This is a genomic window from Agrococcus sp. GW821-FHT14H11 (assembly GCF_058803545.1).
In genome coordinates, this window is the sequence record NZ_JBXAPA010000005.1 from 1 (window position 1) to 224,529 (window position 224,529).

A 224,529-nucleotide genomic window follows, 5' to 3' on the forward strand; every position below is an offset into this window, starting at 1 on the left:
ACGTCAGCTCGTCGGCAGCGTCAGATGTGGAGAAGAGACAGGGCGGCGCCCACGCGCGGTCCGACGGGTAGCCGCCCGGCGCGGTGAGGAACGCGCCCGCGAAGCGCACGTCGAGGGCCGGATGCGTCGCCCGCGCCGCGTCGGCGAGGCCCGGCACGGCGGCCGGGTCGGCGCCGAGGTCGAGCACCCGGGCGATGCGGCTCCCCTCGAGCCCGCCGAGGTCGGCGAGCGCGAGGTGCACGTGCGCGTCGGTGAGCGGCGGGAGCAGCGCGAGGTCGAGCCTCGGCAGGTCGCGGGCCGCGGCCTCGTCGGCGCCCGCGAGGGCGACGCCGTCGTCGCCGAGCCGCAGCACCGCATCCGCATGCCACCCGCCGTCGACGCGCGCGTGCGCGACGCGCACGAGCCGCGGGGCGCTCACTCCTCGATCCGCGTGCGGACCGCGTAGAGCTCGGGGAAGAACGTCAGGTCGAGCGCGCGCTGCAGGAAGTCGACGCCGCTCGAGCCTCCCGTGCCGGTCTTGCGCCCGATCGTGCGGGTGACGGTGCGCAGGTGCCGGAAGCGCCAGAACTGGAAGTTGTCCTCGAGGTCGACGAGCTCCTCGCACGTCTCGTAGGCGCGCCAGTTGTCGTCGGCGCCCTCGTAGATGCGCTGGAAGACCGGCACGAGCTCCTCGGAGTAGACGTGCGCCTTCCGCACGTCGCGCTCGAGCACCGCCGTCGGCACGGCGTGGCCGCGGCGGGCGAGATGCCGGAGGAACTCGTCGTAGAGGCTCGGCCGCTCGAGCTCGGCCGCGAGCGCCGCGTGGTCGTCGGGGCTCGACTCGAAGACCTTCAGCATGCGCTCGTGCTTGTTGCCGAGCGCGAACTCGACGAGCCGGTACTGCGCGCTCTGGAAGCCCGAGGCGTTGGCGAGCGCGCCGCGGAACTGCGCGTACTCGGTGGGGGTGAGCGTCGCGAGCACCGACCACTGCTGCGTCAGCACCTCCTGGATGTGCTTCACGCGCGCGATGCGCTTGAGGGCCGCGCCCAGGTCGTCGGCGGCGAGCAGCCGGCGGGCGTCGTCGAGCTCGTGGATGACGAGCTTGAGCCACAGCTCGGTCGTCTGGTGCTGGATGATGAACAGCAGCTCGTCGTGGTGCTCCGGCTCGCTGCGCGGGTGCTGCGAGGCGAGCAGCGTGTCGAGCCCGAGGTACGACCCGTAGCTCATGCGCTCGCGCAGGTCGGTGACGATCGTCGACTCGATCTCGCGGGTGTTGTCCTCGACGGGCACGGGGCCTCCTTCGGCTCGCCTCCACGGTAACGCGCCGCGGTGCCCGCCGTCGGCCCGGCCGCCCTACGCTGGCGGCGTGGTGGAGATCCCGGACGCGGCCGTCGACGACCTGATCGCGCTCGTGCGCGTGCCGACCGAGGAGGCGGCCCAGCTGCCCGCCTTCCAGGCGGCGCTCCGCGAGCGCTTCCCGCGGCTGTTCGCCTCGCTCGAGGTCGAGCCGATCGGGGCGACGCTGCTCGCGCGGTGGCCTGGGCGCGGCGCGGGTGCGCCGGCGCTGCTCATGGCCCACCAGGACGTCGTGCCGGCCCCGCCCGTCGGGTGGACGCATCCGCCCTACGCCGGGCACCGCGACGCGACGCACGTGTGGGGCCGCGGCACGCTCGACGACAAGGGCTCGCTCGTCGGCATCTGCGTCGCCGTCGAGGCGCTGCTCGCGGCGGGCTTCGCGCCCGCGCGCGACGTGTGGCTCGTCTTCGGCCACGACGAGGAGACGATGGGCACCGGCGCCGCGTCGGCCATCGCCGAGCTCGACGCGCGCGGCGTGCGGCCCGCGTGGGCGCTCGACGAGGGCGGCGCGATCATCGAGCCGCCGGTCGCGGGCGTCGCGCGCGACGTGGCGGTGGTGGGCGTGGCCGAGAAGGGCTTCGCCAACATCCGGATGCGCGTGGCGCAGGTGGGCGGGCACGCGTCGACCCCGCCGAGGCTGCCGGCGACGTCGCGGCTCGCGCGCGCGATCCGGCGGCTCGACCGCGCCCCGTTCCCGCGCTCGCTGCCGGAGCCGGCGCTGCGCATGCTCGAGCTGCTGGGGGCGGTCGCGTCGGGGCCGCAGGGCGCGGTGCTCCGGCGGGTGCGGCGCGCGCGGCCGCTCGTGGAGCGCATCCTGGCGCGCGGCGACGAGACCCGGGCGATGCTCTCGACCACCGCCGTCGTCACGCAGCTCTCCGGCGCGGCCGCGCCCAACGCGCTCGCGGAGGAGGCGGTCGCGGTCGTGAACGCGCGGATCGCGCTCGGCTCGAGCGTCGACGAGACGGTCGCGCACGTGCGCCGAGCGGTCGCCGACCCGCAGGTGTCGCTCGAGGTGCTGCACGGCCACGGGCCGAGCCCCGAGAGCCCCTCGGCCGGCCCCGGCTGGGACGACGTCGCGGCGGCGATCGCGCGGCTGCGGCCCGACGTGCTCACCGTGCCGTACGTGATGCTCGGCGGCACCGACGGCCGGCACGCGCACCGCATCACCGACCGCGTCTACCGCTTCGCGCCCTTCGCGATGACCCGCGACGAGCGCCTCACCCTGCACGCGCGCGACGAGCGCATCCGCGTCGACACGTGGCTGGACGGCTGCCGCTGGTACGCCGACCTCATCGAGTCGAGCTGCTGATGGCGCGGTTCGCGATCGACGCGCCCACCGCGCTGCGGATCGTGCGCGAGCGCGTCGACGTGGGCGAGCACCAGCTGGTCGGCGCGGGGGCGCTGCGCTCGCAGGTCATGCAGCTGCTGTGGGCCGAGGTGCGCGCGGGCGACCTGCCCGAGGCGGAGGGGCGCGCGCAGCTCGAGGCGCTCGCGTCGCTCAAGGTGCGGCTGCTCGCCGACCGCGTCTCGCGCTCGGTCGCCTGGCAGCATGCCGCGCGGCTCGGCTGGGACGACGCGATGCGGGCGGAGCCGCTCGCGGTCGCGTCGCTGCAGGCCGACGCGCTCGTCACCGACGACCCCGAGCTCGCGGCCGCCGCCGAGGGCGTCGTGGAGCGGATGCCGTGGGGCGGGTTCGTCGCGGCGCTCGGCTGAGGCGCAGACGGCCGAGCGGCGCCCTGCGCAGGGCGCCGCTCAGCGGGTCAGAGGCGGGACTTCGTGTGCCAGACCGTCTTCGTCTCGGTGAGGGCGAGGATGCGCTGCGGCGTCTCGGGCGCGAGGCCCGGCTCGGGACGCAGCACGCGCTTCAGCGTGTCGGCCGCGATCACCTCGAGCTCGACCCAGTCGAGGTCGCCGGCGCCGGTGAGGTCGAGCGCGTTGATGTCGGCGTGGCCCGCGAGCCACGGCGCGAGCTCGGCCGGGTCGCCCGTCAGCACGTTCACGACGCCGCCAGGCAGGTCGCTCGTCGCGAGCACCTCGGCGAGCGAGATCGCGACGAGCGGCGAGGCCGCGGCGGGCACCACGACGACCGCGTTGCCCGTCACGAGCGCCGGCGCGACGACCGACGTGAGGCCCAGGAGGCCCTGCTCCTGCGGCGCGATGATCGCGACGACGCCGGTCGGCTCCGGCACCGACAGGTTGAAGTAGGGGCCGGCGACGGGGTTGGCGTGGCCGCCGATCTGGGCGACCTTGTCGGTCCAGCCGGCATGCAGCACCCACAGGTCGATCGCGGCCTCGACCTGCTGCTGCGCCCGCGCGGCGGTCAGGCCCTCGGTGCGCTGCAGCTCGTCGACGAACTGCGCCTTGCGGCCCTCGAGCACCTCGGCGACCCGGTACAGCACCTGGCCGCGGTTGTACGCGGTCGCGCCCGCCCAGCCGGGCTGGGCCTTGCGGGCCGCGCGGACGGCGTCGCGCGCATCCTTCCTGGAGGCCTTCGCGACGTTCGCGACGAACGCGCCGCGCTTGTCGAGCACCTCGGTCACGCGCCCGGACTCGCTGCGCGGGAACGCGCCGCCGATGAAGAGCTTGTAGGTCTTGGGCACGTCGAGGCGCGTCGCCGTGCGGGCCGGGGTCTTCGTCGTGGTCGCCATCACTTGCCTGCCTTCAGGTACGCCTGCATGCCCTGCACGCCGCCCTCGCGGCCGTAGCCGGACTCCTTGTAGCCGCCGAACGGGCTCGCGGGGTCGAACTTGTTGAACGTGTTCGCCCAGACGACGCCGGCGCGCAGCTTGTCGGCGACCGCGAGCACGCGGGAGCCCTTGTCGCTCCAGATGCCGGCCGAGAGGCCGTAGGGGGTGTTGTTCGCCTTCGCGATCGCCTCGTCGGGCGTGCGGAAGGTGAGCACCGACAGCACGGGTCCGAAGATCTCCTCGCGGGCGATCGTCGACGACGCCTCGACGCCCGAGACGACGGTCGGCGGGAACCAGTAGCCCTTCGCCGGCAGCTCGCAGTCGGGCGCCCAGCGCTCGCCGCCCTCGGCCTCGCCCTGGTCGACGAGGCGCGTGATGCGCGCGAGCTGCTCGGAGGAGTTGATCGCGCCGATGTCGGTGTTCTTGTCGAGCGGGTCGCCGAGGCGCAGCGTCGCCATGCGCTCCTTGAGGCGCTCGAGCACCGCGTCGTGCACGTTCTCCTGCACGAGCAGGCGGCTGCCCGCGCAGCACACCTGGCCCTGGTTGAAGAAGATGCCGTTGACGATGCCCTCGATCGCCTGGTCGAGGGGCGCGTCGTCGAAGACGATGTTCGCGCCCTTGCCGCCCAGCTCGAGCGTCAGCCGCTTCGGCGTGCCGGCGAGCGCCTTCGCGATCTCGCGGCCGACCGCGGTGGAGCCCGTGAAGGCGACCTTGTCGACGTCGGGGTGGCGCACGAGCGCCGCGCCCGTCTCGCCCGCTCCCGTGATGAGGTTGACGACGCCGGCGGGCAGGCCCGCCTGCTCGCACACCTCGGCGAAGAGCATCGCCGTGAGCGGCGTCGTCTCGGCCGGCTTCAGCACGACGGTGTTGCCGGCGGCGAGCGCCGGCGCGACCTTCCACGCGAGCATGAGCAGCGGGAAGTTCCACGGGATGACCTGCGCGGCGACGCCGTGCGGCTGCGGCGCGGCGCCGAGACCGACGTAGTCGAGCTTGTCGGCCCATCCGGCGCAGTGGAAGAACCACTGGGCGACGAGCGGCACGTCGGCGTCGCGCGTCTCCTTGATCGGCTTGCCGTTGTCGAGCGACTCGGCGACGGCGAGCTCGCGCGCGCGCTCCTGCAGGATGCGCGCGATGCGGAAGAGGAACTTGCCGCGGTCGCGGCCCGACATCGGGCCCCAGACGGTGCGGAACGCGGTGCGCGCGGCCCGCACCGCAGCATCCACGTCGCCCTCGTCGGCGGTCGCGAACGTGGCGATGGGCTGCTCGGTCGAGGGCGAGACGGAGGCGAAGCTCGCGCCGCCGCCGGCGACCCACTCGCCGCCGATCCAGAGCCGGTACTCGTCGCGGAGGTCGAGGATGGACGTCGACTCGGGAGCCGGCGCGTAGTCGAGGAATGCCATGGGGAGCCTCAGTCGATCGTGACGTAGTCGGGGCCGGAGTAGCGGCCGGTGGTGAGCTTCTGGCGCTGCAGCAGCACGTCGTTCAGCAGGCTCGAGGCGCCGAAGCGGAACAGGTGCGGGTCGAGCCACGCCTCGCCGCAGGTCTCGGCGACCGTGACGAGGTACTTCATGGCGTCCTTCGCGGTGGCGATGCCGCCCGCGGGCTTCACGCCGATGCGCTCGCCCGTCAGCCGCTCCCAGTCGCGCACGACCTGCAGCATGAGCAGCGTCACCGGCAGCGTGGCCGCGGGCTGCACCTTGCCGGTGGAGGTCTTGATGAAGTCGCCGCCGGCGAGGATCGACAGCCACGAGGCGCGGCGCACGTTGTCGTACGTCACGAGCTCGCCCGTCTCGAGGATGACCTTGAGGTGCGCGAAGGTGCCGTCGGTGCGACGGCACGCCTCCTTGGTGGCGACGATCTCGTCGAAGACCTTGCCGTAGTTGCCCTCGAGGAACGCGCCGCGGTCGATGACCATGTCGATCTCGTCGGCGCCGGCAGCGACCGCGTCGCGGGTGTCCTGCAGCTTGACCGGCAGGCTCGCGCGCCCGGACGGGAACGCGGTCGCGACGGCGGCGACGTTGATGCCGTCGTCGCGGCCGTTGCTCCAGGCCGAGCCGAGCGCCTCGACCGCGTTGCCGACCATGTCGCCGTAGACGCAGACGGCCGCCGGGCGCGGCGTCGAGGGGTCGGATGCGTCGGGCACGAGCGCCTTCGCGACGAGCGAGTGCACCTTGCCCCGGGTGTCGTTGCCCTGGAGGGTCGTGAGGTCGATCATGCGGATCGTGAGGTCGAGCGCCGCCTGCTTGGAGCTCGTCTTGATGGAGCGGGTGCCGAGCGATGCGGCGCGGGCCTCGAGGCCCACGGCGTCGACGGCCGGCAGGCCCTCGAGGTGACGGCGGAGTGCGACCTCGGAGAGGTCGCCGCCGAGCAGCTGGACGGCGCGCTCTGCGGGCGCGAGCGCTGCGCTGGGTGTGGTCACGCTGATCCTTCTTCCCGCCGCGGTGCGGTCGTCCGCCAGGTGTGTCGCGGCGTACGGGGTGCTGGGCAGTCTACCGGCCGCGGGAGCCCTGTCCGGACAGGTCAGGCCGTGGCGGCCGCGACGAGCTCGCGCGTGCGGTCCACATCGCGCGACATCTGGGCGATGAGCTGGTCGAGGCTCTCGAAGCGGTGCATGGGCCGCACGAAGTCGACGAGCTCGAGGCTGATGGGCCGGTCGTAGAGGTCGAGGTCGACGTCGAGGAGGTACGCCTCGACGGTCTTCGCGGCGACGCCGTCGAAGGTGGGGTTGTCGCCGATCGAGACGGCGGCGGGGAACGTGCCGGCATCGACGTGGGCGAGGGCCGCGTAGACGCCGTCGGCGGGCACGAAGCCCTCGACGGGCGCGCCGAGGTTGGCGGTCGGGAAGCCGAGCGCCCGCCCCCGCTGGAAGCCGCGCACGACGTCGCCGCGCAGCACGTGCCGGCGGCCGAGCATGCCGTTGGCCTCCTGCACGCGGCCGAGCTCGAGCGCCTCGCGGATCCACGTGGAGGACACGCGCCGGCCGTCGGCGAAGCAGATGTCGTCGATCGACTCGACGCGGGCGCCGCGCGGCTCGGCGAGCGCGCGCAGCATGGCCGCGTCGCCGGCGCCGCGGTGGCCGAAGCGGAAGTCGTCGCCGACGAGCAGCACGCGCGCGCCCAGCCCGTCGAGCAGCACGCGCTCGGCGAACTCCTCCGCGGGCTGCGCCGCCGTCTCGCCCGTGAACGGCACCACCACGACCCGGTCGGCCCCCGCGGCGCGCAGCAGCTCCACCTTGTGCGGCAGCGACACGAGCGGCAGCGGCGCGCGGTCGGGCCGCACGATCTCGAGCGGGTTGCGGTCGAAGGTGACGACGGTGGTCGCGAGGCCCTCGGGCTCGGCGAGCGCGCGCAGCTGCTCGATGATGCGCTGGTGGCCGATGTGCACGCCGTCGAACTTGCCGATCGTGACCGCGCTCGGCACGGCCTCGAGCGCGTCGATCCAGTCCATGCCGGCCCCGCGGTCGCCGATCACGCCGCCACCCGCTCGCGGCTCGCGCGCAGCCACCACAGGCCCAGGAACGGCAGCACGGCGGGGATGAAGAGGTAGCCCATCCCGAAGCGGCTCCAGACGGTGTCGTGCGCGAAGAGCTCGGGCGCCACGAGCGAGAGGGTGCCGACGACCAGCACCCCGACGAGCTCGAAGCAGACGGCCGCGAGCGCGACGCGCCGCCAGGCATCCGCCCGCATCGCGAGCGCGACCGTCGCGAGCAGGTAGACGACCGCGGCGACGGCGCTCAGCGAGTAGGCGAGCGGCGCCTCGTCGAAGCGCTGCACGATCTGCACGAACGAGCGACCGGTCGCCGCCATCGCCAGCACCGCGTACACCGCGATGAGGACCCGCCCGATCCCGGCATGCTTGCGCTCGCTCATCGGAAGCGAGTCTAATCGCCGCGATCAGGCCAGCTGCACGAACCAGATCTGGTGCATCCGGTAGACCATCACCGCGACCGCGAGGATGCCGACGCCCACGACGAGGGTCGACCACTCCCCCTTCTTGTCGACGAGCGCCCACATGACCGCCGCCGGCGGGATGACGAGCGCGGTGATGAGGTAGGTCCAGTACTCGAGCAGGTCGCCGGTGGGGCCCGCGCCCATGATCGGGGCGACGACGGATGCGACGGTCTGCACGACGAGGGTGAGGAGCGTGAGCGCCGCGGCAGCGAGGACCCCGTCGCCGAACGGCCGCCTCGTGAGGCCGACGATCGCGACGACGCCACCGATCACGCCCAGGCCGATCGCCTGCGCGAGCATCACCCAGCTGATCATCGTGCCCCCTCGGCCGCGGCGCCCGTCGGGAAGTTGGTCACCGGCAGCATGCGCCGGCCGTCGATGCGCGCGATGCCGACGAGGCGGTCGCCGTGGACGGCGGCGACGATGCCGGCCTCCCCCTCGAGCGCGACGGTGCGGCGGCCGCTCGCGAGGTTCGCGGCGCGCTCGTCGTCGAGCCGCGCGACGGGCAGGATGCGGGACGCCGCCTCGGCCGGGGTCAGCAGCAGATCGCTCGCGCCCTGCTCGGGAAGGGCGTCGGCGATCGGCGCTCCCTCGACGTCGAACGGCCCGACGCGCGTGCGGCGCAGCGCCGTCAGGTGCCCGCCGACGCCGAGCGCGGCGCCGAGGTCGCGCGCGAGCGCGCGGATGTACGTGCCGCTCGAGCAGTCGACGACCACGTCGACCTCGGCGAGGGGGCCAGGCCGGAAGGCGAGCGCCTCGAAGCGCGCGACGGTGACCGGGCGGGCCCGCAGCTCGACCTGCTCCCCCGCCCGCACCCGGGCGTACGCGCGCTCGCCGTCGACCTTGATGGCGCTCACGCTCGACGGCACCTGCTCGATGCCGCCCGTGAGGCGCGCCATCGGCGCCGCGAGGTCGTCGCCCGACAGGTGCGACGCATCCGCCGTGCTCGTGACGTCGCCCTCGGCGTCGTCGGTGCTCGTGGCGGCGCCGAGCGCGATGGTGGCGGTGTAGGTCTTGTCGAGGCCGACCATGTGGGTCAGCAGGCGCGTGGAGGGCCCGACGCCCAGGATGAGCAGGCCCGTCGCCATCGGGTCGAGCGTGCCGGCGTGGCCGACCTTGCGGGTGCCGAGGGCGCGGCGCGCGCGGCTCACGGCGGTATGGCTCGTGATGCCCTGCGGCTTGTCGACGAGCAGGATGCCGTCGGGGGCGGGTGGGGCGTCGGGCACCCGACGAGCCTAGCCGCCGATAGCCTCCTCGACATGGCGCATGAGGGCACGGCGGATGCGACGGCGCGGCAGCGCGTCGCGGTGATCGGCGCGGGGGCGATCGGCGGCACGATCGCGGCGCGGCTCGACGCGATCGGGCACGACGTGACGGTCACGGCGCGCGGCGAGAACCTCGCCGCGATCCGCGAGCACGGGCTGCGCCTGCGCGGCGCGTACGGCGCGCACACGGCGCCCGTGACCGCGCTCGAGTCGCTCGCCGAGGCGCCGGACGTCGCGATCCTCGCGACCAAGGCGACGGGCACGGCGGCGGCGCTCGAGGCGAGCCGGGCGGCCCTGGCGGACGTGCCGCTGCTCGTCGTGCAGAACGGCCTCGGCGGCGAGCGGGCCGCCGCGCGCCTGCTCGGGCACGACCGGGTCGCCGGCGGCATCGCGCTCATGGCCGCGAACTCCATGGAGCCCGGCGTCGTCACCGTCACCGCCGCCGGCGACACGATCGTCGGCGGCGCCGAGGGCGAGCGCTTCGCGGCGCTGCTCGGCGAGGCGCTGCCCACGTCGCTCACCCCCTCGATCGAGGGCGCGCAGTGGACGAAGCTGCTCATCAACATGGTCAACGCCCTGCCGGCGATCGTCGGCCACTCGGTGCAGGACGTCATCCGCGACCCGGGGCTGCGGCGCGTGATGCTCGCGTCGATGCGCGAGACGGCGCGCATCGGGCTCGCGTCGGGCGTGCGCTTCCAGCCGCTGCAGGGGCTCACGCCGCTGCTCGTGCGGCTCGTGGCCTTCGCGCCGCGGCGCATCGCGCAGCAGGTGCCGCTGCGCATCAAGGACCGGCTCGGCGACGTGCCGAACCTCGGCTCGACGCAGCAGTCGATCCGCCGCGGGCAGCCGACCGAGGTCGACCTGATCAACGGCGCGGTGGTGGATGCGGCGGCGCGCCTCGGGCGGGAGGCTCCCGTCAACGCCGCGCTCGTCGAGCTCGTGCACGAGGTCGAGCGGACGGGCCGCTTCCTGCCGGCGTCGGCGGTGCGCCGGCTCGCCTAGCAGCTGTCGGCGAAGCTCTGCCGGGGCACCCGCCAGTCGGTGTTGTCGACGATGAACGCGGCTCGCCTGCGCGGCACGACCGTGCGCTCGTAGTGCTCGTGCGCCTCCCGGTAGCGGCGGTGCGACTCGTGCGCGACGTCGGGGTGCGCGCCGTCCCGCGCGCGCATCCGCTCGCCCCGCACGCGGTCGTCGGCCTCGAGCAGCAGCACCGCGTGCCACTTGCCCGCGAGCGCGGGCCGCTGCAGGAAGACGCCGTCGACGATGAGCACCGCATCCGGCCCCGCCGTCTGCCACTCCATCTCGATGCTGCGGTCGGTCGCGAGGTCGAAGGCGGCCGTCTGGAAGCCTGTCGAGCCGCCCATGCGGAACGGCTGCAGCAGCACGCGGTCGAGCAGCTCGATGTCGAAGGCGTCCTCGTAGTAGCCCTTCGACGAGTCGCGCCCCTGGCGGTAGCGGAACGCCTGCGGCCGGTGGAAGTCGTCGACGCTCGCGCGGAACGCCTCGACGCCGGCGCGCGCGAACGCCACCTGGAGCGCATCCGCGAACCGCGTCTTGCCGACGCCGTCGCGCCCCTCGACCGCGATGAGCCGCCGCCCGCGCGGGTTCCGCCGCAGCAGCTGCTCGACGAGGCTCGTGTACAGGGCCTTCTGCTCGGGCGTCCAGGAGGCCGCCTTCATGAGGAGCGCGCGGTCGACCATGCCGCCAGCCTAGGCGCTGGGTACGCTGGCGGGATGCTCGACGGCCGCTCGCTGCCCGCGCTCGCCGCCTGGTACCGCGCGAGCGCCCGCGACCTGCCGTGGCGGCGGCCGGAGTTCGACGCGTGGGGCACGCTCGTGAGCGAGATCATGCTGCAGCAGACGCAGGCGGCGCGCGTCGCGGTCGAGATCGACCGCTGGCTCGAGCGCTGGCCGACGCCCGCCGATCTCGCGGATGCGCCCACCCACGAGGTGCTGCGGCAGTGGGGCACGCTCGGCTACCCGCGGAGGGCGCTGCGCCTGCAGGACACCGCGCGCGCGATCGTCGAGCGGCACGGCGGCGAGGTGCCGAGGGACGTGGATGCGCTGCTCGCGCTCCCGGGGATCGGCGACTACACGGCGCGGGCCGTCGCCGTCTTCCACTACGGCGACCGCCACCCGGTCGTCGACACGAACGTGCGCCGCGTCGTCGCCCGCGCGGTGCACGGCCGCGGCGAGGCGGCGCCGGCCGCGAAGCGCGACCTGGCCGACGTCGAGGCCCTGCTGCCCGCCTCCCCCGCCGACGCATCCGTCGTCTCCATCGCGCTCATGGAGCTCGGGGCGCTGGTGTGCACCGCGCGGGCGCCGAGGTGCGACGCGTGCCCCATCGCCGACGCGTGCGCGTGGCGCGCGGCCGGCTGCCCGCCCTACGAGGGCCGGCGCGCGCCTCGGCAGGCGGCATTCGCCGGCAGCGACCGGCAGGCGCGCGGCACGGTGCTGCGGGCGCTCCGGGCCGTCGACGTGCCGCTCGCCGAGGCCGACCTCGCGGCGCTCTGGCCCGACGCGGCGCAGCTCGAGCGCGCCGTCGCCTCGCTCGCCGCCGACGGCCTGGTGCTGCGCGAGCACGGGGCGGTCAGGCTGCCCGACTAGGTTGTGCGCCATGCCGGCACGACACCAGCGCCTCATCGACCGTCCCGCCGCGAGCGACGAGCTCGCCGCCGCCCTCGCCGCGATCCGCGAGGAGCTCGGCCTCGACGCCGAGTTCCCGCCCGCCGCGCAGGCCGAAGCCGAGGCGTACGCCGCCGACCCGCGGCTGCCGGAGCCCGACCGGACGCAGGTGCCGTTCGTGACGATCGACCCCGAGGGCTCGACCGACCTCGACCAGGCGCTGCACCTCGAGCGCGACGGCGACGGCTTCGTCGTGCACTACGCGATCGCCGACGTCGCCGCGTTCGCCCGGCCTGGCGGCGCGATCGACGCCGAGGCGCGCCGCCGCGGCCAGACGATGTACGCGCCCGACGGCCGGGTGCCGCTGCACCCGCCCGTCGTGAGCGAGGGCGCCGCGAGCCTGCTCGAGGGGCAGGAGCGCGCCGCGTACGTGTGGACGATGCGGCTGGATGCGTCGGGCGACGTCACGGGGACGACGCTCGAGCGCGCCCGGGTGCGCTCGCGCGAGCAGCTCACCTACCGCGAGGCGCAGGCGCGCATCGACGGCGGCGACGCGATGCTGGGCCTGCTGCGCGAGGTGGGCGAGCTGCGCATCGCGCTCGAGGAGGCGCGCGACGGCGCGAGCCTCGACATGCCCGAGGAGGAGATCGCCCGCCACGGCGACGACTACCGGCTCGAGCGCCGCGAGCTGCTGCCCGTCGAGCGCTGGAACGCGCAGGTCTCGCTCATGACGGGCATGGAGGCGGCGAACCTCATGCTCGGCGCGGGGCGGGGCATCCTCCGCACGATGCCGCGGCCGCCGAAGGGCGACGTGCGGCGCTTCCGCAAGGAGGTGCGCGCGATCGGCGAGGAGTGGGCCGAGGGCGAGCACTACGGCGCGTTCCTGCGCCGCCTCGACCGCTCGAAGCCGACGACGCTCGCGATCCTGCAGGTCGCGCGGCGGCTGTTCCGCGGCGCGGGCTACACCGTGCTGGACGGCACGGCGGCGCCGGGCGGCGGCTCGGATGCGTCGCTGATCCAGGCGGCCATCGGCGCGCCGTACGCGCACACGACGGCGCCGCTGCGGCGCCTCGTCGACCGGTACGTGCTCGCGCACTGCGAGGCGATCGCGAACGGCCGCGACATCCCGGCGTGGGCGTCGGAGGGCCTCGTCGGGCTGCCGGAGATCATGCAGGAGTCGGGGCAGGTCGCGAGCCGGCTCGAGCGGGAGTCGATCGACGCGGTCGAGATCGCGATGCTGCGGCACCGCGTCGGCGAGGACTTCGATGCGGTCGTCGTGGAGACCCGGAAGGACGGCGCCACGGTGCAGCTGCTCGACCCGCCCGCCGAGGCCGCGTGCGCGACCTCGGCGGAGCCGGGCGAGCGCATCCGCGCCCGCCTGGTCGAGGCCGACCTGGCGGCGCGGCGGCTGCGCTTCGAGGAGGCCCGCTAGGCCTCCTCGTCCTCCTCGCGCGGCTTGCGGTACGGGTCGGGCTCGCCGGCGAACTGCGCCGCCGCGGCCGCCTGCTGGGCGGCGAGGTCGCGCTGGCGCGCCTCGTCGAGCAGGTGCTCGATCGACGCCGCGCTCTCGGGCAGCGCGTCGAGGATGAACTCGATCGACGGCGTCAGCCGCAGGCTGATGCCCTTGCCGATCTCGCGGCGCACGACGCCCTTGGCGCTGGCGAGCGCGGTCTCGGTGTCGGCCCGCTCCTCGTCGGTGCCGTACACCGTGTAGAAGATCGACGCGTGCTGCAGGTCTCCGGTGACGCGCACATCCGTGATCGTCACGAACCCGAGCCGCGGGTCCTTCACCTCGCGCTCGAGCGCGCGCACGGTGATCTCGCGGATGCGGTCGGCGATCTTCCTCGCCCTGGGGTTCTCGGCCATGGGACTTCCTCTCGCTTCAGACGGGTGTGGGGCGACCGCAGCCGCCCCACACCTCGTTCCGCACGTCAGACGCGCGGCTTCTCCACCATCTCGGTGGTCTCGATCTCGTCGCCGATCTGCAGGTCGTTGAACCTGCCGAGGCCGATGCCGCACTCGAAGTCGGTGCGGACCTCGGTGACGTCGTCCTTGAAGCGGCGCAGCGACTCGATGGCGAGGCCATCGGCCAGCACGACGCCGTCGCGGATGACGCGAGCCTTGGCGTTGCGGGTGATCGTGCCGGAGCGGACGATGCAGCCCGCGATGTTGCCGAACTTCGAGGAGCGGAACACCTCGCGGATCTCGGCCACGCCCGACTGGATCTCCTCGTACTCGGGCTTCAGCATGCCCTTGAGCGAGTTCTCGACATCCTCGATCGCCGCGTAGATCACGTTGTAGAACCGCACGTCGACACCCTCTCGGGCGGCGCGCTCGCGGGCCTTCGTGTCGGGGCGCACGTTGAAGCCGATGATGACGGCCGAGTCGACCGTCGCCAGGTTCACGTCCGACTCGGTGATCGCGCCGACGCCGCGGTGGATGATGCGCAGGTCGACGGTGTCGTCGATCTCGATCTTCAGCAGCGACTCCTCGAGCGCCTCCACGGCACCCGAGACGTCGCCCTTGATGATGAGGTTGAGCGTCTCGACCTTGCCCTGCTCCATGGCGAGCTTGAAGTCCTCGAGCGACAGGCGCTTGCGGGCCTTGGCCAGCATGGCGTTGCGCTCGACGGCCTCGCGCTTCTCGGCGATCTGCCGGGCCGTGCGGTCCTCCTCGGTGACGATGAAGGTGTCGCCGGCGCGCGGGACGCTCGAGAGGCCCTGCACCTGGACGGGCATCGACGGGCCGGCCTCCTCGACCAGCTCGCCGCGGTCGTCGACCATCGCACGGACGCGGCCGTAGGCCGTGCCCGCGACGATCGCGTCGCCGACGCGGAGCGTGCCGGACTGGATGAGCACGGTCGCGACCGAGCCGCGGCCCTTGTCGAGCTTCGCCTCGATGGCGACGCCGCGGGCCTCCTTGTGCGGGTTGGCGCGCAGGTCGAGGCCGGCGTCGGCCGTGAGCAGCACGGCCTCGAGGAGGTCCTCGATGCCCGTGCGGGCCAGCGCCGAGACGTCGACGAACATGGTGTCGCCGCCGTACTCCTCTGCCACCAGGCCGTACTCGGTGAGCTGCTGCCGGACCTTCGCCGGGTTCGCGCCCTCCTTGTCGACCTTGTTCACCGCGACCACGATCGGCACGTCGGCCGCCTGGGCGTGGTTCAGCGCCTCGATCGTCTGCGGCATGATGCCGTCGTCCGCCGCGACCACGAGGATCGCGATGTCGGTGACGCGAGCGCCTCGGGCGCGCATGGCGGTGAACGCCTCGTGGCCCGGGGTGTCGATGAACGTGATCGCGCGGTCCTCGCCCTCGTGCTCCTGCCAGACCTGGTAGGCGCCGATGTGCTGGGTGATGCCGCCGGCCTCGCCGTCGATGACGTTCGCGCCGCGGATCGCGTCGAGCAGGCGCGTCTTGCCGTGGTCGACGTGGCCCATGACGGTGACGACGGGCGAGCGGTACTCGAGGTCCTCGTCGCTCTCGTCCTCGAGCTCCTGCTCGAGGTCGATGTCGAAGCCCTCCAGGAGCTCCTTGTCCTCGTCCTCGGGGCTGACGATCTGGATCTTGTAGCCCAGCTCGGCGCCGAGCAGCTCGAACGTGGTCTCGTCGAGCGACTCCGTCGCCGTCGCCATCTCGCCGAGGTGGAACAGCACGGTGACGAGGTCGCCGGGGCTCGCGTCGATCTTCTCGGCGAAGTCGGCGATGGATGCGCCGCGACGCATGCGGATGACGGTCGTGCCGTCGCCGCGCCGGACCTTGACGCCGCCGATCGACGGCGCCTCGCGCATCTCGAACTCGAGGCGCTTCGTGCGCTTCGACTTGCGGGACTTGCCCTTGGCGCCGCCCTTGCCGAACGCGCCGGCTGTGCCGCCGCGGCCGCGGCCGCCGGGGCCGGGACGACCCGCGAACGCGGGACCGCCGCGACCGGGAGCGCCACGACCGGGCGCGCCCTGACCGGGACGCTGGAACGCGCCGCCGCCGCCGGCACCGGGACGGCCTGCGCCGCCCGGACGGGGCGAGCCCGGGCGCGGGGCGCCGGGACGCGGTGCGCCGGGACGAGGTGCCCCGGGGCGCGGAGCCGCGGGGCGCGGAGCGCCCTGCTTGCTCGTGAACGGGTTGTTGCCGCCGCGGGGGCGGCCCATGCCCTGGTTCGAGGCGAACGGGTTGTTGCCGGGGCGGGGAGCGCCCGGGCGCGCCATCGGGCGCGGGATGCTGCTGCCCGACGCGTCGCCGCCGGGGGCGGCCTCAGCGGGCGCGGCAGGCGCCGCGGGTGCTGCCGGCGCCGCAGGTGCGGGCGTCTCGGCGCGCGGCGCGGGCGCCGCTGCGGGGGCGGGCGACGGCGCCGGGGCGGCGTCGGCCTTGGGCTCAGCGGGTGCCGGCGCGGGCGCCGGAGCAGCTGCCGCCGGCTTCGCGGCCGGAGCCTTCGTCGCCGGGGCCTTGGCTGCGGGCGCCTTCGCGGGCTCCGCGGGGGCAGCGGTGTGCCCCTCCGCCTCGAGGGCGGCCTTGAGCTTGCGGGCGACCGGGGGTGCGATCGCCGAGGCGGGTCCCTTGACGAACTCGCCCATCTCCTTGAGCTTGGCCATGGCGACCTTGCTCTCGACGCCGATCTCGGCGGCGATCTCATGCACGCGTGGGTTTGCCACTTCTCTCCTGTCCTGGTCCGCCCAGGACAGGGCGGACGATTAGCTGACGGGTCTCATTTCGAGCTGCTCATCAGTTGTCCATGTGCCGTTCATTCCTTCGGTCGGGGCTCGGGTCGAGCCCGTCCTGTGCCCATCGTGCGATGGGCGAGGTGTCCAGGTGCGGATGGCGCAGCGCCCGGGGAAGCGCGCGGAGCGCGCGTTCCGCGCACTGCTGCGTCGGATGCACCCACGCGCCTCGGCCGGGAAGCCGTCGATCGGGATCGACGACCGCCGCGTCGCTCTGCGCGACGATCCGCACGAGATGTGCGGGTTCAGTGCGCGCGCGACAGCCAAGACACGTTCGGATGTCCCCATCGTACCGCACGACACGCCCGGGACGCAGGGAGATCGCTCAGTCCTCCATGACGGAGTCGGGCTGGATGTCGATCTTCGCCCCCGTCAGCTTCGCCGCGAGGCGGGCGTTCTGGCCCTCCCGGCCGATGGCGAGCGAGAGCTGGAAGTCGGGCACGAGCGCCCGCACGGCCTTCGTCTTCTCGTCGAGCATGAACGCATCCGACACCCGAGCCGGGCTCAGCGCGCTCGCGACGAACGCGGGCAGGTCCTCGGAGAAGTCGACGATGTCGATCTTCTCGTCGCCGAGCTCGGCCTGCACGGCGCGCACGCGGGCGCCGAGCTCGCCGATGCAGGCGCCCTTGGCGTTGATGCCGGGCTGCGTCGCGCGCACCGCGATCTTCGACCGGTGGCCGGCCTCGCGCGCGATCGCGACGATCTCGACAGCGCCCGAGGCGATCTCGGGCACCTCGAGGGCGAACAGGCGGCGGACGAGCGACGGATGCGTGCGGCTCACGGTCACCTGCGGGCCGCGCTGGCCGCGCTCGACCTTGGTGATGTAGACGCGCAGGCGCTGGCCGTGCTTGTACTCGGCGCCCGGGACCTGCTCCTCGGGCGGCAGCAGCGCCTCCATGTCGTCGCCGAGCTTGACGTGCACCATGCGCGGGTTCGTGCCCTGCTGGACGACGCCGGCGATGATGTCGCCCTCGCGATCCTTGTAGGCGCCCAGCACCGACTCGTCGCTCTTGTCGCGCAGCGCCTGGAAGATGACCTGCTTCGCGGCGGTCGCGGCGATGCGGCTGAAGTCGTCGGTCGTGGCGATCGACTCGCCGATGCGGTTGCCGTCCTCGTCGAGCTCGGGCTCGTACAGGGTGACCTCGCCGGTCTTCCGGTCGACCTCGACGCGCGGCTGCGGCGCCGTCGCGTCGTGCTTCTCGCCCGAGCGGACGTGGGCCTGGAGGATCGCCTGCTCGATGATGCGGATCAGGTCGTCCGACGAGATCTCCCGCTCGCGCTCGACGGTCTTCAGCACGCTCAGATCGATCTTCACTTGTGGACTCCTTGTTCTGCTGCTCGCTCACGGCACGGGATGCCGACCGGCCATCCTACCGCGCCGGCGGCTAGTGTGGTCGCCCGTGGAAGCACTCGACGAACTGATCGTGACGGCCGGCGACTTCTGGTGGACGTGGATCGTCCTGCCCGTGCTGGCGGTGCTCGGCATCTCCTTCACCGTCCGCTCGCGCGTCGTGCAGCTGCGGCTGCTCCCGGCGATGTTCCGCGTGCTGACCGACAGGACGCCGAAGGACCGCGACGGCAACGCGCAGTCGGTCTCGTCGTTCCAGGCGTTCACGATCTCGGCCGCGAGCCGCGTCGGCGTCGGCAACATCGCCGGCGTCGCGACCGCCATCGCGTTCGGCGGCCCCGGCGCCGTCTTCTGGATGTGGACGATGGCGTTCGTCGGCGGCGCATCCGCCTTCATCGAGTCGTCGCTCGCGCAGCTCTACAAGCACCGCGACGCCGACGGCTTCCGCGGCGGCCCCGCGTACTACATGCAGCGCGGCCTCGGGAAGCGGTGGATGGGCGTCCTCTTCGCGGTCATCCTCATCATCTGCTTCCCCTTCGCCTTCTCGTCGCTGCAGGCCAACACGATCGTCGCGACGGTGTCGTCCACGATCGGCACCGACGTCGAGTGGCTCCCCTGGGTCGTCGGCATCCTCGTCGCCGCCCTCACGGGCCTCATCGTCTTCGGCGGCGTGCGCCGCATCGCGAAGGTGACCGAGTCGCTCGTGCCCGCGATGGCGCTGCTCTACCTGATCCTCGGCATCATCATCGTCGCGATGAACATCTCCGAGGTGCCGCGGGTGCTCGGCGAGATCTACGCCGGCGCCTTCGGCTTCCAGCAGGTCGCGGGCGGCGCGCTCGGCACGATCATCATGCAGGGCGTCAAGCGCGGCATGTTCTCGAACGAGGCGGGTCTCGGCTCCGCCCCGAACGCGGGCGCCTCCGCCGCCGTCACCCACCCGGTCAAGCAGGGGCTCGTGCAGACGCTCGGCGTCTACTTCGACACCTTCCTGGTCTGCTCGATCACGGCCTTCATCATCCTCGTCTCGACCCCTGACCTCACCGGCGCCGAGGGCGGCATCGCGCTCACCTTCGACGCGGTGACCGGCCAGCTGGGCGCGTGGGCGGGCGTCGCGCTCTCGGTGATCGTCTTCCTGCTGGCGTTCTCGTCGATCATCGGCAACTACTACTACGGCGAGTCGAACATCGAGTTCATCACCGAGCGCCGCGCGGCCCTCACCGCCTACCGCGTGCTCGCTGTCGCGGCGGTGCTCGGCGGCTCGGTCGTGGCGACCGCGACCATCTGGAGCACGGCCGACATGCTCATGGGCGTCATGGCGATCGTCAACCTGATCGCGATCGGCCTGCTCTCGGGCGTCGCGTTCAAGCTGCTCAAGAACTTCGACGAGCAGCGACGCGCCGGCAAGGACCCCGTCTTCACCCGCGACATGCTCCCCGAGGTGCAGGGCGTCGAGGTGTGGGAGAGCGTGGAGTCGGTCACCGGCCAGTGGGAGGCGCTGCCGGCCGACGAGGCCGACCGACGGCCGCGCCGCTAGCCCGTCAGCGGCCGAGCGCCGCCTCGAGCTCCTCGATCCGCACCTGCTGCCGGTCGCCCGTCGCGCGGTCCCAGACGTCGACGAGGCCTGCGGCGGCGTCGCGGCCGACGATGACGATCTGCGGCACGCCGATGATCTCGGCATCGCCGAACTTCACGCCGGGCGAGACCTTCGGCCGGTCGTCGAGGAGCACCTCGAGCCCGCGCGCCTCGAGGTCGGCGACGACCGTCTCGGCGATCGCGAACGCAGCCTGGTCCTTGCCGGTGGCGACGACGTGCACGTCGAACGGCGCGATCTCCCGGGGCCAGATGATGCCCTTCTCGTCGTGCGAGCGCTCGACGATCGCGGCGAGGTTGCGCGTCACGCCGATGCCGTACGAGCCCATCGTCACCGTGACGAGCTTGCCGTTCTGGTCGAGCACCTTGAGCCCGAGGGCCTCGGCGTACTTGCGGCCGAGCTGGAAGACGTGGCCGATCTCCATGCCCCGCTCGAGGGTGACGGGGCCGGAGCCGTCGGGAGCGGGGTCGCCCTCGCGCACGTCGGCCGCCTCGACCCATCCGTCGCCCGCGAAGTCGCGGCCCGCGACGAGGCCGAACACGTGCCGGCCGGGCTCGTTCGCGCCCGTGATCCAGGCGGTGCCGTCGACGACGCGACGGTCGAGCAGGTAGCGGATGCGCGTGGAGCCCTGCTCGCCGAGCACGGCGCCGGAGGCCGACCACGGGCCGATGTAGCCCTTCACGAGGCCCGGGCTGGCGGCGAAGTCGGCCTCGTCCGCGGCGGTGACCTCGGCGGGCTGGAACGCCACCTCGGCGCGCTTGTCGTCGACCTCGCGGTCGCCGGGGAGCCCGACGACGACGAGCTCCTTCGAGCCGTCGAGGTGCGTCAGGCGCAGCACGACGTTCTTCAGCGTGTCGGCGGCCGTCCACGGGCGGCCGTCCTCGCGGGGGAAGCGCGCGTTCGCGTCGGCGACGAGCGTCTCGATCGTGGGCGTGTCCGGGGTGTCGTGCACGACGGCGGCGGGCAGGCCCTCGACGGGCAGCGGGTCGGGGGCGACGGTCTCGAACGCCTCGACGTTGGCCGCGTAGCCGCCCGCCGAGCGCACGATGGTGTCCTCGCCCACGGGCGTCGGGTGCAGGAACTCCTCCGACTTCGAGCCGCCCATGGCGCCCGCGTCGGCCGAGACGATGACGTACTCGAGCCCGAGCCGCTGGAAGATGCGCTCGTAGGCGTCGCGCTGGCGCTGGTACGAGGCGTCGAGGCCGGCGTCGTCGACGTCGAAGGAGTAGGCGTCCTTCATCGTGAACTCGCGCGCGCGCAGCAGCCCCGCGCGCGGCCGCGCCTCGTCGCGGTACTTGTCCTGGATCTGGTAGATCGTCAGCGGCAGCGACTTGTAGCTCGACACGAGGTCCTGCACGAGCAGCGTGAAGACCTCCTCGTGGGTCGGCGCGAGCAGGTGGTCGGCGCCCTTGCGGTCCTGGAGGCGGAAGATGCCGTCGCCGTACTCCGTCCAGCGGCCGGTGCGCTCGTACGGCTCGCGCGGCAGCAGGCCCGGGAACAGCACCTCCTGGGCGCCCGCGGCCGTCATCTCCTCGCGGATGACGCGCTCGATGTTGCGGCGCACGCGCAGGCCCAGCGGCAGCCACGAGTACAGCCCGGCGCCGGCGCGGCGGATGTAGCCGGCGCGCAGCAGCAGGCGGTGGCTCGCGACCTCGGCTTCGGCCGGGTCCTCGCGCAGCGTGGTGAAGAAGAGCTCGGAGAGGCGGATCACCCTTGCGAGTCTAGGCGGCGCGCGAGGCTCACCAGGGCCGCTCGACGCCCGAGCCGCCGCCCTCCTGCTCGCCGCCCTCGTCGTACTGGTCCTGCTGCTGCTGCTCGGTCTGGGCGTCCTGGTTCTGCTCCTCGAGCTGCTCCTCGGGCGTCTGCGGCTCCTGCTCGCCCTCGCCCTCGCCCTCGCCCTCGCCGTCGCCCTCGCCCTCGCCGGACGACTCGTCCTCGATCTTCTCCTCGATGCGCGGCTGGGCGGCCTCGAACTGCGCCTGCGTGTCGGCCTCGCCCTCGCGCGGCTCGTCGAGGCACCCCTCGGGGAGGCCGTCGATGAGGGCGAGCGCCTCGCCGTAGAAGCCGTTCGCGGCCTGCGTGTCGTCGGCCTCCCGGGCGACGTCGCCCTGCTTCTCGATGGCGGTGACGAGCGAGGCGACGATGATGCAGTGCTCGTGCAGCTGGACGGGCGTCTCCGGCTCGCCGTGCAGCTGCAGCGACTCCTCGATGTCGGCCCTGCCCTCCTCGAGCGAGCCGCCCATCACGAGCGAGACGCCCAGGTCGAACGGCGCCTTCCACGGCTCGATCCAGTTCCACAGCTCGAGCCCGCGGGCGGCCTCCGCGGCCTGGCCGTAGGCGCGGCCCTCGAAGCGGTCGATCGCCGTCTGCGAGAGCGCGTTGACGCTGATGAGCTTCGTCGACAGCACGAGCACGGCGAGCGCCACGGGGATGAGCCCGAGCATGAGCCACCACCGCAGGGTGCGGCGCTGCCGGTCGGTGAGCACGCGGCGGCGGATCCCCGGGAGCCTCATCGCGCCTCCTCCCGCAGGATGCCGCGCGTCGAGCGCAGCGAGCGGGCGAGGCTGAGCCCCTCCCAGGCGAGCAGCAGCGCGATGGGCCCGGCGAGCACCCACGCCACCTCGAGCCGCGCCTCCTCCGTGCGGTCGAGGTCGGCCTCCCCGTCGAGCACGGCCATGGGGCCGAGCGCGTCGGCGAGCGGCAGGCCCGGCTGCCGGTGGAGGTAGCTGATGCCCAGCTCATCGGCGATCGACTGCAGCTGCTGCTCGTCGATGCGGCTGATCGCGTCGCCGCCCGCCGGATCCTGCAGGTACGCCTCTTCGGTCGGGTCGAAGCTCGACACGCGCATCCGACCGCCCTCCTCGGTGCCGTAGCCGAGCACGAAGCCGCGGTCGACGAGCCCGGCGGCGTCGTCGAACGACTGCGGCGGCTCCTCGGCGGTGTGCTCGCCGTCGCCGAGGTAGAAGACGATCGCGGGCGAGTCGGGCTCCTCGGCCGCGCTGCGCTCGAGCTCGGCGAGCAGCAGGTCGTGCGCGGCCGCGACCGACGTGCCGCGCGACTGCTGCGCGATCTCGGGCCGCAGCGCCCGCACCATCTCGATCACCGCGGAGCCGTCGTCGGTGAGCGGCACGCGCAGCGACGCGGTCGAGTCGAACGAGATCACCGAGATGTCGGCGCCCGCGAAGGAGCGCGCGATCTCGACGACGTCCTCCTGCATGCCGACGAGCCGCGGCTCGCTCCCCCAGTCCTCCGCGGCGACCGACTGCGACGTGTCGACCATCACGAACACGCGCGCCTGGATCGACGCGGTCGGCACCTCGCCGCCGGGGAGCGCGGGCCGGAAGGCCATCGCGACCGCGAGCGCCACGAGCAGCGTGCGGCGCAGCCACGCCATGCGCCTGCCGCGCGCCGCGACGAGCTGCCAGGCGCACAGGGCCAGCAGCGCGACACCGACGACGGCGACGAGCACCGGCAGGGTCGGGTGGAACGAGATCACAGCCGCACCCTCCAGGCGATCAGGCAGACGCCGACCACGAGCACGAGCACGACGAGCGGCAGGGCGCCCGGCCGGTCGACGACCTGGATCTGCGGCGGCGTCTCGATGTAGCCGGCCTCGATCGCGTTCACCCGGTCGACGATCTGCGGCACCGTCTGCGCGAAGTCGAGCGCGAAGTACGCGCCGCCGGTGCCCTCGGCCGTCTCGCGCAGCTCCTGCGAGTACTGGTCGCCGCCGAAGTCGAACGGGTTGATCGCGTAGACGCGCACCTCGTTGTCGACCGCGAGCTGGCCGGCCTGCGGCAGCGAGTAGATCTGCTGGCCGTTCACGACGTTGTCGGTGGCCAGGATGATCGATCGCGGCCGGTCGCTCGCCTCGAGGTCGGCGAAGTCGAGCACGCAGGAGGCGAGGCCGTCGCCGACGAGCGACGCGCCCAGCCCGCTCGCGGTGCCCGCGAGGTAGTTGAACTGCTCGTCGGGCCCGAGCGTGCCGTTCAGCGCCCGCACGTAGCGGCCCAGCTGCTCCTGGATGTAGTCGTAGTCGCTCGTGAGCGGGAACGCCATCACGCTCGACGCGTCGAAGATGCGCATGCCGACGCGCTCGCCGTCGAGCTCCGCGGCGATCTGCTGGTAGACGCCCAGGATCTCGGCGTCGACGTCGACCATCGAGCCCGACACGTCGAGGCACAGCACGATGTCGCGCTTGTAGTCGTCCTCCTGGTTCGCGTGCACGCCCGACGGCCGCGACGCGACCGTGCCCGCGACCGCGAGCCCGGCGATCGAAGCGACGAGGGCGCCGGCGATCCAGAGCCGGTAGCGCAGGAGCGCGCCGCGGAAGGCCGCGAGGCCCGTCATGCGGTCGACGTGGGCGACGGGCAGGCCGCGGTCGCGACGGCGCCGCGGCAGCACGAGCCCCACCACCACGAGGGCGATGCCGACCACGAGCACGACCGGCAGCACCCACGGCCACAGCAGCGTCACATCCACGTCGCCACCACCTGGCGGGCGGCGGCGATCGCCGCGTCCGGGTCGTGCTTCGCCGCGCGCCGGAACGACGACGGGTAGTACTGCTCGACCGCGCCCTGCACGGTCGGCAGGTCGGCCGAGCGCAGGTCGCGCAGCGTCATCACCTCGGCCACCACGCCCGTCGACTCGTGGGCGAAGAACCGCAGCACGAGGCTCAGCCGCTGCGCGAGCGCCCGCGGGTCGAGCTCGCCGTCGGCGTGCTCCTTGGCGACCTCGTCGATGAGGCCCAGGTACTTCTCCTTGACGCTCCGCACGTCGATCGGCACCGGCGGGGGCGGCGGCGGCTCGAGCAGGCCGCGCGGCCGGGTCCAGAGCCACGCGAAGGCGTAGGCGGCGAGCACGAGCAGCAGCAGCACGCCGCCGAGCACCCACCACGGCCCGTAGCCGAAGGGGCCGTACGTGTCGGGCGCCGGCAGGAGCGCGAGCGCCTGCGCGTCAGCGGCGCGCACGGCGGTGCCTCTCGAGCAGTCGGAAGAGGCTCCCGATCGCCGACGCCGAGGAGTCGATGCGCACCGACGCGATGCCGAGCGAGCGCAGGCCCGCCTCGAGTCGCTCGCGGCGGAGCGCGGTCTGCTCGTCGAACGCGCGCCGGAGCCCCCGGTCGCGGCGGAGGAACGGCGGCAGCCCGACCCCGGAGTCGACGCCGACGAGGTCGCGGTGGTCGCCGGCGCGCGCCATGAGGTCGGCGTCGCCGATGGACACCCACAGCACCTCGTGGCGGGCGTGCAGCCTGCCGAGGTGCACGTCGAGGTCGTGCGTGTACGCGAGGTCGTCGGCGATGACGACGATGAGCGAGCGCCGCCGCATGCGCCGCACGGCGTGCTCGAGCACGACCTCGAGGTGCGAGTGCGGGCCGTCGAGGCCGATCGCGTCGTCGACGCGGCGCAGCATGCGCTCCAGGTGCGCCTCCGAGCCGCCCTCCTGCATGCTCTCGGTGCGCGACGCATCCCCCATCAGCAGCCCGACGCGGTCGCCGTGCCGGGTCGCGAGGTAGCCGAGCACGCCGGCGACGAGGATGGCGATCTCGCGCTTCGACTCCCCCGACTCGGCGGTCGCGGCCATGTTGCGGCCGGAGTCGACCACCAGCAGCAGCGTGTGCTGGCGCGACGCGATGTAGCGCTTGATGAGCGGCACGTGGCTGCGCGCCGTCGCCTTCCAGTCGATGTCCTTGACCTCGTCGCCCGGCTGGTACTCGCGCAGGTCGTCGAAGTCGTGGCTGCGGCCGTGGTGGATCGAGGCGTACTCGCCGTCGAGCAGCTCGAGGGTGCGGCGGTGCGCGTGGATCGACATGGTGGTCTTCACCTTGCGCAGACGTCGCTCCATCGACCGCTCCTACGGCGTGCGCACGGCGCCGAAGACGGCGTCGATGATCTGCTCGCTCGCGACGCCGTCGGCCTCGGCCTCGTAGCCGAGGATGAGGCGGTGGCGCAGCACGGCGTGGCGCAGGTCCTTGACGTCCTCCGGGATCACCCAGTCGCGGCCCTGCACGAGCGCGAGCGCGCGCGACGCCATCGAGAACGACAGCGAGCCGCGCGGGCTCGCGCCGTACTCGATGTAGCCCGCGAGCTGCGCCCCGATGTACTCCTCGGCGTGCCGCGTGACGTACATGAGCTGCACGACGTAGTTCGTGATCGCCTGGTCGACGTAGACGCGCTTCACGAGCGACTGCAGGAACCGCACGTCGTCGAGCGACGCGACCGGCCCGTCGTGGCCGCGCTCGAACACGCCGGTCTCGGCGCGCCGCACGATCTCGGCCTCCTCCGTCGGCGTCGGATAGGTGAGCACCTCCTTGAGCAGGAAGCGGTCGAGCTGCGCCTCGGGCAGCGTGTACGTGCCCTCCTGCTCGATGGGGTTCTGGGTCGCGAGCACGAGGAACGGCTCCGGCAGCGCGTGCGTCTCGCCGCCGATCGACGTCTGCCGCTCCTGCATCGCCTCGAGCATCGCCGACTGCGTCTTCGCGCTCGAGCGGTTGATCTCGTCGAGCAGCACGAAGTTCGCGTGCACGGGACCGAGCTGCGTGCGGAAGTCGCCCGAGTGCTGGTCGTAGATCTGCGTGCCGACGATGTCGCTCGGCAGCAGGTCGGGCGTGCACTGGATGCGGTGGAAGGAGGCCGACACCGAGCGCGCGAGGGTCGCGGCCGCGGTCGTCTTCGCGAGGCCCGGCACCGACTCCATGAGCACGTGGCCGCCCGTCAGGAGCGCGACGAGCAGCGAGCGCAGCAGCTGGTGCTGGCCGACGACGGTCGACTGGAACGACTGCTCGATCGACCGCACGATGGCCTTGGCGCGCTCGAGCTCCTCGGGCGTGATCGGGTCCCTGCCGGGGACTGCATTGGACACGCGGCGCTCCTTCAGTCGGTCGTGGGGGCTGTCGCCCCGGTCACGCTATCTGCTCGTGCTGAGCGGGTGGCGAGCACCGCCGCGACGGCGACCGTCGCGATCACCGGCAGCATCGCGACGTTGAGCCCGCCGTAGCCCGCGAGGCCCAGCAGCGGACCGGCGGCGGCGCCGGCGGCCGCGCCCGAGAGCCCCATCACGAGGTCGCTGCGCCCCTGGAGCGCGGGCCGCAGGCGCGGCTCGACCGCGGCGGCGACGAGCGTCGAGCCGGCGACCGTCGAGGCGCTCCAGCCGAGGCCGAGCAGCGCGAGGCCGACGGGGGCGAGCGCGACGGGCAGCAGCAGGTTGGCGAGCACCGACAGCAGCAGGATGCCCGCGCCCGCGAGCACCGTCGCCCGCGCCCCGACGCGGTCGGTGAGCCAGCCGAAGACGGGCGAGAGGGCGTACATGCCGGCGGTGTGGGCGCTCATCGTGAAGCCGATCACGCCGAGCGCCTGGCCGGCGTGGTCGAGGTGCACGGGCGTGAGCGCCATGACGCCCACCATGGTCGCGTGCGCCGCGGCGACCGCGACGACGGCGGCGAGGGCGCGCGGATGCGCCGCGAGGCGCAGGCGCGGAGCCTCGGCCTCGACGGGCACGCCCATGCGGCTCTCCAGCAGCGGGTCGGGCCGCAGCGACGACCACAGCACCGCCGCCGTCACCGCCATCGCGGCGGCCGAGATGACGTACGCCCCGACGAGGCTCGGCAGCCCCAGCGAGACGCCGAGCGCGTCGCCCGGCCCGATGAGGTTGGGGCCGACGATCACGCCGATGGTCGTCATCCAGACGACCAGCGCGAGGTCGCGGCCGCGACGCTCGGGAGTCGAGAGGTCGGTGGCGGCGAAGCGCGACTGCAGGTTGACGGCCATCGCGCCGCCGAGCACGAAGAAGCCCGGCAGCACGATCCACGGCGCGTCGAGCGCGCCGCCGACCGCGAGGGTCACGGCGCCGGCGAGCGCGAGCAGGGCACCGGTCGTGAGCGAGACGCGGCGCCCGCGCCGCTGCGCGAGCTTCGCGAGCGGCACCGCGAGCGCCGCGCCGCCGAGCGTGAGCAGGGTCGCGGCGAGGCCGGCGAGCTCCTCGCGCCCGGTCACCTGGGCGACGAGCAGCGAGCCGACGCCGAGCGCGACGCCGTTCGAGAGGCCGCCGAGCGCCTGCGCGATCGACAGCACGGTGAGCGTGCGCCGCTGCGCGGGATGCGCCGCCGGCGGCTCCACGGGCGCGGCCGTCACGTCAGACGGTGATGACTTCGGCCTCGCCCGCGGGCAGGCCCTGCTCGTCGGCGAGCTTGCGCGCCTCCTCGATGAGGGTCGCGACGATCTCCGACTCGGGCACGGTCTTCACGACCTCGCCCTTGATGAAGATCTGGCCCTTGCCGTTGCCCGAGGCGACCCCGAGGTCGGCCTCGCGCGCCTCGCCCGGGCCGTTCACGACGCATCCCATGACCGCGACGCGCAGGGGCACCTGCACGTCCTTCAGGCCCTCGGTGACGTCGTCGGCGAGCGTGTAGACGTCGACCTGCGCGCGGCCGCACGAGGGGCAGGAGACGATCTCGAGCTTGCGCTCGCGCAGGTTGAGCGACTGCAGGATCTGCAGGCCCACCTTGACCTCCTCGGCGGGCGGCGCCGAGAGCGAGACGCGGATGGTGTCGCCGATGCCCTCGGAGAGCAGGATGCCGAAGGCGGTCGCCGACTTGATCGTGCCCTGGAAGGCAGGGCCGGCCTCGGTGACGCCGAGGTGCAGCGGCCAGTCGCCGCGCTCGGAGAGCATGCGGTAGGCCTTCACCATCACGACCGGGTCGTTGTGCTTGACCGAGATCTTGAAGTCGTGGAAGTCGTGCTCCTCGAACAGGCTCGCCTCCCAGACCGCCGACTCGACGAGCGCCTCGGGCGTCGCCTTGCCGTACTTCTCGAGCAGGCGCGGGTCGAGGCTGCCCGCGTTCACGCCGATGCGGAGGCTCACGCCCGCGGCCTTCGCGCGCTTGGCGATCTCGCCCACCTGGTCGTCGAACTTGCGGATGTTGCCGGGGTTGACGCGCACGGCCGCGCAGCCGGCGTCGATGGCCTGGTACACGTACTTCGGCTGGAAGTGGATGTCGGCGATGACCGGGATCTGCGACTTCTTGGCGATGATGTGCAGCACGTCGGCGTCGTCCTGGCTCGGCACCGCGACGCGCACGATGTCGCAGCCGGTGGCGGTGAGCTCGGCGATCTGCTGCAGCGTCGCGTTGATGTCGGTGGTCTTGGTCGTCGTCATCGACTGCACCGACACGGGCGCGTCGCCCCCGACGAGCACCTTCCCCACCTTGATCTGCCGGGTCTTGCGACGCGGCGCGAGCGTGAGCGGGGCGGGGCTCCCGAGGTTGATGGCTGCCATGGTGCAAGCCTACGCTCCGCTCCTGTCAGGACCGCCGCGATCGGCTGGCACACTCGATGGGTGATCACCGCAGCAGCAGACGGCTCCTCCCTCGGCAACCCCGGCCCCACCGGCTGGGGCTGGTACGTCGACGAGGCGCGCTGGGCCGCGGGCGGGCAGCCGCAGGGCACGAACAACATCGGCGAGCTCGCCGCGGTCGTCGACCTGCTGCGCCAGAGCGCGGGCGTCGACGAGCTGCTCATCCTCTGCGACAGCCAGTACGTCATCAACTCGGTGACCAAGTGGATGGCGGGCTGGAAGCGCAAGGGCTGGCGGAAGGCCGACGGCAAGCCGGTGATGAACCGCGAGCTGCTCGAGGAGCTCGACCGGCTGATGGCGGCGCGGAAGGCCGAGGGCGGCGTGGTGCGCTTCGAGTGGGTGCGCGGCCATGCGGGCCACCCGCTCAACGAGGCCGCCGACCGGCTCGCGAACGGCGCGGCCGCCGCCTACCAGCGCGGCCTGGTGCCGGATGCGGGGCCCGGGTTCGGCGGCGTGACGCGCGCCGCGCCGTCGGCGGCGCCGGCCGCATCCGCGCCTCCCGCCGCGTCCGCCCCCGACCTCTTCGACGGCCTCGACCTGCTCGACGACGAGGCAGCGCGCCGGCGCAACGGCTGAGCCGCAGCCCTACCCGCCGAAGAGGCTGATGGGCTTCACGATGTCGGCGTAGATGAGCAGCGCGCTCATCACGCCGAGCACGCCCGTGACGACGAGCGTCACCGGCACCCACTTCGCGGTGTCGAGCGGCTGCGCCACGGTGCCGCGCACCTTCGCCCACCCGCGCCGCACCGCATCGATGATCGCGCCCAGGATGTGCCCGCCGTCGAGCGGCATGAGCGGGATGAGGTTGAAGACGAACAGCGCCACGTTGAGGCTCGCGAGCAGCTGCAGCATCGCGCTCATGCGCTCGAGCACCGGCACCTGGTCGAGCGCCGCGATCTCGCCCGCCATGCGGCCGACGCCGACGACCGACATGGGCCCGTTCGGGTCGCGCTCCCCCGGCCCGAAGGCCGCCTCTGCAACGTCGACGAGCCGCTGCGGCAGGTTGAGGATCAGCTCGCCCACGCGCACGACGTTGTCGCCCACCGCCGGCAGCACCGCGCCGAGCGGCTGCTGCTCGACGACGTACTGCGGGCCGACGCCCACGAAGCCGACCGTCTCGGTCACGGGCTCCCCGTCGACCTCGACCTGCTCGCCGCGGTCGTCGAAGACGTAGCGCTCGGTCGCGAGCGGCGTCACCTGGAGCGTCCGCTCGGCGCCGTCGCGCTCGACGACGAACGCCGTCTCGCGCCCCGCGAGCTCGCGGATCGCGGTCTGCACGTCCTCCCACCCGGCGACCGGCTCGCCGCCGATGCTGACGATCGTGTCGCCCGGGAGCATGCCCGCCTCGGCTGCGGGCGCGAGCGGATCGGCAGCCTCGCACTCCTGCCGCTCCTCCGATGCCGGGATCACGCACTCCGAGACGGTCGAGACGGTCGTCGACGGCACCGCGATGCCGAAGCCGCTCAGCACGACGCCGTAGAGCACGATCGCGAGCAGCAGGTTCATGAGCGGCCCGCCGAGCATGATCACGATGCGCTTCCAGGTGGCGAGGCGCCAGAACGCCCTGCCCTCCTCGCCCTCGTGGATGGAGTCGGCGCTCGTGGCCCGCGCATCCTGCACGAGCGTGTCGAAGAAGCCCGTCGACGCATCCCTCGACTCCCCGCCGGCCTTGAGCGGCGGGAACATGCCCGACATCGAGATGTAGCCGCCGAGCGGGATGGCCTTCACGCCGTACTCGGTCTCGCCGCGGCGGAAGGAGACCAGGGTCGGGCCGAAGCCGATCATCCACTGGCCGACGCGCACGCCGAAGGCCTTCGCGGGCCACAGGTGGCCCAGCTCGTGCAGGCCGATCGAGACGGCGAGGCCGACCACGACGACGAGCACGCCCAGGATGTAGAGGAGGACGGCTTCCATCGCCGCTCAGGCTAGCCCCATAGCCGATGTGCCTACGCTGACGCGCATGGCAGCTGGCCCTGCACGCGTCGCCGAGCGCGTCCCCCGGTCGTCCTCCGACGGCCGCGGCATCGTGCTGGGCGCGATCGGGCTGCTGCTCGTGGTGGTGCTCGCGTGGATCGTCGCGCGACCCGCGCCCGACCCCGCGCAGCAGAGCGCGACCGTCGAGGGCAGGCTGCCGGCCGCGGTCGCCGGGTGGAGCGGCCAGCAGCTCGCGAACGCCGCGATCGTCATGCAGGCCGGGCGCGACCTCGGCATGTCGGAGCGCGACGTGCGCGTCGCCGTCATGACCGCGATGGGCGAGTCGAGCCTGCGCGTCATCGACCGGGGCGACCGGGCCGGGCCCGACTCGCGCGGCCTCTTCCAGCAGCGGGACCCGTGGGGGCCGTACGAGGTGCGCATGGATGCGTACGGCTCGGCCGTGCTCTTCTACCGGGCGCTCGCCGAGCTCGAGGGGCGCGACGCGCTCCCGCCGACGCGCGTCGCGCACGCGGTGCAGATCAACCGCGACCCCGACCACTACACCCGCTGGTGGGACGACGCGGGCGCGGTCGTCGAGGCGATCGACGCCTCCGACGCCGTGGTGCTCGTCGACCCGGCCTAGCTCCGCCGAGACCCGATGCACGACGCAAGCCCGCGCTGCGATTCGCGCGGGCCGGAACGGCCCGTCGCTCCCCACGCCGCGGAACGGCTCACACGGGCTTGCGTTGTGCGCGGCCACCGCCGCGCGTCGGCGTGTCAGATCTGCAGGTGCTTGCGCAGGTGCACGTCGGTCTCCGTCGCGGTGCGGCGCGCTCCGTCGCGGTCGACGTACGAGTAGGTCGTCGTGGATCGCTCGCCCGTATCGACGTAGCCGAGCCGCCGGTACAGCGCCGCGGCGCGAGCGTTCTCGACGCCGACGCCGAGGTCGACCGCAGTCGCGCCCAGGCGGCCCGCCTCGCGCTCGGCGGCCGCGACGAGCGCAGAGCCAGCACCGCGTCCGCGCGCGTCCTCGTGCACGTGGAGGTGCCGGAGCTCCGGCACCTCGGCGAGCATCAGCACCCCGGAACCGATCGGTTCATCGGCCTCGAGTGCGATGAGGAAGATCGACTCCCCCGCTTCCTGGGCGCGGAGATGGGACGCGGCCACACCAGCACCGGCAGGCTCCGATGCCGCGAGCCGCGACGCATCCGCCGCTGTCGCCCGGCGCACCTCGATCGTCACCGGCCGACGCCGCAGATCTCGTCGGCCGCGCGGCGCGCCCAGCGCTCCGCCTGCAGCACGCCCTCGAGCGTCAGCCCGCCCGGCTCGTGCTGCTCGAGCACGCGCTCGATCGCGGGGATGATGTCGAGGAAGCCGATCTCGCCCAGGTGGAAGGCGCGCACCGCCTGCTCGTTCGCGGCGTTGAACACCGCCGGGTAGGTCGAGCCCGAGCGGCCGACGCTCTTCGCGAGCGCCACCGCCGGGAACGCCGCCTCGTCGAGCGGCTCGAAGGTCCAGGCGGATGCGCGGGTCCAGTCGAGCGGCGTCCCGACGCCGGCGACGCGGTGCGGCCAGTCGAGGCCGAGCGAGATCGGCAGGCGCATGTCGGGCGGCGACGCCTGCGCGATCGTCGAGCCGTCGACGAACTCGACCATCGAGTGCACGATCGACTGCGGGTGCACGGTCACGTCGATGCGGTCGAGCGGGATGTCGAACAGCAGGTGCGCCTCGATCACCTCGAGCCCCTTGTTCACGAGCGTCGCCGAGTTGGTCGTGACCATCGGGCCCATGTCCCACGTCGGGTGGGCCAGCGCATCCGCCGGGTTCACGGCCGCCATGCGCTCGCGGCTCCAGCCCCGGAACGGGCCGCCCGACGCGGTGAGCACGAGCCGGCGCACCTCGCCGTGGTCGCCGGCGCGCAGGCACTGCGCGATCGCCGAGTGCTCGGAGTCGACCGGCACGATCTGCCCGGGCGCCGCGCGCGACATCACGAGGTCGCCGCCGGCGATGAGCGACTCCTTGTTGGCGAGCGCGAGCGTGCGGCCGGCGTCGAGGGCGGCGAGGGTCGGGGCGAGGCCGACGGAGCCGGTGATGCCGTTGACGACGACGTCGCACTCGACCGACTCGATCATCGTCACGGCCGCGTCGGCGCCGAGCGCCGCCTCGCCGCCGAACTCGGCCTGCTGTGCCTCGAGACCCGCGCGGTCGCTGCCCGCGACGAGCCCGACGACCTCGAACCGGCGCGGGTTCGCGCGGACGACGTCGAGCGTCTGCGTGCCGATCGAGCCGGTCGACCCGAGCAGCAGGATGCGGCGGCGCTCGCCGCTCGGCGCGCGCTCGGCCATCAGAGCTCCCCGCCCGTCGCGGCGCCGTGCCGGGCGACGACCTCGCCGTCGACGACGATGGTCGGCTCGTGGAGCACGGGGAAGGCGACGGATGCGGCGATGAAGCAGTCGCGGCCGGCCTGCAGGTGCGCGTCGAGCGCGTCCGCCGCCCGGGCCGCATCCGCGATGGTCACCACCGGGTGCAGCACCGCGCGCGTGAAGCGGCCCCCGGTGCCGGCGGTCTCCATCTCGCCCGTCGCCGCGTCGCGGTAGGCGGTGACGACGATGCCGCGGCTCGCCGCCTGGTGGAGGTAGCTGAGCATGTGGCACTGCGCGAGCGCCGCGAGCAGCAGCTGCTCGGGGTTGTGCCGGCCGCGGTCGCCGCGGAAGGTCGGGTCGGCGGAGCCGAGGATGTCGGGCAGGCCGTCGACCCGCACCACGTGGTCGCGGGTGTAGGAGCGGTAGGTGCTGGTGCCCTCGGCACCGGCACCGGTCCACTCGACATCGACGGCGTAGGCGTGGCGCATCGGCATGGCCCCAGCGTAGGCCGCGCGGCGGCGTAGGATCGGGCACATGACCGACACCGCCGTTTCCGCGCCGTCCCGCTCCGTCGTCACCGAGATCCCCGGCCCGAACAGCCGCGCGCTCCTCGAGCGCAAGGCCGCCGCCGTGCCCCAGGGCGTCCCGCACCAGCTCCCCGTGTTCATCGCGGAGGCGCACGACGCCATCATCACCGACGTCGACGGCAACCGCTTCATCGACCTCGGCTGCGGCATCGGCGTCACGACCGTCGGCCACACGAACGACGCGGTCGTCGCGGCCGTGCGCGAGCAGGTCGGCAAGCTCACGCACTCGCTGTTCGGCACGACCCCCTACGAGCCGTACGTGCGCGTCGCCGAGTACCTCGCCGCCCACACCCCCGGCGACCACGACAAGAAGTCGTTCTTCGTCAACTCCGGCTCCGAGGCCGTCGAGAACGGCGTCAAGATCGCCCGCAAGTTCACCGGCCGCCGCGCGGTCGCCGTCGTCGAGCACGGCTACCACGGCCGCACGAACCTGACGATGACGATGAACTTCAAGCCCGCGCCCTACGCCACCGGCATGGGCCCGCTCGCCTCCGACATCTTCCACGCGCCGGGCTCCTACCCGCTCCACGACGGCCTCGACGGCGCCGAGGCGGCCGAGCGCACCCAGTACTACCTCGAGAAGCACGTGGGCGTGAGCGACCTCGCCTGCCTCGTCATCGAGCCCATCCAGGGCGAGGGCGGCTTCATCGTGCCCGCCGACGGCTACCTGCCGGCGATGCAGGAGTGGTGCACGGCCAACGGCGTCGTCATGATCGCCGACGAGGTGCAGTCCGGCATCTGCCGCACGGGCGCGACGTTCGCCTCCGAGCACTTCGGCTGGGTGCCCGACATGGTGCTCTCGGCGAAGGGCATCGCCGGCGGCATGCCGCTCGCGGGCGTCACCGGCCGCGCCGAGATCATGGACTCCGTGCACACCGGCGGCATCGGGGGCACCTTCGGCGGCAACCCCGTCTCGTGCGCCGCCGCCGTCGCGGTCTTCGAGCAGATCGAGGCGAACGACCTGAACGGCGAGGCGCAGCGCATCGAGCGCGTGCTGCGGCCCCTGCTCGACGAGCTGGCCGAGCGCCGCCCCGAGATCATCGAGGTGCGCGGCCGCGGCGCGATGCTCGCGGTCGAGCTCATCGACCCCGAGTCGGGCGCGCCGATCCCCGCCGCGCCGATCTCGCAGGCGGCGGGCCTCGACGGCGTGCTCGTGCTCACCGCGGGCACGGACTACAACGTGCTGCGGTTCCTGCCGAGCCTCGCGATCACCGACGACCAGCTGCGCGAGGCCGTCGAGGTGATCGACCGCGCGATGGCGTCGTCGAAGACGGCCTGATGCTCGTCGGCGTCCCGCGCGAGATCAAGACCGACGAGGCGCGGGTCGCGCTCACCGCGACCGGCGCCACGGAGCTCGTGGCGCACGGCCACGAGGTGCTGGTCGAGACGGGCGCGGGCGCCGGCAGCGGCATCCCCGACGAGGCCTACGAGGCTGCCGGCGCACGGATCGTCGCGACGGCCGAGGAGGCGTGGTCGGCCGAGCTGGTGCTCAAGGTCAAGGAGCCGGTCGAGCACGAGCTGGGCCTGCTGCGCGACGACCTGACGCTGTTCGCCTACCTGCACCTCGCCGCGGCGCCGGAGCTCGCGCAGGCGCTGCTCGAGCGCGGCACGACCGCGATCGCCTACGAGACGGTGCGGGCGCCGGACGGGTCGCTGCCGATGCTCGCGCCCATGAGCGAGGTCGCCGGCCGCCTGTCGGTGACGCAGGGCGCCTCGCTCCTGACGGCGCCCGCCGGCGGCGCCGGGCTGCTGCTCGGCGGCGTGCCGGGCACGCGCGCGGGCCACACCGTCGTGCTCGGCGGCGGCGTCGCGGGCACGGCGGCGGTCGAGATGGCCGTCGGCCTCGGCTCGCGCGTGACGGTGCTCGACGTGTCGCTGCCGCGGCTGCGCCAGTTCGACGCCCTCTACGGCGGACGCGTGCAGACGCTGCACTCCAACCGCGTCACCGTCGACCAGGCGCTCGCCGACGCCGACCTCGTGATCGGCTCGGTGCTCATCCCCGGCGCGCGGGCGCCGAAGCTCGTCTCCACCGAGCTCGTCGCGCGCATGCGCCCGGGCTCCGTGCTCGTCGACATCGCGATCGACCAGGGCGGCTGCTTCGCCGACTCCCGCCCCACGACGCACCGGCAGCCGAGCTTCCGCGTGCACGGGACGGTCTTCGCGTGCGTCGCGAACCTGCCCGGCGCGGTGCCGCGCACGTCGACCGAGGCGCTCACGAACGCCACGCTGCACGCCACCGTGCGGATCGCCGACCTCGGCTGGCGCGAGGCGCTGCGAGCGGATGCGGGCCTGGCGGCGGGACTGAACACGGCCGGTGGCCGCGTCGCTCACGAGGGCGTCGCCTCGGCGCTCGGCGCTCAGGCCGCACCGGTCGCCTCGCTGCTGGCGTAGCGGAGCCGCTCGAAGCGACCGCCCTCGAGCACCCAGGCGGGCGCCGTGCGCATCGGCGGCGGCGCGGGCGCGTGCCGCAGCACCTGCCGCAGCTGGCGCTCGTCGACGCCGAGGACGACCACGGGGCGCTCGGCGCGCAGCCGGTCGAGCTCGCCCCAGGCCGCCTCCCACTCCCCGACCGTGCCGAGCACGACGTCGGCCGACGCATCCGCCCCCGGCCTCGCCGCCGCCCGCGCGAGCGCGGCCGGCACGTCGGCGCCCGCCCCCAGCACCACCGCCACGCGCTCGGAGCGCAGCGGCACCGAGCGCGGCCGACGGCGCGGCACCGGCGCCTCGGGCAGCGCGAGCTGCACGCGCTCGTCGTGCAGCCAGCCGGCGCCGGGTGGCAGCGAGGCGTCGTGCAGCTGGCCGGTGCCGCCGGCGACGATGTGCTCCTGCCGGCTCGCGATGCGCAGCAGGATGCGCAGCTCGGCGAGCGGCGCGACCTGCGCCATCGCGCTCGAGACGCGGCGAGCGGTGAGCGCGACCGGCGTGCCCTCGCGCATGCGCCGCTGCAGCAGCTGCACGACGACCGCCTGCTGCTCCTCCCCGAGCCGCGCGAGCTGCAGGTCGAGGTCGTCGACGACGAGCGGGCCGGGCTCGTGGAGCGCGTCCCACAGCGCATCCTCGCGGTCGACGACGGCGGTGCCGAGCTGCGCCGCGACGAGCTCGGCGAGGGTGGAGCGGCCGCTCGCGGCGCCGCCGACGGCGAGCAGCGGCCCGTCGAGCGCCGGCCGCCAGCGCACGGGTGCGACGCGCTGCTCGGCCGGCCGGTCGACGAGCCCGAGCCGCACCGCGTCGCTCGCACCTGCGCTCGCCCCGGCTGCGGCATCCACGTCGGCGAGCGGCAGCCGCGCCGGCAGCGGCTCGCACCACGGCCTCGCGGGGCGGGGCATGCGCGCCGACGCGGCGACGAGCCGCTCGAGGTGGGCGGGGCTCGCGAGTGCCGACTGCGCCGCCCGGGTCTCGCCGCCCGCGACGCGCACGATGCAGCGTCCGCGCGCACCGAGCGGGATCGCGGCCGGCTCGGCGCTGCCGGTGACGGCGACGGCGTCGTGCTGGTCGGTGACCCGCAGCGAGATGCGGATGCCGCAGTTGGCGAGCAGCGCGTCGCGCACCGCCTCGGCCGGCCGCTGCGTGCAGAGCACGAGGTGCACGCCGAGCGAGCGTCCGCGGGCGGCGAGGTCGACGAACAGCCGGTGCAGGTCGGGCAGCTCCTGCAGCATCGCCGCGAACTCGTCGACGACGATCACGAGGCGCGGCACGCCGACCGCCTCGTCGATCGCGCGCGCCCCCTGCCCCGCGAGGAGGCGCTCCCGCCGGCGCAGCTCCGCGCGGAGGCTCTCGATCGCGCGCCGCGCCCCGCCCTCGTCGAGGTCGGTCATGACGCCGACGCAGTGCGCGAGGCCCTCGAGCGGCGCGAAGGAGGCCCCGCCCTTGAAGTCGACGAGCAGGAACGAGACCTCCTCGGTCGAGCGCCCCGCCGCCATCGCGGCGACCCAGGCGATGAGCAGCTCGCTCTTGCCGGAGCCCGTCGTGCCGCCGACCACCGCGTGCGGGCCGTCGCGCACGAGGTCGAGCTCGATGGGAGCCTCGGCGGCGAGGAACGCGGCCGCGAGCCCGCCCGCGGCGACCGGGAGCGCCTCGAGCTCGACGTGCGACGGCAGCCCGCCGGAGCGCCTGAGGCCCGCGTGCTCGGCGGCGCTCGCGAGCGTCCCGACCGCCTGCGCCGCCTCGAGCGCCGTGATCGCGGCCGGCGCGCATGAGCGCTCCCCCGTGCGCGCGACGTCGAGCGCGGCGCGCACGACCGTGCGGCACTCGCGCGGCAGGAGCGACGCGTCCGGCGCGACGGCGATCGTCACCTCCACGCCGTCGCCCACGACGCGCACCGCGGTGCCGGGCTCGCGGTGCAGCCGGTGCGGGACGCCGTCGAGCCAGTCCCACGCGGCGTCGTCGGGCGCGATCACCTCCGCGGCGTCCGGCGGCACCGCATCGAGCGCCTGCACGAGCGCCGACCGCGCGAGCGCGGTCGCGATCGGCAGCGGGCCGACGAACCCGAGACCGTCGCGCGCGTCGGCGACGACAGGTCCGTCGACGACCGCGGCCGCCGCCCGCAGCCGCGCCGCCTGCTCGGCCGCGCCGAGGCGCCGCACCGCGGGGTCGGCGGCGGGCACGGCGCCGTCGACGACGATGCCGCTCGGCAGCGGTCCCGTGCCGAGCACGACGGGCACCGGCGCATCCGCCGAGCGACGCCAGCGGTGGGGGTCGTGCGGCGGCCTCGCCGCGACCGCGCGCGGGCCGGGGCTCGCAGCACGGAGCTCGCGCCGCCGCTCGTCGAGCGCCGCGTCGACGCGGGCCTCGGCGTCGGCGATCTCGGCGCGCCACCTCGCCGCCTCCCGGCGCTGGCGCCGGCGGCGCACCCTCCGGCCGTCGCCGAGCGAGGCGAGCGCGATCACGGGGCCGAGCAGCGCGAACACCAGCACCGTGGGCGTCTGCAGCAGCAGCCACATCGCCCCGGCGCCGAGCACCGGCGCGAGGCTCGCGAGCGCCGGGAACGAGGCGGGCTCGGGGTCGACGGGCGGCCTCGGCAGGTCGATGCGGGTCTCCATGGCGGCAGGATGCGCCGCGGCGACCCCGGCACGCACGGCGCGCGCCCGCACCTGTGGAGAGCGCTACCGGCGCACGAGCGAGGCGGGGTTCAGCCGGGCGAGCAGCGGCCGCAGCCGCCTGCCGCCCTCGTCGCGCGCGGCGAGCACAGAGGCGCTCAGCGACCAGGCCGCGTCGATCTCGGGCTCGGTCGGCGGCTGCGCGGCGAACACGGCGCGGTCGACCCGGTGCGCGAGCTCGCGCATGCGGGGATCCGCCCCCGCCTGCTCGACGCGCGTGCCCTCGGCCTCGGCGAGCTCTCCGCGGTCGCGCAGCCCGTCGACGACCTCGGCCCACGCGCCCACCGCGCGGTCGCGCGGCTCGTCGGCGCGCCGTCGCCGACGTCGGCGCACGATCTTCGCGACGATGAGTCCGACCGGCAGCGCGGCGATGAGCGCGAGCATGCCGAGCACCGCCGCGATCGCCGCGAGCGTCTCGAGCAGGCGCGACAGGCCCCCACCGGTGTCCTCCGGCGCGCTCGGCGCGGCCGGGTCCGCGCCCTGCTCCTGCCCGCCCGGCGCCGGGGCGGGCGCCTGCTGCGCGGGCGGCTCCTCCACCACCGCGGGCGCGCCCTGCTCCTGCTCCGGGATCGGTCGCTCCTCGGGCACGACGTCGACGCCCACCCAGCCGGCCTCCGTGCGCACCTCGATCCACGCATCCGCGTCCGACCCGACGGCCGTCGTCGGCTGGCCGGGCACGATCTCGGGCGTGAAGCCGAGCACGACGCGCGAGTCGAAGCCGAGCTGGCGCGCCAGCAGCATCGCGGCGGTCGCGTACTGCTCGGCGTCGCCGATCATCGTCTCGTCGAAGAGCCGGTCGAGCCGCTCGAGCGAGTGCCCGGGGCGCGAGGGCGCCTCCTCCTCGAGCACGCCGTGGCTCACGTAGCCGTCGGCCCGCAGGCCCTCGACCATCGCCTGGAGGCGCGCGCCCGGCGCGGCGGCGTCGCCCGTCCACGCCGCGAGCGCGGCGAGCATGTCGTCGGGCAGCGCCGGCACGCCCTGCACCGGGTCGGCGGGCTCGAGCGCCGCGAGCGCCTCGGCGCCGACGACCGCCGGGCCCGGCTGCACGAGCAGCTGGTAGCCGTCACCCGACCGGATGCCGGGCTCGACCAGCAGCGCGTCGAGCGCCTCGTCGCGGTGCAGGCCGGCGGCGAGCACGTCGGAGCGCTCGCCGACGAAGCGGATCGCCGACGGCGTGCCCACGACCGGCAGCCACTGGCTCGCGAGCTGCCCGACCGTGACGCCGACCAGCCGGCCCTCGCCCTCCTCGGCGCTCGCGACGCGCTCGAACTCGGCGCGCGCGACGCCCAGCACCTCGCCGTCGTAGCGGTCGAGCACGGCGAGGCGGATGCGGTCGCCGGCCTCGAGCCCGGTGGCGGTGAGCTGTCCGGCGTCGCGGGCCTCGGCCTCCCAGAAGCCGCGGTAGGCGGCCATCGGCGACGCGCCGTCGAGCGTCACCGACGTGGGGCTGTCGCCGCGCAGCACGATGCGCTCCGGCAGGTCGGCGAGCGCCCCGGCCGCGCCTGCCGCCCCGGCTGCGAGCAGCGCGACGACGGCGCCCGCGCCGACGCGGCGCGCGAGCGAGGAGAGCGCCCGGGGTGCCCGGCTGCGCCGACGCGCCTGGCGGACGACCGTGACGTACGCGATGAGCGGCGCGAGCGTCACGAGCGCCGAGAGCCAGGGCAGCGGCAGGTCGCGGGGCCCCCAGAGGATGCTCCACGTCGCGATCATCGAGGGCACGAGCACCGCCACCTCGGCGCGCGGCGAGCGCAGCGCGATCGCGACGCCGATGATCGCGCCGAAGAGCACGAGGATCACCGGCGCCATGAGCAGCGCGTCGTCGGTGCCGACGGGCAGCCCGATGGTCAGCAGCCGTCGCCAGGAGAGCACGACGGCCGCCCCCGCGTCGAGCAGCGCCGGCGCCCACTCGCCGCGCGCGATGCGCTGCGGGGCGGTGAGCGGCACGGCGAGCAGCGCGAGCGCCCCGAGCCCGGTGAGCAGCATCGACAGCGAGCTCCAGCGGCGCACGGCGCCGAGCCAGGCGATGGCGGTGCCGACGAGCAGCGCGACCGAGAGCGCCACGACGAGCTGCAGGGTGCCGAAGATCCACCACATCGGCAGGCACGCGGCGACCATGGCGAGCAGCAGCAGCCCGACGCTCGGGGCGCGCGCGATCATCGGATGCCGCCCGCCGAGCCCATGCCGCGCGAGAGGTCCTCGATCGCGCCGACCGTGACCACGTCGGCGTCGCCGAGCCGCGAGCGCGACGGCAGCGCGCCGACCGCGGCCCGCACGACGACCGAGACGACGCCCGCGGGCATGCCGTTCGCCGCGGTGCGGAGCGTGCGCGGCGGCACGGTGGAGCCGGTGATGAGCCACGCGACGCTGCCGGCCGCGGCGCCGCGCGAGGCGCGCGCCGCCTGGGCGATGCCGTGGCCGCTGCGCGGCTCGAGCACCGCGAGCGCGTCGAGCAGGCGCTCGCGGGTGGCCGAGTCGACCGGCTGCGCCGCTCCGCGCTCGGTGCGCGGGCTCTCGACGACCCGGAGCGCGCGCCGGTCGGCCATCGCCGCGAGGCCGAGCGTGCCCACGAGCGACAGCGCGAGCTCGAAGTCGTCGCCGTCGTACTCGGCGGGGTCGGTGGAGAGCACGATCAGGGTGTCGGCGCGGCGCGACGGCTCGAACTGCCGCACGAGCAGCGCCCCGTGGCGGGCGCTCGAGCGCCAGTGCACGAGCCGTCGGTCGTCGCCCGGCGCGTACTCGCGCAGGCTGTGGAAGGAGACGTCGTCGGCGGTGCGCTCCGCGGCCGCCTCGCCGTCGAGGTCGCGCACGATGCCGCCCGCGCCGCCCGGCAGCCGCACGACGCGCGGGTGCACGACGAGCGTGCGCGTCTCGGTCAGCCGGTGCCGGCGCTCGAGCACGCCGAAGGGGTCGGTGCGCATGATCGTCGCCGGGCCGATGGAGCGCAGCCCGCGCCTGCTGGTGTCGAGCGGCACGCTGCGCAGCACCCGGCCGCCGACCTCGAGCGGCGGGATCTCGAGCACCGCCTCCTCGTCGCCGATGTCGAGGTCGACCTGCCGCGGCGTCGCCGCGCGGGTCGGGCGGGACACCTCGACGAGCGCGAGCGCCTCGGTGCCGACCGGCACGCGCTCGGCGCTCAGCCCGATGCGGGCGCGCGCCCAGCGCTCGCCGACGATCCACGGGATGGCGCCGAGCACGAGCACCGCAGCCGCGACGGCGGCGACGAGCGCCTCCGTCCAGCCGAGCGAGCGCGCGAGCACGACGCCCATCGCGACGGTCGCCAGCAGCGCCCACCCCCACGGGGTGATCGCTCGCGTGGCGGCGTCGAGCCAGCGCACGTCAGCGCCTGGGCGGCGCCACCGTGAGCATGAGCTGCTGCACGATGCTCTCGGGCCGGACGTCGTCGAACTCGGCCTCGGGCTGCAGCACGAGCCGGTGCGCGAGCGCCGGCACGGTGAGCGCCTTCACGTCGTCCGGCGTCACGTAGTCGCGGCCGTGGATGGCCGCCCATGCCCGCGACGTGCGGACGAGCGCGAGCGCGCCGCGCACGGAGACCCCGAGCCGCACCTCGTCGGCCTCGCGCGTCGCCTCGACGAGCCGCGCGACGTAGTCGACGATCGACGCCTCGACGTGGACCTGCCGGATCCTGGCCGCCATCTCCTGCACGGCCCGCGCATCCGCCACCGCCACGATCTCGTCGGGCGACTGCTCGTCGCCCGAGTCGGCGAGGATGCGCAGCGTCGACGCGTGGTCGGGGTAGCCGATCGACGCCTTGAGCGCGAAGCGGTCGAGCTGCGCCTCGGGCAGCTGGTAGGTGCCCGCGTGCTCGATCGGGTTCTGCGTCGCGATCACCATGAACGGCTGCGGCACCGGGTGCGTGATGCCGTCGACGGTGACCCGGCCCTCCTGCATCACCTCGAGCAGCGCCGACTGCGTCTTCGGACTCGCGCGGTTGATCTCGTCGGCGAGCACCACGTTCGCGAACACCGGGCCCGGGCGGTACTCGAAGTCGCGCGTGCCCTGGTTCCAGATGCTGACGCCGGTGATGTCGCCCGGCAGCAGGTCGGGGGTGAACTGGATGCGGCTCGCGGTGCCGTGGATGGACGCCGCGAGCGCGCGGGCGAGCGACGTCTTGCCCGTGCCCGGGTTGTCCTCGATGAGCAGGTGGCCGTGGCTGAGCATGGCGGTGAGCGCGAGCTGCACCACGTGCGGCTTGCCCACCAGCACCCGCTCGACGCGCTCGACGACGTGCTCCGCCAGCTCCTGGATGCTCGCGACGTCGACGCTCACGGCAGGCTCCTCACTCTTGATCACAGCCCGCATCCCGCCACGGTCGGCACGGGGTCCCTGTGGGGCCCGGACTCCAGATAGGTTACGACGCCCGTGGCCCGCACCCGCGTCGCCCCGGCGGGCACGCGCTGGCTCGCGGGCTGCTCCGCCGTCCACGCGCCGTCGACGAGGTACGAGGCGACGACGCTGCCGCGCGCCGACAGGGTCGCATTCTGGGGCGCCGTCGCCTCGAGCGGCACGAGCGGCCGGCAGGCGGTGACGATCGCGCTCAGGCTCAGCGGCATGGCGCTGCCGACGGTCGTGGGCGCCGAGCACACCGAGCCGGAGCCGGCGCCCGACGGCGCGCACGCGCGCAGCTCGACGCTCGCGTCGCGGCCGTAGACGAACGAGGTGGTGGTGGGCGTGAGCCACGCGCCCTGCGCGACCTGGCGCCAGCCGGGCTCGGTGGCCTGCGGCGACTGGCGCACGCGCGCCTCGATCCACTGCCCCTCCGGCACCGCGGGCGCGCGGGTGAGCTGCAGGTCGCGCGCGTCGTCGCGCACCTGCGCGTCACCCGAGGCGACCTCGACCTGGGAGGCGTCGATGGGCGCGGGCGTGCCGAAGACGGGATCGGAGACCGACACCGAGCAGTGCCAGCCGTTGTCGGCGGTGACCGCGACGACGACCCGCGAGCCCTGGGCGACCGAGAGCGTGGCGCTCAGCTGCGCGCTGCCGGCGGGCGTGCCCGTGCCGGTGCTCGCGCAGTCGAGCGACGCGGCGTCGGCGACCGGCACGATCCTCGCGGTGTAGCCGACCGCGGCGGCGCCGCCGGCGTCGACCGCCGACCAGCGCACCGTGACCGACCCGCCGGAGCGGCCGGTGATGAGCACCGGTGCCGTGCCTGGCTCCCCCACCGCCGTGATGGGCACCGGTGCGGCGGGCCAGCGCCACGCGGCGTCGGGCACGCCCGCGTCGTTCGTCGCGGCCACCTCGACCGCGTACGCGCGGCCGGGCGTGAGGTCGGGCACCGTCACGGTGCGCTCGGCCGCGCCCACGCGGATGACCTGGTCGATGCCGCTGCCCGTGATGCGCACGAGGTAGGCCTCGACGGGCGTGCCGCCCTGCGGCTGCGCGACGCCCTGCCACTGCACGCGCACGGCGCCGGGCTGCGCGGCCGGGGTCGCCGTGATGCGCGGCACGGCGCCGGGCAGCCGGTCGGCGTGCACGGGCTCGGAGGGGGCGGATGCCTCGCTCGCGCCGAGCGCGTTCGTCGCGATCGCGCGCAGGCGCACGTCGCGGCCGAGCGGCAGGCCGTCGATCCTGCAGCGCGGCTCCGCGCCGCACGCGACGTCGACGCCGTCGCCGACGATCCGGTACCCCGTGATCGGGCTGCCGTTCGCCGCGGGCGGCTCGATGGTCATGAAGACCACGCCGTCGACGTGCTCGTCGAACGCCTGCACGGGCGGCGCCGGCGCATCCGGCACGTCCTGGACGGTCACGGTGATCGGGCTCCACACGCCGCGGCGGGGGTCGCCGGTCGCGTCGAGCACGAGCACCTGCACGATGGTCGCGCCGATCGAGGCCCCCGCGCCCACGGAGATCGTCACCGTGCCGTCGTCGAGGCTCGCCTCGACGCCGCGCTCGGCGGCGCCCGCGGTGCGGAGGTCGCCGAGCCGCAGCGGCGTGCCGGGGAACGGGTTCGACGACTCGTCGTTGGCGAGCGGCGCCACCTGCGCGCCCGAGCCGCGCTGCACCGTCACCTCGTCGGGCAGCGGCGCCACCCGCGGAGCGGTCGACGAGATGACCGAGAGCACGATGCCGCCCGGCACGCCCTCCCCGGCGCCGTCGCTCACGCCGAGCTGCAGCTCGGCGGTGGTGCCGGCCGGCGTGGTCTCGAGCGCGCGCACCGTCAGCTCGGCGCCCGACACCGACGTCTCGAAGCCGGCCGGCACGTCGCCGAGCACCTCCCAGGCGGCGCCGTCGAGGCGCTCGGGGTCGGGCGCGCGGGTGATGCGGGTCAGGTCGATGACGCGCTCGGTGCCGGGCTCGAGCTGCACGTACGCCCCCTGCACCGTGAGCGGCACGTCGTCGCCCGCAAGCACCTCGATGGGCAGCACGATCGTGCCGACCCGCCCGTCCGGATCGGTCGGGCTGTCGCCGTCGGTGACCTCGAAGGTGATGCTCGCCGGCCCGTAGTAGCCCGGCGGCGGCACGAAGCGCAGGGTGCCCTCGTCGATCACCGGGTTGGAGCCGTCCGTCGGCGACGCGCGCACGGCGCTCGCGTCGGTGAGCACCGCGCCGTCGCCGTCGACGGTGTCGACCACGTCGTCGATCGCGATCTCGAGCGTCTCGCCGGAGCGCACCGACAGCGGCGCCACCCCGGGCCGCAGCTGCGGCAGGGCGTCGAGCCTGCCGGGCACCGCGATGACGCCGGTCGCGACGGCCGAGGGGTCGTCGGTGCGCACGACCGTGAACGGCACGAAGCGCGTGCGCTCGCCGACGGGGATCTCGACGGTGCCGTCCTCGCGCAGCTCGACGCCGGCGGCCGCCATCGGCAGGGTCGCCTCGAGCACGTCGGTGCGCCCGTCGCGCACGCTCGCGTACGCGAGCGGGTCGATGCGCACGGCGTCGGCGTCGGCGATCGACTGGATGGCCACCTGCACGTCCTCGACGTCCGGCGGCGGCGGCGGCGCGGCCGGGTCGACCTCCACGCGCAGCCAGCTCGCCGCCGACGTGCCGGCGGAGTTCTCGACGGTGACGACGATGCCGATGTCGGCGCTGTCGGGGCCGGCTGCGACGTGCACGGCGCCGTCGCGCACCTCGGCGGAGGCGCCCGGCGAGGCCGTGTCGACGCCGACGATCTCGAGCGGCAGCCCGGCCGGGTCGCGGTCGTTCTCGAGCACGGGCACGACGAGCGTCGAGTCGGGGCGCATGACGGCCTCGTCGGCGCCGAGCACCGGCGGCAGCGCGGGCGACGGCTCGACCACGGCGACGCGCACGACCCCCTCGCCCACCGCGCCCAGGTCGTCGACGACGCGGTAGCGGAACTCGTCGGTCCCCGCCGAGTAGTCGCCCGCCTGGTAGCGCAGCGTCGACCGGCCGGCCTGCGTCACGAACCCGAGCGCCGGCGCCGTCGACGGCCCGAGCAGCTGCACCGGGTCGCCGTTCGGGTCGGCGTTCGAGATCGGCAGCTCGAGGTCGACGCTCGCGCCCGCGACGACGCGCGCCTCGACCGTCGGGGCCTCCGGCGCGGCGTTCGTCGTGCGCGCCGCGGCCGCGACCCGCAGGGCGATGTCGGCCGTGGCCGTCTGCCCGTCGGGCCCGCGCACCGCGTACGTGGCCGTGAACGTGCCGGGCTCCTCGCCCGCGACGTAGCGCATCCGGTCGCCGTCGACGAAGAGCAGGCCCGCCTCCGGCGTCGCCACCACCTGCGGCTCGAGCGCGATGGCGAGGCCGTCCGGATGCTCGTCGTTCACGAGCACCGGGATCTCGACCAGCCCGCCGGGCCGCACCGAGACCGCGTCGTCGCGCGCGATGGGCGCCTGCACCGACGCGCCGCCCGCGGCCGAGATGCGCAGCTCGCCGGCGGAGCTCTGGATGCCGTTGGTGACGGAGTAGCGCACCGTCGCCTCGCCCTCGAGCTCGTCGGCGAGGCCGAGGCGCAGCCGCTCGCCGTCGATGACCTCCGCGCGCACCGCGTCGGAGCCGCTCGAGGCGAGCGAGAGGGCGACCACGCCGCCCGAGGGGTCGAACGCGAGGTCGTCGACGTCGAGCTCGACGGAGCCGATCGAGGGCAGCGCGGCGCGCGAGGGCATCGTCACGGGCGGCGAGGAGGCGTCGGCCCCCTCGAGCACCCGCACCGCCACGAGCCCGTCCTGCGTGGTCGTGCCGTCGGAGACGACGTAGGTGAAGCGCAGCAGGCCCGGCTCCGTGGGCGTGACCGCAATGGTGCCCTCGGCGAGGCTCGGCTCCACGGGCAGGCCGCTCGCGACCACGTTGTGCAGGCTCAGCTCGCCCGAGCCGCCCTGCGCTGCGAGCAGCGGCTCGAGCACGAGCTGCTGGCCGACGCGCGTGACGGCCGTCACGGGCTGCGCGCTGATGGGCACGGCGCCGGCGTGCACGGTGAGCGCGATGGGCGCGGTCGCGGTGGTGCGCCCGTCGGTGACGGTCACCTGCACCTCGCGCTGCGCGCCCGCGCCGCCGTCGCGGAACTCGAGCCTGCCGTCGGCGCGCACGCTCACGCGGTCGGGCGCCGCGGCCGTCGCCTCGACGACCGCGAGCTGGTCGCCGTCGGGGTCGAGCCAGCCGTCGAGGGCGTCGAGCACGACCGTGCCGCCGGCCTCGAGCGTCGCCTGCGCCGGGCGCACGAGCTCGGGCGGCTCATTGCCCGAGCGGATGCTGACGGTCGCGACGGCCTCGTCGCCGGCAGTGCCGTCGGAGACCCGGTAGGCGATCTGCACGCCCCCCTCCTCCGGCGCCTCGAGGCGGATGCCGCGGCCGTCGGGCGTGATCGAGGCGGGGATCACGTCGGGCGTCGCGGTGACGTCGGTGATCACGATCGGGTCGCCGTTCGCGTCGCTGTCGTTGAGCAGCACCGGCAGCACCGTGACGGCGCCGGGGCGGGCGCCGAGCTCGTCGTCCTCGGCGACCGGGGGCGCCGGGGCGGCCTCGACCGTCTCCTCGACCGTCTCCCCCTCGGTCGGCTGCTCGGGGGTCGGCTCGTCGCTCTCGACCTGCCACCCCTCGATGCGCTCGCCGTCGCGGTCGATCGCCCAGGCGTCGCCGCTCGCGGGATCGACGAGCGCCGTCGCGCTCCCGCGCTGCACGATCCGGAGGTCGGCCTCGGCGCCGACGCCCTCGAGGCCGAGCACGACCGGCTCCTGGGCGTCGCAGGCGCGCCAGGCCGTGCCGTCCCGCCAGGCGGAGAACACGCATCCGTCGGACACCACCGGTCGCGCCGCACGGCCGCTCGCGCCGGAGGCGAGCACCTCGGAGGACTGCACGCCGAGCACCTGCTGCACGAGCGTGCCGTCGGCGGCGTACAGCACCTCGGGCGCCGCGGGTCCCGGCTGCTGCAGCCGCACGCCGCTCGCGTCGACCGACGTCTGCCACGTGCTCGTCGAGAGCACGCCGGAGCCGGCGTCGTAGAGCACCCAGTCGTCGCCGAGCGCCGTGAGCTGCAGGTCGGGCGCCGAGGGCGACACAGGCGCGCGCTCGGTCGCGACGACCTCGCCCGCGCTGTCGATGCGCAGCACCCGGCCGAGCCCCGGCGAGGCGGCGAGCACGCTGCGCTCGCCGAGCACGGCGACGCCGCCGCGGCCGAGCGCCACGACCTCCTCCTCGAGCCGCGCGCCCTCGGCGACCGCGCCGACCGTCGTGCGCCACACGTCGCCGGTGGAGGGCGAGGTGATGAGGATGCGGTCGTCGCGCACGTGCACGTCGGCGCCCGAGGCGATCGGCACGGCCGCGCCCGCTCGGGTGGCGCCATCGCGGACGACCCGGATGGTCGAGGCGTCGCGGTCGACGATGACGGTGCCGCTCGTCGCCTGGTGGGCCTCGGCGACGCCGCCGACGTCGACCACGCGCTCGATGGTCGCGTTCGCGGTGTTCGCGAGGCCGATCGCGCCGGCCTCGCCGTCGGCGATCCACACGCTCGAGCCGTCGAGCTGCGGCTCCACGGCGGCGTAGCCGGGGCTCAGCACCGCTCCGGCGACGACGCCGGCGACGAGGAGCGTGCCGAGCGCGGCGCCCGCGGTGCCGCGCTTCACGGCAGCGGCTCCCCGCAGGCCTCGGTCGCCTCGCCGGTCGCGCCGTCGCGGTTGACCGCCACCTCGATGCACAGCTCCTCGCCGGGCTCGCCGGTGAGGGTGAACTCGCGCCCGCCCTGGATGAGGGCGTCGCCCGTGGACGTGCGCACGTGGTACGTGTCGGTGTCGACGAGGCCCGGATCCTCCCAGGTGAACGACACCCGGCCCGAGTCGGGCGCGACGGCGATCTCGGCGACGAGCGGGATCTGCGACGACACGCTCGACAGCGCGATCGCGGCGATCGCGACGATGCCCAGCACCACCGCGCTCGCGACGGCGATGCCGAGGCCGATCGCGAAGCGCTTGGGCTTCTGCGGCTCGCGCCGGCCCGTCGACTGCGAGATGTCGACCCGGCTGCCCGTGATGCCCGCCGACCGACGGGAGCGGCGCTGGCGCAGCCGCAGCGCATCCGAGTCCTCGTCGACGCCCGCGTCGGGCGCGGGCGCCTCGGCGGCCCACGCGTCGATCTCGACCTCGATCGGCGTCTCCTCGAAGCCGAGCTCGCGCTGCACGGCCTGCAGGTCGACGAGCATGTCCTCGACGCGCGCGTAGCGGTCGGAGGGCTTGGCGGCGAGGCCCTTGTCGAGCACGCGCCGCAGCGGCGCCGGGATGGCGCGCGACGGCAGCAGGTCGTGGGCCAGGATGCGCTCGGTGAGCGCCGCGTGGTCGTTGGCGCGCCCCGGCTGCTCGGCGGGGCTGCGGCCGGCGATGAGCGAGAAGATCGTGGCGGCGAGCGACCAGACCTCGGTCGCGACGGTGCCGCCCGTCTCGCCGCGGAGCACCTCGGGCGCCGCCCACGGCACCGAGACGCCCGCGGCCTCGGTCGCGTCGTGCTGGAGGCCGGCGATGCCGAAGTCGCTGAGCACCGGGTGGCCGAAGGCCGTGCTGAGGATGTTGGCGGGCTTGATGTCGCGGTGCAGCACGCCCGCGCGGTGGGCGGTCTCGACGGCCGCGCCGATGCGGATCGCGACGCGCAGCGCCGCCTCGGGCTGGAGCGGCTCGGAGCGGAACCGCTCGCCGAGCTCGGGGTTCGCGAGCTCCATCACGAGGTAGGGGCGGCCGTCGCTCGCGACGGATGCGCTGTGGACGGTGAGGATGCCGGGGTGCGCCGAGAGGCGGCCCATGAGGTTGACCTCGCTGCGGAACGAGCGGCGGACGTCCTCGTCGACGAGCTCGGCGAGCAGCACCTTGACGGCGACGGGCCGGCGCGGGAGCGCCTGCTCGTAGAGGAAGACATCGGCGTACCCGCCCGTGCCGAGCACGTGGAGGTGCGAGAAGCCGGGCAGGACCGGCGGCGCGGAGGGGAGCCGCCTCGCCATCAGGCCCGCCGCGTCTCCTCGTCGCGCAGCGTCGTCCGCGGCACGGTGCGGTCGACGTCGTCGACCGAGGGCGCCTTCGTGACGTCGACGACGATGACCGAGACGTTGTCGCGGCCTCCGCTGTCGAGCGCGGCGCTGACGAGCGCGTTCGCGGCTGCCGCCGGCTCCGCGTGCTCCCAGAGCAGGCGCTCGATCTCGATGTCGGGCACCTCCTTCGTGAGGCCGTCGGAGCAGACGAGCAGGCGCAGCTGCGGCATGATCGGCAGCAGGAAGTAGTCGGGCACCGGGTCGATGCCGGCGCCGACGCCGCGCGTGACGACGTTCGCCTCGGGGTGCGTCTCGGCCTCCTCCTCGGTGAGGAGCCCGGCGTCGATGAGCTCCTGCACGACGGAGTGGTCGATGGTGATGCGCGTCAGCCGCTCGCCGAGCATCGCGTACGTGCGCGAGTCGCCGACGTTGAAGACGGCGAAGTGCGGCGCGCCCTCGTGCATCGCGAAGGCGCAGCCGGTGACGGTGGTGCCCGCGGCGCCCTCGCCCTCGCCGAGCTTCTCGATCTCGTCGGTCGCGCGGCGGAGCGCCTCGACGACGTCGATCGGCTCGACGCTCTCGAGCGTCGAGAGCGTGCCGAGCTGCTCGACGACGGCCCGGCTCGCGAGGTCGCCGTGCGAGTGGCCGCCCATGCCGTCGGCCACCGCGAACACGGGCGGCTGCGTCACGAGCGAGTCCTCGTTGTGCTGGCGGCGGAAGCCGGTGTCGGTCATCCCCGCCCAGCGCACGGCGAACTGCCGGGCCTCCGGCCCCTGGGTGGCGTGCTCGCCGGTCGCAGCTCCGATGTGGGTCACGTCCTCCAGTCTCCCATGCTCGGCCGGTGACTCTCGCACCGCGCGGTCACAGCCGCCCCTTGAGGATGCGGTGCCAGTACACCTGCGGCAGGCCGTAGCGGTCGAGCACGTGCCAGACGAGCCTCGACCGGATCTCGTCGGGCACGGGCAGCGAGCGCCGCACCCGCAGCGCGCGGTCGTACTCGCCGAAGGAGAGGCTGCGCCGCGCGGTGGCGATCGGCGCCACTGTGTAGCCGTCGTAGCGCTCGAGCGGCTGACCGGCGCGGCTGCGGCGGATGTTCTCGACCACCGTCTTCACCTGCTCGCGGAGCGCGCCGCCGGTGCGGGCGTCCCCGAGGTCGGCGCCGTCGCCGACGGCCCACACGCGCGGGTGGCGGCGGTGCCGGAGCGTCTCGGGGTCGACCGCGGCGAAGCCGCCGGAGCTCGCGTCGTCGAGCCCCGACGCGGCGAGGAAGGCGGGCGCCGCGTAGGGCGGGTGCAGGTGCAGCAGATCGGCCTGCAGGGTCGTCTCCCCCGCGGGCCCCTCGAGCTCGACGGCGTCGCCGTCGATGCTGCGGAAGCGCGTGCCGAGCCGCACGTCGATGCCATAGTCGTCGAGGTGGCGGCGGATCTCCGCCTCGATCGCGGCGACCGGGTGCAGGCGCGCGCCCTCGTGCACGAGCACCACCTCGATGCGGTCGAGCACGCCGCGGGCGCGCCAGCGGTCGCACGAGATGAGCAGCGGCTTGAACGCCGTCTCGCGGCCCGAGGCGGGCTGCTCGTGCACCTGGAAGACGGCGCGGCCGCGGTCGAGCGCGTCGAAGCGCTGCCTCGTGCGGGGCAGCAGGTCGTCGACGAACGTCGTGACGGCCGCGCCCTCGGCGAGCGCGCGCTCGGCGCCGGGCAGGCGCGACCAGTCGATGCGTGCGCCTGGCGCGACGATGAGGTCGCCGCCGCGCACCTCGGTGCCGTCGGCGCAGCGCACCGCACGGCGCTCGGGGTCGACGGCGACCGCGGCGCTGCGGTACCAGTGCACGCCGTCGGGGATGAGCGACGCCTGCGGTCGGGAGAGCTCGCGCTCGGACGCGATGCCGGTGCCCACGTAGTGCTGCAGCGGCTTGTAGACGTGCTGCTCGGCCGGCTCGATGAGCGCCACGTCGCGGCAGCCGCGCCGCAGCAGGTGCGCCGCGGCGGAGAGCCCGCCGTTGCCGCCGCCGATGATGAGGACGTCATGCCGCTGCTCGCTCGCCATGCCGCGACGCTACTCCGGGTCGGCTGGGCGCAGCACCCAGTCGGGTGCGCCCTTGGCGTCGACGATGTCGCGCAGCAGCGGGGCCATCGTGAGCGTCGGGTCGATCGCCATCGCGAGCTCGGCGCAACGGCCGGCCGTGCGGCCCCGGCCCGCGAAGAAGTGCAGGAAGCCGACGATGACGAGCACCGGGGCGCGCAGCTCGAGCGGGGCGGCCTCGGCGATCGCGCTCCAGCGGCGCAGCCGGTCGAGCAGGCGCGCGGCGTCGGGCGCCGGGCCGGTGCCGAGGAAGCGGGCCGCGGCGGCATCGCCCGCGACGTCGCCGTCGCGGTCGAGCGCGGCGAGCGTGGCCCGCGCCGCGTCGACGCCGTCGAGCGCGAGCTCGATGGCGAGGTCGCGCACGGGCGGGCTCCAGACGAGGCCGATCGCGAGCGCGGCGGCCCTCGCCGGGTCGGCGCCGAGCGCGCCCGGCCCGCTGCCGAGCCCGGGCGCGAGCTCGACGGCGAGCTCGAGCGCGGCGATCGGGTCGTCGCGCGCGGCATCGACCTCGGCGGCACCGAGCGCGTCGATCCAGCCGAGCACCGCGGCGGTCGTGCGGTCGTCGCCCGTCTCCGGAGCGCCGGGGATCGGCGCCGGCAGCGGCACGCCGGGCGCCGGGTCGTCGAGCAGGTCGAGCTCGGCGAGCGGGCCCCTCGCCGCATCCGGCGCCGCGTAGTCGCCCCACGAGTCGGGACCGAGCGCGAGCGCATCGAGCACGCGGAGGCCGGCGCGCTCGAGCCGCTCGGCCACGCGCGCGAGCTCGAGCCGCCGCGGCAGCGCACCGGTTCCGAGCGGCTCGGCGAGGCATGCGACGAGCACGACGGCGTCGGCGCCGCGCGCACCGCCGCGGACCGCCCGCACGGTCGCGGCGACCGCGCTGCGATCCGGCAGGTCGAGCACCATCGGCATGCCGGATCGCCCAGCGGCGAACGGCAGCGCGACGAGGCACGGAGGCTCAGGGGCGCCGACGAGGTGCGGCAGCAGGCGGAGCAGGGACTGCGGGGTGCGGATGCGGACGGTCTCCATGGCGGGACAGTGCGGCATGGGCCAGGCAGCGCGCGCCGCCGGCCGACGCCCCTGTGGAGAAGCACCGTCCGCAGCCCCTTGCGCTATACCCCCTAGGGGTATATTGTGCGTGCATGAGCGGGACGCAGAGGAACCACCAGCATCACGACCACGGCCAGGGCCACGAGCACGCGCAGGACCACGGGCAGCACGGCGCGACGCCGGCCGTCACCGCCGAGCACGCGGGCCACGCCGCGCAGCCGGCGCACTCCGGCCACGGCGACCACGCCCCGGGCAACCACGAGGGCCACAGCGAGGGCCATGCCGACGGCCACATGGGGCACGCCGGCCACGGCGACCACGTCGCCACCTACCGGCGGCTCTTCTGGGCGATGCTCGTGCTCGCGGTGCCGACCGTGCTGCTGAGCGGCATGTTCTCGATGATCGTCGGCTACGACCTGCCCGACTGGCCGTGGCTCGCCTGGGTCTCGCCGCTGCTCGGCACCGTCATGTACGTGGTCGGCGGGCGGCCCTTCCTCACCGGCGCCGTCGAAGAGCTCCGCGCGCGGAAGCCCGGGATGATGCTGCTCATCGGCCTCGCGATCACCGTGGCCTTCGTCGCGTCCTGGGCGGCCACGCTCGGCATCGCCGACCACCAGCTCGACTTCTGGTGGGAGCTCGCGCTGCTCGTCGCCATCATGCTGCTCGGCCACTGGCTCGAGATGCGCTCACTCGCGCAGACCTCCTCCGCGCTCGACTCGCTCGCGGCGCTCCTGCCCGACGAGGCCGAGCGCGAGGTCGACGGCGGCACCGAGCGCGTCGCCCCCGATGCGCTGCGCGTCGGCGACGTGATCGTCGTGCGCCCCGGCGCCCGCGTGCCCGCCGACGGCGCGATCGTCGGCGGCGCCGCGAGCTTCGACGAGTCGATGATCACGGGCGAGTCCCGGCCGGTCGAGCGCGGCGTGGGCGACCGCGTCGTCGCCGGCACGGTCGCGACCGACTCCGGCGTGCGGGTCGAGGTCGACGCGACCGGCGACGAGACCGCGCTCGCCGGCATCCGCCGCCTCGTCGCCGAGGCGCAGGCCTCCTCGTCGCGGGCGCAGCGGCTCGCCGACCGCGCGGCCGGCTGGCTGTTCTGGTTCGCGCTCGCCGCGGCGGCGATCACCGCCGTCGTCTGGTCGGTCGCGGGCATGCCCGACGACGCAGTCGTGCGCGCGGTCACCGTGCTCGTGATCGCCTGCCCGCACGCGCTCGGCCTCGCGATCCCGCTCGTCGTGTCGATCGCCACCGAGCGCGCGGCGCGCGGCGGCGTGCTGATCGCCGACCGGCTCGCCCTCGAGACGATGCGCCGCGTCGACGTCGTGCTGTTCGACAAGACGGGCACCCTCACCGCCGGCGAGCCCGCGGTCGTCGAGGCGCACGCGGTCGACGGCGACGTCGACCGGCTGCTGCGGCTCGCGGCCGCCGCAGAGTCGCAGAGCGAGCACCCGCTGGCCCGGGCGATCGTGCGCGCGGCCGAGCACGGCGCGCTCGACGTGCCCGGCGCATCCGACTTCTCCTCCTCCCCCGCCGTCGGCGTCACCGCCGCGGTCGAGGGCAGCACGGTGCGGGTCGGCGGCCCGCACATGCTGCAGGAGGAGGGCGCCGACGAGCTGCCCGAGGTCGAGCCGTGGCGGGACGCCGGCGCGATCATCCTCCACGTCGTCGTCGACGGCCGGGTCGCCGGTGCGCTGCGGCTCGCCGACGAGATCCGGGCCGAGTCGCGGCAGGCGGTGGATGCGCTGCACCGGCGGGGCATCCAGGTCGCGATGGTCACGGGCGACGCCGACGCCGTCGCGCAGGCTGTCGCCGCCGAGCTCGGCATCGACCGCGTCGCGGCCAACGTGCGCCCCGAGCACAAGGAGCGCGAGGTGGCGCGGCTGCAGGAGGAGGGGCGCACCGTCGCGTTCGTGGGCGACGGCGTGAACGACGCGCCCGCGCTCGCCCGCGCGGACGTGGGCCTCGCGATCGGCGCCGGCACCGACGTGGCGATCGCCTCGGCCGACGTGATCCTCGCGAGCTCCGACCCGCGCAGCGTGCTGTCGGTGGTCGAGCTCTCGACCGCGAGCGCCCGCAAGATGGTGCAGAACCTGTGGTGGGCGGCGGGCTACAACCTCATCTCGGTGCCGCTCGCCGCGGGCGTGCTCGCGCCGGTCGGCTTCGTGCTGCCGATGTCGGTCGGCGCCGTGCTCATGTCGCTGTCGACGATCGTCGTGGCGCTCAACGCGCAGCTGCTGCGGCGGCTCGACCTCGACCCGGCTGCCAGCGCCGCCCGATAGCGTGTCGCGCATGATGCGCACCAGACCGCCGCTGCAGGGATCGTTCGGAGCCGTCGCCTCGACGCACTGGCTCGCCTCGTCGAGCGGTATGGCCGTGCTCGAGCGGGGCGGCAACGCCGCCGACGCGGCCGCCGCCGCCGGCTTCGTGCTGCACGTCGTCGAGCCGCACCTCAACGGCCCCGGCGGCGACCTGCCGGCGATCGTGCGGCTCCCCGGCCAGGAGCCGCAGGTGCTGTGCGGCCAGGGCGTGACGCCCGGCGCCGCCACGATCGAGCGGATGCGCGCCGAGGGCATCGCGCACATCCCCGGCACCGGCCTGCTCGCCGCCGTCGTGCCGGGCGCGGTGCCCGCGTGGCTCACGCTCGTGCGCGACCACGGCACGTGGGCGCCGGCCGACGTGCTCGCGTTCGCGATCGAGCTCGCGGAGCGGGGCCACCGCGTGCTGCCGCGCGTGGCACGCACCATCGCCGGCCGCGCCGACTTCTTCCGCGAGCACTGGGCCGCCTCCGCGGCGCTCTGGGCCGACCCGGCCCCCGAGGCATGGGACGTGGTGCGCAACCCCGCGCTCGCCGAGACGTACCGCCGCCTCGCCGACGCCGGCCGCGGCATGGGGCGCGAGGCCGCGTGCGACGCGGCGATCTCGGCGTGGAGCGAGGGCTTCGTCGCCGAGGCCGTCGACCGGCACGGGCGCGAGGCGGCGATGGACTCCTCCGGCGACGCGCACCAGGGCCTCCTCACCGGCGACGACATGGCGGCGTGGCGGCCCACCTGGGAGCCGTCGCTCGCGATGCCCTGGCGCGGCACGACCGTGCACAAGGCCGGCGCGTGGACGCAGGGCCCGGCCCTCCTCGAGGCACTCGGCATCCTCGACCCGCTGCTCCCGGAGCGCGCGGACGCCTTCGACGCCGACATCGTGCACGCCGCAGCCGAGGCGATGAAGCTGGCGCACGCGGACCGCGACGCGTGGTTCGGCGACGGCGCCGACATCTCGGGCCTGCTCGACGACGCCTACCTCGCCGAGCGGCGGGCCCTCATCGACCAGGCGGCGTCGCTCGAGCTGCGGCCCGGCGCGCTGCGCGGAGACCCGCGGATGCCCGTGGTCGGCACGGCGGGCGCGGTACCGAAGGAGGCGGGCACGGGCGAGCCCACCCGCGGCGACACGTGCCACATCGACGTCGTCGACAAGGACGGCATGGTGATCTCGGCAACGCCCTCCGGCGGCTGGCTGCAGTCGAGCCCGACGATCGCCGACCTCGGCTTCTGCCTCGGCACGCGCGCCCAGATGCTCTGGCTCGAGGACGGCCTCGCCACGAGCCTCGCCCCGCGCATCCGCCCCCGCACGACCCTCTCGCCGACGATGCTCGTCGACGACGACGGCGCGACCGCGGCGCTCGGCACGCCGGGCGGCGACCAGCAGGACCAGTGGCAGCTCACGATGCTGCTCGGCATGCGGGTGCTCGGGCTCGACCCGCAGGCGGCGATCGACGCCCCCTCCTGGCACGTGACGCACCTGGTGTCGTCGTTCGAGCCGCGGGTGTGGGAGCCGGGCGGGCTGCACGTCGAGTCGCGGCTCGGCGACGACGTGCTCGCCGAGCTCGCGCGCCGCGGGCACGTGCTCACGGATGCGGGCGCCTGGTCGCTCGGACGGCTCTCGTTCGCGTCGCACGAGCCCGACGGCACGATCCGCGCCGCGTCGAACGCGCGCGACGAGCAGGGCTACGCGGCGCTGCGCTGAGGCGGCCCGCTAGCCTCGGGAGCGCGACGACCCGAGGAGACGACACGATGCAGGCACGCACCCGACGAGCGCGCACGGGGCCGGCGGCGGCGCGATGGGCGGCGGTCGCGCTCGCCGCGACGCTCGCGATCACGGGCTGCGGGCCGCAGTCGGAGCCGCTCCCGACGCCGACCGCGACGCCGAGCCCGACGGCGGTCGCCCCGACGCCGACGGCCGCGCCGAGCCCGACGCCCACGGCGCCGGCCGACCCGCTGCCCGACGGCGCGGTCACCGCCCTGCTGCTCGGCACCGACTCGCGCACGCCCGGCTCGATGACGGGCAACGCCGACGCGATCATGGTCGCCCAGATCTCGGCCGACCGCGACACGCTGACGCTCGTGTCGATCACGCGCGACTCGTGGGTGCAGATCCCCGGTGCCGGCGCGGGCAAGATCAACGCCGCGTTCGCGATCGGCGGCACGCCCATGATGCGCGACACCGTCTCGCAGCTCTTCGGCGGGCTCGAGATCGACTACGTCGTGCAGGCCGACTTCGAGGGCTTCATCGCGCTGACCCGGGCGCTCGACGGCTTCGACGCGGCCAACCAGCACCCGACCCAGGTGACGGTCAACAGCACCGGCCGGGTCGTCGACTTCACCGCCGACCCGGTGCACCTGTCTGGCACCGACGGCCTCATCTACGTGCGCCAGCGCAAGGGCCTGCCCGCGGGCGACCTCGACCGCGCGGAGCGGCAGCGCGCCGCCGTCGCCGGCATGCTCGAGCGCATCGACGAGATCGCGACCGCCGACCCTGCTGCGCTCCCCGAGCTCTTCGGCCACTTCGCCGGCCGGCTCAAGATCACCGGCGACCTGAGCATCGAGGACATGGTCGCGCTCGCGAGCCTCAGCCAGGAGCTCGGGCGCGACGACGTGGTGAGCCTCATGGCGCCGATCACGGGCTTCGGCACGCAGGGCGGGCAGTCGGTGAACGTCGTCGACACCGCGCAGACGGCCGCGCTCGGCGACGCGCTCCGCGCCGGCGACATCCAGCCCTACGTCGACGCGCACGGCACGGGGTACGTCCCTTGATGTAACGCTGTTCCCAAACCTGCCGCGGCGCCGCTAGCCTGAGCGCTGACTCGGCAGGGGGCGATGATGCGAGCACGCAGCGCAGGGGCGCGGATGCGCCGGCTCGGCCTGGTCGCGCTCGTCGCGGTGGTCGCCGCCACAGGCTGCGGCCCCGCGGAGCCCTCCCCCACGCCGACCGCCGACGCGCGCGCGACGACGACGCCGACGGCCAACCCCACGCCCACTGCCGAGCCCTCGGCGACGCCGACGCCGACCCCGACCGCACTCGCCGATCCGCTCCCGGAGGGGCCGGTCACCGCCCTGCTGCTCGGCACCGATGCGCAGGAGCCGGGCAGCTGGGGCGGCCGGCCCGACACGATCGTCGTCGCGCAGCTCTCCGCCGACCGGCAGACGCTCGCGCTGATCTCGGTCACGCGCGACTCGTGGGTGACCATCCCGGGCGTGGGCGAGGCGAAGATCAACGCGGCGTTCCCGGCCGGAGGCACCGAGCTGATGCGGACGACGGTGTCGGAGCTCTTCGGCGGGCTCGAGATCGACTACGTGGTGCAGGCGAACTACGAGGGCTTCGTCAGCCTGATCGAGGCGGTCGACGGCTTCTGGGTCGAGAACCGCAACCCGTCGGTCGCCCGATTCGTCGACGGGGCGATCGACGGCGGCGCGAGCCGCTACTACGACTTCACCGCCGACCCGCTGCTGCTCGACGACGGCGACGGCATCTACTTCGTGCGGCAGCGCATCGACCTGCCCTACGGCGACCTCGACCGCGCCGAGCGCGCGCGCGCCTCGATCATCGGCCTGCTCGAGCGCCTCGACGAGCTGGCCGCCGACCCGCCGGCGCTCACGGCGGCGCTCGTCCACATCGCCTCGGCCGTCCGCATCACGGGCGACCTGCAGATCGACGACATGGTCGCGCTCGCGGCCCTCAGCCAGGAGCTCGAGCGCGACGACATCCTCAGCCTCATGGCCCCGCTGGCCGGGTTCACCGGCCGCGCCGGCGCATCCGTGAACATCGTCGACGCGCCGCGCACCGCCGCGCTCGGCGAGGCGCTGCGCGCGGGCGACGTGCGCGCGTACGTCGCCGCCCATGGCGACGACTACGCACCATAGGCTCAGCCGAAGAGCTCGGAGATCTCCTCGACGGTGCCGGCGTCGAGCTCGCCGAGGCCGGCACCCGCGTTCTGCGCGATCTGCTCGGGGCGCGTGGCGCCGGCGATGACGCTCGTGACCGCGGGCTGCGCGAGCAACCACTGGAACGTCACCTCGAGCATCGTCGAGCCCGTGCGGGCGACGATGCGCTCGTACTCGGCCATGCGGCTCCAGTCGGTCTCCTCGAGCACCTGGGGCTTGAGACGCGTGAGGCGGGCGTCGTCGGGGCCGGAGCCCTGCGAGTACTTGCCCGTCAGGAGCCCGTTGGCGAGCGGGAAGTAGGGCAGGAAGCCGAGGCCGGCCTCGCGCACCGCCGGCAGCACCTCGCGCTCGACGCCGCGGGAGACGAGCGAGTACTCGTCCTGCGCCGAGACGAACCCGTTCGGGCTCTCGACGGCTGCGGCGGCGGCGATCTGCTCGGCCGAGAAGTTGGAGTGGCCGTAGGCACGGATCTTGCCCTCGGCGACGAGCTCGTCGAGCGCGGCGACCGTCTGCTCGATCGGCGTCGACGGGTCGGGCGTGTGCATCTGGTAGAGGTCGATGTGCTCCACCTGGAGCCGGCGCAGCGATGCCTCGACCGCGCTGCGGATGTACTGCCGAGCGCCCTTCGCGCCCCACGTCTCGGTGCCCTCGATCGCCAGGCCGCTGTGGCCCCACTTCGTCGCCAGCACGACCTTGTCGCGCGCGGCGCTGCCTGCCTTCTGCAGGGCGACGCCCATGAGGGTCTCGGAGGTGGTGGCCGGGTTGCCGTAGATGTCGGCGGTGTCGAAGAGCGTGATGCCGTGGTCGATGGCCGCGTGGATCACGGCGTCGGTGCCGGCCTGGTCCTCGGTGCGGGTGCCCTTGCGGCCGAAGTTGTTGCAGCCGAGGCCGATGGTCGAGACCTCGATGCCGGAGCTTCCCAGTGTGCGCGTCATGCCCTCCACCCTAGGCGGCCTCGGCCTCGAGGCCGGTGTGCGGCCGCCCCTCCCCGGTCGCTACCTCGGCCCCGCTTCACGGCCTCGCGCGGGCTTCGGCGACTGCGTCGCCGCGATGGTCTGCGCGACCTCGTGCAGCCACTCGACGTCGCCCAGCCGATCGTCGTCGACGATGCCGTAGGGCTTCGAGCCGGGGTAGGCCTCGCCGCGCGGGAGGGCCGCGGTGAGCTCCTCCGCCTCGGGCACGAGCTTCAGCAGCAGCGTGTCGTCGCAGATGAAGCCGAAGATGCGGTCGTCGCAGTAGATGGCATGCTCGCCGAACATCGCGCGCAGCCGCACGGGCAGCGGGTCGAAGGCGTCCTGGATGCGCTCCAGCGTCTCGGGTGCGTTCGGCATGCTCAGATGCTCCGGCCTGGCGCCGGCGAGGGCAAGGGTACGGCTGGGACGAGGTCCGGCGGATGCGCCCACTCGGGTGGCGCCTCGCCTGGCGGCCCGCCGTCGTCCGGCAGCGTGTCCCAGGGCGCGTCCGCCTCGGCGAAGCGCGGCCCCTGCGGCTCGGGTTCGTCGCGGATCGCCCTGCCGAGCGGTGTCGTCCACTCCAGCACACCGTCGGGCAGCTGCCGGACGCTCCATCGTGTCGAGTGCTTGATGGTGTGGTGCCTGCGGCACAGGTGCGCCAGGTTCTCGATGCTCGTCGGCCCGCCCGAGGCGTGGTCGATCGTGTGGTCGAGATCGGCTCGGGCGACGGGGTTGTCGCAGCCGGGCCAGCGGCAGCGGCCATCCCGCGCTCTCAGCCAGCGCCGCTGCGCCCGGTTCGGCTGGTACGTGTCGACCGTGATCGGCAACCCCGTCACCGGATGGGTGAACAGCCGCTCCCAGGTGGCGGTGTCGACGGCGAGCGCCCGCACGGTGGCGGGGTCGACGAGGATCTTCCCGTCGAGCAGCGCGGGGAACCGCAGCTGCGGCTCGGGATCGCCCTGTTCGCGCAGCAGCTCGGTGGCGGGGATGGTGATCGCGATGGTGGCCGTCAGCGCGTTGGTCGCGTGCAGGTCGTCGGGGGTCTGGCCGGTGAGCAGCAGTTCGCTGAACGCGTCGGCGCGGAACTGGTCCCAGGTGCGCGGGTCGTCCTTGGGCTTGCCGCGGGCGGCTTGCGTGAGCCGGTCGAAGATGCCGGCGCCGACGACCGCGGGCACGCGGGCGCCGATGTCGACCATCCCGTCGCCGGCGTCGACCATCCACACGTCGCGCCGCTCCATCGCCAACCGGTGCCGCTGCTGCAGCGGCTGCGTGAGCACCCGGTCCACGATCCGCTTCGACCGGGAGCGCAGGCGCGACGGCGTCGTCGTCTCCGCGATCGCGACCAGCTCCGCCTCCACGCGGGCGCGCTCGGCCGGGTCGGCGTCCACGTCGATGCGCAGCGGGTGGGTCGCCTGCTCGATCACTCGCAGGTGGCCGGAGGAGATGCGGCCGGACTTGTGGGCTTCGTGGGCGGCGGGCAGCTCGGTGACGATCTGCCAGGAATCCGTGATCCGCCGCTCAACGGCCCGGTCGGATTGGCGCAGCTCCGCCGCCAGCAGCGACGCCGCCTCCCGCAGCGTGGTGACGACCTCGCCGCCCTCGTCGCGGACCCGCTGGAAGCGCGCGGCGAGCAGCTCCCGCTCGCGCGCCTCGAGTCGCGCCCGCTGCGCCTGCAGCGCCTTGATCTGGCCGGTGAACTGCTCCTCGCGGCGCAGCCACGCGGCCCGCTCGGACTCGGCCGGGCCGGGCAGCTCGGGCACGCGCATGCGCCCCTCGACGACCGCTTCCAGCTCGTCGGGCGTGAGCGCGGCGAGCCGCTCGCCCCAGTCGCGGTCGAACGCGGCGAGCTCGTCCTCGAGCTCGGCCGCGGTGCGGCCGTACGGGTCGATCGCGCCGGCGCGGATCGACGCGATGTAGTCCTCCGCGTCGAGGCCCCAGTCGCCGTCCATGCAGGCATGGAACCACGGGGCACTGACATGGCATCCGCCCCCATCCGCTGGTCGAGGAGGCCGGCGGAGCCGGCCGTCTCGAGACCACCCAGACGCTGGCCGCACGTGGTCTCGTGACGCGGGCGGGCTGCGCCCGCGCGCTCCTCGACCAAGCGGGATGGGGAGCGGGCGGGCGGGCCGCGGAGTGGTCTCGACTCGCGGGGCCGCCTGCGGCGGCGCCGCGGCTCGACCAGCGGGAGGGGAGCGGCGGCCGCGCGGCTCGACCAGCGGGGTGGAAGCGGCGGCGCCGCGGCTCGACCAGCGGGGTGGGGAGCGGCGGCGCCGCGGCTCGACCAGCGGAGCGGGAGCGGCGGCCGCGCGGCTCCACCAGCGAGGGGGCCGACGGAAGAGGTCAGAGGGGCTGCAGCGCCCCGGTGCGGGCGAGCACCTCGACCGCGAGCGTCTTGTAGCCCTCCTCGTCGAAGAGCACGGTGATGCGGTCGCCGTCGTCGCTCACGACCCCGCCCTCGCCCCACGCCTCATGCCGCACGCGCTGGCCGACGTGCCAGTCGTCCGCTCCCCCGGCGGCCTCGTCGGCGGCCGCGCGCGCCTCCTCGACCCGCGCCGCCGAGCCCGAGCGGCACGTGTCGCACGCGCCGCACAGCTCCGGCAGCTCTTCGCCGAAGTAGCCGAGCAGGTAGCGGCGGCGACATCCGCCGGTCTCGACGTAGCCGCGCATCATCTCGACCCGCGAGCGGTCGACCCGGCGCCGCGCCTCGGCGATCTGCGCCGCCTCCTCGACAGCGGGCCGCACGGCGCCCGCGCTCCAGACGAGCTCGCCCTCGTCGGTCGTCTCGACGGCGCCGACCTGCTCGAGCAGGTTCACGGCCGCGGTGAGCCGGCTCGCTCCGACCTCGAGCCGCTCGCGCAGGCGCGCAGGCGGCACGGGCTGCTTCGCCCGCCGCACGCGCGAGGCAACGGCCGAGAGCATCTCCTCGTCGGCGGTCCCGCCGGTGCGGAAGCGGTGCAGCCCGAAGTCCTCCTGCCGGTGCAGCAGCGCCGCGAGCGCCGGCTCGCCGTCGCGGCCGCTGCGGCCGATCTCCTGGTAGTAGGCGTCGAGCGAGTCGGGTGGCGCGGCATGGAGCACGAACCGCACGTCGGGCTTGTCGATGCCCATCCCGAACGCCGACGTCGCGGCGACGACCTCGGCGCTCCCGTCGCTGAACGCGGCGTGCACCCGCTCGCGCTCGGCGCGCGCCATCCCGGCGTGGTACGCCTCGGCGCGCACGCCGGCCGCGACCAGGTCGGCCGCGTAGCGCTCCGCGTCCTTGCGCGTCGCGACGTACACGAGGCCCGGCTTCGCCTCGGCGACCGCTCGCGCGACGAGCGCCTCGCGCCGCTCGTCGTCGTCGCTGTGCCGCTGCACCTCGAGGAAGATGTTGGGGCGGTCGAACCCGCGCACCACCTGCCGCGGGTCGCGCATGCGCAGCCGCTCGACGATCTCCTCCCGCACGGGCGGCGCGGCGGTCGCCGTCAGCGCGACGGTGGTCGGATGCCCGAGCGCCTCGACGACGTGCCCGAGCCGCAGGTAGTCGGGCCGGAAGTCGTGGCCCCACGCCGAGACGCAGTGCGCCTCGTCGACGACGAGCAGCGACGGCCGCAGCTCGCGCAGCCGCTCGAGCACCTCGTCGCGGGCGAGCTGCTCGGGCGCCAGGAAGACGAACTCCGCCTCGCCGGCCTCGAGCTCCTCCCACGCCTCGCGGTGCTCGCCGACGCGCTGCGACGAGTTCACCGCGACCGCCGGGTCGGCTCCGAGGCCCTCGAGCTGCTCGACCTGGTCGTGCTGCAGCGCGATGAGCGGCGAGACGACCACCGTCAGCCCGTCGAGGAGCTTCGCGGCGAGCTGGTAGATCGCCGACTTGCCGTGCCCGGTCGGCATGACGGCGAGCACGTCGTGGCCGTCGAGCAGCGCCTGCACGGCCTCGGCCTGCCCGGGCCGGAGGCTCGGCCAGCCGTAGCCGCGCGCCGCCTCCAGGATCCGGTCGTCGACCGCCTCCTCCGCGTCGGGGCGGGCATCGTCGCGGGAGTTGCGGACAGGCATGCAGCGATGCTAGGTCGGCCGGCTGATCACGGCCTGCACCCCGAGCGCCTCAGCGCGCGGCGACGAGCCGCGGATCCTGGACGACGAGCCGCAGGCCGCCCTCGGCGCGCGTGAGCGGCACGCCGGCGGACGCCGCCCACGCCACGAGCGCATCCGCCGACGGCGCCTCAACGCCCGCCTCCGCGAGCGAGCGCACGAGCGCGCCCTTCCCCGCCTTGTTCCAGTGGTTGAGCGCCCTGCCCTCCGGCGAGACGATCTCGACGGGCACGGCGCCGGCGACCGGCGCCAGGGCCGCGTACGCCTTCGAGCGCAGGTCGAGCGCGAAGCCCTCGATCGCGTCGCCCGCTCCCGACCACAGGTCGCGCATCCGCTCCCCCGGCAGGCGCGTGTGCTCCGACACCTTGTAGGCGGGGATCCGGTCGGATGCGCGCACGAAGCCGAGCAGGGCCGACTGGATCACGACGTGGGCGTCGACCCAGTCGCGCGCATCGGCGTCGAGGGATGCGGCGCCCAGCGCGTCGTAGAGCACGCCCGTGTAGCGCTCGATCGCCGGCATCGTCGGCGCATCGCGCACAGCGGCGTTGTCGGCGGCGGCGCGCGCCTTCGCGGGCGTCGAGACGTCCTGGCCGGCGGCGACGAGGCGGTCGAGGGCCGCGAGGGCCCGGGAACGGGCGACGGCCAGCCCGGGGAACCCCAGGCTGGCCGTCGACAGCGGCTCCGCCGTCCCGCCTGCCGCCTTCGTCTCGCTGGGCGGCAGCAGGACGATCACGCGAGCTTTGCGTTCCTGGCGACGATCTCCACGCGGTCGTGGTCGACCGACAGGAAGCCGTCCTCGGCCTCGACGCTGTGCACCGTGCCGGTCGAGTCGGTGACGCGCACCTGACCCTCGGCGAGCACGGCCAGCACCGGCTCGTGGCCCGTCAGGATGCCGATCTCGCCCTCGGTGGTGCGGGCGATGACCTGCGAGGCCTCGCCCGACCACACCTCGGAGGCGGCCGACACGATGCTGACGGTCAGAGCCATCAGCCGTTCTCCTTCTGGATCTGCGCCCACTTGGCCTCGACGTCCGAGATCGCGCCGACGTTGAAGAACGCCTGCTCGGCCACGTGGTCGAACTCGCCCTTGGCGATCGCGTCGAACGACTCGACGGTCTCCTTGAGCGGCACGGTCGAGCCCTCGACGCCCGTGAACTTCTTGGCCATGTAGGTGTTCTGCGAGAGGAACTGCTGGATGCGGCGTGCACGCGACACGACGATCTTGTCCTCCTCGGAGAGCTCGTCGACACCGAGGATCGCGATGATCTCCTGCAGCTCCTTGTTCTTCTGGAGGATCTGCTTGACGGTCGTCGCGACGCGGTAGTGGTCCTCGCCCAGGTAGCGGGGGTCGAGGATGCGGCTGGTCGACGTGAGCGGGTCGACGGCCGGGTAGAGGCCCTTCGACGCGATCTCGCGGCTCAGCTCCGTCGTCGCGTCGAGGTGCGCGAACGTCGTGGCCGGGGCCGGGTCGGTGTAGTCGTCGGCCGGCACGTAGATCGCCTGCAGCGAGGTGATCGAGTGGCCGCGCGTCGAGGTGATGCGCTCCTGCAGGATGCCCATCTCGTCGGCGAGGTTCGGCTGGTAGCCGACGGCGCTGGGCATGCGGCCGAGCAGCGTCGAGACCTCCGAGCCCGCCTGCGTGAAGCGGAAGATGTTGTCGATGAACAGCAGCACGTCCTGCTTCTGCACGTCGCGGAAGTACTCCGCCATCGTCAGCGCCGACAGGGCCACGCGCAGACGCGTGCCCGGCGGCTCGTCCATCTGGCCGAAGACGAGGGCGGTCTTGTCGAAGACGCCCGCCTCCTCCATCTCGTGGATCAGGTCGTTGCCCTCACGGGTGCGCTCGCCGACACCGGCGAACACCGAGACGCCGCCGTGGTCCTGCGCGACGCGCTGGATCATCTCCTGGATGAGGACGGTCTTGCCGACGCCGGCGCCGCCGAACAGGCCGATCTTGCCGCCCTGCACGTACGGGGTCAGCAGGTCGATGACCTTGATGCCGGTCTCGAACAGCTGCGTCTTCGACTCGAGCTGGTCGAACGCGGGAGCCTTGCGGTGGATCGACCAGCGCTCGGTGACCTCGATCGTCTCGCCCTCGCCGAGGTTGAGCGCCTCGCCGATGACGTTGAAGACCTTGCCCTTGGTGACGTCGCCGACGGGGACCATGATCGGGTCGCCGGTGTCGCGCACCTCCTGGCCGCGGACGAGGCCGTCGGTCGGCTTCAGGGCGATGGCGCGCACGAGGTCGTCGCCGAGGTGCTGCGCGACCTCGAGCGTGATCTCCTGCGGCTCGGTGCCGTCACCGAAGTCGACGGTCGTCTTGAGCGCGTTGTAGACGGGCGGGATCGCGTCGTGCGGGAACTCGATGTCGACGACGGGACCGGTCACGCGGGCCACGCGGCCGACGCCGGCCTGCCGCTGCGAGACCTCGGGGGTGTCAGTGATGGTCATGGTGCTTGCCTTTCGTGGCTACTTCGCCGAGGCGAGGGCGTCCGCGCCGCCCACGATCTCGGAGATCTGCGTCGTGATCTCGGCCTGGCGCGCGTTGTTGCGCAGGCGGGTGTAGTCGGTGATGAGCTTGTCGGCGTTGTCGGAGGCCGACTTCATGGCCTTCTGCGTCGCCGCCTGCTTCGCGGCGGCCGACTGCAGCAGGGCGTTGAAGATGCGGCTCTCGACGTACACCGGCAGGAGCGCGTCGAGCACCTGTGCGGGCTCGGGCTCGAACTCGTACAGCGGGAAGTGCTCCGCGCTCTCGGCGCTCTCGGCCTCGACGACCTCCAGCGGCAGCAGCCGCACCGAGGTGGGCTCCTGCGTCATCATGCTGACGAAGCGGTTGTAGACGATGTGGATCTCATCGACCTGCTCGGAGACGTACGCCTCGAGCACCGCCTCGGCGATCTCCTGCGCGAGCTCGGGGCTCGGCGTCTCCGACTGCCCCGTCCACGCCTGGATGGACGCGCGCTTGCGGAACTTGAAGTAGCCGACGGCCTTGTTGCCGACCAGGTAGTGGTCGACCTCCTTGCCCTCGGACTCCAGCTTCGCCCGGAGCTCGCTCGCCTCGCGGATGATCTGCGAGTTGAACGCGCCGGCCAGGCCGCGGTCGCTCGTCAGCACGACGATCGCCGCGCGCTTCAGCTGCGGACGCTCGACCGTGAGCGGGTGCGCCTCGTTGGAGTACGTGGCGACCGCGCTCACGGCGCGCGTCAGCGCCCTGGCGTACGGCGTCGACGCGTGCACGCGTGCGAGCGCCTTCTGGATGCGCGATGCAGCGATGAGCTCCATCGCCTTCGTGATCTTCTTGGTCGTCTGCGCAGACTTGATCTTCTGCGTGTAGACCCGGAGCTGGGCTCCCATTCCGCCTCCTCAGCGAGCTCGCGTCAGCGACGGCCCTTGACGATCTGCTCCTGGTTGACGTCCTCGACCATGGGGTTGTCGGACTCCGTGCCCGGGTCGGTGATGCTCGACTCCGGCTTGCCCTGCCAGTTCTTCACGAACTCGTCGACCTCCGACTCGAGCGTCGCGAGCGTCGCGTCGTCGAGCACGTTGGTCTCGCGGAGCGTGCCGAGCACCGAGCTGTTGCTGCGCAGGTGCTCGAGCAGCTCGGACTCGAACTGCAGCACCTGGTTGACGGGCACCGTGTCGAGCTTGCCGTTCGTGCCGGCCCAGATCGAGACGACCTGCTCCTCGACGGGGTACGGCGAGTACTGCGGCTGCTTCAGCAGCTCGGTCAGGCGCGCGCCGCGCTCGAGCTGACGGCGCGAGGCCGCGTCGAGGTCGGAGGCGAACATCGCGAACGCCTCGAGCGAGCGGTACTGGGCGAGCTCGAGCTTGAGCGTGCCGGAGACCTTCTTGATCGACTTGACCTGCGCGTCGCCGCCGACTCGCGAGACCGAGATGCCGACGTCGACCGCGGGGCGCTGGTTGGCGTTGAACAGGTCGGACTGGAGGAAGATCTGGCCGTCGGTGATCGAGATCACGTTGGTCGGGATGTACGCCGAGACGTCGTTGGCCTTCGTCTCGATGATCGGCAGGCCGGTCATCGAGCCCGCGCCGAGCTCGTCGGAGAGCTTCGCGCAGCGCTCGAGCAGACGGGAGTGCAGGTAGAACACGTCACCCGGGTAGGCCTCGCGGCCCGGCGGGCGGCGGAGCAGCAGCGACACGGCGCGGTAGGCCTCGGCCTGCTTCGACAGGTCGTCGAAGATGATCAGGACGTGCTTGCCCTCGTACATCCAGTGCTGGCCGATGGCCGAGCCGGCGTAGGGCGCGAGGTACTTGAAGCCGGCCGGGTCGGACGCGGGCGAGGCGACGATGGTGGTGTACTCCATCGCGCCGGCCTCCTCGAGGGCGCCCTTCACCGAGGCGATGGTCGAGCCCTTCTGGCCGACGGCGACGTAGATGCAGCGCACCTGCTTGTTGACGTCGCCCGAGTCCCAGTTGGACTTCTGGTTGATGATCGTGTCGATCGCGATCGCCGTCTTGCCCGTCTGGCGGTCGCCGATGATCAGCTGGCGCTGGCCGCGGCCGACCGGGATCATCGCGTCGATCGCCTTGATGCCGGTCTGGAGCGGCTCGTGCACCGACTTGCGCTGCATGACGCCCGGCGCCTGCAGCTCGAGGGCGCGGCGGCCGCTCGAGGCGATCTGGCCGAGGCCGTCGATCGGGTTGCCGAGCGGGTCGACGACGCGGCCCAGGTAGCCCTCGCCCACGGGGACCGAGAGCACCTCGCCGGTGCGGGTGACCTCCATGCCGGCCTCGATGCCGGCGAACTCACCGAGCACCACGACGCCGATCTCGGACTCGTCGAGGTTCTGGGCGAGGCCCAGCGTGCCGTCCGCGAAGCGGACGAGCTCGTTGGCCATGACGCCGGGGAGGCCCTCGACGTGCGCGATGCCGTCGGCGGCGTCGATGACGGTGCCGACCTCGGCCGTCGTCGAGGCCGAGGCCTCGTAGGACGAGACGAAGTCGGCGAGTGCGCCCTTGATCTCGTCGGGGCTGATGGTGAGCTCTGACATGTGTCTTCCTCTGGTGGGCTGTCGACCTAGCCGAGCTTCAGGCGCAGGTCGGTGAACTTGGAACGGACGGTGCCGTCGATGACGTCGTCGCCGATCGCGACGCGCAGGCCGCCGAGGACGGCCGGGTCGACGATCTGCTGGAGCTGCAGCGCGCGGCCGTACTGCCGCTCGAGGCCGACGCGGAGTCGGTCGAGCTGCGCCGCAGGGATCTCGCGCGCCGTCGTGACGGTCGCGAGCGAGCTGCCGGAGGCCTCGGCCACCTGCTTCGCGGTGCTGCGCAGCCGCTGGCCGATGCGACGGCCGCGGGGCGCGCGCACGAGGTGATCGAGGATCGAGGCGGCCGCCTCGCTCGCCCGGCCGCCGAGCAGCCGCTCGACGAGCGCAGCCTTGGCGTCGGCGGAGCCGAGCAGGCCGCCGAGCGCGAGCTCGAGCTGCGCGTCGGAGGCGACGGTGCGCTCGAACGAGGCGATCTCGCCGGCGACGTCGGCCTGCGACGAGCGCACGGCGATGCGGATGGCCGCGTCGTCGATGCCCGCGAGCAGGTCGGCGGGAGCGGACCAGCGCTGGCGCGCGAGGTGCGCGACGATCGCGACCGCAGGTGCTCCGAGCTGCCCGAGCACGCGCGCCGCGAGGGCCGCGCGAGCGTCGGGCGTCGAGGCGGGGTCGGCCAGCGACGAGAGCACCTGGGGGCTCCGCTCGATGGCGCGCGACGCCCGGAACAGGTCGCGCGCGTCGTCGATGCCCGCGTGCGGCTGCGCGCTGACAGCGCCCTCGATGCCGGCTCGCGCCTGGCTGGTCGCGCTGCCCACTAGCGGTTCGCCCCGTCGCGCTCGAGGTCGGCCAGGAAGCGGTCGACGATCGCAGCCGAGCGGCTGTCGTCCATCGACTCGCCGACGACCTTCTCCGACAGGTCGAGGGCGAGCGTGCCGACCTCGGTCTTCAGGGAGGAGAAGGCTGCCTGGCGCTCGGCCTCGATGCGCTGGTGCGCCTGCGCGGTGATGCGCTCGGCCTCGTCGTTCGCACGAGCCTTCAGGTCGGCCTCGATCTTGGCGGCGTCTGCGCGAGCACGCTCCTTGATCTGGCTGGCCTCAGCGCGCGCGGCGGCGAGCTGCGTGTTGTACGACTCGAGCGCCGCAGCGGCCTCGGCCTGCGCCTCCTCGGCCTTCTTGATGCCGCCCTCGATGGCAGCGGCGCGCTCGTCGAGCAGCGCCTGCATGCGCGGGAGGACGACCTTCCAGAAGACCAGCAGGAGGACGGTGAAGATGACCGCCGACCAGAGGATGTCGTAGAAGGCGGGGAGGAGGATGTTCTGCTCCCCCTCCTCCTCCGCCAGGAAGAGGTCTGATGCGAGCATCAGTGCCTCAGACCATGAAGAAGTACGTGGCGATGCCGACGAAGGCGAGCGCCTCGGTGAACGCGATGCCGATGTACATGAGGACCGTCAGGCGGCCCTGCAGCTCCGGCTGGCGCGCGACCGACTCGATCGTCTTGCCGACGACGATGCCCACGCCGATGGCGGGGCCGATGGCCGCGAGGCCGTAGCCGACGGTCGCGATGTTGCCGTTGATCTCGGCGAGAACGGTCGTGGCGTTGTCCACGGTGTTTCCTTTCTGCGGTTCCGGTTGCCCGGAGGGTCAGTGCTCTTCAGCCAGCGCGAGCTGGATGTAGACGGTGGTCAGGAGGGCGAAGACGTAGGCCTGCAGCACCGCGACCAGCAGCTCGAAGAGCGTGAACGCGAAGCCGAGGGCGAGGGTGCCTGCGCCGAACAGCGTGTAGAGGCCGCCGGCGGAGAAGAAGAAGAAGTGCGTGGCCGAGAAGAACAGCACGAGCAGCAGGTGGCCGACGACCATGTTCATCATGAGTCGCAGCGTCAGCGTGATGGGGCGCAGCACGAAGGTCGAGACGAACTCGATCGGCGTCACGATGATGTAGAGCGGCCACGGCACGCCGGGCGGGAAGAGCGCGTTCTTGAAGAAGGCGCCCGGGTGCTTCTTGACGCCCGCGTAGATGAACGCGACGTAGGCGATGAGCGCCAGCAGCAGCGGCACGCCGATCACGGAGGTGCCCGCGATGTTGAAGAAGGGGATGATGCCGGTCACGTTCATCGACAGCACCATGAAGAAGATGGTGGTGATGAGCGGGAGGAAGCGGCGTCCGTCCTTCTCGCCGAGCAGGTCGTAGGCGATGCCGTCGCGGACGAAGCCGAGGCCCATCTCGACCAGGCTCTGCCCGCGCGTCGGGACCAGGCGCATCCGCCGCGTGCCGAGCACGAAGATGAGGATGATCGCCGTCGCCGAGATGAGGCGGATGAGCATGATCCGGTTGATGCCGAAGATCGGGTCCTCTTCGCCGAGCCACGCGATCGTGGGCTCGTCGAACAGGAAGATCTGCGGGAAGAACTCCGCGATCGACGGCGGGTGGAACGGCTCGGGCTCGGTTCCAGCAGAGGCCAGCAGCGACAAAGGGGCGTTCAGCGTCTCTTCCTCAACCTCATGGCGCCTGGCGCCGTCTCGACGTCGGTGCGCCCCCTCGCGCGGACACGCTCGATGGTGAGCGGTGCAGTGGGGGGAGCAGGAACGACACTACCAGAACGCGGCACGGCGCGGCGCCTGCGCGGGTCGGCGCTCAGGCCTGCGCGCCGCGGGCCGGACGGCCCTGCGTCTCGTCGTCGGCGTCGCTGTCGATCGTCGGCTGCCGGCTCGTCATGATGACGACGCAGTCGATGACCAGGGAGCCGATGACCGCCGCCACGAGCGCGCCGAAGGCGACGCCGCGATGCAGCCAGTCCTGGTCGCCGAGCACGAACACGAGCACGATGAACAGCACGAACTTCAGCAGCCAGCCGCCCAGCACGATGCCGAAGAAGGCGCCCGAGATCATGGCGCCCTTCGAGACCTTGAAGGCGAGCAGGATGCTCGCGGCGGTGAGCATGCAGAAGACGATCGCGAGGGCGGTGCCCACGAGCGCCGAGGCGACCCCGGCGCCGGCGGCGAGCAGCCAGCCGACGATCCCGCCCACGACGGCCACGGCGGCGGCGAGGATGCCGCCCCACAGCAGGATGCGCTGCATGATCTGGTTGGTGGTCACCGGGATTCCCCCTGGTCGATGCTGGTCTCGACGCGGGCGTCGATCGTGGTCGGCTCGAGTCCCCTGCGAGCTGCACGGCGCTCGCGCAGCACGCGCAGGAACGTGCGCCACACCCTGCGGCTGACGGGCGCCGCCGTCAGCAGGGCGCACACGATGAACCCGACCGCCATGATACCGACGGCCACCCACCAGGGCTGCATCAGGAACACGAGGCAGCCGACCGAGACGACCGCCGTCCACGCGTAGAAGATGAGCACCGCGCCGAGGTGCGAGTGCCCCATGTCGAGCAGCCGGTGGTGGAGGTGCTTGCGGTCGGCGGCGAAGGGGCTCGAGCCGTTCAGGAGGCGCCGCACGACCGCGAGCACGAAGTCCGTCAGCGGCAGCAGCAGGATCGCGAGCGGCAGCAGCACCGGGATGAACGCGGGCAGGATCTGGCTGCGCCCGCCCATCGTGCCGATGTCGATCTGCCCGGTGACGGCGATGGCGCTCGCGGCGGTGAGGAGGCCCAGCATGAGCGCGCCGCCGTCGCCCATGAACATGCGCGCGGGATGCCAGTTCACCGGCAGGAAGCCGAGGCAGACGCCGACGATGATCGACGTGATGAGGCTCGCGAGCGAGAAGTAGGCGTTCTGCTGCCCGAGGTTCTGGCTGATGATGAAGATGTAGCCGAAGAACGCCGTCGAGCCGATGATCGTGGTGCCCGCGACGAGCCCGTCGAGCCCGTCGATGAAGTTCAGCGCGTTCATCACGAGCACGATGATGAGCACCGTCAGCATGATCGCCGTGGTCGCCGACGGCACCGTGATGCCGGCGATCGGCAGGCTCACGATCTGCACGCCGAAGAGCGCGACGCCGGTGGCGACGAGGATCTGCGCGCCGAGCTTCAGCATCCAGTCGAGGTCGACGAGGTCGTCGAGCACGCCGATGCCGCAGATCGCCACCGCGCCGGCCAGCAGCGTCCAGATGCGGGCGGGCTCGGCGAAGACGCCCGAGAGCTCGGGGATGAGGGCGGCGACGCCGAACGCGCCGAGCACGCCGATGCACATCGCCACCCCGCCGAGGCGCGGTGTGGGCCGCGAGTGCACGTCGCGGTCGCGCACGGGCGGGTGGATGCCGTGCTTGAGCGCCACTGCCAGCACCACGCGTGTCGCGACGAAGGTCACGACCGCCGCGACCGCGGTGATGAGCAGGAAGATCACGGCGTCACTCCGGGGCGAGCAGCTCGCCGAGCGCGGCGGCGACGGTCTCCCGCGGCAGCACGCCCTGGCGCACGATGCGCACGACGCCCTCGGTGGAGCAGTCGAGGATCGTCGAGCCGTTCTGCTCCCCCGGCGCCGCGCTGCCGCCGACGGCGCCCGCGTCGAGCACCGCGGCGACGCGGTCGCCGAGCATCTCGGCGGCGGCTGCCGCCTCGGTCGGCGCCAGCATGCCGTGGAGGTTGGCGCTCGAGACCGCGAGCGGCCCCGTCTCGCGCAGCAGGCCGATCGCGATCGGGTGGTCGGGCACCCGGATCGCGACGGTGCCCCCGGTGTCGCCGAGGTCCCAGGTGAGCGAGGGCTGCGCGCGCAGGATGACGGTGAGGGGGCCCGGCCAGTGCGCGTCGAGCAGCGGCTCGATCGCCGCGGGCACCGACTCGGCGAGCGCGGTGGCCATGTGCCGGTCGGCGACGAGCACGGGCGGCGGGAAGCCGCGGTCCCTGCCCTTCGCCGCGAGCAGGCCCGCGACGGCGCTGTGCGAGAACGCGTCGGCGGCGATGCCGTAGACCGTGTCGGTCGGCATCACGATGCACTGGCCGGCCGCGATCGCCGTCCGCGCCGCGCGCACCCCATCGAGCAGGGATGCGGGGTCGGAGCAGTCGTAGATCGTGGCGGCCACCCCGCAATCGTAGTGCCGCCCGGGAGCGCCCGCCGGGGCCGTCAGCGGACGGCGGAGGTGACGCGGTCGCGACCCGTCAGGTCGACCCGCGTGCGCGCATCCGTGAACCCGGCGTCCTCGAGCATGCCGCGCACGGCGGCCGACTGGTGCTCGGCGTGCTCGACCGCGACGATGCCGCCGGGGGCGACGAGGTCGGCCGCGAGCGGCGCGAGGTCGCGGATGAGGTCGAGCCCGTCGGCGCCCGAGTAGAGCGCGCCGTGGGGGTCGAAGGCTCGCACCTCGTGGTCGGCGGGCACGGATGCGGCCGGCACGTAGGGCGGGTTCGACACGAGGGCGTCGAGGGAGCCGGGCTGCACCCCGACGGCCGCGAGCGCCGCGACGTCGCGCGCGTCGGCGTGGAGCAGCACGGTGCCGGGCGCGAGCTCGGCGATGTTGCGGCGGGCCCAGACGTAGGCGGCGGGGCTCTGCTCGACGGCGACGACCCGGGCTCCGGCCTCGCGCGCGAGCGCGATCGCGACGGCGCCCGTGCCGGTGCCCACGTCGAGCACGAGCGGCGAGGCCGTGCCGCGCACGTGCTCGAGCACGACGTCGACGAGCAGCTCGGTCTCGGGCCGCGGGGTGAAGACGCCTGGCCCGACCCGCAGGTCGACGTGCCGGAACGGTGCGAGGCCCGTGATGCGCTGCAGCGGCTCGCGCGCCTCCCTACGCGCGACCGCGTGCGCGAAGCGGGCCAGCGCATCCGCCGCGAACGAGCGGCCCATCGCCATGTCGACTCGGATCTCGCCGAGCCCGCTGCCTGCGGCCCACGCGGCGAGCAGCTCGGCGTCCGGGCCCTCGATGCCGGCGGCCGAGAGGCGCGTGCGCGCCTGCCGCACCGCATCGCCGACCGTCGGTTCCGTCACGGCACCACGGTAGTGCCGCGAGGGGCCCGCGCCCTGCGGGAATGCGGAGCCGCCGCGGAGCGCTTGCTCGGGTGCTGTCCCGTATGGTGAGAAGCACTGCTTCCACCCGATGAAAGGAATCCGCATGGCGCGCATCTTCGACGACATCACCGCCACGATCGGCGGCACGCCCCTCGTGCGCCTCCAGCGGCTCGACGGCACCGACGCGACCGTGCTCGTGAAGCTCGAGTCCTTCAACCCCGGTGCATCCGTCAAGGACCGCATCGGCCGCGCGATCATCGACGCCGCCGAGGCCGACGGCTCCCTCAAGCCCGGCGGCACGATCGTCGAGGGCACGAGCGGCAACACCGGCATCGCCCTCGCGATGGTCGGCGCCGCCCGCGGCTACCGCGTGATCCTCTCGATGCCCGAGACGATGTCGGTCGAGCGCCGCGCGATCCTCAAGGCCTACGGCGCCGAGCTCGTGCTCACCCCCGGCCCCGACGGCATGCGCGGCGCCGTCGAGCGCGCCCGCCAGATCGTCGCCGAGACGCCCGGCGCCATCCTCGCTCGGCAGTTCGAGAACGAGGCGAACATCCGCGTGCACCGCGAGACCACCGCCGAGGAGGTCTGGGCCGACACCGACGGCGAGGTCGACATCTTCATCGCGGGCATCGGCACCGGCGGCACCATCACCGGCGCCGGCGGCCGCCTCAAGGAGCTGAACCCCGACATCCGCGTCGTCGCCGTCGAGCCGGCCGACTCGCCGCTGCTGACGAAGGGCCAGGCAGGCCCGCACAAGATCCAGGGCCTCGGCGCGAACTTCGTGCCCGAGATCCTCGACACCGGCGTCTACGACGAGGTCGTCGACGTCGAGCTCGACGACGCCGTGCGCGTCGGCCGCGAGCTCGCCGCGAAGGAGGGCATCTTCGCGGGCATCTCGTCGGGCGCGATCGTCTGGGCCGCGCTCGAGATCGCGCGCCGTCCCGAGTCGGCGGGCAAGACGATCGTCGCGATCGTCTGCGACACCGGTGAGCGCTACCTGTCGATGCCGATCTACGCCGACCTGGCCTGAGCGGAGGACGGATGGGCCTGCTCAACGTCCGGGAGGACATCGAGAACGCGCGGCGGCACGACCCTGCCGCCCGCGGCGCGCTGTCGATCGCGCTCACCTACTCGACCCTCCACGCCGTGTGGGCCCACCGCGTCAACCACCGGCTCTGGCACGCCGGCGCGCGCTCGATCGCGCGCGCGGGCAGCCAGTTCGCGCGCTTCATGACGGGCGTCGAGATCCACCCGGGCGCGCGGCTCGGGCGGCGGTTCTTCATCGACCACGGCATGGGCGTCGTGATCGGCGAGACCGCCGAGGTCGGTGACGACGTGATGCTCTACCACGGCGTGACGCTCGGCGGCACGGCGAACGCGGCCGTGAAGCGGCACCCGACGCTCGGGCACCGCGTGCTCGTGGGCGCCGGCGCCAAGGTCCTCGGGCCGATCGCGCTCGGCGACGACGTCAGGGTCGGCGCGAACGCGGTCGTGCTGCACGACGCGCCGTCCGGCACGACGCTCGTGGGCGTGCCCGCGAAGCCGGTCGCGCGCACGTCGCCCGCCGAGCTGCCGCAGATCGAGTACTCGATCTGAGCCGCTCGCTCTGAGCCGCGGCGGCCTCGGCACCGTCCGCCGCCGCCCCACGCCGCGTTGCCGAGTGGCGCCTCGCGCGATCGAGTGGCGCCTCGCGCGATCGAGTGGCGCGCTGCGCGACCGAGTGGCGCCACTCGATCGCCGGAGGCGCCACTCGATGTTGCAGGGCGCCACTCGATCGCCGGGAGCGCCACTCAGGGCGAGGCGACGCGGAGGGCCAGGTCAGGCGGGGTCGGATGCGGCGGGCCGGTCCGGGGACGCGGGTGCGGCATGCGGGCGCTCGGTGAGCGCGAGGCCCGCCACCGCGACCAGGATCCCGGCGAGGAAGAGGAGCGTCAGCGGGCTCCACGGCTGCGCGCCCGTGGCGATCGCCCAGAGCACGGTGAGGGCGCCGCCGACGCCCGTCCAGACGGCGTAGCCGGTCGCGAGCGGGAGCGTCTGCACGGCCCGCTCGAGGCCGATGAAGCTCGCGACCGCGGCGACGGCGAACACCAGGGTCGGGATCGGTCGGCTGAAGCCCTCCGACTCCCCCATCGCCGTGGCCCAGATGGCCTCGAGCACGGCGCTGCCGAGCAGCACGGCCCACGCGGTGCGGGGGCGCATCTCAGCTCACCAGCTTCAGACCGACGAGGCAGCCGACGAGCAGCACGAGCAGCAGCGCGCGCACGAGCGTGAGCCGCTCGGCGCCCCGCGCGACCTGCAGCACGACCGTCGCGACGGCGCCGACCCCCACCCACACCGCGTAGGCGGTGCCGGTCGGGATCTCGAGCATCGCCCAGGCGAGACCGCCCATCGAGGCGAGCATGGCGGCGGCGAAGAGCACGGTCGGCCGCCAGCGCCGGAAGCCCTGCGACGACTGCATCGCGGCAGCCCAGACGCCCTCGAGCAGGCCCGACGCGATCAGGATCACCCACGACATGACGAGTCCCCACCGGCCGTCTTGTCGCTGTGCGGGTACGGCTCCCTCGTCCGCGGGCCCGCCCTCGGGCTCGTCACCAGGCTACCTGGCGCCATCCGCGTCGGGCAGCGAGGCGTGCGCCCGCCAGGTGGCGAGCGCGAGCCCCACCACGAGCACGATCGCGGCGAGCACGGCGAGCACGGCCCACTCCTCGACCCCCGACTGGAGGCCCGCGACGAGCGACCCGAGCGCCGCGACCGCCGCGACCGAGGTCGCGAGCCACGTGAGCGGCGTGGCCGCGCGGTGCGAGCGCGCGTAGGCCGTCGCATCCGCCCGCAGCCGCCTGCCGGGCAGGCCGATCGGGCCGGCAGGCGCGATGCGCCCGAGCCCGGCGAGGTGCACGACCACGCCGATCGCGATCGCCGCGAGCGCGAGCGCGAGCGAGCCGAGCGACATCGCGAGCACCGGTCCCATGCGCTCATCCTGGCACGCTGGCGGCCGCGCGCACCGGGCCGAGGACGGCGGATGCGCGGGGCCCGGCCGCGTCAGCCGGTCTCGACCAGGCGGTGCGCCTCGCGCTCCCCCGGCCACTCGAACCCCGCGACGTAGGCGGTGAGCGCCGCGTCGTCGAGCACCACGGACTCCGGCCCGGGCTCGCGACCGTGCGCCCGGTCGAGCAGCGTCGGCAGCGGCGCGCGCACGACCACGAGCTCGCACTCCACCGCCATCGCGCCCAGCCGCATCCGCCACCGATCGCGCACCGCGCGCGTCGACAGCGACGCGTCGAGCACCACGGGGCGGCCGGTGGGCAGCACCCGCTCGAGCAGCTCGAGGAAGTCGGCGTCGATCCGCGCCATGAGCTCGTGCGACGGCCGCCCGTCGCGCACGCCGCGCGCCCAGGCCTCGCGGTCGTACGACAGCACGAGCGCGCCGGAGGCCTCGAGCTCGCGCGCGAGCGTCGACTTGCCCGCGCACGAGGGGCCGCACAGCAGCGTCACCTGGGCCATGGGCGCGAGCCTACGCCCGCGCCCGAGACGCGCCGTGCGACCCCCGATCGATGCTCAGCGCAGGTCGATCTGCAGCACCGAGCCCCCGCCCGACGACACCGAGTCGACGGTGACGAAGGCGGAGGTGCCGCGGATCGCCAGGCCGTAGGGCGCCGACAGCCCGTCGACGACCGCGTCGTGCATCGAGCCTCCCGGCGTCACCTCGCGCAGCGATCCGACGTGCCCGTCGAAGAAGCTGCCGTCGTCGAGCTGCACGGCGTACAGCACGCCATCGCGCCAGGCGAGGCTCGTCACCATCGTCAGCCCCGTCGCGTAGGCGGACACCTGGCCGTCGGGCGTCACGCGCCAGATGGTCGAGGCGCCCGTCGGGAACGGGAAGCCGGTCAGCTGCGACACGTAGTACGCGCCGTCGGGCCCGACCGCGACATCCGTCGGCACCGCTTGCGGCGGGATCATCCCCGGACCGAACGGGTTGGGCACGGGGTCGCCGTTGGGGAACACCGCGACCGTGCTCACGCCGTCGTCGCCGGCGGTCAGCAGCGTGTTGCCGCCGGCGTCGGTGACCGCCCAGTGCTTCGCGCCGAGCGGGGCGAAGCCCACGGCGTTGCTGTCGGGCGGGTCGTTGCCGTCGGGGTTGCTCGCGACCTCGAAGGCGTTGATGTCCGCCACGAGGGCGAGGTCGTCCGCGGTGAGCGGCGCCGAGCGCAGCGACCCCGTCTGCAGCGTGCCGAAGTCGGCGAACGCGTCGGCGAGGCCGTCGCGCGCCGTCGCCGCGCCGGCCATGCCGCCGATGAGCACGGCGATGCTCGTGCCGCGCACCTGGACGTCGGATGCGCCCAGCACCTCGCCGTTGAAGCCGAGGGCGGGCAGGTCGGTGACGACGCGCCGCTGGCCGGAGCGACTGACCTCGGTCACCGACCCGGTCATGCCGCAGAGCGCGTACGCGGCGTCGACGCCGGGGATCGGCTCGCACGCAGCCGCGCTGCCGGCCTCGGCGACGTAGAGGGTGTGGCCGGGGCCGATCGAGAGCTGGCGCGGGTTGTTGAGCCCGGTCGCCACGGTGACGGGCTCGCCGGGCGGGGCGGCGCTCGCCGGCAGGCCCCCGAGGGCCGCCAGTCCGAGCACGAGGGCGGCGGTGGCCGCGGTCGCTGTCGTCCGGGATCTGCGAGACATGGGACGCTCCTTCGCGAGGTGCGGCCAGGCAGGTGCCGGGGCCGCTGCCGCCAAAGATCCCGCACCCAGGGGGCGCCGACAAGCCCCCGTCTTCCGCGTGCCCTCCGCGCCCGACGGCTACGCCGCGGTGCGGCCGCGAGCGAGCGGCGACGCCGCCATGCCGATCGCGGTCATCGCGAAGCCGGCGCAGACCGCGACGAGCGCGGGCCCGATGCCGATCGCGTCGCCCAGCAGCCCGCCGAGCGGCGCCGCGACGACGATCATGGCGCGGTTGACGGTGCGCATCGTCGCGTTCATCCGCGACTGCATCCGGTCGGGCGTCGCGCGCTGGCGGAGCGCCATCTCGCTCGGGTTCGCGAGCCCCATCGCGACGCCCGTCACCGTCAGCCCGGAGAGCACGAGCCCGAGCGCGAGCGAGGTCGACGGCAGCGGCAGCAGCGCGGCCGCCGCGACCATGCCCCACCCGACCGGCATCGTCGCGTGCTCGACGATCACCGTGCGCGCCATGCCGAGGCGCGCCGCGACGACGCCCGCGAGGGCCGTGCCGACGAGCGTCGCGGCGCCGAGCACGCCGAGCGCGAGCCCGAGGCCCGCCGGCCCGGCGTCGAGCTCGAGCAGCACGAGGGGCACGAGCAGCGTCATCGCGGCGCCGTTGCAGAGGAACCACGCGTGCGTCCAGCGCGCGAAGGGGCCGAGCCGCGGATGCCGGTGCACGAAGCGCAGCCCGCCGACGATCGCGCGCCCGAGGCCGGCGGATCGCCGCGGCGCGGGCTCGTCGACCGGGAGCGTCGCGAGCACGCCGGCCGACACGAGGTGCGCGGCAGCGGCCGCCAGCAGCGACACCGGAGCGCCGAGCCACGCGATCACCGCGCCCGAGATCGCCGGGCCCGCCGACTGCGCCGCGTTCGAGCCGGCGTCGAGCCGCTGGTGCGCGGGCAGCAGCCGGGCACGGTCGACGAGCCGCGGCACGAACGCCTGCGACGCGGCGTCGTTCACGAGGCTCGCCGCGCCGAGCAGCACCGCCGCCAGCAGCAGCACCCACAGCGCTCCGCCGCCCGCGAGCCACACCGCCGCGAGGCCGCCGAGCACGAGCGCGCGCACGACGTCGCTCACGAGCATGACCGTGCGCCGGCGCATCCCCTCGACGAGCGCGCCGACGAGCAGCCCGAGCACGACGTAGGGCAGGAACCGCGCAGACGACAGCCAGCCGACCTCGGTCGCTCCGCCGCCGAGGTCGAGCACGACCATCGTCTGCAGCGCGATCACCGCGAGCCCGATGCCGGTCTCGGTCGCGACCTCGACGCTCCAGAAGCGCCAGAAGGCGCCGCCCATCCGCTCGCGGGCGGCGGGCGGCGCGTCGGCGCGCGCACGACCGGGACGCATCCGCCCCGGTCCCGCGCTCACGCGGGGCTCAGGCGTCGCCGCCGAGAGCCGCGAGCCGCGCCTCCTCGTCGGCCTGGATGCACGAGTCGATCACCGGCTGCAGCGCGCCGTCGAGCACGGTGTCGAGGTTGTAGGCCTTGAAGCCCGTGCGGTGGTCGGCGATGCGGTTCTCGGGGAAGTTGTAGGTGCGGATGCGCTCCGACCGGTCCATGCCGCGGATCTGCGACCTGCGCGCATCCGACGCCGCCGCGTCCAGCTCCTCCTGCTGCCGCGCGAGCAGCCGGGCGCGCAGCACGCGCATGCCCGCCTCGCGGTTCTGCAGCTGGCTCTTCTCGTTCTGCATCGAGACGGTGATGCCGGTGGGCAGGTGCGTGATGCGCACGGCGGAGTCGGTGGTGTTGACCGACTGGCCGCCGGGGCCGGACGAGCGGAAGACGTCGATCTTCAGGTCGTTCTGGTCGATCTGCACCTCCTCGGGCTCATCGACCTCGGGGAAGACGAGCACGCCGGTGGTGGAGGTGTGGATGCGCCCCTGCGTCTCGGTCGCGGGCACCCGCTGCACGCGGTGCACGCCGCCCTCGTACTTGAGCGACGCCCAGACGCCCTCGGACGGGTCGCTCGACGATCCCTTGACGGCGATCTGCACGTCCTTGAAGCCGCCCATGTCGGAGGGCGTCGACTCGAGCATCTCGACCTTCCAGCCGCGGCTGGTGGCGTAGTGCGTGTACATGCGCACGAGGTCGGCCGCGAACAGCGCCGACTCCTCGCCGCCCTCGCCGCCCTTGACCTCCATGATCACGTCGCGCCCGTCGTCCGGGTCGCGCGGGATCAGCAGGCGCCGCAGCCGCTCCTCGGCCTGGTGCGCCGCCTCCTCGAGCGAGGGCACCTCCTCGGCGAACGCCTCGTCCTCGCGGGCGAGCTCGCGCGCGGCGGCGAGGTCGTCGGTCGACTGCACCCAGCGCTCGTGCGCGGCCTTGATCTGGCTGAGCTCCGCGTAGCGCCGGTTCACCCGGCGCGCACGGCCCGCATCGGCGTGCAGCGCCGGGTCGGCGAGCTGCAGCTCGAGGTCGGCGTGCTCGGCGATGAGGCCCGAGACCGACTCGAACACGTCAGTCCTTGTCGTGCTGGCCGGGCACCGACTTCGAGACCTTCATCAGGAACTCGACGTTCGACTGCGTCTCCTTGAGCTGCTTGAGCACGAGCTCGAGCGCCTGCTGCGTCTCGAGGCCGGCGAGCGCCCTGCGGAGCTTCCACATGACCTTCGTCTCCTCGACGCCCATGAGCATCTCCTCGCGGCGGGTGCCGGATGCGTTGACGTCGACGGCGGGGAAGATGCGCTTGTCGGCCATCTGGCGCGAGAGGCGGAGCTCCATGTTGCCGGTGCCCTTGAACTCCTCGAAGATCACCTCGTCCATCTTGGAACCCGTCTCGACGAGCGCGGTCGCGAGGATGGTGAGCGAGCCGCCGTGCTCGATGTTGCGCGCGGCGCCGAAGAACTTCTTCGGCGGGTAGAGCGCGCTCGAGTCGACGCCGCCGGAGAGGATGCGGCCGGAGGCCGGCGCCGACAGGTTGTAGGCGCGGCCGAGGCGGGTGATGCCGTCGAGCAGCACGACGACGTCGTGCCCGAGCTCGACGAGGCGCTTGGCGCGCTCGATCGCGAGCTCGGCGATGATCGTGTGGTCCTCGGCGGGCCGGTCGAAGGTCGACGCGATGACCTCGCCCTTGACGGTGCGCTGGAAGTCGGTGACCTCCTCGGGGCGCTCGTCGACGAGCACGATCATCAGGTGCACCTCGGGGTTGTTCTCGGCGATCGCGTTGGCGATGGCCTGCATCACGAGGGTCTTGCCGGCCTTGGGCGGCGAGACGATGAGGCCGCGCTGGCCCTTGCCGATCGGCGCCACGAGGTCGATCACGCGCGTCGAGAGCTTGTTGGGCGTCGTCTCCAGGCGCAGGCGCTCCTGGGGGTAGAGCGGCGTGAGCTTCGAGAACTCCACGCGGTTCAGCGACTCCTCGACCGTCTGGCCGTTCACCGAGTCGACGCGCACGAGCGCGTTGAACTTCTGGCGGCCCGACTGCTGCTCGCCCTCGCGGGGCTGCTTGATGGCGCCGACGACGGCGTCGCCCTTGCGCAGGCCGTGCTTCTTGACCTGGGCGAGCGAGACGTAGACGTCGTTCTGGCCCGGCAGGTAGCCGGAGGTGCGCACGAACGCGTAGTTGTCGAGCAGGTCGACGATGCCGGCGACGGGCAGCAGCACGTCGTCCTCGTGGATCTCGAGCTCGGCGTCCTGGCCGCTGCGCCCGCGGGTGCGCTCGCGCCCGCGTCCTCGGCGCGAGCCGTCGGCGTCGGCCTGCTGCTGCGCGCGCTGGTTGCCCTGGTCGCGGTCGCCCTGCGCGCGGCCGCCCTGCTCGCGGTCGTTCTGGCGGTCGTTCTGGCCGCGGCCGCGACGGCGGCGCGAGCCGTCCTCGTCGTCCTGCTGCTGCTCGTCGGCCTGCTGGCCGTTCTGGCCGCCCTTGCCGCGGCTCCGGCGGCGGCGCGAGGTGCCCTCGCGCTGCTGCTGGTCGTCGCCCTCGGCGTCGGTGCCGGATGCGTCGTCGGCCTGGTCGGCCCGCTGGCGGTCGGCCTGGCGCGCGTCGTCTGCACGGGACTCGTCGGCACGGGGCTCGCCGGCACCGGACTCGCCGGCACGGCCGGCGTCGTCGGCCGAGCCGCGCTCGGCGGACTCGGCGGCGGGCTGGTCGGCGGCGCCCTCGGGCGCAGCCGTCGTCTCGTCGGCGCCGGCGTCCTTCGCCTTCGAGCGCGAGCGGCTCGCGCGGGTGCGCGCGGGGCGCTCGGCCTTGGCGGGGGCGTCGTCGCCCTCCGCGGCGGCGGGCGCCTCGTCGGCGGCGGGCTGCGCCGCCTGGACCGGCTGGGCCTCGGCGGCCTCGGCCTGCGGCTGCTCGGCGGCGGCGTCCTCGGCCTGCTGCGCCTTCGTGCGGCGGGTCGAGGCGCGGCGCTTCGGCGCGGCGGCGGTCGCCTGCTCGGCGGGCGCGTCGGCCGTCGCCTGCTCGGCGGGGGCCTCGGCGGTCGCCTGCGGCGCGGGCTGCTCGGCCGGCGCCTCGGCGGCGGCCTCGGCCTTGGCGGCGACCGACGTGGAGGTCGCGCGGCGCGAGCGGCGCTTGGGGGCCTCTGCGGCGGGGGCGGTCGCGCCGTCGTCGGTCGCGGGGATGCTGTCGATGGTCTCGCTGGTCATTGCGCGAGCGCTCCTTCAATGTCGGCCCGCGCGCGATGCTCGCGGGCGTGGGACCATGTCTCCCGCTGCGCTCACGGCCGTGGAGCGGTCGTCGGGCGCATCAGATTGCGGAGAGAGGAGTCAGATGCTCCCCCGCCGGGCTAGGCCACGGCGCTGCTGGGGATGGGCTCCACTGTACCACCGCGGATGTCGACGGCGAGCAGGCGCGCGTGCCACCCGCCGGCCGCGCCGCCGGGCCGCTCCTCGACGATCCTGGCCGCCTCGAGGCGGGCCGCCGGGTCGCTCGCGAGCACGAGCACCGAGGGCCCCGCGCCCGACACGACGGCCGCGTGGCCCGCGGCGCGCAGCTCGCGCACGAGCGCGCTCGTCTCGGGCATCGCGCTCGCCCGGTAGGTCTGGTGGAGGCGGTCCTCGGTGGCGTCGAAGAGCAGCTCGGGGCTCTGCGTGAGCGCGGCGACGAGCAGCGCCGAGCGCGAGAGGTTGAAGACGGCGTCGGCGTGCGGCACCGCGTCGGGCTGCAGGCTGCGGGCGAGCGACGTCGACATCGTCGCCTCGGGCACGGCGACGAGCAGCGAGACGCCGCGGTGCACGGCGAGCTGCTTGTGCCGGGGGCCGGTCTCGTCGACCCACGCGATGGTGAGGCCGCCGAAGATGGCGGGCGCGACGTTGTCGGGGTGGCCCTCGAGCTCGGTGGCCCAGCGCAGCACATCCTCGTCGGTGACGTCGACGACGCCCTCGAGGAGGCCCTTCGCGGCGAGCACGCCGGAGACGATCGCGGCGCCGGAGGAGCCCATGCCGCGGCCGTGCGGGATGGCGTTGGTCGCGGTGATGCGCAGCCCCGGCGCCTCGACGCCGACGCGGTCGAGCACGTGCAGCAGCGAGCGGGCGACGAGGTTCGTCTCGTCGGTGGGCACGCCGTGCTCGCCGTCGGCGCCGACGCCCGTGACGTCGACGCGCACGCCGGCCTCGGTCGCGGTCACCTCGAGCTCGTCGTGCACGTTGAGCGCGAGCCCGAGCGTGTCGAAGCCCGGGCCGAGGTTGGCGCTCGTCGCCGGCACGCGCACGCGCACGCTGCGGGCGAGCGGCACCCGGGCCCCGGGCTCGGCCGCCGTCATGCCAGGCCCAGCATCTGGGCGACCTGCGCGGTGTCGGCGTCGGCCGACTCCGGCCGGGCCTCGGAGCCGTCGTCGAGCCGCAGCCCGTAGGCGGCGTCCTTCAGGCCGTGGCCGGTGACCGTGAGCGCGATGGTCGAGCCGGCCGGGATCTCGCCGGCCGAGTGCCGCTCGAGCAGGCCCGCGACCGAGATGGCCGAGGCCGGCTCGACGAAGACGCCGGTCGACGAGGCGAGCAGGCGCTGCGCGCGCAGGATCGCCGCGTCGTCGATGGCACCGATGAAGCCGCCCGACTCGTCGCGGGCGTCGATCGCCTGCTGCCACGAGGCGGGGTTGCCGATCCGGATGGCCGTGGCGACCGTGTCGGGCTCGCGCACGACCTCGCCGCGCACGATGGGGGCCGCGCCCGCCGCCTGGAACCCGAGCATCCGGGGCCGCTTCGTGGCCATGCCCGTCGTCTCGGCGAGCGAGTACCCGCGCCAGTAGCTCGTGATGTTGCCGGCGTTGCCGACCGGGATGCAGTGGATGTCGGGGGCGTCGCCGAGCACGTCGACGATCTCGAGCGCCGCCGTCTTCTGGCCCTCGATGCGGTCGTCGTTCACGGAGTTCACCAGGTGCACCGGGTAGCGGTCGGCGAGCTCCTTCGAGATCTCGAGGCAGTCGTCGAAGTTGCCGCGGATCTGCACGATGCGCGCGCCGTGCACGACCGACTGCGCGAGCTTGCCCATCGAGATCCTGCCCTCCGGCACCAGCACGATCGCCTGGATGCCGGCAGCCGCCGCGTAGGCCGCCGCGGCGGCCGAGGTGTTGCCGGTCGACGCGCAGGCGATCGCCTTCGCGCCGCGCTCGACGGCGCGGGACACGGCGACGGTCATGCCGCGGTCCTTGAACGAGCCGGTCGGGTTCAGCCCCTCGAACTTCACGAGCACGCGCGCGTCGGTCATGGCCGACAGCGCCTTCGACTCGATGAGCGGCGTGCCGCCCTCGCCGAGCGTGACGACCGTCGACGCATCCGTCACGCCGAGCACGTCGGCCCACTCGTGCAGCACGCCTCGCCACTGGTTGCGTGAACCCTGCTTCGCCATCTTGATGCCTCCTAGTCGATGAGCCGGATCACGCTGTCGATCCGCTCCACGTCGGTGTGCGCCGCGAGCGCCTCGAGCACGGCCGCGATGCGGCCCTCGGTCGCGGTGTGGGTGCCGAGCACGAGCGACGCCGAGCCGTCGCCCGGATCCTGCCGCACCGACTCGACCGAGACGTCGTGCTCGGCGAAGAGGCCCGCGACCGCGGCGAGCACGCCCGGCCGGTCGGCGACGGTGAGCCCGAGCTCGTGCCGCGCGAGCACCTCGTCGAAGGGCGCGATCGCGAGATCCGCGTGCGTCGACGCCGGGCCGCCCGGGCCGCCGAGCACGTGCCGGCGCGCGATCGAGACGAGGTCGCCGAGCACCGCCGACGCCGTCTCGGGACCGCCGGCGCCCGCGCCGTAGAACATGAGGTCGCCCGCGGCCTCGGCGGTCACGAAGATCGCGTTCTTCGCCTCGTGCACGGCGGCGAGCGGATGCGTCGACGGCAGCGAGACGGGATGCACGCGGGCCGAGACGCGGTCGCCCGCGTCGCCCTCGAGGCGCTCGCAGATGGCGACGAGCTTGAGCACCCGGCCCGTGCGCTCCGCCTGCTGCACCATCGCATCCGTCACCCCGGTGATGCCCTCGCGGTGCACGCACGCGGCGGGCACCTCGGTGTGGAACGCGAGGGAGGCGAGGATCGTCGCCTTCGAGGCGGCGTCGTAGCCCTCGATGTCGGCGGTCGGGTCGGCCTCGGCGTAGCCGAGCGCCGTCGCGGTCGCGAGCGCGTCCTCGAGCGTGGAGCCCTCGGTGTGCATGCGGTCGAGGATGAAGTTGGTGGTGCCGTTGACGATGCCCATCACGCGCAGCACGCGGTCGCCGGCGAGCGACTGCTCGAGCGGCCGGATGATGGGGATGGCGCCGCCGACGGCCGCCTCGTAGGCGACCTGCGCGCCGACGGTCTCGGCCGCCTGGAAGAGCTCCGGGCCGTGCGCGGCGACGAGGGCCTTGTTGGCGGTGACGACGTCGGCGCCGGCCGCGAGCGCGTCGAGCAGCAGGGTGCGCGCCGGCTCGATGCCGCCGAGCAGCTCGACGACGACGTCGGCGCCAGCGACGAGCGTCGCGAGGTCGGTCGTGAGCAGCTCGCGCGGCAGCTCGACGTCGCGCTTCGCGTCGACGTCGCGCACGCCGATGCCGACGAGCTCGAGCGGCGCGCCGACGCGGGCGGCGAGCTCGTCGCCGTGCTCGAGCAGGATGCGCGCGACCTGCGCGCCGACGCTGCCGGCGCCGAGCAGCGCGATGCGGAGGCTGCGGTAGGAGTTCATGCGGCTCCGTCGTCGGTGGTGGCGGATGCGTGGCGTCCGGCGGGGCGCTCGAGGCCCGCGTCGCGGGCGAGCAGGTCGTCGATCGACTCGCGCCGCACGAGCGTGCGCACCTCCCCGTCGCGCACGGCGAGCACGGGCGGGCGCGGCGCGAGGTTGTAGTTGGAGGCGAGCGAGTGGCAGTAGGCGCCCGTCGCGGCGACGGCGAGCAGGTCGCCGGGGGCGACGTCGCCGGGCAGCCACTCGGCATCGACGACGATGTCGCCCGACTCGCAGTGACGCCCCGCGACCCGCACGAGCGCGGGCTCGGCGTCGCTCGAGCGCGAGGCGATGCGGGCCGAGTACTGTGCGCCGTAGAGCGCGGGGCGCGGGTTGTCGCCCATGCCGCCGTCGACCGAGACGTACGTGCGCGTGCCCTCGCCGAGGCGCACGGGCTTCACCGTGCCGACGGTGTAGACGGTGATGCCCGCCGGGCCGACGATCCAGCGGCCGGGCTCGATCGCGATGCGCGGGACCGGGATGCCGAGCTCGTCGGCGGCGGTGCGCACCGCGTCGGCGAGCCCGGCGGCGATCGCCTCGATCGGCTCGGGGCTGTCGGCGGCGGTGTAGGCGATGCCGAACCCGCCGCCGAGGTTGAGCTCGGGCAGCGGGCCGTCGGCGCCGAGGCTCGCATGCAGGGCGAGCATGCGGCGGGCCGACTCGGCGAAGCCGTCGGCGTCGAAGATCTGGGAGCCGATGTGCGTGTGGAGGCCGACGAGCTCGAGGCTCGGCAGCTCGCGGATGCGCGCGACGAGCGCCGGCGCCTCGTCGAGCGGCACGCCGAACTTCTGGTCCTCGTGGCTCGTGGCGAGGAACTCGTGCGTCGAGGCGTGCACGCCCACCGAGATGCGCAGCCGCACGCGCTGCACGCGGCCCGCGCGCTCCGCGGCCGCCGCGACGCGCTCGGCCTCGATGGGCGAGTCGAGCACGAAGGTGCCCACGCCCGCCTCGACGCCGGCCGCGATCTCGGCCTCGCTCTTGTTGTTGCCGTGGAACCCGATGGCCGCCGGCTCGACGCCTGCGCGCAGCGCGACGGCGAGCTCGCCGCCGGTGGCCACGTCGAGCACGAGGCCCTCCTCGCGCATCCACCGTGCCACGTCGGCCGTGAGCAGCGCCTTGCCGGCGTAGTAGACGTCGACGCCCGCGTCGCCGAACGCGGCCTCGAAGGCGAGGCGGATGCGCCGGGCCCGGTCGCGCACGACGGCCTCGTCGACGAGCAGGAAGGGGGTGCCGTGCTCGGCCGCGATCGCGCGCACGTCGGCCCCGCCGACGCGCAGGGCGCCGTCGACGCGCTCGGCGGAGGCGGGCCACACCCCCTCGACGAGGGCGTCGGCGTCGGCTGCGTCGGGCAGCTGCGGGGCGAGCGGATGCGGCACGGGGACTCCGTCCGGGTGGTTGCTGTGGGCCTGACGAGCAGGCGGCGTCTGCGCTTGTGGCGCTGCCCTCCATCCTACGGAACGCGCGTGCGCGCTCCGGCGCGGGCGTAACGCCGCGTGACGCGCGCCCGCTCGTGCGGCGCGCGCCGGGTGGCACGGTTCGAGGACGGCTCGTGGTTGCGCCCACGAGCCGAGGACGCGCCCTCCTCGTTCCGCGACGCATCCTCGACCGGTGACCGGCGGGTAGCGTGCTGGCGTGCCCTCCCCCGATGCAGCCTGGTTCGAGCGCGACCCCGTCGAGCTCGCGCCGCTCCTGCTCGGCGGCGTGCTGCGGCGGGCGGATGCGTCGGGCGCCGTCGCGCTGCGCCTCACCGAGGTGGAGGCCTACCGCGGCAGCGACGACCCGGGCGCCCACACGTTCCGGGGGAAGACGGCCAGGAACGCCACGATGTTCGGCCCCGGCGGCCACGTGTACTGCTACTTCACCTACGGCATGCATCACGCGGTGAACGTCGTCGCGGGCCCCGAGGGCTCCGGCTGGGGCGTGCTCGTGCGCGCCGGCGAGGTCGTCGAGGGCGCCGAGCTCGCGGCCGAGCGACGGCACGTGCGCCGGGCGACCCGCATCGCGGGCGAGCTCGCGCGCGGACCGGGCAACGTGGCCCAGGCACTCGGTGCGACGCTCGCCGACGACGGCGCGGCGTTCGCCGACGACTCCCCCGCGCATCGAGCAGGGCCGGAGGCCCGTGCTGGGATGACCGCCGCCTGGTCGTTCACGCCCGCCGACGCCCCGCCCGCCTTCCGCACGGGCCCGCGCGTGGGCGTCAGCGGTCCCGGCGGCGACGCATCGGCCTTCCCGTGGCGGTTCTGGATCCCGGGCGAGCCGAGCGTCTCGGCCTACCGCGCGGCGGCGCGTCGCACGCGTCGCACCTGACGCCGCCGCCCCGCTGGTCGAGCCGGTCCGTGCGCGCAGCGCGCGGACCGAGTCGAGACCACTCCGGCGCCCGCCACTCCGCTGGTCGAGCCGGTCCGTGCGCGCAGCGCGCGGACCGAGTCGAGACCACTCCGGCGCCGCCACTCCGCTGGTCGAGCCGGTCCGTGCGCGCAGCGCGCGGACCGAGTCGAGACCACTCCGGCGCACGCTGCGACACCTGGTCTCGACTCGCGCAGCGGCCTCCGGCCGCCGCGCGGCTCGACCGGCGGGGGCTGCTCCTCTACATCCGCTCCGGCGCGCCCACGCCGACCGTCGACAGCGCCGTGCGCAGCACCTGACCGGTCGCGTCGTTCAGCCACAGGCGCGTGCGGTGCAGCGCCGTGACCTCCTCGTCGCCCTGCGGCGCGACGCGGCACGCGTCGTACCAGCGGTGGTAGAGCCCCGCGAGCTCCTCGGCGAAGCGCGCGACGCGGTGCGGCTCGCGCAGCTCGGCGGCCTGCGCGAGCACGCGCGGGAAGTCGGCGAGGGCGCCGAGCAGCGCCGACTCCGACTCGTGCGTCAGCAGCGACGGGTCGAACTCGCTGCGGTCGACGCCGGCCGCGACGGCATTCCGGGCGACCGCCGACATGCGGGCGTGCGCGTACTGCACGTAGTAGACGGGGTTGTCGTTCGTGCGCTGCGTGAGCAGCTCGAGGTCGATGTCGAGGGGCGTGTCGGCGCTCGAGCGCACGAGCGCGTAGCGGGCCGCGTCGACGCCCACCGCGTCGACGAGGTCCTCCATCGTCACGATCGTGCCCGCGCGCTTCGACATGCGCACCGGCACGCCCTCGCGCATGAGGTTGACCATCTGCCCGATCAGGATCTCGAGGTGCTGGTGCGGCGTATCGCCGAAGGCGGCGCACATCGCCATCATGCGGCCGACGTAGCCGTGGTGGTCGGCGCCGAGCATGATGATGTTCTGCTCGAAGCCGCGCTCGCGCTTGTTCTGGTAGTAGCCGAGGTCGCCGGAGAAGTAGGCGGGGGCGCCGTTGGAGCGCACGATCACGCGATCCTTGTCGTCGCCGAAGTCGGTGGTGCGGAGCCAGAGCGCGCCGTCCTCCTCGAAGACGTGGCCGCGCTCGCGCAGCACGTCGATCGCGCGCTGCACCGAGCCGTCGGACTGCACCTGGTGCTCGTGGAAGTAGACGTCGAAGTCGACGCCGAACTCATGCAGGTCGCGCTTGATCTCGGCGAACATGAGCGCGACGCCGCGCTCGCGGAACGTCTCCTGCAGCGTCTGGTCGTCGAGGTCGAGCAGGTCGCCGTCGTACGAGTCGTCGACGCGTTTGGCGATCTCGGCGATGTAGGCGCCGCCGTAGCCGTCCTCGGGGGTCGGCTCGCCGCGGAAGGCCGCGACGAGGCTCTTCGCGAAGCGGTCGATCTGCGCGCCGTGGTCGTTGAAGTAGTACTCGCGGGTGACGAGCGCGCCCTGCTTCTCGAGCACCCGGCCCAGGCTGTCGCCGACGGCGGCCCAGCGGGTGCCGCCCATGTGGATGGGCCCGGTCGGGTTGGCCGAGACGAACTCGAGGTTGATGCGCACGCCCGCGAGGGTCTCGCCGGAGCCGTACGCGTCGCCCGCCTCCACGATCGTGCGGGCCAGCTCGCCCGCCGCGCCGGCCGCGAGCGTCAGGTTGATGAAGCCGGGGCCGGCGACGTCGGCGCGCTCGATGCCATCGACCGCGGCCAGCTCGGCGGCGACCTCCTCGGCGAGCTCGCGCGGCGCGACGCCGGCCTTCTTCGCGAAGCGCATCGCGGCGTTCGTCGCCCAGTCGCCGTGGTCGCGGTTGCGGGGCCGCTCGAGCACGATGTCGCCCGCACCGACCTCCACCTCGGCCGCTCGTCGCGCGACCGCGGAGCGGACGGCGGCGTGCACGATGGCGGAGATCTCAGAAGGCTGCATGGCCTCGATCGTAGTCCGCGCGCCGCCCGCGCCCGGTCGGGGGCGACCCCTAGCCTGGGGCCATGTCTGCCCTGAGCCCGTCGGCCCCGACCGCCCCGCGCATCCGCCGTCTCCTCCCTGCCGTCGTCGTGGCGGCCGCGACGGCGCTGGCGCTCACGGGCTGCGAGCCGGGCGTCTTCGCGCCGAGCGAGACGCCCGGGGCGTCGGCGACGGCGACCGAGTCGGCCGAGCCGACGCCCACGCCGACCCCCTCGGAGGTCGTGCCGACGCCGACGCCGACGCCGGCGCCGACGGGCAGCGACCTGCCGACCACGCCGCCGATCGCGGGCGAGCTGCCCTGCACCAACGTGCTGAGCGCCGAGCAGCTGTACGAGTTCAACCCCAACTTCGCCGCCACCGCCGAGGAGGGCACGCTGCCGGGCGCGATCGGCGACATCGCCGACGCGGGCGGCACCGTCTGCGCGTACCAGCACGTCACGGGCCCCGACCGGCTCGTGATCGGCGTGCTGCAGCAGGCCGACGGCTTCACGGCGGTCGAGTTCCAGAGCGTCGGCGACCTCGGCGTCGCCACCTCGATCGAGGGCGACCTCGCGATCGCTGCCGCCTCACAGTACTTCGGCGCCGCGCAGGATGCGCAGCCGGTCATCGACGACGTCGCGGCGAACCTGCAGTAGCCCCGTCCCCGCTGGCCGACTCCCCCGCCGGTCGGGCCGACGGCCTGTCTCCGCTTTCCGCTGGTCGAGCCGACGGCCGCAGGCCGTCGAGTCGAGACCACTCAGCCGTCTATGCGATCCGCACCCGCGCGCCCACGTCGTCGACCGCGCCCTCCTCGAGCGCATCGTCGCTCGCCCGCACCATCACCGACTGCAGCACGACGGGGTTGCGCATGGTCGTCGCCCAGGCCGTCTCGAGCGCATCCGCTCCGGTCGCGATGCGGATGAGGCTCTGCCTCGGCGCGAGGCCGGTCGCGTCGACGACCCACCACTCGTCGTCGAGGTGCACCTCGGCGACAGCGTGGAAGTCGGGCGGCTGCAGCCCGGGCGCGTAGACGCCGACGTAGCGGGCGGGGATGCCCGCAGCGCGCGCGAGCCCGATCATGACGTGCGCGTAGTCGCGGCACATGCCGCCGCTCTTCTCGAGCGACGTGACCGCGGTGTCGTCGATGCCCGACAGCGCGGGCGAGTAGGTGAAGCCGCGCGCGATCCACTGGCGCATCGCCGCGATCGCGTCGAAGCCGGCGACGCGGCCGAACCGCTCGTCGACGAAGCGGCGCAGCGCGCTGGCCTCGACGTAGCGGGAGTCCTCGAGGTAGCGCGCCGGGTCGCCGTCGTCGAGCGGCCGGGTGAGGCCCTCGAGGCTCGTGCGCACGTCGACGTCGAGCCGGCCCGCGGGCGCCGTGAACAGCAGCTGCCGCGTGTCGTGCGCGGCGGGCGCGATCTGCCACTCGACCGGTGCGCCGTCGACGCTCACCGAGACCTGGTCGTCGGATGCGTAGGCCTCGGCAGGCAGGACGAGCAGGTTGACGTCCGTCTCGCCCACGAGGGACATGGAGAAGGTGGCGTGGGCGGTGCGCATTTGTCTGCGATCCTCCCACAGGCGGAGACCAGCGTCCGTGGTCAGACGTTGCTGAACGCCGAGATGATGTTCATGACTGCGGGCCCGATCACCACGATGAACAGCGCAGGCAGGATGCAGACAATCAGCGGGAACACGACCTTCACCGGGACCTGCTGGGCCTTCGCCTCTGCCCGCTGGCGTCGCTTCAGTCGCATCTCGCCGGCTTGCGTACGAAGCACGTCTCCGATCGAGATACCGAATGCATCGGCCTGCTGGATCGCGCGCACGAACTGCCGAAGATCCGCAACTTCATTTCGCCGACCGAGGTCGTCAAAGGCTTGCTGTCGCGTCACTCCCATGCGTATGTCTTGCAGCGTCCGTGTGAACTCCTCCGCGAGCGCTCCCTTGCCATTGCTCGCGGCACGCGCCATCGCGGCGTCGAAGCCGAGCCCGGCCTCAACCGCGATCGTCATCTGATCGAGAGTGTCGGCGAGCTCTGTCTCGATCCGCTGGTCGCGTTCCTGGCCTCGGCTCACGAGTAGCAGGTCTGGGAGGAAGTACCCGAGGAGCGCGGCGGCAACCGTCACCAGCACCAGCACCACATCTGTTCCGGCCATGAGAAGCAGGCCGATCACCGCAGTGGCGAACGGTACGAGCGCAGCCTTCAGTGTTAGAAGCCGATCGATGGGCCAGTTCGCCGGTCGCCCCGCCCTAGCGTGCTGGCGTTCGAGAAGCGCGACGAGCGGAGGCGGTGTCACTCGGCGGGCGAAGCGCGAGAGGCCCGACTGTTGGGTTTCCCCGCGTGCAGCCTCGGGACCGACGTGTCCGCGCTGCAGGTTGACGAGCGCCCTGGAGCGATTGGGACGGGCGGAACTGAGCAAGACCCATATCAGGGCTCCGATAGCAAGCGCCGTCAGGATTGAGACGAGGATGATCGGCGGCTCGGACATCAGAACTTGATCTCCACGATCTTGTGCAGCCAGACGCTGCCGATGACCATCAGCACGACGCCGACGACCAGCAAGGCGATGCCGAGCGGCGTCTGGAACAACGGCGCAATGTACCCAGGACTGATGAGCATGATCACCCCGCCCACGACGAATGGCAGCGCCACGAGGATCACGGCCGAGAGTCGCCCCTCAGAACTCAGTGTTCTGACCTGCCGCCGTACCAGGCCGCGCTCACGGATCGTGTGCGCAACTCCGTCCAGAGTCTCTGCGAGGCTGCCGCCTACCTCACGATTGATCGCGATGGCCTGGGTCGCCCATTCGAAGTCCTCGCTGGCCATCCTCTCCGCTGCTTCCTCCAGCGCCGACACCACGGGGCGTCCGATTCTCGCCTCGTTGACGACGCGTGCAAGTTCGCTCGCGCTCGGCTCCTCGGACTGCTGCGCTACCGAGCCCAGAGCTTGCATGGTGCTGTAGCCGGCTCGGAGGCTAGACGCGAGCAGTTGCAGAGTCCCATCGAGCTGGCTCGCGAATGCCTCACGACGTCGGGCGATTCGGAGGCGCAAGAAGAGAACGGCAGCCAAGGGAGCAATGGCCCCGATTGGAAGCGCGAGCCAGCCGAAGCCGAGTACGAGCAGTGCAGCTACAAGCGCTACTCCCACCACGGCCACGAGAAAAGCGAAGTCTTGCGGCCTCGTGCGCAGTCCGGCGAGATCGAGCGTCCGGGCAAGGGCGTCGGAGCGGCGATGGATAAGACGCGCGACAAGTGATGTTGCCGCCTCGGCGGCTCCCGCAAGCGCACTGTCGCCCGCCTCGGGCGCGGGGCGGCGCCTGGCGAGGGGCAGCCGCGCGCGGCCGGGGTCGGCCGCTACGACGACCGCGGATCCGATGCCGACTGCGACAGCCACCGTCGCCACCGCAACAAGCGTCATCGCGACACCGGCGCGTCGAACATGCCGTGGGGCAAGGCGACGCCAAGGTCGTGAAGGCGCTCGGTGAACTTCGGCCGCACGCCGGTCGCGATGGGGACGCCCAGGAATCGGCCATTCGCGTCCTGGCCCGCTCCGTAGTCGAAGAGATACACGTCCTGGAGCGTCACGATCTGCCCCTCCATGCCCACGACTTCAGTGACCGCAGTCACGCGGCGGGTGCCATCGCGCAGGCGGTCGAGCTGCACGATGACATCGACCGCGGAGGCGATCTGTTCGCGGATCGCCCGCAGAGGGAGATCCATGCCGGCCATCAGCACGAGGGTTTCCAGCCTGGCAATCGCGTCGCGCGGAGAGTTCGCGTGCACCGTGGACAGCGATCCGTCGTGGCCGGTATTCATCGCCTGCAGCATGTCGAGCGTCTCGCCGCCTCGGACCTCGCCCACAACGATCCGGTCCGGACGCATTCGGAGCGAGTTCTTCACGAGGTCGCGAATCGTCACCTCGCCCTTGCCTTCGGTGTTCTGCGGGCGAGACTCAAGACGCACCAGATGCTCCTGCTGCAGTTGCAGCTCGACCGCATCCTCGATCGTGATGATGCGCTCACGCGCTGGGATGAAGGAAGAGAGAACGTTCAACAACGTCGTCTTGCCAGTACCTGTACCGCCCGAGACGATGATGTTGAGCTTGCCCTCTACACAGGCCTGGAGCAAGCGCGCCATCTGCTGTGTCAACGTGCCGAACCTGATGAGGTCCGGGACCTTGTAGGGGTCCTTGGCGAACCGCCGGATCGTGAGCGTCGATCCCGTGAACGCAAGCGGGGGGATCACGGCGTTCACGCGCGACCCATCCTCGAGACGAGCATCCACCATTGGAGACGACTCGTCGATGCGACGCCCGATCCGAGTGACGATGCGTTCGATCACATGCCGCAGCTGCTCTTCCGAGGTGAAGCGCACCGCGGCGCGACCAAGCTTGCCTTCGCGCTCGACGTAGACGTTCTCCGGCCCGTTGACCATGATCTCCGTCACCGACGGATCGTCCATGAGGCGCTGCAGCGGACCGAGCCCGAGCACATCGTCACGCACCTCGTTGATCAGACGCTGGCGCTCTTCGACGGTGAGCGGCGCTTGCTCAGCCTCGACGATCCGGATCAATTCGTCACGAACGATGCCCTGCAGCTGCTCCTCAGAGAGGTTCGGATCGTTCAGTCGCGATCCGATGTGGACGTAGAGCGCATCGGCCGCGCGCTGCTTCACTCGGAGCAGCGCGTCCGGTTGGTCGGCCGACGGCCTCTCCTCGGTGTCGCTTGCGGCGCTGCCTTCCGCCTGCTCGGTGTGCGGCGAGTCTGCCGCTTCGACTGCTCGACGGGCACGTCGTGTAGCAGGTACCGGTTCCGGTGAGGGGCTCCCCGCCGGCTCCGCGCGAGCCGCCAGACGCTCGGCGAGGCTGGTCATCGCCTGCTCCGCCCACGGGTTGCGTCGCGCTGGGGGGCGTACGCTCCCAGGAGCCGGCGGATCTGCTTCGAAACAGGGTCCTTCGGGCTGTGATGGATGAGTGGCTCGCCGATGTTCATCGCGGCTGTTGCGGACTTCGAGAACGGCATCGTCAGGTCGACACTCGCCCTGATCGTCGATTCGACGTCCGCGACCGTGAGACCGGCCTTCGGGTCTGCGAAGTTCAGCACCACTTGGCGCGCGGTGTTGAGCATGCCCAACTCCCGCAGGGTTGCGATCTCTCTCCGCATGCCGCGCGAACCGGGTACGTCGAAGGTCGTGAGCAGGATCGGGTCCGTGGTGTGGTCGAGCGCTGCGAGTGTTCTCGGCTCGAGCCCCGCAGCTGTATCCACGACGACGAACGGGAACTGCGATGCGAGCATGCTGAGCAACGACGCCACTTGCTCGGAATCAAGCGCGTCCGCCGCGACAGGGTCCTCCGGGGCGCAGATCACAAGGAGACCCGAGCTGTGCTGCGTGAGCTGTGTCTTGAGGGCGATGGGGTCCCGGAGCCCTGCGCCCTGCACGATTGCGTCGAGCGTGAACTCCGGCTCCACGCCGAGCGCCGTCGCTACGTCGCCGAACTGCACGTCGAGATCGACAAGGACGACCCCTCCCGGCGCGAACTCAGCGAGGCCCACGGCGACATTCGTGGCGAGAGTCGTCTTTCCCGCGCCTCCCTTCGGCGAGAGCACCGTGATCACCCGAGCTGGGGCTGCGGCCCCCATGGGAAGCGCCATTGCGACGCCTGACAGCGCCCGACGCGCAAGAGCAGCCTGAGAAGCGCGCTCCAGCGATGCACGGAGCGCGCTGATGTCAGCCTCCGGCGCCAAGACGTCTCGCACGCCCGCGTGCATCGCGGACACCGCCAGCGACTCCACGTCACCGATCAGCAGCACGGCAGTTCCCGGGAGCTCGATGTCCAAGCGACCTGCGAGTTCGAGGGCTGCGCCAGGCGATCTCGAGGCATCGATGACGATGACGTCTGGCAGGGATTCGTGACGAACTTGCGCCAGCAGCTCGGCCGGATCCGCGGAGCCAGCGCCGACCGGTACTGCGATGCACGTACCCGCAGATGCCTCCAGGACTCTTGCGCGGAGCTCTTCTGAGTCGCTCCTCAGGAGTACGTTGCTCATTCGAAACCCTCCACCGCAGTCACGATTCGCGTGCCGCTCTCGGGCACGTTCGAGCTCTCGAGCGAGAGGTAGACGAAGCCGAACTCGTGCGCGAAGACGACCTGTTCGGCATCGGCGGCCGACAGCGCGAGAGTGACCATGAGGCTCTCAGCGGCTGCCTGCTCCACCTCTTCTCCATCCTCGTCAGTGGTGACGCCCGCCGCGCCTTCCACCGCTGTGACGAGCACCTTGTGAAGGATGAGGTGAGTTTGATCGATCTCGCCTCCGGGCGTCTCGATCGAAGCGGAGAAGAAGACGCCGACAGTGTCCCCAGGCCTGAGCTGGCCGCCGACCACGCGCCTGGCGTCCAGCTGGAGCGTCAGCTGATGCATGTCCTCTGGGATCTCGACGACCCGTTCGAGCGACTCGGGTGCCGCGAAGCGCGATGCCATCAGTTGCTCACCGGGTAGCAGGTCGGCGGAGGTCACCATGCCTGCGACGTCGCCGAGGTCGGTGATGCCACCAGCTACTACCGCCGCAGCTGGCAGCTCGGTCACCGTCACCGAACGTGCGAGCGTCTCGGCTGAAGTGCCCGCCTCGATGGGTTCGGCGACGACGAGCACTTGTGTGGGTGTCATCCGTGCCATTGCGCGAGCGTCCGCGCCGGCTGCGTAGACGTAGGTGAGCACGCCGCCGATGGTGGCCACTAGAAGCGCGACCATCGTGATCACAAGGCGCCGAATCATGTCATTCTCCGTTCGGGAGACGCAGCTCCACACTGGTCGTGCCCAGCTGTGGCCCGCCCGGACTGGTCGTGAAACCGGAGCCGAGATCGACAAACCGCTGGATGGTGCCGAAGATGCAGTCGTCGTTGCTCTTGCACGACGGAGGACGCACTCCCGCTTCGCCCTTGTTGTTGGAGTACCCCTCGAGCGTGAAGGCGATGTAGCCGAACACTCGATACGCTCCGCTGCTCCCCGAGCCGACGACCGAGTCGAAGATGGGCACGAGGACGGTCGTACCGATCATCTCCCGCAGCTGCGCGTCGTCGCACGTCGGCGAACGGCCGGGCTCGGAGTAGTAGGAGCCGTCGACAGCGGTCGTCGCGGAGCATGGAGCACTCGTGGTGAGCCAGCCGAAGCCGCCCGGAGGAGCAGCGCCATTCGAACCGTTCGGGTTCGTACCCGACGGGCATGCGTGGAAGTCAGTCTTGTTGCCTTTGCTGAAGAGCACGACATCGGTTGCCTCCTCAGGGATGCTCAGTCCGATGACTTCTCCCGCCCCGTTCCGCAGCACATCGCCGGCGTCGAGGCCCGCCCAGTGAACGATCTCGCACCACGAGATCGCCAGCGGCAGGTGTGCGCCTCCGGTCGGGTACTGGTTCCAGGACGCAGCTGACGTGGCCTGCATGGTGGCGGAGTCGCGGTCGATGATCGGCGCGAACCAGAAGTCGCGGCTCGACTCGGTCTGCACTTCCACCCAACCGTTCTCGACGTCGAGCTCGAGGACCGTCGCCGTGGGGTCGCCGCCCATCGGGCTATTATTGTCCGCGAGTTCCTGGGCCGTCGCGTCTGAGCCCGCGCAGTCGCCGAGCGCGCACTCCTGCGCGATAGCAAGGGCAGCCGCATCAGCTCCGTGCTGAAGCCGCTGGCGGTCAGCGTTTGCCGCACCGACGTCGATGGCGAGCGCCGCCAGAATGAGGAAGGGCACCATCAGGATCGCGACCCATACGGCGACTGCTCCGCGGTCCGATCGGTGTGTCATCCGTTGCATCGCATCGTTCCTGATCCCTCGAGATCGATCGACGGCCCGAACAGGCCGCCGAACAGCGGCACGTCGTCTAGGCGCACGACCGCTCTTGCATTCGCCCCCAACGTGCAGGAAGCAATGGGCTGCAGCGTCGCGCCGCCAGCCGCGGTGCCGGCGAGCGACTCGTCAGCGCGACTCGCCGCTGCCGCTTCAGCTGCAGCATGCGTCCCGTCGGTGAGCACGAAGATGCGAACCGCATCACGCGCCGCGTTGTCGAGCAACGTCTGCACGTGGAAGGCGTAGCCGAACGAGATGATGCCGAAGCTCAGCAGCATCAGGATCGGCAGGACGAGCGCAAGCTCGACCGCGGCGGCACCACTATCCCTCGGACGACGTCTCATCGGACACCCTTCCTCACTGGACCCGGGTAAAGATGAGGCGGCGCTCGGTCAGACCGAGCGCCGCCATCAAGAGTGCTTACGGCGTGAGGTCGAGGCCCGCGAACAGCTCGCGCAGCTGCGTGCCGAAGGCGAAGACCGCGACGATGATCACGATCGCGATGCCGGCGACCATGATGCCGTACTCGACTGCGGTCGCGCCGCGGTCCTTCTTGTCGAAGCGGTCGGAGACGAAAGCGCTGACCGCGCTCAGGAATGCGTACATGGAGGGTTCCTTACTTGACAGGCCCGGGGCTGGGGTTCCGGTGCTGTTCGGGATGCCGGCCCGAGTGGAACCGACGAGGAAGAGCGTGGCACAGGGGTTGCGGATCGCGCAACATTGCAGAGTCTCAAGATTCCCTCAGCCTGGAAGTTGCAACCTCAGCATTAATCCCGAAACGGCATGTTGATTTGACGGTAACGACGTTACGCCTCAGACTTGCACCACAGAGCCCGCACGAGCCGGCTCGCCCACCGGGACGACATCCCCACGCACGACAGGAGGAGCCATGCAGCTCCCCGCCCCGATCACGCGCGAAGCCAGCGCATCGGGCGCACCGACGCGCTTCATCGACGACGCTGTTACGGTGGCCGCCCATGCCTGAATCCGCCCCCACTCCTGAGCCCGGCCTGCGCGAGCGCAAGAAGCTCTTCACCCGTCGCACCATCGCCGACGCGGCCTTCGCGCTCGTCTCGGAGAAGGGGCTCGACGACGTCACGATCGACCAGATCGCCGAGCGCGCCTTCGTCTCCCCGCGCACCGTCTCGAACTACTTCCCCTCCAAGGAGGCGGCCCTCGTGGCGGCCGGCGACATCTCGCCGATCGACATGCTCGCCGGCCTCGAGGAGCGGCCCGCCGATGAGGCGCCGCTGCACTCGCTGAGCGAGGTGCTCACCGCCTCGATCAGCGGCTGGTCGAAGGAGCAGTTGACGATGCTGAAGGCCAAGGAGGATCTCGTCGAGCGCTTCCCGGCCCTGCTCCCCCACCGCATGGCGCAGTACGACGAGTTCGAGGACGCGGTGCGCCTGGCGGTCGCCGCGCGCAGCGGCGTCGACCCCGAGACATCCGCCTTCCCCCGCCTCATCGCGGGCGTCGCGGCCGCGGCCATCAAGACCGCGATCCGCGTCTGGGTGAACACCGACGGAGGGGCGTCGAAGATCGCCGACCTCGTCGAGCAGGCGTTCCACGACCTTGAGGCCGGCTTGAGCCCCGACGCCTGAGGGCGCCGGAGAACCTTGCGTCACCCAGAGCAACCGCTTCGATGCCACCCCTTGCGATCGCGATCGCGGCAGCGCTGTGCGCCGTCGCGGCCTGGCTGCTGACGCCGCGCGCACGCCGGATCGCCGAGAGCGGGTCCCGCTGGCTGCGGCCCGCCGTGCCCGCCTCGCTCGCCGCGCTGCTCGGCGCCGGGGGCGCCGCCGTCGCAGACCACTGGGCGGTCGCGGTCGCGCTCGGCGCCCTCGCCGTGGGCTGCGGCCTGCTCATCGCGGTCGACCTCGCCGTCTTCCGCCTCCCGGATGCGATCGTCTGGCCGACCACGGGAGCCGTGCTCGGGATGCTCGTGGTCGCCGCGGCGATCACGGGCGACTGGGCGCGGCTCGGCACGGCGCTCCTGGCGATGCTCGTCGTCGGGGTCGGCTACTTCGCGCTCGCGTGGTTCGCCCCGTCGAGCCTCGGTCTCGGCGACGTGAAGCTGTCGGTCGTGCTGGGGCTGACGCTCGGGTGGTTCGGCTGGCAGGCGGTGCTGCTCGGCATCCTGGGCGGGTTCCTGGTCTTCGCCCTCGTGGCGCTGACGATGCTGGCGCTGCGCCGCACGTCGCTGCGCGCCGACCTCGCCTTCGGCCCCTGGATGATCCTCGGCGCGGCGGCGGGCCTGGGCTGGGCGGCGGTCGGGGCGTAGCCCTCGCGGTGGTAGATTGGACGACGCTGCCTCGGCAGCCCGGCCCCCATAGCTCAGGGGATAGAGCGTCTGCCTCCGGAGCAGAAGGCCGCAGGTTCGAATCCTGCTGGGGGCACCAAACTTCCCGGATCGCACGTCTGCGAGCATCGCAATCTCGTGTCGATCGCGAAACGGCGCTCGGAAACAGCGTACGCTTACCGCCATGGGACGACCCCGACTGCACGACGAGCACCTGCGCCAGCGCCTGCTCGAGGCCGCCACCGACCTGATGGCGGTGGATGGGCCCGACTTCTCGCTGCGACCGCTGGTGGCCTCCGTCGGCACCTCGACGTCGGCCGTCTACTCGCTCTTCGGCTCGCGCGGCGAGTTGCTCGAGGCGATCACGCTCCGTGCTGCGCGCTCGTTCGTCGACGCGCAGGAGGCCGCCCGGGTCGACGATCCCGCCCAGCACATCTCCGGCCTCGCGCACGCGATCCGCGCCTGGGCCAAGGAGCACGCCGCCATGTTCCACGTCGTCTTCGGCCGCAGTGCCGACTCCCCCGCGGTCGGCGAGGCGCGAGACAGCACGACCGAGCCGCTGCTGCGCGCCGTCACCGAGGCCACCGAGGCGGGCGTGCTGCACGGCGACCCGGTCGTCGCGACCGGCACCATCTTCGCCGGCGTGCACGGCTTCATCACGCTCGAGCTGCTCGGCCTCTACCCGGCTGACCAGGCCGACGCGCTCTTCGACGCGCAGCTCGCGGCCATCTGGCGCAGCTGGGCCACGCCTGAGCACGTCAGCGCCGTCGCGTAGCCCTTGCCGGGAGATACCCCTCCGGGGTATCATCGTCGCATCATGAGCACGCACACCACCCACGGCTACACGGCCGACAAGGACGCCCTCCTCAAGCGGCTCCGTCGCGCCGAGGGCCAGGTGCGCGGCGTCGCCCGCATGGTCGACGAGGACAAGTACTGCATCGACATCCTCACGCAGGTCTCGGCCGCCACGAAGGCGCTCGAGACCGTGGCGCTGCAACTGCTCGAGGATCACCTCGCGCACTGCGTCGCCGAGGCCTCCTCCATGGGCGGCCCGGTCGCCGAGGCGAAGCTCGCCGAGGCGAGCGCCGCCATCGCGCGCCTCGTGCGCTCCTGATACCCCGAAGCATCCACCACCGGAAGGACACCATGCTGCAGGACATCGAGATCACCTCCACCCCCGAGCCCCAGGCCGGCGGCTGCTGCGGCGGCGGCGCCTGCTCGACGACGGATGCGTCGGCCCAATCGGCCGCGACGTCGCAGACCTTCGAGGTCGAGGGCATGACCTGCGGCCACTGCGTCTCGTCGGTGACCGAGGAGATCTCGGGCCTCGCCGGCGTCGAGGGCGTCGACGTGGCGCTCGTGCCCGGCGGCCGCTCGACCGTCACCGTCGCGTCCGACAGCCCGCTGCGCGTCGAGGACGTGCGCGCCGCGGTCTCGGAGGCCGGCTACTCGCTGGTCTGAGCCCGATCCGCTCCGGGAGCGCCGGCCCTGCGGGGCCGGCGCTCTTCGCGTGTCCGGGCGCGGCCGCGCCATGCGGTCCCTGGTGGCGCAACCGTGGCGGGTCTAGCATCAGCAGCATTCCGCAACACCGTTCGGAATCCGATGCGAAGGGGCAGACCATGCGACGACGTGCGCTCGCGATCCTGGCGACCATGACCTTGGGCCTCGGCCTCCTCGCAGCGGCGACACCCGCATCCGCCGTCGAGCCTCCGGACGGCGCCGCCTACGTCGCGCTCGGCGACTCCGAGGCGGCCGGCACGGGCAACCTGCCCTACCTCGACGCCGACTGCCTGCGCTCGGCCAGGGCGTACCCCGAGCTCCTCGGCGCGAGCCTCGGCGGCGTGGCCTCGAGCGCATGCGCGGGCGCGAGCACCGCCGACGTGCTCAGCGGGCAGCTCGGCGACCTCGGCCCGGCGACGCGCCTCGTGACGCTGACCGTCGGCGTGAACGACGCCGACTGGCAGGGCGTGCTGCTCGCCTGCGCTACGGGCGGCGATCTGACCTGCGCTGCCGCGGTGCAGGCCGCCGCCGCCGACCTCGCCTCGCTCCCGCTCGACATCGCGCAGCTGCTCGGAGCGATCCGGCAGCAGGCGCCGGCCGCGCAGATCCTCGTCACCGGCTATCCGCACCTGTTCGGCGACGTGAGCGGCACCTGCACGGTCGGCGCCTACCAGGGCACGCGCGTGACGTTCAGCGCAGCCGAGGCCGGGGCGATCAACCAGGCCATCACCGGCGTGAACGCGCTCATCGCCGGCGGCGTCGCCCTCTACGCGACGAGCACCGGCGACCCGGGCGTCGCCTACGTCGACGTCACGGCTGCCTTCGACGGGCACGGGCTGTGCGACACCGGCGACCGCTGGATCAGCGGCCTCGTCTCGGGCGTCGCGACCTTCGACCGCAGCTTCCACCTGAACGCGGCCGGGCAGCGGGCCTACGCCGGCATCCTCGCGGGAGCGCTCGCCGGCTGAGCCGCTGGCGCCCGCCCGGCGGCGACGCCTAGCCCTCCAGCGCGTCGAGGTACTCCTGCACCTGCCGCCGCACGCGGTCGCGGATGCGCCGTACCTCGTCGGTCGAGAGCCCGGCCGGGTCGTCGAAGTCCCACGAGAGCACCTGCTGCTCGGGCTGCAGCTCGAACGGGTGGTCGATGAGCATCGTGATGATGACGTCGGCGGCCCGCGCGACGTCGTCGGTGACGGGCTTCGGGTAGCTCTCGGTCAGCGGCACGCCGTCCTCCTCCATCACCCCGACGACGGTGCGCAGCACCTCGTCGGCGGGGTTCAGGGCGGCCGAGAGCGCCTCGACGCGCCCGTCGCTCAGCGCGTTGAGGTAGGCGGCGGCCATCTGCGAGATGCCGTCGTTGCGGATCGACTCGACGAGCACGCGCAGCGGCGCGCCATCCTCGCGGCGCCCCTCGCCCGCCTCCAGCGCCTTGAGGCGGTCCGCGGCGAACTTCAGCGCGAGCGCCGGGAGGTGGGTGCGGATGCGCGCCCCACGGGCGAGCGTCGCGTGCGACTCGAAGACGATGCGCTCGATGAGGGTCGGCTCGAGCTCGGGATGGAGCTTCGCGAGATGGGCCGCGCCGCGGCGCAGCGTCTCGTCGGGCGAATCGAGTCCGTGCTGCTCGCGGGTCATGTCGGCTCCTCCGGTCGACGTGGCGCCTCCAGGCTACGGCCGGGCAGGATGCCGTGCCAAGAGCCTCGAGCCCGGGTCAGAGCACCGGTGCGTGCCGCTCCAGGAACTCGTAGAGCTCCGCGTCGTCGACGCCCGGGTAGGTGCCCGACGGCAGCGGCGCGAGCGTGTGCTGGTGCATGCGCGCCGACGCCCACGCGTTGTTGCGCCAGCGCCGCTGCAGCGCGTCGTCGGGGCGGGCGCAGCACCGCTCGTCGGGGCAGGTCGAGGTCTGGCGGAACGCCGTCTGGGCGCCGCGGAAGTACTTCGCGTCGTCGAACCGCACGCCGAACGAGATCGAGAACTCGCCGTCGGTGCCCGCGCCGATCTGCGTCGAGCACCAGAAGGTGCCCACGGGCGTGTCGGTGTACTGGTAGAACTCCGTCGTCCGCGATGTGCGCTCGAAGGCGCTGCGGGCGGCGAACTTGCGGCACACGACCTGGCCCTCGGCGTGGCCGGATGCGTCGACCGGGATGGGCATGCCGTCGTTCTCGTAGACGCGCGAGAGCGCGCCGTCCTCGGCGACCCGCAGGAAGTGCACGCGCAGGTCGAGGTGCGTCGTGGCGAGGTTCGTGAAGCGCATCGCCGCAGTCTCGTGCGTGACGCCGAACGCGTCGCGGAAGTCCTCGACCGCGAGGTTCCGCTCCTTCTTCGCCTTGCGCAGGTACTCGATCGCGCGCGACCGGGGCATGAGCGTCGCGGCGGCGAAGTAGTTGATCTCGAGCCGCTGCTGCAGGAACTCGCTGTAGTCGCGCGGCTCGTGGTGCCCGAGCAGCCGGTGGGCGAGCGCCTGCAGCGCCATCGAGCGGAGTCCGTGGCCACCCGGGATCGAGGCCGGCGGCAGGTAGATGCGGCCGTTCTCGAGATCGGTGACCGAGCGCGTCGAGTGCGGCAGGTCGGTGACGTAGACGAGCTCGAAGCCGAGGCGCGCCGCCATCTCGCTCACCGTGCGGTGCGTGAGGCTGCCGCCCTCGTAGCCGACGGCCCGCAGCTGCTCGTCGGCGAGCTCGTCGATGTGCGGCAGCGAGTTTGCCTGCTCGCGCATGCGCAGCCGCAGCGCGGTCGCGTCGCGCCGAGCCTGCTCGGGGGTGGCGATCGCCTCGCGGGCACGGCGGTCGAGCTCGCGGTGCAGGCCGACGAGCGCGCGCAGCTGGTCGTCGCCCATCGAGCGCGTCGGGCGCACGGTCGGCAGTCCGAGCCGCTTGTAGCTCGCGCCCTCCTGCAGCCGCTGCAGGTCGAGCTCGAGCCGGGAGCGCTCGCTCGGCGGCTCGGGGTCGAGCAGCTGCGCGGTGGGCACCTGCAGCACCTCGGCGATCGCCTGCAGGTGGCTGAGCTTCGGCTCCCGGTGCCCGTTCTCGATGAGGGAGAGCTGGCTGCCCGCGAGCCCGATGCGCTCCCCCAGCGCGTCGAGCGTGAGCTCGGCGGCGGTGCGGAAGTGCCGGATGCGGTGCCCGAGGACTGCTGCGTCGACCATGCGACCAGTGTACGAAACATCTGGCGAATCTTCGCCATGGGAGCCGCGACCGGCCTCGATGACCTCCGCGAGGGGCGCTTCGGGGCGCAAGTTTCGTCGAAAGGAAGAATGCGCGGTTCCTTCTGGCTCTCGCTCGCCTTCGGGGCTCGGGCGCGGGTGAGACTCGAACCATGACGATCCTCCCCGCCGCCCCGACTCGCGCATCCGCCAAGCCCGTGAAGCCCAAGCGCGTCGGCGCGCCCGAGGGCGCCGACCCGGGCGTCGTCTCGTGGGTCGCGAGCGTCGCCGAGCTCACCGAGCCCCGCGACATCGTCTGGTGCGACGGCTCGCAGGAGGAGCTGCAGCGCCTCATCGACCTCATGCTCGAGGCGGGCACGATCGTGCCCGTGCCGAAGCGGCCCGGCAGCTACCTCGCCCGCTCGAACCCCGACGACGTCGCCCGCATGGAGGACCGCACCTTCATCTGCGCCGACGACGCCGAGGACGCCGGCCCCACGAACAACTGGCGCGACCCGGCCTCGATGCGGCAGGTGCTCGGCGGCCTGTTCGACGGCGCCATGCGCGGCCGCACGATGTACGTCATTCCCTTCTCGATGGGACCGGTCGGCGGCCCGATCTCGAAGCTCGGCATCGAGATCACCGACTCCCCGTACGTCGTCGCATCCATGCACTACATGACGCGCGTCGGCACGGCGGCGCTCGAGGCGATGCACGGCACGAGCGACTGGGTGCCGGCGGTGCACTCGATCGGCGCGCCGCTCGCCGACGGCCAGCAGGACGTGCCGTGGCCGTGCAACCCCACGCGCTACATCTCGCACTTCCCGGAGACCCGCGAGATCTGGTCGTTCGGCTCGGCCTACGGCGGCAACGCGCTGCTGGCGAAGAAGTGCTTCGCGCTGCGCATCGCCTCGGTGCAGGCACGAGACGAGGGCTGGCTCGCCGAGCACATGCTGCTGCTGCGCATGAAGCACGACGACGGCCGCCAGATCCACCTGGCCGGCGCCTTCCCCTCCGCGTGCGGGAAGACCAACCTCGCGATGCTGCAGCCGACGATCCCCGGCTGGACGGTCGAGACGCTCGGCGACGACATCGTCTGGATGCGTCCCGGACCCGATGGGCGGCTGTGGGCCATCAACCCCGAGAACGGCTTCTTCGGCGTCGCGCCCGGCACGAGCGAGGCCACCAACGCGACCGCGATGGCGATGATGGACCACGACACGATCTTCACGAACGTGGCGATGACGCCCGACGGCGACGTGTGGTGGGAGGGGATGACGAAGGATGTCCCCGAGGGCCTCATCGACTGGCAGGGCCGCCCCTACGACCCGGCCAACGGCCCGGCTGCCCACCCCAACGCCCGCTTCACCGTCCGCGCCGAGCAGGCGCCGTCGATCGCGCCCGACTGGGACGCGCCCGAGGGCGTGCCGCTCGACGCGATCATCTTCGGCGGCCGCCGCCCGACGCAGGTGCCGCTCGTGCTGCAGGCGCGCGACTGGGAGCACGGCGTCTACGTCGGCGCGACGGTGTCGAGCCAGCAGACGGCCGCCGCCGAGGGCCCGGTGGGCGAGATCCGCCGCGACCCGTTCGCGATGCTGCCCTTCTGCGGCTACAACATGGGCGACTACTTCACGCACTGGATCGACATGGGGCACCGCCTCGGCCGCCACGCGCCCAAGATCTTCTCGGTCAACTGGTTCCGTCGCGACGAGGACGGCGGATTCCTGTGGCCGGGCTTCGGCGAGAACGCGCGGGTGCTCGAGTGGATCGCGGGCCGCGTGGCCGGCACCTCGCCGGGCGTCGACACCGCCGTGGGCGTGCTGCCTGCCGAGGGCGCGCTGAACCTCGACGGGCTCGACATCGACGAGGCCGTGATGGATGAGCTCTTCGAGATCGACCCGAAGGCGTGGCTGTCGGAGCTCGTCGACGTCGAGGCCTTCTTCGGCCAGTTCGGCCGCGCGCTGCCCACGGGCCTCGTGCGCCAGCTGAACCACGTGCGGTGGCGCCTCGAGCACGTGCAGCAGGCGCAGCACGCGCAGCAGCAGCCCGTCGCGGTCTGAGCCGCGCGGGCCGCGCCGCCCGCTGCAGATGTAGGGCCAGTGGCTCCCATCCCGCGAGGGTCGGAGCCACTGGCCCTGCATTTGTGATGGCCGAGAAGCACGGAGGGGGCGGATGCGTCACTCGCGTCGGGCGCGCGCTGCGCGCACGCGCTCCACGACGTGCGCGCCACGGCGTGCCATGTGCTTGCGCGTGACCCGCACGGTCGTCCATCCGGCTGCCTCGAAGCGCGCGTAGCGATCGATGTCGACGTGCCACTGCCGCTCGTCGCGGTGGCCGTCGCCCTCGAACTCGATCGCGATCCGCAGCTCCGGGTAGCCGAGGTCCGGGTGCCACTCCTCTCCGTCGACGACGACAGGCGGGTGCACGACCGGCTCGGGCAGCCCCGCCTCGACCATCAGCAGCCGCGTGATCGTCTCGAACCTCGAGTCGACGCCGACCCGCGCATCCGCCGCGGCAGCGCGCAGCGCCGCGACCCCGGCCAGCCCCGCACATCGAGCGATGAAGTCGTCGAGCTCCTGTGGGGTGGCATAGCCGCGCTCGGGCTTCCGCTCCAGTCGCAGGCCCGGGTAGGAGCGCGACGGCGTGAGCAGCGCATCGGCGACCTGCACGAGCGCCTCGTGGGGCAGCTCGCGCGCGAGCGTGATCGCGGTCGCGAGCGGGCCGAGGAGCCGGAGCCCCTCGAGCTCGGTGGACCGCAGCCGCGACGGGTCGAAGGCGATGTGTCGCGTGCCGGGCACGACGCTGGGCGCGGTGCGATGCGGCCTGGCGACGACGAGCGGCTCGCCGCGCGACCACCGCTCGGCGATGGGGAGGCCCCAGAGCCGGGCGGCGGTGATGCCGCCGAAGAGCTGGTGCGACGGCATCGCCGCCGCGTAGGCGAGCGCGAGCGCCTGGACGTCGGTGATGGGGCGCGATCGCACGCCGCGGAAGGGCGCCTCGAGGTCGGAGCCGCGCAGTCGGCCGCGCCCGATGCCCTCGTCGAGCGCCTCGCCGACGCGGAACGCGCCGAGATCGAACGGCTCGGGGAGCGGGGTCGAGGGGCGCATCCGCGCAGGATGCCGCGCGCTCCGCGCAGCGCGAGCGGAGGGTGGCGGCAGCTGTGGACGGCCGCGCGCGGCGGCGCGGGCGGATGCGCATGCCTGCGTCGGCGCAGACCGTGCGCAGATACAGGGACAGTGGCGCTCATCGGGGCGGCATTCGAGCCGTTGGCCCTATATCTGCGGATGGGCGGCGGAGGGGCGGCGAGGAGGCGCGCGCGGCGCGCGCGCCCCCTCTCCGCGGCGGGTGGTGGAGGATGGGGCGCATGCAGCCGAATCCGCTCTACCGCATCGGCGAGGCCGAGGTGCGCGACCTCGTCGCGCGCGCGGCGTGGATGCTGCTGGTGTCGCATCCCGCGTCCGGACCCGTCGCATCCCCCTCCCCCGTGCTGCTCGACGACGAGCACGAGGGCGACGGGCTCGTGCTCGTGACGCACCTCGGCCGCGCCGACGCGCGTCTGCACGGGCTGCTCGAGCCCGGCGAGCACCGGATGCTCGTGGTCGCGCAGGGCGAGCACGGGTACATCTCGCCGTCGTGGTACGTCGGGGCCGATGCGGGGCAGATCCCTACGTGGAACTTCGAGATGGCGAGCATGACGTGCGACGTCGAGGTGCTCGACGCGGACGCGAACATGCGCACGCTCCGGAAGCTCGTCGCGCACTTCGAGTCGCGGTACGCGCCCGAGGGCGGCGTGGCGCTCGACATCGACGACGACGGCAATCGCGGCATGGCGATGGGGACGGTCGGGCTGCGGCTGCGCGTGCGCTCCTTCGACGCGAAGTCGAAGATGAGCCAGAACAAGTCGGCCAGCACCCGGGCCTCCGTGCTCGCGCACCTCGACGCATCCCACCCCGCCCTCGCCGAGCGCATGCGCGTGGCCGACCGCGACGCCGCGCCGGCGCGCGAGGCCTGACCCCAACCGTCGACGGCCGTCGTTCGTCCTAGAGAGCAGAGGGAGACTCGCGTGGCAGCCGGCTGGGAGCTGGTCGTCGCCGAGCTCGTCGCCCAGCGCGGCGAGGCGCTCGTGCGCTACGCGATGCTCCTGACCGGTGACGAGGAGGAGGCCCGCGACATGGTGCAGGACGCCCTGACGGCGACCTTCGGCCGGCTGCGCAACGGCTTCGAGGTCGAGCAGGCCGAGGCCTACGTGCGGCGCGCGATCGCGAACCGGTTCCTCGACCGCGCCCGGCGCGGCCAGCGGTGGCGGCGGATCGCGCCGCTCGTCGTCGATCGCGAGCGGGTCGACTCGGGCTCGACGCTCACCGGAGAGCGGCTCGACATGGCGCACCGGCTGCAGCGGCTCACGCCGCGCGAGCGCGCGTGCGTCGTGCTGCGCTACGACGAGGACCGCACCGTCGAGCAGGTGGCCGCCGAGCTCGGCATCTCGGCGGGCGCGGTGAAGCGCTACCTGTCGGATGCGCTCGGCAAGCTGCGCGGGATGCTCGAGCGGGAGCAGGAGCGCGGGCAGCGCGACGAGAGGGGCAGGCCGTGAGCGACGACGAGCTGCGGCGGCGGCTGCAGGAGATCCCCGCGCCGCGCGCGAGGCTCGACGCGGCCGCCGCGATCGACGGCGCGAAGCGGCGGCGCCGCCCGAAGGTCGCGGCGCTCACGGCCGCTGCGACCGGCGCGGGCGTGCTGATCGTCGCGCCGTTCGTGACGCCCGGGCTCACGCCGCTGTCGCCCTCCAGCGACTCGTCGGTGCTCAGCGAAGGCGACGACGGCCGCGCGGCCCCCGAGGCGGCGCAGCCGAGCGCCGAGGCCGAGGGCGCGCCGGGCGACAGCGGTGCCGGCGCCGAGGAGTCGGCGCCGATCGAGCTGTGCGGGCTCACCCGCGCCGGCGACGTGGGCCTCGCGCTCCGGTTCCTCGAGGACCCGGCGGATGCGTCGGTGGTGCCCCCGGGTCGGGTCGAGGCGCGGGGCGCGGGGCTCACGGCCGCCGTCGCGACGTTCGTCGACGTCGACGCGCTCGTCGTCGACGGCGGCGTCGCGCGAGCGACGGCCGGCACCACCGAGCAGGACGCGCGCCTGGCGGGCGGCGCCGCGGGAGTGCTCGGGGTGACCACCGGCGTGCTCGCGGCCGACGCGTGCGGGCCCGGGACGCCATCCGGCCCCTCCCCCGTCGCGCTCGTCGCGCTCGACGGGTCGGCGCCGGTCGCGGTCGTGGGCGAGCCCTGGGAGGACGTTCGCTGAGAGCGCCACCGTCGGCGCGATCTCCCAGGCTCGCGGCCAGATCCGCTGGCTAGACTCGCGCCGAGTCGGCAGCCCGACAGGCCGGCCGCAAGGGAGCGCAGATGCAGGTCCGGATCGTCCGCCCGTTCGCGGTGGTGGCACTCGGTGCCGCCGGGCTCCTGGGGCTCTCTGCCGGCTCGCTCGCCACCGAGGCGCCCGTCGACCTGGGCGGCGACGTCTTCGTCGACACGACCGGGCAGCTCTCGGCCGACGCCGCCGAGATCGCCGAGCACCTCGAGCGCAACAATGCCGAGAGCGACGCCGACGTGTACGCGGTCTTCGTCGACTCCTTCGACGGCATGGCGCGCGACGAGTGGGCCAACACGAGCGCCGAGCAGAGCGGGCTCGACCAGTCGTCGATGCTGCTCGCGATCGCGGTCGACGACGGGCAGTACGCCTACTCGGTCGCGAACGGCTTCCCGCGCGACACCTCCCAGGTGAACGACGCGCTGCAGGGCGTGCTGCTGCCGGCCCTCAACTCGGGCGACTTCGCCGGCGGCATCACGCAGTTCAGCGACCAGATCGCGGCGAACGAGGGCGGCGGGGACGGGGGCACCGACGTCAACGTCGACGGCTCGGCCGTCTGGCCGGTCGTGGCGCTCGTCGGCGGCGCGGCCGTCGTCGGCGGCGGCGCGTGGGCGATCTCGCGCGGCGTGCGCGCGAACCGCAAGCGCCGCGGCGAGCAGGCCGCCGTGCAGCAGCAGCAGCTGAGCCTCGAGGAGCTCAAGCAGCGCGCCGACATCGCGCTCGTGCAGCTCGACGACACCGTGCAGCAGAGCGAGCAGGAGCTCGCATTCGCGAACGCGCAGTTCGGCGAGGAGGCCGTCGCGCCCTACCGGCAGGCGCTCGAGAAGGCGAAGGGCGGGCTCGCGGAGGCCTTCGGGCTGCAGCAGCAGCTCGACGACGCGTTCCCCGACAGCGACCAGGAGCGCCACGACTGGTCGAGCCGCATCCTGCAGATCACCGAGGGCGCGGGCCGCGAGCTCGCGAGCCACGCCACCTCCTTCGAGCAGCTGCGCAACCTCGAGCAGAACGCGCCCCAGGTGCTCGAGACGGTCGCGCAGTCGAGGCGGGCGCTCGACGGCCGCATCGCGAGCGCGCGGCAGATCCTCGACCGGCTCGACGACCTGCACTCGGGCGCCTCGATCGACCCCGTGCGCGAGAACATCGCCGGCGCCGAGCGGCAGCTGCCCAACATCGACCAGTCGCTCGCGGCCGGCCGCGACGCCGTGCAGGCGGGCAACGGCGCCAACGCCGCGCTCGCCGTGCACGCCGCCGAGGCTGCCCTCGCGCAGGCCTCCGGGCTGCTCGCCGCGGTCGAGCGCGCCGAGCGCGACCTCGAGCACTCGAGGCAGCAGCTCGGCGAGCTCGTGCAGGACTCCATCGGCGACATCGCGGCGGCCAAGACGCTCCGCAGCACGTCGACGATCGACCTGGCCCCGCTCATCCACCACGTCGAGGAGCAGGTGGCCATCGCCCAGCGGCGCCCCACCGACACGCTCACCGTGCTGAGCAACCTGCAGCGCGCCAACCAGCGCCTCGACGAGGCGGCCGGCCAGCTGCGCGAGGGCGGCGCGCAGGTGCAGCGGCAGCAGATGACGCTGGATCGCTGGATCGAGTCGGCGCGCGCCAACATCGACCGCGCCGAGGACTTCATCCACACCCGCCGCATCGGCGTCGGCATGCACGCGCGCCAGCTGCTCTCGACCGCGCAGCAGGAGCTCGCGCAGGCGCTGCGGCTCCGCGAGGCCGACCCGCACACGGCCGCGCAGTACGCGCAGGCGGCCTCCGAGCACGCCGAGCAGGCGATGCAGGATGCCTCGGGCGACGTCGGCGGCTGGGGCGGCCAGCCCCGCAACCCCTACTACCGCCAGGGCGGGCGCGGGCAGGACATGCTCACGGGCGGCCTGCTCGGCTACATCCTCGGCGACATGCTCTCGGGCGGCGGCCACGCCGGCGGCGCTGCGCCCGGCCAGTACAGCGACCCCTTCGCGGACGGCTCCGGCGGCGGGGGCGGCGGCCTCGGCGACCTCTTCTCCGGCGGCGGCGGCTCGTTCGGCGGCGGAGGCGGCGGCTTCTTCGGGGGCGGCTTCGGCGGCGGAGGCGGCGGCTTCGGCGGCGGAGGCGGCTCCTTCGGCGACTGACGCCGGCCCGCCCGGGCCGCGCAGCGCATCCCACACCACTGTCCATCACACGACGACCGGCCGCTCAGGCGGCACCCGCAGGAAGGAACACCATGTCCAAGCAGTCCATCCTCGGCCGCATCGCGCAGCTCGCGAAGGCCAACATCAACGCGCTCCTCGACCAGGCCGAGGACCCCGAGAAGATGCTCGACCAGATGGTTCGCGACTACACGAACTCGATCGCCGAGGCCGAGGCCGCCATCGCCCAGACCATCGGCAACCTGCGCCTGCAGGAGCAGGACTACCAGGAGGACGTGCGCGCCGCCGAGGACTGGGGCCGCAAGGCGCTCGCCGCCTCGCAGCGCGCCGACGAGATGCGCGCCGAGCACCCGGCCGACGCGGCGAAGTTCGACAACCTCGCCAAGGTCGCCATCGGCAAGCAGATGCAGTCGGAGTCGGAGGCCCGCGCTGCCGAGCCGTCGATCCAGTCGCAGAACGAGGTCGTCGACAAGCTGAAGACCGGCCTCGAGACGATGAAGGGCAAGCTCGACCAGCTGAAGTCGAAGCGCTCCGAGCTGATCGCGCGCGCCAAGGTCGCCGACGCGCAGTCGCAGGTGCACGACGCGGTGAAGTCGATCGACATCCTCGACCCCACGAGCGAGATCGGCCGATTCGAGGAGAAGATCCGTCGCGAGGAGGCCAAGGTCATGGGCCAGCAGGAGCTCGCCGCCTCGACGCTCGACGCGCAGTTCGAGGCGCTCGAGGACGTCGGTCGCGAGACCGAGATCGAGGCGCGCCTCGCCGCGCTCAAGCACGGCGGCGCGCAGGGGCAGCTGGGCTCCGGCGCCAACGCGGCCCTCGGCGGCTCGCAGGGCGGCTCGCAGGGCGCGGGCGACCACGTCGAGGCGGAGGTCGTCGACCGCTGATCGCGCGCTCGCGCGCACGGCCTTGGAGGGGGCGGACGATGGTCCGCACCCTCCTCGCCTGCCCGGGCTAGGTTGACGGCGTGACCGACACGACACCGCGCGTCGCCCTCGAGCGGCGCGGACCCATCCTCCACATCCGGCTCGATCGGGTCGGCAAGCGCAACGCCGCCGACCAGCGCATGCTGCACGAGCTCGCGCTCGCGTACGGCGAGCTCGACCGCGACCCGGCGCTGCGGGTCGGCGTCGTCTCGGCCGCGGGCGACCACTTCACCGCCGGCCTCGACCTCGCCGACATCGCGCCTCGGATCGCGACCGGAAGGCCGGAGCTCGTGCCCGAGGGCGGGCTCGACCCGTGGGGCCTGCAGACGCGGCCGGTGTCGAAGCCCGTCGTGCTCGCGGTGCAGGGCACGTGCTTCACGCTCGGCATCGAGCTCGCGCTCGCGAGCGACGTGGTCGTGGCCGCCGACTCGACGGTCTTCGCGCAGCTCGAGGTGGCGCGAGGCATCATGCCCTTCGGCGGCGCGACGGTGCGCTTCCCGCGGCTCGGCTGGGGCGACGCCATGCGCTGGATGCTCACCGGCGACCGCTTCGACGCCGCCGAGGCGCTGCGGATCGGGCTCGTGCAGGAGGTCGTGCCCCACGGCACCGAGCTCGAGCGCGCGCTCGCGCTCGCCGAGCGCGTCGCGGCGCAGGCGCCGCTCGCGGTGCAGGCGACGCTCGCCGCCGCCCGGGCGGCGCAGCCGGCGACGACGGATGCGGTGGCCGGGCTGCTGCCCGCCGTGCAGCGGCTCGCCGCGACCGGCGATGCGCGGCGCGCCGCGGAGTCGTACCTGACGGGGACACCCGTCGCGTTCGAGGGGAGCTGACGCCGGACGGCGGCGCTGCAGCGCGCCGACCTGCTACAGCGCCCGCGCCGCCGCGGTCGCGCGGTAGACGTCCTCGAGCTCGTGCGCGACGTCCTGCCAGTCGCGGCGGCTCGCGGCGCGGCGGCCGGCGAGGCCGAACTCGAGCTGCAGGTCGACATCGTCGAGGATCGCGCCCACCGCCTCCGCCCACTCGGCCGGGTCGCGCCCGTCGACGAGCACGCCCGTCTCGCCGTCGATGACCGACTCCATGAGGCCCCCCACGCGCGCCGCGACGACCGGGGTGCCGCTCGCGGCGGCCTCGAGCGGCACCAGGCCGAACGACTCCGTGCGGCTGGGCACCACGACGACGTCGGCCGCGTCGAGCAGCTGCGCGAGCGCCGGCCGCTCGAGGCTGCCGATGTGACGGACGCGGTCGGTGACGCCGAGCTCGCGCGCGAGGTCGTGCAGCGACTCGAGGTAGCGCTCCGAGCCGGGCGTCGCGTCGCCCGCGAGCACGAGCACCGCGCCCGGCAGGTGCGGCAGCATCCGCACCGCGAGGTCCTGGCCCTTCGCCGCCTGCACCCGGCCGACGCACACGACGAGCCCGTCGTCGGCGCGCACCCCGAGCCGTGCGCGCACCGCCTCGCGCGAGGAGACGGGCGCGGGGTGGAAGACGGTCGTGTCGACCGCGGGCGGTACGAGCCAGACGCGCTCGGCGGGTGCGCCGACGCCGTCGCACAGCACGTCGATCTCGGCGCGCGAGACGGCTGCGATCGCGTCGACCTCGCTCGCGAGGTACCGCTCGGTGAGGAGGCGGCGCTCGGGCTCGGGCCGGTCGCCGTCGGCGAGGCGGCGGTTCTTCTCCTCGGCGAGCGTGTGGAACGTCTGCACGATCGGGATGCCGAGCGAGAGCGAGACGGGCAGCGCCGCGAGCCCGGAGAGCCAGTAGTGCGCGTGGATCACGTCGTACGGATCCGTCGCCGCGAGCGCCGCGCGCTGGAGCTGGTCGCCGAAGGCGTCGGCGAGGTTGGGCAGCTCATGCTTGCGCACGATGCCGCCGCCCGTCTCGAGCGCGTAGAGCGTGACGCCGGGCGCGAGCGAGTGCGCGTGCGGGGCGCCGACCGAGCGGGTGAAGACGTCGACGTGGTTGCCGCGGCCGGCGAGCGCCATCGCGCTCTCGAGCACGAGCACGTTCAGCCCGCCCGCGTCGCCCTTCCCCGGGCGGTCGGCCGGCGACGTGTGCATCGACACGATCGCGATCCTGAGGGGCGTCCCAGGGGTGTGGCCGTACGGCTCCTGGCGCATGCACCCAGCGTATCCGGGCGCTATCGTCGGCCGCATGGCAGATTCGCGACCGGGCCCGCTCCGCGCGGTCGGGGCCGCGATCGGCGCGCTCGGCCGCTCGGCCTCGGGGCCCGCGCTCCGGGCGCTCACGGCGCCGCCGGTGGCGCGCGCCGGGCACCGCTTCGCGACGCGCGCGGCGCGCCTCTGGGGTCGGCTGCTCGGCGGCGAGGAGCGGCAGGTGGGCGAGCTCACCGTCATCTCGGGGCTGCCCACGTGGGCCTTCGGCCGCGGCGGCACGACGATCGGCGCGACCTTCCTCACCCGCAGCGCCCTCTCGCCCGAGATCCTCGAGCACGAGGACGTGCACCGGCGCCAGTGGGAGCGCTACGGGCTGTGGTTCATCCCGATGTACCTCGCCGCCGGCCAGGACGGCCTGCGCAACCGCTTCGAGATCGAGGCGGACCTCGTGAAGGGCGGCTACCTGCCGAAGCCGGCGCGACGACCTGGCGGGCGCGCCGCCAGGCGCACAGGCGGCCGCCCGGTCGAGCCCCCGGCCTAGGGCCGCATCGCGTCGACGACGCGCTGCGTCCAGGGGATGCGCCGCTCGAGCTGGCGGCCGATGGCGAGCAGCGTCGCCTCCTCCCCCGGCCTGCCGATCAGCTGCACGCCCATCGGCAGCCCCTCGGTGGTGCGGTGCACCGGCAGCGCGATCGCCGGCAGCCCCGTCACGTTGACGAACGACGTGTGCGGGGTGTGGAGCACCTGGTGCCGGAAGTCGGCCTCGCCGTCCTCCGGGTACCAGTCGAGGGGGCGCGGCGTGAGCGCCGTCGCCGGCGTGAGCACGGCGTCCCACGGCGCGAACGCCGCCAGCACGCGCCGCTCGAAGGCGGTCGCCCACAGCTGGGCCCGCGCGAGCCCGCCGGCGGTGAGCCCGTCGCTCGTCTCGACGATCCAGCGCGCGAGCGGCTCGAGCAGGTGCCGGCGCTCGCGCGCGATGGGCGCGGCTGCCGCACCGCCTCGCCAGAGCGCCGTGAACGCCTCGGGGTACCCCGACGCATCCGGCAGCGCCACCTCGCCCACCTCGTGCCCGAAGGCGGTCAGCGCCGCGACGGTCGCGTCGACGGCGGCCGTGGCCTCGGGCGAGATGCGGATGTCGTCGGTCTCGTCCCAGGGCGTGCCGCCGGTCATGACCGCGATGCGGTAGCGCCCCTCGCCGCGCACCGCCCCGGCGAGCAGCGAGCCGTCGTCGCGCTCGGGCGCGCGGAGCGTGAGCCCGTGCGGCGCGACGCCGTTGACGCGGCCGATGAGCGCGTCGGTCAGGAGCGCGACATCGATGACCGAGCGCGCGATCGCGCCGGCGGTGACGAGCCCGCCGATCGTGCCGACGCCGCCCTGCGCGGGGATGCGGCCGCGGGTGGGCTTCAGCCCCACGAGACCGCACGTGGCGGCCGGGATGCGGATGGAGCCGCCGCCGTCGGAGCCGGGCGCGAACGGCAGCAGCCCCTGCGCGACGGCCGCCGCGGCGCCGCCCGAGGAGCCGCCCGCATGGAGCCCGGGATGGCCCGGCAGCGTCGTGGGCCCGTGCAGCGCCGAGCGGGTGTAGCCGGCGAAGCCGAGCTCGGGCGCGGCGGTGCGGCCGAGCGTGACGCCGCCCGCGTCGTCGAGCACCGACGCGACCGGGTCGGTCGCGTCGGCGACGTTGCCGGCCATCCAGCGGCTCGCGAACGTCGCCGGCTGCCCGGCGCGCTGCGTGAGGTCCTTGTCGGCGAAGGGCAGTCCGTGGATGAGCCCGGTGCGGTCGTCTGCGTCGTCGACGGCTCGGGCGCGGGCGAGCGCGAGCTCGGCGTCGACGTGCACGAAGGCGTGCGCGTCGTCGACGCGCTCGATGCGCTCGAGGAAGTGCTGCGCGACCTCGACGGCGCTCACGTCGCGCGCGTGGAGGAGCCGCCAGAGGTCGAGGGCGCCCAGCTCGTGGAGCGCGCTCACCCGAAGTACCTGCCCGCGCGCCGCTGCAGGCGCCTGCGCTCGGTGCGCTCGCGCATCTCGTCGCGGGTCGCGTAGTTCGTCAGCTCGCGGAACGGGTCGCGGCCGACGACCCGCGACGGCTCGGCGAGGATCGCGAGCACCGCCTTCTCGATCTCCCAGTACTCGCCGATGCGCGTGCCCTGGCCGGGGTTCACGTGGCGCAGGCGCGCCTCGAAGCGCACCCCGCCCTTCACCTCGATCTGCGTGATGAAGCCGCGCGTGGCGCCCGCGACCGACACCATCCAGAAGCCGGGGCCCAGGTCGGTGACCGTCGCGCGCACGTCGTCGGCCGCGGCCGCCGCCGCTGCGCTCACGTCTGCCTGCTCCCGCGACGCCCGCCAGGTCTCGAACTCCGTCATGCCGTCCATCGTGGCACCGCGCACCGACACGGCGCGCCGACGCTCACGGCTCGGGCTGCGCCCACGGCCCGTCGTCGGCCTCGCGCTCCCCCGCGCGGTGCCGGGCGACGACGCCGGCCAGCACCGCCGCGCCCACCTGGGCTCCGTCGACGGTGACGGCGAAGCGCGCGCCCTCGCGCGTGGTGACGACGATGCCCGGGCCGCGCCGCAGCACGACCGCCACGTGCCCCGGCAGGCCCCGGTAGCCCCATCCGCCCCAGTGCAGCGGCTCGACGAGCCTCGCCTCGGCGACGCGGATGCGCGCGGTCGGGATGCGCCGCAGCGGGAAGCCGAGCAGGGCGCTGCGCACGCGCAGCCCGTCCGCGTCGACGACGACGCGGATGCGGGCGATGCCGATCACCACCGCGGCCGCGAGCAGCAGCACGAGCGCGAGCAGCACCCGCGCCACCGGCCCGTCGCCGAGCGGGAGCAGCAGCGCCGCGAGGATGCCGCCGAGGAGCAGCGCGATGCCGAGCAGGAAGAATGCGGGCGACTGCGCGTCGGCGCTCCAGCCCTCGGCGTCGGTCGGCTCGAGCGGCAGCGGCGGATCGGTGTCGCGCACCCGCACCTCGCCGCGAGGGTGGATGAGCCACGGCACCACGAGCAGGAGCACCGAGCCGAGGAGCAGCGCGAGCCACGGCCCGAGCACCGCCTGCTCGGCGCTGCCCGCCTCGATCGTCGTCACCGCCGAGATCACCCAGGCGGCCGCGAGCATGGCGCTGACGCCGGCCATGATCGACAGCACCACGGCACGCGCCCCGTCGTCGATGCGCAGCGCCGCGAGCACGAGCGCCGCGACGAGCATCGCCCCGGTCGCGGCGAGCAGCCCGATGCCCATCGGCGTCGTCTCCGAGACGCCGTCGGCGACCCCCGCGTCGGACCAGTGGGTCGCGATGCGGCTCGGCAGCTCGGGCGCGAGCACCGCCCAGCTCGCGGCGATGACGAGCGGCGGCAGCGCCAGCACGAGCGCGGCGAGCCAGACGAGGGTGCGGTGCATGGTGCGCTCAGTCTCCCGCGGGCCGCTGTGGCGCGGCCATGCCCGCCGGCGAGGCGCGAGCGGCCGCCGCGGCGAGCGCGGCCCGCGTCGCGCCTACGCGCTGCGGTGCGCCGTCCAGAGCCCGACCAGCAGCGCCACGATCGCGGTCGCGGCGCCGAGCACGAGGCCCGCCGGCGCCATCGCGAGGCTCAGCTGCGAGAGCGCGAACAGCAGCGCCGCCATGATCGCGACCGAGGCCACCGCGACGAGGGCGAGCATCCACAGGTGGGTGCCCTGCTGCATCGACCTGCGCGAGAAGACGACGGCGACCGCCGCGGGCAGCCCGAGGATCGCGCCGTACGTGACGCCGACCTGCAGGCCCTGCGCGTCGGGCGAGAACAGCACCCCGAGCAGGACGCCGATGAGCACGCCCGCGCCGAGCGCGGCGGCGACCGCCCACCCGGTCGGCACGGCGAAGACGGTGGGGGCTCGATGCTGCGCGACGGCCATGGCGACGACCTTCCTGCAGCGGTGGTGCACCGCCGCTCAGCGTCAGCATCCTCCGCCGCGACCGGCGTTCGCAATCGCTGTTACGGAACCCTGCGGCTACCCTCAGCGCCGCTTGCGCAACGACTTCTGCAGCAGCACGATCCCGAGCTCGCGCCCGAACTTCACGCCGACCCGGCCCATCCGCCCGATCTCCTCGAAGCCGAGGCGCTCGTGCAGCGCGATCGACGCATCCGCCCCCTGATCGGCGATCACCGCGATCATCTCGCGCACGCCGCGCTCGCGGGTCGCCTCGATGAGCGCCTCCATGAGGGCGCGGCCGAGGCCGCGGCCGGCGGCCGCCGGCGCGAGGTAGACCGACGACTCGACCGTGTAGCGGTAGGCGCTGCGCTGCTTCCACGGCTGCGTCAGCGCGTAGCCGAGCACCGTGCCGGTCGCGCTCTCGGCCACGAGGAACGGCAGCCGCAGCTCGCCCGTCTCCCGCAGCGTGCGCCGCCACTGGCCGAGCGTCTTCGGCCGCTCGTCGAAGGTGACCGTCGAGTTGAGCACGAAGTGGCGGTAGATGTCGCGGATCGCCGGCAGGTCGGCCGCCTCGGCGGGCCGGATGCGGAAGGCGAAGTCGGGGTCGCGGTGCTCGGGGTCGCGCAGGTGGCGGGGCAGGCGGCGGCGGCGCTCGTACTCCTCGGGCAGCATCAGCCGGCCGCCTCGGCCTCGGCCGGGATGCGCCAGTCGACCGGCGCCGCTCCCTGCGCCGCGAGCGCGGCGTCGGCGCGCGAGAAGGGCCGCGAGCCGAAGAAGCCGCGGCTCGCGCTCAGCGGCGACGGGTGCGGGGACGCGATCGTCGGCACGTCGTCGAGGAGCGGCGCGAGAGACTGCGCCTGCGCACCCCACAGGATCGCGACGAGCGGCGCGCGCGAGCCGTCGGGGCGCCGGCGGGCGACGAGCGCGCGGATCGCGGCCTCGGTCACCTGCTCCCAGCCCCAGCCGCGGTGCGAGGCGGGCGCGCCCGCGCCGACCGTGAGCACGCGGTTCAGCAGCAGCACGCCCTGCTCGCTCCACGCGGTCAGGTCGCCGTGGGCGGCCGGCTCGTGGCCCAGGTCGTCGCGCAGCTCGCGGTAGATGTTCTGCAGCGAGCGCGGCAGCGGGCGCACGTGCCGCTCGACCGCGAACGACAGCCCGATCGGGTGCCCCGGCGTCGGGTACGGGTCCTGGCCGACGATCAGCACCTTCACGTCGTCCATCGGCTGCGCGAACGCGCGCAGCACCGCGTCGCCCGCGGGCAGCCACGGCCGCCCCTCGGCGGCCTCCGCGCGCAGCCGTTCGCCGAGGCCGTGCACGACCTCCTCGACGCCCGCGAGCGCATCCGCCCACCCCGGGTCGATCAGCTCGGCGAGCGGCCGCGCCGTCATGCGGCCAGCACGCCGACGGCGACGCGGTCGGTGTCGCCGGCGCGGTCGGCGGTCCAGACGGAGCCGTCGCCCGCGACCTGCAGCCCGCCGGAGCCGACGATGAGCGAGGTGTTCTCGTCGATCGCCACCACCCGCTCGGCGAGCCCCGCGTGCACGATCGCGACGGCCCGCGAGAGCGTGCCGTACTGCGCGGCGTGCACGTCGACGACGAGGTCGACGAGACCGAGGCCCGCGTCGAGCGTCACCTCGTCGAGGCCCTCGCCGCTCGTCTCGGCGCACACCGGCACGCCGCCGATGCGCCAGCCGCCGAGCAGCGCAACATCGCCGGCGATCATCGCGCCGGCCGAGAAGCCCGCGTAGGGCACGCCGGATGCGACGAGGCCGCGGATCGTGTCGGCCGCCGGCATGATCGCGGCGTGGTAGCCGGGCGTGAGCCCGCCGCCGACGAAGATGCCCTCCGCGTTGCCGAGGTCGGTCGGCTGCAACTGCCGCTCGGGGCTGAGCTGCACGATGCGCACCTCGCCGGCGCCGAGCTTCGTCAGGTCGTCGACGTAGTCGTCGTGCCAGCCGGCGCCCTCCGACTCGGTCCTCGCCCACAGCACGCAGACGATGACGGGGGCGCCCTCGGCGCGCTCGCGGGCCTCGGCGACGAAGCGGCCGGTCCAGCGCGACTCGTCGTCGGCCCAGCCGCCGCCCAGCAGGTGGATGCTCATGCGGGCCAGTCTGCCAGCCGTTCGCTGCGGAGCTCCGTCCGTCGACCGGCCAGGTGCGCGCCCGAGCGGACGATCCGGTCGGCGGCGCACCGAGCCGGTCGACGGACGAGGGTCAGGGCGACCCGAGCGCCGCGAGCGCCTCGTCGAGGATCGCGAGGCCCGCGCGCGCGTCGTCGTCGCCCATCACGAGCGGCGGCGTCACGTGGATGCGGTTGTCGGCGGTGAACGGCACGTAGCCGCGCTCGAGCAGCAGGGACTTCAGCCGCGCGACGACGGATGCGTCGACGGGCTCGCGCGTGCCGCGGTCGGCCACGAGGTCGAGCGCCCAGAAGCAGCCGCGGCCCCGCACCTCGCCGATGACCGGGTGCCGCTCGGCGAGCGCCCGCAGGCCCGGGCCGAGGATGTCGGCGCCGAGGTGGGCGGCGCGCTCGACGATGCGCTCGTCGGTCATCGCGTCGATCGTGGCGACGATCGAGGCCGCGGCGAGCGGGTGGCCCGCGTACGTCAGGCCGCCGGGGATGGGCCGCTCGCGGAAGGTGTCGAGGATGTGCTCGGCGATGATGACGCCGCCGACCGGCACGTAGCCCGAGTTCACGCCCTTCGCGAAGGTGACCAGGTCGGGCCGCACGCCGTCGTGCTGGTGCGCGAACCAGTGGCCGGTGCGGCCGAAGCCCGCCATCACCTCGTCGAGGATGAGCACGATGCCGTGGCGGTCGGCGAGCTCGCGCAGCCCCTGCAGGTAGCCGGGCGGCGGCACCAGGATGCCGGCGGTGCCGGGCACGGGCTCGACGAGGATCGCGGCGAACGTCTCCGGGCCCTCCGACTCGAGCACGCGGCGCGCGTGCTGCAGCGCCCGCTCGCCCTCCTCCTCCTCGCTCGTCGCCCAGAACTCCGAGCGGTAGAGGAACGGCCCGAAGCAGTGCACGTGGCCGAGCGCGAACTCGTTGCCGAGGCGGCGGTGGTCGCCGGTGGCGTTGATCGCGGCGCCGGTGTTGCCGTGGTACGACCGGTAGTGCGAGAGCACCTTCGTGCGGCCGGTGTGCACGCGCGCCATCCGGATGGCGTTCTCGACCGCATCCGCCCCGCCGTTCGTGAAGAAGACCGCGGCGAGCCCATCGATCGTCGAGAGGATGCGCTCGGCGGCCTCGCCGCGGCGCAGGTTGGTCGTGGCGGGGGCGACGGTGGCGAGCTCGGCCGCCTGGCGCTGGATGGCCTCGACGACCCGCGGATGCGCGTGGCCGATGTTGGTGTTGACGAGCTGGCTCGAGAAGTCGAGGTACTCGCGCCCGTCGTGGTCCCAGAGCCGCACGCCCTCGCCGCGCGCGACGGTGAAGGGGTTCGTCGAGCCGTGCTTCGACCAGGAGTGGAGGATGAGGCGGTCGAGCTCGCGCGCGCGGTCGCCGTCGGCCGGGTGGAGCTGGTGCTCGGACATGGTCCTCCTCGGTGCGCCGGCCGCCGTGGCCGCCTCGCCACCGTATCCCGGCGTACACTCGAGGCTGCGCCGGGCATCATCTCCGCGCGCGGACCCTGCACACCGTTCGCGCCAGCATGCCCAGGAGACCCGATGCCCGCTCTGCCCCGCCGCTCGACGCGCCGCCCGACGGCCGCCCGCGCCGCCTCCGCCGCCGCCGCCCTCGTCGGGCTGTCGCTGCTCGCGGGCTGCGCCGCGCAGCCCGCCGCGACCCCGTCGGCGAGCGCGAGCGGGAGCGCCGCCGCGGCCGCGACGATCGACGACTGCGGCGTCGCCGTCGCGCCGATGGCGCAGCCGGCCGAGCGCATCGTGGCCGTGAAGTCGACGGCGGCCGAGCTCGTCGTCGCGCTCGGGCTCGGCGACGCGCTCGTGTCGACGGCGTTCCTCGACGGGCCGCTCGAGGGGGCCGACGCCCCCACGATCGAGGGGATGCCGTCGCGCGAGGCGCTGCTCGCGCTCGAGCCGGATGCGGTGGTGGCGGGCTGGGAGTCGGCCTTCGCCCCCGAGGCGGCCGGCGACCGCGCCACGCTCGCCGAGCTGGGCGTGACCACGTGGGTCTCCCCCGCCGCCTGCCGCTCGGTCGACGTCGCGCCGCTCGACTGGGATGCGCTGCTCGGCGAGCTCGCCGACGCGGGCGCGGTGCTCGGCGTGCCGGAGGCGGGCGAGGCGCTCGCGGCCGAGCAGCGCGCCGCGCTCGAGGCGATCGAGCCGCTCGACGGCGGCGCGAGCGCGCTCTGGTACTCGTCCGGCGAGGACGCCCCGTACGTCGGCGGCGGCACGGGCGCCCCGCAGCTCGTGCTCGAGTCGGCGGGCCTGACGAACGTGGCCGCCGACGTCGACGAGGCGTGGACGACGATGTCGTGGGAGGCGCTCGCCGCGAGCGACCCCGACGTCATCGTGCTCGTCGACGCCGCGTGGCACACGGCCGCGTCGAAGGTCGAGCGCCTGCGCGCCAACCCGGCGACGGCGCAGCTCGAGGCGGTGCGCGAGCAGCGCTTCGTCGTCGTGCCGTTCCCGATGGCCGAGGCCGGCGTCGGCTCCGTCGCGGCGGTCGGCGCGGTGGTCGAGGCGGCCCGGGAGATGGGGCTCGGATGACCCGCACGGCACCGCGCAGGGCCGCGGCCGCGCAGGCGGCCGGGCCGGCACCGCGACGCGCGCGGCGCCTCGTGGCGCTGCCGCTGCTCGCCGCGCTGCTGCTCGCGCTCGCGCTCGGTGCCGCGTCGATCGGCGCCGCCGGCGTCGCCCCGGCCGACGCGCTCGCCGCGGTGGGCGCGCGCCTCGGCATCGGCTCGAGCCCGCTCGACGCGCTCGGCGACGCGATCGTCGTCGACCTGCGCCTGCCCCGGATCGTCGCGGCGTGCGCGGTCGGCGCCGGGCTCGCGATCGTCGGCGCCGTCATGCAGGCGCTCGTGCGCAACCCGCTCGCCGACCCGTACCTGCTGGGCGTCTCCTCGGGAGCCTCGGTCGGCGCCGTGCTCGTGCTCGTCGCAGGGCTCGCGGCCGTGCTGCCGGTCGCGGCGTTCGCCGGCGCGCTGCTCGCGCTGCTCGCGACGCTCGGGCTCGCCGGGGCCGCGGGCGGGGCGACGCCCACCCGGACCGTGCTCGCGGGCGTCGTCGTCGCATCCGCCGCCGGCGCCCTCGTGAGCCTCGTGATCTTCTGGCGCGCCGACGGCGACGCCTTCCGCGAGATCCTCGCGTGGCTGCTCGGCTCGCTCGCCGCCTCGACGTGGCAGACCGCCGCGATCGCGCTCGTGGGGGCGGCGCTCGCGCTGCCGCTGCTCGTGAGCGGGCGGCTGCTCGACGCGCTCGCGCTCGGCGACAGCGCGGCGGGCGCGCTCGGCGTCGACGCGCGGCGCACCCGCTGGGCGCTGCTCGTCGCGTGCGCGCTCGTGACCGGCGTGCTCGTGTCGGTCTCGGGCGCGATCGGCTTCGTCGGGCTCGTCGTGCCGCACGCGGTGCGGCTGGTCGTGGGCGCCTCGCACGCGCTGCTGCTGCCCGCGTCGGGGCTCGCCGGCGCGATCGTGCTGCTCGTCGCCGACACCGTCGCGCGCGCCGCGTTCGACCCGCGCGAGCTGCCGGTGGGCATCGTCACGGCGCTGCTCGGCGCGCCCGTCTTCGCCGCGCTCATGCTCACCGGGCGGGTGCGCACGTGAGCGCCGCGGCGGCGAGCGGCGCGACGGGGGCGACGGCGGGCCTCGCGGTGCGCGGGCTGACGGTCGCCGTGCGCGGCCGCGCGCTCGTCGACGCGGCCTCGTGGCACGCGCCCGCGGGCGCCATCACCGCGCTCGTCGGCCCGAACGGCGCGGGCAAGTCGACGATGCTCCGCGCGATCGCGGGGGTGCTCCCCGAGCGCGCGCAGCGCGAGGGCGTCGTGCTGCTCGACGGCGCCGCGCTCGCAGGACCCGGCGCGCTCCCGCCTCGCGAGCGCGCCCGCCGCGTCGCGCTCGTCGAGCAGACGGCGGATGCGGTGCCGCAGCTGACGGCGCGCGAGGCGGTGCGGCTCGGCCGCACGCCGCACCACCGCATGCTCGGCTTCTCGCTCGGCGACGAGCGGCTCGTCGAGGCTGCCCTCGCCGACGCCGGCGCCGCCGGGCTCGCCGACCGCCCGCTCGGCGAGCTCTCGGGCGGCGAGCTGCAGCGCGTGCACGTGGCCCGCGCGATCGCGCAGCAGCCGCGCCTGCTGCTGCTCGACGAGCCGACGAACCACCTCGACGTCGCCTGGCAGCTCGAGCTGCTGCAGCTCGTGCGGCGGCTCGCCGCCGACCGCCCCGTCGTGATGACCGTCCACGACCTCGCGCTCGCGGCGACGCACGCCGACCGGGTGGTGCTCGTCGACCGCGGCCGGGTGGTGTCGGAGGGGGTGCCGGATGCGGTGCTGACGCCCGAGCGCATCCGTGCCGTCTACGGCGTCGAGGCCGAGATCGACGCCGCCCCTGGCGGGGTGGCGATCCGCTACCGCAGGATGGAGCCGTGAGGATCACGGTGCTGGCCGGCGGCGTCGGCGGGGCGCGCTTCGCGCTCGGGCTGCGCGACGCCGCGCGCGCCGCGCACGGCGATGCGGCCGAGATCACGATCGTCGCGAACGTCGGCGACGACATGTGGCTCTCGGGCGTGAAGGTCTGCCCCGACCTCGACTCGCTCCTCTACGCGCTCGCGGGCGTCAACGATGCCGAGCGCGGCTGGGGCCGCGCGGGCGAGAGCGAGCGCGTCGCCGGCGAGCTCGCCGCCTATGGGGTGGGCTGGCCGTGGTTCACCCTCGGCGACCTCGACCTCGGCACCCACCTCGCGCGCACGGCGCTGCTGCGCGACGGCGCCGACCTCACCGAGGCCACCGCCCGGCTCGCCGCCCGCTGGCCGATCGGCGCGACGCTGCTGCCGGTCACGAACGACGAGGTGCCCACGCACGTCGTGACCGACGAGGGCGTGCTGCACTTCGAGGAGTGGTGGGTGCGCACGAGGGCGCAGCTGCCGGCGCGCCGCTTCGTGCAGCACGGACTCGAGCGGTCGCGCATCTCGCACGCCGCGCGGGCGGCGATCGCCGGGGCCGACGTGCTGCTCGTCGCGCCGTCGAACCCGGTCGTCTCGATCGGCACGATCGTCGGCATCCCGGGCGTGCGCGACGCGATCGAGACGGCGCGGGCGCCGGTCGTGGGCGTCTCGCCCATCATCGGCGGGCAGGCGCTCCGCGGCATGGCGGCGGCGTGCCTCGCGACGATTGGCGTCGAGACGGATGCGGCGGCGGTCGCCGCGCACTACGGGGCGCGGTCCGATGACGGGCTGCTCGACGGCTGGTTGGTGGCCGAGCAGGATGCGGCGGCTGTCCCGCGGCTCGCGGAGCTCGGGATCGTCGCGGAGGCGAGGCCGCTGCTGCTGACCCCCGGCGCGCCCGCGCAGCAGGTGGCGGCCGACGCGCTCGCGCTCGCGGCGCGCCTCGCGGGCTGAGCGCCCTTCGCTGGTCGAGCCGGGCCGCGCCGCAGGCACGGCCCGAGTCGAGACCACGCCGCACGCCAGCAGCAGTGTGGTCTCGACTCGCGCAGCCGCCTCCGGCGGCAGCGCGGCTCGACCAGCCGGGCGGCGGCTGAACCTCGCTGGTCGAGCCGGGCCGCGCCCGCAGGGCACGGCCCGAGTCGAGACCACGGCGCACGCCAGCAGCAGGGTGGTCTCGACTCGCGCAGCCGCCTCCGGCGGCAGCGCGGCTCGACCAGCGGGCTGGGCGGGGCGGCCGCTGAACCCCTCGCTGGTCGAGCCGGGCCGCGCCCGCAGGGCACGGCACGAGTCGAGACCACCGCGCACGCCGGCGGCAGGGTGGTCTCGACTCGCGCAGCCGCCTCCGGCGGCCGCGCGGCTCGACCAGCGGGGCGGGAGCGGCCGCGCGGCTCGATCAGCGGGGCGGCGGCTGAATCCCTCGCTGGTCGAGCCGGGCCGCGCCCGCAGGGCACGGCCCGAGTCGAGACCACGGCGCACGCCAGCCGCAGGATGGTCTCGACTCGCGCAGCCGCCTCCGGCGGCCGCGCGGCTCGACCAGCGGGGCGGTGGCCGCCGCGCGGCTCGACCGGCGGGGCGGGAGCGGCGGCCCGGCTCGACCAGCGGGGCGGTGGCCGCCGCACGGCTCGACCAGCGGGGCGGCCGCTGAACCCTTCGCTGGTCGAGCCGGGCCGCGCCCGCAGGGCACGGCCCGAGTCGAGACCACCGCGCACGCCGACGGCAGGGTGGTCTCGACTCGCGCAGCCGCCTCCGGCGGCCACGCGGCTCGACCAGCGGGCGGGGCGGCGGCGCGGCGCGGCTACGCCGAGAGCGACGCCTGCTGCAGCACCGCGCGCGTGTGCGCGCCGACGCCGACGTCGATGGCCGCGTGCAGGTCGGCGAGCTCGTCGACGTCGAGACGCAGCCCCGACCCCGGCGCGACCGGCAGCTCGACGTGCCCCGCGTCGCGGTGCAGCTCGGCCGAGCCCGGCCCGAAGCGCGGCCGGAGCGCATCCGCCCGCGTCGCCGCGAGCATCGTGGTGCCCGTGGCGATCGCGTCGGGCACGAACGAGCGGTGCTCCCCCGCGGCGAGCGCGAGCGCGGCGCCGAGCTCGTCGGCAGTGAGCGCGGGCAGGTCGCCGAGCAGCACCGCGGCGGGCGCGGCCGGGTCGAGCGTCGCGAGGCCGGCGGCGATCGCGGCGTGGAGGCCCGTGCACGGGTCGTCGACGACCTGGATGCGATCGAGCCCGTCGGTCACCTGCGGGTCGCAGCTGACCACGACCACGAGGTCGACGGCGTCGCAGGCGCGCGCGGCGGCGATCGCGTCGCGCGCGAAGGCGATCGCGAGCGCCGCGCGGGCGTCGCCCGCGTCGAGGCGCGACTTGCCGACCGAGCCCTTGACGGGGATCACGATCGACCAGCGCTGCATGCCGCCCAGCCTACGTCGGCCCGGATGCCGCCCCGGACCGCGGACGGACGCGGCCGCCCCGCGGGACGGTCAGGCGACGTCGAGCGGCGGCACGACCCGCACGAGGCTCGGCGGCAGCGCGGTCGACAGCGCTCTCCGCCAGGGCGGCAGCGACGCGACGAGCCCGCGCGCAGCGATCCGAACATCCGCGTCGCACGCCCCCGGCTCGCGCGGGCCGCCCGCGAACGCGGCGCGCTCCGCGGCGAGCCGCACGCGATCGGCCGCGGCGGCCGCATCCGGCGGCACGCGAGCCGCGATCGCCGCCTGCACGTCGCCCGGCGTGGCCGACGCCGGCAGCCGCACGCCCGCATCCGCGAGCGCCGCCCGGAGCTCCTGCCAGGCGCCGGGAGCCCCGCGTCGCAGCCGCACAGCCCGCTGCGCCTGCCGCACCGCCCACGGCAGCGCGAGCAGCAGCAGCGCGCCGATGCCGAGCAGCCAGGCGCGCAGCACCGCCGGGTCGATGCCGCCAGGCCCGGCGCCCTCCCCGGGGGCATCCGAGGCGCCCGGCTCCGGCGCGCCCGGGCTCGGCGCCGCCGAGGGGGTGGGCGTGCTCGTCGGCGCCACGTCGGTCGGCGTCGGCTCCGGGGTGGGCGTCGGCGCCTGCGTCTGCTCGTCGTCCTCGGGGCTCGGCGAGGCGTCGCCCGTGCCCGCGCCGGGCGTCGTCTCGACCCGCACCCAGCCGTGCCCGTCGACCCACGACTCCGCCCACGCGTGCATGTCGTTCGTCGACACGGCGAAGCCGCCGCTGATCTCGCTGCCGGGCAGGAACCCGACGACGACCCGGGTCGGCACGCCCGCGCCCCGCAGCAGCGCCGCCGTGGCGCTCGCGTAGTGCACGCAGTAGCCGCTGCGCGTCTCGAGGAAGCCCTCGAGCGCCGCCCAGCCGTCGCCGCCCGCGCCGCCGAAGCCCGGCAGGTCGAGCTGCTCGGAGTAGTCCCAGACGCCCTCGGTCATGAAGGCGTGCACGGCCCGCACGCGCTCGGCGGCGGTCATCCCGGGCTGCACGAGCGCCGCGCCCTGCCGGCCGATCGCGGCGGCGGCGTCGGGCAGCGCGAGCAGCTCGTCGTGGCCCGTCGAGGCGGTGCCCGACAGCTCGGCGAGCGGCGTCGAGCGCGAGCCCGCGGCGACGTACTCGAGGCCGGCGGTCTCGAGCGAGCCCTCGATGCGCAGCGCGTCGTTCGCGTCGTCCCAGCGGGCGCCCTCCGGCGGCTCGACGCCCGAGGCGCGCTCGGGCGTCGGCAGCCCCTCGGCGCGCACGTCGCTCATCCGCACCGTCATCTGCATCGCGAGGCCGAGGTCGGCGCCCTCGACGAGCGGGCTCGGCTGCGCCGCCTCGGGCGGCAGCGCGAGGAAGCCGTCGGGGCCGGCGAGCGGCAGCGTCATGAGCCGCGTCACGATCGGGCCGCCGTCGGTCGTCGAGTAGGTGAAGACGGGCCGCGCCTCGGGCCTGCGCAGCTCGTCGCCGAGGTCGATGTCGGTGCGCAGCACCGGCGTCGTCGGCCGCAGCAGGTCCTCGATCGTCGGCAGGTCGAGCGTGCTCTCGCGCGGGCTCGGCGCCACGAGCGGCACGGCCGCCGCGAGCACGGCCGCGACCGCGACGAGCGCGACGGGAGCGACCCATCCGCGGCCGAGCGCGACCCGGTCGTCGATCGTCGGCGCCGCGAGCGCGAGCGCCGCGGCCGCCACGCCCGGGAGCGCGTGGAACCAGGGCACGTCGATGCGGAACGCGATCGGCAGCACGAGCGCGACGGCGCAGCAGAGCACGGCGATCGCCGGCGCACGCAGCCCGTGCCCGAGCAGGTCGACGAAGACCGTGAGCACCACGGCGGCCGCGACCACGGCCGCGAGCACCGCGCCCTCGGCGTCGATCGGCGTCGAGAGCGCCCACGCGATCGACTGCACCCCCTCGCCGAGCACCGCCATCGTCGCGCGCAGCGCCTCGGGCGTCGGGATCACGCCGAGCAGGGCCTCGCCGGGCGCTGAGACGGCGGTCACCCAGCCGACCCCGACGAGCGCCGCGGCGGCGGTGCCCGCGAAGGCCGGCGAGACGGCCCGCACGAGCCCGGCGACGAGGGCCATCGAGACGACGGCGCCGACGACGGGCCACAGCCAGTCCTGCCCCAGCACCTCCTGCGTCGACCACAGCCACGCGACGGGCAGCACCGCGAGCGCGACGGTCTCGACCGGCCCGGCGCGCAGCCGTCGCCGGCCGTGCTCGGCCGGCAGCTCGGCGCGGGGCGGGACGCCAGCTGGCGCACCGGTGGGCCGGGCGGCGGGGCGTTCGCGCGCGACGGTGCTCACGGCAGCTCCCGCACCGGGCCGACGCGGTCGATCCAGCGCACGCTGCGCACCCGCGACCCGGGCGCGATGCGGCGCGGCGGCGCGTCGCGCGCGGCCACGAGCCACAGCGTCGAGCCCGGCGTCAGCGTCCACTGCTCCGGTGCCGACTCCTCGAGGGCGACGACGTGGGCGGATGCGCCGTCACGGGCGGGCGGCGCCTCTGGCGCCCGCGCGCGCAGCGACGCGAAGGCCGCGAGCGCCGACTGCAGATCGCGCCAGTCGGCCGCGAGGATGCTCGGCTCGCCCGTCTCGCGCACCTGCACGACCCGGTCGCGGCCGGCGAGCGCCCGCGCGATCGAGCACGCCGCGCGCGCGAGCCGGTCCTCCGCGTCGCGGCCGAGGCCCGCGGCGCCGGCGGTGTCGACGAGCACGACGTCGTCGTCGGTCGCGGGATTCGCCTCCTGCCGCACCATGAGCTCGCCGCGCTTCGCGCTCTGCCGCCAGTGCACCCGCCGCTGCGGGTCGCCCGGCCGCCACTGTCGCACCATCGCGTCGACGTCGTCGGCGGTGCGCGACTGGGCGATGCGGCCCTGCTCGCGGTTGGAGCGCAGCGATGCCGACGGCACCTCGAGCACCTCGGGCCCCACGACGAGGCTCGCGCGCGGGTCGATCGTGCGCGTCGTGCGCACGACGCGGAACGGGTCGAGCGCGCTCACCTCGACCGGCGCGAGCCGCCAGCGGCCGCGCGGGTGCGCGCCGAGCGGTACCGCGTCGCGCCCCTGCGCGTCGAGCTCGCCCTCGAGGTGCAGGTACCGCTCGGGGCCCGGCGCCCACGTCGCCCACTCGGCGCCCGCGTGCCGCACGTCGCCCGCGATGCGCAGCACCGCAGCCTGCCCCTCCGGCAGCACGCCCGGCGCGAGGAGGCGCAGGCTGCCGACCGCGCCGATCGACCACCAGGCGCCCAGCAGCACGACGGCGAGGCACAGCGCGGCGGGCACGAGCAGCACGACCTGCCGCTCCCAGTAGGCGGCGAGCACGAGGCCCGCCCCGACGAGCGTGAGCGCCACGCCGCGCGCCGTCGGCCTGGACCGCGTGCGGTCCCTCGCGGCAGCGCGCTCGGCCATCAGCGCATGACGGGCGCGACCGTGCCGGCGAGCGCCTGGGCGACGACCGCCCGCGCGTCCTCGTGCCGCGCGTGCGGGTCGTGCAGCACCAGGTGGTGCGGCAGCACGTGCGCGGCGAGCGCCTTCACGTCGTCGGGCGAGAGCCAGTCGCGGCCCAGCAGGTGCGCTCGCGCCTTCGCCGCCCGCACGAGCTGCAGCGTGGCGCGCGGGCTCGCGCCCAGCCGCACGTCGGCGTGCTCGCGCGTGGCGCGGGCGAGCCGCACCGCGTAGCGCTCGACGAGCTCGTGCGCGCGCACCGCGTGCGCCGCGGCGATGTCGGCGCGGAACTCGTCGAGCGTCGTCACCGGCCGCACGGCGTCGAGCGGCTGCGCCGTCTCGCGCGCCTGCACCATGGCGAGCTCGGCGGCCTCGTCGGGGTAGCCGACCTCGAGCCGCACCATGAAGCGGTCGCGCTGCGCCTCGGGCAGCGCGTACGTGCCCTCCATGTCGATCGGGTTCTGCGTCGCGACGACGAGGAACGGCGTCGGCAGCCGGTGCGTGACGCCGTCGACCGTCACCTGCCCTTCGGCCATGCACTCGAGCAGCGCCGCCTGCGTCTTGGGGCTCGCGCGGTTGATCTCGTCGGCGATGACGATGTTCGCGAAGACCGGGCCGGGCTGGAACCGCAGCTCGCCCGTGCCCTGGTCGAGCACCGACATGCCCGTGATGTCGCTCGGCAGCAGGTCGGGCGTGCACTGGATGCGCCGCACCGTGCCGCCGACGGCCGCGGCGAAGGCGCGCGCGAGCTGCGTCTTGCCGACGCCCGGCACGTCCTCGAGCAGCACGTGGCCCTCGGCGAGCAGCACCGTCAGCACGGTGCGGATCTCCTCGGCCTTGCCCGAGATGACGGATGCGACGGCGTCCTCGATGCGGGAGCCGGGCGTGGACGTCGGCCCGGGAGCGCGCTCGATCACCGCCTCCTCGACCTGCTCGTCAGCCTGCATGCTGCGCCCCCGCCTCTGCCAGTGCGTCGATCCTGCCCGCCTCGCGGCCGGCCCGGTAGGCCTCGTCGCTGCCGAGGCGGAACATGTCGTCGCCGGGCGGGCGCACGAGCCGCCGCGCGCCGGGCTCGTCGAGGTCGGTCACGTGCCGGCCGAGGCCGCGCACGAGCACCACCGGCACGCCGTCGGCCTTGCCCGCGACGAGCTCGGCGGCGCCGGCGATCTCGTCGGCGATCGCGGGCGCGGTGACGAGCAGCGGCCGGCCGTTGGCGTCGGTGCCGACCGGCTCGAGCACGCGCACGCCTGCCGCGCCGATCGCGACGTCGGTCTGCCCGACGCGCCAGGCGCGCCCGAGCGTGTCGCTCACGACGACGCCGATGGCAGCACCGAAGCGCGACCGCAACCGCTCGGCGATCGCCCGCGCCGACGCATCCGAGTCCTCGGGCAGCAGCAGGATCGTGCCGTCGTCGGTGTTCGAGGCGTCGACGCCCGCCGCGGCGAGCACGAGGCCCGTGCGGTGCTCGACGATGCGGGTGATGCCGCCCGGGTGCGCGCGCGACGCGACGAGGCGCACCGACTCCTCCGTGATGGCCTGCTCGCGCTCGGCGGCCGGGCGGATGCGCCCCTCGGCCTTCGAGACGACCTTGCTCGTGACGACGACGATGTCGCCGTCCCGGGGCGAGAGCGGCGCGAGCGCGTCGGCGACGATCGTCGGCAGGTCGTCGCCCGGCCGGATCTCGCCCATGCCGCGCACGGCGCGGAGCTCGAGGTCGGGGCCGCGGCTCTCACCCCGGCCCGGGTCGTGGACCGCGCTGCGGCCGGGATCGGTCATCGCTGCTGCAGGAAGGTGGCGACGGCCCGCGGCACGTACGGGCTGATGTCGCCGCCGAGCTCCGACACCTGCCGCACCAGGCTCGACGAGACGTGCGCGTTCTCGGGGTTCGGGAGCATGAAGATCGTCTCGACGCCCGCGAGGTTGCGGTTCACGATCGACATCGGCGTCTCGTACGAGAGGTCGGTCGACGAGCGGATGCCCTTCACGAGCACCTCGGCGCCCACCTGCTGGCAGTAGTCGACGAGGAGACCCATCGACCAGTTCGCGATGCGGATCTCGCCCTCGATGCGGGCCTCCGCGATCGCGCGCTCGATGAGCTGCTCGCGCTCGACGACCGGCAGGAACGCCGCCTTGTCGGGGTTGTGCGTGACCACGACATGCACCTCGTCGAAGATCCGGGCGGCGCGCTGGATGACGTCGAGGTGACCCAGGGTCACAGGGTCGAACGAACCGGGCACGACGGCGATGCGAGGCATGCCGCCCAGCCTAACCGCCGACCCTATGAGCCTTGCTCACCCGCGCCGGGCCGAGGGAAGGGCTGTCCCCCTACGCCGTGACGAGCGCGGCGCGCGCGTCGGGGTCGAGCCGTGCGTGCACGGCGAGGCGCAGTGCCGGATGCGCGACGAGGGTCGGGTCGGCGTCGAGCACGTCGCGCGCGGCGGTGCGCGCGGCCTCGATGATGGCGCCGTCGCGCGCCACCCGCAGCACCTTGAGGCCGCTGCGGCCTCCCGACTGCGCGACGCCGAGCACGTCGCCCTCGCCGCGCTGCTCGAGGTCGACCTCGGCGAGCGCGAAGCCGTCGAGGGTGCTCGCGACCGCGTCGAGCCGCACCCGCGCATCCGACAGCTCGTCGACGCCCGTGACGAGCATGCAGAGGCCCGCGTGCTCGCCGCGGCCGACGCGGCCGCGCAGCTGGTGCAGCTGCGAGACGCCGAAGCGGTCGGCCGAGAGCACCACCATCATCGTCGCGTTGGGCACGTCGACCCCGACCTCGATGACGGTCGTCGCGACGACCACGTCGATCTCGCGGTCGCGGAACGCGCGCATCGTGCGGTCCTTGTCGTCGGTCGTCATCGCGCCCGTGAGCGGGGCGACGACGCGGCCGGCGAGCGCGGGGCTGCGGCGCAGGTTGGCGAGGGTCGTGACCACGTCGGCGACCGGGGGCGGCGCCGGGCCGACGGCCGGCGCATCCGCCGCCGGCTCGTCGACGCCCTCGAGCCTGCCGGGCTCGATCGCCGGGCAGACGACGAACGCCTGGCGGCCGGCGGCGAGCTCCTCGCTCATGCGCCCCCATGTGCGATGGAAGGCCGCGGGCTGGCGCACCTGGTCGACGACGAAGGTCTGGATGGGGCTGCGGCCGGCCGGGAGGGTGCGGATCGTGGAGACGTCGAGGTCGCCGAAGGCCGTCATCGCGATGGTGCGCGGGATGGGCGTCGCGGTGAGCACGAGCGTGTGCGGGTGGAGGCCCTTCGCGCGCAGCGCCTCGCGCTGGGCGACGCCGAAGCGGTGCTGCTCGTCGATGACGACGAGGGCGAGCTCGGCGAAGGTCGTGCGCTCGCTGAGCAGCGCGTGCGTGCCGACGACGATGCGCGCCGAGCCCGCGGCGATCGCGAGCAGCGCGCGCTTGCGGTCGGCGGCCGGCATCTGGCCGGTGAGCAGCGTCGGCTGCAGCTCGGCGGCGAGCTCGGGGCCGAGCGAGCGGGTGATGGAGCGCAGGTGCTGCACGGCGAGCACCTCGGTGGGCGCGAGCAGCGCCGACTGCCCGCCCGACTCGGCGACCGCGAGCATCGCCCGCGTCGCGACGACCGTCTTGCCCGAGCCCACCTCGCCCTGCACGAGCCGGTGCATGGCCGTGCCGCTCGCGAGGTCGGCGGCGATCGCCGCGCCCGCCGACTGCTGGTCGTCGGTGAGCGGCCACGGCAGCGCCGCGTCGAAGCGCTCGAGCAGCGCTCCTGCGTGCCGAGGCGCCGTCGGCAGGGTGTCGAACCAGTCGCGCGTGGCCAGCAGGTAGGTCTGCAGCAGGAACGCCTCGTGCCAGGCGAGCGTGTGGCGGGCGCGGAAGGCGTCCTGCTCGGCCTTCGGCTGGTGCGCGAGCCGCAGCGCCTCGACGAGCGGCATGAGCCGGTGCTCGCGCCGCACCTCGTCGGGCACGGGGTCGGGCACGTCGCCGAGCGCGTCGAGCGCCTGCGCGACGAGCGCCTCGATCTTCATCGTCGTCAGGCTCGCCGTGGCCGGGTAGATGGGCACCGGCTTCGCCGCCCACTGCTCGGCGTCGACGCCCTCGGCCTCGTCGAACGCCTCGTACGTCGGGTGCGCGAGCTGCCGCTTGCCCTTGTACTCGCCGACGGTGCCCGAGAAGAGCGCCGTGACGCCCTGGTGCAGCTCGCCCGTGCGCCACGGCTGGTTGAAGAACGCCGTCTCGAGCGACGTCTCGCCGTCGGTGATCGTGATCGTCGTGAGGGTGCGCGGGCGGCCCTTGGCGTCGCGCTGCAGGTCGCGCGTCTCGACGCCGCGCACGCGCGCGACCACGGTGACGTGCTCGCCGGGCACGAGGCTCGCGAGGTCGGTGAGCTCCCCGCGCTTCGCGTAGCGGCGCGGCAGGTGCCACACGAGGTCGCCGAGCGTCGTCATGCCGAAGGCGCGCTCGAGCTTCGTGGCGGCGGCCTTGCCGACGACGCGCTCGAGCGGACGGCCGAAGCCCTCGGCGGTCGCGGCGCCGGAGCCCGCGCCGCCGCGCGCGCCGCCCGCGCGATCGGGCTTCGCCCCGCTCGCCTCCCGCTTCGCCACCTGCCCAGCGTAGGCCGAGCGGCTGACGCGCGCGGCGCATCCGCCCGCCCTCGTGGAGAGCCCGTCGCCGCCTGGGGCTGCCCAGCGCGGGCGGGGGTCGGAATGCGCGAGGATGGGCCGCATGACGCGCATCATCGGGGGCCTCGCGGGCGGGGTGCGGCTGCACGTGCCGCTGCGGGGCACGCGGCCGACGTCGGAGCGCGTGCGCGAGGCGCTGTTCGGCGCGCTCGACGCGCGGAGCCTCTGCGACGGCGCGCGGGTGCTCGACCTCTACGCCGGCTCGGGCGCGCTCGGGCTCGAGGCGGCGAGCCGCGGGGCCGAGTCGGTCGTGCTCGTGGAGCGCGACCGCGCCGCCGCCAAGGTCGCGCAGCGCAACGCCGAGTCGGTCGCCCGCTCGGGCGCCGCGCACGCGATCGTCGAGCAGGTGGCGGTCGCGCAGTACCTCCACCGCTCCGGCCGCCGGTTCGACCTCGTCTTCATCGACCCGCCCTACGACCTGCCCGGCGATGAGCTCGCGTCGACGCTCGCCGAGCTCGCGCCGCTGCTGCAGCACCCGGCCGTCGTGGTGGTCGAGCAGGCGCGGCGGGCCGGGCCGCTCGACCTGCCCGGCGACCTCGAGGTCGAGCGCACCCGCGACTACGGCGACACGACGCTGCACTTCCTCACGACGACGGGCGAGCCGGGCGACCGCTGAGGGCGCTGCCGCTTGGTCGCGGGCGTGCCGGGTGGCTCTCCGGTACCGGATCGCGGATGCCGGTGGGCTCGACGCGCGAACCGGTACCGGAAGCGCGACAGGGCGGGTGCTGCCCGCGGGTCAGCCGGCGCGGTAGGGGTCCCAGCCGCGCGGCTCGAGCGGAGCGCCGTCGAGCGTGACGCCGGCCCGCTCGTCGGCCGCGAGCGCCTCGACGGCGCCGATGCGGCGCACCGGGTGGCCGGCGAGCTCGGCCGGCGGCCGCACGCCGGCGGGCAGCGCGACGAGCAGCGCGTGGTCCTCGCCACCGTGCAGCGCCGCCTCGAGGCTCGCGCCGGGCGCTGCCCGGGCGACGGCCGCCGCCTCGAGCGCGATGCGCATCCCGGATGCGCGGGCCACGCGGGCGGCGTCGAGCGCGAGGCCGTCGGAGACGTCGAGCATCGCGGTGGCGCCGAGGTCGGCGAGCAGCGCGCCCGCGGCGATCGGGCTGACGGGCGCGAGCTGCGCCTCGATCGACGCGCCGTCGGCTCCCGCGCGGAGCCGCTCGGCGGCGGCGCGCACCGGCTCCGCCGCCGCGTCGAGGGCCTGCGCGAAGAGGTGCCGCAGCCCCGTGGCCGCGAGGCCCAGGCCGCCGACGCACCACACCGCGTCCCCCTCCCTCGCGCCGCTGCGCAGCACCGGCGCGCGACCTCCGAGGTCGCCGAACGCCGTCACCGCGATGGTCGCGTGCGGGGCCGTGCCGAGGTCGCCGCCGACGACGCCGCAGCCGGGCGCCATCGACGCGACCGCGTCGGCGAGGCCGCGGGCGAAGTCCTCGAGCGACGACACGTGCGTCGACGGCGGCACCGCGAGCGCCACGACGAGCGACGTGGGCCGCGCGCCCATCGCGGCGACGTCGATGAGGTTGGTCGCGACGGCCTTCCAGCCGAGGTCGTGCCACGTCGACCAGCCGAGCCGGAAGTCGGCGCCCTCGAGCATCGTGTCGGTCGTGACGACGACGCGGCCGTCGGGGGCGCGCACGACCGCCGCGTCGTCGCCCGGGCCGAGCTCGGTCGTGTCGCCTGCCGGCAGCAGCGGGAGGATGCGCCGCAGCGCCTCGAGCTCGCCCGCCTCGTGCAGCGTGGGGTCGTCCATGCCGCAACGGTAGCCGCCGCGCACGGAGGGACGCCCCGCGCATGGGCCGCGCCGAGGCGCGCTCGGTAGGCTCGACGGGTGCGCCTGCTCCCCCTCGCCGCCGCTGCCGCGGCCCTCGTCGCGCTGACCGGCTGCGCCCGCTCGGTGTCGCTGCCGCCGGCCGAGGACGCGGCCGATCCGGGGTGCGCGAGCGTGATCGTCTCGCTCCCGGAGGAGCTCGGCGACGCGAGCCTGCCGCAGCCGCTCGACCGCCGCGAGACCACCGCGCAGGGCACCGCCGCCTACGGCGACCCGAGCGCGGTGACGCTGCGCTGCGGCATGCCGGAGCCCGCGCCGTCGGCGAGCCGCTGCATCCAGGTGGGCGCCGTGGACTGGCTCGAGGTGGCGCAGGAGGAGGACGTCTGGACCTTCGTCAGCTACGGCCGCTCCCCCGCCGCCGAGGTCGTCATCGACACGGGCGTCGTGAGCGCCGTCACCGCCCTGGAGTCGCTCTCGAGCGCCGTCGACCGGCTCGAGCAGACGGGCGCCTGCACCTAGCCCTGCGCGTCGGCCGCGAGCACGTCGGGCAGGAAGACGCGGCCGTCGTCGTGGCCCGGGTCGAGCACGATCGCGTGGCCCGCGGGGATCGCGGCCGCGAGCTCGGCGCCGGTCATCCTCAGGTGCCGGCGCGTGCGCGTCGCGAAGCCGCCGATGCGGCTCGTCGCGGTGAACGCGACGACGAGCTGCAGGTCGCCGTGCGGCAGCACGAGGAAGCGCCCGGAGCCCGGGTCGCGGGGGTTCTCGACGACCGCCGGCACCACGAGCTCGGCGTCGCGCACGACCGCCCAGGCGCCAGCGTGGTCGGTCGTGTCGATCGCCCGCAGCGCGTCGAGGGTGGGGTTGGCCATGGCTCCCATCGTGGCAGACGGATGCGCGGCGCGGACGGCGGTGTCGGCGGCCTCTGGGAGACTTGGGGGCATGGCGCTCGACTTCACCGCGATCGATTTCGAGACCGCCAACGGCAACGCCGCCTCCGCCTGCGCGGTGGGCCTCGTGAAGGTGCGCGACGGCCGCATCGTCGACCGCTTCGCCACGCTCATCCGCCCCACGGCCCCGTACGACGAGTTCTGGGAGTGGAACGTGCGCATCCACGGCATCCAGGCCCACCAGGTGCTCGGTGCGCCCGACTGGGTCGAGGTGCAGGAGCGCATCCTCGGCTTCGGCGGCGACGACGTCTACGTCGCGCACAACGCCGGCTTCGACAAGGGCGTCATGCGCGCCGCGGCCAAGGCCGCGCGGCTGCCCGTGCCCGAGATGCGCTGGACCGACTCGCTGCGCATCGCCCGCAAGACGTACGCGCTCGAGTCGTACCGGCTGCCGGTCGCGGCGCTCGCGGCGGGCTTCGACGACTTCCGCCATCACGACGCCGCCGGCGACGCCGAGGCGTGCGCCGCGATCGTGATCGGCGCGGCGAAGCGGCACGAGCTCGACGACCTCGAGTCGCTCGTGCAGCGCTGCACCTCGGCGGTGCACGAGATCGGCGAGCGGCACGAGCAGATGGAGGAGCTCGCTGCGTCGCGCCGGGCCGCCCAGCGCGAGCGCCCCTGGTGGCAGTGAGCGCCGCCTGGGCACCTCGGCCATAACGAAAGCATCACGATCGGGCCGATCCTGTCCCCCTGACTTCGCGGAATCACGCGGAATCCGCGTTCGCGTGCTCGAACGCCACCTTCTGGCCATGGTTACCGTGGAGAGCGCGGACGGTTCCCCAGGCCGTCCCGGACCCCCACGGACGCGACCGCCGGCAGCACTCCTGCCGGCGAGCGTATGGTGCCGCTTCGCCGACCTCTCGTCAGCGATCGACGGCAGACGAACGACCGCTCGCGCGGCTGCACCCGTCCTCGACTGAACGCCCTCCGGGGCGCGACAGGAGCGACATGAGCGAACCGCGCGTGACCGGCGACGAGACCGTCGCCGACGACATCGCCGTGCGCGTCGAGCATCTGACCAAGGTGTTCGGACGGCGCGCGGGCGAGGCCGCCGACCGGCTGGCGGAGGGCGCGAGCCGCGACGAGGTCGCGAAGCTCGGCACCGCTGCCGTGATCGACGCCTCGTTCGAGGTGCGCCGCGGCGAGATCTTCGTGGTGATGGGGCTCTCGGGCTCCGGCAAGTCCACGCTCATCCGCATGCTGAACGGCCTGCTCGACGCCACGCGCGGCTCGGTCGAGATCGACGGCCAGCCCGTCACCGGCATCGAGCCGCGGCGGCTGCGCGCGGTGCGGCGGTCGCAGGTGTCGATGGTGTTCCAGCACTTCGCGCTGCTGCCGCACCGGACGGTGCTCGAGAACGTCGCCTACGGCCTCGAGATCCAGGGCGTCGATCGCGACCGCCGCCTCGAGCTCGCCCGCCGCGTCGTCGACCGGGTCGGCCTCGCCGGCTGGGAGGAGCGCCTGCCGAGCGAGCTCTCCGGCGGCATGCAGCAGCGCGTCGGCATCGCCCGCGCGCTGTGCGCCGACACCCCCGTGCTGCTCATGGACGAGGCGTTCAGCGCCCTCGACCCGCTCATCCGCCGCGAGATGCAGGAGCAGCTCGTCGAGCTGCAGGCCGAGCTCGGCAAGACGATCGTCTTCATCACGCACGACCTCAACGAGGCGATGTTCCTCGGCGACCGGATCTCCGTCATGCGCGACGGCCGCATCGTGCAGATCGGCAGCCCCGAGGAGATCCTCACCGACCCGGCCAACGACTACGTGGCGCAGTTCGTGCAGGACGTCGACCGCACCCGCGTGCTCACCGCCGCGAGCGTGATGGAGCCGCCCGCCGCATCCGTGCCCCTCACGGTCGGCCCGCGCGGCGCGCTCAAGGCGCTGCGCGACGTGCAGTCGTCGACGCTGCTGGTCACCGGCCCCGGCCGCACCGTGCTCGGCGCCGTGCGCGACCGGGAGGTGCTGCGGGCGGTGCAGCGCGGCGACCGCGACCTCGCCGCGCTCGTCGACGCCGACGTGCACCGCGTCGGCCCCGACACGAGCCTCGCCGACCTGCCCGAGCTCGCCATCACGAGCGGCCTGCCGATCGCCGTCGTCGGCGACGGCGGCCGGCTGCTCGGCGTGATCCCGCGGGTGATGCTGCTCGCGGCGCTCGGCAACGTGCCCACCGACACCTCCGAGCTCGCGATCGTGGACCTGCCCCCGGCGGTCGACCCGCGGCTCGTCGCCCAGACCCTCGACGACACGCAGGAGGTGTCCGATGCTCGATGACGTCCGCCTGCCGCTCGGCGCATGGGTCGAGACCGGCGTCGAATGGATCACCGCCAACCTCTCGGTGCTCTTCGACCTCATCCGCACGATCGTGCTCGGCCTGTTCGAGGCCGCCGAGGTCGCCTTCACCGAGCCGCCCGCGCTCGTCATGATCGCGATCCTGGGCGTCGTCGCCTTCGCGGTGCGGGGGTGGCGGATGGGCGTCGGCACCGTGGTGGGGCTGCTGGTCGTCGTGCTCGTCGACCAGTGGGACAACGCCATGGGCACCCTCGCGCTCACGGTGGTCGCGGCGCTCTTCGCGCTGCTCATCGCGCTCCCGCTCGGCATCTGGGCCGCGCGCTCCGACACCGTGTCGGCGATCGTGCGCCCGATCCTCGACTTCCTGCAGACGATGCCCGCCTTCGTCTACCTGATCCCGGCGATCATCCTGTTCGGCATCGGCGTCGTGCCCGGCATCATCGCGACGATCGCGTTCGCGATGGCACCCGGCGTGCGGCTCACCGAGCTCGGCATCCGCGGCGTCGACCGCGAGATCGTCGAGGCGGGCGCCGCGTTCGGCGCGTCGCCCGGGCGCATCCTGCGGCAGATCCAGCTGCCGCTCGCGCTGCCGACGATCATGACCGGCGTCAACCAGATCATCATGCTGTCGCTGTCGATGGTGGTGATCGCCGCGATGGTCGGCGCCGGCGGGCTCGGCCAGGACATCGTCCAGGCGCTGCAGCGCATCGACGTGGGGCTCGGCTTCGAGGCCGGCCTGTCGGTGGTGATCCTCGCGATCATCCTCGACCGGCTCACGAACGCGCTCGGCAGCCTGCAGCGGCACAGCCCGCTCGCGAGGCTGCGCTCGCGCCGCGCCGCGGCCGCGGGCGCGCCCACGCCGCCGGCACCCGGCACGGCCGCTCCGGCCGCTGCCGGGGCCGACCAGGCCGTCGCGGCCGGCCGATGAGACTTCGGCGACCGCAGCCCGCGGCCGCCGACGGACGAATGACACGGAACGAGAGAGGACACAGCATGCACAAGCGATTCATCCGCGGCGCGGCCGTCGCCGCCGTCGGAGCCCTGGCCCTGGCCGGGTGCTCGGCGGGAGGCTCCGAGGCGGAGGCGCCCGAGGGCGACGCGACCGCCACCGCCGACCAGACCGACCTCACGATCGGCGTCTTCAACGGCTGGCCCGAGGGCGAGGCCGTCTCCTACCTCTGGGCCGCGATCCTCGAGGAGGAGGGCTACGACGTCGAGCTCGAGTACGCCGACGCCGGGCCCGTGTTCGCCGGCGTCGCCGGCGGCGACTACGACGTCACGCTCGACGGCTGGCTGCCGATGACCCACGCGTCGTACATGGAGGAGTTCGGCGACGACCTCGTCGACCTCGGCTCGTGGAACGACGACGCGGTGCTGACCCTCGCCGTCAACGAGGACGCGCCGATCACCTCGATCGAGGAGCTCGCCGAGAACGCCGACGCCTTCGGCAACCGCATCGTCGGCATCGAGCCGGGCGCCGGCCTCACCGCCGCGACCCAGGACTCCGTCATCCCCACCTACGGGCTCGAGGGCATGGAGTTCACGACCTCGTCGACGCCGGCCATGCTGGCCGAGCTGAGCGGCGCGATCGACGCCGGCGAGAACATCGTCGTCACGCTGTGGCGCCCGCACTGGGCCTACGACGAGTTCCCGATCCGCGACCTCGAGGACCCGGAGGGCACGCTCGGCGCAGCGGAGGGCATCCACTCGATCGCCCGCGCGGGCTTCGAGGAGGACTTCCCGCAGCTCACCGAGTGGCTCCAGGCGTTCACGATGGACTCGGAGCTGCTCTTCTCGCTCGAGAACGAGATGTTCAACAGCGACGCCGACTCCGACGACTTCCCCGAGATCGTCGACGCGTGGATCGCCGAGAACCAGGAGTACGTGGACTCGCTCACCGCGGGCGAGTGACGCGACGACGGAGGGGCCGCTCCCGGGTGGGGGCGGTCCCTTCGTCGTGCCTGGGCTGGTGGTCTCGACTCGTCGGCCTGCGGCCGCCGGCTCGACCAACGGGAGGGGTGGTCTCGACTCGTCGGCCTGCGGCCGACGGCTCGACCAGCGAGAAGGGGTGGTCTCGACTCGTGGGAGGCGAGGCCGTCAGTCGTTCGCGGTCACGTGCGCGAGCAGGAGCTGCCGGAACCGCTCCGGGTCCTCGAGGTGCGGCGAGTGGCCCGCGTGCTCGAAGACGACCTCCTGGTACCAGCCGCCCTTCGCGGCGTACGCGTCGAGCACGGCGCGCGTCTGCGACACCATCGGCTGCGGCGGCGCCGCCTCCTCCCCCGGCCAGCCCGGCACGATGCCGTGCTTGCCGAGCGTGTTGAGGTCGAAGAACGACTCGTCGCCCACGATCGCGTCGTGCGCTCCGCGGATCCACAGGATCGCCGGCTTCCGCTCGAGGTCGACGATGCCGGTGAGGTCGAGGTGCACGCCCGACATCGTGTTCAGCACGCCGCGACCGCCGGCCGCGAAGCCCGGCCACGCATCCGACGCCGTGCCGTCGCCGGGCTGGTTGCCCTCGCCCGTGCGCGTCGAGAGCATCGACTCCACCCAGAGGTCCTCGTGGTCGTCGGAGAACCCGGGGGCGACGTACGAGCTGCGGAAGACGCTCCGGGGGCTCGTCGGCTCGTCGTCGGTCGTGTCGCCCGCCGCGAGGCGAGCGATGAAGTCGGGGTTCGCCGCGAGTCCGCCCGTACCCGCCCCGTCGGGCGTGCACAGGCTGCCGTCGAGCTTGGTGCCGAAGCCCTGCGGCGGCACCGGCGCCATGAGCGTCACCGAGCGGATGAGGTCGGGCCGGTCGAGCATGAGCTGCATCACGACTCCGCCGCCCATCGACCACCCGAGCAGGTGCGCGTCGGCGACGCCCATCGCGTCGAGCACCGACGCGACGTCGTCGGCGAAGTCGCGCAGGCCCCGCGTCGCGTCGACCGGGAGCGCCTCGCTGTCGCCGTAGCCGCGCAGGTCGATCGCGACCGTCGGGCGCGGCAGCGCGAGCATGAGCGGCTGGAAGAACGACGACGACGAGACGTTGCCGTGCACGAGCACGACGGGCCGGCCGACGCCGCCGTGGCGGAGGACGGATGCGCGCAGGCGGTCGGTGTGGACGACCTGCTGCTCGATGCCCTCCAGCAGGGTCGTCACGCCAGCACCTCGGGCTCGGTCTTCTCGCGCACCTCGTCGAGCGTCACGCCCGGGGCCAGCTCGACGAGCCGCAGCCCCTCCGGCGTGACGTCGAGCACGGCGAGGTCGGTGATGATGCGGTCGACGACGCCCTTGCCGGTGAGCGGCAGCGAGCACTCGTCGACGATCTTCGCCGAGCCGTCCTTGGCGACGTGCTCCATGAGCACGATCACCTTCGCGGCGCCGTGCACGAGGTCCATCGCGCCGCCGGGGCCCTTCACCATCTTGCCGGGGATCATCCAGTTGGCGATGTCGCCCGAGGCCGAGACCTGCATCGCGCCGAGGATCGCGGCGTCGATCTTGCCGCCGCGGATCATCGCGAACGACGTCGCCGAGTCGAAGAACGACGTGCCCGGGAGCGTCGTGACGGTCTCCTTGCCGGCGTTGATGAGGTCGGGGTCGACCGCGTCCTCGGTCGGGTACGGGCCGACGCCGAGGATGCCGTTCTCGCTCTGCAGCACCACGGTCACGTCGTCGGGCACGTAGTTCGGCACGAGCGTGGGCAGCCCGATGCCGAGGTTGACGTACATGCCGTCCTCGAGCTCCTCGGCCGCGCGCGCGGCCATCTGGTTGCGGGTCAGTGCCATGTCAGGACTCCTCTCGAACCGTGCGGCGCTCGATGCGCTTCTCGATGCCCGTGCCGACCTCGACGATCCGGTGCACGAACACGCCCGGCAGGTGCACCGCATCCGGGTCGATCTCGCCCGGCTCGACGAGCTCCTCGACCTGCGCGATGCAGATGCGGCCCGCCATCGCCGCGGGCGGCGAGAACTGCCGGGCGGCCTTGTTGAAGACGAGGTTGCCGTGCCGGTCGCCGCGCAGCGCGTGGACGAGCGCGAAGTCGGTCGTGATGGCCTCCTCGAGCACGAACTCCTGCGGCTCGCCGTCGACGTCGAACGTCGCCGTGGGCTTCGGCTCGGAGGCCTTCGCGACCGTGCCGTCGGCGTTGTAGAGCTGTGGCAGGCCGCCCTCGGCGACCTGCGTGCCGACGCCCGTGCGCGTGTAGAACGCGGCGATGCCGGAGCCGCCGGCGCGCAGCTTCTCGGCGAGCGTGCCCTGGGGCGTGAGCTCGAGCTCGAGCTCACCCGTGAGGTAGCGGCGCTCGAACTCCTTGTTCTCGCCGACGTAGGAGGAGGTCATCTTGTCGATCTGGCCGTTGCGCAGCAGCAGGCCGAGCCCCCAGTCGTCGACGCCGCAGTTGTTCGAGACCACCTTGAGGCCCGTCACGCCGCGCGCCTCGAGGGCGCGGATGAGCTCCATCGGGTTGCCCGAGAGGCCGAAGCCGCCGACCGCGAGGGTCGCTCCGTCGGGGATGTCCGCGACCGCCTCGGCCGCGGACGCGTAGGTCTTGTCGATCGCCATCAGCGTCCCTCTCCCTGCTGCGCGGGTGCGCCGGCGGCGCGAGCGGCCTCGGCGACCGCATCGGCCACCGCATCCACCCCCGCGCCCAGCAGGATCGTGTAGTGGTTCGTGCCCGGGATGTCCCGGACCTCGAGCTCGGGCAGCCGCGACCTCCACGTCGCGAGCCACTCGTCATCGTAGAGGCCGGGAGCCTCGTCGAAGAGGCCGCGCGGGCTGCGCAGCAGCACCGCCGGCACCTCGAGCGACTCGAGGGCCTCGGCGTAGCCGCCGCGGCCGTCGAGCTCGACGAGGTTCGCGACCACCGCGTCGGGGTTCGCGGAGGGCCGGAGCCCTGCGTCGACCTCGGCGTGGGCGTCGACGGGCACGAGGTCGTAGTCCACGTACTCCTCGATCGCCGCGCTCCAGTAGGGCCCGAAGGCGGGGTGCTCGCGCCAGAAGTCGCGGTAGGCGTCGCCGGAGGGGAACGTCATGCGCAGCCGGTCGATGGCCGGGCCGAGCACCTCCTCGGGGCTGCGCTCCTCGCCTGCAGGAGCGGGACGCAGCGGCAGGCCGCCGTCGACGAGCACGAGCGAGGCGACGCGCTCGGGGTGCGCGGCGGCGAGGCGCACCGCGACGTACGCGCCCATCGAGTGGCCGACGACGATCGCGCGCTCGATGCCGGCGGCGGTCATCGCAGCGGCGACGTCCTCGGCGTGCTGCTCGAGGCCGAAGGGACCCGGCAGCGCGCGCGAGCCGCCGCGGCCGCGCAGGTCGACCGCGAGCAGCGGGCCGTCGACGCGCACCGCGAGGGGCGAGAACGAGCGGTGGTTCGCCGTGATCCCGTGGACGGCGACGACGGGCGTGCCCGCCGCATCCGCCCGCCACAGGGTCGCGACGAGCTCGCCGCCCGCGACGGGCAGCCGCAGCGGCGCCTCGGTGGCGGCGGTCGTCATCGGGCGCTCCACCCGCCGTCCATGACGTAGGAGGTGCCGGTGACCATGCCCGCGTGCGGGCCGGCGAGCCAGGTCGCGAGCGACGCGACCTCCTCGGGCTCGACGAGGCGCTTGATCGCGGCCTCGGTGAGCATGACCTTCTCGAGCACCTCGCTCTCGGGGATGCCGTGGCGCTTCGCCTGGTCGGCGACCTGCGACTCGACGAGGCCCGTGCGCACGTAGCCGGGGTTGATGCAGTTCGAGGTCACGCCGTGCGGGCCGCCCTCGAGCGCGGTCACCTTCGACAGGCCCTCGAGCCCGTGCTTGGCGGCGACGTAGGCCGACTTGAAGGCGGATGCGCGGATGCCGTGCACGCTCGAGAGGTTGATGATGCGGCCGAAGCCGCGCTCGTACATGCCCGGGAGCGCCGCGCGGATGAGCAGGAACGGCGCCTCGAGCATGAGCGTGTGGAGGCGCCGCCACATCTCGGGCTCGAACTCCTCGATCGGCGCGACGCGCTGGATGCCGGCGTTGTTCACGAGGATGTCGGCCCGCAGCTCGAGCGACTCGAGCGAGGCGACGTCGAGCAGGTCGACCTCCCATGCCTCGCCGCCGATCTCTCGCGCGAGCGCGTCGGCCGCGGCCCCGTCGCGGTCGGCGACGACGACGTGCGCGCCCTCCGCGGCGAACGAGCGCGCCATCGCGGCGCCGATGCCGGCGGCGCCGCCCGTGATCACGGCCCTGCGGCCCTCGAGTGTGCTCATGCGTCCTCCTCGGTGTGCGCCGCGGTCGCGGCGGTGTGGCTTGCGGTGGCGGGCGTGCGGCCCGCGGGGGCGGATGCTGCGGGAGCGGGTGGGGCGGTGCCGAGCGCGCGCTGCACGAAGGCCACCATCTCGTCGAACACGTGGTCGGGCACGGGGGTCGCGCCGGAGCCGTAGGGCCCCGACTCGGCCGTCGGCCAGAGCACGTAGCGCATCCCGATCATCTCGCCGACGCCCATGAGCGCCCAGGCGGCGACCTCCGGGTCGACGTCGCCGATCTCGCCGTTCGCGCGGGCCCGCTCGAGGCCCTCGCGGTAGCCCTCGACGATGCGCTCGTAGTGGCTGCGCATCGCGCCGGGCGAGACGTACTCGGCCTCGCGCACCACGCGGTACAGCGCCGGGTGCTCGGCGGTGAAGGCGAAGAACTCGCGGAAGCCCTCGCGCTCGGCCTCGGCGCGGTTGGCGCCGCGCGCGGCGCCGTCGCTCATGGCCTTCCGTACGCGGCGGTTGAGGTCGTCGACGAGCTGCTCGAACAGGTCGAGCTTCGACTCGAAGTACAGGTAGAAGGTGCCCTGGGCCACCTTCGCGCGCTCGGTGATGCGCGAGATCGACGCGGCCTGGTAGCCCTGCTCGGCGAAGACGCCCTCGGCGGCCGCGAGCAGCTTGGCCTTGGTCTGCTCGCCGCGCTTCGTCCTCGGCTCGTTCATCGCGCCTCCGCCCGCTCGGACTGCACGGCGGCGATGAGCGCCCGGCGCAGCGGCTTGCCGCTCGTGGTGCGCGGGATCTGGTCGACCTCGAGGAAGCGCTTCGGGTGCTTGAAGCCTGCGAGGCGCCCGTCGAGGTGGTCGCGCAGCGACCGCTCGTCGGCGGGCTCGACGAGCACGAGCCACGCGACGAGCTCCTCGCCCCACCGCTCGCTCGGCACGCCGGCGACGGCGGCGTCGGCGACGGCCGGGTGCTCGAGCAGCGCGAGCTCGACCTCGATGGGGGCGATCGACTCGCCGCCCGAGCGCACGATGTCCTTCACGCGGTCGACGATGCGGATGCGGCCGGCCGGGTCGCGCTCGACGAGGTCGCCGGTGCGCAGCCACGGCCCGATCGTCGCCGCGGCCGTCGCCTCGGGGTCGCGGAAGTAGCCCTGGAAGACCGCGGGGCCCCGCACGAGCAGCTCGCCGGTGCCGGCGCCGTGCACGACGCGCCCGTCGACGAGCAGGGCGAGGTCCACGTGCGGGTAGGGGCGGCCGACGGTGCCGGCGTCGGAGGCGTCGCGCGCGATCGTGACATTGGGCGCGGCCTCGGTGAGCCCGTAGCCCTGCTGCACCGGCACGCCGCGGCGCGCGAGTTGCTCGACGGCGCGCGGGTCGAGCATGCCGCCGCCGACGACGGCGGTGCGCAGGCTCGACAGGTCGCGCACGGCGAAGTCGGGGTGCTGGATGAGCGAGCGGAACGTGGTCGGCACGCCCATCGTCGCGGTGACGCGGTGCCGCTCGATGAGCGCGAGCGCGCGCCCCGCGTCGAAGGTGCGCTCGAGCACGACCTGCGCGCCCACCCACCAGGCGAGCAGCGGCTGGATGTTCCAGCCGGCCACGTGGTGCTGCGGCAGCACCTGCAGCACGACGTCGTCGGGCGTCATCGGCGTCGCGCGCGAGAGCGACAGGTTGGCCCAGGCGCAGTTGGCGTGGCTGAGCACGACCGCCTTCGGCGCGCTCGTGGTGCCCGAGGTGAAGAGCATCAGCAAGCCGTCGTCGTCCTGCACCGCACCGCCGGCCGCCCGCTCGGCGGGCGCCGACGCATCCGGCACGAGCGACTCGGCGCCGGCGGCGCCGAGCGCGGTCGTGCGGATGCCGTGGTCGCCGAGGCGGTCGAGCGCGGCCTCGGCGACGGGCCGGTGGTCGTCCTCGACGAGCAGCAGCGAGGGGTCGGCGATGCGCAGCTGCTCGGCGAGCTCGCGCGCGGTGAGCCGCCACGACAGCGGCACGAGCATCGCGCCCGCCTTGGCGCACGCGAACAGCAGCACCACCTGGTCGGCGGTGGAGCCCGTGACCGTGGCGATGCGGGCGCCGCGGCCGTGCCCCGCCTCGACGAGCGCGTGCGCGAGCGCCGTCGCGCGGGCCTCGAGCTCGCCGTACGAGACGGTCACGCCGCGGTCGACGATCGCCGGCCGCGACGGGTCGGTCGCGGCACGGTCGGTCGTCCAGCGGCCGAGCGTGAGCGCGCCCGGCGTCGCGTCGCCGTGCACCGTCGCTGCGCCTCCCATGCGCCTAGGCTTCCACGTCCTGCAGCGCTGCAGGCTGCTCGGCGTCCTTCGCGCCGCCGCGCCGTCGCGTCACGCGGTGCGTGAGCCCGACGATGCCGCCGGGCGCGAACATGACGACGAGCACGAAGAGCATGCCGAGGATGAACAGCGGCTCCGACAGCGGGATGCGCAGCACGTCGGGCAGGCCCTGGATCCACTCGGCCGAGGCGAGCGCCGCGAGCCGCTGGTCGAGCAGCGTGTAGATGATGCCGCCGACGATCGCGCCCCAGCGGTAGCCGACGCCGCCGAGCACGACGATGACGAGCAGCGTGAGCGTGAAGTCGCTCGTCGAGATGCGCGGCGTCGCGCTCGACTGCAGCATCATGAAGCCCATGCCGGCGACCGCCGCGAGCACCGCGGCCGCGGCGAAGACGAACAGCCGCACGAGGTAGGGCCGCAGGCCCAGCACCGTCACGCGCAGCTCGTTCTCGCGCGCCGCGGCGACCACGTGGCCGAGGCGCGAGCGCTCGACCCACACGCACGCGAGGTAGACGAGCACGAGGATCGCGAGCGCCATCCAGTAGAGGTTGCGCGTGTTGACGACGCCGACGAGGAAGTCGGGCACGACGTCGACCTCGAGCGTCACGCCCTCCTCGCCGCCCGTGAGCCCGCCGACGTTTCGGCGGATCATGACGTTCATCGCCTGCGCGACCGCGAGCGTCACCATCGCGAACGAGATGCCGCTCACCCGCAGCGCGAGCGCGCCGACGAGGTTGCCGAGCACGAGCGCGATCACGAGCGTCAGCACGATCGCGAGCAGGAAGACCGCCTCGCTCGGCATCCCCGTCGGCGCGAGCAGCCGCAGGATGATGCCGAGCCCGTACGCGCCCGCGGCGAAGAACATCGCGTGGCCGAACGAGAGCATCCCCGCCACCCCGAAGATGAGGTGGTAGCTGAGCGCGAGCGCGGCGATGAGCATCGCGTACGCGAGCACCGTGAGCGTGCCGGGCGTGTAGGTGGGCCCGGGGAGGACGCCCGGGATGTCGATGGCGAGCAGCGGCAGGATCGCCGCCGCGACGACCACGGCCGCGCCGACCGCGAGCCGGCCCCACGTGGACTGCAGGAATGTGCGCATCATCCGCTCCTAGTGCGTGACCTTGCCCATGAGGCCGGTCGGTCGGACGAGCAGCACCGCGGCGAGCGCGAGCACGATGGCGATGTCGCCCGTGCCGCCGAGGTAGAAGTTCGCGAACTGCTGGATGACGGCCACGAGCACGGAGGCGATGGCCGCGCCCGTGAGGGAGCCGAGGCCGCCGATGACGGTGACGATGAACGCGTAGATGAGCAGCGACGTGCCCTGGTGGGCGCCCACCTGGCCGTAGTAGACGGAGGCGAGCACGCCGCCGAGGCCCGCGGCCGCGCCGCCGATGGCGAAGACGATCGTGAAGGCGCGGCGCACGTCGATGCCGAGCGCGGTGACCATCGTGCGGTTCTCGACGCCGGCGCGGATGACGAGGCCGTAGCTCGTGCGCTGCAGGAACAGCACGATGAGCACGAGCACGACGGCCGCGGTGCCGATGAGCAGCCAGCGGTCGTTCGGGATGTTCGCGCCGAGCACGTCGGTCGTGCCGCCGAGCCACTCCGGCAGCCGGATCTGGATCGGGTCGGTGCCCCAGATGCCCTCGAAGAGCGCGACCGAGGCGAGGCCGAGGCCGACGGTGACGAGCACCTGCTCGATGTGGCGGTTGTAGAGCGGCCGGATGAAGACGAGCTCGGTGATCGCCGCCACGAGCGCGCCGACCACGAGGCCCACGAGCATGCCGACGAGCAGCCCGCCCCAGCTGCCGTCGCCGACGCGGCGGCCGACCTCCCAGCCGAGGAAGCCCGCGAGGGTGAGGAACGAGCCGTGCGCGAAGTTCAGCACGCCCATGAGGCCGTAGATGAGCGAGAGGCCGCTCGCGACGAGGAAGTAGAGGGCGCCGAGGCCGACGCCGGTGATGAGCAGGAGCAGGACGGTGCTCACGCTGCCTCCTGGTCGGTCGAGACGCCGAGGTGCCGGTGCACGAGGTCGGAGTCGAGGAACTCGGATGCGGGGCCCGTGTGCACGACGCGGCCGCCCGAGAGCACGACCACGGTGTGGGCGAGCGCGCGCACGACCTGCAGGTTCTGCTCGACGAGCAGCATGGGCGTGCGCTCCGCCGCGGTCTCGAGGGCCTTCGTCACGGTGCCGACGATGAGCGGCGCGAGGCCCTTGGTGGGCTCGTCGACGAGCAGCAGCCGGTTGTCGTTCATGAGCGCGCGCGAGAGCGAGACCATCTGCTGCTGGCCGCCCGAGAGCGTTCCCGCCTGCTGCTTCGCGCGCTGGAGGAGCTCGGGGAAGAGCTCGCCGACGATCGCCCGGTTCGGGGCGCCGCCGCGCTCGGCGAGCCGCAGGTTCTCCTCCACGGTCAGGCCGCCGAAGACCTCGCGGTCCTCGGGCACGTAGGCGATGCCGCGCTGCACGATGCGGTGCGTGAGCAGCCGGTCGATGCGCTCGCCGTCGAAGGTCACCTCGCCCGTGCGCTCGTACAGGCCCAGCAGCGCCTTGATGGTCGACGACTTGCCGACGCCGTTGCGGCCGAGGAGCGCGGTGACGCCGTGGGCGGCCACGTCGAAGGAGACGTCCTCGACGACCTGCTGGCCGGCGATCCGGGCCTCGAGGCCGCGGACGGACAGGATGGCGGTCACACGGTCTCCCCGAGGTAGGCCTGCTGGACGGCGGTGTCGGCCATGACGGCCTTGGGCGTGTCGATGGCGAGCAGCTCGCCGTGGTGCATGACCGCGACGCGGTCGACGAGGCCGAGCAGCACCTCCATGTGGTGCTCGACCATGAGCACCGTGCGGCCGGAGCGGTGCAGGCGGCGGATGACCTCGACGAGCCCGGCGACGTCGCCGGAGCCGACGCCCGCCATGGGCTCGTCGAGGAGCACCACCTCGGGCTCGGTCGCGAGGAGCATCGCGATCTCGAGCTTGCGCTTGTCGCCGTGCGAGAGCACGCCGGCGTCGGTGCCCGCGTGGTGGGCGAGCTCGACCTCGTCGAGGCAGCGCATCGCGACCGCGGTGGCCTCGTCGCCGGCCCGCGGCATGCGCCACGGGCTCGTCGCGCCGCCGAGCTTCGACTGCGCCGCGAGGCGCACGTTCTCGCGGGCGCTCAGGCCCGGGAAGACGCTGGAGGTCTGGAACGTGCGGCCGAGACCGACCCGCGCCCGCTGGTGCACCTTCCGGCTGGTGACGTCCTTCCCTGCGAGCAGCACGCGGCCGCTCGTGGGGATGAGCACACCCGAGATGACGTTGAACAGCGTGGTCTTGCCCGCGCCGTTGGGGCCGATGACCCCGACCATCTCACCGGTCGCGACCTCGAACGAGACGTCGTGCAGGATGCGCGCGCCCCCGATCTGCAGGCCGACGGCGTCCAGGACGAGCGCGGATCGGTCTTCCATCGGCCGCGCCTACTGCTGGCCGGCGACGGGCGGGGCGACCGCCTCGGCGTCGACGACCTCGATGAGCTCGGGCGTCCACGTGCCGCCCTCGTCGACGAGGCGCACCTGGAACATCGGCTGGATGAGCGCGTGGTCCTCGGCGCGGATCGTGAGCTCGCCCTTGACCGACTCGAAGGTCCAGCCCTCGAGCGCCCCGATCATTGCCCCGACGTCGCCCCGACCCTCGGTGATGGCGTGCACGAGCATCTGCGCGCCGACGAAGCCGTCGACCGTGAACAGGTCGGCCTCGTGCCCGGCCTCCTCGAGGTACGCATCCATCGCCTGGGCGGCCTCGGTGTCGGTGGCGCCCGGGAAGTAGTGGTTCAGGAACTGGATGTCGGCGGAGCCGGGACCGTAGGCCTGGTACGACGCGCGGTCGGCGAGGCCGGTGACGACGGTGGTGTCGGCGAGCACCTGCTGCTGCGCGAGCGCCTCCCACATCGCGCCGGTCGTGGCGCCGGCCCACGCGACGAACACGAGGTCGGGCGAGGCGGCCGAGATCTGCTGCGCGAACGGCGTGAACTCGGTGGCGTCCTCGGCGACGAGGATCGGGGTGACCGTCGCGCCCTCGGCGCCGAGCACCGCCTCGACCGAGGCCACGTTGCCCTGGCCGAACGCGTTGTCCTGCGCGAACACGACGATGTTCGAGCCCTCGACGCTGTCGAGGAAGGTCGCGGCGGTCGCGACGTCCTGGAGCGTCTGTCGGCCCGAGCGGAAGGTCTGCTCGTTGACGCCGGTGATGGCGTCGGCGGCGGCGGGGCCCGAGAGGAAGAGCACGTCGTTCTGCGCGGCCTGCTCGGCGACGGCGAGCGAGACGCCCGACGCGGCGGAGCCGCCGATGATCTGGAAGCCCTGGCCGATGAGGTCCTTCGCCTGCGTGACGGCGGTGTCGGGGTTGCCCTGGTCGTCGACCCACTCGATCGTGAGCTCGACGCCGTCGATCTCGCCGGTGCCGTCGGTGGCGTAGTCGAGGCCTGCCTCGAAGCCCTGCTGGTAGGTCTCGCCGTACGCGGCGAGCGGGCCGGTGATCGAGGTGATCATGCCGACGTTGACGGCGACCGACTCGGCGGCGCCCTCCGAGCCGTCGGTGGATGCCTCGGGGGTGGCCGTCGTCGGCGCGCACGCCGTGAGCGCGAGCGCCGCGATGGCGATGCCCACGCCTGCGAACTTCGTTGTCCTGCGCATGAGATGCCTTTCGAGCAGTGGGAGCCCCTGGGGCGCAGCTCGGCGGGCGAGCACGTCCTCGTGCGGCTTCACGGTGTCGGGAACTGACCAAACCTGACAGGTGGTTCAGGTTTCAGGTTCCAGCATGCGAGTCCGCGCCGCCCGTGTCAAACCGGTGCCGCGACCGTGACCGGATCGTGACCCGGCGCATCCCCTCCTCCACGCTCCACGAGCGCCGCGAGCCGCTCGTAGGCGGCGGCCGGGATGCCCAGCTGCGGCAGCACCGAGTCGCGCAGTCGCTGCGAGTCGAAGACCTCGTGGCCGCGCAGCACCGTCACGTCCCTGTGCTGCTCGAGCACGGTCGACGCCGTCACCGGCGGCCGGCGGCCGCCCTCCTGCCACTGCCGCTCGACGATGCGCACCGGCCGCTCGACGTGCAGGTACTCGCCCACCACCACCGGCCGGCGCACGCCGCCGCCGTGCTCGAAGCGGTAGCCGCCGCCCGTGCGCGCGTCGATGGCGCAGCTGGTCATCGGCATGCCAGGATCCGGCAGCCACAAGGGCACCAGGCGCGGGTCGGTCAGCGCCTGCCACACGGCCTCCGCCGGTGCCCGGAAGCGCACCGCGTAGGAGATCGAGCGCTCGTCCGGCAGCGCGACCGCGAGCGGCTCGGCGGCGCGGAGCGGGCCGCCGGAGCGCAGCGCCGCGGCGTCCATCCAGCGCTCGAGCGGCGCGTCGGCGCGCAGCGCCGCCAGGAGCGCGCCCACCCCGAGCGCCGCGGCGACGAGCACGGCCCAGCCGGACCATCCCTCGACGAGCGCCGGCGCCTGCGGCGCGACCGCGAGCAGCAGCGCGTGCACGAGGGCGGTCGCGAGCAGCACCGTGACCGGCGCGGCCCCCGCCGCGAGCGCGGGGGCGAGCGCGCGCCGCACCCGCGGGCCGGCCGAGGCGCCGCCGAGCCCCGCGGCGCCGACGACGGCGAGCGCGAGGCCGCCGGCGCGCACCGCCTCGGCGGCCGTGCCGGAGCCGGGCATCGCGACGAGCTGCAGCACGGGTTCGCCGCCCATCGCGCGCAGCACCCCCGGCATCCCGAGCAGCTCGCGCGCCGCGGTGGCGTCGCCGAGCGGCAGCACCGCCGGCACGAGGTGCGCGAGCGCGAGCTCGCTCGTCGCGATGGCGGCGCCGGCCAGCAGGAGGCCGACGACCAGCAGCGCGCCGTGCAGCGCCCGCTCCCGACCGCGCTCGCGCGCCGAGAGCAGCAGCCGCCCGGCGAGCATGCCGACGAGCACCCACGGCAGGAGCATGAGCGCTGCCCACGGGTCGCCGACGAGCAGCACGCGCACCGACTCCGCCGTCGGCCCCCAGGGCGATCCGGGCGGCGCGGGGCGGAGCGCGTCGCCGACGGCCGCGAGCAGGAGCCCTCCGCCGGCGGTCCACGCCGCCGCGAGCGCCGCGAGCGCCCACACCGGCAGCAGCAGCGCTGCGGCCGCGAGCGCCAGCGCGACGCCGAGCTGCGCGAGCGGCGCCTGCAGCGCGGTCGCGACCGGCAGCACCCACAGGTCGGCGCCGTAGAGCCACGCGTCGACCGGGGTCCCCCAGCCGCCGAAGGCGAGGTAGGCCGAGCGCACGAGCTCGAGCCACGCCCCGAGCGCGAGGGCCGCGCTGCCGACGAGGCCGAGCCAGAGCCCTCGCGTGAGCGTCTCGCGCGCGGCCGCCGCGCGGTGGCGGGCGGCGAGGCGCGGCCGCACCGCGAGCACCGCGCAGCAGCCGGCGAGCACGGCGAGCAGGGCGACCGGCGGCCCGTCGAGCAGGAGGCCGAGCGGCGCGCCGGCGTGCTCCCCGCTCCGCAGCAGCGTGGGCGCCGCGACGAGGCCCGCGATGGCGACGAGCCACGCGAGGTCGATGCCCACCGATCGCGCGCCGCCGCCCACGGCATCATCCTGCCGACGGCCCGCGCCGCGCGGGCCCGGATCGCTGAGGATCCGCTCAGCCGTGCGCGCGGTCGGCCGCCGGTTGCACCGGCCGCGGGCGATCCCCCGCCGCGCGGTCGGCCGCCCGGCCGACGAAGCGCTCGAGCGGCCCGCGCCCGTCGCCCGCGGCGAGCACGGCCCCGATCGCGAGGGCGACGACGACCTGCACGGCCCACGCGGCCGATCCGGCGCCGAGCGCCGGCGCCGCGTCCTGCAGGAGCACGAGCATCGCGGTGAGCAGCAGCACGTGCACCACGTAGATCGTGAGCGGCGCCGCGCCCGCCGCCCGCAGCGGCTCGAGCGCGCGCACCGCCGGGCGCGGCAGCGCCGCGGCCAGGAGCCCGAGCAGCGCGATGACGAGCAGGGCGATGCCGACCGTGCGCGCCATGTCGGCGGGCGTGCCCGTGTGCGGGGCGGCCACCAGCTGCCAGGCGGTCGCCGATCCCTGCGCGGCGCCGTAGCCGTTCCGCAGCAGCTCGTCGCGCGCGGCGTCGTCGAGGGGGCCCGCGAGCAGCCGCATGCCGAGCTCGCTCGCGGCGACGCCGGCGACGACGAGCGCGGCGCCGACGACCGCGAGCTGCACGAGCGCGCGCCGCTCGACGCCGCGGGCGCGGGCGGCGAGCTGCGCGCGGGCGGCGAGCATGCCGACCAGCAGGTAGGCCACCCAGGTGAGCACCGGGTAGACGCCGGTGAGCAGCACGTCGGCAGCGGTGGCGGCGAGGCGCTCCCCCAGCGCCGCGCCGTCGCCGATGCTCGCGGCGCTCGGCAGCCGCTCGCGCGCCGCGACGAGCAGCGAGCCGCCGGCGAGCCACAGCACGGTCGTGACCCCGGCGAGTAGCCACGACGGCAGCAGCACGAGCACCGCGGCCAGCATGATCGCGACGCCGAAGGGCACGAGCACGACGTAGACGGCGGCCGCGAACGGCCCGATGATCGCGCCGAGCAGCGCGACGAGCGCGCCCCGTACGAGCGTCGAGCGCAGCGCGCCCCAGCGGTCGCCGGCGGCGAGCCGGGCGCGGGCGGCGAGCACCACGCTCACACCGCCGAGCACCGCGAAGAGCGTCGACGGCGGCCCGTCGACGAGCGCCGCGACCCCGTCGGGCGGGGGCGGCTCGGCCGCGAGCAGCGTGTGTGCGGCCATCATCCCCACGACGGCCAGCAGCCGCGCGAGGTCGACGCCCACCAGGCGCTCGGAGCCGCTCACGCGACCATCGTGCCGCACCCACCTCGGCGCGCCCCACGCATCCGCCGAGGACGCCGCCGGAGCGGTCAGCCTCGGCTCGAGCCCTGCTCCAGCCACTTCTCGGCGCGGTGCTCGGCGATCACGCGGCGCGCGGTGCCGGTCTTCGAGCGCAGCACGAGCGACTCGGTGCGGATGAGCGGGCCCTTGCGGCGCACGCCGTCGAGCAGCTGGCCGTCGGTGACGCCGGTGGCGACGAAGTAGGTGTTGTCGCTCGCGACCAGGTCGTCGAGGCCCAGCACCCGGTCGAGGTCGTGGCCCGCGGCGACGACCTTGCGGTGCTCCTCGTCCGACTGCGGCGACAGGCGCCCCTCCATGAAGCCTCCGAGCGCCTTGATCGCGCACGCGGTGATGACGCCCTCGGGCGTGCCGCCGGCGCCGGCGCAGATGTCGATGCGGCTCTCCCAGCGGGCCGCGTTGATGCCGCCGGCCACGTCGCCGTCGCGCATGAGGCGCGTGCCGGCGCCGGCCGAGCGGATCTCCTCGATGAGCTCGGCGTGGCGCGGGCGGTCGAGCACCGCGACGACGATCTCGCCGACGTCCTTGCCCTTGGCGCGCGCGAGCTCGCGGATGTTGTCGCCGATCGACTGGTCGAGCGAGATGACGCCGATCGCCTCGGGGCCGGCGACGAGCTTGTCCATGTAGAACGCGTCGATCGGGTCGTACATCGTGCCGCGATCGGCGACGGCGATCACGCTGAGCGCGTTCTGCCGGCCGGCGGCGGTGAGCGAGGTGCCGTCGATCGGGTCGACGGCGATGTCGGCCGACGGGCCGCGGCCGTTGCCGACGTGCTCGCCGTTGAAGAGCATCGGCGCCTCGTCCTTCTCGCCCTCGCCGATGACGATGACGCCGTCGAAGGCGACCGTCGAGAGGAACGTGCGCATCGCGTCGACCGCCGCGCCGTCGGCGGCGTTCTTGTCGCCGCGGCCGATGAACGGCACGGCGCGGATCGCGGCGGCCTCGGTCGCGCGCACCAGCTCCATCGCCAGGTTGCGGTCGGGGTTGTCGAAGACCGGGGCCTTCTGAGCGTCGGGCTGCTGCGCCACGGTGTCCTCCATCGGTGAGCCTGCTTCGAGCGTAGTGAGCGGATGCGGTGGGCCCGCCCCGCGCGCGGCGAAAGTCCGGCGGTTCCTTCGCGGGCCGCACGCGTGCCGACGCGACAGACCGGGCCGGGGTGTCGCGGGTCCCGGCCCGGTCTGGGTGCGCATCCGGGCGGATGCGCGTCGTCGCGATGCGACGGTCGGTGCGAGTCAGTGGCCCGGCGCCACCGACTCCACGTCCTCGTCCTTCTCGGCCTCCAGCAGCGCATCCGCCTTCGCGCTGAAGAGCTTCGTGCCGAAGAGCATCGCCGCCGCGAGGAACGCGAACACGCCGAGCGACACCACGCCCCACGCCCCCGAGTCGGTCGGGACGGCCTCGTTGATCGCCGTGCGCATGATCGGGGCGACGAAGCCGCCCAGGTTGCCGAGCGAGTTGATGAGGCCGATGCCGGCGGCCGCAGCGGTGCCCGTGAGGAACGCCGTCGGGTACGACCAGGTGATCGGGCCCACCGAGAGGAAGCTCGCGACCGCGAGGGTGATGAACAGGATGCCGAGGATCGGCTGCCCGTTCGCGCCCGCCCAGGCGGAGCCGAGGATGAACAGGCCCGTCGAGATGTAGAAGAGCGTGCCCCAGTTGCGACGACGGGCGATCGTGTTCGCCGCCTTGCCGAAGAAGTAGCAGGCGAACAGGCCCACGAGCCACGGGATGGCGGCGACGAGGCCGACCTGCCAGCCGACGTCCTGGCCGAGCAGGTTCGCGACCTGCTGCGGCAGGTAGAAGGTGGTGCCGTAGACCGCGATCTGCAGGCAGAAGTAGATGATGGTGAAGTACCACACCTTCCAGTTGCCCATCGCGCGCCAGATGCCGCTCGGGCCGTCGGACTCGCGCACGGAGTCCTCCTTGGCCATCACGTCGATGAGGGCGTCCTTCTCCTCCTGGTTCAGCCACTTCGCGTCCTGCGGGCCGTTGATGAGGAAGAAGATCGCCGCGATGCCGGCGGCGACCGCCATCATGCCCTCGACGAAGAACATCACCTGCCAGCCGGCCCACGGGGTCACCTGCTCGCCGAAGCTGATCAGGCCGCCCGAGAGCGGGGCGCCGAGCATCTGCGAGAACGGCTGCGCGAGGTAGAAGATCGCGAACATCTGCACGCGGTGCTTGTTCGGGAACCACTCGGAGAGGAAGAGGATCACGCCCGGGAACAGGCCCGCCTCGGTGACGCCGAGCAGGAAGCGCAGCACGATGAACGACGTGTCGTCGGTCACGAACGCGAATGCCGAGGCGACGAGGCCCCACGTGATCGCGATGCGCGCGAGCCAGAAGCGCGCGCCGAACTTCTTCAGCAGCAGGTTCGACGGGATCTCGAAGATCGCGTAGCCGATGAAGAAGATGCCGGCGCCGAGCGCGAAGGCGCCCGCCGAGATGCCGCGGTCCATCTGGAGCGCGTCCTCGGCGAAGCCGACGTTCGTGCGGTCGAGGAAGGCGACGAAGTACAGGATCACCAGCATCGGCATCAGGTGCTTGGCGGCCTTCTTGATGGCCGAGTCGAGGGCGGGGTTGCCCTGCGACTTCGGCTGCAGTGTCGTATCGGACACGGGACTCTCCTTCGAGTGCGGTGCTTCGGTTTCGGTCAGTTGAGGACGGACGGGAGGATCAGCCACAGGCCGACGCCCACGAGGACGACGCCCAGGGCGAGGAAGAGGATGCGCGACTTCGACCAGGAGCCCATGGCGATCAGTGCATGTAGAGGCCGCCGTCGACGTTCAGGGTCTGGCCCGTCACGAATCCGGCGTCCTCGGAGATCAGGTAGGCGATGGCGGCGGCGATGTCGCGGGGCGTGCCGATGCGCGGGAGCACGCCGTCGGCCGCCATGGCGGCCTTCCGCTCCTCGGTGAGCGTGCCGCCCATGATGTCGGTGTCGATGGGGCCGGGCGAGATGGCGTTGACCGTCACGCCCTGCGGGCCGAGCTCGCGGGCGACGGAGCGCGTGAAGCCGATGACGCCCGCCTTGGCGGCCGAGTACACCGTCTTCGAGAACGTGCCGCCTCCGCGCTGCGCCGAGACCGACGAGAGGCTCACGACGCGGCCGACGCCGTGCTGCACCATCGACTCGACGGCGCGACGGGTGGCGTAGTGCACGCCGTTCATGTTGATGCCCATGACGCGGTTCCACTCGTCGGCCGTCACCTCGAGGTAGGGCACGGGGCTCGACACACCCGCGAGGTTCACGAGCGCGACGATCTGCGGCAGGGCCGCCTCGAGCTCGTCGTACGCGGCGCGCACCTGCGCCTCGTCGGCGACGTTCGCGCCGGCGCCGGCGGCCTGCACGCCGTGCTGCTCGGCGATCTCGGCGGCGACCGCCTTGGCCGCGTCGGCGTCGAGGTCGATGATGCCGACGTTCCAGCCGTGCTCCGCGAGGTAGTGGGCGGATGCGCGGCCGATGCCGCGCGGCGAGGCCGCGCCGGTGAGGACGACGGTCTTGGACTCGGGGAATGCGGTGGCCATGTGCCGATGCCTTTCGTGGATCAGTGGATGGGGGCCGGGCCGAGCTCGTCCATGAGCTGCTTGATGGCCACGTACGCCTTGTTGCGGTAGGCGATGAGCTCTGCGGTGCGCTCCGCCGGCACCTCGAGGTAGCCGGCGCCCGACTTGGTGCCGAACTTGCCGGCGTCGACGAGCTCCTTGAGGGAGTCCGGCGTCGCGAAGCGCTCGGGCCAGCGCGTCTGCAGCGATGCGTAGCAGAACGCGTAGACGTCGAGGCCGGCCATGTCGGCGATCGCGAACGGCCCGAAGACGGGCAGCCGGAAGCCGAACGTCGTGCGCACGATCGTGTCGATGTCGTCGGGCGTCGCCACGCCCTCCTCCACGAGCTGGGTGGCCTCGTGGAAGAGGGCGTACTGCAGGCGGTTGAGCACGAAGCCGGTCGCGTCGCCGACGCGTGCCGTCTCCTTGCCGGTCGCCGCGACGATCTCCTCGACCACGGGGAGGATGGCGGCATCCGTGCCCTCGTGCGCGATGAGCTCGACGCCCGGGATGAACGGCGCCGGGTTCGAGAAGTGCACGCCGAGGAAGCGCTCGGGGTGCTCGACGGCCTCGGCGAGGCTGCCGATCAGGATCGTCGACGTGTTGGAGCCGATGATCGCGTCGGGGCGGGCGGCGGCCGAGATGCGCGCGAGCGTCGCGTGCTTGATCTCGATCTTCTCGGGCACCGCCTCCTCGATGAAGTCGGCGTCGGCGACGGCCGACTCGATCGACTCGGCGGCGGTGAGGCGCGCCTCGATGCGCTCGACCGCGTCGGCGGGGAACAGCCCGTCGGCGGCGAACTGCGCCGCCTCGTCGAGCAGCCGGGCGCGGTTCTGTTGCGCGATCTCGGCCGAGATGTCGGCGATCTGCACGTCGTAGCCGGCGAGCGCGAGCACCTGGGCGATGCCGCCGCCCATGTAGCCGGAGCCGACGACGGCGATGGTCTTCGTGGTCATGGTCTCAGCCCTTCGGGAGGAGCGAGCGCAGGTAGCGCTGGTTGGTGGAGCAGTTGCCGAGGCTGTCGCCGCCGTAGTGCTCCATGAGGAAGATGCCGTCGAAGCCGAGCGCGAGCGCGTCGCGCACGACCTGGCGGTAGTTGATGAGGCCGCCCTCCATGGTGGAGGGCACGCTGGTCGCCCACGAGCCGTCGGCCGCCTCGTCGCGCGTGTAGTTCTTGACGTGCCAGTAGTTGGCGTACGGCAGCGTCTTCGCGTGCATCTCGCGCCAGTCCTCGATCGGCCGGTGGAGGCGGATGAGGTTGGCGATGTCGGGGTTGAGGCCGACGTTGTCGAGCCCGATCTCCTCGACGAGGCGCACGGCCGAGTCGGCGGTGCCGAGGAAGGTGTCCTCGTACATCTCGAGCGACATCTTGAGCCCCACCTCGGCAGCGTGCCGGCCGAGCTCGCGCAGGCGCGTCACCGCCGCGGTCCAGAGCTCCGGGTCATCCGGGTCGTTCGTCGGGCCCTGCGCGGTCCAGAACCACAGCGCCTTGCGCTGCGCCTCGCTGAACGGCTCGTGCAGGCCGGTCGAGAAGACCTCCATGCCCCACTCCGCCGCGGCGTCGATCGTGCGGTGGGCGTAGGCGAGGTTGCGCTCCTCGTGGCCGGGCATGATCACGCTCTGGCGCTGCAGGTGCACCGAGGGGATGCGGATGCCGTGCGAGTCGAGGATCGAGAACAGCTCGTCCTTGCGGCTCGCCTCGAGGTCGGCGGGGCGGATGTGGCTGTCGGCGAGCTCCGCGAGCGAGAAGCCCACGTCGGCGACCTGGGCGAACGCGTCGTCCCAGACCGCAGGGTCCGCGTCGTGCAGGGCGACGCCGTCGGCCGAGACGGCGGGGATGCCGTGCAGGCAGGTGGCGATCGGCCAGGTCTCGGCGGTGAATGCTGGCTGCTCTGCCATCTCGTCTGCTCCGTTGCGATCCGCGGGCGCGATCTTCGCCCTTGAAAATATCCTATAGGAAAACTAGTCAGATAACGCGGCGGGCGCAAGCGCGCGCTGAGCCCGGGCGTGTCCCCCACGCCCGCGCCGAGCGGCTCAGGACCCGGCGGCCTCGTCGCGCACCGAGCGCGTGCGCACGCCCTGGATGTGGGCGCGCATCGCCGCCGTGGCGGCGTCGGCGTCGCCGCGCTCGAGGGCGTCGAGCACCCGCGCGTGCTCGGCGTGCGCCTCGCGCACGTCGCTCGTGCCGCGCAGCACGGCCTGCCGCAGGCGGTGCGTCATGGCGCCCAGGTCGTCGTGCATCGAGATCAGGTAGCGGTTGCCGGCCGCCTCGAAGATCGCGCGGTGGAAGGCGGAGTCCGCGTCGAAGTACTCCGCGGTGGTCCGCACGGGCACGTCGGCCCCCGCATCCATCGCCTCGACGATGCGGTCGGCGCACTCCTGGTGCCGCTCGTGCGCGACGCGCAGCCGCTCGAGCAGCTCGGCGGCCTTCGGCGCGGCCAGCCGGGTCGCCTCGACCTCGAGCATGAGGCGGGCGTCGAACAGCTCCGCGAGCTGGTCGGGCCCGAGCGGCGGAGCCACCCGATAGCCCTTCAGCGCCTCGCGCGTGACGAGCCCGGTGCGCTCGAGCTGCACCATCGCCTCGCGCACGGGAGTGGGCGACACGTCGAGCTGCTTGGCGAGCGTGTCGATGGACAGCCGGGAGCCCGGCTCCACGTCGCCCTCGAGCAGCAGCTCCAGGATGAGGTCGTAGACCCGGTCGCGGAGGCCGCGGCGCTCGAGCTCGCGCACGCCGCGGAACGGCAGCTGGGTGGTCATCGTGTCTCCTGGAGTGCGAGCGCCTCGTCGAGGATGCGGCCGAAGGCGGTGGGGTCGTGCGCGAAGCGCCCGAGGAACACGCCGTCGACGCTGTCGGCGATGCGCGGCAGCAGCCCGGGGCCGGCGCTGCCGCCGTAGATGACCTGCGCGTCGAGCGGGTCGTCGGCGAGGTGCGCGCGCAGCGCCGCCCCGACCGCGCGGATGTGGTCGTCGCCGGCGGGCTCCGGTGCGCCGATCGCCCAGACGGGCTCGTAGGCGACCACGAGCCGGCCGGTGGCGCCCGCGTCGCGAGCGAGGGCGAGGGATGCGTCGAGCTGGCGGATGCAGGCGGCCGCGGCCGCGTCCGGGGCGCCCCGGTCGGGCTCGCCGATGCAGAGCACCGGGGCGATGCCGTGCCGCAGGGCGGCCGCCACCTTGCGGGCGACGGTCTCGTCGGTCTCCCCGAACATCGCGCGGCGCTCGGCGTGGCCGATCTCGGCGAGCGCGACGCCGTGCTCGGCGAGCTCCGGTGCCGACACCTCGCCCGTGAAGGCGCCGGCGTCCTCCCAGTGGAGGTCCTGCGCGCCGACGAGCATGCCCGCGTGGGTGGCGATCGGCACGACTTCGGGGATCGAGGGGAAGGTGGGGATGACGAACGGCTCCACGAGCCCGCCCTGCACGGCCGGGTGCTCGGCGCAGATCGCGGCGACCGCGCGCGTCCACTCGAGCGTGCGGGCGCGCCCGAAGTACATCTTCAGGCTCGAGCCGATCAGCATCCCCGCCATCCGGTCAGCCCTCGTAGGCGCAGATGTCGTCGACGTTCGCCTGCGAGTGGCTGGCGGGGTCGAAGGTGTAGGTCAGCCACTCCCCGGCGAGCCGGCGAGCGAGCTCGATGCCCACGACGCGCTGGCCCATGCAGAGCACCTGCGCGTCGTTCGAGAGGATCGAGCGCTCCACCGAGAACGAGTCGTGCGCGGTGACGGCGCGGATGCCCGACACCTTGTTCGCCGCGATCGCGACGCCCAGGCCCGTGCCGCACAGCAGCAGGGCGCGGTCGGCCTCGCCGCGGGCGACGCGCTCGGCGGCCTCGATGGCGACCTTCGGGTACGAGGTCGAGCCCTCGGCGTCGTCGACGCCCACGTCGACCACGGAGTCGACGAGCTCGTTCGCGTCCATGTCGCGCTTCAGGATCTCCTTGTAGTCGAAGCCGGCCTTGTCGCTGCCGACGATGAGGCGGATGCCCATGGTCACTGCTCCCTGTCTGTGGTGAGGACGTCGTAGATGGTGCTGCAGATGAGCGCGAACGAGACGGCGCCCGGGTCGGGGGTGCCGATCGACTTGTCGCCGTGCGACTTGGCGCGGCCGAGCGTCGCGGCGAGCGCTGCGGTCTCCTGCGCGGCCTCGTCGGCGACGCCGGCGGAGTGCCCCCACGCGTCGCGCAGGCGCTGGCCGTCGGCGATGCGGCGGGCGAGGTCGTCGGCGAACGGCACGATGGCGTCGACCATCGTCTTGTCGCCGACCTTGGCCTTGCCGAACGCCATCACGGCGTCCTTCGCGGCGACGACGCCGTCGGCGACGGTCTGCGCCGTCACGTGGCGGTCGTCGCCCACGTGCCTGCCGAGCGTGCGGAGCATCTCGCCCCAGATCGCACCGGAGGTGCCGCCCGCCCGGTCGCTCCACGCATCCGCCGCCCGCTCGAGCGTCGTCTGCGCACCGGCGCCGGCGTGCACGGCCGCGGTCGCGGCGGCGCTGCCGGCGCGCGAGCCGCGCTGCATGCCGATGCCGTGGTCGCCGTCGCCCGCGACGGAGTCCATGTGGCCGAGCTCCTCGGCGGCGTCGTCGATCGCGTCGGCGACCGCTGCGAGCGAGGCGGCGATGACGTGGGCCGCGTCGCGCGACTCGGCCGTCGACTCGGGCACCTCCTGCTCGTCGACCGAGGCGTCGACCGCGTCGGCCTGCTGCTGCGGAGCCACCGAGCCCTTGCGGAAGCCCGCGGTGTCGGCGGGCGCGCACCACAGGCGCTCGAGCTCCTCGTCGAGCCACAGCAGCGTGAGCGAGACGCCCGCCATGTCGAAGCTCGTGCAGAGCTCGCCCACCTCGGGCTCGACGATCGTGAGCCCGCGCTCCTCGAGCAGCGCGTGCACGCGGCGGTAGACGACGAACATCTCCTCGTACTTGACGCTGCCGAGGCCGTTCAGCAGCGGCACGACGCGCGCGCCCTCGACCTCGACGCCGTCGGGCACCTCGTCGAGCAGCTTGTCGACGAACAGCTGCGCGAGCTCGTCCGCGGTGGGCACGTCGACCTCGTCGATGCCGGGCTCGCCGTGGATGCCGAGGCCGACCGCCATCTTGCCCTCGGGCACGGTGAAGAGCGGCTCGGAGGCGCCCGGCAGCGTGCAGCCCGAGAAGGCCACGCCGAACGAGCGGGTGCGGGCGTTGGCGGTCTGCGCGATGCGCTCGACGCCGTCGATGTCGTAGCCCGCCTCGGCGGCGGCGCCGGCGGTCTTGAAGACCGCGAGGTCGCCGGCGATGCCGCGGCGCTGCTCGAGGCGCTCCTTCGGGGCGCTCCAGATGTCGTCGGTGACGGTGACGGTGCGCACGTCGATGCCCTCGGCGCGCAGGCGCTCCTGGGCCTGGTCGAAGTGCAGCACGTCGCCGGCGTAGTTGCCGTAGCTGAGCAGCACGCCCTGGCCCTGGTCGGCCTGCTTCGCGATGGCGTAGACCTGCTGCGCCGACGGCGAGGCGAAGAGGTTGCCCATCGCGGCGCCGTGCGCGAGGCCGGGGCCGACGAGGCCGCCGAAGGCCGGGTAGTGGCCGCTGCCGCCGCCGACGACGAGCGCCACCGTGGGCTCGTCGGCCTTCGTCGAGCGCACGACGCCGCCCGGGGCTGCCTGCACCCACCGGGAGGCGGCGGCCGCGAAGCCCTCGATCATCTCGTCGGCGAACTGGGACGGATCGTTGAACAGTCGCGTCATTGCGCTCTCCTCGCATAGGAACCCCGGAGCGGGGCGGGCACTCCTCGGAATCCTATAGGAAGTTGGGCCCCGCGGCGCATCCGGCCGTCCGCATCCGCCGGGGCGGCCGCATGCCCCGCGACCTAGACTGACGATGTTCCCGCGAGGCCGCGACTGGCGGTCCGCGACCCGACGAGTCAGGAGCCGCAATGCCCGTCGCAACGCCAGAGCAGTACGCAGCGATGCTCGACAGCGCGAAGGCCAACGCCTTCGCGTACCCCGCCATCAACGTGTCGTCGTCGTCGACGATCAACGCCGTGCTGCAGGGCCTCGCCGAGGCCGGCTCCGACGGCATCATCCAGGTCACCACCGGCGGCGCCGACTTCTTCGCCGGCCAGAGCGTCAAGAACCGCGCCGGCGGCGCCATCGCCTTCGCCCGCTACGTCACCGAGGTCGCGAAGGCCTACCCGATCACCGTCGCGCTGCACACCGACCACTGCCCGAAGGACGCGCTCGACGGCTTCGTCATGCCGCTCCTCGAGGCGAGCGAGGAGGAGGTGCGCGCCGGCCGCGCTCCCCTGTTCCAGTCGCACATGTGGGACGGCTCCGCCGTGCCGCTCGAGGAGAACCTCGAGATCGCGAAGCAGATCCTCCCCCGCACCGCGGCCCTCCACCAGATCCTCGAGGTCGAGATCGGCGTGGTCGGCGGCGAGGAGGACGGCGTGAGCCACGAGATCAACGACCAGCTCTACACGACGCTCGACGACGCGATCGCGACCGTCGAGGCGCTCGGCCTCGGCGAGCAGGGCCGCTACATGGCGGCGCTCACCTTCGGCAACGTGCACGGCGTCTACAAGCCGGGCAACGTGCGCCTGCGCCCCGAGCTGCTCGGCCAGATCCAGGCGGGGCTCGCCGAGAAGTACGGCACCGGCCCGAAGCCGCTCGACCTCGTCTTCCACGGCGGCTCCGGCTCGACCGACGAGGAGATCGCCGAGGCGGTGCGCAACGGCGTCGTGAAGATGAACATCGACACCGACACGCAGTACGCGTACACGCGCTCGGTCGCGCACTCGATGTTCTCCAACTACGACGGCGTGCTGAAGGTCGACGGCGAGGTCGGCAACAAGAAGGTCTACGACCCCCGCTCGTGGGGCAAGGCGGCCGAGACGGCCATGGCCGCGCGCGTGGTGTCGGCGACGCAGCAGCTCGGCTCGGCCGGCTGGTCGGGCAAGTAGCGAGGACGCACGAAGCGCCCCTCCGCGGAGGGGCGCTTCGTGCGTTCTGGGTCGACTACAGGCCGTTGAAGCCACGCTGCTGGTTGCGCACGCCCGTGTCGGCGCCCGGCTGCTGATCGCGCTCGTCGTTGCCGCCCGCGGTGTGCGGGTCATCGTACGTGCGCACGCCGGAGCCGGTGAGGTTGCGCCAGAAGCGCCCCAAGCGCTGCGCGAGCGTGAGCTTCTTCGCCATCGTCACTCCCAGTCGTCGTCGCCGGTGTCGACGATGCGGTCGGTGCCCTCGGGGAGCACCGTGTCGTCGACGCCGTTGTCGTCGGTGTCGACGCCCGCCTGCGTGCCGCCGTGCTCGTCGGGGATGTCGGCCGGGTCGTCGCCCTCGAACTCCTCGTCGCGCGCCTCGGAGCCCTCGGGGGCGTCGTCGTCGTCGATCTCGTCGAGCTCGTCGGTCGCGAGCACGCGGTCGTCGTCGGCGGGCTCCCCCATCGACTCGTCGAAGTCCTCACCGTCGGCCATCTGGTCGGCCCACTGGTCGGGGTCGGAGTCGCCGCCGCCGTCGACCGGCGTCGTCGAGATGGCGCCGCTCGCCTCGGGGGCGTCGTCGACCTGGTCGCGGTCGATCTCGCTCGCCTGACGGACGGCATCCGTGGGGTTGGCGGTGTCCTCGCCTCGAAGCTGATCAGTCATGACGCGAGCGTATCGACGGGCGCTGGGAGTCCGCCAGGAGATCCGGTCAGCGCTGGCGGCTGGGCCGCAGCTCCTTGGGGAGCGAGAAGATGAGGTCCTCCTCGGCGGTGCGCACCTCGGTGACGTCGCGGTAGCCGGCGTCCTCGAGCTCGGCGAGCACCTCGCGCACGAGGCCCTCGGGCACGCTCGCGCCGCTCGTCACACCGACGCTGCGCACGCCCTCGAGCCACTCCTGCTGGATCTCGGTCGAGAAGTCGACGCGGTAGGCGGCCTTCGCCCCGTACTCGAGCGCGACCTCGACGAGGCGCACCGAGTTCGAGGAGTTGGCGCTGCCGACCACGATCACGAGGTCGGCGTCGGCGGCCACCTTCTTGATCGCGACCTGGCGGTTCTGGGTGGCGTAGCAGATGTCGTCGCTGGGCGGGTCCTGCAGGTTGGGGAACCGCGCGCGCAGCCGGCGCACCGTCTCCATCGTCTCGTCGACCGAGAGCGTGGTCTGGCTGAGCCAGACGAGCCGGTCGGGATCCTGCACCTGCACGGTGTCTGCCTCGTCGGGGTTGTTGACGATCGTGACCCGGTCGGGCGCGTGGCCCGCGGTGCCCTCGACCTCCTCGTGCCCCTCGTGGCCGACGAGCAGGATCTGGAAGTCGTCGCGCGCGAAGCGCATCGCCTCGCGGTGCACCTTCGTCACGAGCGGGCACGTCGCGTCGATCGCCGACAGGCCACGGTCGGCGGCGGCCTGCACGACGGCCGGGCTCACCCCGTGCGCGCTGAAGATGACCCGCGCGCCCTCGGGCACCGCATCCACCTCGTCGACGAAGATCGCGCCCTCGCGCTCGAGCTCGGCGACGACGTGCTTGTTGTGCACGATCTGCTTGCGCACGTAGATCGGCGCGCCGTGCTGCTCGAGCGCCTTCTCGACCGCGAGCACCGCGCGGTCGACGCCGGCGCAGTAGCCGCGCGGCGTGGCCAGCAGGATGCGCTTGCCGCCCTCGACGGGGAGGTCCTGGAGCCGACCCCGGCGGAGCGCCGGACGCGGGGCGTCGAGCGGGACTCGTCCGTTCGTGATCGTCACCGGTCCAGTCTACGTTGGTCTCCGACGGGCCGCCTGGGCGGCGGGGCGCGACGACGGGAGCGGCATGGCCGAGCGGATCACCGGCACGCCCGACGAGCCGTGGAGCGTCGAGCGGCTGGGCGCCGAGCTGAAGTCGTACATCGGCCGGCTCGGGCACCTGTGGGTCGAGGGCGAGATCACGCAGTGGTCGAACTCGCGCGGCAACGTCTTCGGCAAGCTGAAGGATGTCGCGGGCGACTCCACGGTCGCCTTCAACGTCTGGTCGTCGACGCTCTCGCGCATCGAGGGCGAGTTCTCGCAGGGCGACCGCGTCGTCGCGCTCGTGAAGCCCGACTATTGGCCGCGCGGCGGCACGCTGTCGATGGTGACGGCGCAGCTGCGGCACGTCGGCATCGGCGACCTGCTCGCGCGCCTCGAGGCGCTGCGCCGGTCGCTCGCCGCCGAGGGCCTCTTCGACGCGGCGCGCAAGCGCCCCCTCCCCTTCCTGCCCGGCGTGGTCGGGCTCATCACGGGGCGCGACTCCGACGCCGAGAAGGACGTGCTGCGCAACGCCCAGCTGCGCTGGCCGGGCGTGCGGTTCCGGGTCGAGCACGCCGCGGTGCAGGGCGACCAGACCGTGCCGACCGTGCTCGCCGCCCTCGCGCGGCTCGAGGCCGACCCCGAGGTCGACGTGATCGTGATCGCGCGCGGCGGCGGCGACTTCCAGAACCTGCTCGGCTTCAGCGACGAGTCGCTCGTGCGCGCGGTGGCCGCCGCGACCACGCCGGTCGTGTCGGCGATCGGCCACGAGAACGACCGCCCGCTGCTCGACGACGTCGCCGATCTGCGCGCATCCACGCCGACGGATGCGGCGAAGCGGGTCGTGCCGGACGTCGCCGAGGAGCTCTCCCGCATCGCGCAGGCGCGGGCGATGCTGCGCGCCCGGGTGACGCAGCACGTCGCCCGCGAGGCCGAGCGGCTCGAGTCGTTCCGCTCGCGGCCGGCGCTCGCGAGGCCCGAGACGATGATCGAGAGCCGCGCCGACGACCTCGCGCGGCTCACCGCGCGCGCCGACGAGCTCGCCGGGCGCGTCGTCGAGCTGGGCGGCCAGCAGCTCGGCCACCTGCGGCAGACGCTGCGCGCGCTCAGCCCGCAGTCGACGCTCGACCGCGGCTATGCGGTCGTGCAGGCGGAAGGCGGGTCGGTGCTGCGCGCTGCGGACGCGGCCCGACCCGGCGACCGCCTGCTGGTCACCGTCGCGTCCGGCAGCCTCGACGCATCCGTCGTCGCCGTGCGTCCCGACGACGCCGCGACCGCCTGACGGCCGTCAGCGCCCGCGTCTAGACTGGCTCCGTGACCTCCCCCGACCCCCAGTCGCCCGCCGACGCGCCCGTCGCCGAGCTCGGCTACGAGCAGGCGCGCGACGAGCTCGTGCGTGTCGTGCAGGCGCTCGAGTCGGGCGGCGCGACCCTCGAGGAGTCGCTCGCGCTGTGGGAGCGGGGCAGCGCCCTCGCCGACCGCTGCGAGGAGTGGCTGCAGGGCGCGAAGGCCCGGCTCGACGCCGCGCGCGCCACGGCGCCCGCCCCGACCGCCGACGGCGCCGAGCGGGCATGAGCCGCAAGCAGCCCCGCACGCCCCGCGTCGTCGCCGAGCTCGGCCGCCCCGAGACGCCCGAGGAGACCGCCGCCCGCAAGGCGGCCGCCTCGCGCCGGCACCGCGAGAACCAGACGTTCAGCAACCTCGTCGTCGCCGTCGTCGCGTGCCTCGCGGTCGTGCTGGTGATGGTGCTCGTCGTGCTGCGCCCCGACGTCTCCCCGCGCGAGCCGATCGACGTCGCGGCCGCGGCCGCCGCGGCCCAGCCGACCGTCGACGAGGCGCTCATCGCGCCCGACCTGCCCGAGGGATGGGCGTCGAACGCCGCCGAGATCCGCACCGGCGGCGACGACGTCACCACCTGGTACGCCGGCTACGTCACGCCCGGCGAGCAGTTCCTCTCCTTCACGCAGGCCCTCGACGCGAACCCGACCTGGCTCGCCTCCGCCATCGAGGAGGCACCGCAGACCGGCGAGCGCGAGATCGGCGGCCTCACCTGGCGCGAGCACGACCAGCGCGACGCCGAGGATCCCGGCAACCTCGCCTACGTCCTCACGACCGAGGCCGGCGCATCCACCGTCGTCATCGCCGGCACCGCCGACGACGCCGAGGTGCAGGCCTTCGCCGAGGCCGTGAGCGCCGCGCTCGCCGACGCGGGCTGAGCCCGCCGCCCGCTCCCCCACACCCGAAGCACGACACCGCAGCAACAGGAAGGCACTTTCGACGTGAACGCCGAGACCGAGTACCGCATCGAGCACGACACCATGGGCGAGGTGCGCGTGCCCAAGCACGCCCTGTACGCCGCCCAGACGCAGCGCGCGGTCGAGAACTTCCCCATCTCGGGCTCGGGCCTCGAGCCCGCGCAGATCGTCGCCCTCGCGCGCATCAAGCGCGCCGCCGCCATCGCCAACCGCGAGCTCGGCATCCTCGAGGCCGACGTCGCCGACGCGATCGTCGCCGCCGCCGACGAGGTCATCGGCGGCGCGCACCACGACCAGTTCCCCGTCGACACGTACCAGACCGGCTCCGGCACCTCCTCGAACATGAACATGAACGAGGTGCTCGCGACGCTCGCGACGAAGCACCGGGGCGAGGCGGTCCACCCCAACGACCACGTGAACGCCTCGCAGTCGTCGAACGACGTCTTCCCCACCTCGGTGCACATCGCGGTCACCGGTGCGCTCGTCGAGCAGGCGATCCCCGCGCTCGAGCACCTCGCGGGCGCGCTCGAGGAGAAGGCGACGCTGTGGGCCGACGCCGTGAAGCCCGGCCGCACCCACCTCATGGACGCGACGCCCGTCACGCTCGGCCAGGAGTTCGGCGGCTACGCCGCGCAGGTGCGCTACGGCATCGAGCGCATCCAGGCGGCGCTCCCCCGGGTCGCCGAGGTGCCGCAGGGCGGCACGGCCGTCGGCACCGGCATCAACACCCCGCTCGGCTTCCCCGAGAAGGTCATCGCCGAGATCGCCGCCTCGAGCGGGCTGCCGATCACCGAGGCGCGCAACCACTTCGAGGCGCAGGCCAACCGCGACGGCCTCGTCGAGGCATCCGGGGCGCTCCGCACCATCGCCGTGTCGCTCACCAAGATCAACAACGACCTGCGCTGGATGGGCTCGGGCCCCAACACGGGCCTCGGCGAGCTGCGCATCCCCGACCTGCAGCCGGGCTCGTCGATCATGCCCGGCAAGGTCAACCCGGTCGTGCCGGAGGCGGTGCTCATGGTGTGCGCGCGCATCATCGGCAACGACGCGACGGTCGCGTGGGCGGGCGCCTCGGGCTCGTTCGAGCTCAACGTGCAGATCCCGGTGATGGGCACGGCGCTGCTCGAGTCGATCCGCCTGCTCTCGAACGCCTCGCGCGTGCTCGCAGACAAGACCATCGCGGGGCTCGAGGCCGACGTCGAGCGCGCCGCGGCGCTCGCCGGCATGAGCCCGTCGATCGTCACGCCGCTCAACCGCCTCATCGGCTACGAGGCCGCGGCGAAGATCGCGAAGCACTCGGTCGCCCAGGGCATCACCGTGCGCGAGGCCGTGATCGACCTCGGCTACGTCGAGCGCGGCGAGCTGAGCGAGGCCGACCTCGACAAGGCGCTCGACCTGCTCTCGATGACGCACCCGGGCGTCGCGAAGTAGCCGCCCTCCACGAGGGGCATCCGCCGCGGCGGGTGCCCCTCCGTCGTCTGCGCTGCCGTGCACGATGCAAGCCGGCGCGCGGCTCCGCGCGGCGCGGCCGCCCGATCGTGCCGATCCGCAGCCGGAGCGCGCGCTCGGGCTTGCGTTGTGCGGAGGTCGCACGATCGAGCTTGGGACGGATCGTGTCGCCACGCGCATGTGCAGGGTGACCCACGATGCTGGAGGCCACCATGGATGAGCTCGAGACGATGCTGCGCGACGCCGACCCCGGGCGAGCCGTGCGCGAACGCTCGCACGAGGGCGGTGCTCTCCGTGCCGCCGCGAGCGCGCTCGTGCACGAGGCTCGCCGCGCGACCGATGCTCCGGCAGCACGGAGGCGCGGCTCGAGGCGGGTCGCGATCGGCGCGATGGCCGCCGTGCTCATCGCGGCGCCGGCCGGGATCGCATGGGCGTCGGGCGGCCTGCAGGCCGCATTCGGCGAGTGGTTGGGCGCCGACTCGCTCACCAGCCCGACGGTGCGCACGGCATCGACGGGCGAGGGCTGCGCGGTCGGCGCTTGGCTCACACCCCGCACCGACCGGGACGATGGCGCCGTCCTCGAGTTCTCCTGGTCGCCAGACCTCGTCCAGCTGACCGGAGCGAGCGGCGGCGCACAGCCGCAGCACATCGCGTACACGTGGCTCGGCGAAGGCGCGCCCGCGTCGTTCGACCAGCAGGCGTTCGACCGGGTCGCCACCTGGGCGTCCGCCCGCGACTGGGACGCGGAGGTGGACGCGCTCGTCGCGGCCGGCATCCCGACCGACCGGCTCGCGGTCGCGCTCAGCGACCGGTTCCTCGAGGCCGGCACCGCGGCAGGCGTCCTGCCCGAAGCCTCGGCTGCCCTCATGACCAGCACGGTCTGCGGCACCGATGGCTGAGCGCGACGGCCGCCTGGCCGCGCTCGCCGCCGACGTCGCGGACGACCTGCTCGCCTACTTCCTCCGGCGCATCCCGTCGCCGGAGGACGCCGCCGACCTGCTCGGCGACACGCTCCTCGCCCTCGCGGCCGGCGCCGACCGCATCCCCGACGACGCAGAGGACGCACGACGATGGGCGTTCGGCGTTGCTCGGCGCACGCTGCTGGCCGGGCGCAGGCGGCACGTGCAGCGCGCGCAGCGCGACGAGCACCGACGCGCCGCGCTCCGAGCCGCGGCGATCGACGCGGCGGGCCACCCGGGCTCGGAGCGCGACCTCCTGCGCCGCCGCGTGCGCGACGCAGTGCGGACGCTCCCGCAGCGCGACCGCGAGCTCCTGATGCTCGTCCACTGGGACGGGTTCAGCCTGCAGGAGGCCGCGCTCCACCTGGGGATCCGCGCATCCACGGCGAGCACTCGGCACGCGCGCGCGAAGGCGGCGCTCCGCAGCGTGCTCGACTCTGCTCCCGACGCGACCGCGGAGCGCGAACGCGCGCCCGGCATCCGCGCGGGCCTCCGGCGCGTCGGCGACCCGGCCAACCCTGCTCGATCGAACGTCGGGCCGCAGCCGACGTAGTGTGGGCGGATGCGCTACCCCGAGGTGAAGAGAGACGGCACGGTCGAGCAGGTCCACGGGGAGGCGATCGCCGACCCCTACCGCTGGCTGGAGGACGGCGACTCGGCCGAGACGCGCGCCTTCATCGAGGCGCAGAACGCCTTCGCCGAGCCGATCCTCGCCGCGCTGCCCGCGCGCGCCGCGTTCCGCGAGCGCCTGACGGCGCTGCTCGAGGCGCCGACCCGCGGCTGCCCGTGGATCCGCGGCGGCCGGGTCTTCGCCTGGCACAGCGACGGCCAGAACCAGCCGGTGCTCGTCACCGCCGACTCGGTCGACGAGCTCGAGGGCGCCCGCGTGCTGCTCGACCCCAACGCGCTCTCGGACGACGGCACGGTCGCCGTCACCGTCGCATCCGTCTCCCCCGACGGCGCGCTGCTCGCCTACGGCGTGGCCGACGGCGGCTCCGACTGGCGCACGATCCGGGTGCGCGACGTCGCGACCGGCGAGGACCTCGGCGACGAGATCCCGTGGACGAAGTGGAACTCGCCCGTCTGGCTGCCGGGCGGCCGCGCGTTCTCGTACTGGGCGTACGACGCCCCCAGCGGCGACGCGCTCACCGACGAGATGGGCGCGGGCCGCCTCATGCGGCACGAGGTCGGCACCGACGTCGCCGACGACGCCGTGCTCTTCGCCCGCCCGGACGAGCCGAGGCTGTTCGCGCGCCACTGGCCGCGCGACGACACGTGGTTCGTGCTCTCGACCGACACCGGCTCCTCGAGCGGCAACGACCTCGCCGCCCGCCGGCACGGCGACGACGAGCTGCGCCAGCTGGTCGTCGGCCACGAGCACGAGTGGAACGCGATCGGCGTGCACGAGGGGCTGCTCTACGCCGTCACCGACGCGGATGCGCCGCGGTACCGGCTCGCCGCGTTCGACCTCGCCACGGGCCAGGAGCGCACCGTCGTGCCCGAGCACGCCGAGGACGTGCTGCTCGACGCCTCCCTCACCGCCGCGGGCCTCGTGCTCGAGTACTCGCACGACGCGAGCCACCGCATGCAGCTCGCGACCTTCGACGGCGTGCTCGGCGACGACGTGCCGCTCGGCGAGGGGATCTCGATCACCGGCTCGGAGGCGAGCGCGACGAGCGGCACGGTGCTCGTCGCGACCTCGAGCTTCGTCGACCGCGGCACCCGCCACGTCGTCGAGGTCGACGGCGCCCGGCTCGTCGCGCACCGCACGCTCCCGACGCCCGGACCCGCCGCCCCCGCGGCGACGACCACGCGCATCCGAGCCGCGTCGAGCGACGGCGAGACGGTGCCGGCGTTCCTCGTGCGCCCGGCGGGCGACGACGGCGCAGCGCCGCGCCCGACCCTCATCTGGGGCTACGGCGGCTTCAACATCCCGATGAACCCCGGCTTCCGCGCGGTGCTCGCCGCGTGGGTCGACGCGGGCGGCGTGCTCGTCGTGCCGAACCTGCGCGGCGGCGGCGAGTTCGGCTCCGCGTGGCACAAGGGCGGCACGAAGGAGCGCAAGCAGCAGGTCTTCGACGACCTCTACGCGATCGCCGAGCACCTCCTCGAGACCGGCGTCACCACCAGCGACCAGCTCGCGCTGCACGGCCGATCGAACGGCGGCCTGCTCGCCGGCGCGGCGCTCACGCAGCGCCCCGAGCTGTGGGCCGCGGTGCTGCCGGGCGTCGGCGTGCTCGACATGCTGCGCTACCACCGCTTCACGATCGGCTGGGCGTGGGCGAGCGACTACGGCGATCCCGACGAGGCGGCGGCGCACGCGTACCTGCGCGCCTACTCGCCGCTCCACAACGTGCGCGAGACGGCGCATCCGCCGACCCTCATCACCACGGGCGACCACGACGACCGCGTCGTACCGGCCCACTCGTTCAAGTTCGCGGCCGAGCTGCAGCGGGCGCAGGCGGCCGCGGGGGCGGATGCGCCGGTGCTGCTCTCGGTCGACACGCGAGCCGGGCACGGGATGGGCAAGCCGAAGGACGCCGCGGCGCTCGAGTTCGCCGACCAGCTCGCCTTCGCCGCGCACCACACGGGCCTGCAGGCGGAGGCGTGAGCGCCTGGGAGGCCGGCGTCGCGGCGGTCTGGGCCGACGAGTCGCTGGGCGACGAGGAGAGGATCGAGCGGATGCGCGCGCTCGGCCCAGCGGCGCCGCATCCGTCGGTCGCGCTGTTCGAGCTCGCCAGCGCGCACGACGCCGCAGGGCTGGAGGCCGAGGCCGAGGCGCTGTACGTGCAGGCCGTCGATGCCGGGCTCGCGCGGGCCGACGGCACGCGGGAGGCGCACCGGCGGATCCAGCACGCGTCGACGCTGCGGAGCCTCGGTCGGTACGACGAGGCGATCGCGATGCTGCGCGATGCCGCCGACCATCCCGAGGTGGGCGCGGCACGCGAGGCGTTCCTGGCGCTCGCGCTGCACAGCGCCGGCCGTCCCGATGAGGCGCTGCGGGTGGCGATCGAGGCGCTCGTGCCGGCGATCCCGCTGTACCGGCGGGCGCTGCGGGGCTACGCGGCCGATCTCACCGGCTGACCGAGCCGGACGCTCGACGAGGCGCGCCTGGCGCGCGGCCCGGCCGCGGTGCACAACGCAAGCCCGCGCGCGCATTCGCGCGGCTGTTCGCGGGCCGGGCCGCGTTCTGCCGCCACTTGGCGCTGCCGGGCTTGCGTTGTGCGCGAGCCGCGCGCCGGGGCCCGCGCGGCGGAGCCCGGCGCGGCGGGGCGCGGCACGGCAGTGCCTGCCCGGCCGATCTCGCCGGCTGGCGCACCGCGCGTCAGCGCCGCAGCACGACCCGCGAGAGCACGTTGCCGACCGCTTGCACGATCTGCGTGATGATGATGATGACGATGAGCGCGCTCCAGGTGACGACCGGTTCGAACTGCCGGAAGCCGTAGGAGAGCGCGTAGTCGCCGAGGCCGTCGCCGCCGACGATGCCTGCGACCGCCGACATGTCGATGAGCGCCACGATCGCGAAGGTGAATCCCAGGATGAGCGGCCCGAACGCCTCCGGCAGGATGACCGTGCGGATGATGCGCCAGGGCCCGGCGCCCATGGCGCGCGCCGCCTCGATCACGCCCGGATCGACCGAGACGAGGTTCTGCTCGACGATCCGGGCGATGCCGAAGGTGGCGGCGATCGAGATGGAGAACACGATCATCTCGTTGCCGATGCCGGTGCCGATCACCAGGCGCGCGATCGGCTGCATCGCGGCGAGGAAGATGATGAACGGGATGGGTCGGAACGTGTTCACGAGCACGTTCAGCACCCAGAACACGACGGGCTGCTCGAGCACGCCGCCCTTGCGCGTGACGTAGAGCGCGGTGCCGACGACGAGACCGGCGCTGCCGCCGAACAGCAGCGAGAGCGCGACGAGCCACAGCGTGACGCCGGTCTGCTCGAGGAGCGCGGGCAGCAGTCCGGCCACCTGATCGATGAGCTCCGTCATGCGCGCACCTCCTGCACCTGCACGCCTGCGCCGATGCCGGCGAGCGCGCTCTCGACGGCGTCGGCGTGCCCGCGCACCGCGATCGTCAGCAGCCCGTACACGCGCCCCTGGATGTCGTCGACGCCGCCGTGGACGAGCTGGAAGTCGACGCCCGCGCGCGCGAGCGCGGCGAACACGCGGGCGTCGGATGCGCCGGTGTCGGTGAACGAGATCGTGAAGAGCCTGCCCTCGTGGCGGGCGCGCAGCGCCTCGAGCGCCTCGCCGTCGGGCAGCGCGCGCACGACGGTGCGCACGAAGCGCTTGGCCGTGTCGGTCTCGGGGCGCGTGAACACGTCGTAGGTGTCGCCGCTCTCGACCACCCGACCGCGATCCATGACCGCGACCTTCCGCGCGATGCGGGCGATGACATCCATCTCGTGCGTGATGACGACGATCGTCACGCCGAGCTCGCGGTTGACGCGCGCGAGCAGGTCGAGCACCTCGTCGGTCGTCTCGGGGTCGAGCGCGCTCGTCGCCTCGTCGGCGAGCAGGATCGAGGGGGATGCGGCGAGCGCGCGGGCGATGCCGACGCGCTGCTGCTGGCCGCCGGAGAGCTGCTCGGGGTAGGCGTCGGCCTTGTCCTCGAGGCCGACGAAGCGCAGCAGCTCGTCGACGCGCGCCGTCCGCTCGGCGCGCGGCATGCCGACGACCTCGAGCGGGTAGGCGACGTTGCCCCGGATCGTCCGCGAGCGCAGCAGGTTGAAGCGCTGGAAGATCATGCCGATCCCCTGCCGCACCCGGCGCAGCTCGGCCGCCGACAGGCTCGTGATGTCGACCCCGTCGACCTCGATGGCCCCGGCTGTGACGGGCTCGAGCCCGTTGATCAGCCGCACGATCGTCGACTTGCCGGCACCGGAGTAGCCGATGACGCCGAAGACGTCGCCGCGCTCGATCGAGACGGTGACGCCGTCGACGGCCGCGACGGGCGCACCGCCGCGCCGGGAGGGCGGGTAGGACTTGCTGACGTCGGTGAGCTGGATGTGTGGCATGTCGCCTTCGGGTCGAGGGGAGCGGATGTGTCGTGCCGGCAGCGTGCGCCAGCGGGCTCCGGGGTTCCGGAGCCCGCCCCGCATCAGCCCTGCAGCGCCTCCTCGACCTCGGCGAGCGAGGCCTGGAGCTCGTCGGCGGGCGTCGTCGCGAAGACCGCGGTGCCGCCGGAGGTCTCCAGGAGGCCGTCGAGCACCTCCTGGTCGCCCTGGAAGATCTCCACCAGGCGCAGCAGCACCTCGTCGTCGGCGTCGTCGGCGCGGGTCGCGAAGATGTTGACGTAGGGCAGCGCGGAGGGGTCGCTCGGGTCGTCGGCGTACAGCGCGTCCTGCGCTGAGAGGCCGGCCGGCCCGAGGAAGTCGTTGTTCACGACGGCGCCCGCGACGTCGGGCAGCGAGTTGACGGTGAGCGCGGCGTCGACGGCTTCGACCTGCACGCGCGATGCGGGCAGCACGTCCTCGAGCGTCGAAGCGGAGCTGCCGCCGCCGGCCAGCTCGATGAGGCCTGCGGACTGCAGCACGAGCAGCCCGCGCGCCTGGTTGACGGTGTCGTTGGGCACGACGACCGTCTCGCCGTCCGGGATCTCCTCGGGCGAGGCGTACTTGTCGGAGTAGAGCCCGAGCGGGTAGATCGCGGTCGCGCCGATCGGCTGCAGGTCCTCTCCCGAGGACACGTTGTAGTCGGCGAGGTACTGGATGTGCTGGAACTGGTTCACGTCGAGCTCGCCCTCGCTGAGCGCAGGGTTCGGTTGCGTGTACTCGGTGAAGTCGATGATCTCGAGCTCGATGCCCTCGGCCTCCACGGCCTCCTCGTAGACCGCCCAGTACGGGTCGGAGGCGCCGACGACGCCGAGCTGCACGGGGTTGTCGGCGGAGCCGAGCTCGGCATCTGCGGCGCCGCCGGCGCTGCAGCCGACGAGCGCGACGGCGAGGCCGAGCGAGCCGGCGATGGCGAGCGGGCGGATGCGTCGGATGGGCATGGTGGCTCCTTCAGGATGCGGTGGGTGCTCACCACGGTAGGAAGGCGGCCCGGCCCGCCGCGAATCGACGTGTCACGAACCGTCACAGAGCGCCGACGACGGCAGCTGCTGCCGCGAGCGCGTTCCCGGCCAGCAGCCAGGGTCCGAACGCGAGCGTCGGCCGGCCGGTCGCGAGCGCCGCGCATCCCGCGATGCCGCCGACGACGACCGAGGCGCCGAGGCCTGCCAGCGGGACGGCCCACCCGAGCGTCGCGGTGGCGAGCGCCAGCCCGCCTCCGAGCTTCACATCACCCATGCCCATGCCGCCCGCATCGGCCATGACGAGCAGGAGCGCGCAGCCCGCGAGGGCCACGAGCGGCGAGAGATCGCCGGTCGCGAGCCGCGCGAGCCCGGCGAGCGCCGCGGCTGCGAGCAGCGGCAGCGTGAGCACGTTCGGCAACCGGCGCTCGGCGAGATCGATGCGCGTCAGCGCCGGTGCGATGAGCGCCGCGGCGGCGAGCGGGACGACGGCCACCGCATCCGCTCCCCCGCTCGCGAGCGCCCACGCGGCCGCCCCGGCGAGCGGGAGCCCGACCGCATCGGTCGGCCGCAGCCGCAGCGGGGGCCGCGGCGGGTCTGCGGCGGCGAGGGTGCTCGTCACGCCGCCAGGCTAGCCACGGTGCCGCGGGCGCCGCGGCCGCTCTCCACAGCCGGCACCCGATCCCGGCTCGCCCGGGCGCCGGCGCCGGCGGGACGCTCGGTTCCGGTACGGGATTGCGGATGGGGGCGGCCTGGACCAGCGATCCGGTACCGGAGCGCTGCTGCGCGCGGCCGGTCGCGACACGCCCGGGATGCACGAAGCCGGCGCCGCTGCAACCGATCCGGGGTGCCGCTCCGATATGGGGGCAGACGGCGCACGGTGCGCCGCAGACAGCAAGGAGATCACCATGAAGCGCAAGCTCGCGATCGGCGCCGGCGCCGCTCTCGCTCTGGCGACCCTCGGCGGTGCGCCCGCGTTCGCGGCCGACCACGAGTCCACCGTCTCGGTGCTGCACGGCGTCCCGGGGCTCACGGTCGACGTCTACATCAATGGCGAGGAGGCCATCAGCGACTTCGAGCCCGGCACCCTCACCGACCCGATGATGCTCGCCGCAGGCAGCTACGACATCCAGGTCTTCGCCGACGGCGAGACCCCCGACTCGGGCGAGCCGGCCATCGAGGCCATGGGCGTCGAGGTGCCCGGCGGCGCCAACCTGACGCTCGTCGCCCACCTGACCGAGAGCGGCGAGCCGACCCTCGGCGCGTTCGCGAACGACACCGAGCCCGTCGCCGCCGGCGAGGCCCGCCTCACGGTGCGCCACCTGGCCGCCGCGCCGACCGTCGACATCCGCGCGAACGAGAGCGTCGTCGTCGAGGGCCTGTCGAACCCGGATGAGGCCTCGCTCGAGACCGCAGCCGGCACCGTCTCGGCCGACGTGGTGCTCACCGGCACCTCCGACGTCGCGATCGGCCCGGCCGACCTCGAGCTCGCCGAGGGCGTCAACACCATCGTGACCGCGTGGGGCAGCGCTGAGGACGGCAACCTGGCGCTCGCGGTGCAGACGGTCGAGGCGCACAGCGCCCCGAGCGGCGTGCCCTCGGGCCTCGGCGGCAACGCGCAGCAGTCGGCCCTGACGGCGCTGCTCGCCTTCGCGGCGGCGCTCGGCCTGGCCACCGTCGCGGTGCGCCAGCAGCGCCTCGCCAAGGAGCGCGGCTGATCATGCGCACCACCGACGGGCTCTCGCCGCGCACCGCGCGGCGGGAGCCCGCTCGGCGCGCGCGGGGGCGTCGCGCCGTGGCGCTCGTCGCGGCGGTCGCCGCGGTGGGGGCGGCGGCGTTCGGCGTCTGGCAGCTGATCCCGCGGCCGGTCGAGCCGGCGGCGCCGAGCGTGGGCGCCCCGGCCACGGCTGCGCCGACCCCCGCCGCGTCGCCCGACGCGACGAGCGAGGCGCAGGCGGCTGCCGTGCCGACCGGCGTCGGCACGCGCGACGCCTCCCCGGGCGCGGCAGCGGCGACGGATGCGCCGACCGAGGTGCGCGTGCCCTCCGTGGGCCTCGCGCTCGACGTCATCCCGGTCGGGGTGCGCGAGGACGGCCAGATGGATGTGCCCGAGCTCGTGCGCGAGGTGGGCTGGTACCGCTTCGGGCCGGAGCCCGGCGCGACCGAGGGCTCCTCGGTGCTCGCCGCGCACGTCGACAGCGACCGGGGCCCGGCGCCCATGTCGGAGATCCTGGATGCGGTCCCGGGCGAGTCGGTCGCGATCACGACGGCCTCGGGCGACCAGCTGCGCTACCGCATCACGACCGTCGAGCAGCTCTCGAAGGACGAGCTGCCGCTCGACGCGATCTTCGCCCGCGACGGCGACCACGTGCTGCGCCTCATCACGTGCGGCGGCGAGTGGGACGCCGCGGCGGGCGCCTACGAGGACAACATCGTCGTCACGGCCGTGCCCGATGCCTCGTGATCGGGTGGCGGCCCATGACCGCGCGGAGAGGGTGATACGTTCTGGCCGTGTCGAGCGAGGAGGCGTCGGAGGTCGAGGTGCTGTCACGCGCCTTCGCCGAGGACACCTCGCCGGAGGTGCTGCGGCAGGCGTACGAGCGCTGGGGCGGCCTGGTCTACGCGCTCGCGTGCCGGGCGATGCCGGCGCACGACGCCGAGGATGTCGTGCAGCAGACGTTCGTGTCGGTGTGGCGCTCGCGGCAGTCGTACGACCCCGCCTCGGGTCCGCTCGGCGCGTGGATCGTGACGATCGCCCGGCGGCGGATCGCCGACCACTGGAAGGCGCGCTCGGCGAGCGAGCTGGCCGTGGATCCGGAGACGCTCGCAGGAGCGCTCGATCGAGGTGAGGGGGACCCGGTGCTCGACGCGGTGCAGGATTCGCTGACGGTGCAGGAGGAGCTCGAGCACATCGGCGAGCCCCAGCGCACCATCGTGCGGCTCGCCGTGCTGGAGGACCGCTCGACCGCCTGGATCGCCGACTCGCTCGCGATGCCGGTCGGCACCGTGAAGAGCCACCTGTCGCGGGCACTGCGACGGCTGAGGGACCGATGGGAGGAGACGCATGCAGCATCTGCCTGACGAGACGCTCGCCGCGCTCGCCCTCGGCGAGGCCGCCGACGGCGCCCCGCACCTCGACGACTGCCCCGCGTGCCGGTCGGAGGTCGACTCGCTGCGCTCCGCGGCCGACCGCTTCCGGCTCGCCGACCTGCCGGCGCTGCCGCCGCCGGCAGGCGTCTGGGATCGCATCGCGGCCGAGATCGCGACCGACCTGCCCGCCGACGCCGACGCGCCCGCGACGGCCGGCGCATCCGCCGTGCCCCCGGCGCTGCCCTTCACGCCATCGTCCGGCGCGGCCCGAGGCCTCGAGGAGGGCGCGGAGGTCACGTCGATCGACGTCGCCCGCCGCCGCCGCCGCCGGTTCAGCGCCGGCGCGCTCATCGCGGCCTGCGCCGCCTCGGCCGCGGTCGCGGCGAGCGCGGCCGTCGTCGTCGTGACCCAGCTCACCGGCGAGCCGCGCTCGATCGGCGTCTCGGAGGCGACGCTCGACCCGCTCGGCGAGCTCGGCCCGAGCGTGACGCCCGCGCGCGCCGAGGTCGTCGAGCAGGACGGCCAGCGCCTGCTCGTCGTCGACGCCGACGCGCTGCCCGAGGTCGACGGCTACCTCGACGTCTGGCTGCTCGACGCCGACGCGCAGCAGATGGTGAGCCTCGGCGTCATGGACCGCGAGACGACGCAGCTCGCGCTGCCGGCCGACCTCGACCTGGCCGCCTACCCGATCGTCGACGTGTCGGTCGAGCCGTACGACGGCGACCCGACGCACAGCGGCAACAGCGTCTGGCGGGGCGCGCTCGGCGGCTGATCCCGCTCAGCGGTGCGGCCAGCGCCGCAGCGCCGACTCGATCGCCGCGAGCGTGCGCGGCGGCACGGGCGCGACGAGCTCGAGCACCGGCTCGCCGCGGCCGCCGGCGGGCAGTCGCCACGTGCCGACCGCCACGCCGTCGACGAGCACCACCGGCCGGAAGACGCCGTTGCCGCCCGGCACGATCGCCTGCATCGCCGCCGCGCTCACCGCGAGCGAGCGGTCGCCGTAGCCCAGCAGCCACTCGTCGAACCCGGGCACGAGCACGACCCCGGAGCGCGGCGCCTCGGCGGCCCCGGCCGCCACCAGCATCTCGACCCCGTCGACCAGCACCCGCTCGAGCACGCCGCGATCGGGGTCGGATGCGCGCTCGAGCGCCGCGCGGACGGGCCGCTTGGGCAGTCCCGTCCACCACGCCGCATCGTCGGCCCGCGCGGGGCCGCGCGCCGCCGCCCAGCGGGCGAGCGCCTCGTCGAGCGCGGCGGCGGGCTCGGGCACCTCGGGCGGCGGCCCGCCGACGAGCAGCTGCTCGGAGCCCTCGAACGGCCCGAAGCGCACGAGCCCGTCGTAGGCCGAGAGGGCCAGCAGGTGGTAGCCGCGCCCGCCGCCCGTCGCGATGCCCGCCGCCTCCCACGCCGCCAGCAGCGCGCGTCGCGCGACGGGTCCCGGCGCGAGCACCTCGCGCAGCACGGCCGCGGCCGCGGCGGCGGTCGGCGCGTCGATGCCGCGCGACGCGCACATGCGCCACTCCTGGGGCCGCAGGCGATCGACGGTCGCGGCGTGCAGCACCGCGAGGTCGTCGGGGGTGGCGACGAAGAGCGTGCCGCGCATCGCCCACGACCGCACGAGCTCGCCCGCGTCGAACGCGGCCCGCACCTCGGCGAGCCCCGTGCCGGGTGCCGAGCGGATCGCGATCGCGCGCAGCACCTGCGGCAGGTCCTGCCCCTGCATCGCGACCATGCGGCGCACGGCGTCGGCCGGCGCGCGCCGCGAGCCGCGCACCTCCTGCGCGGCGATGCGCATGCGGCGCGCCTGAGCTGCGGTCAGCGACCTCGGAGCGGCCATGCGGCCACGGTAGCCGTGCCCGCCCACGCGCGCCCGCGCATCCGTGCACCCGCGCCGCAGACCCGTTCCACCGCCGCCGACCCGGTGCACCGGGTCCAGCAGGGCGGAACGGGTCGGCGTGGGCGGCGCTCAGCCCTCCAGCAGGCTCGTCACGAGCGCGGCGATGCGCGAGCGCTCGCTGCGGGTGAGCGTGATGTGGCCGAAGAGCTCGTTGCCCTTGAGCGTCTCGATGACGCTCGCGACGCCGTCGTGGCGGCCGACCCGCAGGTTGTCGCGCTGCGCGACGTCGTGCGTGAGCACGACGCGCGAGTTCTGGCCGATGCGGCTCAGCACCGTCAGCAGCACGTTGCGCTCGAGCGACTGCGCCTCGTCGACGATCACGAACGCGTCGTGCAGCGAGCGCCCGCGGATGTGCGTGAGCGGCAGCACCTCGAGCATGCCCCGATCGGCGACCTCGTCGAGCACGTTGTCGCTCACGAGCGCGCCCAGCGTGTCGTAGATCGCCTGACCCCAGGGGTTCATCTTCTCGTCCTTGTCGCCGGGCAGGTAGCCGAGCTCCTGGCCGCCGACCGCGTACAGCGGGCGGAAGACGATCACCTTCTTGTGCAGGCGCCGCTCGAGCACCGCCTCGAGCCCCGCGGCGAGCGCGAGCGCCGACTTGCCCGTGCCGGCCGAGCCGCCGAGCGAGACGATCCCGACCTGCTCGTCGAGCAGCAGGTCGATCGCGAGGCGCTGCTCGGCCGAGCGGCCGTGCACGCCGAAGACGTCGCGGTCGCCGCGCACGAGCGTGATCTCGCCCGCGCGGGTGACGCGGCCGAGCGCCGAGCCGCGCTCGGAGGAGATCACGAGGCCCGTGTTGACGGGCATGCCGGCCACCGCATCCGTCTCGAGCCGCTCGTCCTCGTAGAGCCGGTTGATCTGCTCGCCCGAGAGCGCGAGCTCGGCCGTGCCCATCCAGCCCGAGTCGACGGCCTGCTCGGCGAGGTACTCCTCGGCGGCGAGGCCGATCGAGGCCGCCTTGACGCGCATCGGCATGTCCTTCGACACGACGCAGACGTCGAGGCCGTCGCCGGCGAGGTTCGACGCGACGGCGAGGATGCGCGAGTCGTTGTCGCCCAGCTGCAGGCCGCTGGGCAGCACCTGCTGGTTCGTGTGGTTGAGCTCGACCCGCAGGCTGCCGCCGCCCTCGGTCGGCACCGGGAAGTCGAGCCGCTCGTGCGCGACGCGCAGGTCGTCGAGGTTGCGCAGGGCCTTGCGGGCGAAGTAGCCGATCTCGGGATCGTGCCGCTTCTTCTCGAGCTCGGCGATCACGATCACGGGGATCACGACGGAGTGCTCGGCGAAGCGGTGGATCGCCCCCGGGTCGGACAGCAGCACGCTCGTGTCGAGCACGTAGGTGCGCTGGCGGGTGTCGGTCGTCTCGACCTCGACGGAGCCGCTGGCGGGGGTGGTGGCGATCTCAGGCACGTGGCGCTCCCTTCCGACCGGGGTCGGATTTCACGCGGCCGTCGCCTCCCGTGGTGCTCGCTGGCGCGAAGGCCGCTCGCTCGCCGGGCGGAGATGCCCGACACCGCCGAATGTACGCTCGCGCGGCGCCGCGGACCGGCGGCGACACACGGATGCGCGCCGCGAGTTCACACGATCGTCACGTGCCGTTCGGTCAGCGCCCGTAGCGCCGCTCGCGCAGCCCGTAGGCGCGCACCGCGCGCAGGAAGTCGACCTCGCGGAGGTCGGGCCCGAGCGCCTCGACGAAGTAGAACTCGCTGTGGGCGCTCTGCCAGAGCATGAAGTCGCTCAGCCGCTGCTCGCCGGACGTGCGGATGACGAGATCGGGGTCGGGCTGCCCCGCGGTCGAGAGGTGCTCGGCGATGAGCTCGGGCGTGAGCCGCTCGGCGAGCTCGGCGGGCGTCGCCGCGCCGGCCGACGAGAGGATGCGGCGCACCGCCTCGACCAGCTCGTGGCGCCCGCCGTAGCCGACGGCGAGGTTGACGCAGATGCCCTGCTGGTCGGCGCTGCGCGCGACCGCGCCCTCGAGCGCCGCGACGAGGGGCGCGGGCAGGCCCGCGGTGTCGCCGACGTGGCGGATGCGCCGGCCGGGGATGCGGGACAGGTCGTCGGCGAGCTCGGCGATGATCTCGCACAGCTCGCCGAGCTCGGCGCTCGCACGGCCCGTGAGGTTGTCGCGCGAGAGCAGGTAGAGGGTCACGACCTCCACGTCGATCTCGGCGCACCAGTCGACGAACTCGCGCAGCCGAGCGGCCCCGGCTCGGTGCCCGTGGCCGGCGGTGGCGAGGTTCTGCTCGCGCGCCCAGCGGCGGTTGCCGTCGATGATCATGGCGATGTGGCGCGGCACGGCGACCCGTCGCAGGTCGCGCCGCAGCCGCCGCTCGTAGTAGCGGTAGACGAGGCGGGAGCCTGGGGCGCTGCGGAGTCGCACAGACGGCAATCTATCGGCTGCGCTCGCGAGGATGCTCGCCGCGGCACTGCGTACGCCGTACGCTGTAGGCATGGCATCCACGACCGAGCCCGAGCGCCACGAGGTGCGATCGAGCGAGCCCGAGACCCCGCACCTGCCGCTCATCGAGGCAGCGGGCGACGCGATCGCCGAGGCCGCGATCGAGCACAAGCCCACCTGGCGCGGGTGGATCCACGCGGGCACCGCTCCCCTCGCGCTCATCGCCGGCATCGTGCTCGTGATCGTCGCCGACGGCGCGCTCGCGAAGACCGCATCGGCCGTCTTCGCGCTCTCGAGCGTGCTGCTGTTCGGCATCTCGGCGGTCTACCACCGCTTCCACTGGCAGGAGCGCACGCGCGTGCTGCTGAAGCGCCTCGACCACGCCAACATCTTCCTGCTCATCGCCGGCAGCTACACGCCGATCTCGCTGCTCACCCTGCCCTCGCCGACCGACTGGATCCTGCTGAGCGTCGTCTGGGGCGGCGCGATCGTGGGCATCGCCTTCCGCGTCTTCTGGCTGGGCGCGCCGCGCTGGCTCTACGTGCCGATCTACCTCGCGCTCGGCTGGGCGGCGGTCGCGTTCCTGCCGCAGATCTGGGCCGCGAACGCGGTCACCGCGATGCTCGTCATCGCGGGCGGGCTCGCCTACTCGGTGGGCGCCGTGATCTACGGCATGAAGAAGCCGAACCCGTTCCCCGGCCGCTTCGGCTTCCACGAGATCTTCCACGTCTGCACCGTGATCGCGTTCCTGTGCCACTGGACGGCCATCCTGCTCGTCGCGGTCGCGCCGCCCGCCTGAACCCCGCGCGGCTCGGGGCGCGCTCCCAGCCGTCGCCGCCCGCATCCGCCTAGCGTGAGAGGGCCATGCGCACGACCCGCCTCGCGGCAGCCGCCGCCGCTCTCGCCGCCGTCCTCGCCGTCGGCGGATGCGTCATCCTGCCGCCGCCACTCCCCGGCGAGATCACGCTGCCGCCGACCACGCCGCTGCCGGTGCCGTCGCCGACGACGCAGCCGCAGCAGGGCGAGGCGCTGCCGGTCGAGCCCGACGAGCCCATCACCGACGCCGACGAGACCGGCGCCGACACCGGCGAGCTGTACGCGGGCTCGCGCGGCGAGACCGTCGACGGCTACCTGCCCGACGCCGCGTTCGACATGGTGCTCGAGCCGACCCGCGGCACGGCGGCGGTGCAGCCCGGCATCGCGCTGCCCGTGCACGACGGCGGCGACGAGCTGCTGCCCGGGGAGGCCAACGGCACGAGCCGCAACCTGCTGCTGAGCACCGTCGGCAGGCTCGAGCTCAGCACCTCCGAGGGCGACTTCACCTGCACCGGCACCGTGATCAACAGCGACTCGGGGCTCATCGTGGCGACCGCCGCCCACTGCATCTTCGACGACGAGACGCGCGACTGGTACGACCGCATCCTCTTCGCCCCGGGCTACGAACGCGGCGACACCCCGTACGGCGTGTGGGAGGCCGAGCGGTGGTGGGTGCCCGAGCAGTACCTCGAGGCCAACACGCGCTGGCTCGACGGCGCCGACGACGACGGCTGGATGGGCTTCGACTTCGGCTTCATCCGCTTCGCACCGCAGGGCGGCCGGACCCTCGAGCAGGTCGTCGGCGGCCAGGGCATCAGCTTCACCGCCGAGACGAACGGCGTCGTGATCGCCGGCTACCCGGGGAACGACCCCTTCGACTCGGAGGTGCTGCGGCACTGCGCCGAGGACCGGCTGAACTACGGCGCGGGCGGCGACGCGAACTACGGCGCCGACTGCGTCATGGGCGACGGCGCCTCGGGCTCCGGATGGGTGTCGAACGTCGACCCGGCGACCGGCGCCGGCCACATCACCGCCGTCTACTCCAATGGCGGCGACACCGGCGCCTACGGACCGCCGCTCGGCGTCACCGCCTGGAACGGGCTGCAGTCGATCGATTGAGCCGGCGAGACCCGCCTACCGCGCCTCGTCGTCCTCGACCTGGCCGAACGCGCCCACCTTCGGCGCGGCCTTCGCCTGCTTCGTGGCCGCGCGCCGCTGCTCGCGGTTGCCGCTCGCGGCCCGCGCCTGCGCGGCGACGGCCGGGTTGCCGCTCTTCGCGCGCGCCTTGCCCGTCTCGGCGCCGAGCTCGTGGCCGGCGGCGTCGTGCACCGACGCCTCGCCGTCCTCGTCGGGGGCCGAGTAGGTGAGGCTCGTCGTGTCCTCCTCGACCTCCTCAAGGCCGCCGCCCTCGATCGCGGGCGCCTCGGGGCTCGCGCCCTGCTGCACCTTGACCTCGAGGTTGAAGAGGAACTGCACCGACTCCTCGCGGATCGCCGACATCATCTGCTGGTAGAGCGCGAAGCCCTCGTTCTGGTACTCCACCACCGGGTCGCGCTGCGCCATCGTGCGCAGGCCGATGCCCTCGCGCAGGTAGTCCATCTCGTACAGGTGGTCGCGCCACTTGCGGTCGATGACCGACAGCACGACGCGGCGCTCGAGCAGGCGCATCGCGGGCGAGCCGAGCGCCTCCTCGCGCTTCGCGTAGGCGATCTTCGCGTCGGAGACGAGCTGCTCGTAGAGGAAGTCGGCCGTCAGGCGCGGCTGCGCCTCGGCGACGACCTCGTCGATCGTGATGCCGACGGGGTAGATCGTGCGCAGCTCGGTCCAGAGCGCCTCGAGGTTCCACTCGTCGCTGTCGTTGCCGACCGCGTGCTCGTCGACGAGGTCGCGGATCGTGCCCTCGAGGAAGCCCTGCACGCGCCCCGCGAGGTCGTCGCCGTCGAGGATGTGCCGGCGGTCGGAGTAGATCGCCTCGCGCTGGCGGTTCATGACGTCGTCGTACTTCAGCACGTTCTTGCGCATCTCGGCGTTGCGCGCCTCGATCTGCGCCTGCGCCGAGCGGATGGTGCGGGTGAAGATCTTCGACTCGAGCGGGATCTCGTCCTCGTCGGCGTCGACCGCCATGAAGCGCTGCGCGACGGAGCCGCCGAACAGGCGCAGCAGGTCGTCCTGCATCGACAGGTAGAAGCGGCTCTCGCCCGGGTCGCCCTGGCGGCCGGAGCGGCCGCGCAGCTGGTTGTCGATGCGGCGCGACTCGTGGCGCTCGGTGCCGAGCACGTACAGGCCGCCGGCCTCGATCACCTTCGACGCCTCCGCCTCGACGGCGGCCTTCACCTCGGCGAAGACCTCGTCCCAGCGCTCCTCGTACTCGTCCGGCGTCTCCGAGGGGCTGAGGCCCAGCTCGGTCATGCGCGTGACGGCGAGGTGCTCGGCGTTGCCGCCGAGCATGATGTCGGTGCCGCGGCCGGCCATGTTCGTGGCGACGGTGACGGCGCCGAGGCGGCCCGCCTGCGCGACGATCGCGGCCTCGCGGGCGTGGTTCTTCGCGTTCAGCACCTCGTGCTTGACGCCGGCCTTGGCGAGCAGCCCCGAGAGGTACTCGCTCTTCTCGACGCTCGTCGTGCCGACCAGCACCGGCTGGCCGGCCTCGTGGCGCTCGACGATGTCGTCGACGACGTGCTTGAACTTGCCCTCGACGGTCGCGTAGACGAGGTCGGACTGGTCCTTGCGCTGCACGGGCTTGTTCGTCGGGATGGGGACGACGCCGAGCTTGTAGGTCGACATGAACTCGGCGGCCTCGGTCTCGGCGGTGCCGGTCATGCCCGCGAGCTTCGAGTAGAGGCGGAAGTAGTTCTGCAGGGTGACCGTCGCGACCGTCTGGTTCTCGGCCTTGATCTGCACCCCCTCCTTCGCCTCGATCGCCTGGTGGATGCCCTCGTTGAAGCGGCGGCCCTGCATGATGCGGCCGGTGTGCTCGTCGACGATGAGCACCTCGCCGTTCATGACGACGTAGTCGCTGTCGCGCTTGAACAGGGCCTTCGCCTTGAGCGCGGTGTTGAGGAAGGAGATGAGCGGCGTGTTCGCCGACTCGTAGAGGCTGTCGATGCCGAGGAGGTCCTCGACCCGCTCGATGCCGGGCTCGAGCACGCCGACCGTGCGCTTCTTCTCGTCGACCTCGTAGTCGACCTCGGGGCGCAGGCGCTTCGCGATGCGGGCGAACTCGCCGAACCAGCGGTTGGCCTCGCCGGCGGCGGGGCCGGAGATGATGAGCGGCGTGCGGGCCTCGTCGATGAGGATCGAGTCGACCTCGTCGACGATCGCGAAGCCGTGGCCGCGCTGGACCATCGCGTCCTTCGAGTGCGCCATGTTGTCGCGCAGGTAGTCGAAGCCGAACTCGTTGTTCGTGCCGTAGGTGACGTCGGCCGCGTACTGCTCACGCCGCACCTCCGGCGTCTGGCCGGCGATGATGCATCCGGTCGTCATGCCGAGCGCCCGGAAGACGCGGCCCATGAGCTCGGACTGGTAGCTCGCGAGGTAGTCGTTGACCGTGACGATGTGCACGCCCTCGCCGGCGATCGCGTTGAGGTACGCGGCGATGGGGGCGACGAGCGTCTTGCCCTCACCGGTCTTCATCTCGGCGATGTTGCCCAGGTGCAGCGCCGCGGCGCCCATCACCTGCACGTCGTAGGGGCGCATGCCGAGCGTGCGCTTCGCGGCCTCGCGGACGGCCGCGAAGGCCTCGGGAAGCATCACGTCGAGCGCCTCGCCGTCGGCGTAGCGCTGGCGGAACTCGGCCGTCTCGCCGGCCAGCTCCTCGTCGGTGAGCTCCTCGAACGCGTCCTCGAGCGCGGCGACATCGGCGGCGATGCGCTCCAGGCGGCGGCGCAGCCGGCCCTCGCCGGCGCGCAGCATGTTCTCGAAGAAGTTGGGCACGAGGTGAGCCTTCCGTGCATCGGGGCGAGGTGGCGGTCCGGGAACCGACTGCCCATCGTAGCAACGCGTGCCGAGCGGCGTCCCAGCCATGGCCGGGACGCCGCGCGGAGGGGTCAGGAGGCGGCGCGCTCGGCGCTCGCCGCCGACTCGGCCTGCTCCTCGTCGAGGGAGATCACGCCGTACGACCAGCCCTTGCGCCGGTAGACGACGGCGCACTCGCCGCTCGCCTCGTCGACGAAGAGGTAGAAGGGGTGGCCGACGAGCTCCATCTGGTCGACCGCCTCGCGCACGCCCATGCGCTTCGCGGGGAAGCGCTTCTCGCGGATCACCACGGGCGACCACTCGTGCTCCTGCTCGCGATCGGGCTCGATCGTCGGCACGGAGCCCGTCGCGACCGCCTCGACGACGGCCGGGTCGGCGGGCGTGATGGCGACCTGCTCGAAGCCGTTCGCAGCCGCCTCTCGCAGCGGTGTGCGCTTGCGGGCGCTGTGGTCGTGGCGCTTGTCGTGGGCGCGCCTCGCGCGCTCCATGATGCGGTGGTAGGCGGAGTCGAAGGCCATGTACTTGTCGGGCCCGTCGGACTCGGCACGGATGATCGAGCCGGGCCCGTGGACGGTGATCTCGACCCGTCCGCCGGCGATCGCGGAGTGCGCATCCGCGTGGCGGGTGAGCTTGACGTCGAGGGCAGTCGCACGGGGCAGGAGCTGCGTGACCTTCGCCAGCTTCTCCTCCGCGTAGGCGCGGAAGCGGTCCGTGATGTCTGCGCCCTTGGCGCCGAACGTGATCTCCATAGTGGCCTCCCATGGGTAGGGCGTCGGCGCTTGCGGCTGCTGCGCCGACTTGCGTGCCGTCACTCTACCCCCGGCGCCCCGGGCTCAGCCGAGCGCTCCCGGAACCCGTCTCGGCACCCGCGCGACGGCGGCGATCGCGGCCGCATCGCACCCCGCGGCGCGCACCGCGCGCACCGCCTCGCGCATCGTCGCGCCGCTCGTGACGACGTCGTCGACGAGCACCACCGCCGCGCCCGCGAGTCGCTCCGCGGCGCGGCGCGGCAGCGCGAGCGTGCCCTGCGCGGCGCTCGCGCGCTCGTCGACCGAGCGCTCCTTCTGCGCGCCCCCGCCCGCGACGCGGCGCAGCGGCACGGCGCGCAGCCCCGCGCCCCGCAGCACGAGCTCGACTGGGTCGAACCCCCGCCGCCGCAGCCCGGCGCGGCTCGAGGGCACGCGCACGAGCGGCGCGGCGGGGGCCTGCGCGATCGCGAGCGCCAGGCCCGCGCCGAGGGCCCGCGACTCCGCCCGGCCGCCGTGCTCCTTGCAGGCCGCCACCAGCATCCGCACCTCCCCCTCGTACGCGGCGGCCGCGACGAGCGGCACGCCGTCGACGTCGCCGCGCACGGGGTCGCCGGTGAGCAGCGCCGCGCACGGCGCGCACACCGCGACGTCGGGCGCGCCGCAGCCGGCGCACGCGACCGGCCACAGCACGCTCGCCGCCTCGCGCAGCGCGCCGCCGATCCCCATGCACGGAGGATGGCGGGCGGATGCGCCGGCGCGGGCCGCGAGCACCGCCGCCTGTGGAGAGCAGGTCGGGCCCTACTGCTGCGTCGCGATGAGCGTGATGGGCGCGAGCCCCGTCGCCGCCGTCCAGACGCGGCCCCGGAGCGACAGCAGCGAGCCGTCGGCGCCGAGCGCCCGCAGCGTCGATGCGCCCTCGCTGCCGCCGACGATCGCGCGCACCGCCTCGCCCGGCGCCGGCAGCTGCTCGGCGGCGCCGCCGACCGCGAGCATCACGATCTGCGACTCGTCGCCGTTCGCGGCGAGCACCGCGACCTCGGTCGAGCTCACCCAGGTGATGTCGGTCGCCGCCCCGTCGACGCGCGGCAGCCGGTAGGGCTCGCCGAGCGAGACTGGCCGGCCGGACGCGTCGCGCATGACGGCTGCGACCCACACCTCGCTCTCGCTGCCCTCCACGGTCGCGACCGCGAGGCGCGCGCCGTCGCGCGAGAGCTCCATCGCGGCGAGGCGCGCCGTGCTGCCCGGCGGCAGCGGGAGCGCGCTGCGCTCCCCGTCGTGCCACGCGACGAGCGCCTGCGGCGTGCCCTGCTCCTGCAGCAGCACCCAGCCCGTGTCGTCGACGGTCGGCACGATCGCCGAGCCCGTCGAGATGACCACGGGCGCGGCGCCCGGCTCGAGCCACGCGGCGGTGGAGCCCGTCGTCGCGACGCCGCCCGCGGCGCCGACCGTGTAGCTCGTGGCGCCGATGGCCGAGAGCGCCGGCCCGACGTCCTCGATCCCCGCGGCGCCGCCGCCGATCGAGCGCAGCGACGTGCCGTCGAGCACGAGCGGCCGCTGGTCGACGTCGCCGTCGTCCACGGGCTGCGCCGACGCGCTCGAGGCGGTGAAGCCGTCGAGGCCCTCGACCTGGATGCGCACCTCCCGGGCGCCGATCGAGCGCAGCGAGAGCGCCAGCTGCGTCGAGAGCGGCTCGAGGCTGCCGCTGCCGAGCTGCTCGACCTGCGCGAAGTCGAGCGTGACGGTGACGATCGTGCCCGCGACGACCGGCTCGCCGACGGTGCGCGCGTCGGGTGCGCCGGCGGTCGTGACGGCGGGCGCGATCCAGCTCGACGGCCCCGCGAGCAGCGCGTCGACCATCCGCCCCGGCAGCGTGGTCGCGGTGCGCTCGAACCAGCGCACCTCCGGCACGCTGCGGGTGCCGTCGGGCGTCAGCCAGTGCAGGGTGTGCGGGCGGAAGAGCTGGGCGAAGTGGAAGCTCGACAGCACGATGCCGTCGGGCGCCTGCGAGATGCGCCACTCCCCCGCCACCTGCAGCAGCCGGAACTCGAGCATGCGGTCGGCGTCGAGCAGCTGCAGGGCGCCCGAGCCGTCGAGCTCGGAGACGGCGGTCGTCACGGCCGTCGCGGTCGTCTCGCCGCCGAGCGACACCTCGGGCTGCCCCGAGCGCACGAGCACGCCCGCACCCGGGTCCCACTGCTCGGCCGCCTCGCCGGCGAGGTACTCGCGGGCGATCGCGAAGTCGTCGCCGGGGCTGATCGCGGCGCTCAGGAAGCCGCGCACGATCTCCTCCTGCGTGGCGCCCGGATGCGGCTCCTGCGCGAGGAAGATCAGGTCATCGGCCTGCTCGCCCGCGTCGACGTGGCCCTCGGTGACGGGGCCGGAGTCGGGGATGGCGACGCAGCCGGCGAGCACGAGCACGGCGGCCGCGGCGGCGAGGATGCGCTTCATCGGCCGGGCTCCTTCGTCGAGGCGGCGGGCGGGTCGACGAGGGTGATCTCCATGGCGTCGATCGCCTCGGGCGCGGGTGCCTCCTCCGCCGCCGGCGGCAGCACGATCGCCTGCGTGTCGGCCGGCGGCAGCTCGATCGGCGAGGCGACCGCGTGCGCGCCGGCCCGCGGCAGCGTGAGCCGGAACGCGGTGCCCTCGCCCGGTTGCGACCACACGTCGATCCAGCCGCCGTGCAGCGCGGCGTCGTCGCGGCTGATCGACAGGCCGAGGCCCGTGCCGCCGGTGCGGCGCTGCCGCGACGGGTCGGCGCGCCAGAAGCGGTCGAACACGCGCGCGGCCTCCTCCTCGGTCATGCCGACGCCGTGGTCGCGCACGGCGATCGCGGCGGCGTCGCTGGTCGAGTCGACGGTGACCACCACGGGCCTGCCCTCCCCGTGGTCGATGGCGTTGCCGAGCAGGTTCTGCAGGATCCGGCGGATGCGACGGGGGTCGACCTCCGCCTCGAAGTGCCCGCCGGGGGCGACGAGCCGCAGCTCGGTGCCGCGCTCCGCGGCGAGGGGCTCGACGGCCGAGATCTCGGCCTCGGCGAGCCGCACGAGGTTGGTCGGCTCGATGTCGAGCTGCGCGGCGCCGGCGTCGAAGCGGCTCAGCTCGAGCAGGTCGGCGAGCAGCTGCTCGAACCGCAGGATCTGCGCGTGCAGCAGCTCGACCGTGCGGCTCGTGACCGGGTCGAACGACTCCCGCCGGTCGTGGAGCACGTCGCCGGCGAGCCGGATGGTGGTGAGCGGCGTGCGCAGCTCGTGCGAGACGTCGGAGACGAACCGCTGCTGCACGGTCGAGAGCGTCGCGAGCTCGTTGATCTGCCGCGAGATCGAGTCGGCCATGTCGTTGAACGAGCGGCCGAGCTTCGCGATCTCGTCGTCGCCGCGCACGGGGATGCGCACGTCGAGCTCGCCCGCGGCGATGCGGGCGCTCGAGTCGGCCGCGGTCTGCACGGGCCCGACCACCATGCGGGCCACGAACCACGTGATCGCGCCGATGAGCGCGATGAGGGCGAGACCGCCCGCCATCATCGTCAGCTGCATGAAGCCGAGCGTCTCCTGCGTCGCCTGCAGGCTCGTGAGCAGGTACAGCTCGTAGCGGCCGGCGAGCGGCACGTCGACGGTGCTGCCGACGATGATGCCCGGCTGCGAGCCCTCGCTCCCCTCGAGCCGCACCGACTGGTAGTAGGGCGTGTCGGATGCGGCGGCGACGGCAGAGCGCAGCTCGGGGGTGAGCAGGTCGGTGTCGAACGACTGCGACTGGACGTCGTTCATCTGCAGCAGCGTCGCGGTCTGCGACTCGGCGCGGAGCATCGCGTACTCGGTGCTCGACCGCGACGAGATGAGCCCGGTGACGGCGTCGAGCGCCCGGTCCTGCAGCGCATCCACCTCACCGCTCGTGAGGTTCTGCGTCACGGCCTCGTCGAAGCTCTGCTGCATCGCCGTCGACGCGCGCACGGCCTCGACGAGCGCCTCGTCGCGGCGGGTCTCGAAGAGGTTCTGGCTCACCGACGCCGACATGTAGCCGAAGACGCCGACGAGCGCGAAGGTCGACATCGCCATGCTGGCCGCGACGACGCGCGCCTGCAGCGAGTGCCGGACGACCCGGGTCGCCCGGTCCCAGATCAGGCGGCCCCAGCCGGGCGGGCGCCGTGCGGCCATCGCTGCCTCAGCTTGGGGTGGGTGCGCCGGCGCGGTAGCCGACGCCGCGCACGGTCGTCACGACCACGGGGTTGTCGACGTCGCGCTCGACCTTGGAGCGCAGGCGCTGCACGTGCACGTTCACGAGGCGCGTGTCGGCCTTGTAGTGGTAGCCCCACACCTGCTCGAGCAGCATCTCGCGCGAGAACACCTGGTTGGGCTTCGAGGCGAGCGTGACGAGCAGCTCGAACTCGAGCGGCGTGAGGCCGATGACGCTGCCCGCGCGGCGCACCTGGTGGCCCTCGACGTCGATCTCGAGGTCGGCGACGCGCAGCGTGCCGCCGTCCTCCTGCCGCTGCGGGCGCAGGCGCGTGCGCACGCGGGCGACGAGCTCCTTCGGGTTGAACGGCTTCACGACGTAGTCGTCGGCGCCCGACTCGAGCCCGACGACGATGTCGGTCGGGTCGCCCTTGGCAGTGAGCATGATGATGGGCACGCCCGACTCCGCGCGCAGCTCGGTGCAGATCTGGATGCCGTCCTTGCCCGGCAGCATCAGGTCGAGCAGCACGAGGTCGGGACGCACCTCGTGGAAGCGGTCGACCGCCTCCGCGCCGTCGGCGCAGAACTCGAGCTGGTAGCCCTCCCCGGCGAGCACGATGCCGATCATCTCGGCGAGCGCGGGGTCGTCGTCGACGACCAGGATCGTCTGCATCGTCGCCCCCTCTCGTGCCGCGCGCCCGTCGGCGCGGCTCCCGCCAGGGTAACCGAGTCGGCTGTGGCGGCCGGTCAGGCCTGCCGCGTCGCGTCCTCCCGCGTCGGCAGCGCCCGCATGCGGGCGTAGGGGCTCAGCAGCAGCGGCAGCGCCCCCAGCATCGCGATGATCGAGCCCACCCAGATCGCCGAGAGCGTGCCGAAGGCGGTGCCGAGCCAGCCGGCGACGAGCGCGCCGATCGGCATGACGCCCCAGACGACGAAGCGGATGGAGGCGTTCATGCGGCCGAGGAGCGGCTTCGGGCAGATGCGCTGCCGTGCGGTGACCTGCACGATGTTGTAGACGAGCACCGAGAAGCCGAGCAGCGCCTCGAACAGCACGAGCAGCACGACCGCCGCGTCGGGGAAGTGCGCCGCGGCGGGCAGCAGCGCGGCCGAGGCGACGAAGAGCAGCGTCGAGGCCGACAGCGCCGGCCCCTCGCCGATCCAGCGGGCGATGCGGTTCGCGAGCACCGAGCCCACGAGGCCGCCGACGGCGCCGAGCGTCATGAGCACGCCGTAGATGGCCGGGTCGAGGCCGAGGATGCGCAGGATCAGGATGGGCGAGAGCGTCATGGCGATCGTCGTGCCGAGGTTCGTGAGCGCCGTGGTGCCGACGATACGCACGAGGAAGTCGGTGCGGGCGACGAACCGCAGCCCCTCGGCGATCTCGCGCACGAGGTGCTGCCGCTCGTGCTTCGGCTTCACGACCTCCTCGTCGCGCACGAGCATGAGGCTGATGGCGCTCAGCAGGAAGCCGACCGCGTTGGCGGCGAGCAGCAGCGGCGCCGAGAGCACCTTGAGCAGCAGGCCGGCGACCGCGGGGCCGCCGAGCCGCATCGTCTGCGCGGTCGCCTCGAGCGCGCCGTTCGCGGGCCCGACGTGCTCGTCGCGCACGAGCACGGGCACGAACGACTGGTAGCCGACGTCGAAGAAGACGGTGGCGACGCCGACCACGGCGCCGATGACGAACAGGTGCCACATCTCGAGCGTCCCGGCGAGCCACAGGAGCGGCACGGCGGCCACCGCGACCACGCGCACGAGGTCGGCCGCGATCATCACGGTGCGCTTGCGCATCCGGTCGAGCCACGCGCCGGCGGGCAGGCCGACGAGCAGGAACGCCGCGGTCTCGGCGGCGTGCAGGTAGCCCATCTGCGCGTCGTCGGCCTGCAGGATCGCGACCGCGACGATCGGCATCGCGAGCGCCGCGAACTGCGCGCCGAGCTGGCTGAGGCCCTGGCCGAGCCAGAACGCGGGGAACCCTCGCTCGCGCCACAGGCCGCGGTGGCCCGGCGGCGGTGCGGCCGGGGAGGCGGGGGCGGTGTCGGGGATGGTCGAGGCGGGCGTGGGGGCCGCGGATGCCTCGGGCTCGGTGGTCATGCGGGAAGCGTACCGCAGTGATTGGGTTCTCCCAATCACTGATTCCGAGCGGCTACGCTGAGGCCATGACCGACGAGGCGATGCCGCCGCCATCGAGCGAGCTGACCGCCAAGGCGAAGGCGCTCTCGTCGCCGCTGCGCTGGCGCATCCTGCGCCTCTGCCTGCACGAGCCGCGCACGAACAAGGAGCTCGCGCGGCTCCTGCAGATGAACGCCGGCACCATGCACCACCACGTGCAGGCGCTCGTCGATGTCGGCTTCCTCGCCGCCGAGGAGCCCCGGGTCGGCGCGCGCGGCGCGAAGGAGATCCCCTACCGCGCCACGGGCATGACCTGGCACGGCTCGGAGGCGCCGCTCGTCGGCCCGGTGCTCGTGCAGACCTTCCTGCAGGAGATCCAGGGCGTGCAGCCGGGCGATCTCGACATCGGCCGCCTCGGCGTGCGACTGAGCCCGGAGGACCGCGCCGAGCTCGACCGCCGCACCGTCGAGCTCATGGAGTGGCTGCGCACCCGCGACTCCCCCGACGGCGACCCGACCTCGTTCATGATCGCCACGCACCCCGACGTGCAGCAGCGCTGAGCCGGCGGCTCGGGCGCTACGCCTCGAGGCCCTCGTGCGCCTCGAGCCACTGCTCCTCGAGCTCAGCGATGCGGGCGTCGACGTCGGCGAGCTCGCCCTGCAGCGCCGCGAGCGCGTCGAAGTCGCTGTGGTCGGCGGCCTCGAAGCGGGCGAGCACCGCGGCGCGCTCCTGCGTCGCCTTCGCGAGCCGGCGGTCGAGGCTCGCCGCCTCCTTCTCGAGCGCGCGCCGCTCGGCGCCGCTGAGGCCGCCGCCCGCGGCGCCGTCGGCGCCGGCGGATGCGCCGGCGTCGCCGGGCGAGGCGTCGGTCGGCCGCGCCTTGGCCCGCCCGACCGAGCCGCGCCCCGATCGCTCGAGGTACGCATCCACGCCCCCCGGCATGTGCACGAGCGCGCCGTCGATCACGGCGTACTGGTGGTCGGTGACGCGCTCGATGAGGTAGCGGTCGTGGCTGACGACGATGAGGCAGCCCGCCCACGAGTCGAGCACGTCCTCCATCGCGGCGAGCATGTCGGTGTCGAGGTCGTTCGTCGGCTCGTCGAGGATGAGCACGTTGGGCTCGTCGAGCAGGATGAGCAGCAGCTGCAGGCGGCGGCGCTGGCCGCCCGAGAGGTCCTTGACGAGCGTCGAGAGCTCGCCGGAGCGGAAGCCGAGGCGCTCGAGCAGCTGCCCGGGTGTCAGCTCCTTGCCGCCGGACGCGTAGCTCGACTTCAGGCTGCCGACGACGGTGCGCACGGGGTCGTCCTCGTGCTGGGCGAGCTCGGCGAGCTCCTGCGTGAGCTCGGCGATCTTCACGGTCTTGCCCGTCTTCACGCGGCCCGAGGTGGGGCGGATGCGCCCGGCGATGAGGGCGAGCAGGGTCGACTTGCCGGCGCCGTTGCGGCCGAGCACGCCGGCGCGCTCGCCGGGGGCGATGCGCCAGGTGACGTCGTCGAGGATCGTGCGGCCGCCGAGCTCGACCGACGCGTCGACGATGTCGACGACGTCCTTCCCGAGCCGCGTGGCGGCGAGCTGCGCGAGCTGGATCGGGTCGCGCACGGGCGGCTCGTCCTCGATGAGCTGCGTCGCGGCCTCGATGCGGAACTTCGGCTTCGCGGTGCGGGCGGGCGCGCCGCGGCGCAACCACGCGAGCTCCTTCTTCATGAGGTTCTGACGCTTCGACTCGGTCGCGGCGGCCATCCGGTCGCGCTCGACGCGCTGCAGCACGTAGGCCGCGTAGCCGCCCTCGAAGGGCTCGACGAGGCCGTCGTGCACCTCCCACGTGCCCGTGCACACCGCATCCAGGAACCACCGGTCGTGCGTGATCGCGACGAACGCGCCGCGGCCGGTCGCGTAGCGGGCGTTCAGGTGGTCGGCGAGCCAGGCGATGCCCTGCACGTCGAGGTGGTTGGTGGGCTCGTCGAGGAAGAGCACGTCCCAGTCGCCGGCGAGCAGCTTCGCGAGCGCCACGCGGCGGCGCTGGCCGCCCGAGAAGCTGCCGACGGCGGCGTGCCAGTCGAGGTCGCCGACGAGCCCGGCGAGCAGGTCGCGGATGCGCGCGTCGCCCGCCCACTCGTGCTCGGGGCGGTCGCCGACGACGGCCTCGCCGACCGTCAGCGCGCCGTCGAGCGTGTCCTGCTGGTCGAGCACGCCCACGCGGATGCCGCCGCGGCGCGTGACGCGGCCGCTCGTCGGCTCGAGGCTGCCGGCGAGCACGCGCAGGAGCGTCGACTTGCCGTCGCCGTTGCGGCCGACGATGCCGATGCGGTCGCCGTCCTCGAGACCGAGTGAGATCGACTCGAACACGGTGCGGGTCGGGAACGCGACGCCGACGCGCTCGGCGCCCAGGAGATGTGCCATATGGCCTCCATCATCCCGCACCGCGCGAGCGTGCGCCGCCCGGCGCATCCGCCTGCCGCCCTCCTCCCCCGAGTGGCGGCTCCGGCGATCGAGTGGCGGCTCCGGCGATCGAGTGGCGGCTCCGGCGATCGAGTGGCGCCACTCGATCGCACAAGGCGCCACTCGACGACGGGAGGCGCCACTCAGTGGCGGGAGGCGCCACTCGGCGCACGGATGCGGCGGGCTCAGTCGATCAGGCGGGCGCCGGGCACGGGGCCGGTCACCTTCACCGCGAGCAGCTGCGCCGCCGAGAGGCTCACCTGCAGCTCGAGCGCCGACTCGAGGTCGTCGCAGAGGAACGCGACGGTCGGCCCGGAGCCCGACACGATGCCCGCGAGGGCGCCGGAGCGCTCGCCGAGCTCGAGCGTGCCGGCGAGGCGCGGCATGAGGCGCAGCGCGGGCGCCTGCAGGTCGTTCTGCAGCACCTCGGCGAGCATCGACGCGTCGCCGGCCCGCAGCGCCTGCAGCACCCGCGCATCCACCGTCGGCACGTCGTGAGCGGGCGCGATGTCGGCCGCGTGCAGCGCGCGGTGCTCGTCGAGCGCCCGGTAGACGTCGGGCGTCGACAGGCCCGCGTCGGCGTAGGCGAGCACCCAGTGGAACTGGCCGCGCGCGAGCGCGGGCGTCAGGCGGTCGCCGCGCCCCGTGCCGACAGCCGTTCCGCCGGCGAGCGCGAAGGGCACGTCGGCGCCGAGGTCGCGGGCGATCTCGTGCAGCGCCTCGCGGCCGAGGTGCAGCCCCCACAGCTCGTCGCACGCGACGAGGGTCGCGGCCGCGTCGGCGCTGCCGCCGCCCATGCCGCCGGCGATCGGCACGTGCTTCTCGATCGAGAGCGCGACGCCGCCCGAGACGCGGCCGCGGCGCGCGAGCGCCATCGCGGCGCGGATCGCGAGGTTGTCGGCGCCGGTCGAGAGCGACTCGTGCGGGATGGGGCCCGAGAAGCGCACCGAGAAGTCGGGGGCGGCGGTGGCCTCGACGATCTCGTAGAGGCTGACGGCCTGGTAGGCGGTTGCGACGTCGTGGTAGCCGTCGTCCTGCAGCGCACCCACGCCGAGGTGCACGTTGATCTTGCCGGGCGCTTTCGCCCGCACCGTGCTCCTCGTCACCACGGCATCCAACCTAGTGCGCCCGCAGCGGTCGTCCCTGCACGGCCCGTCCCGGCCCGCTCAGCCGACGGCGGCGAAGATCGCGTCGATCTCGGCCTTCGCGGCCGCCATCGCCTCGGCGTCGGGCAGCCGCTCGATCGTGAGGCCCACGGGCGTGCCGGAGCGGTTCGGCTGCTGCGCGGCCGCCGCGAGCCGCGTGCCGTCGCCGAGCCGCCAGCGCACGACCGGCTGCGCGGCCGCGAGGTTCTCGCCGTGCGGAGCGCCGTGGCGCGCCTCGACGGCGGCGCGCACGGCGGCGAGCGCCGCGAGGCGCTCCCCCGGCACGGTGCGGGTGCGCCCGACCGTGAAGGTGCCGTCCGCCTGCTGGCCCGGCAGCCGCCCCTTGCGGTCCTGCTCGAAGTCGACGGTGATGCCCTGCGCCCACCACGGGTCCACGCCGTGCTCGCCGACGAGCCAGTCGACGGTCGCCCGGTGCGTCCACTCGAGTCCGCCCGCGCCCTCGATGAGGTCGCGCCACTGCTCGTGGGTGCGCCCGGTCGCCGCCTGGAGCGCGGCCGGCCCCATGTTCTTGTCGATCCGCTCGACCACTCAGTCCTCCAGCAGGACGGGGGCGGATGCGTCGGCGGCGTCCGGCGCCGTCGGCCCGGCCTGGGCGATGCGGATGAAGTCGTCGAGCGCGAGCGCCTCGCCGCGCAGCGTCGGGTCGACGCCGGCGCGCTCGAGCACCTCGGTGGCCGCGGCCGACGAGCCGTAGACGCCCGAGAGCGCCTGCCGGAGCATCTTGCGGCGCTGCCCGAACGCGCCGTCGATCACCCGGAAGGTGCGCTTCCGCAGCGCCTCGTCGCCGCGCGACGGCCCGCGGCGGAATCCGACGAGCACGCTGTCGACGCCCGGGATGGGCCAGAAGATCTGCCGCGACACGTCGCCCTCGAGCGCCCAGGGACCCCACCAGGCGACCTTCGCGCTCGGCGAGCCGTAGGTCTTCGAGCCCGGCTTCGCGGCGAGCCGGTGCCCGACCTCGGCCTGCACCATCACGAGCGCGCGCTCGATGCTCGGGAAGCGCTCGAGCAGGTGGATGAGCACCGGCACCGACACGTTGTACGGCAGGTTCGCGACGATCGCCTGCGGCGGGAACGGCAGCGCCTCGATCGTGAGCGCGTCGTGCTGCACGACCTCGAGCCGCGCCCCCGGCTGCTTGCGCGCCACGGTCTCGGGCAGCAGCTCGGCGAGCCGCGGGTCGATCTCGACGGCCGCCACCCGGGCGCCCGCCTCGGTGAGGCCGAGCGTGAGCGACCCGAGGCCCGGCCCGACCTCGACGACGTCGAGGCCCGACACATCCGCGGTCCGCACGATGCGCCGCACCGTGTTGGCGTCGACGACGAAGTTCTGGCCCCACCGCTTCGTGGGCGTCAGGTCGAGCCGCGCCGCGAGCGCGCGGATCTCGGCGCCGCCCAGCAGGGTCGCGGCGCTCGACACGCCCTCGATGCTCTCGCTCACGCGTCGAGCCTATGCCGAGCGCCCGCTGACCGGGCGCCCAGGGGCGTGCGTCAGGATGCGGGTGCGGGCAGCGCCGTCGAAGCGGCACCGCCCCCGATCGAGGAGGCCGCATGGGCAGCACCGTCCGAGCCAGCACCGCAGCACCGCGGATGCGTCGGGGCAGGCCCGCGAGGGCGCTCGCGGCCGCGGCGCTCACCGGCGTCGCCGCGCTGCTCGCCGCCTGCACGGCGCAGCCGGCCTCCCCCTCCGGCTCGCCCTCCGCGCCCGATGCCCCGCCGAGCGCGACGGGCACGGCCCCGGTGCCGATCGAGGACGACCGCCTCAACGACTCCTACCTCTTCGACCGCGTCTCGTCCGAGGGCGTCGTCGTCGCCTGGGCCGAGCCCGGCGAGACGCTCGCGGTGATCATCGGCGGCTCGGGCGGGGGCGGCGGGTGCATCCCGCAGCCGCAGCCGCTCGAGCTCGACGAGGCGGAGCCCGCGGCGACCATCCGCTTCGACCCGCCCGACCCCGCGATGATGTGCACCGCCGACTTCCGCCTGCACGGCTGGGAGCTCGCGCTCCCGTCGGCGATCGAGCTCGACCGGGTGCTGCAGGTGTCGCTCGTCAACCTCCAGGGGAACGACGAGGTGCTCGAGCTGCAGGTCGGCCCCGACGACAGGCTCGAGAGCGGCCCGACCGCCGACCCGCAGCCGAGCCTCATCCCGGGGTCGCCGCCGCCGGACGCCGGGGAGCCGACGCCCATCCCAGAGGCCCAGCTGCCGGCGTTCGACGAGGTGCTCACGGAGGGCACGAACCCGGCGGTAGCGGTGCGATGGGTCGAGCCGGGCAGCACGCTCGCGGTGCTGCTGCTCGGGTCCGGCATGGAGGAGTGCACGGCATCGCCGGTGGCAGCGCGCGCGACCGGCACCGGCGCGTTGGAGGTGCAGTTCGAGCAGCCGACGCATGACGGCGACTGCAGCGCGGACGGTCGGCTCTACGGCTGGACCTTCGAGCTCGCAGAGCAGATGCCGGCTGCGCTCGGCGTCGAGGTCACGGTGAGCGGGCTGAGCGCCGACGGCGAGGATGCGGTCGTGCAGCTCGCACAGGACGACACGATCGAGCTGGGCTGACCCCGGCCGGGTCGCCGCCTCAGTCCCAGCTGCCGTAGGCGCGCACCGTGTTCTCGGCGGTGAGCGCCGCGAGCTCGTCGGCGTCCATGCCGAGGCGCTCCGCCATCGACCGCACGGTGAGCGGCGTCAGGTACGGGCTGTTCGGGCGGCCGCGGTGCGGCGTCGGCGTGAGGAACGGCGCATCCGTCTCCACCAGGATGCGGCTGCGGTCGGCGACCGCGAGCGCCGCGTGCAGGTTCTTCGCGCTCGAGAAGGTCACGGTGCCCGCGAACGACAGGTACCAGCCGTGCTCGGCCGCGGTGCGCGCGAGCGCCTCGTCGCCGGAGAAGCAGTGGAAGACCGTCGTCTCGGGCGCCCCGACGCGCAGCAGCGTCTCGACGACCTCGTCGTGCGCGTCGCGGTCGTGGATCTGCAGCGCGATGCCGTGCCGCTTCGCGATGTCGATGTGCGCCTCGAACGACTCGTGCTGCGCGCGCCGGCCGTCGTCGCCGGTGCGGAAGAAGTCGAGGCCGGTCTCGCCGACCGCCCGTACGCGCGGCTGCGCGGCGAGCGCGTCGATCGTCGCGAGCGCGTCGGGCAGCGTGCCGGCCGCCGCGTAGCCGGGCGCCTCGTTCGGGTGCAGCGCCACCGCGGCGAGCACGCGGCGGTCCTGCGCCGCGAGCGCCGCCGACCACTCCGACGACTCGACGTCGCCGCCCACCTGGATGACGCCCGCGACGCCGGCAGCCTCGGCCGCGTCGAGGGCGCGCCAGTAGGGGAAGTCGTCGCCGTCCTTGATCTCGAGGTGCGTGTGGTTGTCGTAGATCGGCACGCCGAGGGGCTCCGGTGCCTCGGGCCGCGTGAGGTCGCGCTTGCCGTCGTCGAAGCGCTCCCGGATGTACTCGCCGCCGGGCAGCGTCGTCCCGCGCGGCGCCTCGGCGAGCGGCTCGGAGGGCGTGCGGGCAGGGGCGGTGCCGTCGTGGCTCGTGGGCATGCACCCAGCCTAGGAGAGCCGCCCATAGACGGAGCCGAGGGCCCGTCCAGGCGATCGTCGGGGAAGAGCCGCTATCGTGGTCCGCGTTTTCGTCCACGGAGGTCCTCCCGGCATGCCCAGACGCCTGGCTCTTCCCCTCGCGATCGCGATCGCGCTCGCGATGTCCGCGTGCGCATCCGGCGGCGCCGTCTCGCCGCCGAGCGCGGGCGAGCCCGGGATGGCGGGCACGTCGTCGGAGTCGGCCGAGGAGTCGACGCAGACCGCCGCCGACCAGCAGGCGGCCGGGCAGCAGTCGGTCGCGCGCGATGCGGCGGCCGCTGAGGAGGAAGCGGCGGAGGCCCAGGCGATGGTCGCCCCCGAGCCGTCGGTCGGACTGGATGACGGCGAGGACGGCCTGCCCGAGCACAGCGGCGCATCCGTCGACGACGTGCTGCGGCTCGGCGGCGTCGCCACCTGGATCGACCCGCCCGCCCGCATCGCGCTGTCGCTCCCGGCGTCGAGCGGCTGCTGGGCACTGGCCGGGCCGCTGACCGCCGAGTCCCCCACCGCGCTCGCCGTGCAGGTCGAGCAGCCGCAGGTCTGCGGCGCTCCCGACGCGGCGCGCACCTACACGCTGCTGGTGCCCGCCGAGGTCGACGCGGATGCGGCGCTGCAGCTGACGGTGACGGGCCTGCCGGAGCCGCTCGTGCTCACGCTGCCCGCGCCGTAGCGACGACCGGCGATCCGCGCACGGCGCCGCGCGCGCTCAGTGCGCGAGGTGCGCGAGCGCCTCGTCGAGCCGCTCGAAGTCCTCGTCCATGCCGCCGTCGATGCCCGAGGCGACCATCGCGTCGCAGTCGGCGCGCGACGCGTAGACCGAGGTGATCTCGAGCGCGCACCGCTCCCCCGGCAGCTCGCGGAACTCGAGGATCTCGAGCGTCGGGTGCCCGGGCTCCCCCTGGTACTCCCAGGTGTGCACGATGCGGCCCTCGACGACCTCGTGGTACGAGCCCCAGAAGCGGTGCTCCCCGCCGCCGACCTCGACCGCGTAGTCGAAGTCGCCGCCGGTGCGCGGCTCGAAGTGCTCGATGCGCAAACGGGAGCCGCGAGGGCCCATCCACTGCGAGAAGATCTCGGCGACCGTGTGCGCCTGCTGCACCCGCTCGGCGGGCGCGTCGAACTCGCGGCGGTGCACGACGGTCTGCTCGCCGGTGCGCTCGTGGGTGGTCTCGCTCATGCCCCCACCCTCGCACGCTGCCCGGCATTCAGCCAGGGCGGCAGGGATGCAGCAGCGGGCTCAGCTCGCGGGCTGCGCCTGCTCGATGCGCGGGAAGAGCGGCGGCACGGTCGTCACGCGGCCCGTGCCCTGCCACTCGTGCGCCGCCTGGATGCGCTGCGCGAGCACGTCGCCCTCGCCGCCGACCGCCGCCCACAGCTTCTGCGCCGTCTCGGGCATGACCGGCGCGAGCAGGATCGCGGCCGTGCCGATGCCGTGCACGTTCGAGGCGAGCACCGCGGCCAGCCGGTCGCGCTGCGCCTCATCCCTCGCGAGCACCCACGGCGCCTGCTCGGTGATGTAGCCGTTCAGCCGCTCGACGATCGACATGGCGGCGTCGACGGCCTCGTCGATCGCGAACCGGTCGATCGCCCGCTCGGCCCGGCCCACCGCATCCGTCGTGAGCGCCAGGATGTCGGCGTCGACGGCCACCTCGGGCACGACGCCGTCGCAGTACTTGTGCACCATCGCGATGACGCGCGAGGCGAGGTTGCCGAGGCCGTTGGCGAGCTCGGCGTGGTAGCGGGCGTCGAGGTCCTCCCACGAGAAGGAGCCGTCGGAGCCGAACGCGATCGCCGACATGAAGTAGTAGCGGAAGGCGTCGACGCCGAAGACCTCGGTGATCTGCCGCGGCTCGATGCCCGTCGCCTTCGACTTCGACATCTTCTCGCCGCCGACGAGCAGCCAGCCGTGGCCGAAGACGTGCGACGAGATCTCGATGCCCGCCGCCATCTGCATCGCGGGCCAGATGGCCGCGTGGAAGCGCGCGATGTCCTTGCCGACGATGTGCACGGCCGGCCAGCGACGCGCGAACAGCTCGTCGTCGACGCCGTAGCCGTTGGCGGTGATGTAGTTCAGCAGCGCCTCGAACCAGACGTAGACGACGTGCGTCTCGTCCCACGGCACCTTGATGCCCCAGTCGAAGGTGTTGCGGCTGATCGACAGGTCGTTGAGGCCCTGCTTCACGAACTGGCGCACCTCGTTGCGCACGTGCTCGGGCTGCACGTAGTCGGGGCGCTCCTCGTACAGCGCGAGCAGGCGGTCGCCGAACTCGCTGAGCTTGAAGAAGTAGTTCGCCTCTCGCACGACCTCGATCGGGCGGGAGTGGATGGCGCAGACGAGCTGGCCCTCGAACTCGCCGGTGCCGGGCACCAGGTCGTTCGCCGTCTTGTACTCCTCGCAGCCGACGCAGTACTGGCCCTCGAACTCGCCGTGGTAGATGTACCCGGCCTCCTTGAGGCGCTCGAGGAAGATGCGCACGCCGACCTTGTGCCGCTCGCTCGTGGTGCGGATGTAGTCGTCGTTGGCGATGTTCAGCAGCTCGAGCTGCGGGATCCAGGCGCTCTCGACGAGCCGGTCGGTCCACTCCTGCGGGCTCACGCCGTTCGCGGCCGCGGTGCGCATGATCTTCTGGCCGTGCTCGTCGGTCCCCGTGAGCATCCACGTGTCGTCTCCGCGCATGCGGTGCCAGCGGGCGAGCACGTCGGTGGCGACCTCGTTGTAGGCGTGACCGATGTGCGGCACGTCGTTGACGTAGTAGATCGGCGTCGTGACGGTGAAGCGCTCAGACATGCCCTCAATCCTACGGAGCGCGCGACGCCGTGCCGCCCAGCGGTGCGGCACGTTCAGGGAGACCGCTGCCCCAGCAGCCTCGTCGCGCGCAACGCCGCATACAGCTCCGCCGCCTCGGCCGGGCGGGAGACCGAGCGCCCGGTCAACGTGGCGATCCGGCCGAGTCGATAGCCGACCGTGTTGCGGTGGCAGTGCAGGAGGCGGCCAGCCTCGGCTGTCGACCCGTCTGCGGCGAACCACGCCTCCAGTGTCTCGAGCAAGCGCTCGGGATCGCCGGTCGCCGCAAGCGGCCCCAGGACATCGCGGCGCAGCTCGGCAGCGGCGGAGGCCTGTGTCGCGAGCAGCGTGTCGATCGGCGCGGTGCCGTACGCATGCACGCCGACGCTCCCCGGCGGCACGCATTCCAGCGACACCTGGCCCTGACGCAGGCCCCCGGGAGCATGCTCCATCGACGTGAACGGTCGGCTGGATCCCACCCGGGAGGTCGCGGCAGCGGCCAAGACCCGGGCAGCCGCGGAGACGTCGGATCGGGATGCGCATGCCAGGAGGCCCACATGCTCGCGCCCAGAGGTGGCCCAGACCGATCTGACGCCCGCGGAATGCAGCCGAGCGGGCGCCCCGGGCAAGGGGTCGTCTCCCGTCCCGCTGATCTCCGCGACGACGACGACGTAGTGCGCGGGCTCCGGCAGACCCAGAGCCCGGAGGGTGGGGCCGGCGTCGCGCGTGGTGCTGCCTTCCAGCAGCGAGAGGAGCATGACGCTGCGCGCCTGCAGGTCTCGCCGATCCTTCGCCTCCACGACCTCGCGATAGGCCTCCGCCGCAGCGGTCGAGAAGCGGTCGATGATGCCCCACACGTCAGAGGAGACCCGCACCAGCGACTCGGAGCTGTCGGTCGCAGCGGACCGACTGACCATCTCGTCCCACACGACGAGACCGGCGAGACGGTAGGCGTGCAGGAGGCTCGCCATGGGGATGCCCCGCTCGGCCTTCACCCTGCCGGCCAGGCGAGGCGCATCGAGCGAGGCGGCTCCGCCCGCGAGTGCTTCGAGCAGAGCCCGCACGTTGACGCGCACGATGTCGGCGAGCTGGTCGGCCGAGATCGCTCCTGCATACGCGACCTCGCCGCCCAGGATCTGCCGGGTCACTCGGTCGCTGAGCGCGTCGACCGAGCGGAGCAGGTCACCGAACAGCTCCGCTGCCGCGTCCGTGGCGGAATACGAGACGTCCGCGGAGATCGACATGGGAGCGACGATAGCGCAGACGACCGCTCTGGTTGTGCGCTGGCATGAACGGCGGGCCATTACCAGTGGCCGAGGCCCATTCCGGGGCCTGCCTGCCGCGGTCACAATGAATCCTGCTTGGTCGACGCTGTGCATGCGACCAACGGCATCGATCAAGGGAGATCCATGGCCAGCACCACGACTGCGCGCGAGGCGCTCCGAGGAGAAGAGCGTCGAGCACTCGACACGGTGATCGCGGAGCTCGCCGAGGGCGAGCACCGATGGGCGAAGACATCGCTCGCAGACCGTGCTGCGCTGCTGCGCCGCGTGCACGGATCCGTGGCGGCGTCCGCGGAGGCATGGGCCAGCACGGCGAGCAGCATCAAGGGGCTCGACCCCGAGTCGCAGCTCGTCGGCGAGGAGTGGATCTCGGGACCGTATCCGGTGCTCACCTCCTGCGGCCTCCTCGCCCACAGCCTCCACGCGCTCGCCCAGCGGAAGAGCCCGCTTGCGGGCATCAGGTTCGGCACCGCCCCCGGCGGTCGCGTCACCGTGCCGGTGCTCCCCCACAGCGCGCAGGAGGCGATCCTGCTGCACGGCTTCCGAGCGGAGGTGTGGATGCCGCCGGGCGTCGCAGCGTCGACGGTGCGGTCGCACGCCGGGCTCGCGGCCCACCGCCCTTCGCTCACACAGGGCGTCGGCCTGGTGCTCGGCGCAGGCAACATCACCTCCATCCCTCCGCTCGACGCGCTCTACGAGCTCGTCGCCAACAACCGGGTCGTGCTCCTCAAGCTCAACCCCGTGATGGCTGGGATGAAGCCTGTCTACGATGCTGCGCTCGCTCCGCTGGTCGATGCCGGCCTGGTCCGCATCGTGCTGGGCGGGAGCCGGGAGGGCGGGTACCTGGCGCACCACCCCGCCATCGCTCACGTGCACATCACAGGAAGCGCAGCGACGCACGACATCGTCGTGTACGGCGAGGGCCCCGAAGGTCAGGGGCGCAAGGCCGCGCGCAATCCGCTGCTCGACAAGCCCATCACGAGCGAGCTCGGTGGCGTGGCCCCCGTCATCATCGTGCCCGGCGACTGGACGAAGCGGGATCTGCGGTACCAGGCGGAGCACGTCGCGACGATGCGGCTGCACAACGGCGGCTACAACTGCATCGCCGGCCAGGTCGTCCTCCTGAGCGCGGACTGGAAGCAGAAGGACGCCTTCCTCGCCGAGTTGCGGAGCGCCCTCGCGCGGACACCTGGTCGCAGCCCGTGGTACCCGGGAAGCGATGACCGCTTGGCTGCAGCGTCCACGGCATACCCGAAGGCGGAGGCGCTCGGGCGCGGCAGGCTGCTGGTCCGGATCGAGGGGGATGACGACGCCTCCCCCCTGCTCTCGACAGAGTACTTCTCTCCGGTGCTCGGCGTCCTCGAGCTGCCCGGGACCGGCAGGAGGTTCCTGGATGCGGCGATCTCCACCGCCAACCGGGACCTGCGAGGAACGCTCGGCGCCAACGTCATCGCCGACCCGAGGGAGATCAGTGCCATGGGAGCGGACTTCCGCGAAGCCATCGCCGACCTCCGCTACGGGACGATCGCGATCAACGCCTGGACCGGAGTGGGCTTCCTCACGGCCGCCGCCCCGTGGGGCGCCTTTCCCGGGCACCCGCTCCACGACGTGCAGAGCGGCCACGGCGTCGTGCACAACGCGTTCCTCATCAGCGAACCCGAGCGCACGGTCGTGACGGGACCCTTCCGCCCCTTCCCCCGCTCCCTCGCGCACGGCGAGCTCGCGCTCTTCCCGAAGCCTCCGTGGTTCGTGACGTCGCGCAGCGCGCAGCGCACGGGGCGCCTGCTCGCCCGGTTCGCGGCCGAGCCGTCGTGGCGCAGGATGCCCGCGGTGTTCGGCGCTGCCTTCCGGGCCTAAAGATCTTCGCGGCCCCGGATCGCCGCCGCCGCCAAGCACCACACCCCACCATCGAGTCAAAGGAGACCTCTGTGGCATTCAGAAGCCCGCTGAGCGACGTCGAGATCCCCGATCTCAGCGTGTACGACTACCTGTTCGCCGACATCACCCCAGACGACCTCGACCGGGTAGCGACGATCGACGGCACCTCGGGCGCGAGCACCACCTATGGGGCCCTGCTCGACCAGATCCATGGCATCGCGGGCGCCCTCGCGGCGCGCGGGATCGGCGTGGGCGACGTCGTGGCACTCCACGCGCCGAACGTGCCGGCGTTCGTGTCGGTCTTCCACGGCATCCTCCGCTCCGGGGCCACGGCGACCACCGTGAACGCGCTGAGCACCGCCGATGATGCCGCAGCGCAGCTCCGCGACTCCGGCGCGAAGCTGATCCTCACGGCGTCCCCGCTGCTCGATGTCGCGGCGGCGGCCGCAGCGAGCGTCGGTCTCGGAACCGAGAGCGTCATCGTGATGGACGGCGCCCCCGGCCATGCGTCGTTGCGCGACCTCATTGCGCTCGGCGAGCCAGCGCCCCAGGTCTCCTTCGACCCAGCGACGCACCTCGCCGTCCTGCCGTACTCGTCCGGCACCACAGCCCGGCCCAAGGGCGTGATGCTCACGCACCGCAACCTGGTCGCCAACGTGGCGCAAGCGGGGCCGCTCGTCGGCGTCGCGCGCGACGACCGGGTGCTCGCGGTGCTCCCGTTCTTCCACATCTATGGGATGACGGTGCTCCTCAACCTTGCGATGGCGCGGCGCGCCGCGCTGGTGACGATGCCGCGGTTCGATCTCGTCCAGTTCCTGCGCATCATCCAGGACCACCGGTGCAGCTACGTCTTCATCGCGCCGCCGATCGCTGTCGCCCTCGCAAAGCATCCGATTGTCGACGACTACGACCTGTCGAGCGTGCACACCATCCTCTCGGGCGCGGCACCGCTCGACGGCGCGGTCGGCACCGCCGTCGCGGAACGGCTCGACTGCCGCGTGCGGCAGGGATACGGCATGACGGAGATGAGCCCGGTGTCGCACGTCATCCCCGTCGACCGCCCCGACATCCCGCTCAGCACCGTCGGCATCACGGTGCCCAACATGGAATGCAAGCTCATCCACCCGGTGACGGGCGACGAGATCCCCGTGCCCGACTCCGGCGTGAGCGAACCGGGGGAGCTGCTCTGCCGTGGCCCGAACGTCATGGTGGGCTACCTGGGCAACCCCGGGGCGACCGCCGAGACGCTCGAGCCCGACGGCTACCTCCACACCGGGGACATCGCGACGGTCACCGCCGAGGGATACGTCACGGTTGTCGACCGGCTCAAGGAGCTCATCAAGTACAAGGGGTACCAGGTCGCGCCTGCTGAGCTGGAGGCCGTCCTCCTCCGCCATCCGCTCATCGCGGACGCGGCCGTCATCGCCGGCCACGACTCCGACGGCGAAGAGGTCCCGAAGGCGTTCGTCGTGCTGCAGCCGGAAGCCGAGCTCGACGAAGCGGCGGTGATCGCGTTCGTCGCCGAACGCGTCGCCCCCCACAAGAAGGTGCGTCAGGTCGAGATGATCGACGCCATCCCGAAGTCCTCCGCCGGCAAGATCCTGCGCAAGGTGCTGCGCGAGGCGGAGGCGCTCGCATGAGCGCCGCCCGCCCATCGAGCAGCCGGGCTGCGCCCGACGCCGCAGAGGTGCACGACTTCGTCGTCGTCGGTGCCGGATCCGCGGGCTCGGCACTCGCCGGCCGGCTGACCGAGAGCGGCAAGCACTCGGTGCTGCTGCTCGAAGCAGGACCCGTCGACAAGAAGACTGAGATCCACATCCCGGCGGCGTTCTCCGCCCTGTTCCGCTCCGACCACGACTGGGACTACGACACCGAGCCTCAGCCCGAGCTCAACGGTCGCAGGATCTTCTGGCCGCGCGGCAAGATGCTCGGCGGCAGCTCCTCGATGAACGCGATGATGTGGGTGCGCGGGTTCCCCGAGGACTACGACGAATGGGCGGATGCGGCGGGCCCCGATTGGTCGTGGACGTCGCTGCTGCCCTACTTCCGCCGCGCGGCCGAGACCATCGGCGTCCAGGCACAGCGGAGCCCTCGCTCGCACACTGCGGCGTTCCTCGCAGCCGGGAAGGAGATCGGTCTCGACGTCGTCCAAGCCAACGGCGCGCAGCAGGAGGGCCTCACCCAGACCATGGTGACCCAGGTCAAGGGCGCGCGCGCGAGCGCCGCCGACGGCTACCTGAAGCCGGCGCGCAAGCGCAGGAACCTCACCGTCCGCACCGGCGCGCAGACCACCCGTGTCATGTTCGACGGGACGAGGGCCGTCGGCGTCGAATACGCGCAGGGCGCCGTGACCCGGCGCGTGCGCGCCGCGAAGGAGGTCATCCTCTGCGGCGGGGCGGTGAACACCCCTCAGCTGCTGATGCTCTCGGGCGTCGGCGATCGCGCAGCGCTCGAGGCGCTCGGCATCGACGTGGTGGCGCACGCCCCGGAGGTCGGCAGGAATCTGCGCGACCACCTCGTGTCCTTCCTCGCGGTCGACGCGACCTCCGACACGCTGTTCCTGGCCCAGAAGCCCGAGCAGCTCGCGCAGTACCTCGCCCGGAGGAAGGGCATGCTCACGTCCAACATCGCCGAGGCCTACGGCTTCATCCGGACCGACCCGACGCTGGATCTGCCCGACATCGAGCTGATCTTCGCGCCCGCGGCGTTCATCGGCGAGGGACTGATCAGCCACCCGGGCCACGGCCTCACAGTGGGGGCGATCCTCCTCAAGCCGGAGAGCTCTGGCACGGTGAGCCTCGCATCCGCAGATCCGCTGGACAAGCCGTTCATCGACCCGCGGTACCTCACCGATCCAGCGGGCAAGGACCGCGCGACCCTGATGGCCGGGCTCCTGGCGTGCGAGAGGATCATCGCGTCCAAGGCTCTGCAAGGAGTCTCCGATGGCACGTTCATCCAGCCGGCGGGCGGCGAGCACCTCTCGGTCGAGGAGCGCGACGCGCTCGCCATCGACCGGTACGCCCACACGCTCTACCACCCCGTGGGCACGGCGCGCATGGGATCCGATGAAGGCTCGGTCGTCGACGAGCAGCTGCGCGTACGGGGCGTGGAAGGGCTGCGGGTCGCAGACGCCTCGATCATGCCGGCGATCATCCGCGGGCATACGAATGCGCCCTCCGTCGTGATCGGCGAGAAGGCCGCCGATCTCCTGCTCGGTGTGCCCGCCGATGCAACGATGAAGCGAGGCGTCTGACTGCGCCGCTCTGCCGGGCAGCGCGATGGAGCTAAGGACGGAGGCCATTGCTGGCCTCCGTCGCGACCCCAGTCCTGGGCCCCGGGCCCAGCGCGGCCCGGTAGAGCGCGTTGCGCTGGTGGCCGGTCGCCTCCGCGACCTCGGCGGCGGCCTCCTTCAGCCGCATCCCGCCCTCCTTGAGGCGCAGAACCTGCGCGACGGCGGCGGGCAGGTCGGAGAGCACCGGCGCCGCGCCCTCGATGACGATGACGATCTCGCCCTTCACGTCGGCCTGCGCCCAGGGCAGCAGCTCGGCGGCGGTGCCGCGACGCACCTCCTCGAACTTCTTCGTGAGCTCGCGCGCGACGGCGACGCGCCGGCCCGGCATGGAGCGGTCGATGGCCTCGATCGACTCGGCGAGCCGGTGCGGTGCCTCGAACAGCACGACCGTGCGCTCCTCTCCGGCGATGGCGGCCAGCATGCGGTCGCGGTCGCCGGCCTTGCGCGGCAGGAAGCCGTCGAACGCGAAGCGGTCGGTCGGCAGGCCCGAGAGTGCGAGCGCCGTGAGCACCGCGGAGGGGCCCGGCAGGCAGGTGACGTCGACGCCGGCGGCGACGGCCGCCTGCACGAGGCGGAAGCCCGGGTCGCTCACGGTGGGCATGCCGGCGTCCGTGAGCACGAGCACGTCGGCCTCCCGCGCGCGGTCGACGAGGGCGGGTGCCGCTGCCTCCTCGTTGTGCTCGTGCAGGGCGACGAGCTGCGGCTGCGCCCCGATGCCGAGCGCGCGCAGCAGCTGGCGGGCGGTGCGGGTGTCCTCGGCGGCGATGACGGGTGCGGTCGCGAGCGCGTGCCGCAGCCGCTCGCTCGCGTCGCCGATGTTGCCGATGGGCGTCGCGCCGAGGATGATCACGCGGCAAGGCTACGTGCTGCACGCAGGCGCATCGGGGCGACGAATGCGACAATCGCCGCGTGACCCTGCCGCGCACCGTCGATCCCGCCGAGGGCGGCGACGCGGTGCTCGACGGCCCGGCACCCGCGGCACCCTCCCGCCGCCGCGGCGCACGGATCGCCGCGGCGTACACCTCGGTCGAGCGGCGCCTGACGGAGCCGCGCATCCGCCGCCGCATCGAGATCGGGGCGCCGGCCGCCATCCTGGCGATCGCGGCGGTCGCGCGCCTGACCGTGCTCGGCCACCCCGGCGTGCTCTCCTTCGACGAGACCTACTACGTCAAGGAAGGCTGGTCGACGTGGCAGCTCGGCTACGAGGGCGAGTGGGTCGAGGGCAGCGACGAGCGATTCGAGGCGGGCGATGCGGGCGGGCTCACGACCGAGCCCGACTACGTGGTGCACCCGCCGCTCGGCAAGTGGATCATCGGCATGGCGATGGCCGTGCTCGGCATGGGCGATCCCTTCTGGTGGCGGTTGCCGAGCGCCCTCGCGGGCATCGCGCTCGTCGGCCTCACCTACGCGATCGCGCGCGGCATGCTGCGCTCGGTGGCGTTCGCGTCGCTCGCCGGCTTCTGGATGGCGATCGACGGCTTCGCGATCGTCATGAGCCGCACCGCGCTGCTCGACGGCATCCTGGCCCTCTTCGTGCTGGCCGGGGCCGGCGCGCTGCTCGTCGACCGGCGCGGCTCCCCCGCGCGCACCGTGCGCGCCCTCGCCGAACGGCCCCGGCGCATCCTCGCCGCCATGTGGACGCGGCCCTGGCTCGTCATCGCGGGCGTGCTGCTCGGCGCCGCGTGCGCGACGAAGTGGTCGGGCGCCGTGTTCCTCGCCGCCTTCGGGCTCTGGACGGTGCTGCTCGACGCCCTCGACCGGCGGCGCGCAGGCTACCGATCGCCGTGGCTCGGCACGCTGCTGTCGCAGGCGCCGGCGAGCTTCGTGCTGCTCGTCGGGCCCGCGCTCGTCGTCTACGTCGCGAGCTACGTCGGCTGGTTCGACGGCGGCTGGGGCTCGCAGCTCATGCTCGAGCGCGCCGACCTGCGCTGGGGCGGGCTGCTCGCGTGGGTGCCGCTCGGGCTGCAGTCGCTCTGGGCGTACCACGCGCAGCAGCTCGGCTTCCACGTGGGGCTCACCGGCGACCACTCGTACCAGTCGCCCGCCTACGAGTGGCTGTGGCTCGGCCGCCCGACGGGCTTCGAGATGGCGTCCAGTGATGCGGGCACCTGGTGGGTGACGGCGCTGCCGAACCTCGTCGTCTGGTACGCCGGAATCGTCGCGCTCGGCTTCCTGCTCTACCGCTTCGGCCGCACGCTCGACCGGCGCGTGGGCTTCCTGCTCGTCGCGATCGCTGCCGGGTACGTGCCGTGGCTCGCGTTCCCGGAGCGCACGATCTTCTTCTTCTACGCGATCGTCTTCCTGCCGTTCCTCGTCATCGGGCTCGCGCACGCGCTGCAGGTGCTCGTCGGGCCGCCGCGCCGTCCGTCGACCGGCTCCGTGTCGGCTGGGCCGCATAGTCCGGTCGGGGACGCGCGGAGCCGGTCGACGGACGGGCTCGGGGTGGGTCACGAGGCGGCGGACGACGCGCGGCCGGTCGATGACGCGGCGGATGCGTCGGCAAGGCTCGACGCCGACCTCGCGGCCGCCGTGCCCGGCCCGGCCGCGCGGGCTGCGACGCGGACCGCGCGCGACGACGTCGAGCGCCGCGCGTGGGGCTGGCTGACGGTCGCGGCGCTCGTGCTCGCGAGCATCGCCGTCGCGCTCTGGTTCCTGCCCGTCTGGTACGGCATCGAGCTGCCCTCCGACCTCGTGCGGCTGCGCTACTGGCCGCCGACGTGGCCAGGCCGCTGAGGTCCCCGCTGACGGGTCAGAACGGCTCGGGCAGGTCGCAGACGAAGCCGCGGCAGCGGTAGGCGCCCGGCGCCTCCTTCCCGGCGAGCAGCTCGAAGCCGGCATCCGCGAGCTCGACCGCCTGCGCGGGGCTCACGACGAGGGCGCCGGGCTCGCGGCGCAAGGCCGCGGGCGGGTCGCCGACGAGCACGAGCGTCTGCGGCGGCTCGGCGAGGACCGCCGCGACCCGCAGCGTCGCGGCGCCGGCGAACGGGTTGCGGATGGCCAGGGTCGCGTCGAGCAGGCGGGTCGCGCGCTCGAGGTGCTCGGCGTCGCCGCTCAGCGCGTAGAGCCCGTGCAGCGCTCCCGCGAGCGCGGCCTCGCCCGACGGCGCGTCGCCGTCGGAGGCCGGCCCGAGCTCGAGCGCCGGGCCCTGCCCGGCGACGGCGGCGGGATCGGGTGCCGCCTCGAGGATCGCGCGGGCCTCCACGGCCCAGCGCGCTTCGCCGGTCGCGGCGGTGAGCGCGAGCAGGCCGCTCGCGAGGCAGCCGGCGTCGGCCGCGGTCGCGACCGCGTCGGAGGCCTGCCCGTCGAGGCTCGCGTGCACGAGCTGCACGCCCTCGGGCGTAGGTCGCACGTGATGCGCGAGCAGGTGCTCCGCCGCGCCGCGTGCGAGCGTGAGCGCCCGCTCATCGCCGTCGCGCAGCGCCCGGATGCTGAGCGCCTCGATCGCGAGCCCGTTCGCGGCCGTCACGACGAGCCGGTCGAGCGGCGGCCGCTCGCGCTCGGGCGACGGCGGGCCCAGGTGCCAGCCGCCCTCGACGCGCTGCCCACGCACGGTCGACTCGGCGTCCTCGGCGACCGCGAGCGCGCCGCCGGACAGCCGCAGCACGTCGTCGAGGAAGCCGACGATGCCGGCCGCCACGGTCTCGCGCCCGAGCAGCGTCGCGGCGTGCAGCAGCTGCGCGTTGTCGATGAGCATCCGCTCGAAGTGGGGCGCGGCCCAGTCGCGGCGCGTCGCGTAGCGGAAGAAGCCGCCGTCGCGGCCGCGCAGGTGCGAGTAGCCGCCGCCCGCGACCACCGCGTCGTCGCCGGCCGCCGCGTCGAGCAGCCGGCCCGCGAGCGCCGGATCGACGTCGACGAGCGCCAGGATGAGCGGCGCCTGCGGGAACTTCTGCCCCTCGCCGAGCCCGCCGTGCTCCGGGTCCTCCTGCGCCGCGACGCCGGCGAGCGCCGCCCGGATCTCGGCCGCGTCCGGCAGCGCGTCGGCACGCTCGCCGGAGCCGGCCCGCGCGGCGCGGAGCGCCTCCTGCACGCGCCCCGCGGTGTCGAGCACCGCATCCGGCTGCTCCTGCCAGGCCGCGGCGACGCCGCGGAGCACGTCGCGGAAGCCGGGCACGCCCTGCCGGGCGGTGGGCGGGTAGTAGGTGCCGGCGAAGAACGGCTGCCCGTCGGGCGTGAGGAAGACGCTGAGCGGCCAGCCGAGCTGGCGCGTGAAGGCCGATGCCGCGCCCATGAGCGCGGCGTCGACGTCGGGCCGCTCCTCGCGGTCGACCTTCACGGCGACGAAGCCTGCGCGGAGCGCGGCTCCGACCTCGGCGTCGGCGAACGACTCGCGCGCCATCACGTGGCACCAGTGGCACGTGGCGTAGCCGACCGACGCGAAGACCGGCACGCCGCGCTCGCGCGCCTCGGCGAACGCCGCCTCGCCCCACTCCCGCCAGTCGACCGGGTTGTCGGCGTGCAGCCTGAGGTAGGCGCTCGCGGCGCCCGCGAGCCGGTTGTCGACGCTCTCCATCCGCCCACGCTACGCCTGCCGCCTCAGCGCCCGCCGGTGCGGTCGAACTCCGTGCGCTCGAACGGGACCCGTTCCACCGCAGGGGACCCGGTGCACCGGGTCCCGCTCGGTGGAAGGGGTCCCGCTCGGTGGAACGGATCACACCAGCGAGCGGGCGCCGGGCCTCACCAGCGCGTGGGGCGGCGCATGCGGTGCCAGTTGCGGCACGGCTGCGTCGAGCCGCGGCGCACGCCCGTGCAGGGCGGCATCGCCTCGGGCGGCTCGGCCTCGAGCACGATCGACCGCCCGTCGAGGTCGAGCTCGCGGCTCGTGGACCACAGGTGCCACGCCGGCTGCATCGCGTTGCTCAGCACCTCGCAGTCGCAGTAGCCGCCCGCTGCACGCAGCCGCGGCAGCAGCGCCGTCGCGCGCGGCGCCGCGAGGTCGCGGTAGAGCTCGGCGAACCGCAGGTCGCCGTCGCAGCTCGAGCGCTCGAGCGCGCGGTCGAGGAAGCAGGCGACGCACTCCCCGGGGTGCGGCACGAGCCAGTCGTCGAGCAGGCTGCGCACGTAGGCCTCGGCCTCGTCGCTGATCGATCTCTCCATGCCGCGCACGGTCGCAGACCTCCCGGCCGGCCCGTGCGGCGCATCCGCCCGCCTGTGGAGGGCCGCGCTGCACGGCCGTCCACCCCGTCGGCGGCGACGGCCGGCGGATCGACCCGCTCGACCGACGACGACCCGGTGCACCGGGTCGTGCCGGGTGCAACGGGTCGTCGAGCGGGATCGGTTCCGGACGGGGCGGGCGGATGCGTCCGCCCGGCGGGGTCGGGTCAGCTCACCTCGGCGGGGTCGGCCGAGACGCGGCCGGCCGCGCCCTGGTCGAGCGCGTCGATCGCCGCGATGTCCTCGGGCGTCAGCTGCACCGACGCGGCGGCGAGGTTCTCGGCCATGCGCTCGGGGCTGCTCGACTTGGGGAAGACGATCCGGCCCTCGGCGAGGTGCCAGGCCAGCGTGACCTGCGCCCACGAGACGCCGAGGCGCTGCGCGATCTCGCCGATGACGCCGGTCGAGTAGTCGACCTTGCCCTGGCCGAGCGGGCCCCAGGCCTCGATCTTGATGTCGTGCTGCGCCGAGAGCTCGACCGCGGCGCGCTGCTGGAACTGCGGGTGCAGCTCGATCTGGTTGACCGCGGGCACGATGCCGGTGTCGAGGATCTCGGGCAGGTAGCGCTCGTCGAAGTTCGAGACGCCGATCGACGAGGTGAGGCCCTCGTCGCGCATCGCGGCGA

The 224,529-nt window shown here is 73.9% G+C and carries 212 protein-coding genes, 1 tRNA gene, 1 pseudogene and 1 riboswitch (1 of these 215 only partly in view); of the genes and pseudogenes, 66 read left to right on the top strand and 148 right to left on the bottom strand.

The annotated features are described in order from the left end of the window. Nucleotides 1–418 (bottom strand): annotated as a pseudogene (locus tag AC1RNL_RS06620) (hypothetical protein); the annotation flags it as partial. Continuing rightward, nucleotides 415–1,269, bottom strand: a complete 855-nt coding sequence (locus AC1RNL_RS06625) for a tryptophan 2,3-dioxygenase (RefSeq protein ID WP_128190172.1) — start codon at nt 1,267–1,269, stop codon at nt 415–417. The pseudogene AC1RNL_RS06620 and the gene AC1RNL_RS06625, both read right to left, overlap by 4 nt. 76 nt (nt 1,270–1,345) lie before the next feature. Here AC1RNL_RS06625 and AC1RNL_RS06630 point away from each other — a divergent pair, with 76 nt between their 5' ends. Both AC1RNL_RS06630 and AC1RNL_RS06635 read left to right on the top strand, forming a co-directional pair. After that, nucleotides 1,346–2,644, top strand: a complete 1,299-nt coding sequence (locus tag AC1RNL_RS06630; protein WP_492934772.1) for a M20/M25/M40 family metallo-hydrolase — start codon at nt 1,346–1,348, stop codon at nt 2,642–2,644. Then, nucleotides 2,644–3,048: a hypothetical protein gene (locus tag AC1RNL_RS06635; RefSeq protein WP_492934773.1), complete on the top strand. Its 405-nt coding sequence runs from the start codon at nt 2,644–2,646 to the stop codon at nt 3,046–3,048. The genes AC1RNL_RS06630 and AC1RNL_RS06635 overlap by 1 nt, the downstream gene beginning before the upstream one ends. Before the next feature lie 47 nt (nt 3,049–3,095). Here AC1RNL_RS06635 and AC1RNL_RS06640 read toward each other — a convergent pair whose 3' ends face one another. From AC1RNL_RS06640 to truB, 7 genes are all read right to left on the bottom strand, one after another. Beyond that, nucleotides 3,096–3,983 carry an aldehyde dehydrogenase family protein gene (locus AC1RNL_RS06640; RefSeq protein ID WP_128190169.1) on the bottom strand — a complete coding sequence of 296 codons (888 nt, stop codon included), beginning with the start codon at nt 3,981–3,983 and terminating at the stop codon, nt 3,096–3,098. Then, nucleotides 3,983–5,422, bottom strand: coding sequence for an aldehyde dehydrogenase family protein (locus AC1RNL_RS06645; protein ID WP_492934774.1), 1,440 nt, complete (start codon nt 5,420–5,422; stop codon nt 3,983–3,985). The genes AC1RNL_RS06640 and AC1RNL_RS06645 overlap by 1 nt, the downstream gene beginning before the upstream one ends. 8 nt (nt 5,423–5,430) lie before the next feature. After that, on the bottom strand, nt 5,431–6,441 hold the full coding sequence (gene deoC / locus AC1RNL_RS06650; RefSeq protein ID WP_146357363.1) for a deoxyribose-phosphate aldolase: 1,011 nt from the start codon (nt 6,439–6,441) through the stop codon (nt 5,431–5,433). Nucleotides 6,442–6,542: 101 nt separating this feature from the next. Then, a complete protein-coding gene (locus AC1RNL_RS06655) occupies nt 6,543–7,469 on the bottom strand; it encodes a bifunctional riboflavin kinase/FAD synthetase (RefSeq protein ID WP_492934775.1) in 927 nt (308 codons plus the stop codon). A gap of 20 nt (nt 7,470–7,489) precedes the next feature. Beyond that, nucleotides 7,490–7,891 (bottom strand): hypothetical protein, encoded by a 402-nt coding sequence (locus AC1RNL_RS06660; protein WP_128190166.1) that lies wholly within the window; start codon nt 7,889–7,891, stop codon nt 7,490–7,492. 24 nt (nt 7,892–7,915) lie between these two features. Then, nucleotides 7,916–8,287 carry a hypothetical protein gene (locus tag AC1RNL_RS06665; RefSeq protein WP_146357361.1) on the bottom strand — a complete coding sequence of 124 codons (372 nt, stop codon included), beginning with the start codon at nt 8,285–8,287 and terminating at the stop codon, nt 7,916–7,918. Then, complete coding sequence (gene truB / locus AC1RNL_RS06670; protein ID WP_492934776.1) at nt 8,284–9,198, bottom strand: tRNA pseudouridine(55) synthase TruB; 915 nt, start codon at nt 9,196–9,198, stop codon at nt 8,284–8,286. Before truB ends, AC1RNL_RS06665 begins: the two co-directional genes overlap by 4 nt. A 33-nt stretch (nt 9,199–9,231) precedes the next feature. Here truB and AC1RNL_RS06675 point away from each other — a divergent pair, with 33 nt between their 5' ends. Next, nucleotides 9,232–10,239, top strand: coding sequence for a ketopantoate reductase family protein (locus tag AC1RNL_RS06675; protein WP_492934777.1), 1,008 nt, complete (start codon nt 9,232–9,234; stop codon nt 10,237–10,239). Here the strand turns inward: AC1RNL_RS06675 and AC1RNL_RS06680 are convergent. Next, entirely contained in the window at nt 10,236–10,937 is a 702-nt protein-coding gene (locus AC1RNL_RS06680) for a nucleoside/nucleotide kinase family protein (RefSeq protein WP_146357355.1), read from the bottom strand. The genes AC1RNL_RS06675 and AC1RNL_RS06680 overlap by 4 nt on opposite strands. Before the next feature lie 33 nt (nt 10,938–10,970). Here AC1RNL_RS06680 and AC1RNL_RS06685 point away from each other — a divergent pair, with 33 nt between their 5' ends. Both AC1RNL_RS06685 and AC1RNL_RS06690 read left to right on the top strand, forming a co-directional pair. Further along, complete coding sequence (locus AC1RNL_RS06685) at nt 10,971–11,843, top strand: HhH-GPD family protein (protein WP_492934778.1); 873 nt, start codon at nt 10,971–10,973, stop codon at nt 11,841–11,843. A gap of 10 nt (nt 11,844–11,853) precedes the next feature. Then, nucleotides 11,854–13,293 carry an RNB domain-containing ribonuclease gene (locus AC1RNL_RS06690; RefSeq protein ID WP_492934779.1) on the top strand — a complete coding sequence of 480 codons (1,440 nt, stop codon included), beginning with the start codon at nt 11,854–11,856 and terminating at the stop codon, nt 13,291–13,293. On the opposite strand, the gene rbfA is transcribed toward AC1RNL_RS06690, so the two are convergent. The 4 genes from rbfA to nusA all read right to left on the bottom strand — a co-directional run bounded on the left by rbfA (nt 13,290) and on the right by nusA (nt 17,882). Further along, nucleotides 13,290–13,727, bottom strand: a complete 438-nt coding sequence (rbfA, locus tag AC1RNL_RS06695) for a 30S ribosome-binding factor RbfA (protein ID WP_128190689.1) — start codon at nt 13,725–13,727, stop codon at nt 13,290–13,292. The genes AC1RNL_RS06690 and rbfA overlap by 4 nt on opposite strands. A gap of 65 nt (nt 13,728–13,792) precedes the next feature. Beyond that, the gene (infB, locus tag AC1RNL_RS06700; RefSeq protein WP_192575922.1) at nt 13,793–16,501 is read right to left on the bottom strand and encodes a translation initiation factor IF-2; all 2,709 of its coding nucleotides are present in this window, start codon (nt 16,499–16,501) and stop codon (nt 13,793–13,795) included. A 70-nt stretch (nt 16,502–16,571) separates the two neighbouring features. Further along, nucleotides 16,572–16,865 carry a YlxR family protein gene (locus AC1RNL_RS06705; RefSeq protein ID WP_400531962.1) on the bottom strand — a complete coding sequence of 98 codons (294 nt, stop codon included), beginning with the start codon at nt 16,863–16,865 and terminating at the stop codon, nt 16,572–16,574. 27 nt (nt 16,866–16,892) lie between these two features. Next, entirely contained in the window at nt 16,893–17,882 is a 990-nt protein-coding gene (gene nusA / locus AC1RNL_RS06710) for a transcription termination factor NusA (RefSeq protein ID WP_128190517.1), read from the bottom strand. An 85-nt stretch (nt 17,883–17,967) separates the two neighbouring features. On the opposite strand from nusA, the gene AC1RNL_RS06715 reads away from it, so the two are divergent. After that, the gene (locus AC1RNL_RS06715) at nt 17,968–19,449 is read left to right on the top strand and encodes an alanine/glycine:cation symporter family protein (RefSeq protein WP_492934780.1); all 1,482 of its coding nucleotides are present in this window, start codon (nt 17,968–17,970) and stop codon (nt 19,447–19,449) included. A gap of 4 nt (nt 19,450–19,453) precedes the next feature. Here AC1RNL_RS06715 and AC1RNL_RS06720 read toward each other — a convergent pair whose 3' ends face one another. From AC1RNL_RS06720 to ispG, 9 genes are read right to left on the bottom strand one after another with little or no spacing between them, the layout of a single operon-like run. Further along, the gene (locus AC1RNL_RS06720; RefSeq protein ID WP_492934781.1) at nt 19,454–21,217 is read right to left on the bottom strand and encodes a proline--tRNA ligase; all 1,764 of its coding nucleotides are present in this window, start codon (nt 21,215–21,217) and stop codon (nt 19,454–19,456) included. 28 nt (nt 21,218–21,245) lie between these two features. Continuing rightward, on the bottom strand, nt 21,246–22,019 hold the full coding sequence (locus tag AC1RNL_RS06725) for a hypothetical protein (protein WP_492934782.1): 774 nt from the start codon (nt 22,017–22,019) through the stop codon (nt 21,246–21,248). Then, a complete protein-coding gene (locus AC1RNL_RS06730; RefSeq protein WP_492934783.1) occupies nt 22,016–23,002 on the bottom strand; it encodes a VWA domain-containing protein in 987 nt (328 codons plus the stop codon). Before AC1RNL_RS06730 ends, AC1RNL_RS06725 begins: the two co-directional genes overlap by 4 nt. After that, nucleotides 22,999–23,988 (bottom strand): vWA domain-containing protein, encoded by a 990-nt coding sequence (locus AC1RNL_RS06735; RefSeq protein WP_492934784.1) that lies wholly within the window; start codon nt 23,986–23,988, stop codon nt 22,999–23,001. The genes AC1RNL_RS06730 and AC1RNL_RS06735 overlap by 4 nt, the downstream gene beginning before the upstream one ends. Then, nucleotides 23,979–24,476 carry a hypothetical protein gene (locus AC1RNL_RS06740; protein WP_146357339.1) on the bottom strand — a complete coding sequence of 166 codons (498 nt, stop codon included), beginning with the start codon at nt 24,474–24,476 and terminating at the stop codon, nt 23,979–23,981. The genes AC1RNL_RS06735 and AC1RNL_RS06740 overlap by 10 nt, the downstream gene beginning before the upstream one ends. Continuing rightward, nucleotides 24,463–25,350: a DUF58 domain-containing protein gene (locus AC1RNL_RS06745; RefSeq protein ID WP_492934785.1), complete on the bottom strand. Its 888-nt coding sequence runs from the start codon at nt 25,348–25,350 to the stop codon at nt 24,463–24,465. The genes AC1RNL_RS06740 and AC1RNL_RS06745 overlap by 14 nt, the downstream gene beginning before the upstream one ends. Before the next feature lie 9 nt (nt 25,351–25,359). Then, nucleotides 25,360–26,367: an AAA family ATPase gene (locus AC1RNL_RS06750; RefSeq protein WP_246990692.1), complete on the bottom strand. Its 1,008-nt coding sequence runs from the start codon at nt 26,365–26,367 to the stop codon at nt 25,360–25,362. Nucleotides 26,368–26,378: 11 nt separating this feature from the next. Further along, complete coding sequence (locus AC1RNL_RS06755) at nt 26,379–27,635, bottom strand: MFS transporter (protein WP_492934786.1); 1,257 nt, start codon at nt 27,633–27,635, stop codon at nt 26,379–26,381. A gap of 1 nt (nt 27,636) precedes the next feature. Next, entirely contained in the window at nt 27,637–28,779 is a 1,143-nt protein-coding gene (gene ispG, locus AC1RNL_RS06760) for a flavodoxin-dependent (E)-4-hydroxy-3-methylbut-2-enyl-diphosphate synthase (protein WP_128190358.1), read from the bottom strand. 60 nt (nt 28,780–28,839) lie between these two features. On the opposite strand from ispG, the gene AC1RNL_RS06765 reads away from it, so the two are divergent. Then, complete coding sequence (locus AC1RNL_RS06765) at nt 28,840–29,433, top strand: ribonuclease H family protein (protein WP_492934787.1); 594 nt, start codon at nt 28,840–28,842, stop codon at nt 29,431–29,433. A 9-nt stretch (nt 29,434–29,442) separates the two neighbouring features. On the opposite strand, the gene AC1RNL_RS06770 is transcribed toward AC1RNL_RS06765, so the two are convergent. Then, entirely contained in the window at nt 29,443–30,771 is a 1,329-nt protein-coding gene (locus AC1RNL_RS06770; protein ID WP_128190360.1) for a M50 family metallopeptidase, read from the bottom strand. A 46-nt stretch (nt 30,772–30,817) separates the two neighbouring features. Here AC1RNL_RS06770 and AC1RNL_RS06775 point away from each other — a divergent pair, with 46 nt between their 5' ends. Beyond that, nucleotides 30,818–31,414, top strand: coding sequence for a DHH family phosphoesterase (locus tag AC1RNL_RS06775; RefSeq protein ID WP_492934788.1), 597 nt, complete (start codon nt 30,818–30,820; stop codon nt 31,412–31,414). Nucleotides 31,415–31,548: 134 nt separating this feature from the next. On the opposite strand, the gene AC1RNL_RS06780 is transcribed toward AC1RNL_RS06775, so the two are convergent. Genes AC1RNL_RS06780 through AC1RNL_RS06790 form a run of 3 tightly spaced genes read right to left on the bottom strand, consistent with a single transcriptional unit; the run spans nt 31,549 to nt 33,628 of the window. After that, a complete protein-coding gene (locus AC1RNL_RS06780) occupies nt 31,549–32,013 on the bottom strand; it encodes a GNAT family N-acetyltransferase (protein ID WP_492934789.1) in 465 nt (154 codons plus the stop codon). Further along, entirely contained in the window at nt 32,010–33,116 is a 1,107-nt protein-coding gene (gene dxr / locus AC1RNL_RS06785) for a 1-deoxy-D-xylulose-5-phosphate reductoisomerase (RefSeq protein WP_364194817.1), read from the bottom strand. Before dxr ends, AC1RNL_RS06780 begins: the two co-directional genes overlap by 4 nt. Then, nucleotides 33,116–33,628: an OsmC family protein gene (locus AC1RNL_RS06790; RefSeq protein WP_400531972.1), complete on the bottom strand. Its 513-nt coding sequence runs from the start codon at nt 33,626–33,628 to the stop codon at nt 33,116–33,118. The genes dxr and AC1RNL_RS06790 overlap by 1 nt, the downstream gene beginning before the upstream one ends. Nucleotides 33,629–33,668: 40 nt before the next feature. Here AC1RNL_RS06790 and AC1RNL_RS06795 point away from each other — a divergent pair, with 40 nt between their 5' ends. Next, nucleotides 33,669–35,000 carry an aminotransferase class III-fold pyridoxal phosphate-dependent enzyme gene (locus AC1RNL_RS06795; protein ID WP_492934790.1) on the top strand — a complete coding sequence of 444 codons (1,332 nt, stop codon included), beginning with the start codon at nt 33,669–33,671 and terminating at the stop codon, nt 34,998–35,000. After that, nucleotides 35,000–36,112 carry an alanine dehydrogenase gene (ald, locus tag AC1RNL_RS06800; protein ID WP_492934791.1) on the top strand — a complete coding sequence of 371 codons (1,113 nt, stop codon included), beginning with the start codon at nt 35,000–35,002 and terminating at the stop codon, nt 36,110–36,112. The genes AC1RNL_RS06795 and ald overlap by 1 nt, the downstream gene beginning before the upstream one ends. Here ald and AC1RNL_RS06805 read toward each other — a convergent pair. From AC1RNL_RS06805 to AC1RNL_RS06845, 9 genes are all read right to left on the bottom strand, one after another. Then, the gene (locus tag AC1RNL_RS06805) at nt 36,079–38,760 is read right to left on the bottom strand and encodes an FtsK/SpoIIIE domain-containing protein (protein WP_492934792.1); all 2,682 of its coding nucleotides are present in this window, start codon (nt 38,758–38,760) and stop codon (nt 36,079–36,081) included. The two genes, ald and AC1RNL_RS06805, sit on opposite strands and share 34 nt — an antisense overlap. Nucleotides 38,761–38,823: 63 nt before the next feature. Next, nucleotides 38,824–40,974 carry a transglutaminaseTgpA domain-containing protein gene (locus tag AC1RNL_RS06810; RefSeq protein WP_492934793.1) on the bottom strand — a complete coding sequence of 717 codons (2,151 nt, stop codon included), beginning with the start codon at nt 40,972–40,974 and terminating at the stop codon, nt 38,824–38,826. Continuing rightward, on the bottom strand, nt 40,971–42,152 hold the full coding sequence (locus AC1RNL_RS06815; protein WP_128190485.1) for a DUF58 domain-containing protein: 1,182 nt from the start codon (nt 42,150–42,152) through the stop codon (nt 40,971–40,973). The genes AC1RNL_RS06810 and AC1RNL_RS06815 overlap by 4 nt, the downstream gene beginning before the upstream one ends. Before the next feature lies 1 nt (nt 42,153). Next, a complete protein-coding gene (locus tag AC1RNL_RS06820) occupies nt 42,154–43,137 on the bottom strand; it encodes an AAA family ATPase (RefSeq protein ID WP_396130672.1) in 984 nt (327 codons plus the stop codon). Beyond that, nucleotides 43,125–48,851: an Ig-like domain-containing protein gene (locus AC1RNL_RS06825; RefSeq protein ID WP_492934794.1), complete on the bottom strand. Its 5,727-nt coding sequence runs from the start codon at nt 48,849–48,851 to the stop codon at nt 43,125–43,127. The genes AC1RNL_RS06820 and AC1RNL_RS06825 overlap by 13 nt, the downstream gene beginning before the upstream one ends. Further along, the gene (locus AC1RNL_RS06830) at nt 48,848–50,209 is read right to left on the bottom strand and encodes a serine/threonine-protein kinase (RefSeq protein WP_146357305.1); all 1,362 of its coding nucleotides are present in this window, start codon (nt 50,207–50,209) and stop codon (nt 48,848–48,850) included. The genes AC1RNL_RS06825 and AC1RNL_RS06830 overlap by 4 nt, the downstream gene beginning before the upstream one ends. Next, entirely contained in the window at nt 50,209–51,051 is an 843-nt protein-coding gene (locus AC1RNL_RS06835; RefSeq protein WP_240671383.1) for a PP2C family protein-serine/threonine phosphatase, read from the bottom strand. The genes AC1RNL_RS06830 and AC1RNL_RS06835 overlap by 1 nt, the downstream gene beginning before the upstream one ends. Nucleotides 51,052–51,097: 46 nt before the next feature. Next, nucleotides 51,098–52,282 carry an NAD(P)/FAD-dependent oxidoreductase gene (locus AC1RNL_RS06840; protein ID WP_492934795.1) on the bottom strand — a complete coding sequence of 395 codons (1,185 nt, stop codon included), beginning with the start codon at nt 52,280–52,282 and terminating at the stop codon, nt 51,098–51,100. A 9-nt stretch (nt 52,283–52,291) separates the two neighbouring features. Further along, complete coding sequence (locus AC1RNL_RS06845; protein WP_492934796.1) at nt 52,292–53,344, bottom strand: hypothetical protein; 1,053 nt, start codon at nt 53,342–53,344, stop codon at nt 52,292–52,294. A gap of 113 nt (nt 53,345–53,457) precedes the next feature. Here AC1RNL_RS06845 and AC1RNL_RS06850 point away from each other — a divergent pair, with 113 nt between their 5' ends. From AC1RNL_RS06850 to AC1RNL_RS06865, 4 genes are all read left to right on the top strand, one after another. After that, a complete protein-coding gene (locus tag AC1RNL_RS06850) occupies nt 53,458–55,641 on the top strand; it encodes a heavy metal translocating P-type ATPase (RefSeq protein ID WP_492934797.1) in 2,184 nt (727 codons plus the stop codon). 10 nt (nt 55,642–55,651) lie between these two features. Next, on the top strand, nt 55,652–57,376 hold the full coding sequence (locus AC1RNL_RS06855; RefSeq protein WP_492934798.1) for a gamma-glutamyltransferase family protein: 1,725 nt from the start codon (nt 55,652–55,654) through the stop codon (nt 57,374–57,376). A gap of 47 nt (nt 57,377–57,423) precedes the next feature. Beyond that, nucleotides 57,424–58,443 (top strand): LCP family protein, encoded by a 1,020-nt coding sequence (locus AC1RNL_RS06860; RefSeq protein WP_364194791.1) that lies wholly within the window; start codon nt 57,424–57,426, stop codon nt 58,441–58,443. 66 nt (nt 58,444–58,509) lie between these two features. Continuing rightward, entirely contained in the window at nt 58,510–59,550 is a 1,041-nt protein-coding gene (locus AC1RNL_RS06865; protein WP_492934799.1) for an LCP family protein, read from the top strand. A 2-nt stretch (nt 59,551–59,552) separates the two neighbouring features. Here AC1RNL_RS06865 and AC1RNL_RS06870 read toward each other — a convergent pair whose 3' ends face one another. The 17 genes from AC1RNL_RS06870 to prmC form a co-directional block, all read right to left on the bottom strand. Further along, entirely contained in the window at nt 59,553–60,506 is a 954-nt protein-coding gene (locus tag AC1RNL_RS06870) for an aldo/keto reductase (RefSeq protein ID WP_492934800.1), read from the bottom strand. A gap of 60 nt (nt 60,507–60,566) precedes the next feature. After that, a complete protein-coding gene (locus AC1RNL_RS06875) occupies nt 60,567–60,902 on the bottom strand; it encodes a TfoX/Sxy family protein (protein WP_492934801.1) in 336 nt (111 codons plus the stop codon). 2 nt (nt 60,903–60,904) lie between these two features. After that, nucleotides 60,905–62,473, bottom strand: a complete 1,569-nt coding sequence (locus AC1RNL_RS06880; protein ID WP_492934802.1) for an HNH endonuclease signature motif containing protein — start codon at nt 62,471–62,473, stop codon at nt 60,905–60,907. A gap of 391 nt (nt 62,474–62,864) precedes the next feature. After that, complete coding sequence (locus AC1RNL_RS06885; RefSeq protein ID WP_492934803.1) at nt 62,865–64,553, bottom strand: RecQ family ATP-dependent DNA helicase; 1,689 nt, start codon at nt 64,551–64,553, stop codon at nt 62,865–62,867. A 49-nt stretch (nt 64,554–64,602) separates the two neighbouring features. Further along, entirely contained in the window at nt 64,603–65,322 is a 720-nt protein-coding gene (locus AC1RNL_RS06890) for a YaaA family protein (RefSeq protein WP_400531985.1), read from the bottom strand. Beyond that, entirely contained in the window at nt 65,319–65,576 is a 258-nt protein-coding gene (locus tag AC1RNL_RS06895; RefSeq protein WP_128190156.1) for a F0F1 ATP synthase subunit epsilon, read from the bottom strand. The genes AC1RNL_RS06890 and AC1RNL_RS06895 overlap by 4 nt, the downstream gene beginning before the upstream one ends. Next, nucleotides 65,576–67,039: a F0F1 ATP synthase subunit beta gene (atpD, locus tag AC1RNL_RS06900; protein ID WP_128190155.1), complete on the bottom strand. Its 1,464-nt coding sequence runs from the start codon at nt 67,037–67,039 to the stop codon at nt 65,576–65,578. The genes AC1RNL_RS06895 and atpD overlap by 1 nt, the downstream gene beginning before the upstream one ends. A gap of 18 nt (nt 67,040–67,057) precedes the next feature. After that, nucleotides 67,058–67,942 carry a F0F1 ATP synthase subunit gamma gene (locus tag AC1RNL_RS06905; protein WP_128190154.1) on the bottom strand — a complete coding sequence of 295 codons (885 nt, stop codon included), beginning with the start codon at nt 67,940–67,942 and terminating at the stop codon, nt 67,058–67,060. Between the two features lie 23 nt (nt 67,943–67,965). After that, nucleotides 67,966–69,600, bottom strand: a complete 1,635-nt coding sequence (gene atpA / locus AC1RNL_RS06910) for a F0F1 ATP synthase subunit alpha (RefSeq protein WP_246990669.1) — start codon at nt 69,598–69,600, stop codon at nt 67,966–67,968. 26 nt (nt 69,601–69,626) lie between these two features. Continuing rightward, nucleotides 69,627–70,409, bottom strand: a complete 783-nt coding sequence (locus tag AC1RNL_RS06915; protein WP_146357277.1) for a F0F1 ATP synthase subunit delta — start codon at nt 70,407–70,409, stop codon at nt 69,627–69,629. Further along, the gene (locus AC1RNL_RS06920) at nt 70,409–70,954 is read right to left on the bottom strand and encodes a F0F1 ATP synthase subunit B (RefSeq protein ID WP_364194768.1); all 546 of its coding nucleotides are present in this window, start codon (nt 70,952–70,954) and stop codon (nt 70,409–70,411) included. The genes AC1RNL_RS06915 and AC1RNL_RS06920 overlap by 1 nt, the downstream gene beginning before the upstream one ends. 7 nt (nt 70,955–70,961) lie before the next feature. Further along, entirely contained in the window at nt 70,962–71,198 is a 237-nt protein-coding gene (atpE, locus tag AC1RNL_RS06925; RefSeq protein WP_281439987.1) for an ATP synthase F0 subunit C, read from the bottom strand. A gap of 36 nt (nt 71,199–71,234) precedes the next feature. Then, the gene (gene atpB / locus AC1RNL_RS06930) at nt 71,235–72,062 is read right to left on the bottom strand and encodes a F0F1 ATP synthase subunit A (RefSeq protein ID WP_400531988.1); all 828 of its coding nucleotides are present in this window, start codon (nt 72,060–72,062) and stop codon (nt 71,235–71,237) included. A 163-nt stretch (nt 72,063–72,225) separates the two neighbouring features. Continuing rightward, nucleotides 72,226–72,687, bottom strand: coding sequence for a Cg1360 family ATP-synthase-associated protein (locus AC1RNL_RS06935; RefSeq protein ID WP_364194765.1), 462 nt, complete (start codon nt 72,685–72,687; stop codon nt 72,226–72,228). Next, nucleotides 72,684–73,886, bottom strand: coding sequence for an MraY family glycosyltransferase (locus tag AC1RNL_RS06940; RefSeq protein WP_128190149.1), 1,203 nt, complete (start codon nt 73,884–73,886; stop codon nt 72,684–72,686). Before AC1RNL_RS06940 ends, AC1RNL_RS06935 begins: the two co-directional genes overlap by 4 nt. A 4-nt stretch (nt 73,887–73,890) precedes the next feature. Next, nucleotides 73,891–74,562: an L-threonylcarbamoyladenylate synthase gene (locus AC1RNL_RS06945; protein ID WP_492934804.1), complete on the bottom strand. Its 672-nt coding sequence runs from the start codon at nt 74,560–74,562 to the stop codon at nt 73,891–73,893. A gap of 41 nt (nt 74,563–74,603) precedes the next feature. Then, the gene (gene prmC, locus AC1RNL_RS06950) at nt 74,604–75,464 is read right to left on the bottom strand and encodes a peptide chain release factor N(5)-glutamine methyltransferase (RefSeq protein ID WP_310121240.1); all 861 of its coding nucleotides are present in this window, start codon (nt 75,462–75,464) and stop codon (nt 74,604–74,606) included. Nucleotides 75,465–75,588: 124 nt separating this feature from the next. Here prmC and cysK point away from each other — a divergent pair, with 124 nt between their 5' ends. Both cysK and epsC read left to right on the top strand, forming a co-directional pair. After that, nucleotides 75,589–76,518 (top strand): cysteine synthase A, encoded by a 930-nt coding sequence (gene cysK / locus AC1RNL_RS06955; protein WP_492934805.1) that lies wholly within the window; start codon nt 75,589–75,591, stop codon nt 76,516–76,518. A gap of 11 nt (nt 76,519–76,529) precedes the next feature. Further along, entirely contained in the window at nt 76,530–77,084 is a 555-nt protein-coding gene (gene epsC, locus AC1RNL_RS06960; protein WP_310121245.1) for a serine O-acetyltransferase EpsC, read from the top strand. Nucleotides 77,085–77,306: 222 nt separating this feature from the next. On the opposite strand, the gene AC1RNL_RS06965 is transcribed toward epsC, so the two are convergent. From AC1RNL_RS06965 to lysA, 12 genes are all read right to left on the bottom strand, one after another. Next, nucleotides 77,307–77,687, bottom strand: coding sequence for a DMT family transporter (locus AC1RNL_RS06965; protein WP_492934806.1), 381 nt, complete (start codon nt 77,685–77,687; stop codon nt 77,307–77,309). A gap of 1 nt (nt 77,688) precedes the next feature. Continuing rightward, a complete protein-coding gene (locus AC1RNL_RS06970) occupies nt 77,689–78,003 on the bottom strand; it encodes a DMT family transporter (protein ID WP_492934807.1) in 315 nt (104 codons plus the stop codon). An 11-nt stretch (nt 78,004–78,014) separates the two neighbouring features. Further along, a riboswitch (guanidine-III (ykkC-III) riboswitch) is annotated at nt 78,015–78,078 on the bottom strand. 6 nt (nt 78,079–78,084) lie between these two features. Continuing rightward, a complete protein-coding gene (locus tag AC1RNL_RS06975) occupies nt 78,085–78,456 on the bottom strand; it encodes a hypothetical protein (RefSeq protein ID WP_492934808.1) in 372 nt (123 codons plus the stop codon). Nucleotides 78,457–78,527: 71 nt separating this feature from the next. Continuing rightward, entirely contained in the window at nt 78,528–78,989 is a 462-nt protein-coding gene (locus AC1RNL_RS06980; RefSeq protein WP_492934809.1) for a P-loop nucleotide/nucleoside kinase family protein, read from the bottom strand. Nucleotides 78,990–79,043: 54 nt separating this feature from the next. Then, nucleotides 79,044–80,162 carry a ScyD/ScyE family protein gene (locus AC1RNL_RS06985; RefSeq protein ID WP_492934810.1) on the bottom strand — a complete coding sequence of 373 codons (1,119 nt, stop codon included), beginning with the start codon at nt 80,160–80,162 and terminating at the stop codon, nt 79,044–79,046. A 117-nt stretch (nt 80,163–80,279) separates the two neighbouring features. Continuing rightward, nucleotides 80,280–81,545 carry an MFS transporter gene (locus AC1RNL_RS06990; RefSeq protein ID WP_492934811.1) on the bottom strand — a complete coding sequence of 422 codons (1,266 nt, stop codon included), beginning with the start codon at nt 81,543–81,545 and terminating at the stop codon, nt 80,280–80,282. 28 nt (nt 81,546–81,573) lie between these two features. Further along, entirely contained in the window at nt 81,574–82,653 is a 1,080-nt protein-coding gene (gene prfA, locus AC1RNL_RS06995; protein ID WP_310121260.1) for a peptide chain release factor 1, read from the bottom strand. A gap of 1 nt (nt 82,654) precedes the next feature. Then, nucleotides 82,655–84,775 carry a transcription termination factor Rho gene (rho, locus tag AC1RNL_RS07000; protein ID WP_492934812.1) on the bottom strand — a complete coding sequence of 707 codons (2,121 nt, stop codon included), beginning with the start codon at nt 84,773–84,775 and terminating at the stop codon, nt 82,655–82,657. Between the two features lie 140 nt (nt 84,776–84,915). Then, nucleotides 84,916–85,890, bottom strand: a complete 975-nt coding sequence (thrB, locus tag AC1RNL_RS07005; protein WP_492934813.1) for a homoserine kinase — start codon at nt 85,888–85,890, stop codon at nt 84,916–84,918. Next, entirely contained in the window at nt 85,887–86,972 is a 1,086-nt protein-coding gene (thrC, locus tag AC1RNL_RS07010; RefSeq protein ID WP_128188981.1) for a threonine synthase, read from the bottom strand. The genes thrB and thrC overlap by 4 nt, the downstream gene beginning before the upstream one ends. 11 nt (nt 86,973–86,983) lie before the next feature. Beyond that, a complete protein-coding gene (locus AC1RNL_RS07015; RefSeq protein WP_128188982.1) occupies nt 86,984–88,276 on the bottom strand; it encodes a homoserine dehydrogenase in 1,293 nt (430 codons plus the stop codon). Then, nucleotides 88,273–89,688, bottom strand: coding sequence for a diaminopimelate decarboxylase (gene lysA, locus AC1RNL_RS07020; RefSeq protein ID WP_492934814.1), 1,416 nt, complete (start codon nt 89,686–89,688; stop codon nt 88,273–88,275). Before lysA ends, AC1RNL_RS07015 begins: the two co-directional genes overlap by 4 nt. Nucleotides 89,689–89,944: 256 nt before the next feature. On the opposite strand from lysA, the gene AC1RNL_RS07025 reads away from it, so the two are divergent. Then, entirely contained in the window at nt 89,945–90,619 is a 675-nt protein-coding gene (locus AC1RNL_RS07025) for a DNA-3-methyladenine glycosylase (protein WP_492934815.1), read from the top strand. Between the two features lie 280 nt (nt 90,620–90,899). Here AC1RNL_RS07025 and argS read toward each other — a convergent pair whose 3' ends face one another. Further along, a complete protein-coding gene (gene argS, locus AC1RNL_RS07030) occupies nt 90,900–92,558 on the bottom strand; it encodes an arginine--tRNA ligase (RefSeq protein WP_310121279.1) in 1,659 nt (552 codons plus the stop codon). A gap of 62 nt (nt 92,559–92,620) precedes the next feature. Here argS and AC1RNL_RS07035 point away from each other — a divergent pair, with 62 nt between their 5' ends. Then, a complete protein-coding gene (locus AC1RNL_RS07035) occupies nt 92,621–93,232 on the top strand; it encodes a hypothetical protein (RefSeq protein WP_492934816.1) in 612 nt (203 codons plus the stop codon). A gap of 109 nt (nt 93,233–93,341) precedes the next feature. Here AC1RNL_RS07035 and AC1RNL_RS07040 read toward each other — a convergent pair whose 3' ends face one another. Genes AC1RNL_RS07040 through AC1RNL_RS07050 form a run of 3 tightly spaced genes read right to left on the bottom strand, consistent with a single transcriptional unit; the run spans nt 93,342 to nt 95,529 of the window. Further along, complete coding sequence (locus tag AC1RNL_RS07040) at nt 93,342–94,133, bottom strand: transglutaminase-like domain-containing protein (RefSeq protein ID WP_492934817.1); 792 nt, start codon at nt 94,131–94,133, stop codon at nt 93,342–93,344. Nucleotides 94,134–94,174: 41 nt separating this feature from the next. Continuing rightward, complete coding sequence (locus AC1RNL_RS07045) at nt 94,175–95,065, bottom strand: type II secretion system F family protein (protein ID WP_492934818.1); 891 nt, start codon at nt 95,063–95,065, stop codon at nt 94,175–94,177. Further along, nucleotides 95,065–95,529, bottom strand: a complete 465-nt coding sequence (locus tag AC1RNL_RS07050; protein ID WP_492934819.1) for a type II secretion system F family protein — start codon at nt 95,527–95,529, stop codon at nt 95,065–95,067. Before AC1RNL_RS07050 ends, AC1RNL_RS07045 begins: the two co-directional genes overlap by 1 nt. A 36-nt stretch (nt 95,530–95,565) precedes the next feature. On the opposite strand from AC1RNL_RS07050, the gene AC1RNL_RS07055 reads away from it, so the two are divergent. Beyond that, nucleotides 95,566–95,832, top strand: a complete 267-nt coding sequence (locus tag AC1RNL_RS07055; protein ID WP_492934820.1) for a hypothetical protein — start codon at nt 95,566–95,568, stop codon at nt 95,830–95,832. Between the two features lie 158 nt (nt 95,833–95,990). On the opposite strand, the gene AC1RNL_RS07060 is transcribed toward AC1RNL_RS07055, so the two are convergent. The 6 genes from AC1RNL_RS07060 to AC1RNL_RS07085 form a co-directional block, all read right to left on the bottom strand. After that, on the bottom strand, nt 95,991–97,448 hold the full coding sequence (locus AC1RNL_RS07060; RefSeq protein ID WP_492934821.1) for a TadA family conjugal transfer-associated ATPase: 1,458 nt from the start codon (nt 97,446–97,448) through the stop codon (nt 95,991–95,993). Continuing rightward, nucleotides 97,445–98,623: a CpaE/TadZ family protein gene (locus AC1RNL_RS07065; RefSeq protein WP_492934822.1), complete on the bottom strand. Its 1,179-nt coding sequence runs from the start codon at nt 98,621–98,623 to the stop codon at nt 97,445–97,447. The genes AC1RNL_RS07060 and AC1RNL_RS07065 overlap by 4 nt, the downstream gene beginning before the upstream one ends. After that, complete coding sequence (cpaB, locus tag AC1RNL_RS07070) at nt 98,620–99,324, bottom strand: Flp pilus assembly protein CpaB (protein ID WP_492934908.1); 705 nt, start codon at nt 99,322–99,324, stop codon at nt 98,620–98,622. The genes AC1RNL_RS07065 and cpaB overlap by 4 nt, the downstream gene beginning before the upstream one ends. Before the next feature lie 25 nt (nt 99,325–99,349). Beyond that, nucleotides 99,350–100,375 (bottom strand): TadE/TadG family type IV pilus assembly protein, encoded by a 1,026-nt coding sequence (locus AC1RNL_RS07075; protein ID WP_492934823.1) that lies wholly within the window; start codon nt 100,373–100,375, stop codon nt 99,350–99,352. Beyond that, nucleotides 100,363–100,752 carry a TadE family protein gene (locus AC1RNL_RS07080; protein WP_246990643.1) on the bottom strand — a complete coding sequence of 130 codons (390 nt, stop codon included), beginning with the start codon at nt 100,750–100,752 and terminating at the stop codon, nt 100,363–100,365. Before AC1RNL_RS07080 ends, AC1RNL_RS07075 begins: the two co-directional genes overlap by 13 nt. A gap of 76 nt (nt 100,753–100,828) precedes the next feature. Next, nucleotides 100,829–101,014, bottom strand: a complete 186-nt coding sequence (locus AC1RNL_RS07085) for a Flp family type IVb pilin (RefSeq protein ID WP_492934824.1) — start codon at nt 101,012–101,014, stop codon at nt 100,829–100,831. A gap of 371 nt (nt 101,015–101,385) precedes the next feature. Between AC1RNL_RS07085 and AC1RNL_RS07090 the strand changes: the two genes are divergently transcribed. The 7 genes from AC1RNL_RS07090 (at nt 101,386) to AC1RNL_RS07120 (ending at nt 105,175) form a co-directional block, all read left to right on the top strand. Further along, a complete protein-coding gene (locus AC1RNL_RS07090; protein ID WP_492934825.1) occupies nt 101,386–102,009 on the top strand; it encodes a TetR/AcrR family transcriptional regulator in 624 nt (207 codons plus the stop codon). A 41-nt stretch (nt 102,010–102,050) separates the two neighbouring features. After that, nucleotides 102,051–102,689 carry an A24 family peptidase gene (locus AC1RNL_RS07095; protein ID WP_492934826.1) on the top strand — a complete coding sequence of 213 codons (639 nt, stop codon included), beginning with the start codon at nt 102,051–102,053 and terminating at the stop codon, nt 102,687–102,689. Nucleotides 102,690–102,731: 42 nt separating this feature from the next. Then, nucleotides 102,732–102,807, top strand: a tRNA-Arg gene (locus AC1RNL_RS07100). Between the two features lie 84 nt (nt 102,808–102,891). Continuing rightward, on the top strand, nt 102,892–103,482 hold the full coding sequence (locus AC1RNL_RS07105) for a TetR/AcrR family transcriptional regulator (protein ID WP_492934827.1): 591 nt from the start codon (nt 102,892–102,894) through the stop codon (nt 103,480–103,482). Between the two features lie 42 nt (nt 103,483–103,524). Next, nucleotides 103,525–103,821, top strand: a complete 297-nt coding sequence (locus AC1RNL_RS07110) for a metal-sensitive transcriptional regulator (RefSeq protein WP_492934828.1) — start codon at nt 103,525–103,527, stop codon at nt 103,819–103,821. Nucleotides 103,822–103,853: 32 nt separating this feature from the next. Continuing rightward, complete coding sequence (locus AC1RNL_RS07115) at nt 103,854–104,168, top strand: heavy-metal-associated domain-containing protein (protein WP_146357215.1); 315 nt, start codon at nt 103,854–103,856, stop codon at nt 104,166–104,168. A 158-nt stretch (nt 104,169–104,326) separates the two neighbouring features. Then, complete coding sequence (locus AC1RNL_RS07120) at nt 104,327–105,175, top strand: SGNH/GDSL hydrolase family protein (RefSeq protein WP_492934829.1); 849 nt, start codon at nt 104,327–104,329, stop codon at nt 105,173–105,175. A 28-nt stretch (nt 105,176–105,203) separates the two neighbouring features. Here AC1RNL_RS07120 and AC1RNL_RS07125 read toward each other — a convergent pair whose 3' ends face one another. Both AC1RNL_RS07125 and AC1RNL_RS07130 read right to left on the bottom strand, forming a co-directional pair. Further along, nucleotides 105,204–105,839 carry an arsenate-mycothiol transferase ArsC gene (locus AC1RNL_RS07125; protein WP_492934830.1) on the bottom strand — a complete coding sequence of 212 codons (636 nt, stop codon included), beginning with the start codon at nt 105,837–105,839 and terminating at the stop codon, nt 105,204–105,206. Between the two features lie 76 nt (nt 105,840–105,915). After that, the gene (locus AC1RNL_RS07130) at nt 105,916–107,349 is read right to left on the bottom strand and encodes a helix-turn-helix domain-containing protein (RefSeq protein WP_492934831.1); all 1,434 of its coding nucleotides are present in this window, start codon (nt 107,347–107,349) and stop codon (nt 105,916–105,918) included. Between the two features lie 170 nt (nt 107,350–107,519). Between AC1RNL_RS07130 and AC1RNL_RS07135 the strand changes: the two genes are divergently transcribed. Beyond that, entirely contained in the window at nt 107,520–109,406 is a 1,887-nt protein-coding gene (locus AC1RNL_RS07135) for a phosphoenolpyruvate carboxykinase (GTP) (RefSeq protein ID WP_492934832.1), read from the top strand. A gap of 117 nt (nt 109,407–109,523) precedes the next feature. Here AC1RNL_RS07135 and AC1RNL_RS07140 read toward each other — a convergent pair whose 3' ends face one another. Beyond that, nucleotides 109,524–110,453 (bottom strand): putative endonuclease domain-containing protein, encoded by a 930-nt coding sequence (locus tag AC1RNL_RS07140; RefSeq protein WP_492934833.1) that lies wholly within the window; start codon nt 110,451–110,453, stop codon nt 109,524–109,526. A gap of 257 nt (nt 110,454–110,710) precedes the next feature. Between AC1RNL_RS07140 and AC1RNL_RS07145 the strand changes: the two genes are divergently transcribed. The 6 genes from AC1RNL_RS07145 to AC1RNL_RS07170 all read left to right on the top strand — a co-directional run bounded on the left by AC1RNL_RS07145 (nt 110,711) and on the right by AC1RNL_RS07170 (nt 116,589). Further along, complete coding sequence (locus tag AC1RNL_RS07145) at nt 110,711–111,358, top strand: FMN-binding negative transcriptional regulator (protein WP_492934834.1); 648 nt, start codon at nt 110,711–110,713, stop codon at nt 111,356–111,358. Nucleotides 111,359–111,409: 51 nt separating this feature from the next. Further along, nucleotides 111,410–111,937, top strand: coding sequence for a sigma-70 family RNA polymerase sigma factor (locus AC1RNL_RS07150; RefSeq protein WP_225792802.1), 528 nt, complete (start codon nt 111,410–111,412; stop codon nt 111,935–111,937). After that, nucleotides 111,934–112,635 carry a hypothetical protein gene (locus AC1RNL_RS07155; RefSeq protein ID WP_492934835.1) on the top strand — a complete coding sequence of 234 codons (702 nt, stop codon included), beginning with the start codon at nt 111,934–111,936 and terminating at the stop codon, nt 112,633–112,635. The genes AC1RNL_RS07150 and AC1RNL_RS07155 overlap by 4 nt, the downstream gene beginning before the upstream one ends. 101 nt (nt 112,636–112,736) lie before the next feature. Further along, nucleotides 112,737–114,818: a TPM domain-containing protein gene (locus AC1RNL_RS07160; RefSeq protein ID WP_492934836.1), complete on the top strand. Its 2,082-nt coding sequence runs from the start codon at nt 112,737–112,739 to the stop codon at nt 114,816–114,818. A 92-nt stretch (nt 114,819–114,910) separates the two neighbouring features. After that, the gene (locus AC1RNL_RS07165) at nt 114,911–115,723 is read left to right on the top strand and encodes a PspA/IM30 family protein (protein WP_364194690.1); all 813 of its coding nucleotides are present in this window, start codon (nt 114,911–114,913) and stop codon (nt 115,721–115,723) included. 80 nt (nt 115,724–115,803) lie between these two features. Beyond that, complete coding sequence (locus AC1RNL_RS07170; RefSeq protein ID WP_492934837.1) at nt 115,804–116,589, top strand: crotonase/enoyl-CoA hydratase family protein; 786 nt, start codon at nt 115,804–115,806, stop codon at nt 116,587–116,589. Nucleotides 116,590–116,622: 33 nt separating this feature from the next. On the opposite strand, the gene AC1RNL_RS07175 is transcribed toward AC1RNL_RS07170, so the two are convergent. Next, nucleotides 116,623–117,873 (bottom strand): glycosyltransferase, encoded by a 1,251-nt coding sequence (locus AC1RNL_RS07175; RefSeq protein ID WP_246990628.1) that lies wholly within the window; start codon nt 117,871–117,873, stop codon nt 116,623–116,625. 34 nt (nt 117,874–117,907) lie between these two features. On the opposite strand from AC1RNL_RS07175, the gene AC1RNL_RS07180 reads away from it, so the two are divergent. Then, nucleotides 117,908–118,411, top strand: coding sequence for a hypothetical protein (locus AC1RNL_RS07180; protein WP_492934838.1), 504 nt, complete (start codon nt 117,908–117,910; stop codon nt 118,409–118,411). On the opposite strand, the gene AC1RNL_RS07185 is transcribed toward AC1RNL_RS07180, so the two are convergent. The 8 genes from AC1RNL_RS07185 to AC1RNL_RS07220 all read right to left on the bottom strand — a co-directional run bounded on the left by AC1RNL_RS07185 (nt 118,408) and on the right by AC1RNL_RS07220 (nt 125,312). Then, on the bottom strand, nt 118,408–119,838 hold the full coding sequence (locus tag AC1RNL_RS07185; protein ID WP_492934839.1) for an amidase: 1,431 nt from the start codon (nt 119,836–119,838) through the stop codon (nt 118,408–118,410). The genes AC1RNL_RS07180 and AC1RNL_RS07185 overlap by 4 nt on opposite strands. Further along, a complete protein-coding gene (locus tag AC1RNL_RS07190; RefSeq protein WP_492934840.1) occupies nt 119,835–120,236 on the bottom strand; it encodes a hypothetical protein in 402 nt (133 codons plus the stop codon). Before AC1RNL_RS07190 ends, AC1RNL_RS07185 begins: the two co-directional genes overlap by 4 nt. 43 nt (nt 120,237–120,279) lie before the next feature. After that, nucleotides 120,280–121,272, bottom strand: coding sequence for a hypothetical protein (locus AC1RNL_RS07195; RefSeq protein WP_492934841.1), 993 nt, complete (start codon nt 121,270–121,272; stop codon nt 120,280–120,282). Nucleotides 121,273–121,365: 93 nt separating this feature from the next. Then, the gene (locus AC1RNL_RS07200; RefSeq protein WP_492934842.1) at nt 121,366–121,761 is read right to left on the bottom strand and encodes a hypothetical protein; all 396 of its coding nucleotides are present in this window, start codon (nt 121,759–121,761) and stop codon (nt 121,366–121,368) included. Nucleotides 121,762–121,863: 102 nt separating this feature from the next. Further along, nucleotides 121,864–122,451 carry a GNAT family N-acetyltransferase gene (locus tag AC1RNL_RS07205; protein WP_146357187.1) on the bottom strand — a complete coding sequence of 196 codons (588 nt, stop codon included), beginning with the start codon at nt 122,449–122,451 and terminating at the stop codon, nt 121,864–121,866. Continuing rightward, a complete protein-coding gene (locus AC1RNL_RS07210; protein ID WP_492934843.1) occupies nt 122,451–123,167 on the bottom strand; it encodes a uracil-DNA glycosylase in 717 nt (238 codons plus the stop codon). Before AC1RNL_RS07210 ends, AC1RNL_RS07205 begins: the two co-directional genes overlap by 1 nt. Further along, on the bottom strand, nt 123,164–123,880 hold the full coding sequence (locus tag AC1RNL_RS07215; protein ID WP_492934844.1) for a Type 1 glutamine amidotransferase-like domain-containing protein: 717 nt from the start codon (nt 123,878–123,880) through the stop codon (nt 123,164–123,166). Before AC1RNL_RS07215 ends, AC1RNL_RS07210 begins: the two co-directional genes overlap by 4 nt. Nucleotides 123,881–123,992: 112 nt before the next feature. Further along, nucleotides 123,993–125,312: an aspartate aminotransferase family protein gene (locus AC1RNL_RS07220; RefSeq protein ID WP_492934845.1), complete on the bottom strand. Its 1,320-nt coding sequence runs from the start codon at nt 125,310–125,312 to the stop codon at nt 123,993–123,995. A 132-nt stretch (nt 125,313–125,444) separates the two neighbouring features. Between AC1RNL_RS07220 and AC1RNL_RS07225 the strand changes: the two genes are divergently transcribed. The 4 genes from AC1RNL_RS07225 to cofD are packed head-to-tail and all read left to right on the top strand — an operon-like array spanning nt 125,445 to nt 129,293. Beyond that, nucleotides 125,445–126,446, top strand: a complete 1,002-nt coding sequence (locus AC1RNL_RS07225; protein WP_492934846.1) for an ABC transporter substrate-binding protein — start codon at nt 125,445–125,447, stop codon at nt 126,444–126,446. Next, a complete protein-coding gene (locus AC1RNL_RS07230; RefSeq protein ID WP_492934847.1) occupies nt 126,443–127,504 on the top strand; it encodes an iron chelate uptake ABC transporter family permease subunit in 1,062 nt (353 codons plus the stop codon). Before AC1RNL_RS07225 ends, AC1RNL_RS07230 begins: the two co-directional genes overlap by 4 nt. Continuing rightward, a complete protein-coding gene (locus AC1RNL_RS07235; protein WP_492934848.1) occupies nt 127,501–128,325 on the top strand; it encodes an ABC transporter ATP-binding protein in 825 nt (274 codons plus the stop codon). Before AC1RNL_RS07230 ends, AC1RNL_RS07235 begins: the two co-directional genes overlap by 4 nt. Continuing rightward, a complete protein-coding gene (gene cofD, locus AC1RNL_RS07240; protein ID WP_246990617.1) occupies nt 128,322–129,293 on the top strand; it encodes a 2-phospho-L-lactate transferase in 972 nt (323 codons plus the stop codon). The genes AC1RNL_RS07235 and cofD overlap by 4 nt, the downstream gene beginning before the upstream one ends. Before the next feature lie 841 nt (nt 129,294–130,134). Here the strand turns inward: cofD and cofC are convergent. The 7 genes from cofC to AC1RNL_RS07275 form a co-directional block, all read right to left on the bottom strand. Beyond that, nucleotides 130,135–130,743, bottom strand: a complete 609-nt coding sequence (gene cofC / locus AC1RNL_RS07245; protein WP_400531283.1) for a 2-phospho-L-lactate guanylyltransferase — start codon at nt 130,741–130,743, stop codon at nt 130,135–130,137. 69 nt (nt 130,744–130,812) lie between these two features. Beyond that, complete coding sequence (locus tag AC1RNL_RS07250; protein WP_492934849.1) at nt 130,813–133,083, bottom strand: transglutaminase-like domain-containing protein; 2,271 nt, start codon at nt 133,081–133,083, stop codon at nt 130,813–130,815. Continuing rightward, entirely contained in the window at nt 133,080–134,129 is a 1,050-nt protein-coding gene (locus AC1RNL_RS07255; protein ID WP_492934850.1) for a DUF58 domain-containing protein, read from the bottom strand. Before AC1RNL_RS07255 ends, AC1RNL_RS07250 begins: the two co-directional genes overlap by 4 nt. Before the next feature lie 56 nt (nt 134,130–134,185). Next, nucleotides 134,186–135,169: an AAA family ATPase gene (locus AC1RNL_RS07260; RefSeq protein ID WP_246990614.1), complete on the bottom strand. Its 984-nt coding sequence runs from the start codon at nt 135,167–135,169 to the stop codon at nt 134,186–134,188. Continuing rightward, nucleotides 135,159–135,998, bottom strand: coding sequence for a coenzyme F420-0:L-glutamate ligase (gene cofE, locus AC1RNL_RS07265; protein ID WP_492934851.1), 840 nt, complete (start codon nt 135,996–135,998; stop codon nt 135,159–135,161). The genes AC1RNL_RS07260 and cofE overlap by 11 nt, the downstream gene beginning before the upstream one ends. After that, nucleotides 135,995–136,477 (bottom strand): pantetheine-phosphate adenylyltransferase, encoded by a 483-nt coding sequence (gene coaD / locus AC1RNL_RS07270; protein ID WP_128190645.1) that lies wholly within the window; start codon nt 136,475–136,477, stop codon nt 135,995–135,997. Before coaD ends, cofE begins: the two co-directional genes overlap by 4 nt. A gap of 70 nt (nt 136,478–136,547) precedes the next feature. Further along, the gene (locus tag AC1RNL_RS07275) at nt 136,548–138,788 is read right to left on the bottom strand and encodes an ATP-dependent DNA helicase RecG (protein WP_492934852.1); all 2,241 of its coding nucleotides are present in this window, start codon (nt 138,786–138,788) and stop codon (nt 136,548–136,550) included. Between the two features lie 121 nt (nt 138,789–138,909). Here AC1RNL_RS07275 and rsmD point away from each other — a divergent pair, with 121 nt between their 5' ends. Further along, nucleotides 138,910–139,482 (top strand): 16S rRNA (guanine(966)-N(2))-methyltransferase RsmD, encoded by a 573-nt coding sequence (rsmD, locus tag AC1RNL_RS07280; RefSeq protein ID WP_492934853.1) that lies wholly within the window; start codon nt 138,910–138,912, stop codon nt 139,480–139,482. Nucleotides 139,483–139,602: 120 nt separating this feature from the next. Here the strand turns inward: rsmD and thiL are convergent, their stop codons facing one another. Then, nucleotides 139,603–140,613, bottom strand: a complete 1,011-nt coding sequence (thiL, locus tag AC1RNL_RS07285; RefSeq protein ID WP_492934854.1) for a thiamine-phosphate kinase — start codon at nt 140,611–140,613, stop codon at nt 139,603–139,605. A 78-nt stretch (nt 140,614–140,691) separates the two neighbouring features. On the opposite strand from thiL, the gene AC1RNL_RS07290 reads away from it, so the two are divergent. Continuing rightward, a complete protein-coding gene (locus tag AC1RNL_RS07290) occupies nt 140,692–141,150 on the top strand; it encodes a DUF3515 domain-containing protein (protein ID WP_146357159.1) in 459 nt (152 codons plus the stop codon). On the opposite strand, the gene AC1RNL_RS07295 is transcribed toward AC1RNL_RS07290, so the two are convergent. After that, nucleotides 141,147–141,500: an SseB family protein gene (locus AC1RNL_RS07295; RefSeq protein WP_492934855.1), complete on the bottom strand. Its 354-nt coding sequence runs from the start codon at nt 141,498–141,500 to the stop codon at nt 141,147–141,149. The genes AC1RNL_RS07290 and AC1RNL_RS07295 overlap by 4 nt on opposite strands. 70 nt (nt 141,501–141,570) lie before the next feature. Here AC1RNL_RS07295 and AC1RNL_RS07300 point away from each other — a divergent pair, with 70 nt between their 5' ends. The 4 genes from AC1RNL_RS07300 to AC1RNL_RS07315 all read left to right on the top strand — a co-directional run bounded on the left by AC1RNL_RS07300 (nt 141,571) and on the right by AC1RNL_RS07315 (nt 145,775). Beyond that, nucleotides 141,571–142,209, top strand: a complete 639-nt coding sequence (locus AC1RNL_RS07300; RefSeq protein WP_128190755.1) for an exonuclease domain-containing protein — start codon at nt 141,571–141,573, stop codon at nt 142,207–142,209. Nucleotides 142,210–142,526: 317 nt separating this feature from the next. After that, on the top strand, nt 142,527–143,846 hold the full coding sequence (locus AC1RNL_RS07305; RefSeq protein ID WP_492934856.1) for a quaternary amine ABC transporter ATP-binding protein: 1,320 nt from the start codon (nt 142,527–142,529) through the stop codon (nt 143,844–143,846). Next, complete coding sequence (locus AC1RNL_RS07310; RefSeq protein WP_400531300.1) at nt 143,836–144,792, top strand: ABC transporter permease; 957 nt, start codon at nt 143,836–143,838, stop codon at nt 144,790–144,792. The genes AC1RNL_RS07305 and AC1RNL_RS07310 overlap by 11 nt, the downstream gene beginning before the upstream one ends. Before the next feature lie 65 nt (nt 144,793–144,857). Then, nucleotides 144,858–145,775, top strand: a complete 918-nt coding sequence (locus tag AC1RNL_RS07315; RefSeq protein WP_128190680.1) for a glycine betaine ABC transporter substrate-binding protein — start codon at nt 144,858–144,860, stop codon at nt 145,773–145,775. 186 nt (nt 145,776–145,961) lie between these two features. On the opposite strand, the gene AC1RNL_RS07320 is transcribed toward AC1RNL_RS07315, so the two are convergent. The 23 genes from AC1RNL_RS07320 to AC1RNL_RS07430 form a co-directional block, all read right to left on the bottom strand. Further along, complete coding sequence (locus tag AC1RNL_RS07320) at nt 145,962–147,002, bottom strand: alpha/beta hydrolase (RefSeq protein ID WP_492934857.1); 1,041 nt, start codon at nt 147,000–147,002, stop codon at nt 145,962–145,964. Beyond that, nucleotides 146,999–147,628 carry a CoA transferase subunit B gene (locus AC1RNL_RS07325; protein WP_128190443.1) on the bottom strand — a complete coding sequence of 210 codons (630 nt, stop codon included), beginning with the start codon at nt 147,626–147,628 and terminating at the stop codon, nt 146,999–147,001. Before AC1RNL_RS07325 ends, AC1RNL_RS07320 begins: the two co-directional genes overlap by 4 nt. Nucleotide 147,629: 1 nt before the next feature. Continuing rightward, nucleotides 147,630–148,403, bottom strand: a complete 774-nt coding sequence (locus AC1RNL_RS07330; protein ID WP_128190444.1) for a CoA transferase subunit A — start codon at nt 148,401–148,403, stop codon at nt 147,630–147,632. Further along, nucleotides 148,403–149,335 carry an alpha/beta hydrolase gene (locus AC1RNL_RS07335; protein WP_492934858.1) on the bottom strand — a complete coding sequence of 311 codons (933 nt, stop codon included), beginning with the start codon at nt 149,333–149,335 and terminating at the stop codon, nt 148,403–148,405. The genes AC1RNL_RS07330 and AC1RNL_RS07335 overlap by 1 nt, the downstream gene beginning before the upstream one ends. Further along, nucleotides 149,332–150,078, bottom strand: coding sequence for a 3-hydroxybutyrate dehydrogenase (locus AC1RNL_RS07340; RefSeq protein WP_128190445.1), 747 nt, complete (start codon nt 150,076–150,078; stop codon nt 149,332–149,334). The genes AC1RNL_RS07335 and AC1RNL_RS07340 overlap by 4 nt, the downstream gene beginning before the upstream one ends. Then, a complete protein-coding gene (locus AC1RNL_RS07345) occupies nt 150,075–150,782 on the bottom strand; it encodes a TetR/AcrR family transcriptional regulator (RefSeq protein WP_492934859.1) in 708 nt (235 codons plus the stop codon). Before AC1RNL_RS07345 ends, AC1RNL_RS07340 begins: the two co-directional genes overlap by 4 nt. Next, the gene (locus AC1RNL_RS07350) at nt 150,779–152,332 is read right to left on the bottom strand and encodes a class I adenylate-forming enzyme family protein (protein WP_492934860.1); all 1,554 of its coding nucleotides are present in this window, start codon (nt 152,330–152,332) and stop codon (nt 150,779–150,781) included. Before AC1RNL_RS07350 ends, AC1RNL_RS07345 begins: the two co-directional genes overlap by 4 nt. A gap of 4 nt (nt 152,333–152,336) precedes the next feature. After that, complete coding sequence (locus AC1RNL_RS07355) at nt 152,337–153,446, bottom strand: branched-chain amino acid ABC transporter permease (protein WP_364194624.1); 1,110 nt, start codon at nt 153,444–153,446, stop codon at nt 152,337–152,339. A 9-nt stretch (nt 153,447–153,455) separates the two neighbouring features. Further along, nucleotides 153,456–154,334, bottom strand: a complete 879-nt coding sequence (locus AC1RNL_RS07360; RefSeq protein ID WP_146357137.1) for a branched-chain amino acid ABC transporter permease — start codon at nt 154,332–154,334, stop codon at nt 153,456–153,458. Then, the gene (locus AC1RNL_RS07365) at nt 154,331–155,038 is read right to left on the bottom strand and encodes an ABC transporter ATP-binding protein (protein WP_492934861.1); all 708 of its coding nucleotides are present in this window, start codon (nt 155,036–155,038) and stop codon (nt 154,331–154,333) included. The genes AC1RNL_RS07360 and AC1RNL_RS07365 overlap by 4 nt, the downstream gene beginning before the upstream one ends. Beyond that, the gene (locus tag AC1RNL_RS07370; RefSeq protein WP_128190628.1) at nt 155,035–155,790 is read right to left on the bottom strand and encodes an ABC transporter ATP-binding protein; all 756 of its coding nucleotides are present in this window, start codon (nt 155,788–155,790) and stop codon (nt 155,035–155,037) included. The genes AC1RNL_RS07365 and AC1RNL_RS07370 overlap by 4 nt, the downstream gene beginning before the upstream one ends. Before the next feature lie 9 nt (nt 155,791–155,799). Beyond that, entirely contained in the window at nt 155,800–157,014 is a 1,215-nt protein-coding gene (locus AC1RNL_RS07375; protein ID WP_492934862.1) for a substrate-binding domain-containing protein, read from the bottom strand. Nucleotides 157,015–157,160: 146 nt separating this feature from the next. Next, complete coding sequence (locus AC1RNL_RS07380; protein ID WP_492934863.1) at nt 157,161–158,924, bottom strand: SRPBCC domain-containing protein; 1,764 nt, start codon at nt 158,922–158,924, stop codon at nt 157,161–157,163. A 55-nt stretch (nt 158,925–158,979) separates the two neighbouring features. Next, entirely contained in the window at nt 158,980–160,167 is a 1,188-nt protein-coding gene (locus tag AC1RNL_RS07385; RefSeq protein ID WP_492934864.1) for a heparan-alpha-glucosaminide N-acetyltransferase domain-containing protein, read from the bottom strand. 65 nt (nt 160,168–160,232) lie between these two features. After that, nucleotides 160,233–161,261 (bottom strand): class II fructose-bisphosphatase, encoded by a 1,029-nt coding sequence (glpX, locus tag AC1RNL_RS07390; protein ID WP_310121460.1) that lies wholly within the window; start codon nt 161,259–161,261, stop codon nt 160,233–160,235. A 192-nt stretch (nt 161,262–161,453) separates the two neighbouring features. Beyond that, the gene (locus tag AC1RNL_RS07395; RefSeq protein WP_225792797.1) at nt 161,454–162,839 is read right to left on the bottom strand and encodes an MFS transporter; all 1,386 of its coding nucleotides are present in this window, start codon (nt 162,837–162,839) and stop codon (nt 161,454–161,456) included. A 139-nt stretch (nt 162,840–162,978) separates the two neighbouring features. Next, on the bottom strand, nt 162,979–163,749 hold the full coding sequence (locus AC1RNL_RS07400; RefSeq protein WP_128190341.1) for an SDR family NAD(P)-dependent oxidoreductase: 771 nt from the start codon (nt 163,747–163,749) through the stop codon (nt 162,979–162,981). A gap of 20 nt (nt 163,750–163,769) precedes the next feature. Next, entirely contained in the window at nt 163,770–164,723 is a 954-nt protein-coding gene (locus tag AC1RNL_RS07405; RefSeq protein WP_128190340.1) for a 3-hydroxyacyl-CoA dehydrogenase family protein, read from the bottom strand. Between the two features lie 4 nt (nt 164,724–164,727). Further along, the gene (locus AC1RNL_RS07410) at nt 164,728–165,666 is read right to left on the bottom strand and encodes a sugar phosphate isomerase/epimerase family protein (RefSeq protein ID WP_310121477.1); all 939 of its coding nucleotides are present in this window, start codon (nt 165,664–165,666) and stop codon (nt 164,728–164,730) included. Nucleotides 165,667–165,801: 135 nt separating this feature from the next. After that, on the bottom strand, nt 165,802–166,524 hold the full coding sequence (locus AC1RNL_RS07415) for a GntR family transcriptional regulator (protein ID WP_492934865.1): 723 nt from the start codon (nt 166,522–166,524) through the stop codon (nt 165,802–165,804). After that, nucleotides 166,521–167,288 (bottom strand): triose-phosphate isomerase family protein, encoded by a 768-nt coding sequence (locus AC1RNL_RS07420; RefSeq protein WP_492934866.1) that lies wholly within the window; start codon nt 167,286–167,288, stop codon nt 166,521–166,523. The genes AC1RNL_RS07415 and AC1RNL_RS07420 overlap by 4 nt, the downstream gene beginning before the upstream one ends. Nucleotides 167,289–167,292: 4 nt before the next feature. Then, nucleotides 167,293–167,748 (bottom strand): ribose-5-phosphate isomerase, encoded by a 456-nt coding sequence (locus AC1RNL_RS07425; protein WP_492934867.1) that lies wholly within the window; start codon nt 167,746–167,748, stop codon nt 167,293–167,295. A 2-nt stretch (nt 167,749–167,750) separates the two neighbouring features. After that, complete coding sequence (locus AC1RNL_RS07430) at nt 167,751–169,478, bottom strand: dihydroxyacetone kinase family protein (RefSeq protein WP_310121489.1); 1,728 nt, start codon at nt 169,476–169,478, stop codon at nt 167,751–167,753. A gap of 188 nt (nt 169,479–169,666) precedes the next feature. On the opposite strand from AC1RNL_RS07430, the gene fbaA reads away from it, so the two are divergent. Continuing rightward, on the top strand, nt 169,667–170,692 hold the full coding sequence (gene fbaA, locus AC1RNL_RS07435) for a class II fructose-bisphosphate aldolase (protein ID WP_146357123.1): 1,026 nt from the start codon (nt 169,667–169,669) through the stop codon (nt 170,690–170,692). Nucleotides 170,693–170,747: 55 nt separating this feature from the next. Here fbaA and AC1RNL_RS07440 read toward each other — a convergent pair whose 3' ends face one another. The 3 genes from AC1RNL_RS07440 to AC1RNL_RS07450 are packed head-to-tail and all read right to left on the bottom strand — an operon-like array spanning nt 170,748 to nt 172,445. Continuing rightward, a complete protein-coding gene (locus AC1RNL_RS07440; RefSeq protein ID WP_246990588.1) occupies nt 170,748–170,924 on the bottom strand; it encodes a hypothetical protein in 177 nt (58 codons plus the stop codon). A 2-nt stretch (nt 170,925–170,926) separates the two neighbouring features. Then, nucleotides 170,927–171,376, bottom strand: coding sequence for a hypothetical protein (locus AC1RNL_RS07445; protein ID WP_128190606.1), 450 nt, complete (start codon nt 171,374–171,376; stop codon nt 170,927–170,929). Between the two features lie 46 nt (nt 171,377–171,422). Then, nucleotides 171,423–172,445 (bottom strand): 4-hydroxy-3-methylbut-2-enyl diphosphate reductase, encoded by a 1,023-nt coding sequence (locus AC1RNL_RS07450; RefSeq protein ID WP_146357409.1) that lies wholly within the window; start codon nt 172,443–172,445, stop codon nt 171,423–171,425. Nucleotides 172,446–172,515: 70 nt separating this feature from the next. On the opposite strand from AC1RNL_RS07450, the gene xseA reads away from it, so the two are divergent. The 8 genes from xseA (at nt 172,516) to AC1RNL_RS07490 (ending at nt 180,216) form a co-directional block, all read left to right on the top strand. Further along, entirely contained in the window at nt 172,516–173,751 is a 1,236-nt protein-coding gene (gene xseA, locus AC1RNL_RS07455; RefSeq protein ID WP_492934868.1) for an exodeoxyribonuclease VII large subunit, read from the top strand. Nucleotides 173,752–173,783: 32 nt separating this feature from the next. Further along, nucleotides 173,784–174,044, top strand: coding sequence for an exodeoxyribonuclease VII small subunit (locus AC1RNL_RS07460; RefSeq protein ID WP_146357119.1), 261 nt, complete (start codon nt 173,784–173,786; stop codon nt 174,042–174,044). Next, on the top strand, nt 174,041–174,685 hold the full coding sequence (locus AC1RNL_RS07465) for a DUF4245 family protein (protein ID WP_492934869.1): 645 nt from the start codon (nt 174,041–174,043) through the stop codon (nt 174,683–174,685). The genes AC1RNL_RS07460 and AC1RNL_RS07465 overlap by 4 nt, the downstream gene beginning before the upstream one ends. Nucleotides 174,686–174,748: 63 nt before the next feature. Then, nucleotides 174,749–176,155: a class II fumarate hydratase gene (locus AC1RNL_RS07470; protein ID WP_492934870.1), complete on the top strand. Its 1,407-nt coding sequence runs from the start codon at nt 174,749–174,751 to the stop codon at nt 176,153–176,155. 230 nt (nt 176,156–176,385) lie between these two features. Next, nucleotides 176,386–177,072, top strand: coding sequence for a hypothetical protein (locus tag AC1RNL_RS07475; RefSeq protein WP_310121508.1), 687 nt, complete (start codon nt 176,386–176,388; stop codon nt 177,070–177,072). Continuing rightward, nucleotides 177,065–177,685 carry an RNA polymerase sigma factor gene (locus AC1RNL_RS07480; RefSeq protein WP_400531341.1) on the top strand — a complete coding sequence of 207 codons (621 nt, stop codon included), beginning with the start codon at nt 177,065–177,067 and terminating at the stop codon, nt 177,683–177,685. The genes AC1RNL_RS07475 and AC1RNL_RS07480 overlap by 8 nt, the downstream gene beginning before the upstream one ends. Nucleotides 177,686–177,694: 9 nt before the next feature. Beyond that, on the top strand, nt 177,695–179,743 hold the full coding sequence (locus tag AC1RNL_RS07485) for a prolyl oligopeptidase family serine peptidase (RefSeq protein ID WP_492934871.1): 2,049 nt from the start codon (nt 177,695–177,697) through the stop codon (nt 179,741–179,743). After that, entirely contained in the window at nt 179,740–180,216 is a 477-nt protein-coding gene (locus AC1RNL_RS07490) for a tetratricopeptide repeat protein (protein WP_400531345.1), read from the top strand. The genes AC1RNL_RS07485 and AC1RNL_RS07490 overlap by 4 nt, the downstream gene beginning before the upstream one ends. A 241-nt stretch (nt 180,217–180,457) precedes the next feature. On the opposite strand, the gene AC1RNL_RS07495 is transcribed toward AC1RNL_RS07490, so the two are convergent. From AC1RNL_RS07495 to AC1RNL_RS07510, 4 genes are all read right to left on the bottom strand, one after another. Continuing rightward, nucleotides 180,458–181,129 carry a methionine ABC transporter permease gene (locus tag AC1RNL_RS07495; protein WP_400531347.1) on the bottom strand — a complete coding sequence of 224 codons (672 nt, stop codon included), beginning with the start codon at nt 181,127–181,129 and terminating at the stop codon, nt 180,458–180,460. Further along, nucleotides 181,126–182,157 carry a methionine ABC transporter ATP-binding protein gene (locus AC1RNL_RS07500; protein ID WP_400531349.1) on the bottom strand — a complete coding sequence of 344 codons (1,032 nt, stop codon included), beginning with the start codon at nt 182,155–182,157 and terminating at the stop codon, nt 181,126–181,128. Before AC1RNL_RS07500 ends, AC1RNL_RS07495 begins: the two co-directional genes overlap by 4 nt. 83 nt (nt 182,158–182,240) lie before the next feature. Continuing rightward, the gene (locus AC1RNL_RS07505) at nt 182,241–183,134 is read right to left on the bottom strand and encodes a MetQ/NlpA family ABC transporter substrate-binding protein (protein WP_400531351.1); all 894 of its coding nucleotides are present in this window, start codon (nt 183,132–183,134) and stop codon (nt 182,241–182,243) included. 82 nt (nt 183,135–183,216) lie between these two features. Beyond that, nucleotides 183,217–183,774, bottom strand: coding sequence for a prepilin peptidase (locus AC1RNL_RS07510; RefSeq protein WP_400531353.1), 558 nt, complete (start codon nt 183,772–183,774; stop codon nt 183,217–183,219). A gap of 286 nt (nt 183,775–184,060) precedes the next feature. Here AC1RNL_RS07510 and AC1RNL_RS07515 point away from each other — a divergent pair, with 286 nt between their 5' ends. The 4 genes from AC1RNL_RS07515 to AC1RNL_RS07530 are packed head-to-tail and all read left to right on the top strand — an operon-like array spanning nt 184,061 to nt 187,014. Beyond that, entirely contained in the window at nt 184,061–184,870 is an 810-nt protein-coding gene (locus AC1RNL_RS07515) for a DUF4397 domain-containing protein (protein ID WP_310121537.1), read from the top strand. A 2-nt stretch (nt 184,871–184,872) separates the two neighbouring features. After that, nucleotides 184,873–185,616: a class F sortase gene (locus AC1RNL_RS07520; protein ID WP_492934872.1), complete on the top strand. Its 744-nt coding sequence runs from the start codon at nt 184,873–184,875 to the stop codon at nt 185,614–185,616. 47 nt (nt 185,617–185,663) lie between these two features. After that, on the top strand, nt 185,664–186,233 hold the full coding sequence (locus AC1RNL_RS07525; RefSeq protein WP_492934873.1) for an RNA polymerase sigma factor: 570 nt from the start codon (nt 185,664–185,666) through the stop codon (nt 186,231–186,233). Next, nucleotides 186,217–187,014 (top strand): anti-sigma factor, encoded by a 798-nt coding sequence (locus AC1RNL_RS07530; protein WP_310121543.1) that lies wholly within the window; start codon nt 186,217–186,219, stop codon nt 187,012–187,014. The genes AC1RNL_RS07525 and AC1RNL_RS07530 overlap by 17 nt, the downstream gene beginning before the upstream one ends. Before the next feature lie 6 nt (nt 187,015–187,020). On the opposite strand, the gene AC1RNL_RS07535 is transcribed toward AC1RNL_RS07530, so the two are convergent. The 3 genes from AC1RNL_RS07535 to uppS form a co-directional block, all read right to left on the bottom strand. Beyond that, a complete protein-coding gene (locus AC1RNL_RS07535) occupies nt 187,021–188,079 on the bottom strand; it encodes a winged helix DNA-binding domain-containing protein (RefSeq protein WP_492934874.1) in 1,059 nt (352 codons plus the stop codon). A 129-nt stretch (nt 188,080–188,208) separates the two neighbouring features. Then, nucleotides 188,209–189,537 carry an RNA 5'-3' helicase PhoH2 gene (phoH2, locus tag AC1RNL_RS07540; RefSeq protein ID WP_225792811.1) on the bottom strand — a complete coding sequence of 443 codons (1,329 nt, stop codon included), beginning with the start codon at nt 189,535–189,537 and terminating at the stop codon, nt 188,209–188,211. Between the two features lie 202 nt (nt 189,538–189,739). Next, a complete protein-coding gene (gene uppS / locus AC1RNL_RS07545) occupies nt 189,740–190,516 on the bottom strand; it encodes a polyprenyl diphosphate synthase (RefSeq protein WP_225792795.1) in 777 nt (258 codons plus the stop codon). Nucleotides 190,517–190,586: 70 nt separating this feature from the next. Here uppS and trhA point away from each other — a divergent pair, with 70 nt between their 5' ends. Both trhA and AC1RNL_RS07555 read left to right on the top strand, forming a co-directional pair. Beyond that, on the top strand, nt 190,587–191,333 hold the full coding sequence (gene trhA / locus AC1RNL_RS07550) for a PAQR family membrane homeostasis protein TrhA (protein ID WP_246990571.1): 747 nt from the start codon (nt 190,587–190,589) through the stop codon (nt 191,331–191,333). 65 nt (nt 191,334–191,398) lie between these two features. Then, entirely contained in the window at nt 191,399–192,469 is a 1,071-nt protein-coding gene (locus AC1RNL_RS07555; RefSeq protein ID WP_128190302.1) for a trypsin-like serine peptidase, read from the top strand. Between the two features lie 15 nt (nt 192,470–192,484). Here AC1RNL_RS07555 and secA read toward each other — a convergent pair whose 3' ends face one another. The 7 genes from secA to AC1RNL_RS07590 all read right to left on the bottom strand — a co-directional run bounded on the left by secA (nt 192,485) and on the right by AC1RNL_RS07590 (nt 202,334). Further along, nucleotides 192,485–195,283, bottom strand: a complete 2,799-nt coding sequence (gene secA, locus AC1RNL_RS07560; RefSeq protein ID WP_492934875.1) for a preprotein translocase subunit SecA — start codon at nt 195,281–195,283, stop codon at nt 192,485–192,487. A 113-nt stretch (nt 195,284–195,396) separates the two neighbouring features. Further along, complete coding sequence (gene hpf / locus AC1RNL_RS07565) at nt 195,397–196,074, bottom strand: ribosome hibernation-promoting factor, HPF/YfiA family (protein WP_128190651.1); 678 nt, start codon at nt 196,072–196,074, stop codon at nt 195,397–195,399. Between the two features lie 84 nt (nt 196,075–196,158). Further along, nucleotides 196,159–196,800, bottom strand: a complete 642-nt coding sequence (locus tag AC1RNL_RS07570) for a ComF family protein (protein ID WP_492934876.1) — start codon at nt 196,798–196,800, stop codon at nt 196,159–196,161. A 72-nt stretch (nt 196,801–196,872) separates the two neighbouring features. Beyond that, complete coding sequence (locus AC1RNL_RS07575) at nt 196,873–198,522, bottom strand: LpqB family beta-propeller domain-containing protein (RefSeq protein WP_492934877.1); 1,650 nt, start codon at nt 198,520–198,522, stop codon at nt 196,873–196,875. Continuing rightward, nucleotides 198,519–200,225, bottom strand: coding sequence for an MtrAB system histidine kinase MtrB (gene mtrB / locus AC1RNL_RS07580; RefSeq protein WP_246990567.1), 1,707 nt, complete (start codon nt 200,223–200,225; stop codon nt 198,519–198,521). The genes AC1RNL_RS07575 and mtrB overlap by 4 nt, the downstream gene beginning before the upstream one ends. 7 nt (nt 200,226–200,232) lie before the next feature. After that, nucleotides 200,233–200,916 (bottom strand): MtrAB system response regulator MtrA, encoded by a 684-nt coding sequence (mtrA, locus tag AC1RNL_RS07585; protein ID WP_128190623.1) that lies wholly within the window; start codon nt 200,914–200,916, stop codon nt 200,233–200,235. 74 nt (nt 200,917–200,990) lie between these two features. Next, nucleotides 200,991–202,334 carry an MFS transporter gene (locus AC1RNL_RS07590; protein WP_492934878.1) on the bottom strand — a complete coding sequence of 448 codons (1,344 nt, stop codon included), beginning with the start codon at nt 202,332–202,334 and terminating at the stop codon, nt 200,991–200,993. A gap of 65 nt (nt 202,335–202,399) precedes the next feature. Here AC1RNL_RS07590 and AC1RNL_RS07595 point away from each other — a divergent pair, with 65 nt between their 5' ends. Further along, nucleotides 202,400–202,912: an ArsR/SmtB family transcription factor gene (locus AC1RNL_RS07595; protein WP_492934879.1), complete on the top strand. Its 513-nt coding sequence runs from the start codon at nt 202,400–202,402 to the stop codon at nt 202,910–202,912. Nucleotides 202,913–202,928: 16 nt separating this feature from the next. On the opposite strand, the gene AC1RNL_RS07600 is transcribed toward AC1RNL_RS07595, so the two are convergent. From AC1RNL_RS07600 to rsmA, 4 genes are all read right to left on the bottom strand, one after another. Beyond that, the gene (locus AC1RNL_RS07600; RefSeq protein WP_492934880.1) at nt 202,929–204,749 is read right to left on the bottom strand and encodes an ABC-F family ATP-binding cassette domain-containing protein; all 1,821 of its coding nucleotides are present in this window, start codon (nt 204,747–204,749) and stop codon (nt 202,929–202,931) included. Nucleotides 204,750–204,973: 224 nt separating this feature from the next. Next, nucleotides 204,974–205,897: a 4-(cytidine 5'-diphospho)-2-C-methyl-D-erythritol kinase gene (locus AC1RNL_RS07605; protein WP_128189489.1), complete on the bottom strand. Its 924-nt coding sequence runs from the start codon at nt 205,895–205,897 to the stop codon at nt 204,974–204,976. A gap of 57 nt (nt 205,898–205,954) precedes the next feature. Next, nucleotides 205,955–206,482 (bottom strand): hypothetical protein, encoded by a 528-nt coding sequence (locus AC1RNL_RS07610; RefSeq protein WP_492934881.1) that lies wholly within the window; start codon nt 206,480–206,482, stop codon nt 205,955–205,957. Continuing rightward, nucleotides 206,483–207,391 (bottom strand): 16S rRNA (adenine(1518)-N(6)/adenine(1519)-N(6))-dimethyltransferase RsmA, encoded by a 909-nt coding sequence (rsmA, locus tag AC1RNL_RS07615; protein ID WP_492934882.1) that lies wholly within the window; start codon nt 207,389–207,391, stop codon nt 206,483–206,485. It abuts the gene before it with no gap. A gap of 110 nt (nt 207,392–207,501) precedes the next feature. On the opposite strand from rsmA, the gene AC1RNL_RS07620 reads away from it, so the two are divergent. Further along, entirely contained in the window at nt 207,502–208,503 is a 1,002-nt protein-coding gene (locus AC1RNL_RS07620) for a hypothetical protein (RefSeq protein WP_492934883.1), read from the top strand. A 19-nt stretch (nt 208,504–208,522) separates the two neighbouring features. Here AC1RNL_RS07620 and AC1RNL_RS07625 read toward each other — a convergent pair whose 3' ends face one another. Beyond that, on the bottom strand, nt 208,523–209,476 hold the full coding sequence (locus AC1RNL_RS07625; RefSeq protein ID WP_246990559.1) for a TatD family hydrolase: 954 nt from the start codon (nt 209,474–209,476) through the stop codon (nt 208,523–208,525). Between the two features lie 112 nt (nt 209,477–209,588). On the opposite strand from AC1RNL_RS07625, the gene AC1RNL_RS07630 reads away from it, so the two are divergent. After that, complete coding sequence (locus tag AC1RNL_RS07630; RefSeq protein WP_492934884.1) at nt 209,589–210,185, top strand: hypothetical protein; 597 nt, start codon at nt 209,589–209,591, stop codon at nt 210,183–210,185. A gap of 36 nt (nt 210,186–210,221) precedes the next feature. On the opposite strand, the gene AC1RNL_RS07635 is transcribed toward AC1RNL_RS07630, so the two are convergent. From AC1RNL_RS07635 to AC1RNL_RS07645, 3 genes are read right to left on the bottom strand one after another with little or no spacing between them, the layout of a single operon-like run. Continuing rightward, entirely contained in the window at nt 210,222–210,692 is a 471-nt protein-coding gene (locus tag AC1RNL_RS07635) for an SRPBCC domain-containing protein (RefSeq protein ID WP_492934885.1), read from the bottom strand. 60 nt (nt 210,693–210,752) lie between these two features. Further along, entirely contained in the window at nt 210,753–212,303 is a 1,551-nt protein-coding gene (gene metG / locus AC1RNL_RS07640) for a methionine--tRNA ligase (protein ID WP_492934886.1), read from the bottom strand. Between the two features lie 53 nt (nt 212,304–212,356). Further along, nucleotides 212,357–213,544: a PucR family transcriptional regulator gene (locus AC1RNL_RS07645; RefSeq protein ID WP_492934887.1), complete on the bottom strand. Its 1,188-nt coding sequence runs from the start codon at nt 213,542–213,544 to the stop codon at nt 212,357–212,359. 597 nt (nt 213,545–214,141) lie between these two features. Here AC1RNL_RS07645 and AC1RNL_RS07650 point away from each other — a divergent pair. The 3 genes from AC1RNL_RS07650 (at nt 214,142) to AC1RNL_RS07660 (ending at nt 218,714) form a co-directional block, all read left to right on the top strand. Next, nucleotides 214,142–215,440, top strand: coding sequence for an aldehyde dehydrogenase family protein (locus AC1RNL_RS07650; protein WP_492934888.1), 1,299 nt, complete (start codon nt 214,142–214,144; stop codon nt 215,438–215,440). A 71-nt stretch (nt 215,441–215,511) separates the two neighbouring features. Continuing rightward, nucleotides 215,512–217,101 carry an AMP-binding protein gene (locus AC1RNL_RS07655; RefSeq protein ID WP_492934909.1) on the top strand — a complete coding sequence of 530 codons (1,590 nt, stop codon included), beginning with the start codon at nt 215,512–215,514 and terminating at the stop codon, nt 217,099–217,101. Beyond that, nucleotides 217,098–218,714: a GMC family oxidoreductase gene (locus AC1RNL_RS07660; RefSeq protein WP_492934889.1), complete on the top strand. Its 1,617-nt coding sequence runs from the start codon at nt 217,098–217,100 to the stop codon at nt 218,712–218,714. Before AC1RNL_RS07655 ends, AC1RNL_RS07660 begins: the two co-directional genes overlap by 4 nt. A gap of 31 nt (nt 218,715–218,745) precedes the next feature. Here AC1RNL_RS07660 and rsmI read toward each other — a convergent pair whose 3' ends face one another. Continuing rightward, nucleotides 218,746–219,603, bottom strand: coding sequence for a 16S rRNA (cytidine(1402)-2'-O)-methyltransferase (gene rsmI / locus AC1RNL_RS07665; RefSeq protein WP_492934890.1), 858 nt, complete (start codon nt 219,601–219,603; stop codon nt 218,746–218,748). A 59-nt stretch (nt 219,604–219,662) separates the two neighbouring features. Between rsmI and AC1RNL_RS07670 the strand changes: the two genes are divergently transcribed. After that, complete coding sequence (locus AC1RNL_RS07670) at nt 219,663–221,486, top strand: dolichyl-phosphate-mannose--protein mannosyltransferase (protein WP_492934891.1); 1,824 nt, start codon at nt 219,663–219,665, stop codon at nt 221,484–221,486. Between the two features lie 16 nt (nt 221,487–221,502). Here AC1RNL_RS07670 and AC1RNL_RS07675 read toward each other — a convergent pair whose 3' ends face one another. The 3 genes from AC1RNL_RS07675 to AC1RNL_RS07685 all read right to left on the bottom strand — a co-directional run. Further along, complete coding sequence (locus AC1RNL_RS07675) at nt 221,503–223,263, bottom strand: thioredoxin domain-containing protein (RefSeq protein ID WP_492934892.1); 1,761 nt, start codon at nt 223,261–223,263, stop codon at nt 221,503–221,505. A gap of 164 nt (nt 223,264–223,427) precedes the next feature. Further along, a complete protein-coding gene (locus AC1RNL_RS07680; RefSeq protein ID WP_128189473.1) occupies nt 223,428–223,847 on the bottom strand; it encodes a DUF2695 domain-containing protein in 420 nt (139 codons plus the stop codon). Nucleotides 223,848–224,071: 224 nt separating this feature from the next. Continuing rightward, nucleotides 224,072–224,529, bottom strand: the 3' portion of a protein-coding gene (locus tag AC1RNL_RS07685; protein WP_492934893.1) for an aldo/keto reductase. 373 nt of this gene lie beyond the right edge of the window; the window shows 458 of its 831 coding nt (coding positions 374–831); the start codon falls outside the window, past its right edge — the gene reads right to left on this strand; it ends in the stop codon at nt 224,072–224,074.

Bases quoted from the DNA above. Each gene is read 5' to 3' on its own strand.
- AC1RNL_RS07220 (WP_492934845.1), bottom strand. From the start codon at position 125,312: ATGTCCGAGCACCAGCTCCACCCGGCCGACGGCGACCGCGCGCGCGAG.
- AC1RNL_RS07110 (WP_492934828.1), top strand. From the start codon at position 103,525: ATGAGCACGCACACCACCCACGGCTACACGGCCGACAAGGACGCCCTC.
- ispG (WP_128190358.1), bottom strand. From the start codon at position 28,779: ATGGCAGCCATCAACCTCGGGAGCCCCGCCCCGCTCACGCTCGCGCCG.
- AC1RNL_RS07345 (WP_492934859.1), bottom strand. From the start codon at position 150,782: ATGAACGAGCCGAGGACGAAGCGCGGCGAGCAGACCAAGGCCAAGCTG.
- rho (WP_492934812.1), bottom strand. From the start codon at position 84,775: ATGACCAGCGAGACCATCGACAGCATCCCCGCGACCGACGACGGCGCG.
- cofE (WP_492934851.1), bottom strand. From the start codon at position 135,998: ATGACCGATCCCGGCCGCAGCGCGGTCCACGACCCGGGCCGGGGTGAG.
- atpD (WP_128190155.1), bottom strand. From the start codon at position 67,039: ATGACCATCACTGACACCCCCGAGGTCTCGCAGCGGCAGGCCGGCGTC.
- AC1RNL_RS06795 (WP_492934790.1), top strand. From the start codon at position 33,669: ATGACCGACACCGCCGTTTCCGCGCCGTCCCGCTCCGTCGTCACCGAG.
- AC1RNL_RS06860 (WP_364194791.1), top strand. From the start codon at position 57,424: ATGCAGGCACGCACCCGACGAGCGCGCACGGGGCCGGCGGCGGCGCGA.
- cofC (WP_400531283.1), bottom strand. From the start codon at position 130,743: ATGCAGCGCTGGTCGATCGTGATCCCCGTCAAGGGCTCGGTCGGCAAG.
- mtrA (WP_128190623.1), bottom strand. From the start codon at position 200,916: ATGCAGACGATCCTGGTCGTCGACGACGACCCCGCGCTCGCCGAGATG.
- AC1RNL_RS06830 (WP_146357305.1), bottom strand. From the start codon at position 50,209: ATGGCGAGGCGGCTCCCCTCCGCGCCGCCGGTCCTGCCCGGCTTCTCG.
- AC1RNL_RS07310 (WP_400531300.1), top strand. From the start codon at position 143,836: ATGCTCGATGACGTCCGCCTGCCGCTCGGCGCATGGGTCGAGACCGGC.
- AC1RNL_RS07680 (WP_128189473.1), bottom strand. From the start codon at position 223,847: ATGGAGAGATCGATCAGCGACGAGGCCGAGGCCTACGTGCGCAGCCTG.
- AC1RNL_RS07340 (WP_128190445.1), bottom strand. From the start codon at position 150,078: ATGAGCACACTCGAGGGCCGCAGGGCCGTGATCACGGGCGGCGCCGCC.
- AC1RNL_RS07040 (WP_492934817.1), bottom strand. From the start codon at position 94,133: ATGCGCACCGCCCACGCCACCTTCTCCATGTCCCTCGTGGGCGAGACG.
- AC1RNL_RS07520 (WP_492934872.1), top strand. From the start codon at position 184,873: ATGCGCACCACCGACGGGCTCTCGCCGCGCACCGCGCGGCGGGAGCCC.
- coaD (WP_128190645.1), bottom strand. From the start codon at position 136,477: ATGCCTCGCATCGCCGTCGTGCCCGGTTCGTTCGACCCTGTGACCCTG.
- AC1RNL_RS06660 (WP_128190166.1), bottom strand. From the start codon at position 7,891: ATGAGCGAGCGCAAGCATGCCGGGATCGGGCGGGTCCTCATCGCGGTG.
- AC1RNL_RS06850 (WP_492934797.1), top strand. From the start codon at position 53,458: ATGAGCGGGACGCAGAGGAACCACCAGCATCACGACCACGGCCAGGGC.
- AC1RNL_RS06770 (WP_128190360.1), bottom strand. From the start codon at position 30,771: ATGGAAGCCGTCCTCCTCTACATCCTGGGCGTGCTCGTCGTCGTGGTC.
- epsC (WP_310121245.1), top strand. From the start codon at position 76,530: ATGGGCCTGCTCAACGTCCGGGAGGACATCGAGAACGCGCGGCGGCAC.
- AC1RNL_RS07350 (WP_492934860.1), bottom strand. From the start codon at position 152,332: ATGGGAGGCGCAGCGACGGTGCACGGCGACGCGACGCCGGGCGCGCTC.
- AC1RNL_RS07495 (WP_400531347.1), bottom strand. From the start codon at position 181,129: ATGACGGAGCTCATCGATCAGGTGGCCGGACTGCTGCCCGCGCTCCTC.
- AC1RNL_RS07530 (WP_310121543.1), top strand. From the start codon at position 186,217: ATGCAGCATCTGCCTGACGAGACGCTCGCCGCGCTCGCCCTCGGCGAG.
- AC1RNL_RS07075 (WP_492934823.1), bottom strand. From the start codon at position 100,375: ATGCAACGGATGACACACCGATCGGACCGCGGAGCAGTCGCCGTATGG.
- AC1RNL_RS07125 (WP_492934830.1), bottom strand. From the start codon at position 105,839: ATGACCCGCGAGCAGCACGGACTCGATTCGCCCGACGAGACGCTGCGC.
- AC1RNL_RS07475 (WP_310121508.1), top strand. From the start codon at position 176,386: ATGGATGAGCTCGAGACGATGCTGCGCGACGCCGACCCCGGGCGAGCC.
- cysK (WP_492934805.1), top strand. From the start codon at position 75,589: ATGGCGCGCATCTTCGACGACATCACCGCCACGATCGGCGGCACGCCC.
- argS (WP_310121279.1), bottom strand. From the start codon at position 92,558: ATGCAGCCTTCTGAGATCTCCGCCATCGTGCACGCCGCCGTCCGCTCC.
- AC1RNL_RS07095 (WP_492934826.1), top strand. From the start codon at position 102,051: ATGCCACCCCTTGCGATCGCGATCGCGGCAGCGCTGTGCGCCGTCGCG.
- AC1RNL_RS07145 (WP_492934834.1), top strand. From the start codon at position 110,711: ATGCAGCCGAATCCGCTCTACCGCATCGGCGAGGCCGAGGTGCGCGAC.
- glpX (WP_310121460.1), bottom strand. From the start codon at position 161,261: ATGGAGGACACCGTGGCGCAGCAGCCCGACGCTCAGAAGGCCCCGGTC.
- thiL (WP_492934854.1), bottom strand. From the start codon at position 140,613: ATGGACGACCCCACGCTGCACGAGGCGGGCGAGCTCGAGGCGCTGCGG.
- AC1RNL_RS06885 (WP_492934803.1), bottom strand. From the start codon at position 64,553: ATGCCTGTCCGCAACTCCCGCGACGATGCCCGCCCCGACGCGGAGGAG.
- AC1RNL_RS07105 (WP_492934827.1), top strand. From the start codon at position 102,892: ATGGGACGACCCCGACTGCACGACGAGCACCTGCGCCAGCGCCTGCTC.
- AC1RNL_RS07400 (WP_128190341.1), bottom strand. From the start codon at position 163,749: ATGGCCACCGCATTCCCCGAGTCCAAGACCGTCGTCCTCACCGGCGCG.
- AC1RNL_RS07630 (WP_492934884.1), top strand. From the start codon at position 209,589: ATGCCCAGACGCCTGGCTCTTCCCCTCGCGATCGCGATCGCGCTCGCG.
- AC1RNL_RS07090 (WP_492934825.1), top strand. From the start codon at position 101,386: ATGCCTGAATCCGCCCCCACTCCTGAGCCCGGCCTGCGCGAGCGCAAG.
- AC1RNL_RS06675 (WP_492934777.1), top strand. From the start codon at position 9,232: ATGGCGCATGAGGGCACGGCGGATGCGACGGCGCGGCAGCGCGTCGCG.
- AC1RNL_RS07260 (WP_246990614.1), bottom strand. From the start codon at position 135,169: ATGCAGGCTGACGAGCAGGTCGAGGAGGCGGTGATCGAGCGCGCTCCC.
- AC1RNL_RS06965 (WP_492934806.1), bottom strand. From the start codon at position 77,687: ATGCGCCCCCGCACCGCGTGGGCCGTGCTGCTCGGCAGCGCCGTGCTC.
- AC1RNL_RS07660 (WP_492934889.1), top strand. From the start codon at position 217,098: ATGAGCGCCGCCCGCCCATCGAGCAGCCGGGCTGCGCCCGACGCCGCA.
- AC1RNL_RS07045 (WP_492934818.1), bottom strand. From the start codon at position 95,065: ATGTCCGAGCCGCCGATCATCCTCGTCTCAATCCTGACGGCGCTTGCT.
- AC1RNL_RS07445 (WP_128190606.1), bottom strand. From the start codon at position 171,376: ATGACTGATCAGCTTCGAGGCGAGGACACCGCCAACCCCACGGATGCC.
- AC1RNL_RS07165 (WP_364194690.1), top strand. From the start codon at position 114,911: ATGTCCAAGCAGTCCATCCTCGGCCGCATCGCGCAGCTCGCGAAGGCC.
- mtrB (WP_246990567.1), bottom strand. From the start codon at position 200,225: ATGGCCGCACGGCGCCCGCCCGGCTGGGGCCGCCTGATCTGGGACCGG.
- thrC (WP_128188981.1), bottom strand. From the start codon at position 86,972: ATGGCGAAGCAGGGTTCACGCAACCAGTGGCGAGGCGTGCTGCACGAG.
- AC1RNL_RS07570 (WP_492934876.1), bottom strand. From the start codon at position 196,800: ATGGGGATCGGCGGCGCGCTGCGCGAGGCGGCGAGCGTGCTGTGGCCG.
- AC1RNL_RS07595 (WP_492934879.1), top strand. From the start codon at position 202,400: ATGACCGACGAGGCGATGCCGCCGCCATCGAGCGAGCTGACCGCCAAG.
- cpaB (WP_492934908.1), bottom strand. From the start codon at position 99,324: ATGGTCGCGCTTCTAGTGGCCACCATCGGCGGCGTGCTCACCTACGTC.
- AC1RNL_RS07085 (WP_492934824.1), bottom strand. From the start codon at position 101,014: ATGTACGCATTCCTGAGCGCGGTCAGCGCTTTCGTCTCCGACCGCTTC.
- AC1RNL_RS06845 (WP_492934796.1), bottom strand. From the start codon at position 53,344: ATGGAGACCGTCCGCATCCGCACCCCGCAGTCCCTGCTCCGCCTGCTG.
- AC1RNL_RS07225 (WP_492934846.1), top strand. From the start codon at position 125,445: ATGCCCGCTCTGCCCCGCCGCTCGACGCGCCGCCCGACGGCCGCCCGC.
- AC1RNL_RS06775 (WP_492934788.1), top strand. From the start codon at position 30,818: ATGGCAGCTGGCCCTGCACGCGTCGCCGAGCGCGTCCCCCGGTCGTCC.
- AC1RNL_RS07180 (WP_492934838.1), top strand. From the start codon at position 117,908: ATGGCAGATTCGCGACCGGGCCCGCTCCGCGCGGTCGGGGCCGCGATC.
- AC1RNL_RS07035 (WP_492934816.1), top strand. From the start codon at position 92,621: ATGTCTGCCCTGAGCCCGTCGGCCCCGACCGCCCCGCGCATCCGCCGT.
- AC1RNL_RS06880 (WP_492934802.1), bottom strand. From the start codon at position 62,473: ATGGACGGCGACTGGGGCCTCGACGCGGAGGACTACATCGCGTCGATC.
- AC1RNL_RS06870 (WP_492934800.1), bottom strand. From the start codon at position 60,506: ATGACGCGCACACTGGGAAGCTCCGGCATCGAGGTCTCGACCATCGGC.
- trhA (WP_246990571.1), top strand. From the start codon at position 190,587: ATGGCATCCACGACCGAGCCCGAGCGCCACGAGGTGCGATCGAGCGAG.
- AC1RNL_RS07295 (WP_492934855.1), bottom strand. From the start codon at position 141,500: ATGGCCAACCCCACCCTCGACGCGCTGCGGGCGATCGACACGACCGAC.
- AC1RNL_RS07515 (WP_310121537.1), top strand. From the start codon at position 184,061: ATGAAGCGCAAGCTCGCGATCGGCGCCGGCGCCGCTCTCGCTCTGGCG.
- AC1RNL_RS07500 (WP_400531349.1), bottom strand. From the start codon at position 182,157: ATGCCACACATCCAGCTCACCGACGTCAGCAAGTCCTACCCGCCCTCC.
- fbaA (WP_146357123.1), top strand. From the start codon at position 169,667: ATGCCCGTCGCAACGCCAGAGCAGTACGCAGCGATGCTCGACAGCGCG.
- AC1RNL_RS07425 (WP_492934867.1), bottom strand. From the start codon at position 167,748: ATGGGCATCCGCCTCATCGTCGGCAGCGACAAGGCCGGCTTCGACTAC.
- AC1RNL_RS06680 (WP_146357355.1), bottom strand. From the start codon at position 10,937: ATGGTCGACCGCGCGCTCCTCATGAAGGCGGCCTCCTGGACGCCCGAG.
- AC1RNL_RS07675 (WP_492934892.1), bottom strand. From the start codon at position 223,263: ATGGAGAGCGTCGACAACCGGCTCGCGGGCGCCGCGAGCGCCTACCTC.
- AC1RNL_RS07120 (WP_492934829.1), top strand. From the start codon at position 104,327: ATGCGACGACGTGCGCTCGCGATCCTGGCGACCATGACCTTGGGCCTC.
- rsmD (WP_492934853.1), top strand. From the start codon at position 138,910: ATGACGCGCATCATCGGGGGCCTCGCGGGCGGGGTGCGGCTGCACGTG.
- AC1RNL_RS06855 (WP_492934798.1), top strand. From the start codon at position 55,652: ATGATGCGCACCAGACCGCCGCTGCAGGGATCGTTCGGAGCCGTCGCC.
- AC1RNL_RS07065 (WP_492934822.1), bottom strand. From the start codon at position 98,623: ATGAGCAACGTACTCCTGAGGAGCGACTCAGAAGAGCTCCGCGCAAGA.
- AC1RNL_RS06745 (WP_492934785.1), bottom strand. From the start codon at position 25,350: ATGGAGCGACGTCTGCGCAAGGTGAAGACCACCATGTCGATCCACGCG.
- AC1RNL_RS06990 (WP_492934811.1), bottom strand. From the start codon at position 81,545: ATGCGTCCCGGTCGTGCGCGCGCCGACGCGCCGCCCGCCGCCCGCGAG.
- AC1RNL_RS07160 (WP_492934836.1), top strand. From the start codon at position 112,737: ATGCAGGTCCGGATCGTCCGCCCGTTCGCGGTGGTGGCACTCGGTGCC.
- AC1RNL_RS07625 (WP_246990559.1), bottom strand. From the start codon at position 209,476: ATGCCCACGAGCCACGACGGCACCGCCCCTGCCCGCACGCCCTCCGAG.
- AC1RNL_RS07115 (WP_146357215.1), top strand. From the start codon at position 103,854: ATGCTGCAGGACATCGAGATCACCTCCACCCCCGAGCCCCAGGCCGGC.
- AC1RNL_RS06640 (WP_128190169.1), bottom strand. From the start codon at position 3,983: ATGGCGACCACGACGAAGACCCCGGCCCGCACGGCGACGCGCCTCGAC.
- dxr (WP_364194817.1), bottom strand. From the start codon at position 33,116: ATGGCCGAGCGCGCGCCGAGCGGCGAGCGCCGCCGCATCCTGCTGCTC.
- AC1RNL_RS07200 (WP_492934842.1), bottom strand. From the start codon at position 121,761: ATGGCCGTCGCGCAGCATCGAGCCCCCACCGTCTTCGCCGTGCCGACC.
- AC1RNL_RS07305 (WP_492934856.1), top strand. From the start codon at position 142,527: ATGAGCGAACCGCGCGTGACCGGCGACGAGACCGTCGCCGACGACATC.
- AC1RNL_RS07645 (WP_492934887.1), bottom strand. From the start codon at position 213,544: ATGTCGATCTCCGCGGACGTCTCGTATTCCGCCACGGACGCGGCAGCG.
- AC1RNL_RS07650 (WP_492934888.1), top strand. From the start codon at position 214,142: ATGCCGCCGGGCGTCGCAGCGTCGACGGTGCGGTCGCACGCCGGGCTC.
- AC1RNL_RS07430 (WP_310121489.1), bottom strand. From the start codon at position 169,478: ATGACGCGACTGTTCAACGATCCGTCCCAGTTCGCCGACGAGATGATC.
- rbfA (WP_128190689.1), bottom strand. From the start codon at position 13,727: ATGGCCGAGAACCCCAGGGCGAGGAAGATCGCCGACCGCATCCGCGAG.
- AC1RNL_RS06905 (WP_128190154.1), bottom strand. From the start codon at position 67,942: ATGGGAGCCCAGCTCCGGGTCTACACGCAGAAGATCAAGTCTGCGCAG.
- AC1RNL_RS07440 (WP_246990588.1), bottom strand. From the start codon at position 170,924: ATGGCGAAGAAGCTCACGCTCGCGCAGCGCTTGGGGCGCTTCTGGCGC.
- AC1RNL_RS07375 (WP_492934862.1), bottom strand. From the start codon at position 157,014: ATGCGCAGGACAACGAAGTTCGCAGGCGTGGGCATCGCCATCGCGGCG.
- AC1RNL_RS06790 (WP_400531972.1), bottom strand. From the start codon at position 33,628: ATGCCGATGCGCCACGCCTACGCCGTCGATGTCGAGTGGACCGGTGCC.
- AC1RNL_RS07210 (WP_492934843.1), bottom strand. From the start codon at position 123,167: ATGACGGCGCGGCCGCTCGCCGAGCTGATCGACCCGGGGTGGGCGGAT.
- AC1RNL_RS07215 (WP_492934844.1), bottom strand. From the start codon at position 123,880: ATGAGCATCCACCTGCTGGGCGGCGGCTGGGCCGACGACGAGTCGCGC.
- AC1RNL_RS06635 (WP_492934773.1), top strand. From the start codon at position 2,644: ATGGCGCGGTTCGCGATCGACGCGCCCACCGCGCTGCGGATCGTGCGC.
- AC1RNL_RS06920 (WP_364194768.1), bottom strand. From the start codon at position 70,954: ATGCTCGCATCAGACCTCTTCCTGGCGGAGGAGGAGGGGGAGCAGAAC.
- AC1RNL_RS07205 (WP_146357187.1), bottom strand. From the start codon at position 122,451: ATGCTGCCCGAGGAGTACGAGCGCCGCCGCCGCCTGCCCCGCCACCTG.
- AC1RNL_RS07190 (WP_492934840.1), bottom strand. From the start codon at position 120,236: ATGACGGAGTTCGAGACCTGGCGGGCGTCGCGGGAGCAGGCAGACGTG.
- AC1RNL_RS06985 (WP_492934810.1), bottom strand. From the start codon at position 80,162: ATGTCTCGCAGATCCCGGACGACAGCGACCGCGGCCACCGCCGCCCTC.
- AC1RNL_RS07060 (WP_492934821.1), bottom strand. From the start codon at position 97,448: ATGACCAGCCTCGCCGAGCGTCTGGCGGCTCGCGCGGAGCCGGCGGGG.
- AC1RNL_RS06685 (WP_492934778.1), top strand. From the start codon at position 10,971: ATGCTCGACGGCCGCTCGCTGCCCGCGCTCGCCGCCTGGTACCGCGCG.
- AC1RNL_RS07300 (WP_128190755.1), top strand. From the start codon at position 141,571: ATGGCGCTCGACTTCACCGCGATCGATTTCGAGACCGCCAACGGCAAC.
- AC1RNL_RS07535 (WP_492934874.1), bottom strand. From the start codon at position 188,079: ATGGCCGCTCCGAGGTCGCTGACCGCAGCTCAGGCGCGCCGCATGCGC.
- AC1RNL_RS06840 (WP_492934795.1), bottom strand. From the start codon at position 52,282: ATGGCGAGCGAGCAGCGGCATGACGTCCTCATCATCGGCGGCGGCAAC.
- AC1RNL_RS07195 (WP_492934841.1), bottom strand. From the start codon at position 121,272: ATGCACCGCACCCTCGTCTGGCTCGCCGCGCTCGTGCTGGCGCTGCCG.
- AC1RNL_RS06820 (WP_396130672.1), bottom strand. From the start codon at position 43,137: ATGCGGGCTGTGATCAAGAGTGAGGAGCCTGCCGTGAGCGTCGACGTC.
- AC1RNL_RS07325 (WP_128190443.1), bottom strand. From the start codon at position 147,628: ATGGCACTGACCCGCAACCAGATGGCCGCGCGCGCGGCCGAGGAGCTC.
- AC1RNL_RS06655 (WP_492934775.1), bottom strand. From the start codon at position 7,469: ATGGACTGGATCGACGCGCTCGAGGCCGTGCCGAGCGCGGTCACGATC.
- xseA (WP_492934868.1), top strand. From the start codon at position 172,516: ATGGCCGAGCGGATCACCGGCACGCCCGACGAGCCGTGGAGCGTCGAG.
- AC1RNL_RS07480 (WP_400531341.1), top strand. From the start codon at position 177,065: ATGGCTGAGCGCGACGGCCGCCTGGCCGCGCTCGCCGCCGACGTCGCG.
- AC1RNL_RS07410 (WP_310121477.1), bottom strand. From the start codon at position 165,666: ATGGCAGAGCAGCCAGCATTCACCGCCGAGACCTGGCCGATCGCCACC.
- AC1RNL_RS07130 (WP_492934831.1), bottom strand. From the start codon at position 107,349: ATGGTCGACGCAGCAGTCCTCGGGCACCGCATCCGGCACTTCCGCACC.
- AC1RNL_RS07635 (WP_492934885.1), bottom strand. From the start codon at position 210,692: ATGAGCGAGACCACCCACGAGCGCACCGGCGAGCAGACCGTCGTGCAC.
- AC1RNL_RS06725 (WP_492934782.1), bottom strand. From the start codon at position 22,019: ATGAGGCTCCCGGGGATCCGCCGCCGCGTGCTCACCGACCGGCAGCGC.
- thrB (WP_492934813.1), bottom strand. From the start codon at position 85,890: ATGACGGCGGCCGAGCCCGGGGCCCGGGTGCCGCTCGCCCGCAGCGTG.
- AC1RNL_RS07370 (WP_128190628.1), bottom strand. From the start codon at position 155,790: ATGGAAGACCGATCCGCGCTCGTCCTGGACGCCGTCGGCCTGCAGATC.
- AC1RNL_RS06970 (WP_492934807.1), bottom strand. From the start codon at position 78,003: ATGTCGTGGGTGATCCTGATCGCGTCGGGCCTGCTCGAGGGCGTCTGG.
- metG (WP_492934886.1), bottom strand. From the start codon at position 212,303: ATGTCTGAGCGCTTCACCGTCACGACGCCGATCTACTACGTCAACGAC.
- AC1RNL_RS07330 (WP_128190444.1), bottom strand. From the start codon at position 148,403: ATGGCGATCGACAAGACCTACGCGTCCGCGGCCGAGGCGGTCGCGGAC.
- AC1RNL_RS06690 (WP_492934779.1), top strand. From the start codon at position 11,854: ATGCCGGCACGACACCAGCGCCTCATCGACCGTCCCGCCGCGAGCGAC.
- AC1RNL_RS07050 (WP_492934819.1), bottom strand. From the start codon at position 95,529: ATGCAAGCTCTGGGCTCGGTAGCGCAGCAGTCCGAGGAGCCGAGCGCG.
- AC1RNL_RS07315 (WP_128190680.1), top strand. From the start codon at position 144,858: ATGCACAAGCGATTCATCCGCGGCGCGGCCGTCGCCGCCGTCGGAGCC.
- hpf (WP_128190651.1), bottom strand. From the start codon at position 196,074: ATGGAGATCACGTTCGGCGCCAAGGGCGCAGACATCACGGACCGCTTC.
- AC1RNL_RS07600 (WP_492934880.1), bottom strand. From the start codon at position 204,749: ATGGCACATCTCCTGGGCGCCGAGCGCGTCGGCGTCGCGTTCCCGACC.
- ald (WP_492934791.1), top strand. From the start codon at position 35,000: ATGCTCGTCGGCGTCCCGCGCGAGATCAAGACCGACGAGGCGCGGGTC.
- AC1RNL_RS07465 (WP_492934869.1), top strand. From the start codon at position 174,041: ATGAGCCGCAAGCAGCCCCGCACGCCCCGCGTCGTCGCCGAGCTCGGC.
- AC1RNL_RS06975 (WP_492934808.1), bottom strand. From the start codon at position 78,456: ATGGGACCGGTGCTCGCGATGTCGCTCGGCTCGCTCGCGCTCGCGCTC.
- AC1RNL_RS06875 (WP_492934801.1), bottom strand. From the start codon at position 60,902: ATGCCGAACGCACCCGAGACGCTGGAGCGCATCCAGGACGCCTTCGAC.
- atpA (WP_246990669.1), bottom strand. From the start codon at position 69,600: ATGTCAGAGCTCACCATCAGCCCCGACGAGATCAAGGGCGCACTCGCC.
- AC1RNL_RS07590 (WP_492934878.1), bottom strand. From the start codon at position 202,334: ATGACCACCGAGCCCGAGGCATCCGCGGCCCCCACGCCCGCCTCGACC.
- AC1RNL_RS07230 (WP_492934847.1), top strand. From the start codon at position 126,443: ATGACCCGCACGGCACCGCGCAGGGCCGCGGCCGCGCAGGCGGCCGGG.
- AC1RNL_RS07355 (WP_364194624.1), bottom strand. From the start codon at position 153,446: ATGCGCACATTCCTGCAGTCCACGTGGGGCCGGCTCGCGGTCGGCGCG.
- AC1RNL_RS06665 (WP_146357361.1), bottom strand. From the start codon at position 8,287: ATGATCAGCTGGGTGATGCTCGCGCAGGCGATCGGCCTGGGCGTGATC.
- AC1RNL_RS06805 (WP_492934792.1), bottom strand. From the start codon at position 38,760: ATGGAGACCCGCATCGACCTGCCGAGGCCGCCCGTCGACCCCGAGCCC.
- AC1RNL_RS07420 (WP_492934866.1), bottom strand. From the start codon at position 167,288: ATGGCGGGGATGCTGATCGGCTCGAGCCTGAAGATGTACTTCGGGCGC.
- AC1RNL_RS07555 (WP_128190302.1), top strand. From the start codon at position 191,399: ATGCGCACGACCCGCCTCGCGGCAGCCGCCGCCGCTCTCGCCGCCGTC.
- AC1RNL_RS07575 (WP_492934877.1), bottom strand. From the start codon at position 198,522: ATGAAGCGCATCCTCGCCGCCGCGGCCGCCGTGCTCGTGCTCGCCGGC.
- AC1RNL_RS07015 (WP_128188982.1), bottom strand. From the start codon at position 88,276: ATGAACTCCTACCGCAGCCTCCGCATCGCGCTGCTCGGCGCCGGCAGC.
- AC1RNL_RS06645 (WP_492934774.1), bottom strand. From the start codon at position 5,422: ATGGCATTCCTCGACTACGCGCCGGCTCCCGAGTCGACGTCCATCCTC.
- AC1RNL_RS06865 (WP_492934799.1), top strand. From the start codon at position 58,510: ATGCGAGCACGCAGCGCAGGGGCGCGGATGCGCCGGCTCGGCCTGGTC.
- AC1RNL_RS06980 (WP_492934809.1), bottom strand. From the start codon at position 78,989: ATGGCCCAGGTGACGCTGCTGTGCGGCCCCTCGTGCGCGGGCAAGTCG.
- AC1RNL_RS07405 (WP_128190340.1), bottom strand. From the start codon at position 164,723: ATGACCACGAAGACCATCGCCGTCGTCGGCTCCGGCTACATGGGCGGC.
- AC1RNL_RS07415 (WP_492934865.1), bottom strand. From the start codon at position 166,524: ATGACCACCCAGCTGCCGTTCCGCGGCGTGCGCGAGCTCGAGCGCCGC.
- AC1RNL_RS07485 (WP_492934871.1), top strand. From the start codon at position 177,695: ATGCGCTACCCCGAGGTGAAGAGAGACGGCACGGTCGAGCAGGTCCAC.
- AC1RNL_RS07505 (WP_400531351.1), bottom strand. From the start codon at position 183,134: ATGCCCATCCGACGCATCCGCCCGCTCGCCATCGCCGGCTCGCTCGGC.
- AC1RNL_RS07620 (WP_492934883.1), top strand. From the start codon at position 207,502: ATGGGCAGCACCGTCCGAGCCAGCACCGCAGCACCGCGGATGCGTCGG.
- AC1RNL_RS07140 (WP_492934833.1), bottom strand. From the start codon at position 110,453: ATGCGCCCCTCGACCCCGCTCCCCGAGCCGTTCGATCTCGGCGCGTTC.
- AC1RNL_RS07175 (WP_246990628.1), bottom strand. From the start codon at position 117,873: ATGCGCCAGGAGCCGTACGGCCACACCCCTGGGACGCCCCTCAGGATC.
- AC1RNL_RS07335 (WP_492934858.1), bottom strand. From the start codon at position 149,335: ATGACGACCGCCGCCACCGAGGCGCCGCTGCGGCTGCCCGTCGCGGGC.
- AC1RNL_RS07135 (WP_492934832.1), top strand. From the start codon at position 107,520: ATGACGATCCTCCCCGCCGCCCCGACTCGCGCATCCGCCAAGCCCGTG.
- AC1RNL_RS07080 (WP_246990643.1), bottom strand. From the start codon at position 100,752: ATGAGACGTCGTCCGAGGGATAGTGGTGCCGCCGCGGTCGAGCTTGCG.
- AC1RNL_RS06810 (WP_492934793.1), bottom strand. From the start codon at position 40,974: ATGATCGCGCGCGCCCCGAGCGTCGGGCTGCTGCTGCTCGCCATGGTC.
- AC1RNL_RS06895 (WP_128190156.1), bottom strand. From the start codon at position 65,576: ATGGCTCTGACCGTCAGCATCGTGTCGGCCGCCTCCGAGGTGTGGTCG.